Genomic DNA, 230686 nt, shown 5'->3' on the forward strand with positions numbered 1-230686 from the left:
GGCCTCTAGACGAAGGGGACGCACTGAAAATCTTGGTGGAGCTAAGCGGGATCGAACCGCTGACCTCTTGCATGCCATGCAAGCGCTCTCCCAGCTGAGCTATAGCCCCACACTTTCGCATCCAGCTATTTCGCCGAAACGTTATCGCTGAACACGGGGCGCATTCTAGGGTGACACCGTAAATGTGTCAACAGTTTTTTCGAGCGAAAATATTGTTCGGCCATTTTTTAAACTTTCCGGCGAAAATTAACGCACCAAGGCCGCCAGCCTGCTGATTTTTGATAAGTTTCCATCGTTACATTTCAAAAAAGGGTTAGTGATCAGCATTGATTTGATACAGGTTGAAAATCACACTAATTCAGGCGCAGTTGTCGTTTTCAGGCATGATTTTGTATACACTACCAATAATGTACATCAGCTGAGCAGTCATCAGAATTTACCCGATGCGGTTGGGATATATGCTCACTAATTGATAAGGATATTATTTTGTACGAATCTTACTATGGTTTAAAAGAACGGCCTTTTCAGCTCACCCCTAACCCTAATTGGTTTTTTGCCAGTAAACTGCACAAGCGCGCCCTGGCCTACCTGCAATATGGCTTAACCCAGGGTGAAGGTTTTATTGTCATTACCGGTGACGTTGGTACCGGCAAAACTACCATTGCTAACCAGCTACTCAATCAGCTTAATCAGGACGAAATTGTTGCCAAGCAGATTGTTACCTCCAAGCTGGCGCCCGATGACCTGATCAGAATGATTGCATCCAGTTTTAACCTGGCAGTTACAGAGCATAATAAAGCCAGCTACCTGGACGCCATATACAGTTTTTTAAAACGCCTGCACGCGCAACATCGTCGCGCCCTGCTAATCGTGGATGAAGCCCAGAATCTGCCCCTGGAATCAATTGAAGAGCTGAGAATGCTGTCAAACTTTCAGGTAAATGGTAAACCACTACTACAAAGCTTTTTGCTTGGCCAAAATGAATTAAATCCCATTATCCAGGCCCCCAATATGGAGCAGTTCCGTCAGCGTATTATTGCATCCTCTAACTTAACGCCACTACAAACTGATGAAACACGAGCTTATATCGAATTCAGACTTAATCAGGCGGGCGCAAAAGCAGGCTTAATAGCAGATAACTGTTACCCTCATATACAGGATTTCAGTCGTGGTATTCCCAGAAAAATTAATTTGTTAATGGACAGAGTAATGCTTTATGGTTATCTGGAAGAGCTAACGAGCATTAGCGAACTCGATTTGCAAGCGGTGATCACGGAACTCTCGCAAGAAGTTGCCAACCAGGTTGCAGTAAAACCCGAACCAGATACCAGAGCATCTAATACCGCAGTTCTGACAGAAATCAGTGCAATGTTGGACAGTTCCTTAGAGCAGAAAGTAAAGCTCGCGAAAGAACTTGATCAGCTGCTGAAAAAACAAAAACAGCTGTTAGACACACCAAACAAACCAAACTAACCATGCAGCGTAGTTAAGCAATCTTAACATCGCAGACTAACACCATGGCTAACTGCTAAAAACTATAAATATAGCTTAGCCATACCCGGTTTTCACTGGCATTAAAGCGATCGACACTGGAATTTCGCTCTGTTCGGCGTAAAGACAATGACATCTCGGAGTGCTCCGATAATGTCAGATCATAACCGACTGAGAACAGAATATTATCATCTTCACGGTTAGCAAACTGGTAGTCTATCTGGTATACCCTCAAGGCAGCGTTAATACTGCTGCGCTCAGTAAAACGCCAACCTGTCTGTACACTGACACTGCGACTATTCTGCTCATCGTTACGTTCCACGTATTCCAGATCAGTGGCATTCAATAGTAGGTTGACACTTAACCGCCGTTTACTATAACCCAGAGCAAAGCTGGCTGAGCGGCGCAACACCAACTCCTGATCCAGCTCAACACTCACGTCAGTAACCTGCTGATAAGATTCGCCAGGTTGAGGGGTATAATTAGCATTGGGCGGACGATAACAGTCGGTAAACTCTACAGCACCTAGCGGGCAAACAAAAATACCTAAATCGGTTAACTCACGATCCAACGAGGTCTGAGTTTGCACCGAGTCCGTTACATTCAACCGTAAGGTCAACGCCCGAATATTATATTGCCCGGCTAAACTGGCAGTTCTGCCAAAATAACGGCGATCGTAAGAGCCCTCCAAAGAGGTACGTCGACTTGGCGCCAGGTAAAATTCTGTTGCCCAGTAAGTGGTATCTTCATCTTCTTGATCAAAACGTTTAGTGGTGGATTGATTAACCGACACGTTAATCCACGATACCCGTCCGAGCTTCAGTTCAATGCCGCCACCGTAAGAATAAAATTGGTTCTGATAAAAATTATTATTGTCGGTGAACTCATAGCTACCACGGCCAATCAGTGATAAACGGGATGATAATGGTAAGCCAATTATTGCCTGAGCCGCTCTGTTGTCGTAATCACGAAGTTGCTGGCGCCGGGTTTTACCTAAGGCACCCTCTAGCCGCCAGAACGCCGTATTCGAGCGATCGCGGCTTGCCAATAGCAAACCGGCACGATAACTGTCATTATCAAAAGCAGGCAAACCATCATCGATGTCCGGCTGGTCGTATTCGCTGTGATTATATTCCAGTCGCAAGGCGGCATTCAAATCACTGTATGCCGCTGTGCTCAGGTTTATAAAACTACCATAAGACGTGGCTTCACTGAGCTCACCTCCGGCGGTAATTTTATCGTTAAAAATTCCACTCTGGCTATTGCGAACCTGATAGCTGTTGCGGGCATTAACCCCCCACGTCAACCGCTCATTAAATAACGACACAATATTACTAAAAGCAAATTCATCATAGCTTCTGTTTCGTCGCTGGTCATCCTCATAAAACAACGACTCGTGCTGCCAGCTAAAGCGGGTTTGCAATACTTTAGAATCTAATGAAAAATCGATGGAAGGAGACAGCGCAATAGCCACCCCTTCGTCAGTCCCAGCAGTATCAAATTCTTTAATCTGATAAGCATAGCTACTGGCCCGGATTTTTGGCGCTATCTGGGTTTCTGCGGCAATTGCCGGCAATGTTGCCAGCGCAACGATCAGCAACGTACCACAATGTAATAAAGTTCGCGCGTTAACTTGCGCCATAATAGTAGCCATAACCATAACCTTTTCCCTGGTTCCGGTGCGCTTTGTTAATCAGAAAACCCACTGCCATTTCTTTTGGCAACAACGAAACAGACTGCTCAATTTCAGCCAAACGGGTCCGGTTTTCTTCGACAACGATCACGGCCTGGCCGCACATCGCCGCCATCACCGCCGTTTCATTAACCCCAAGCATTGGCGGCGCATCAAATATCACAATTCTATCAGGGTAACGGGTGGCAAACTCATCAACCAGTTGCGACATGCGCTCACTGGCTAACAGTTCGGTTGATAAGTGATGAGGTGAACCCGCAGTAATAATTTTCAGTCGTTCAACGTTCGTACTTAACAATATGTCGGGCACCGTAACACTGGTTGACTGTAAATAATCAGTCAGCCCCAAATGGTGGCTAATATTAAGCGTTTTACTGACATTGGGCCTAAGCACATCGGCATCCACCAGCAACACGGTTTTATCCTGCTCCAACGCAATGCTAAGCGCCAGGTTTATGGAAGAAAAGGTTTTGCCTTCGCCCGGTCTGGAGCTACTGACCAGGATCAGATTTGGGTGTTCCAGCGTTTTACTCAACGCACCAAACGCATTATTAATGAGTTTACGTTTAATGACCCGGTATTCTTCATTTATCAGTCGACGATCTGTTGATAACGACACAAAATTCTTTTTCTCAAGCAGCGCCAAATCCAGCTGTACGGTATGTGCAGAGCCGTCTTGCTTATCTGCATGCTGCGACGCTTTAGCTTGTGCTGAATATAGCGGCTCTTCAGCCGGACGCTGCGTTGGGTTTTGCAGATCACTGTTTTCAGCACGTCCGCTGTTATCACGATTCAACTTGGTTACCGCTTTTTCAATAGTACTCATCGGATTACCCTTAACAACATCTCGGCTGACCGGCCAAACAGCATCTCATTGCTTATCAACGCTAAATAGCACAACACTAAAGCTCCGCTTAACGCGGTAAAGTAGACAAAATGCAATCTCACCTGCTTTAAAATAGCGTTTTTTTCTGTATGAGACACCACCCCGAATACCGGTATATCGGTAATACTCTGCAATTGGGATGCCCGTGACAGCACAGGGGATATCAGGCTGCGTAAAAAGGCCATGGCAATCCCTCCCGCCACACCAAACAGCAGTACCACAGTGTAAAATAAACCACGTGGTGGGCCGGAAGGTGTCAAAGGTACCCGCGGCGGTTCAATAATATTAAATTGCACGTCCTGCTCGGTTGCCTCGGCCCGGCGCGACAATTCTGCCTGTTCGCGCTTGCCCAGCAAAGCTTCATATTTTGATTTGGTAATTTGGTAGTCGCGGTTCAGGCCGGTAAATTCTGCTTCAATTTCCGGGATTAAATTTAATTTACTTTCCAGCTCATCAACCCTATCCGCGTATGCCTGCACACGAACTCGGGTTGACGCCACTTCAGTTTCCAGTCGGGCGACATTGATCCGCAACTCCTGATATACCGGATTCTGATTAAAGCTACTACCAGTATTACCTTGCGGAGCATTAGCAGCAATAAACTGCAACTCTTCTTCACGTTGACTCTTTAATCGTTCAAGCAACCGTTTCGTTTCCTGCACATCCGGGTGATTCTCAGTGTAACGGATCAGTAAGCCGTCTAACTGCGCAGTTAAACTGCGGATCCGCTCATCATACTGGGTTGCTACGCCACCGCCGGTACTACCAGCAAAGGGCATTACACCAAAAACCGGCTCCTCTCCTACCAACTGACTTCTGGCAGAGGCTAAACGGGTTTCCTGTTCTCTGAGTTCCAGTCTGGCAGCCTCAAGCTGGCGTTTCTCCTGCGTTAACTGACTGTAGTAATCGCTCTCGTTGCCTTGCAGCATCGCCATCCGGTTCTTTTTAAAATCAGAAAGGCGTAATTCAGCCTCAATTAACCGGTTTTCATACTCGGTAATTTCATTGTTTAAAAAGCTTTCTGCTGCCTGAGAATCGGCACGGCTGGACCCTAATCGGTTTTCAACAAAGGTATTCAGAGTTTCCTGTACCACACTCAGCGCTCGTTGAGGCACCGGATTGCTGTAGGAAATAACATAGATGTTTTCTCTGCCTGAGCCCGAGATTTTTATCTGGCTTTGCAGAGAATCAATTAACGCTTCAAACTGCTTTTCGTTTTTTGCCTGAATGTCCAAGTCAGTCGCTCTGGCAATTTTCTCCAGATTTGGCCTGCTCAACAGTGTTCTGGCCATCAACTTTATTTCTTCATCAGTATTGCTGCGAAGCGCCAAACCACGCAACAACGGTTCCAGAAAAGTACGGGTCTCCACAAATAATCTGGCATTCGCCTCATAGGTTGGCGGCAGGCTGTACACATAAAACCAGCCGACAGGACAAATCAGCCAGGCGGTTATTACGATATAACGCCGGCGCAGCCAAATTCCCTGCAAATAGGTATGTACCAGCTCTATCGCCTGTTGCAACTCTCTCATTTATCCTCCATGAACAACCGCTCCGTTACTGCCAGATTACTAACTTCTAAAACCATGCTTCCGGAATAATCACGATATCGCCAGGCAAAATATCGACGTTAGCACTAATATTGCCATCCCGGATTAAATCGTCCAGTCTCAGGCTGTAAGTCACCTGACCACCACTGCTGGTCCGCACCAGTTTCGCACCATTACCATCGGCAAATTCAGTCAGGCCGCCTACCGCTATCATCAAATCCAGCACCGTCATATATTCACGGTAACTTACTGCCTGCGGATTCGTTGCCTCACCGATAACCCTGACCTGTTCACTGTAAGGTCCGATAAAGTTAGTTACTGAAACCGTCACCACCGGGTCACGGATATATTTACCCAATATCTCTTCCATATCCCGGGCTACCTGGGTCGGCGTTTTACCGCTGACCGGAACATCCTCAACCAGAGAAGTCGATATTTTACCATCGGGTCTGACTATAAAACTGCCCGATAGCTCAGGGTTGCGCCAGACAAAAATGGACAGGCTGTCGTTAGGGCCAACCAGATACTGATAATTTGATACCGAAGTTGTCAAAGATTCTTGCACGGTGGCTCGGGGAAGTTGCCGGCTACTGGAACAGGCAGTGAGAGTACTTAGTGAAACCAGCACCATTACCAGTGCTGCTAAGAGTCGGTTCGCAATCATAAAACGCATCCTTTTGTTTGCTGCGAGATTAATATAACGCAAAACTTTACTCTTGTGCTGCCTTTTTTCAAAATTTAATTTCTATTTTATCCTAGAATTTGAGCAGTAATTAGGCTAAATTAATGGCTATAGTGCAGTAGTCGGAAGCTCTGTACATGCAACAACCGCACAAGGAAGTCGTTATGGGCACGTATCGCCGACACGGAAAAAGTACCATCGCAGACAAAGTGTTCCTGTTTAGCGAGGTAACGTTGCTTTGCTTATCAAGCTTGGTTGCCAGTTACTTTTATAATACTCTCAACCCTCACATCCCCCTTGATTACCGATTAATTAATGCCGTGTTATTTGCTGCAGCCGTTATGCTTTGCGCATTGTCCGTCGGGCTATATGATCAAAAGCTGCGTGAAAATCATGGCGGTATTATAAAACGGGTGATGATTACATTACTTTTCAGCGCCCTGCTGCTGGAAGGCATAATTTTCAATTTGTTTCCATTCTTGCATATAAGTGTATTGTATCTCGCTGTATCCTCGGTGCTCGCCCTGCTCAGCTTGTCAGGGTTCAGAGCATTGTTTCACTACCATGATATCACCCGGATCAGCAGACGCCGGGTTCTGGTGCTGGGGGCCGGTGAGCGCGCTTCAATAATTGAACGCAGAATGCGCCGCAGTGTCGATAAACGTTTCTTTGAAATCGTCGGTTTTGCTCACATCGAGGGTGACAAGTCCGCTTGTATACCCGAAGAAAAGTTGGTCAGCTTTGACTATCAACAAAATCTTTTTCAGTACGCTGTAGATAACGGCATTGACCAGTTAGTTATTGCCTGTGACGAGCGCCGAAACATGTTACCGGTCGAAGATCTGTTTAAGTGTAAAAGCCGTGGCATCGAAGTCATCGAGATCCTTGATTTTATTGAGCGGGAAACCGGTCAGATAGCGGTAAATCTTATTTACCCCAGCTGGATTATTTATGGCAATGGCCTTGATTTAAATCAGCGCTTTAAAACCAATCTCGATTACAAACTTAATCTACTTCTGGCAGTCATTTTGCTTGCTGTTACCTGGCCAATCATGCTGCTGACCGCTTTGCTAATTTACCTGGAAGATGGTCGTAGAACGGGAACCTCAGTATTTTATCGTCAGGTTAGGGTTGGCTTCGATGGCAAACCTTTTTATATTCTGAAATTTCGCAGCATGAAACCTGATGCAGAAAAAAATGGTGCCCGCTGGGCCAGCGCTGACGACGACCGGGTAACCAGGGTAGGAAAATATATTCGTAAATACCGGATTGATGAACTGCCGCAGTTGATGAATGTATTGAAGGGTGAGATGGGCTTTGTTGGCCCACGGCCAGAACGGCCCGAGTTTGTCAACGAATTGGTAAAAGACATCCCCTACTACAGTCAACGGCATAATGTGAAACCAGGTCTCACCGGCTGGGCTCAGTTAAAATACCCTTACGGTGCCACAGCAGAAGACGCCCAGGAAAAATTGAAATTCGACTTATACTATATAAAACATCGCAGCCTGCTGCTTGACCTGATGATACTGGTTCGCACCGTAGAAATCGTATTGTTCGGTAAGGGGCGCTAACGGTAATGAACAAACGTAGTTCCGTGTTCAGTGCACTCACTGTGGATGTAGAAGACTATTTTCATGTAGCCGCTTTTGAGCGCAATATTGCTCCGGCAGACTGGGATAACATGCCCGCCAGAGTAGAAAAAAATACCAAACAGTTGCTCGATTTATTTGATACCCATCAGGCAAAAGCCACGTTTTTTATGCTCGGTTGGGTTGCCGAGCGCTTTCCGGAACTGGTTCGTGACATTCACCAGCGCGGCCATGAAGTCGCCAGTCACGGTTATAACCATAGCAAGGCAACCAGCCAGAGCCCGGCAGAATTTTTCCAGGACGTCAGCCGTGCCAAAAAACTACTGGAAGACATCACCGGCAGTGCGGTAACAGGTTACCGGGCACCAAGTTTTTCAATTGGTAAACAAAATGAATGGGCGTTTGCGTCGTTGCAACAAGCCGGCTATCAATACAGCTCCAGTACCTATCCTGTTGTTCACGATTTATACGGTACCCCGGACTGGCCACAACAACCTTATTTTCGTGACGAAGGAATTTGGGAGTGTCCTATGCCGGTGTTGTCGATGTTGGGACGGCAATTACCTATCGCCGGGGGGGGGTATTTTCGGTTACTACCCTATTGGTTAAGCCGACGACTAATTTCACGTTATGTAAAACAAAAAGACATACCTTACATGTTTTACTGCCACCCGTGGGAGATTGATCCTCAGCAACCGCGCATCACCGGTGCGCCAATAAAATCACGTTTTCGGCATTACGTTAACTTAAACAGAATGGAAGCAAAAATAGGGTGTTTACTGCAAGATTTTAACTGGCGCTCAGTAAACGAAGTGTACCAACCTTATTTTAAACGCTAAGGATTAGCATGTATCAGGTATCAGGCTTAGCACTGGCCGACAAGCGCAGTGCGGATTGGGATAAGTTTGTAAAAAGTAGTACTGATGGTAGCTTTTTTCACCTTGCTGGCTGGCAACAGGTCCTGGCAGACCTTGGCCATCAGGGTTTTTATCTGTACGCCACTTTGGATCAAAAAATCGTTGGCGTGCTGCCGCTTGCCAGAGTAAAAAGCCGCTTATTCGGTGATGCGTTAGTATCCACCCCTTTTTGTGTTTACGGCGGTGCCTTAGGCGAAGACGACGTTAAACGACATCTTGAGCAAAGCGCAATCACCTTGGCCAAAGAGCTTGGCGTCGATCATCTGGAACTGCGCTATCGTCAGCCACAAAATAATCAGCTTATCACCCGTGTGCAGCATGCTACTTTTCAATGTGCGCTGCCAGAATCGGATGCAGACATTCTGGCAGGGATCAAAAAGAAACAACGGGCTGTCATCCGCCAATCCTTAAATCAGCAGCTGAACGTTACATTGGATAATACTTTAGATTCTTTTTATCAAACCTATTCTGAAAGTGTCCGTAATCTCGGCACCCCGGTCTTCAGTAAACGTTATTTCCAATCTCTGTTTGACGTTTTTGGTGATAGTGCTGAGATCCTGACAGTGCGTAAAGACGGCAAAGCGGTATCCAGTGTACTGAGCTTTTATTATAAACAACAGGTTCTGCCCTACTATGGTGGCGGGGTCAGCGCAGCACGAGAGTTAAAGAGTAACGATTTTATGTACTACCAGTTAATGTGTCATGCCCGGCATGACAAAGCCTGCGACAGTTACGATTTTGGTCGCAGCAAACTGGATTCAGGCGCCTATAGCTACAAAAAACACTGGGGTATGGTACCCGAAGAGCTGCATTATCAGTATCAGCTGATTAATGCCGATGCACTGCCCAACCTAAGCCCGAATAACCCAAAATATCAGTTATTCATAAAATTATGGCAAAAGTTACCGCTGGCAGTAAGCCAATGGCTGGGACCAAAAATTTCAAGGTATCTGGGGTAGTAATTATGCTGAAAACTCATTTGCCTGCAAAAGTAAAAACGGCGCACACTTATGCGCTAACCCTGGCGTTACTGCTTATTACCTGGCTGCTTTGTTTTGCCGAAACACTGTGGTCGATGGTAACCATCTGGCTGCGTTCAGACACCTATGCCCACGGCATATTAATCTTTCCTATCAGCTTGTTTTTGATCTGGCGCAAACGTCGGCATATCGCGGCAACGTCTTTACATCCATCTTATTTAGCGTTACCTGTGCTCCTTGCACTGGTCATTATCTGGTTTTTTGCTAATGCCGTGTCGGTCAACGTCGCTACCCAGCTGGCCGTAGTACTGATGTTACCGGTATTACTCTGGTTATGTTGTGGCTGGCAGCTGCTGAAACTATTAAGGTTTCCGCTGTTCTATCTGCTGTTTGCCGTGCCAATGGGCGAAAATCTGGTACCCTGGTTGCAAGATATTACCGCCGATATCACCGTCGTAGCATTGCAATTAAGTCAGATACCGGTATACCGGGAAGGGTTATATCTGAGCACACCAACCGGCTTGTTTCTGGTAGCAGAAGCCTGTTCTGGTATTCGTTATCTGATAGCCTCAGTAGCACTGGGTACATTGTATGCCTATTTAACTTACACCAGCAGAGTAAAACAGGCCATTTTTTGTATTGCTGCTGTTATCGTGCCTATTGTTGCCAATGGCATACGTGCCTACGGTATCGTGTTAATCGCCTCATTGACTGATATGAAACACGCGGTGGGTGTCGACCACTTAATTTATGGCTGGCTGTTCTTTGGCTTAGTCATTTTTATTATGTTTTTTGTCGGCGGTTTTTTTGCCGACAAACCAGTGCAAGTCAGCGCTTGTGATACTGCTGAAATTAAGCCGCTGCCCAAGTCGGTATTGTTCAGTGGTGCCTCAGTGTTGTTGTTGCCACTGCTAATTAGCCTGCTGTTACCACCCTTAGCTCAGCAGCCGCGTTATTATGTCCAGCCACTCCAACAAAGTCTGACTCCGGTGGCTGAATCTGTCATGCTGCCAAAATTTACCGACAGTTCCGCCGAGTTGGCCGGTACCTGGCAGCAGCAACAGCATCAAATTTGGTTTTACGCGGCGTTTTACCAGCATACCGACGATAAAAAGCTGGTTAGCTGGCACAACCAACCCTACCAGGCAGCACATTGGACTCCTGCCCGTGCTGAACAGCGTCAGTTGCCCTTCGCAAAGCAGCAGTTTACGTTGCAGGAAGTGGATTTAAGAGCGGCCAATGGCCAGAAACGACTATTGTGGTACTGGTATGGCAGTGGCGATTTTTTCTCTGCCGACCCTTACCTTATTACCGCGATGCAAGCGCTGGGCAAAGTACTACACATTAGCCAGCACGGCAGTTTTTTCGCATTAAGTGTTAGCTACACTGATAATCCTGAACAGGCCCGTACGGCACTTAACGATGCACTTTCTCAGCGCATTGAACTGATTATTACCGCCAATGCGCCCCGCCCAGAACATATCGATTTGGCTAATCAGGTGGCACAGCCATGACTGTGCATGTGTGTCATATCCTGTGGAGTTTTCGTACCGGCGGCCTGGAAAATGGCGTAGTTAATCTAATTAACCAGCTCAAGCCTGACGAATTTCGACATAGTATCATCTGTTTAACGGATTATGATCCCGCTTATTCTCAGCGAATAACCCAGCAGAACGTCCAGATTTATTGCCTGCACAAACGCCCGGGCCACGATCTCAGCTCGTTTTGGCGTTGCTTCCGGTTAATTCGCCGGCTAAAACCCGATATCTGCCATAGTCGTAATTTAGCGGCAATGGAATACCAGCTGCCTGCGATGCTGGCACGCGTGCCACTGCGGATCCATGGCGAACATGGCTGGGACTTAACTGATCTTGGCGGTCAGAATAAAAAGTATGTTCTGTTGAAGCGGCTATTTAAAGCCATGATTCATCGCTATGTTTCCCTGTCGCGGGAAGGTCTGAACTACCTGCAACACAGCGTTGGAGTCTCAGCTAACCGGATAGCACTGATCTGCAATGGTGTCGACACTGAGCGCTTTCAGCCTGCAAGCCGTGCAAATTCGACCTTACCTAAAACCCTGACTGCGACAGACCGGCTTATTTTTGGTAGCGTCGGCCGAATTGCCGATGTTAAAAATCAGCAATTACTGGTAGCGGCTTACATTGCATTGTGTCAGGAGGACGCTGCGTTTCAGCGTAATACCGCCCTGGTTATTATCGGAGATGGTCCGGCCAGACCCAAATTGCAACAACAACTGACAATGGCCGGCCTTGCAGAGCAAAGCTGGTTGCCCGGGGATCGCAACGATATTGCCATTATTTTACCCGGGCTGTCGGTATTTGTGCTGCCTTCATTGGCTGAAGGCATTTCCAACACCATTCTGGAAGCGATGGCGTGTGGTCTGCCGGTTATCGCCAGCAACGTCGGCGGCAATCCTGAACTGGTCAGCACGGCGCAAAAAAATTCTGAGCAGGGACAGACAGCACAAACCGGCTGGATATTTAGCAGCAATAACAAATCACAACTGCAGCAGCTGATGCTGCAATGTCAGCAAGCTCCTGCGAAGCTGCAAATACTGGGCGACAACGCCCGAGCAGCCGCAGTACAGAAATTTAGTCTTGATACCATGATTAGTGCTTATCGGTGCCTGTATCTTGACAATAATAAACAACAGGAAGGTTAAACAGATGTGCGGTATTGCCGGAATTTTACAGCTAAACAACACGGATCAGGTTAACCAGAACGTCTTAAAGGTGATGAATACCCTGCAATCGCATCGGGGGCCGGACGACGATGGCTATCATTTTGAAGCAGGTATTGGCCTGGCACATCGTCGCCTATCCATCATTGACATTGCAGGTAGCCATCAGCCACTGTTTAATGAAACAGGCGATGTTGCTGTTGTTTTTAATGGAGAAATATATAATTTCGCTGAGTTAACCGTGGAACTGAAAGCCCGCGGCCATATCTTTTCTACCCATGGCGATACTGAAACTATTGTCCACGCCTGGGAAGAATGGGGCGTCGACTGTGTCCAGCATTTCCGGGGGATGTTTGCCTTTGCTATCTGGGACCGAAATAAACAACAGCTTTTTATGGCACGGGACCGGATGGGCATTAAGCCGTTCTTTTATAGTCTGCTACCCAGCGGAGAGTTTTTGTTTGGCTCAGAATTAAAAGTACTGACAGCCCACCCAGACTTTGACAAAAGCCTGTACTATCAAGGTATTGAAGACTATTTTACGTTCGGTTACATTCCCGAGCCACATACTATTTATGCCAATGCTTACAAATTGAATCCAGGACACTATCTGTTACTGGATCGATCTGGAGCCACCAGCCTTAAGCAAACCCAGTATTGGGATATCGACTTCAGCCAGACAGTGCTGACCGAGCAGCAGGTAAAATCAGAATTACTGGATCGCCTCAAAGAAGCGGTAGATATCCGGATGATTGCTGAAGTGCCACTGGGTGCTTTTTTATCCGGTGGGGTAGATTCCAGTGCCATTGTCGCTCTAATGGCCCAATTGCAACAAGATAACCCGGTTAATACCTGTTCAATTGGCTTTGATGATCAGCAATTTGATGAAAGTGATTATGCCAGTCAGGTCGCCAGACAGTATCAGACAAACCATCGCAGTGGCATGGTCGATCGGAATGACTTTTCGCTAATAGACAAACTGGCAGCACTGTACGATGAGCCTTATGCCGACAGCTCGGCGATGCCAACTTACCGGGTATGTCAGCTCGCCAGAAAGCACGTAACGGTTGCCCTTTCAGGGGACGGTGGTGATGAGCTGTTTGGTGGCTACCGGCGCTACCGTTATCAGCTGCATGAAGAAAAAATGCGCGGCATTATGCCCCAGGGTATCCGTCAGCCATTATTTGGTACCCTGGGTAATGTCTATCCAAAGCTGGACTGGGCGCCACGATTTTTACGGGCAAAAACCACCTTTCAGTCATTGGCGATGAATGCGGTTTCCGGTTACTGCAATACCATGTCGATTATGCGTGCGGATGCCAGAGCGGCTTTGTTTTCTCCGCAGCTTAAGCAGAAACTCGGCGGCTATCAGTCTGTGGAAGTATTTAAACGCCATGCTGCAAATGCCAATACCGATGATCCGTTAAAATTAGTACAGTATCTTGATATGAAAACCTATCTGGTGGGCGATATTCTGACCAAAGTAGACCGGGCCAGTATGGCGCATTCGCTGGAAGTCAGGGTACCGCTACTAGACCATAAATACGTGGAATGGGCCAGCCGCCTGCCCAGCGCCATGAATATTAAAGGTAACGAGGGTAAAGCCGCCTTTAAACAGGCACTGGAACCGCATTTACCGCACGATATTCTGTACCGCAAAAAAATGGGTTTTGCGGTGCCACTGGCCGGCTGGTTTCGCGGCCCACTGAAACAAACCCTGCAGCAAGCCCTAAATTCTGAAGCGCTGGCCGATTCAGGATTATTTAATCAACACCATATTCAGCAGCTGTATCAACAGCATATAAGCGGTAAACGTGACCACAGCTCGGCGCTATGGACCTTACTGATGTTCTCCCAGTTTTATCGTCAGCAATTGGGAGCCTAGATATGTGTGGTATTCATGGCCTTGTCGCACTAAAACGACCGCAACAGTTTCCAGCGCAGTGGCTGGACTTAATGGGCGATATCACGGCCCATCGCGGCCCGGACGACAGCGGTCGCTATCTGGCCGACAATGTTGCACTGGGTATGCGCCGTTTGTCGATTATTGATTTAAGCGGTGGCCAGCAACCTATCAGCAATGATGATGGCAGCCTGGTGTTGGTATGTAACGGAGAAATTTATAATTATCGAGAACTGCGCGCCCAACTCGCTGACCGCTACCATTTTAAAACCCAGTCTGATGTCGAAGTCATTTTGGCGTTATATCAGCTTTATGGCGTGGACTGCCTGGCGCATTTAAACGGTATGTTTGCCTTTGCCTTGTGGGATAACAATCGGCAACAACTGCTGTTAGCGCGGGATCGGCTTGGAATTAAACCGTTATATTTGTGTCAGCACAATGGCTTTCTGGCATTTTCCACAGAAAGCAAAGCCATTCTGGCATTGCCCGGCATCGAAGCAGAAGTGTGTCCGCAGGCCCTTGAGCAATATTTGCAGCTGGGGTATGTGCCGGCCCCCTACTCGATGTTTAAGGGTATTCAAAAGCTTGAAGTCGCCAGTTATCTGCTGATAAATGATAAAGGCTTGCAACAGCAACAATACTGGCAACCTGATTTTGACCAAAGTGAGCCACTTAGCGAGCAAAGCTGGACCAGAAAGATCCGCACTCAGCTCGAAAGCTCTGTAGCGATGCAAATGGTCAGTGATGTACCCATCGGGGCCTTTTTATCCGGCGGTGTCGACTCCAGTGCCGTAGTGGCTCTGATGTCCAAACACAGCAAAGAGCACAGCAAGGGACCGGTACAAACTTATGCCATCGGTTTTGATACCGGTGATGCTGGCAACTTTTACAACGAACTGCCTTATGCCCGGGCGGTTGCAGAACAGTTTGGTACTGAACACCGGGAAATCCTGGTAAAGCCTGACGTGGTGAGTTTATTGCCTAAATTACTGTGGCATATGGACGAGCCCATCGCCGACAGCGCCTTTATTACTACCTATCTGGTATCGGAATTCGCCCATAAAGAAGTCACCGTTATTTTATCCGGTGTCGGCGGCGATGAGTTATTTGGCGGCTATCGTCGTTATCTGGGTGAACATTATTTACAAAAATATCGACGACTGCCCGCCTGGCTGCGTCAGAAACTGCTGGTGCCACTGGCGGGCAAGCTGCCAAGCGACCGCCACTCCAGGTTTTTAAATACGCTGCGACTTACCAAAGCTTTTATTCAGTCGGCCGAGCTTGACGATGCGGAACGCTATCAGCGGTATATGCAGGTATTCAGCCAGCAGCAAACCGAACAGCTGCTCAGCGCCAGCAAACCTGTCAGTATGATCAAGCAACACTATCAGCTCAGTGAAGCCAGTCAGGGACTATGGCGGATGTTTGATACCGACCGCCAAAGCCAGCTACCGGATGACTTGTTGCTCCTCACCGACAAAATGACTATGGCAACCTCCCTGGAATGCCGGGTGCCGTTTTTAGATCATCAAATGGTCGAACTGGCGGTGAAAATACCTCAACACCTGACTATGAAAAATGGCCGGTTAAAACATTTACTGAAAGAGTCACTCAGCGACATTTTACCCGCCAGCATTCTGGATCGCCCTAAACGGGGTTTTGGTGCCCCTTTAGGCGCATGGCTTAAACAAGAGCTGGCCGGCATGTTGCGGTTATTTGTAAACCGTGAAACCATTGAAAAACGCGGCTTATTAAACTGGTCCATTATTGAACAAACACTTAGCCAGCATTTCAGCCAACAGGAAGATCATACCGATCATTTGCTGGCACTTATGAATCTGGAGATCTGGTGTCGGCTGTATTTAGATAAACAAAGCGCCGAACACATCTCAGAGACAATCAGGACGTCGTTATGAAAATTTTATATGTTTGTCATCGTTTTCCTTTTCCTCCTAAGCGTGGCGGTAAAATCCGGCCATTCAATATGATCCGACACTTCAGCGAGCAGGGACATCAGGTTTATGTCGCGTCGCTGGCCAGAAATCAGGCCGAGGCAGCAGACGGCGAAGGCATCAAAGAACATTGTCACCATTATTATGCGGCAGTGGTTAAGGAGCCGGTGCAGTTCGCCAGGATGATCCTGCGCCTGCCATTACTGACGCCCTCTTCTATGGGGTATTTTTACAGTCAGGATTTACAAAAGCATATTCAGGGTTTACTGGCAGAACATAAATTTGATTTAATTTTTGTCCATTGCTCATCGGTCGCCCAATATGTCAGTCACGTCAAAGATACCCCTAAACTGCTCGATTTCGGTGACATGGACTCGCAAAAATGGTTGGCCTACCGCTCATTTAAACCGTTTCCTCTGAGCTTAGGCTACTTACTGGAAGGCCAGAAAATGCTTCGGGCAGAAAAACGTCTCGCCAACCGTTTTGATTTATGCAGTTGTACCACCAAAGCCGAACTGGCCACGTTGCAAAGTTACCATACCAGGGTGCCAACAGCGTGGTTCCCCAATGGAGTCGATACCGACTATTTTAATCCGGGTACGGCACCGTATGAGCATCATAGTATTTCATTTATTGGCCGGATGGATTATTACCCCAACCAGCAAGCCATGCTGAAGTTTTGCCGGCAAACCCTGCCACTTATTTGTGAGCAAATTCCAGATGTTAAACTTTATATCGTTGGTGCAGAACCCAGTGCTGAGATAAGAGCCCTAGCTGCTTTGCCAGGAGTTGTGGTAACAGGCTCGGTACCCGATGTCAGGCCTTACATTACGAATACGGCAGCCATGGTAGCCCCCCTCAACATTGCCAGAGGCACTCAGAACAAAATTCTGGAAGCCCTGGCTATGGGCGTACCGGTGGTTAGCAGCAGTGAGGCAGCGGGCGGTATTGATGCGGTGGTTAATCAACATTTTTTAGTGGCCGACACTCCGGCCGAGTATGCTAAAGCGCTGGTAAAATTAATGCGAAATCCATCTTACCGGCTGCAACTTGCAGAGGCCGGCAGGCAACGGATGTTAACACACCATCAATGGCATTTATCAATGCAACAATTAGACAGCATAGTACAACAATGTATAAACTTGCATCAGGAAAAGCAGCTGACACAGAGGGAAGTGCAAATATGAATATCAGTATTTTTGGATTGGGGTATGTCGGTGCGGTCTCCCTGGCGTGTCTGGCACGTGACGGCAATCAGGTTATCGGTGTAGACATTGACCCGGTAAAACTGGATTTAATTAAAAGTGGCCAGTCGCCGGTGATTGAAGAAGGCATGCCGGAACTTATGGCAGCCATGGCAAAAAGCGGCCGGGTCAGCGTTTCACAGGATGTGCAACACGCCATCAATAACAGTGAAGTGTCGTTTATCTGTGTTGGCACCCCATCGCAGGATAACGGCAGCCAGGATCAAACTGCTGTTTTGCGCCTGGCAGAGCAGCTTGGCAAAGCCCTGGCAGCTAAAACCCAACGTCATACCATTGTATTCCGTTCTACTTTGTTGCCTGGTACGGTAGAAGGCAGCTTAAAAAGTTTACTGGAGCAGCATTCCGGTAAGCAGGACGGTGTCGATTTTGATATCTGTTTTCAACCCGAGTTTCTGCGTGAAGGCAGTTCGATTAAAGATTACGATAACCCGCCTTTTACTATTGTTGGGGCTAATAACGAAGCGGCCCATCAGCAAATGCAGCGCTTATTTGGCCATTTGCCGGGCCAGTATCACCGCACCGATGTAAAAACGGCCGAAACCGTAAAATACTTCTGTAATATTTTTCATGCCTTAAAAATCACCTTCGCCAATGAAGTGGCCCGGTTATGTGAAGGACTGACCGTTGACCCATTTAAAGTAATGGATTTAGTCTGTGCCGACAAACAACTGAATATTTCCCCGGCATATTTAAAACCTGGCTTTGCCTTTGGTGGCTCTTGTTTGCCCAAAGATTTACGGGCTATGCAATATGTGGCAAAGCAAGCTGATATCGAAATTCCGATGCTGGCACAGGTGTTATCGTCTAATCAGATCCATTTGCAGCAAGCTTATAAAAAAATTCTGGCTCTGGGCTCACGCGATATTGGCATGATCGGCCTGAGCTTTAAATCAGGCACTGATGATTTACGTGAAAGCCCCCTGGTTGATCTGGCTGAACACCTGATTGGGAAGGGGATGCTGCTTAGCATCTTCGATCCGGAAGTCAACTTGTCCAGACTCCTCGGTGCCAACAAGCGTTATATTGAAGAGTCGATACCGCATATTGGCCAGCTAATGACCAGCGATATCGGGCAACTGTTAGCCAATAATAAAGTTATCGTACTGGGTTTAAACGACAAACATATTGTGGAACAGGTTGTTGCTGGCCTGACATCAGAACATATTCTGATAGATTTAGTGCACCTGAAACACGTTTCTGACATTCGGGCTCGTTATATTGGGTTGTGCTGGTGAACAAACTCATTAGCTGGCGCAGTTGTCTGATTGTCATGACAATGATGATCCTGCCGGTTGGGCTGTTAGTGGCAAATTTCCACAGTGGTACTGAATTGGTGCGGCTTAGAAATGCCATGGTGTTTAATGTGATTAGTCTGGAGCAAAGCCAATGGCCAGGCGACCGTTTTCCGGTTTCTTTTCGCCAGGAAAACGCCCCGTTGCCGGATGCAATTGCTAATGTCATCATTAAGCCACAAGCTGAAAACACGGCGTTAGCTAACATGTTGCAGCAAGCTGCCGTGCTAAAGTTAGATCAGCGCCGGCGCGGCGGCGCCATTCAGGCCGATGTCAGTACCACCCTTGTGCAAATTCAGCAGCAACGCGGATACTGCGCCGATTACACCGAAATCATCAACGTGTTTGGCCATGCCCTTAATATCCCGGTACGGGAGTGGGCATTGGCGTTTGATGGTTTTGGCGGCCACGGCCATGCCATAAATGAAATATGGGATCAGCAGGCACAGCGCTGGATTATGCTGGACGTCTTCAACGGCTTTTATCCGGTTGATCAGCAGCAACAGCCAATGTCGGTACTGGAATTTAAGCAGCAACTGGTTGCTGATCGTAGCCAGATCACCCTGGTCAGGTTGTCAGATAAAACCTTTGGTTTTAAAGACGACGCCATGGCGCTCGATTACTACTACAACGGCCGCCATCAGTTTTATTTATGGTGGGGCAACGCCAATATTAGTTACGACGAGCACGCACTGATTAAGCTGGCGGCAAAAGTCTCGCCGCATCTGGAACAAATGACAGCCATTATCAGCGGCGAGTTTCCGCAATTAATGGCAATAGCCGAGCCTGAAAACCTGCATATGATAACTAACATGCAGCGACTAAAGCTGATGCTGTGGGTATTATTTTTTTATGAACTACTGCTGTCAGTGCTGCTTCTGGCTATGCTAATCACTGTTATCACCCGAAAACGGGCAAGGACTTAACATGCAGCAACAAGGACAGTTACAGGTTTTGCATGTATTTGATCACTCTGTGCCGCTGCACAGCGGCTATGCGTTTCGCAGCCTGGCTATTTTACAGCAACAACAGCGATTAAATATCAACACCCGCCAGCTTACCAGCACTAAGCACTATCTAGCCGGACCAGCGCAAGAGCAGGTAGCCGGCTTAACCTTTCAGCGCACCAAACCGGGCTGGCTGGCCAAACTGCCGGTGCTGAATCAGCTCGACGTGATTCGCCAGTTGGAGCAGCAACTGACAAAGATGGTGCAACAACAAAAGCCCGATATTATTCACGCTCATTCGCCGTCATTAAATGCGCTGGCTGCAGCCCGGGTCGCCCGGCGTTTCAATATTCCGCTGGTGTATGAAATGCGTGCGTCCTGGGAAGATGCCGCGGTAAGTCATGGCAGCTGCAAAGAGGGCGATTTGCGTTACCGGATTGGCCAGTATCTGGAAAAAAAAGCGCTTAAAAGTGCTGACTATGTGGTTACTATCTGCCAGGGTTTAGCAGACCAGATTGAACAATGGGGCGTGCCCCGGGACAGGATCAGCGTCGTAGCCAACGCCGTCGATATCAGCGCCTTTAATCCGGTTGTCAGCAAAGACGCAGAACTTGAGCAAAGTCTGAAATTACAGGGTAAAACAGTACTGGGTTTTCTCGGCTCGTTTTACCGCTATGAAGGCCTGCATATTCTGCTGGATGCCTTTGCCAAGCTTAAGCCACAGCATCCGGATCTCAGGTTATTGCTGGTAGGCGGCGGTTTGCAGGAAGCCGCGCTGAAAGCGCAGGCAAAAGATTTGAATATCAGTGACTATATTATTTTTACCGGCCGGGTCGATCATCACACCATAAGCCGCTATTACAGCCTGGTAGATATGTTTATCTACCCGCGCCAGGCCATTCGGTTAACCGAAATGGTCACACCGTTAAAACCGCTGGAAGCCATGGCCCAGCAAGGGCTGGTGGTTGCCTCTGATATCGGCGGCCACCGCGAACTCATCCGCCATAACGACACCGGCATTTTGTTTGAGCCAGACAATCCGGCCCAGTTAGCGAAGGTATTAGACGAGCTGCTGAATAACCGTGCCGACTGGCCAATAATAAAACAAAATGGCCGCAACTTTGTCGAGCAGGAGCGAACCTGGCAGCATACCGTCGCCGCCATTTTGCCGGTTTATCAGCAGGTGTTAAGTGAGCGACGCTAACCCCTACAGAGATGGCGATACGCCGCTTAATATCACGCTGGTGGGGCCAATTCCGCCCCCGGCGGGCGGCATGGCCATGCAAACTGCCCAGTTGTTGCGCTTACTGACAGAAACTCAGCAGCTCAATGTAAAGCTGATTGCAGTAAACCCGCCCTACCGGCCACAGTGGGTTGCTAAAGTTCCGCTGCTAAGGGCAATTTTCCGGTTAGTGCCCTATTTCTGGCAGTTGCATCAGGCCTGCAAGCAAACCGATGTAATGCACCTGATGGCCAATTCTGGCTGGGCCTGGCACTTGTTTGCCGCACCGGCTATCTGGATCGCTTACTGGCATAAGGTGCCGGTTATCGTCAATTATCGCGGCGGCCTGGCGGCAGACTTTTTAAAACAACAACAGCGTTGGGTGCTGCCAACACTTCGCAAAGCCACAACCATAGTTACCCCAAGTGCATTTTTGCAAGGCGTATTTGCGCAGTACCAGCTAAAGTGCCGGATCATTGCCAATATTGTGGACACCAGCATATTCAAAGGCGAACTTAAACCCAGCTTAACTGCGGCACCTCATCTGGTAGTCACCCGTAATCTGGAAGCCATTTACGATATCGCTACCGCTATTCGCGCCTTTGCGATTATCAACAAACAGTTACCCGATTCCCGCCTGAGTGTAGCCGGCAGCGGCCCGGAGCTGCCGGCAATGCAGGCGCTGGTCAACCAGTTACAGCTAAGCAATCAGGTCAGCTTTTGTGGTAAGTTGGATCGGCAACAAATGGCAGCGCTTTATGCCAATGCCGATATTATGCTTAACCCCAGCACCGCTGATAATATGCCCAACTCATTGCTGGAAGCGATGGCGGCCAGTGCCCTGGTGGTCTCTACTGATGTTGGTGGTATTCCGTTTATGGTAGAGCATCAGCATGATGCATTACTGGTACCGCCAGCAGCACCTGAGCAAATGGCCGCGGCCGCATTAAGCCTGATTGCTCAGCCAGAACTGGCTGAGCAACTTGTAACAAATGCCAGAGCCAAAGTAAGCCAGTATCAGCCGGCGCAGGTACTACCCTGCTGGTTAAGTTTGTACCAGGTGAGCGAGCAAGCAAATGCGTGACATAGTGCTGTTTCTTATTATTGTTGGTTGTATACCCTTTATTTTGCGCCGGCCATTTTTTGGTGTACTGGTTTGGTGCTGGATCAGCTATATGGTACCGCATCGTCTGGGCTGGGGTTTTATCCAGACCTTGCCCGTGGCATCAGTAATTGGATTGGTTTTTTTAGTCAGTTATTTATTCAGTAAAGAGCCGAAAAAGATCCCGCTACACAGCCCCATTGTCTTTCTGTTGCTGTTTAATATCTGGATGGTGATCACCTTTATCATGAGTGTGAAAGACCCTTATGTGATTTCGCAGTTTGAAAAAATCATGAAAATTCAGTTTATGACCTTAGTTGTTCTGGCAATGCTTACCACCCGGCAGAGAATTGAACAGGCGTTATGGGTAGTGGCACTGAGCATCGGCTTTTATGGCGTAAAGGGCGGCATTTATACCATCGCCACGGCTGGCGGGGGCCGGGTGTGGGGCCCCACTGGCGGCTTCTTTTTCGGCAATAATGAGTTGGCACTGACCCTGCTAATGATTTTACCCATCTTATTTTATTTACGTCATCTGGTGCCCGACAATAAACGCTTACTCAGACTGAGTTTACTGGCAGCGATGGGGTTAATCGTGCTTGCTGCGCTGGGCACCCAAAGTCGTGGCGGTCTGGTGGCCTGCGTTGCGGTTGGTTTTTTCCTCTGGTTAAAAGGCCCGAATAAACTGGCCATTGCGCTGGTTATTCTTATCGCCGCGCCGGTTGTCTATCAGTTTATGCCCGATCGCTGGCATGACCGGATGGCGACCATAATTGAGCCTGATCGGGAAAGCTATGACGGTTCGGTTAAAGGCCGGTTTAATGCCTGGGAAATGGCGTTTAATATGGCGCAAGACAAGCCATTTGGTGGTGGCCTAAATGGCTTTAAGTTTGAAAACTTTTACCTGTATGCCCCGGAGCCTGAGCGCAAACATGACTCCCATAGTATTTATTTTCAGGTAATGGGCCACCATGGCTTTGTTGGCTTCTTCTTATGGTTTGCTATTTACCTCAGCACCTGGCGCAGTGCCAAAAAGACCATTACGTTAACTAATAAACGTGATGACTTAAAATGGGCGGCATTGCTGGCTAAGATGCTGCAGTGCAGTTTAATTGCCTATGCCGCCGGCGGCGCCTTTCTCGGCTTAGCTTATTTCGATTTGCCATACCATCTGGTGATTACCGTGGTTGCACTTAATGTGGTAGTTAACCGGCAACTGACCCGCGAAGCGGATGAAAAAAAGACATTAAAAAGCAGCCAGTTAGCTGATAGCCGCCCTCATCATCCGGACAGCTTAAAAGCTGTACTCAGAGGCAGAAATGACTAGTTTATATACTCAATTGGTTAGCAAAGTATTATTCCGGCTGCACGAGCGGCTAAAGAGCCATACCACCTATACCATGCTGGCCAGGCTCGAGCGCAGCCAGTGGTTAACTGCCAGCCAAATTGACGACATCCAACAACGCAGACTACAGGCTTTTATCGACGATATCAGTCAGCATTCACCCTACTATCAGCAGCTGTTTAAAACCCCGGGCCTTTCTGCCAGCGATATCCGCTCGGTTGCTGACTTAAACAAACTGCCCTTTTTAACCAAGCAGCTAATTACCGATAATCAACAGGCGCTGTGCAGCGAGCCACAACACACCTTGCAGCGTTACAATACCGGTGGTTCCAGTGGCGTACCGCTGATTTTCTATATGGGTAAAGCGCGGGTCAGTCACGACGTGGCGGCCAAGCTTCGAGCCACCCGCTGGTGGGATGTCGATATTGGTGACCCGGAAGTAGTGCTGTGGGGCTCGCCAATTGAACTTGGCAAACAGGATAAAATTAAAAAAGTACGTGATACACTGTTTCGCTCTTATCTGCTGCCGGCGTTTGAGTTTACCCCGGCCCATATCGAGGTCTACCTTAAGCAATTGCAACAGCTGAAACCGAAAATGCTGTTTGGTTACCCCTCGGTTATTCATCAGTTGGCGCTGGCGGCGGAAGCCCGGCAACTTGATTTGAGCCAACTGGGGATAAAAGTGGTATTTGTTACCTCTGAAATGCTGTTTGAGCACCAGCGTACAGTAATTGAGCGGGTATTTAATTGCCCGGTTGCCAATGGCTACGGCGCCCGTGATGCTGGTTTTATTGCCCACCAATGCCCAGCCGGCAGTTTGCACATCAGTGCCGAAGATATTATCGTTGAAATTATTGATGACAACGGCCAGGTGTTGCCACCGGGGCAAAGCGGTGAAATTGTGATCACCCATCTGCAAACCCAGGCGTTTCCGTTTGTCCGTTATCGTACCGGCGATATAGGCCAGCTTAGCAATACTCCCTGCTGTTGTGGCAGGGGCTTGCCAGTACTGGCTCATGTTAGCGGTCGTACGACCGACTTTATGCTAACGACAGCTGGCGATAAGCTACATGCGTTATCGCTGATTTATGTGCTGCGGGATTTAAAAGATATCAAACAGTTTAAAATAATCCAGCATAGCCTGAGCGAGGTTGAAGTTCAGCTGGTATGTGTTGCACCATTGAGTGAGTCTTTAGCGACACACATTGTCAGTCAGTTTCAACAGCGCCTTGGAACAGATTGCAATGTTACACTGAAACAGCTGGACACCATCGCCAGCCTGCCAAATGGGAAACATCGATATGTTGAATCTAAACTGGCGTAGTAAAATAGCCGTACTGGTCACATTTTCACTGTTCTGCAGTCTGCCACTGTCGGCAAGCTCGCTAACCGCAGAGCAAATTGTGGCTATTGATTGGCACGAGGGCAATGACAACCTGGAAGGTGCCAGCCGCAGCTACAGTTATGCCGCAGCCTATCTCAGCTGGCCAGATGAGCATATGGGTGCCTGGATAGACCAAAACAGAGTTTTTTTAGGTAACAAGGCTTTTGCTGAGCAGCGGATTAGCCGGGCACAAACAAATAAGCAGGTAAGCTGGCAGATAACAGCGCTGGTAAAACAAATAAGCAGCACCACCCAACCGAACATTGACCTGTTATTACATGGCAAGGACAGTAAAGGCACCACCGTTTTTCATAGCAAAGAATCGGATATTCGTCAGGCGCCTACCCTGATAATTACTACAAATTCGGGCGCTATTATCAAAACCACTGCCCTTATGGACAGCTATCTGGATGAAAGCACATTTCGCTCGCTTGGCCATAGTAAAAATTTAAAAGCCGGTGAGCGGAATCTCAGTTTGCTACGTTTCCCTGTGCCCAAACTGCCTGCCGGTGAGCGTATCGGCAGCGCTGAATTACAACTTACCGTCAAAAAACAATTTGGCTCCAGCAATATTGGCGTATTCTGGCTGGCCAGGCCTGCGACAACAGCTCATGTTTTACCGGAGTTCACTAAAAACCAAATTATTTTCAACGAGGACTTTTCTGAGCGTAATTGGGCCGCTAACTGGAGCAGCCTCGATCGACGTAGCAAGATCGATCGTGCCCCATCACCGACACGTCCAGATAACTATGCCCTGAAAGTTGAATTTAATCCTGAACAAAATCTGGCGCTCAATTTAGTTTTACTGCTTAAATCAGTACTAAGTGAAGAGCCCGAAGCGTTATATTTTCAGTATGATTTGTATTTAGCAGACAACTGGCTGGCCACCAAAGGTGGTGGCAAGTTTCCCGGCTTAGCAGGCACGTACAATAAAGCAGGCTGGGGCGGCCGCTCTGCTGATGGTAGCAACGGCTGGTCGGCCCGCGGTCAGTTTGGTGATACCATCAAAAGCGACGATAAATTTAATAACAGTACCCCGCTGGGGTTTTATGCTTATTACCCGGATAATGGTCAGAATCATGGTGCGGCGATGTACTGGGACACCGGTAATAATCCAATAAAACCAGGCAAATGGTACCAAATTACCCAGTACGTTAAGCTTAATACTCCCGGCAAACAAGATGGCGTACTAAAAGCCTGGATTGACCAGCAGCAGGTGTTTGCGCTCACAGACATTCGCTTTCGGGACACCCGGGATCTTAAAATAGAGCGGTTATGGCTGAATTTTTATCATGGTGGCACAGCCAAACCAGTCCAGCTAATGGAGCTATATATTGATAATATTGTGCTGGCCACCGAATAGCCCGTTTTTGCAACCGGCGTTGAACTAAGTTGAGATTGATGGCTGGCTATTTCCGCCGTTTATTGGTATAAAAGCACGGCAATTTACTCAATAAAATGGACTTTTTGTAATGCCCTCCCCGCCAGGCCAGGATAGCCCAGAGCAGCAAAAGCAGACCCAGAATAACCATACCCAGAATAAGGTGTATTCTGGTTCAGTGTTTATGCTGATTACCCGTTTAAGCATTAAATCGATTGGCTTAATCAGCTCAATATTTCTGGCCCGCTTACTGACTCCGGAAGACTTTGGCATAGTCGCTATCACCATCGCAATTTATGCCTTTATTGAGCTGTTTGGCGCGCTGGCTTTGGGCACTGCGTTAATTCAGCAGAAAGACAATACCCCTGATGATTATAATAGTGCCTGGACCTTCAACGTGTTGTTCGGTTTTGCAGCGGCAATTTGCCTGGCGCTAATTGCTCCGCTGGTAGCCAGCTACTATGCTGACCCCAGGTTACAGAATGTGCTGTACGTGCTGGCTTTTGTCAGCCTGTTGTCTGGCTTTCATAACATCGGGGTAATTAACTTTCAGCGCGATTTAAATTTTCGTAAAGAGCTCCAGTTACAACTGGTGCCTAAAGTCATCAGTTTTGTCATAACGCTTAGTCTGGCTTTTATACTCCGTAATTACTGGGCCTTGGTATTGGGTGTGCTTTGTAATCAGCTGGTAGTCACAACCTATAGTTTTATCATGCATTCGCACCGGCCGCAGATATGCTTCACCTCTTTTAATAAACTGTTTAAGTTTTCCCGTTGGCTTTTGCTTAATAATGTCGTGCATTTTATTAATGACAAAGTCAGTCAGTTAATCGTCGGCAAGGCGCTGTCGCCCTCAGCGCTGGGTTATTTGTCGCTCGGTAAAGAAATAGGCCAGCTACCGGCGAGTCATATAGCGCTGCCGATCAGCAAAGCCACCTTTCCGGTTTACTCCCGTTTTCAGGACGACCCTCCAGAGCTAAGAAAAGCGTATTTAAATACTGTCGCTTTAACCGCCAGTCTGACCATTCCTTCTTCTATTGGCATTGCCATGGTGGCACCATTGCTGGTTAGTGTGTTACTGGGCGAGCAATGGATAACTATGATACCGCTGCTGCAGTTACTGGCCTTAGCCAATATGTTTTTTAGCATCACATCTAACAACAGTTATATATATCTGGCTTCTGGAAAACCCCATATTTCTTTCTATATAAATTTATCCAGATTAGCGGTGTTTTTTGCACTGTTTGTTCCGCTGCTAAATTACAACGGCTTAATCGGAATTGGTCAGGCTAGATTAGGTTCTACGTTAATAATGTTGTTGGTAATTCAGGCTATTGTTATTCGCTTTTTAAATCTACCGGCTATGGCTCTGCTTAGAGTATTTATCCGACCATGCATCGCCGGACTTGTGATGGCATTGACAGTCTGGGCAGTACAAACGACCAGCAGCCTACCGATACCTCTGCTTCAGCTGCTACTGGAAGTGCTGGCTGGCGTTATCAGCTACAGTCTGTGTACTCTTGGTATATGGCACTTACAAGGCTACCCTGAGGGTTTTGAGCATAATATATTCAGTCGGCTGCGGCTAAAAAACTTTCCGCCTAAAAGCGCTGGACCAATGCCATGACAGCGTCGCTGGCATCTCTTCAACAAGCAGCGCAGCAGCAACTGCAAGTCAGTACCCTGCTGCACAGCACTATCAGCAGTGCAGCGTTGCAGCAACTGCAATGTCAGTGTTATGCGACGGCACCTTATCAATCTTATAATCAGCGGTCTGATTTACTTAATAGCGTAGCGACGTTGCCTGCACAATTTGGCTGTAGCAAAACTGAGCTGGCCAGATTACTGATGTTAAGCTTACTGGCGGAATTTTCATTGCAACAACTACCGCTGACTATCAGCAGCGAAATTAGCGATAACTACCAGCGAAGTTTGCAGCGAATTTTTAAGCTTTGGTGCAGTGCCGATACCGCCAGCCCGCCAGAAACAGACGATAAGTTTCTGAAGGATATTGGTTTATTAACCGGCGCTCTGCTGCCCTGCACTGAGCGGGTGGTTGAGCCGTTTTCCGCTCTTCAGCGTTCATTACTGTATAGCGATGGCATAGCGCAGGCCGCTGGTTTTATTCGAGAATTAGTTGTAGCCCAAGGCAATAAGCCAGTGTGCCGGCTGCATATTCATTTGTCAGAAATAAATCAGTTAACCGCCGCTGGCTGGCGCCAGACCTGCCAGCAAGTTGCTAACTTGCTGCTGCTTAATCCACAATTAAAAGGGGTGGTTGGCGCCTGTTGGTTTTATGACCCCGCTATTGCTGCTATCAGTCCCAAACTGGCCTTTATCAGTGAACTGCTTAGCGAAATGCAGGCCAACTGGTTTTTCTCACATAGCGAAGGTGAAAAAAGCGGTGCATTTAGCCGCTCTGCCAGCCGAAAACAGGCTTTTGAAAGTGGCCACTATCAGCCTAAAAACTATGTGGTGTTTATTCCCCGCAGCCGGCTGCTTGCCTGGTATAAGAGGCAGTCTGTGTTATGAAAATTTTTATTCTCTTAATATTTAAATGGCTTGGCTTTTTTTATCTGGCAAAAAAAATCACTGCCCGCCGGCCTCGTATTCTATGTTATCACGGCATTTCTGTAGATGATGAACACCTGTTTTCGCCAGGGGTATTTATACGAAGCAGCACTTTTGCCAGACGGATGGCGCTGCTGGCTAAATGGGGCTACAAGCCAGTATCGCTGGATGAACTGTACCGGCAAAATCAGGCCGGACAGTATAAAAAAAATACCCTGGTTATTACCATTGACGATGGCTGGGCTGCCATTGAGCAAGGCATGTTACCAGCACTTAAAAAACACAGCTTCAACGCCACGTTATATCTTTCCAGTTACTTTGTTATTAATCAGCGGCCGGTGTTTAAACTATCCTGTTATTATTTGTTCTGGAAGTATCAAGGACCTTTTACGCTGGCAAATAACAGTTGTTTAAAACCTTATACTACGCTCCCGCAGTTAACTATTAACGACGTGCTCGCTCTGGCGACAGAACTGGGTTCAGCCTTTGAACAGCTGATTTTAACAGAGCTGGCTGCGTATTTTGGGGAAGACCTTGCCAGCTGGCTACAAAGCGGTAAATTAATGTTTCTTAACCCGGAAAAAGTAACCGCCCTGGCGGCGGGGGGGCTGGCAATTGAATTGCATACCCATCGCCATAAGTTCTCTGAACTTGACTTAACGGATGCACAAACCGAGTTGGTTAATAATCAGCGCTATATAACGCAATTAACCGGAAAAAAGGCGCAACATTTCTGCTTTCCGCGTGGAGAATATCAGCAACAACAGCTAGATTTGCTTGCACAGCAACAGCTGAAAACCGCCACAACCACTGAAAATGAGCTGATAAGCAAATACGATAATTTACTGACCCTACCAAGGTTGATTGATAGTGATAAGGTAAGCAATCTGGAATTTGAAGCTGAACTGACAGGTGTAATGACATTATTGCGTTCAGCTGCGTCACTGTTAAAACGAGGCGGATAATGATAGCGGCCTATCTCAGCAGATTAAAAGACACCCTCGCCATGCTGAAAAAAGAAGCGCAACTTGCCAGCATATCTTTTTCAACAATGCTATGGCAAACCGGCCGGTTTTGCCTGAAAACCAGGCTGGGCCCGCGCTATTTTGTAGTAGCAGGTATGGCCCGGAAAAACTTTAAAGAAACCGATAAATGGCAGCATATTTCAGCGAAAGAATATTATCAGGCACTGGATATTCTTAACCCACCGCTATATCGCAAGCTTACGCAGAACAAGCTATCAGAAAAAGCGCTATACCAGTTATTGCATATACCCACAGCGCCAATGCTTGGCTATTTTCACCCTATTAATGGGGTCACGAATTGCGGTGCCGCTCTGACGACTAAAGATTCGCTGCAACTATTATTGCAGCAGCATAGTGGCAGCACGGTAATGGTAAAGCCACTGGAGGGTTTTGGTGGCACCGGTGTTATGGCCCTTGCCATACGTCACGACGGTCAAACACTACAGCTGCAATCGGTTGCTGAGCAGCAATTATATAGGGCAGAACAACTAATAAGTGTCTATCAAGGCAATAACCAGCACTCTGAGTTTATGCTGGAAACCTATATTCAGCAGTCTGCCCAGTTTGCCCGTTTTAACCCTTCCAGTTTAAATACCTTGCGGTTATGGGTGTTGGAAACGGCGCCCAATCAGGCTGAAGTTATTGGCGGTTACCTGCGAATTGGCCGGGCTGGCAAGGTAATAGATAATGCCTCGGCCGGCGGTATTATGTGCCCGGTTGATTTGGCAACAGGCGAACTGCGGCCGGGATTAATTAAAAAAACACCACACCGTGATGATATTTGCCAGCATCCCGACCATGGCGCCCCCTTGGCCGGGGTTATATTAGAGGGATGGCCGCAGATTCAGCAGTTTGCCGAAAAGGTATTGTTAACTCTGCCGCACACCCGCTTTGCCGGGCTGGATATTACCATGGCCGGCCACGGGCCATTGTTAATTGAAGCAAATGTGGCGCCAGATAAAGACGGCGCTGCACACGGCAATATCCCATCAGTTAAATTACAACTCGCCGCAAGGAAGCACTATGTTAAGCACCATTAGCAATGCGATAAAAATGTCATGGCAACGGGCTAAAGATGAAAATGCCCTGTCATTTTCCCAACAATTGAAAGAAATGCTAATACTGCAACTGAAAACCGGTTTTGGGCCGGGCAACTATCATAAATATTTGTTGTGGCAAAAAAATATGTCCTGGCAGCAAAAGCTGGGCTACTGGCATGATCAGAAGTATTATCGCTTTTTAAATAAGGTAAACCCACTAAATTACCGGATGCTGGCACGCAATAAAGTAATGGCCAAAGCGATATTGAAGTTTTACAACATACCCGACGCTGAATATCTTGGTTATTTATCAGCTGCCGGCGGATTTAAAGCAGATGGTTCGCCGTTAAATAGTGCAGAGCAATTAGCTGCTTTTTTAGAGCAGCGGCCAGACCTGGACAGGATCTGCTTTAAACCGGTAGATGGCTCTGGTGGTGAAGGCTTTTGTGCAATTGAAATAGACCGTTCTAACGACATTCTTTTTCGGGAGCTGGGTAAGTCGATGACTGTACCGATTGCCGATTTCCTGCGCCAGGCACTAAAAGTAGACCAGGGGTGTGACTACATTATTGAGAAATATCTGCAGCAACACCCTGCTCTGGCCGCTTTTAACCCCAGCAGTTTAAATACCTTAAGGGTCTGGGTTGGTAAAGCGATCAACGGTACCCCGAAAATTATTGCGATATACCTAAGGGTTGGTCGGAGTGGTCAACTTATCGACAATAAAGCGGCTGGCGGCTTTGGCGTCTCTGTTGACATGGACAGCTTTAAAACTGCTATGCTTTTACCACCCGACAACAACGACCATTGCTATGCTAGACATCCTGACAGTGGTGAAAATATGATTGACCGCCAACTGCCATTTCAGCAAGAGGTTATCGCGCTGGCTGAGCGGGTTGTCAGTATTTTACCCAATACCCGTTTTGTTGGACTAGATATTGCTTTAACACCTGAGCGGCCTGTCATAATTGAGTTTAATTTTGCCCCAACAGCCACTGGCACCACGAAAATGAATGCAAGCCATCAACAATTGCTGGGCTGGCTCAACCAGAGTTAAAAAAGTGCCTCCCAATAGTATAATTTGAAATAGCTGAACCTGAGATATGCATCTTAGCAGCCTTTCCATAGGTTACTGTTGTCACCTCCTTGGGTTTGATGGTATTTTATTGGTGCAAAACTAACCGGATAGGAGGCAAGACATGGATTTTCTGCCCGAAAAAGCATTAGGGATATTATTAGTTGCTTTCAGCATACTCAGCAAACCGGCAATCGCAGAGAATTTGGCTGGCAGTATTACAATAGACCGAAGCTGCTTTGAAATGGAGTGGAAGCGTGGAAAGCCCTTTGATTATTACCATCCAGAAACACGTGAATCTACCGGTACTTTCCGCGGGGGATTGCTCCATTTAGTGGAAAAATACCATTTTAATGATGATGTTCGTAATCTCGTTAAAGGTCTCAGCGGAGCGATGCCGGGTGATATTCTGTTTGTATTAAATTCTATTCCAAATCATCCATCTGCGTTAGATGCTTATTCTCGTTATGCATATCAACTACAACACTCTGAGTTGTTCCGTAAAAAACAGGCTAGCGCAATGCTTTCGCATTCTGCAGATTGCTTATTTCTAAGAGCAAATGAAGTTTTCCCTAACAACCCCGAAACCTTGTTAGTTTGGGCAATTCATCAGTTCCGGAATAAGCGCTTCAATGCTGCACAGCAGATTTTGGAACGAGCGGTAGCTATTGCGCCAGACTATGTCGAAGCACACTACAATTTAGGTCTGGTGTATGTTGAGTTAAATAATACAGAAGCTGCCCGAAAGCATGCAACTATTGCCTACGACGCGGGTTATCCGTTGATGGGCTTAAAGAATAAACTTGCTACTTTAGAACAAAAATAACAAGGGAAGCGTGATGTCGCATAAAGGATTGTTAATTACCGGTGGCTGTCTGCGCGCCAATGGTTTTGAATTGGGTGAAGGCAAGTACTATGGTAACGCCGGATTATTAAAACTGGATTTAACCAGCGGCCAGTTTAGCACCTTGCTAAGCAAGGCGGATGGTGGCAACAACTACCCGACAGAAGACCCAAACCAGCAGTTTACAGCGGCTTGTTTAGATGGCGATACATTATGGCTGCCCACCGACACTGAGGTTTATCAGTACCAACTGCCAGAGCTTAAGCAGTTAAAATGCTTTTCTCACCCGTGCTTTCACAATATTCACTCAGTACATTTGATTGACAACGAGCTGGTAGTAACCTCTACCGGTATTGATAATGTTGTTATTCTTTGCCCCGATACCGGTGATATTAAGCGCATTATTAATACTGAAGGTAAAGACCCGTGGCACAGATTTAACCCTGACACCGATTACCGGCTGGTTCATTCAACCCGACCGCATGACAGTCACCCAAATTATGTTTTCAAAATGGACAACAAACTCTGGGCAACAAGGTGCACTCATGATGATGCGGTATGTCTTGACAATGTTGCGGACAGAATTGATGTTGCTCATCAGGATGCAATGAGTGTACACGATGGCATCTGGTGGCACGATAAACTGGTATTTACCCGAGTTGATGGTTATCTGGTTATTGTTGACCCGAAAACCCGTCAGGTTATTGATAAACATGACCCGTTTGCTAACGAACGTAACCGACCATTGGGCTGGTGTCGCGGTTTATTGGTCGACGGCGATATTTTTTATATCGGTTATTCAAAGCTCAGAAAAACCAAGCTGATGTCAAAATTAAAATTTCTGAGCCAGGGTAATTTTAAGTATATGGATGGCAACGAAGCATTAGTGGTTGCCTATGACATCAGTAAAAAGAAAGTCATTAACACCTATGCCATACCGGCAGGTATGTTAGATGCCATTTATGGCATTTTGCCCTATAACTTTGTGTAATTGGCCTGATGCACTACCATAGCCATATATTCATTTTCAGCAAAAGGATTGCAGGACAACAGCCATGGACACTCACGTTGTAATAGCCGTTACTGGTTGCCCGGAAGTTCGTATCGCCGCCCACCCTAAGCTGGACGTTGCCAAGAGCAATAATTTTGCTGTCGCACTGTTTGGCCGGGCCCGCTGGCAACAACAGCCTGCTACTGCCGGCAAATTACTGCAGTTATTGAACGAAACATCTGATTTTGCTGCGCTATATCAACAGTTAGCCGGCGACTTTTACCTTGTGATAGTTCAAAGCGGTAAACCGGTTTTGCTGGTAAATGACATTATGGGCGTACAGAGCTGCTTTTACGCTTTACAGCAACAAGTGCTTTATATCAGCCATGGCCTGAAACCGTTAAAACAGCTGGGGGTAACTTGTGCGCTGAATAATCAGGCCATTTATCACTATGTGTATTTTCACTGTATTCCAGCGCCCGATACCATTTATCAGCAGGTATATAAACTAGAGCCAGCCAACCTTATTGCAGTAACTGCAACCAGCATTACCCCCGCAACGCTTTTATATAGCCCGGATTTTAAAGCAAGTGCGGCAACAGCCAACAAGTTGCAACAAGAATGCTTATCCGAATTAGAACAGGCAGTACAACACAATGTAGCACCAGATTGTGGCGCCTTTTTAAGTGGTGGCCTCGATAGCTCTACTGTTGCCGGCATGCTTGCCAGACATCAGCAGCCAGCTTATACCTACTCTATTGGTTTTAAGGCAAAAGGCTATGACGAAACAGAGTATGCATTAATAACAGCAAAGCATTTTAATACCCGCCATCAGGTACATTATTTAACGCCTGAGCAAGCAGCTGACGCCTTTGTAAAAGTGGCGCAGTACTTTGATGAGCCGTTCGGCAACTCCTCGGCAATGGCGGCTTATTTTTGCGCCCGTTTTGCCAAGGACGATGGTCGCGATGTGCTGCTGGCTGGCGATGGCGGTGATGAACTGTTCGCGGGAAATAGTCGCTACGCTAAGCAGAAAGTGTTTGAGGTGTTTGCCAATAGCCCCGAATTCTTGCAGTCACTTGCCAGAACCTTATTTGTAAAAACACCGCTGGCAAAGGTGCCCGGCTTTAAGAAAGTAGCAAGTTATATTCGTCAGGCTGATGAAAGATTACCAATGCGGCTGCAGAACTATAACTTTATTAATCAGTTTGGCAGCACGGCGATTTTTACTGAATCATTTCTGGCAGACATAGATAAAGCAAGGCCAGAACAATTACTGAAGCAGCGTTACGAGCAATGCCGCAGTGATGACCCTGTTGATAAAATGCTGTTTCTGGACTGGAAGTTCACGCTGGCCGATAACGATCTGGTAAAAGTGACTAAGATGTGTGAGCTGGCAGGGGTTGAAGTTCGTTACCCCTTGCTGGATAAATCATTGGTCGATTTCAGCTGTAAGGTTGCAGCCAGTACCAAACTACCCGGCCAGAAACTCCGTGATTTTTATAAAAAAGTCTGTAAAGGCTTTTTGGCCGATGAAACCCTTAGCAAAGAAAAGCATGGTTTCGGCCTGCCTTTTGGGGTGTGGTTAACAGACAATGCGGAGCTGAAAGCGCTGGCACTAACGGCCCTGAATGCATTTCGGCAACGCAACATTGTTAAAGCCAGCTTAATTGATGCAGCAATAGAAGCGCATACCAACAGCCATGCCAGTTACTATGGTGAGTTAATCTGGATATTAGTGGTATTGGAACTGTGGCTGCAAGCTGAAGAGCATGAGACTACTGCCGATGCATAAATTACTTCAACTGGCCGGTAAACTGCTTAGCCGCAATAAACTGAGTATTCTTATCTATCACCAGGTGCTGGCCGAGCATGACCCAATGCGGCCCAGTGAGCCTACGGCAGAAGTGTTCGACTGGCATATGCGCCTGCTGCGACGTTACTTTACCCCCTTGTCACTGGATGACGCCTTGCACCACCTGCAGCACAATACCCTGCCGGCCAACGCCGTGTGTGTGACCTTTGATGATGGCTATCTGAATAATTTAACGGTCGCCCAGCCTATTTTGGCCAAATATAAGATTCCCGCTACGGTTTATATTGCAACTGGATTTAGCCAGGGCACGAATATGTGGAATGATCGGGTAATGCATCTGTTTGCAGATAAAGATCGGCAGCAGATCAGTTTGCAGGGAAAGCTGATTAAGCTGGCAGATTGGCCGCAACGACGGCAATTAGCTCAGCAATGGTTGATGAAACTGAAGTATCTGCCTGTCGGACCACGGTTAGCAGAAGTTGAACAGTTTTATCAGGAGAATAACGTCTCGGAGCAAACATCATTAATGATGACACCGCTGCAGATCAAGCAATTAGCTGATACCGGCGTTACTATTGGTGCTCATACAATCAACCATCCAATTTTAAAAGTATTGCCTGTGGCTGAGCAACAAACAGAGATAGTGCAAAGTAAGCAACAACTGGAACAGTGGGTTGGGCAACCTGTTAACCATTTTGCGTATCCTAACGGCGTTTTCGATCGGGATTTTGACGACACAGCAGTGAACATTGTCCAGCAAGTTGGTTTCAGTACGGCGGTGGCAACTGACTGGGGAGTGTCCGGCATGGCAAGCTCGCCGCACAAACTAAGACGCTTTACGCCATGGGACAGAACAGCGCTGAAGTTTCATGCCCGCTTGATTGCAAATATGCGCCAGTCACAACCACTTTAGGTAATCTTTGATGCTGGCAAAAATAAAACAGACATATCAAGAATTGGGGGCGGTTGACACCCTGCTGTATTGTATTGATCAAGCCTTAACGAAACTGACCTTTAAACGACTGCTACTTCATAAGTACTATATTACCCGTCAGCCCGTGAGTGCGATTGCCAGTGTCCCGGCCACGAAAGCACTGGACATTGAGATTAAACAGTTGAACAGCGATGATCCTGCGCTTGCGTCGATGGACCGGCCAGCCAGCACTTTAAAACAACGTTACGCCAATGGCGGACATTGTTTTGCGGCATTTAAAAAAGGGCAGTTAGCCGGCAATTTGTGGCTTAATTTCGATCAATATCAGGAAGATGAAGTACGCTGTCGTTATATTTTGCAGCCCAATGGTCATGCAGCATGGGACTATGACGTGTTTGTTATGCCTAAATTTCGTTTCTCATACGTGTTTGCCAAGCTTTGGGATAGCGCTAATCAACTGATGACAAGCCGCAATATTCGTTACGTTTACAGTAGAATAAATTACTACAATATTAGTTCGCTGCAATCTCATAAGCGACTGGGAAGCGCAGTATTCGGAACGGTTTATTTTATTAATATTGGGAGCGTGCAACTCATGTTCAGTCGCCATTTCCGGCCGTTCTTCAGGCTGAGTACTAACCAGGCTGAATTCCCGGCGTTATATATCAGTGATAACATCAACAATGAATAAATCCGTTACCACAGATTTCAGACCGATGACTCGCGGCCATAATTTCGTAGTTCAGTCTGATGGTGGCAACGCGAAAGCACTAGTTATCTTGCCGCCCTTTGCTGATGAAATGAATAAATCGCGTCATATTATTAGCCAGTTTATGCGCCAGGCGACAGCGCTTGGATACAGCTGCATATTGATGGATCATTTTGGTACCGGTGACAGTGAAGGTGATCTAAGTGAGGCCAGCCTCGCGCTGTGGCAAGCCGATTTGACGCTCTTGGTAGAGCAACTTGCAGCTGATGGTTACCGGCAGCTGAGTTTTTTAGCCATCAGATTTGGCGCAATACAACTACTGGATTTACTGAACCAATCAAACTTAGCGCTGCCGGTTAAGCATGTAATGTTCTGGCACCCCATTTTTGAACTTAAAAAGTTCTGGCAGCAGTTCTTCCGGGTGAAAATAGCCGAACAGATGGCACTTGGCGAAAAGCTCAGCCAAAAAGAACTAGAGCAACAACTGGTAGACGGTGAGGTAATAGAAATTGCTGGCTACCCTATATCTCCGACTTTTTATGCCAGCACATATGAGGGGGATTTCACGCTGCCCGGCGGCCTAACCGGAATTAATCCTCTAATAAGCTGGTTTGAGGTATCACAAATGACAACGCCCGGCGCAAATGTGCAGAAATATCTAAGCCAGTTACAACAAAGCTGTCCAGTTAATTTTAAGATGGTTGCCGAAGCGCCCTTCTGGAACACCACAGAACTTGCCAGCGCTGATACCCTGCTCAATGCCAGTGTCCAACAACTGGTGCAGCAAGATGTTTAACGAACAAACGCTACAATTTGAATGTTCGGGAACAACTTTATCTGGCATTTACAGCCCCGGTGATGCCAGTACTGCCATACTAATTTTGGTTGGAGGACCACAGTACCGGGTAGGTAGCCACCGCCAGTTTGTTAAATTAAGCCGGACATTAGCCAAGGCCGGGATCAGTAGCCTGCGCTTAGACTTTAGTGGTATGGGCGACAGCGAAGGCGAGCTTCAACCTTTTTACGCCAATCAGCAGACGATTAAACAAGCGATAGACACCCTTACCGAACAAAACCCGGTAATCCGTCAGGTTGTTATCTGGGGTTTATGCGATGCAGCCAGTGCCGCGCTGCTTTATCACTATCAGCAACCTGATAACAGAGTGGCTGGTTTGGTATTGTTGAATCCCTGGGTGCGGCAACAACATAGCCATGCTCAGGTGATGCTGAAACATTATTACTGGCAACGCTTAAGCTCGAAAGCATTCTGGCAAAAGTTATTGGGCGGCGGCCTGAAGCCCTGGCAAAGCATTAAAGATTTGCTGCAAACTTATAAAGCCAGCAAAAGTAGTAAGCCCAAAAAAAATGCCGGCGCGCAACAACCCAGCCAGCAACAGACCACAGCAGATAACTATGTGCAGCATATGCTCTTAGGTTGGCAAGCTTTTAGTGGCAAAACCCTGGTGATCACCAGTGGCAATGACCATACAGCGCAGGAATTTTTAGATCTATGTGCTGATAGCACTGCCTGGCAGCCGTGTTTAGCACGCGCACAGCATCATCATATCGCTGCAGCCAACCATACTTTTGCCAATGCGCTTTGGCGCGCTGAAGTAGAGCAACAGACCATTAATTTTGTCCGGCAGATAAAATCTGGCCGTTAAGCGCTAAAGTAAAATCTCGGCCACATTCGGATGGCCTAAAAAATCCTGTGGACTGGCGGTGGGCCCGTAAGCACCTGACTGATACACCACTACCCAGTCACCCACCTCAGCTTTGGGTAAGTTCATCCGGTCCGCTAGAATATCCAGCGGGGTGCAAAGTGGCCCAACAATGGTAACCAGCTCAGTCTCACTCTGGCTAAAGCGGTTGGCTATTGCTACCGGATAGTTTTTACGAATAACCTGGCCAAAATTACCTGAGTTGGCTAAGTGGTGATGCAAGCCGCCGTTACACACCAGATAAGTGGTTCCACGAGAGTGCTTTTTATCGACTACCTGACAGGCGTATAAACCTGCCTCAGCCACCAGGTATCGCCCAAGCTCAATAACCAGCTCAATATCGGCCAATTCAGCGTCATACTGGCTAAGTAAACCGTTGAGCGAACCACCTACCGGCGCTAAGTCAAGCCGCCGCTCGCCGGCAAAATAAGGGATGCCAAAACCACCGCCGAGGTTAATAGTGTCGGGTCGGTATGGGCAGGCCATTACCAGTTTCGCGGCCAGAGCAAACGTTTGTTGGTGCGCTTCAATTAATGCTTCTGCTTTTAAGTTTTGTGAGCCGCAAAAGATGTGAAAACCACGTAATTTAACCGGCATATCGGCAATGTCTGCTAACAGTTCAAGTACTTGTTCTTCATCAATACCAAAGGGCTTGGCACCACCGGCCATTTTCATGCCTGAGGCTTTCAGTTCAAACGCCGGATTTACCCGCAGGGCCACTTGTGGGGTTTTGCTGGTTTGTGCCGCCAGCGTACAAATACGCTTAAGCTCACCAAGCGATTCAACATTAAGCGTAACGCCGGCAATAATGGCAGATAACAGTTCGGCATCGCCCTTACCCGGGCCGGCAAAACTGATATCCGCTACCGGCATGCCGCTTTGTATTGCCAGCAGCATTTCTTTTTGTGAGGCGACATCAAAACCATCGACTAACGGCTTTAAATGCTCGACCACCGGCCAGTATGGGTTAGCTTTAACGGCATAATGCAGTTTTATCCGTGACGGAATATGGCGGCGAAAACTGGCGACCTGTTGATTAATAATGTTGCGATCGTACACATAAAATGCCGGCTGATTTAACAGCTGATTTATTTCAGACATGGTAAAACCGGCGGCAAGCAATTGGCCCTGCTCTGCCCTGAACTGGTTCATCTGCTCATGCTGTGGCGCACTATTATTATTGGTACCGGTATAGTTAGTGCTGGTATTGTTCGCGTTGGTACTGCTCATGTTGACGATCCTGTCATGCTGTTATTACTATCTAGAAAGTAATCCTGATACTGGCTGGCAAGCGATTTGCGGTCAATTTTGCCATTGGCATTTTTTGGCAAGCTAGCAAGCACAATAATTTCTTTAGGTTGCATAAAGTTGGGTAAACTACGTTTTAACTGGGTTTGCCAGCTTTTAACATCTGGATCTGACCCCGAAGTTGCTACTATCACTAAAATAGCTTGATCAACGCCATCGTAAACGCCTATTGCTGCGACATCAACTAATGCTGGGTCCAGCCGGTACACGGCTTCCTCTATTTCAGTTGGACTTACCCGGTAACCGGACGTTTTAATCATTTCATCGCGCCGGCCAACAAAATACAGATACCCTTCTTCATCGGTCTTGACGGTATCGCCAGACCATACGGCCGGGCTTTGCAGCTGAATGCCAGATGGAATCATTGGATCGAATTTAAAGCGCTCAGCGGTTTTCTCCGGAGCATTCCAATAGCCCAGACTAACCAGAGGGCCACGATGCACCAATTCGCCTGGCTCATTAGGGCCGCATAAGCTGCCATCTTCACGAACGACTACTATTTCAGCGTTAGGAATGGCTTTGCCCATCGAACCCGGTTTGCGCGCTAAATCGGCTGGCGGCAGATATGTTGAGCGGAACGCTTCAGTTAAACCGTACATCAGATAAGGCTCGGCATTGCTGAAGATACGTTGCAGCTGATTAAGCAAAGGTTGGGGCATCGCGCCACCCGAATTGGTTAAATAGCGTACACTCGCTGCGCTGTCTTCAGACCATTTCGCTTTGGCCAGTTGCGCCCATAATGGTGGCACGGCGGCAATACCGGTGACCTTATGGCGGGCCACTGCCCGCACCACATCCTGCACCAGAAAAAAATCCAGTAACAACACGCTGGCGCCAACGGTAAAAGCGGTGGTTAACTGGCTTAAGCCGTAATCAAAGCTAAGGGGCAATAATGCCAGAATGACATCATCGGCGGTATTTTGCAGATAACTCGCGACACTGCTGGCGCCCACCAGCATATTGCGTTGCGATAGCACCACACCTTTTGGTTTGCCGGTGCTGCCTGAGGTGTACAAAATCGCGGCCATGTCACTGTCAGTTACCGCACCCGTTAGCGCGGGTAAAAAATCAGGCCCCGCCTGGCTGATAGCAGGCAATAACGGTTTTACCGTTAAGTGCGCGGCTGGCGGCTTGGTACTATCGTCGTCCGTTAATAAAATGGTATGCAAATCGGGGCAGTCGGCCAGCACCTCAGCTAAGCCGGCTAGCCGATCTTTGCTGGTTACCAGTACCCTGACGTTGCAATCCTGCAGAATATGTTGCACCTGCTCTGGTTTTAGTGCCGGATTGACCGGCACAAACACTCCGCCACAGGCGTTCGCCCCCCAGATACTGAAAATCGTTTCGAATTGCTTGGGTAAGTACACCGCTACCCGATCAAAGCGCTTAACGCCAAGCTGGTATAAGTTAGCAGCAACAGCATTAACCTGCTGATACAGTTCAGGGTAACTTAAGCTTTTATCTTTAAAGTGCAGCGCAGTATGTTCGGGAAATGCCTGTTGTGCATGTTGTAACAGTTGATATAGATTTTTAATCATCCTTTCCTCTGGACCTTTCACTTTTCATCCCTTTGTGTGCAATAATAAAACAGTTTGAAGCAGAAACCGATAAAAAATTGAGGTTACTTCTCATTTTAGCTTGCAAATCGCAAGCTGAGTGTAATCTCTTACAGGATATCGTTACAAAAAAGGACGCATTACATGCCCAATCAACAACTACTCGCCGATATTTTGCGCACTGTACTACAGATAGAGAAAGATTTCACCGCCGATACCGCCCTGTTAGGTGCTATACCTGAGTTTGATTCGATGGCAATTATTGCCGTGATTACTGAGCTTGAAGATCAGCTGGGCATCGAATTTGATGACGATGAAATATCCGCTGAAATATTTGAAACCTTTGGCCGTTTGAGTGCTTTTGTATCGCAGAAGCAAGCAGCCTGAGCCATCTCCGCTATCAACAAAACAATTAATATAGCATTGAATACAGGATTGATTATGTCACCATTTAGCCGGGTATCTGTTATTGGATTGGGTTATATCGGTTTGCCTACTGCGGCCGTTATTGCATCCCGCGGTGTTGAAGTACTGGGTGTCGATGTGTCGGAGCATGCCGTTAACACCATTAATCAGGGTAAAGTCCATATTGTTGAACCAGACTTAGATATGCTGGTACAGGCTGCTGTAACTACCGGCAAGTTAAAAGCATCTTTAAGCCCGGAACCTGCCGATGCTTTTATGATCGCCGTACCTACCCCATTCAATGAAAACAAAAGCCCGGATTTAAGTTACATTAAAGCAGCACTGCAAACTATTGCCCCGGTGCTGGCCAAAGGCAATTTAATTGTCCTGGAGTCGACCTCTCCGGTTGGTACCACTGAGCAAATTTCCGAGTGGCTGGCAGAGATGCGCCCCGATTTAAAATTGCCTCATACCGACGGTGAACAAGCAGACTTATTTGTTGCACACTGCCCGGAGCGTGTATTACCTGGTCGCGTGTTACAAGAGCTGGTAAGTAATGACCGGATTATTGGTGGTATTACTCCCCGCTGCGCCGAGCGCGCGATAGAGTTGTATCAACTGTTTGTCCGTGGTGAATGCCTGCGCACAACCGCCCGCACCGCCGAAATGGCTAAATTAACCGAAAATGCCTTCCGGGACGTTAATATTGCTTTTGCCAATGAGCTTTCCATTATTTGCGATACGTTAAAAATTAATGTCTGGGAACTTATTAAACTGGCTAACCGACATCCACGGGTTAACATTTTAAGCCCGGGCCCCGGAGTGGGTGGCCACTGCATTGCCGTTGACCCCTGGTTTATTGTTGACTCAGCCCCTGAACAAGCGCAGATTATTCGAAAGGCCCGGGAGATCAATGATAACAAGCCGTTGTATATTGTCGAAAAGATTCGCCAGGCTGCAGACCAGTTTAAAAAACCGGTTATAGCCTGCTTAGGGTTGGCTTTTAAAGCTGATATTGACGATTTACGCGAAAGCCCGGCACTGGATATTGCCAAGCAATTGTTGCAAGACAATATTGGAGAAATTTTATTAGTAGAGCCCAATATTAAAAAACTACCTGCTAAACTGGCTAATTATAATGCTGAATTGACCACACTGAATCAGGCGCTGGAAAAGGCTAATATTTTAGTGGTGCTGGTAGATCATAAACAGTTTAAAAGTTTACAGCCCGCCGATGTAACAACAAAAGTTGTTATTGATACCCGGGGTATTTTTGGCTGAACAGAGCCAGATTTTATCTGGCTGGCCTGCAAACCTGTTTGTCACTTAATCTGGCAGCACGTTTGTTACTAAATTTGTCACCACGTCTGTCACCACAAGGGAGTGTAGTAACATGAAAAAAATCTCAATAAGCGCCGTGATTTTGTTAGCCCTACTTAGCGGCTGCAGCGGCAAGGATGCTGCAGAGCACTATCAGGACGCCTTAACGTACAGCCAGAACAATCAATACAATGCCGCAGTTATTGAACTGAAATCTGCCATTTCACAGGCGCCGGACAATATCGATTACCGATTATTATTAGCCCGGGTTTACCTGAAAACCGGCGATATGGTGTCTGCAGAGAAAGAATTTGAACGTGCTTTGCGCAACGGTGCTGACCCGGAAACTGTCGCAGTAGAAGTGATTCAGACCAGTTATCTGGCAGAAAACCATCAAAATGTCCTAAGTCTGTTTAACGACACCGAAGGCCTTAGCCCGAAAACCGAGCATTACCTGAAGTTTTACCGCGCCATGGCTGAAGTTGAGCTGGGAGCCACCGCTAACGCGATAGCTATATTTGATGAGCTGATTAATAGTGAATACCCTGATTTAGCAGCCTATGCTGAGGCAGCGTTACTGCTGAACGCCCGCAACATAACTGATGCCCTTAATGCAGTGCAGCAAGTTAATAAAGACAGTTTAATTGCCAAAGAGGCGCTGTTATTAACCGCGCAACTGCAATTACTTGATAAACAAACTGACAATGCCATCGCCAACCTGCAACAGTATATCGCGCAAGTGCCACGAGCGTTGCGCGTACGATTGATATTGGCGCAAACTTATGTCCAACAACAGCAATTTGCCGAAGCAGATGAGCAACTGGCTTATATACTACAGTTAGCGCCAGAACATGGCCTGAGCAATTATCTTAAAGCGACGATTGAATATCAGAAACAAGACTATACCAAAGCAAAAGAGCATATCGACAAAGCGATAAATGCCCGTTTCAGCAATACGCCAAGCCGTATTCTGGCGGGCATAGTAAGCCATCAGCTTGGCCTTGAAGCGCAGGCACTTAGCCACCTTAGTACGGTTAAGAATAGTTTGCACACTTTCCCGCCAGCTCAGCGCTTATACACATTGCTGCAGCTTCGGGCCGGGGAAACCGCCGATGCAGCCAGTAGCCTGAGTAATGCTGACTTTACCGAACAGGATTTGTCGTTAGTTGCCGGTACAGCATTTCAGCTAATTAGCCAGGGTGATCAAAGTATGGCTGCTGAAATTATCAGCCGCTACGAAAACATGGTGGTACCGCAGGACGGCCAGTCACTCAGTACCTTAGGCAGCCTGAAACTGGGTTTGCCTAATCGCAATGCAGAAGGCATTAAAAACCTTGAGCAGGCACTAATGATGGATCCGGGTTTACATGATACCCGCTTAGTGTTGGCCGGCAGTTACATCAGACAAAAGCAATTTGACAAAGCGGCAGAGCTGGCTGACGAATGGTTGAAAACCGAAGAAACCCGCAATGCCGGCTATAACCTGAAAGCCCTGACTTATTTGCTGCAGCAAGATATTGAAAACGGCAAGTTAATGCTGGCAGAAGCGCAAAAAGCTGACAGTGATAATGTGTTTACCTTATATATGATGGCAGCCGTTGCCCGTGACGAAAATGATATCGCCAAAAGTGACGCCTTGTTAAAGCAGGCAATTGATTTACGCTCTGATTACGTACCTGCGCTGATTGCCTATTTTACTTCAATGCAACAACAAGGTACCCCGCAAGAGGCTGTTGATTTGGTGGAGCGCTCGCACAAAGCCCACCCTGATAATAATCAAATCAGAATGTTACTGGCTAATCTGTATCAAAGTCGTAATAATTTTGCTGATGTAATCACTATTCTGAAACCCATTAGCGATACCCAACAACAATTTACCCCGGCTTTTTATAATTTATTGGTGAATGCGTATGTCAGAACAAACCAGGCTGACAAAGCACTTGCGCTGGCAGAGCGTTGGTTTAACAGCGACGACAAAAACATCAGGGCGGGTTTAGCCTACGCTAATTTACTGGCCAACGACCGGCGTTTTAACGACGCTATACTGGTGCTGGACAAACAGCTGAAAGCCCATCCAAAGGAACCCATCTTACTGCGCACCAAGATTGCGGCGCAGTCAGAAAATGGCGATCAGAGAGGTGCCCTGGCAACCTTCGAACTGTTGCCGCAAGAGCTCGCAAACAGTGCTGAAATGCTGTACCACAAAGGCCGGATCCAAATACTGAATAAGCAAATCAGTCCGGGCCTGGAAACCCTTAATAAGTCATACAGCATAACCCCGAGCCCCGCTACCGCTATTGCAATTGCCGACGCCTATGCGAAAGATATTTCATATCGCAGGGCCGTTAGTTTTCTTGAAGAGCACTTTACTAAACATGGTAAAAACAGCACTGAATTACAAGCGTTTTACGCTAATTTGCTGATCGAAGATGATGTCAATAAGGCTGTTGCCGAATATGGTGAAATTGTTCAGCAGTCACCTGATAGTATTATTGCCCTGAATAATTATGCCTGGGTGTTATTGGAAGTGGGTAAAATTACCGATGCCAGAACCTATGCCGAACAAGCGTTAAAACTTAATGATCGTCATCCGGATGTGTTAGATACCTATGGCAGAGTATTACTCGAGCAGGGTGAACCCGCCAAAGCAAAAGCTCAGTTTGAGCAATCATTGGCAATTAGACCGGGTCATGCTGAGGTACAGCTGAATCTGGCCCAGGCATTGATTAATAATGGTGAGCAAGAACAAGCGGGTAAAGTACTGGCAGCCGTTAAAACCGACAATGTAAAGCATCTTGACCGGGCCAAGGAATTACAACAGAAGCTACATTAATAGCCTTACTAAACCGTATTAGCAATACTGACTCGTGGTAGCAAGAAGCCGGCTAATCCCGGTTTCTTTCTCATAATTACATTGTATTTCAGACATTAAGACTGTTGCTTCGCAAGCTTGCCTTGATTGTAATATTTTTGTTACAACACCTGATAAACATCCCTCCTTTACAGACAATGTCAGAATAATTTACACGACCTAGTGGAAGATACTAAAATTATCAATTAAAACAACAAGATAAAACTTGGCTTAAAAAGTGCAATGTACCCTTAAAATGCGAATGCTAAAAGTAGTTCGCCCTATTGTTCGATTAAGGAGATGTATATGAACAAATTATGTAAGGGTATGCTGGCAGGTACAGCTTTATTAATTGCCCCTGTTACACAAGCAGCAGTGATTGAGTGGGCATATACAGTAACAACAGAATGGACATCAGCTACGTTCACTAACGGTGGTGCAGATGCCAATGCCATCCAAAATAATTCGCTAATTAGCTGGGGTAGTGCGAGCGGTGACCATACCATGCTTGGTCAGCGAGCTGCTGATTCACGCAGTGCATTAGAAATCACAGATTCAACTGTTACAGGTAATGTTTTTACCAATGATTTAACGCCTGAATCAACTAACACAATTACCCATTTCAATAATACACTTTCCAGTAGTTTTGATACGTTAACAGATGCCAATCTGCGGACAACATTAAACTTAACGCCTGTTAATCCGGTAGGCCCGGCATTACCGGCATTAATGACCGACTTTACAATCGATTTTATTGAAACAAATAACTTTTTAGCCTGTACCTTTCCAAGCAGTTCATTTTGCGACGATATTTTTATTCTTCAGATAGGTGCACTAAATTCGTCTTTCAATTATGAAGGGGTCAATTATTTCGTAAATATCGTTGAATTAACAGGTAATTTACGTCTGCTACCTGATAGAACATGCGCTACCGCAGGTGTTGCCAACGGTTGTTTCGGTTTTACAACCAGAGAAAATGCGATTACACCTGCAAACTTTGGCTTCATTATTACTGCTGCAATACCTGAGCCGGCAACATTAGGTTTATTTGGTTTAGGCCTGTTGGGTTTAAGCGTATTTGGACGTCGTCGTCAAATTAAAAAATAATTGACTATTAACTTGAAAACCTCCATTCGGAGGTTTTTTTATGTCTGATGATTGGCCCCGGAAACCGGGTTTACATCAGGTGCAGAGGAGCAGCCAGTGGGCTGATAACGGCCGGGGCTGATAATATTATCCGGATCTAATGCCTGCTTAATCTTGTTACTTATTTGCCAGAATGGCTGGTCTGCTTTGAGCAAGCTGGCTTGTTGTGCCAGGTTAAGCCGGTATGGTACCCAACCCTGTTTTAAGCCTTCGCTGACTAACTCGTCAAGACAAGCCTGTGCTTGTGCAACCGCATTGCTATCAGCCAGGTTAAATACAATGGGGATAGTGCTGTCTACGGTATCGTGCTTTAAGCTGGTAAAGGTGATCATCGGTTCAATACCATATTTGGGACAGACTGCCCTGACATGGCTGATAAAACACCGCATTGCGTCACTTTTCATCGGTACCAACGGCGCATACCACAGCAAACCACAGCCATCTACCGCCGGGTTTAACGCCCGGCTTTTTAGCGGCTGACAACCAGGATTACGCCAATATGCCACTGGCAACGCTACCTGATTAGGAAAGCCGCGCATTATTTCAATGCCGCCATCGAGCGAACCGAGCATTTTTCGTTGCTTGCTTAGTATGGTATCGGGTAGCAACTGCATTAGCAGCCGGCCGAGTTTGATTAACCCGCTATCAGAGAAGATCTTTTTGCTACAGTGACCCGCCGCAAAGCGTTTAATCTCTGCTCTGGCGGCCTTAACTACCGATTTCTGGCCATATAAAGTTCCGGCAATGGTCCAGGCTGGAATATCATAATCTTTGGCAAGCCTGGCCAGCTGTTGATCGGTCATCACCTTGTGTGCTGCGGGTCCGTTAGGGTTAGGCGCCATCATCGCGGTGACCCGCCGCTGATCCATGATATTGACCGAACCGACAACCCCTTCCAGTTTCTGCAAAATGGTAAATACGATTTGCTGCGCCTGTTCAAACTCATGCTCACTGGCAAACTGCAGATAAAAGGCGCTGAATGCCTCGGGGTCGGCTTTTAAGCGCAGGCTTATCTCGGTTACCACAGCCAGATTGCTTTGGGTCCATAAACCGTCCAGATAAGGGCCTAACCCATACTTATATGTTTTATCGATAAAATCATCAGTACTTTCATCAAGCTCAGCTACTGCAGAGCGAATGGCGGTGCCGTCGGCTAAAAAGCCCCTGATGCTGTTAACCGCGGCAAAATGATCAGTATAGGGTGTAATGCCGTAACCCCGCTCCAGGGCATTACCCAGAATACTGCATCCCGGCCCCGCACCGGTAACCGGCACCATATACTTAAGCTGATGTAAATCCAGATAATCACGTAGGTCTTGTTGGGTGACGCCAGGCTCGACCGTAAATATACCCAATGTTTTATCATCACATGTAATACGATTTAACTTCGACAAATCAAGAATGACAGCATTAGCATCATTGGCCCGGGCAGAAGCATAACCCCAGTTGCGGCCAGTACTGATAGGATGGACAGAAAACGGTATCCCGGTATTTTTATGATCACCAGCCAGGGTCAGTACCTTAACAATATCCTGTTTATTTCCTATTTTTACTGCACATCCCGGGCTAGTCAGGCTGCCCTCACAATTGCGTTTATAAACAGCTAAGTCGGCCTCTGACGATAACACCTGGCTATCAGTACTTAGTGTTTGTTGCAATAAACTGGCAATGGCGGCAACAACGGATTGATCAGTGGTGGAGTTCAATAATTAACCCCAAGTTTTCCAGTGAAATTAATGCCAAAACGGTTATCACCATCGCCCTGGCCCTGTTCAAATAAATCCCGCTCAATTGAATGCAGCAGTCGGGTAAAACCAGAGGAAATGCTGGTTCTGAACATATCTGAATTAATATAGTAAGCCGCTCTTTTACCATGGTATTCAATGGGCTTACCAAGTTGTTTAAAATTAATGCCAATAAAACTCAGACTGCGGGCCAACCGCGGTTCCATCATCACATAGCCATGAAATCGATTTGAATGAAAACCCATTGCCGCCGCCGACATATATAAACACACCGCAATATAGGGAAAACAACGTAACTCACTTTCCGAGTAAACTTTCTCGTTAAATGCACCGGTTGCGGCTCCTTTAAAATGATCTATTGCCCGCTTACGAAAGTTTTCAGGCACAGCCAGCCGGGAGATTTCACAGACACTTTCCCGCGGGAAATTCCAGGGAGCAAACTCTTCATCTTCAATGGCATGGGCACAGAACTTTTCAATTGGTAACGGCTCATCGTCTTTAGCGGAAGTGATTAAGCGGACCGTGCCTGCCAGGGCATCAGAATTAAGGTGCCTGATAAAGCAATGAATTGAACGGTCGTCAAACTCGTCGAACTCCTCATAGCCTTCTTTAATATCTTCAAAATGCAGCTCTTCACAATATACCTGATGCCGCAGCCGATAAACTTCATGACGAAGTGCTTCGGTGTTTGCAATTTGTGGCCGCAAATATTTGGAAAAATGGGCCGAAATGGTTTTAGCATCGTTGCTGGCCAGACCGGCCATTGCTTTTTTAACCATACCACCAATAATGGGTTTATCTGCCAGAGATTTAAGCCGTCTCATAGACCCCTCGTAAGCAATTTATCATAATCGCGCCGCTGCAATATTTGCCAGATCAGAAATTACAGTCATCATCGCTGAATCCTGTATTGGTCAAGTGTAGATGATCATCTCAGATTATTCTGTTTTCAGATTACCACTTAATTGGTTAATTCAAGACTCAATTGCCAAGTTATGCAAATAACTCAGCCAGTTTTACCGGAACGATATCATTTGCGGTTTGATAACCGATGTCATAAAGCCACTGTTTTTGCTGCAGTGTCATATCAAAATTTACAGATGAAATAACACCGGTATTGACGACAATGGTGTTGTGCCAATATTCTGCATGAACATACTCCCGTGATATCGCGTTCATAAAGGTTTGAATTAACATATAAATATATGAAAGCACCGGAAAGTAGCGACTGGCAACAATGGGTTTAGTACTGGCCTCACTTTTTAAACGGAAACAGACCAGAGGCAAGCCCTGCCCCGACCAGTCCCGATGTAATGCATCTTCCGACAAAATCACGCCGTCGGTCATCACATGATGTTTAAAGCGTTTAAAAGAAAAAAATAACGGTATCGACATCGAAAAGCGAATGGCCTGAGAAACCTTTAACTCAGGGGTAAGTTGCCGGTTAAATATTACCGGCCCACCACCCTGAATATCGGTTGCCAGCACGTGTAAATCTAACTGCAAATCGATAAAGCGCTTACCTTCAAGTATTTTATCAAGCCAGGATTCAAAAGCGTTTCCATCACTTAACCCGCCCAGCCGCACCAATTTTGTAATAGACAAACCACGAAACTGCCGAAAGTCGGTTTGTAGCGCCAATTCATGCATTTGCTGTAAGTTCCAGCCGGCGGCTAACAATGCAGCGACAATACTACCGCCTGACACACCGACAATATGATGGAAAGTAAGCCCTTGGTGCTGTAATGCTTTTAAAATACCAATATAACAAGATAGGCGGGTGCCGCCTCCGGATAATATGGGTACTATTTCCTTAGGCATCAGCAACCTTACCTGGTTAATTATAATTAATAACTCAGTATGGGTTAATATCGATAAGTTTCCAGCGCTTGCTAGAGCAATTTGTATACAAATACGCTAGTATGATCATGTTCACTATGGAAAGGGAAAGTACTATTGCTATGGTTAAGCATATTTGTTTTTTTGTCTTGTGCCTGTTTTTTATTCTACCAACTCATGCAACTGAACTTGTTGATACTCTTAAAAAAGTCAAACCATCTGTTGTCGCTATTGGCATCTCTAATCCGACAGGCTCTCCCCGAATACGGCTGATTGGCAGTGGGTTTGTGGTAAGCCCTGGTAACAGAATAGTGACCAACTATCACGTAATTGCTAATCCACTGGATGAAAGCAAGCTTGAACAATACGTTGTGCTGTCAGGCCATGGCACCGTGTTTAAAGTTCATCAGATAACCCAACAATCGCATGCCCCTGCCTATGATTTAGCGCTGTTAAGCATTAATGAGCAACTGCCAGCCTTAGCAGTAAGTAAGACCTCTTTAGTTGCCGAAGGTACTTCGATCGCCTTTACCGGCTTTCCGATTACCCAGGTTCTGGGCTTATATCCAGCAACACATACTGGTATTGTTGCTGCACAGACCCCTATCGCTATTCCGGTTGAGAGTGCCCGTGATTTAAAGCTCTCCATGCTCAAGCAACTGGACAAACCCTATCTGGTTTATCAGCTGGACGCCGTTGCATATCCCGGTAACAGTGGCAGCCCGTTGTACCGGCCTGACAACGGCGAAGTTATCGGTATTATTAATCAGGTGTACATTAAAACCAGCCGTGAGGCGGTGCTTAGCGATCCAAGTGGTATCAGTTACGCTATTCCCAGCCAGCATTTGCTTAACCTTATGCAGCAGTCAAACTAAACAGGCTTGCGTTTATGGATAATATTTTAAGCTTCGGTTTAGACAAAGCAGGGTTTGTCCTGGCGGCCGTCGCTTATTTATTTTTTTTCGGTTTGTTACTAACCACTAAGGTCAGTAACCTGCCTAAGTACCTGTTGCTAGCATTATCGTTTACCAGTTTTTGCTGGGCGGTGTTTTATAGTTGGACTTCGGCGCTGCCTTTCACTTCGCTTAGCTCGCATATCATTGAAAATACCAAAAATGTCATGCTGTTGTTGTTTCTGCTTGCAGCGCTTAGCAAGGCAAACAATAGCTTCAGTCAGTTTATTCGTCAGCCTCGTGTGTTTGGTTTACTTATTCTCTTTATCTGCTGGAGTGCCATTTCAGGCAGTTCGCTGCTAAGTGCCAGCAATGTATTCACCGGTAACCTGGCAATATGTATTTTGCAGCTCGCACTGCTGGAAGCTTTATACCGACGCTCAGGTGAGGCAAAATGGCAATATAAACCACTGGTTCTGGCCCTGACTATTACTACCTTGTACGATTTTGCCCTGCTGGCAGAATCGGCCCTGTTTGGCCGGATTGATGATCAAATCTGGTTCGCCCGCGGTTTTGTCTATGCGGCCATGCTGCCGTTTATGATCATTGCGGTGCGGCGAATTAAGGCCTGGGGCATCAACGTTTACATTTCACGGGATATCGTGCTGCAAAGCTCGCTGGTATTGGGGGCCGGCGTATATCTTTGCCTGTTGGCCATTACCGGCTTTTACATTCGGTATTTTGGTGGTAATTGGTCAAATTTAATTCAGGCCACGTTTGTTATCCTGGGCATAGCCACTCTGATATTTTTAATGTTGTCAGGAACGCTCAGAAGAAAGCTAAAGGTATTTATCGAAAAGCATTTTTTTGCCAATAAGTTTGATTACCGGGAAAAATGGCTGCTGCTGACCCGATCTTTGCAGAAAATAGATATAACCGGCCCGGAAGACCATTATAAAAGTTTATTACAGGCATGGCTAAATAGCGTTAGCTACAGCAGGGGCGCTATTATCCGTTTTAAGGGCAATGACATGGTTACCCTGGCACTGCAACAACGGCCTGAATTAAACAGCGATGAGCAGCAGCTGCTTGCTGCCTACCGACACAATTTCAGTAATCGCAACTGGCTGGTTGATTTAACCGATAAAAGTGATCCCTTTGTCCAGAACGCCATTGCAGATAAAGTTCTGGATATTCAACTTATTATTCCCATTCAAACCAAAGGTTCATTATGGGGCGTATGCGTGATGAATGCGCCTGCCGTCAATAAACTCAGCTTAAATTGGGAATTAAGAGACTTTCTGACCTTGGTCTCTGAGCAAATATCCAGTCAGCTACTGCTAATGCAAGCCAGTCAGACTTTAAGTGAAAATGCCCAGTTTATTGCCTTTAGCAGAATGTCAGCTTTTGTGGTGCATGATTTAAAAAACGTTAAAGCGCAAATCGATCTTATTCTGAAAAATGCTGCAAAACACCGGAATAACCCGGAGTTTGTAGATGACAGTTTCAGCACCCTGGCTGCGATGCAGCAACGCTTGCAAAATATGTTAAGCCAACTGACAAACAAGAGAGCCGACCAGCAAACTAATACCCTTGTCTCCGTAGGCAGGTTGGTACAAGATGTGATTGACAATCGCTGCGCAATAAGAAAACCCGTCCCTACCCTATTTATAGAACAGGATTGCACGGTTTATATCGATAAAGATCGCTTTAGCAGTGTGTTGTTTCATCTTATCGATAATGCCCAACATGCCACTGATTTGCAGGGTACAGTGACGGTATCGGTAAAAGAAGTTTGCGACCAACTGCAATTATCTATTGTTGATACTGGTTGTGGAATGACGGAATCTTTTATCCGGAACAGGTTATTTAAGGCGTTTGATTCAACCAAAGGTAACGCCGGAATGGGCATAGGCGCTCATGACGCTTTGAGTTTTGTAGAGCAACAAGGTGGCCAGCTAACTGTCAGTAGCAAGCCTGGCCAGGGCACTACGTTTATGCTGCTATTACCGTTAAACTCTGCGGTAAGTTTAGCTGAGCATCCAGAAAAAATCATACAAGGAATGTGATATGAAAACTGTACTGGTCGTCGAAGACGATATTGGTATTCAGAAGCAACTAAAATGGAGCCTGAGTGATTACGAGATAGTATTTGCGGATGATAAAGCAAATGCTTTAACCCAGTTACGACGCTACGAACCCGCTGTTGTCACCCTTGATTTAGGTTTACCGCCCGATCCTGCCAATGCTTCAGAGGGTCTGGCCTGTCTGGCTGAGATTCTGGCTATTCAGCCAGACTGCAAGGTGATTGTTCTTACCGGTAATACCGACAACGAACATGCTCTTAAAGCCGTCGCGCTGGGAGCATACGATTATTACCAGAAACCGATTGATGCAGATGTTTTAAATATCATTATCCAGCGCGCTTTTAAGCTTACCGAGCTGGAACAGGAAAACCGTGCCTTAAAAGCCAGTGATAGCTCACAGTTAGACATTATCGGTAATAGCGAGGCTATGATTAAAGCATGCCGGACTGTCGAAAAAATAGCACCCACTGAAATTACCACTTTATTGCTTGGCGAGAGTGGCACCGGTAAAGAAGTGTTCGCCCGGGCCATTCACAAACAAAGCGAACGAGCCAAAAAACCTTTTGTCGCAATAAACTGTGCTTCAATTCCGGAAAACCTGTTGGAAAGTGAGCTTTTTGGCTATGAAAAAGGTGCCTTTACCGGAGCCAATAAAACCACGTTAGGAAAAATTGAATGCGCCAATGGTGGCACCTTACTGTTGGATGAAATTGGCGATATGCCATTAAGTTTACAAGCGAAAATGCTACGGTTTCTACAAGAACGGGTTATTGAACGCATTGGTGGTCGCCAGGAAATTGAAGCCGATGTGCGGGTAATTTGCGCAACCCACCGTAATCTGGCAGAGATGGTCGCCGCACAGACGTTTCGGGAAGACTTGTATTACCGGATCAGCGAAATCACGCTGACTATCCCACCACTTCGAGACCGGGGCCACGACATTATTATTATCGCCAAAGCATTGTTGCATAAATTTAATCAGGAATACCGCTCGCAAGTTAATGGCTTTACCGACAATGCCATTCAGGCCATGTTACATCACGGCTGGCCTGGTAATATCCGCGAGTTACAAAACAAGCTTAAGTCTGCAGTCATTCTTACTGATAATAAACTGATTGATGCACCTGATCTTGGCCTTAATACCAACCATCACGATAAAGTTGATACGTTGAGAAAAGTCAGAGAGCAAGCTGAAACACAGGCGGTTCGCCATGCCTACGCTGTAGCCAACACTAATTTATCTAAAACAGCAGATTTACTTGGTATTACCCGACCTACATTGTATGCCCTGATCGATAAATACCGATTACACGACTTAAAAAATTCTGATCACGAGCATTAAACCACACTTGATTAATATTGCATTTAACCTGAATGCACTAAGCCTGGTGCAGAGATACAAAAAAGCCCGCAAAATGCGGGCTTTTTTACAAGTGCCAGTATTAAAGGCTGATACCTTTAGTTTTAGCACGATCTTTGATATAAGAATCCCAACTACGCACCTGACGTGAGGTTGAAGGATCTTTTTTCGCATCCTGTAGCGCCGCGTAAGCTTCTTTCAGTTTACCCTGATAGAAATACGCTTCCAGAATGTTCAGATGAACACTACCTTCGCTATCCACGTTTCTGCTTAATGCAGCGTTAAACGCCGTAATAGCTTCTGGATAGCGCTGCACAGACATCAATGCCATGCCCTGCCGACGATAGGCATCTGCCTCGTTAGTCAGTTTTGCCAGCTCACCATAATACTCAGCTGCTTTGTCATACTCACGGGCTGCCTGATAATTTGAAGCAATAGCCGCTAACATGGTCTTATCTTTCTTGATCTTACCACTCTTAACGTACTTCTCATAAACAGAGGCCGCTTTGTAAGGAATATTATTATTCGCATACATCTGGCCTAGCGCCTTAAACTCAGACTCTTTTTCAAGATATCCTTGCATGTGCGCTAACTGAAATGCACTTAGCGATTTGCCGTAGTCTTCAACCAGGGTATAAAAGTTACCCAGATAAACCCAGTACGTTTTTTCCTCAGGAAACAACTGCACCATCGTTTCTACGGTAGCAACCGTCTCCGGGTAACGTTTCAGCTCGTAATAAGAACCCATTTTCATTAAATAGTGGTTCTTATTCGGCTCTTCAGAGAAGCGTATTGCATTATCCGCTGCCGGAAGAGCTTGCTGAAAATCACCTAATTGATAATAAGCCTGCGCGATGCGGAAATAGACATCTGGATTATTTTCACCGGTAAAACGCATCCAGCGACGATAACTGTCAATTGCCACTTTAAATTTACTTTCCTGAATTTGTAAATCAGCAAGTAATTTCAGCGCAGCTGACTGGTCACTAAAACCCAGAACATCTGGTTTTACTGCCAAATCGAGATACTTTATCGCTTGAGGTATGTCTTTAAACGCGTAGATGTTTCCTAAAAAACGATTAAGAAATGCTTTATCGAATTCACCGCTTGGATCAGCATCCAGCAACACTGCTATTGCTTCATCCAGCTTTTCTTCGTTGTAAAGCTCCAGCGCTTTGGTAATTGTCCGCCCAACCCGTTCGCCGGGTAACTGGGTTTTAGCGTTTTTACGCTCTTCAATACGCTCCCGGTCTGCAGCGCTTAAATCCTGCGCCGATACCGGAAGTGTAAATATGCTGAAGCTCGCAGCTAACACTAAACTGGAAGTTAATAACGTTAATTTGTTCATAGTTAACCTCCCGCCATGTCAAGGGTAAAGTCTAGCTGTACCTGCTGACCTGGCTGTTGCATTGGTTTACCGTCAACAACTTTCGGACTGTACTTCCAACGGCGTAGTGCCCGAATCGCTTCGCGGTCAAAAACCCGACGCGGTTCTGCTTCGATAACTTCTACGTTATCAACACTGCCATCTTCCATAATAGTAAAACTTAACCGAACCCAGCCTTGCAAACCGTCACGGGCGGCCTGAACCGGATAACGAGGTTCAATCCGTACTATCGGGGTCGCATCGCCATCACGTAACAATGAACCAGGGTTATTTAAGCCAACCGTCGCGCCTAAATCCATACCCGGCATATTAAATCCAACCGCACCTGCGGTATTAGTCTGCTCAGGCTCTGGCTGTGGCGTTTTTGGCGGCTCAGCCGGTGGCGGTGGTGGTGGTGGCGGTGGAGGCCGCCGCACCTGTGTATCTGAATCAGGCGGCGTAGTGTTGATTTCAACAACAATACGCTCTTGCTCAGGCGCCCGACGTTTGTCGCTGTTTTGAATCAACAGCGCCATGATCAGAAACAACAGAAACGTTACCACTGCACCGATAATTAACGATGTTAGGAAACGCATCATAACTAGTTTTTCTCCCCGGCAATGGTAATTATAAGCGACTGATCAGCAGCTTTAACCTGATCCATTACTTCCATTACCACACCGTGCTTAGCGCCTACATCAGCCTGCAGAATAATAGTATCTGTCGGTGACTCAGCTCTTAAACGCTCAATGTTGGCAGAAACCCGCTCAATATCTACCATCCGCTTGTCCATCCATACTTCACCATTCTCACGAATCGCGATAAAGATAGTAGCTGACGGCTTCTGCTGGGCCTGGGTTGCTTCCGGCTTGTTTACATCAATACCGGCTTCTTTGACGAAAGAAGTAGTAACGATGAAGAATATCAACATAATGAAAACGATATCCATCATCGGCGTGATGTCGATTGCCGCTTCCTCGTCTTCACGAATACGTTTACGTGCCATAAAATTCTCTCTTAATGATGCGGTAAGCTGTCAACGAGATCTGCTTTTTCCCGTTTCACTTTCACTTCCAGCCGCGAACTGAAAAACAATCCTGATAACGCTGCAACCATACCCGCCATTGTCGGAATTGTTGCCATCGAGATTCCGGCTGCCATGGTACGGGGGTTACCTGTACCTTGGGTCGCCATAATATCGAACACTGCTATCATGCCGGTTACTGTGCCAAGTAAACCAACCAATGGACACATTGCAACCAAAGTTTTAATCAGTAACATCCGCTGATCAAGGTCATTTGTCGCTTCAGAAATCCAAGTATCACGGATTTTATGGGCATACCAGGAAGTGGTATCTGCTCTGGCATCCCATCGGGTAATAATATCCTTTTTAATCTTAGGAAATATTGCCGACACGTACCAGTAGCGCTCTAACATCAAAAACCACATGATGAAGAGAACCACGGCAACAACGTAAAGTACGTTGCCACCGGTATGAATAAAATCCTGTACCGATTCCCACAGCCCTACTAGCTGGGTCATCATTAGGCGTTCTCCTTCTCCGCATGAGCAGCAACAATACCTGCGCTTTGCTCATCTAACACGTGTAAGATAGATTTCGCTTTGGCTTGTACAATGCTGTGTACAAACAATAAAGGTAAAGCAGCAATCAGACCCAGAGCGGTGGTTACCAACGCCAGAGAGATTGAACCTGCCATCAGTTTCGGGTCACCGGTTCCGTACAGGGTAATTTGCTGGAATGTCAGGATCATACCGATAACGGTACCTAACAGACCCATCAACGGCGCTACTGCAGCAAATAACTTAATTAAACCAATACCACGGTCAATGCTTGGTGTTTCACGAAGAATTGCTTCATCCAGTTTCAGTTCAAGGTTTTCAACATCAGCAGAGCGGTTCTGGTGATATACATTCAGAATACGGCCCAGTGGGTTGCTGTCTGAAGGGTTAGCCAGGTTTTTCAGCTGTGAACGCATTTTGCCACCTACCATGGTTAATACCAGGAAGCGCTCAAGTGCGATCAGTAAGCCGATGAACAGCAATACTGTGATCAGGTAACCAACAGTGCCACCCTGGTGGTAGTATTCCATCAGTGTGCTACGTTGCTGGTTCAAACGCAGTAAGCTGTTGCCTTTAGTCGGGTCAACATACAAACCGGCTAACTCACCTTCTGCAGTATTATGATATTCAGCAACAGAGTTATGAATTTTAGACTGTGGCTGACGGCCCAGAGGTTGGATCTGGTCAGTATCAACGTTACGAATTAAATACTCGTCGTCAGTTGTCAGGTGGAAAGAACCGAACCGGGTAACCCGCTCAGTTGAACTGCCGCCATCTAATTTAACCACTTCAGCATCAAACTTAGCGATTTTTGCTGATTCAGTCATTTCAGTCAGCATAGCAACCCACAGATCTTCCATCTGGTTCAGTGTTGGTAGCTCAGTTGCTGCAGCGATAGCGCGCAATGGCTCTTCACGACCAGGATACTGGGCGCTGATCAGAGAACTGGTAATAACACCAATGGTCTGGTTAGCCGCTTGACGAACAACACCAAATACCTCACCCATAGTACCCTGAGCACTTTCCAGCTCCTGGATTTTCTGGGCGATTAAGATGTCATTCTCTGAATACGCTTTAGCAAGACGCTTACCGCGTGCTTCTTCATCAGCAAACTGCTTTTTCGCTGTATTCAATAAGGCTTGCTTATCAGCACGCTCAGCCAAAAACGCACGCTCGCGTTCCTGGTTCATCCGGCCTTCAACAGCCCGCTCTTTTTTGATCTGCTCTAAAAGCTGGTCAAGCTGAGCAGTATTTGCCGCAGCGTTAAATGCTACAGATGCCGATAAAGTGACGGCAGCAGCAACAACTAAAGTTTTAATAGCCTTTCTCATTTATTCTTACTCCGCTGCGAAAAGTGGTACACGGTCCATATCAGGGGTCGCTTCACGACGCGACATCTTGATAAGGTTAGTGATTGAATTCATGTATGAATCAGGTAGCTTTTCCCAGCTTTTTGTTTCTTTGTTGTAAGCCCAGGCTGCGTTGCCGTCTAAAGACTGCGCTGCTAAAGCGAGGCGGCCAACACTTAAATAATCAACAGTAATATCCTGGCCTTCAAAATTCAGAGTACCCTGGAAAGCTGCCATTTCAGAGCCGTAGCCCATTTCGATGCTGTAAGCTTCCAGGATCTGACGGTATTGCTCTGAACGTTGTACGTCAGAACGCTCCATCAACTCACGTAGTTTTTCTACGCGCTCCAGACGGCGTTCAGTACGCAGCGGAATATCGGCGTTAACAAACTGTTCTAACGCATCAATCATCCGGAACATCAGCGGTACAGTGCCTTTGTTGGTGTTCTCGAGATCATCCATCTGACGTTGCAGAGAGTTGATCTGGCGCTGTTGGTCGTTAACCAGCGTTTGCAAAAAGTCGTTGTAAACTTTTAAATTTTCGGTTTGCACCACAACCACACGATACTCACCCAATAGTTCCTGAGTTTGCTCGTATATCGTGTTTATTTTTTCCTGAGACTGCAAAGCAGCACGTTGGATCTGGCTGTTAGCCTGGTGAAGATCTTTTAAGTCTGTTGCAGCGGCTGAGCCGGCAAAAGCTAAGCTGCCAGCTAACGCTGAGGCAACAAGACTCTTTTGAATTTTTTTGTTAAACATAGTTCCCAACCAATTATTGCTGATTAACGTAACCTGATTAGTGTAAGAGCTTATGCTGAAATTCAGTTACAAAATTCAGATACAATAAGCCCTCGGTTAGAGGGTAAACCGTCCGCATCATTGCAGTTAAAACGCAGGTTGTCAACAGCATGCAGCTGCCTGAACCTAACGTTTACCACGATGATCCGGACGGTTTCTCACCCATTTTATGTGCCATTAAATCGGTCTTTCTGAAAATTTAATGAAACATTAAATTTATTGCTTATTTTATATTCGGTGTCAATTTACCTGCGGTATAGAGGTCGACCATAGCATCAAGTGACAATGCTTTAATTTTGCTACCATTTCCGGCACATCCGAAGGCTTCATAGCGCGCAATACAAATATCTGCCATGGCTTTTACCGAAGCCTGCAAATACTTCCGTGGATCAAACTCCGCCGGATGCTGCGCCAGGTAGCGGCGAATCGCGCCGGTAGAGGCTAATCTTAAGTCAGTATCAATATTAATTTTACGCACGCCAAACTTAATACCCTGCTGTATTTGAGCTACAGGAACACCATAAGTTTCCGGGATTTTTCCACCATACTCGTTTATCACTTCCAGCCAGTCTTGCGGCACTGATGATGAACCATGCATAACCAGATGGGTATCCGGGATCCGTTGATGGATAGCTTTAATCCGATCAATTGCCAGAATATCATCTGTAGGTGGCCGGCTGAATTTATAGGCTCCGTGCGATGTGCCGCAGGCAATTGCCAACGCATCTACCTGTGTTTCGCGTACAAACTGAGCCGCTTCTTCCGGATCCGTCAGCATCTGGTCATGGGTTAATACGCAATCCGCCCCAATACCATCTTCCTCTCCGGCCTCACCGGTTTCCAGTGAGCCAAGGCAACCTAACTCACCTTCAACTGATACACCACAAGCGTGCGCTATTTCCACAACCTTGCGCGTAACATTTACATTGTAGGCATAATCCATCGGTGTCTTACCATCTTCACCCAATGAACCATCCATCATCACTGACGAAAACCCCAGCTGAATGGAACGCTGGCACACCGCCAGTGAGGTGCCATGATCCTGATGCATTACCACCGGTACATGCGGAAACTCCTCCACCGCTGCCAGGATCAGGTGCCGTAAAAACGGGGCTCCTGCATATTTACGTGCGCCAGCAGAAGCTTGCACAATCACCGGGCTGTCCGTTTTATCCGCGGCCAGCATAATGGCGCGCATTTGTTCCAGGTTGTTTACATTAAATGCCGGAATGCCGTAGCCTACTTCGGCGGCGTGATCGAGCATTTGCCGTAATGATATCAGTGCCATGAAAGCCTCTCTTTTATACTAAAGTACAGTTCGTAATAACATCGTGTTATGTAGGTAAAATGTCGTGCTTATTTTATTATGAATTCTTCATGAGATTACATTTAATGCTTTTCGCTGGCGCGTTGCTCCAGTATAGCGACTGCCGGTAAGGTTTTGCCTTCTAAAAACTCTAAAAATGCGCCTCCGCCGGTAGAAATATAAGACACATCATCAGCAATGCCATATTTATCAATAGCGGCCAGCGTATCACCGCCACCGGCAATTGAAAATGCGTCACTGCTGGCAATCGCTTCAGCCACGGCTTTGGTTCCGGCCGCAAACTGCTCAAATTCAAATACGCCTACCGGGCCGTTCCAGACAATAGTGCCGGCTTTTTTAAGAATATCAGTTAACTGGCCGATGGTAGCCGGGCCAACATCAAAAATCATTTCGGTACTGGCGACATCAGACGCCAGCTTTAAACTGGCTGCCGTTTGCTCGCTAAACTCCTGACCTACCACCACATCGGTTGGTACCGGTATGATGGCACCGCGGGCTTTAGCTTGCTCGATTAGCCGCTTTGCTTCGGGAATCAAATCGGGTTCATACAATGATTTACCAACATTATTGCCCTCGGCGGCAATAAAGGTATTCGCGATACCGCCACCAACAATAAGTTGATCAACCAGCCCTGACAAGGACTCCAGCACCGTCAGTTTGGTAGAAACTTTTGAACCACCAACGATGGCTACCAAAGGCCGTTTCGGGTTCTTTAACGCCGCCCCTAGGGCATCTAGCTCTGCCACCAGCAACGGACCGGCACAAGCCACGGGTGCAAATTTGGCCACGCCATGAGTAGAGGCTTGCGCCCGGTGAGCCGTGCCAAAGGCATCCATCACAAATACATCACACAATGCAGCCAGCTGCTTTGCAAGCTGGTCATCGTTTTTGGCTTCACCTATGTTAAAGCGGACATTTTCAAACACCACCACTTCAGCCGTGTTTGCCTCCACTCCCTGCAAATAGTCACTGGCCAATTTGACCGGAACCTGCAACGCTTCAGCCAGATAATCCACTACCGGCTGCAACGACGCTTCTTTCGTAAATGTACCTTCTTCCGGCCGACCTAAATGCGACATCACCATCACCCGGGCACCTTGATCAAGAGCCAGTTTTAACGTAGGAATGGCTGCTTTTAAGCGGGCATCAGAGGTTACTTTACCGTCTTTTACCGGCACATTTAAATCTTCCCGAATTAAAACCCGCTTTCCAGCTAAATCCAGATCGCTCATCCGAATAACGCTCATATTTCGCTCCTTGTCTTTAAATTTTTTGCAGCATAGCTCGCGCTGTATCAAGCATCCTGTTGGCAAAGCCCCATTCGTTATCACACCATACCAGGCATTTAACCAGGCGTTTATGGCTAACCCGGGTCTGGGAGCCATCAACAATGCAGGAATGCGGGTTATGATTAAAATCAACTGACACTAATGGTTCTTCAGTATAATCGAGAATGCCAGCAAGGCTGGCCAAACCGGCTTGTTGCAGTGCCGAATTTACTCTGGCGATACTCACATCCTGATGCAAGGTAACGCTTAAGTCCATTGCCGTAACGTTGACCGTAGGCACCCGCACGGCAATTGCTTCAAAGCGGCCGGCAAATTTTGGCAAAATGCGCTCAATGCCAAGTGCCAGTTTTGTATCAACCGGAATAATAGATTGACTGGCCGCCCGGGTACGGCGTAAATCGGGATGATATGCATCAATTACCTGCTGGTCATGCATCGATGCGTGAATAGTCGTTATTGTACCGCTTTCCACCCCAAAATGCTGATCCAGCACTTGAATAACCGGAACGATACAGTTGGTGGTGCAGGAACCAGCCGAAACAACCGTCATTTCCTGGCGTAGCAAATGCTGGTTAATGCCATAAATAATAGTGGCATCAATATCGGTATCTGCCGGATGAGAAAACAGCACTTTTTTCGCCCCGGCCGTCAAATGCCAGCTGGCGTGCTCCCGGCTATGAAATACTCCGGTGCATTCCAGCACAATATCAACGTTAAGTTCTGTCCAGGGCAATTCCAGCGGATCGGCTTTACTATATAAGTTAATCTTGTCGCCAGCGACCCGAATACCACCTTCAAAAGATTCCACTTTACTGCCGAAACGGCCGTGCGATGTATCGTATTTTAGCAGGTGCGCTACGCCTTTAGCATCGGCCAGTTCGTTAATAGCAACAACTTGTAGCTGCTGTTGCCAACCATTTTCATAAATAGCCCGCAAAATATTGCGGCCAATCCGGCCGAAGCCATTAATTGCCAGTTTAATTGCCATATCACCACATAAAAGTGGGACCGCAAAGCGGCCCCGGAGTTGAATTAATGCTAACGGTTAACCGTTAAGCTGGTTGGTTGCGGCATCCACTATCGCATCGACGGTAATACCAAAATGCTTAAACAGCTGCTCGGCTGGCGCGGACTCTCCAAAGCTGGTCATACCGATCACATCCCCTGCTAAACCCACATATTTGTACCAGCTGTCGACAATGCCAGCTTCTACCGCAATGCGTTTGGTTACCGCTGCCGGTAATACCGCTTCACGATAAGCCGCATCCTGGGCGTCAAACACATCGGTCGATGGCATAGATACCACCCGTATCTGCCTGCCCTGGCCGTTCAGGGTTTTGGCCGCTTGCACTGCCAGCTCAACCTCTGAACCGGTGGCAATAATAACCAGCTCCGGGCGTTGCTCGCTGTCCAGCAACACATAGCCACCGCGTTTAATATTATTTACTGTTGCCGCATCACGCGGTTGTTGCACCAGGTTCTGCCGGCTGAAAATCAAGGTCGTCGGCCCGTCAGTGCGCTCAATTGCAGCCTGCCAGGCTACTGCTGATTCTACCTGGTCACAGGGGCGCCAGTTCATCAGATTTGGGGTGGCACGCAAACTGATCAGTTGCTCTACCGGCTGGTGGGTTGGGCCATCTTCGCCCAAACCAATTGAGTCGTGAGTATAAACAAAGATTACCCGCTGCTTCATTAGTGCAGCCATCCGTACCGCATTGCGGGCGTATTCCATAAACATTAAAAAGGTCGCGCCGTAAGGTACAAAGCCACCGTGCAAGGCAATGCCATTCATCATCGCCGACATGCCAAACTCACGTACACCATAGTATATATAGTTGCCGCTGGCGTCTTCTGCAGTCAGTGGTTTTGAACCCTGCCAGATGGTCAGGTTAGAACCGGCTAAATCCGCCGAGCCGCCCATCATTTCCGGCAACAACGGGCCAAACGCATTTAAGGCGTTTTGTGATGCTTTACGACTGGCAATAGTAGCGGGGTTAGCTTGCAGCTTTTCAATATAGGCTTGCGATTGTTCTGCCCAGTTAGCGGGCAATTCGCCCGCGGTGCGACGTTTAAACTCGGCAGCTAACTGAGGATGCGCCTGCTGATAAGCGGCAAACAAGCTATTCCATTGTTTTTCTGCCGCAGCACCTTTTTCGTTGGCGTTCCACAGGGCGTAAATATCTTCGGGTATGTCAAAGGCGGCATGTGGCCACTGCAGAAAGTTGCGCGACGCAACAATTTCATCTTCCCCTAACGGTGCACCATGGCTGTCATGACTGCCGCCTTTATTCGGCGAGCCATAGCCAATTACCGTTTTACAGCAAATAAGGGTGGGTTTGTCTGTCTGAGCCTGCGCTTGAGCAATTGCCGTGTTTACGGCGTCACTGTTATGGCCATCTACATTAGCAATAACGTGCCAGCCATAGGCTGCAAAACGGGCCGGCGTGTCATCGGTAAACCAACCCTCAACGTGACCATCAATTGAAATGCCGTTGTCATCCCAAAAGGCAATCAGTTTATTCAGGCCCAAGGTGCCGGCAATAGAACAGGCCTCATGAGAAATACCTTCCATCAAACAGCCATCACCTAAAAATACATAGGTGTGGTGATCAACCACCGCAAAATCCGGCTGATTAAACTGAGCCGCTAATGCTTTTTCAGCCAGGGCCATGCCTACTGCATTAGTAAGGCCCTGGCCCAACGGGCCGGTAGTGGTTTCGACACCCGGCGCATAACCATATTCGGGGTGGCCTGGGGTTCTGGAATGCAACTGCCGAAATTGCTTTAAATCGTCAATGGTTAAATCATAACCACTAAGATGCAACAAAGAGTACAGTAGCATCGAACCATGGCCATTAGATAAAATGAACCGATCCCGGTCTGCCCATGCCGGATTAGCCGGATTATGCTTCAGGTAATCCCGCCAAAGTACTTCAGCAATATCTGCCATGCCCATAGGCGCGCCAGGGTGGCCTGATTTTGCTTTTTGAACTGCATCCATACTTAAGGCACGGATGGCATTGGCGAGTTGTTTACGAGATGGCATTGTAGCTCCTGCTAGTGGCTTTAATGGGGACGACATAAAACTTGGGCCTTATTTTCACTTACTGTTGTCCAGATGGCAAATGATAATCCTTAGCAACCAATATTTTCCTGTCGCAAGTGATCGCGCTGTTAACTTTACCGTAAACTTTGGCATTAAAGACGTCTGGGCGTCAAATATTACTAGCCAAGACCGGCCTGTTTTACTAAAATAAGCGGCTATTTTTCTGGTGGTGATAATAAGGCTGTGTTCTTAGCCCTATCTAGCAATGCTGATTAAACAGTATTGCGGCCCCAGCGTGATGAATTAACCAACTTTGGTGGAATACAACAGATGGCACAACATATTTTTACTTCTGAGTCGGTATCTGAAGGACATCCGGACAAAATCGCCGATCAAATCTCCGATGCAGTATTAGATGCAATTTTAGAACAAGACCCGAAAGCCCGTGTCGCCTGCGAAACCTTTGTTAAAACAGGCATGGTACTGGTAGGTGGCGAAATTACCACCACGGCCTGGGTTGATATTGAAGAACTAACCCGTAAAACCGTTCGTGAAATTGGTTACACCCATTCTGACATGGGTTTTGACGCCGATTCCTGCGCGGTGCTCAATGCCATTGGTAAACAATCACCTGACATCAACCAGGGTGTCGATAAAACCGACCCGCGCGAGCAAGGTGCAGGTGATCAGGGGTTAATGTTTGGTTACGCCAGTAACGAGACAGACGTTTTAATGCCAGCCCCGGTTACCTATGCGCACCGCTTAATGCAGCGCCAGGCTCAGGTTCGCAAAGACGGTACCCTGCCCTGGTTACGGCCGGATGCCAAGTCACAATTAAGCTTTATTTATGAAGATGGTAAGCCGGTGGGTATCGATGCAGTGGTGTTATCTACCCAGCACTGTGACACCATCAGCACCGAGAACTTACGTGAAGCCGTTATGGAAACCATTATCAAGCCGGTACTGCCTGCTGAATGGTTAACCAGCAACACCAAATATTTTATTAACCCAACCGGCCGTTTTGTGATTGGCGGCCCAATGGGCGACTGCGGCCTGACCGGTCGTAAAATTATCGTTGATACCTACGGCGGTATGGCCCGCCATGGGGGTGGTGCTTTCTCTGGTAAAGACCCATCTAAAGTAGACCGCTCTGCCGCTTATGCCGCTCGCTATGTTGCTAAAAATATCGTGGCCGCCGGCCTGGCTGACCGCTGCGAACTGCAGGTATCTTATGCCATTGGTGTTGCCGAGCCTACGTCTATCAGCCTGGAAACCTTTGGTACCAGCAAGCTGTCTGAAGAGCAGCTCATCAAGTTGGTGCGTGAGCACTTCGACCTGCGCCCGCATGGCCTGATTGCCATGCTGGATCTGGAGCGGCCAATTTACGGCGCTACCGCGGCTTACGGCCACTTTGGCCGCAGCGAGTTCCCGTGGGAGCAAACCGACAAAGCCGATTTACTGCGCCAGTATGCAAAGTAAGGGTAGCTTGTAAGTGTACCCTATAGCGTGAAGTGTGTGCTCATGAGCATGTGCCAACACGGCAGGTAAAAGGAGAGCTTCGGCTCTCCTTTTCTGTTTTTATTGGCGATTCGGCTTATTTTTCACTTACCAATACTGGTGTTTTGTGTATGATAAAGGCGTTTTACCTTCCAGGGTTAAGCTGCAAGCGATAGCAGCTAACAAATAAAAAGATAAGAAAGATAATAAGGTCAAAGGAAATATTATGTCTGAGCAAACTGCTGCCGTAAAAACCGGTTGGCTGAACCGTGCGCTAAACGGTATTGAAGTTGTCGGTAATAAACTACCCGATCCGGCGGTATTATTCGGAATATTGATGGTTGTGGTATGGGTCGCCTCCTGGCTGCTGTCCGGCGTGTCATTTAACGAGGTTGATCCCCGTACCGGCGAAGCAATTTTAGTTAATAACCTGCTGCAAGCCGATTCACTGGCTACCTTTATGTCCAAAATGGTCAATACCTTCGTGACTTTCCCGCCGCTGGGCGTAGTACTGGTTGCTATGCTTGGCCTGGGGGTTGCAGAATATACCGGTTTTATTAATGCCGGTCTGCGTTCTATTCTCAGTCTCACCCCCAAAATGCTGTTGACACCAGTGTTAGTGTTTGTAGGTGTGGTCAGCCATATGGCGGTAGATGCGGGTTATGTGTTGGTTATCCCGCTGGGCGCGGTAATTTTTTATGCAGCAGGCCGCCATCCACTGGCAGGTATTGCAGCAGCCTTTGTTGGCGTGTCAGGTGGCTTCTCGGCTACGGTACTGCCATCAAGCCTGGATCCGTTACTGTCGGGTCTTACTCAGGTTTCAGCGCGTTTATCCGCCGATCCGGCAGCCGCCGAAATGTTTATCAGTCCGATGAACAATTACTATTTCACCACGGCTTCTACCGTGTTAGTCGTGCTGATTGGCTGGGTATTAACAGACAAATTTATTGAGCCCAGACTAAAGTCAACGCCAGTTGATGGTGATCCGGCTGATATGCCGAAGATGGACGACCTTAAGCCGAACGAGCGTAAAGGTTTACGCTGGGCCAGTTTATCTATGCTGTTAAGTATTGTCGTGCTTGTATTATCTACCTTACCTGAAACCTCTGCCTGGCGTGCCCCGGCAGGTACAGAGCTTGCTGAGGGTCAAAGTAATCTGCTGGTGTTTGCCGCGCCATTAATGCAATCTATCGTCAGTATCATTTTCATCTTCTTCCTGATCCCGGGTATCGTTTATGGCTATGTTTCCGGCACGGCCAATAACCATCGCGAAATCATCAAAGGCATGAGCAAAGCGATGAGCGGTATGGGCTATTATATCGTTATGGCATTTTTCTGTGCTCAGTTTATTTATGCTTTTGGTCAGTCAAACCTTGGCGCGTTACTCGCGATAAAAGGCGCTAACTGGTTACAGGAAATGGCGTTCCCGATGGGCTTTACCCTGATTGGCATTGTATTTTTATCCGGATTTGTCAATTTAGTGGTCGGCTCCGCTTCGGCCAAATGGGCACTAATTGGTGCCGTTATGGTACCGATGCTGATGGAGCTTGGCGTATCACCTGATTTAACTCAGGCGGCTTACCGGGTAGGCGATTCTTCTACCAATATTATTACTCCACTGCTGCCCTACTTTCCGTTGGTCGTGGTGTTTTGTCAGAAATATGTCAAATCTACCGGTATTGGTACCTTAATTGCGCTAATGCTACCTTACTCAATTGCCATGCTTATTCTCTGGACCTGCTTCCTGCTTGGTTTCTGGGCACTGGATTTACCACTGGGTATTGGCGCAAGCTACACTTTCCCGGCTACCGGCCAGTAATAGCTGCAGTAATCGTTATACTAAAACCGCTGCCATTGCAGCGGTTTTTTATTCTGAAAATACGTTATCCCTGCTACCATTAACCACTTTATTCCCCGGAAAATGAAATATGCGTATTCCACGTATTTATACGCCACAGGCTCTTACGGTAAATAAGCCATTGCAACTTGACGAAGAAGCCGCCAATCATGTGGGCCGGGTGCTGCGGATGCAGCCAGGGCAGGCATTACAATTGTTTAATGGCGACGGCATTAACTACGCCGCGACAATCGCTGATGTCAGCAAAAAACAGCTAATGGTAATCATTAGCCAGGCTCAGCCAAACCCGGTAGAGTCACCACTGCGTATTCATTTAGGCCAGGCCATTTCACGTGGCGACAGAATGGATTTTGCTATCCAAAAAGCGGTGGAGTTGGGGGTAACTGAAATCACCCCACTGTTTACCGAGCGTTGCGGGGTAAAACTTGACGGCGACAGACTAGCAAAACGAAATGAGCAATGGCAAAAAATTGCCATTAGCGCCTGCGAGCAAAGTGGTCGCAGTGTGGTACCACAGGTTAATCCGGCCATTCAGTTAGACTTGTGGTTGTTACAAGCAACAAATTCATTGCAGCTGACCTTGGATCCGCGGGCCAGCGCCACCATTAAAACCTTAAGCGCCAGTCAGGATATCCGGTTGGTAATTGGTCCGGAAGGCGGCTTTACCGACAGTGAAGTTAGCGCTACCAGCCAGGCCGGCTTTACCGGCATCCAGCTTGGCCCAAGAGTGTTACGCACGGAAACCGCAGCACTGACGGCAATAAGTGCTTTACAACTGCAATTTGGCGATCTCGCCTGAGGCTTCTATGACAGCAATTAAATTGGGGGTTGTAATGGACCCCATCAGCCAGATCAATATCAAAAAAGACTCCACTTTTGCTATGCTGCTTGAAGCACAGCACCGTGGCTATGAAATTCACTACATAGAAATGGCCGACTTATATTTATTGGAAGGCGAAGCACGTGCTACCACCAAAACGCTGACGTTGCGCGAGGATACCCAAAGCTGGTATCAATTTAATAAGCAGCAAGACATGGCCCTGGCTGATCTTAACGTTATTTTAATGCGCAAAGACCCGCCATTTGATACTGAGTATATTTACGCTACCTATATATTAGAGCGGGCAGAGCAAGCCGGCAGCTTAATCGTTAACAAGCCACAAAGCCTGCGCGATGCCAACGAAAAACTCTATACTGCCTGGTTCAGCCAGTTCACTCCAAAAACTCTGGTTAGCCGTGATGCGGCAAGGCTGAAGGCATTTTATCAGGCGGAGCAGGATGTCATTCTTAAGCCACTGGACGGCATGGGCGGTGCATCGATATTCCGCTTAAAGCCCGGTGATGCCAATGTCAGCGTAATAATAGAAACCCTGACCGAGCATGGCAGCCGTTATGCGATGGCCCAACAGTATATTGCTAAAATAAGCGAAGGTGATAAACGGATCTTAGTGGTCGACGGCGAGCCGGTACCCTATTGCCTGGCCCGTATTCCGGCCAGTGGCGAAACCCGCGGCAATCTGGCGGCAGGTGGCAGAGGGGAAGCCAGGCCCCTGACCGATTCAGATTGGGCGATTGCCCGGGCGCTTGGGCCGGTATTGAAAGAAAAAGGACTCATTTTTGTGGGGTTAGACGTAATAGGTGATAAGCTTACAGAGATCAATGTCACCAGCCCCACCTGTATTCGCGAAATCGAGGCGGCTTATCCGGTAAGCATTACCGGTATGTTATTCGATGCCATCGAACAACGCCTGGCCGTCACCTGAATGCTGTAACCACAAAGCTGTAACTTAAAAAGTGAGGTTGTTATGCAAGATTTCCAGAATCATTTTCTTATTGCTATGCCTGCACTGGACGATCCGATGTTTAAGCGCAGTGTTACTTATATTTGTGAACATTCTGCAGAGGGCGCGATGGGCATTGTTATTAACCATCCGCTGAATGTTACCGTAGCTGAGTTATTGCAACAGTTAGAAATCGAGTTTGACGGCGACAGTGCGGTTGCCCGCAGTGCCGTTTGCGCTGGTGGCCCGGTGCAGAGTGACCGCGGCTTCGTGCTGCACAGCCCGAAAAGTGGTTATCACAGTAGTTTAGAGCTGAACAACGGCCTGATGGTCACGACATCTAAAGACATCTTAATGGATTTAACCACTGAGGCGGCGCCAGACAAGTTTTTGCTGGCTCTGGGTTATGCCGGTTGGACGGCAGGTCAGCTTGAGCAGGAAATTGGTGACAACAGCTGGCTGGTGATCCCTGCTGATAATACGATTATTTTTGATTTAAGCCATACTGAAAAATGGCAGTCTGCCACGGCTAAAATGGGCATTAAGCCCTGGCAATTAACCACAGAGGCCGGCCACGCATAATGAGCAGCAGAACCGTACTGAGTTTTGATTACGGCACCAAGAGTATCGGCGTGGCGGTAGGCAATGAGCTTACCGGCAGCGCCACCTTACTTAATGCCCTTAAAGCGCAAGACGGCATCCCCAACTGGGATCAGATAGCAAAACTGATTAACGACTGGCAACCACAATTATTGCTGGTTGGCTTGCCGCTGAACATGGACGGCAGCGAGCAGGAGTTTACTGTTCGCACCCGCAAATTTGCCAATCGTCTGCATGGCAGGTTCGGCTTAGCGGTTGCCTTCCATGATGAACGCCTGTCAACCGCAGATGCCCGCAGCCGGTTATTTGCTGAAGGTGGTTTTCGCAAACTGGCGAAAGACAAAGTAGATAGTGTGTCGGCCCAAATTATTTTTGAAGGTTGGTATGAACAACAACCCTGAGCAGCTAAACAGCCTTAAGAAAGCCAAAAAATCTGAACGAGCTAACAGTCCTGAACCAAACATTGCTATTGGCTATTATCAGCATTATAAAGGGGCTTACTATCAGGTGATTGACCTTGCCCGCCATAGCGAAACCGAAGAATGGCTGGTCATTTACCGGCCACTGTATGGCGATAAAAGCTTATGGGCCCGTCCCGCCAGCATGTTCGCAGAAAACGTTATCATTGCCGGTGAAGAGCTGGCGCGTTTTCAGTATATTGGCAACCAGCCACCCGCCTGAAATGCTCTCCCCAAGCGAGAAAAGTATTGTCCCTGACCGAAAATCACCGCGTTTAACCGCTTATCATATTTTTAACCTGCTTACGGCAAATTAGTTTTAGTATCTACCCGGCTTGCTACAGCTTGGCAAAATGTCGTTACATTTAACTTATTAATGAATACGCAGGAGCATGTTATGTTTGAACCGTCAGAGTGGCTGCACCTATATGAGCAAAGCAGTACCGGCTTTTTACTGTGGTTTGTACCATTGTTTTTAGTTATCTATTTTATCCCGACGTTGATTGCAATGTTTTGTAATCGCCGGCATCTGGGCAAAATAGCACTGGCTAACATCCCGGCCGGCTTGTCAGTGATTGCCTGGTTTGGACTGATCGGTGTGGCATTCAGCGGCAAACTAAGAACCAAAAAATAAATTATAACGAAGAAAATGGAGAGCACTTATGAGTAAGAATGTCAGTCAGGCGCTGGTCGATATCTATGTCGCCCCCAAACAGGTTTTTAACGCATTACCCGACAAAAAAGGCTGGAGCTGGTTGCCGTTATTAATCATTCTTGCCATTAATGCTATTGGCATCTGGTACTTTTATTCTGGTATGAGCCCGGAGTGGATTGTCGAGCAGCAAATTGCCCAAACCGCCCACAACCTGACACCGGCAGAAATTGAACAAAACCGTGCGGTAATGGGCCAGATGGCCGACAAAACCGGTATTATTTCGGTTGGTGCTGTGTTGGTCATGACCCCCATTCTGTTTGCTATTATGGCGCTATATCTGATGCTGGTGGGTAACCCTGGCCAAAAGCGCCCCTACGGTGACTGGTTCGCTCTGACTATTTGGAGCAATATGCCCGGGGTTATCAATATGCTCGGATTAATTGTTCTGGTATTAATCAGTAGTGATCCGAACCTGCCGTTAACCACAGCTAACTACTTGTCGCTAAACCAATTAGTGCTGGGGCTGGAGCCTGGTCAGGCCTGGTATGCCTGGGCCGAAAACTTCAACTTAATATTTTTGTGGATCAGTGGTTTATTTGCTGTTGGCCTGCATTGCTGGAGTGGTTACAGCACGGTGAAAAGCGCCTTGCTGGGTTTTCTGCCACTGGTCGTTATTTATAGTCTGTGGGCTGCTTTTATCTAACACGGCTAAACGGATTTAACCCATGAAAAAAGTTCTGATATTGCTGGTTATCGTCGTGGCACTGGGCGGCTTAATCGCGCTCAGTCAATACCGTAAACAGCAGCAAACCACCAGCGTTACCACGGCGCTGGTAAGCGAGGGCGCCCTGGCCGACAGTATTCTGGCCTCTGGTAATCTGGAATTTAACACTCAAATTCAGATCCGCTCAGAAGTGACCGGCCGGGTGCTGGAAGTCCTGGTGGCAGAAGGTGATGTGGTCGAAAAAGGCCAGGTGCTAATGCGCCTGGACGACACCGCTTTTGCTGCCGACGTTAACCGCACCCGCGCTATGGTACAAAGCCAGCAAATTGATATTGCCCGGGCTAAAGCACAGCTGACTGATTTGCAACGACAATTCAGCCGCCAGCAGCAGCTTTACAGCAATGGCCTGATTCAACAGGAAACCATCGACAGTCTGCAAAGCCAGCTCGATATTGCCCATATTAATGTTCGGGCCGCTGAAGCAGCCTTGCAACAAGGTCAGGCAACGTTAGCGATGGCAGAAGATAACTTAAGCAAAACTGTGTACCGGGCGCCCATTGCTGGCTTGCTTTCAACCGTTGATATTAAACCGGGTGAAACCGTAATCGCAGGCAGCACCAACATCATTGGCAGCCCGCTGATGACCCTGGCCGATCCCAGTGCCATTCTGGCAGAACTGCGGGTAGACGAAGCCGATATTGCTAATGTGCACCTGGGGCAGCAAGCTGAAATTTACGCTGCGGCCTACCCACATCAGGCCATTAACGGTGAGGTTATCCAAATTGCGACGTCGGCACGTTACATGAATCAGAGCCAGAGCCTGTCATTCCGGGTTAAGGTATTACTGCAACCTGAAGATATTGCCCTGTACCCAGGCATGAGTTGTCGTGCTGAAATTATTTTATCGCAAAAGCAACAAAGCCTGCAGGTTCCCATTGCGGCAATTCAGCAAAGCACACAACAAAATGACCACCAAAAAGAAGACTATTTTGTCTGGAAAGTTGACGGCGATTTAGCAACAAAACAAACCGTAACCCTGGGTATGGCAACTGATATTGCGCAGGAGATTATCAGCGGCCTGCAGGTAGGCGATGAGGTCATCGTGGGCCCTGCCCGCACCATGCTGGGGCTGACTGAAGGCCGACGCCTGAACACTGAGCGGCAGGAAAACTGAAATGAGCGATGCAGTTATTCAGCTTGCCCGGGTCAGTAAAAGTTATCAGATGGCTGATGAAACGTTTTACGCGTTAAAACAGGTTGATTTAGCCATTACCGAAAACGATTACGTCGCCATTATAGGGCCGTCCGGCTCTGGTAAGTCAACCCTGATGAATATTCTTGGTTGCTTAGATACGCCCAGTGCTGGTCATTATCAGCTGGCTGGACGCGATGTCTCAACCATGAATGAAACAGAGCTGGCTGAGCTTCGTAATGAGGCTGTCGGCTTTATTTTTCAAAGTTTTAATCTGCTACCCCGGGCCACCGTGCTGGCCAATGTTATGCAACCGCTCATTTACCGCTTAATGGCAAACAGTGAGCGTAAAACCCTGGCATTAGAGGCTTTACGCCGGGTGGGCCTGAGCGACAAAACCAGACATTTGCCTAACCAGTTATCCGGCGGACAACGTCAGCGCGTTGCTATTGCCCGGGCTCTGGTTACCAAGCCACGAATTCTGTTGGGCGATGAGCCCACCGGTAACCTGGACAGCAAAACCAGCAAAGACATTATGGCATTGTTTGACCAGCTGCATCGCGAGGGCCATACCATCATTCTGGTGACCCACGAACAGGATATTGCCGATCACTGCCAACGGGTTATCCGGCTGGTTGACGGCGAAGTGGAACAGGATTTTCGAAACCCACAGGGAATAATGGACAATGCTTAAATTATTACATGCTGGTTTTGAAGGAACAAAAGCCGCCTTCGCCTCAATTCGTGCCCATGGCCTGCGCAGCGCCCTTACCACGCTGGGTATTATTATCGGCGTGGCGGCGGTAATCACCGTGGTCGCCATTATGCAGGGGCTTAGCCACAGCATCACCAGCCAGCTGGATGATTTAGGCAGCGATATGATCACACTGCGGGCTTACACGCCAACCAATCAGCAAATGCTCGGCATTCAGAACCGCTTGCACTACGATGATTTTCTGCTGTTAAAAAGCCGGATAAGCAATGTTGAAGATATGACCGCCAGCATGCAGGCATTTAGCATGGGCTCGCAGGTGCAATATGGCCGCAACACCGCGCAATCACAAATTATCGGCACCGACAGCAGTTATCAGAATGTGGTTAGGGTATATCCGGAATCAGGCCGGTTTTTGTCAGGCAGCGATGATGATCGCCGCCGTCGCGTTGCCTTTGTCGGTTCGTCGTTAATTAAACAGCTTGATTTACCCGCTAACCCGGTCGGCGAGTTTATTAATCTATCCGGTGACTGGTTTCGGATCATTGGCGTAGCCGAAACCCGTGGCAGTATGTTTGGTTTTGATCAGGACAATTATATTATTGCGCCGTTCAGCACCATTCGCTCGCTCAGTGGCGAACGGGCGGCGCGCAATATTGATGTTATGTTTCGGCCAGCGCCCGGCGCCGATGCCAAACAAATTCAGCAACAAATGCGTGCCGTACTGCGCCAGCACTATAAATTAGCAGCGGATGAACCTGATCCATTTGAATTTGTCAGTGCTGAGCGAATGATAGAGCAGTTTAATACGATTACCAGCACCATTACCCTGGTTGCTGGCGGTGTGGTAAGTATCAGCTTACTGGTCGGCGGCATTGGCGTAATGAATATTATGCTGGTATCCGTTACCGAGCGAACCCGTGAAATTGGTATCGTTAAAGCCCTGGGCGCCACACCACAGTTTATTCTCATTCAGTTTCTGGTAGAGGCGCTGGTGCTATCGCTGTTTGGTGGCATTATTGGCCTGGCGCTCGGCGCTGGCGTCGCCAGCTTTATAGGCCTGATGATGCCGGCCATGCCTGAAGCACTGGTACCATTGTGGGCGGTGTTACTGGCCATCGGCTTCACTACTCTGATTGGCGTGGTATTTGGTCTGGCACCGGCTATTAAAGCCTCCCGCTTAAACCCGATTGATGCCCTACGTTATGAATAGCCCGCTATGACTAATACCGCATCTTACTGGCGCCAGCATTGGCAACTTTGCTGGCAAACCAATCGTGCTTATCGCATTGGCCAGGCCGTAACCTTTGTGCTGTTTGTCAGTTTTTATGTTTTGTACAGCCTGCCTTTTATCCAGCAAGAGCAAAATGGCTTACTGGTTATTTTCTTTATTCGCTATCTGCTCGAAGCCATGTTTTTTGTCCTGGGCAGCCATTTTTTACTTCGTCCGCCGCTCAGAATCTATTATTACCGCGGGTTTAGTCTTGGCGCCGGCGCAATGTTTTTCTGTGTGCTGGTGGTAACGGCGCTGTTGTTAGCGCTGGTCAGCGTTTACATTTCGTTTTTGCCGGCCCTTAGCCCTACCGATATGCAGCAAATAGCCATTATTAATAAAGACAGCGCCGAGGGCCTGCAAATGCACTTTTCACTCACTACCCTGCTGGTAATGATGTGGTCGATGCATGTTGGCCTTTATATGCTGTGGAGTTCGTTTTATATCGGCTGGCAAATGCGCCAAAGTCGTAAGGCCCTGCAGCAGGAAATGCAACAAGCCAGGTTGCAACAACTGACCAACCAGCTTAATCCGCATTTTCTATTTAATGCGTTTAACAGTATCAGGGCTCTTATTTTTGAAGATCAGCACAAAGCAGCGGATACCGTAACTCAGCTGGCTGAATTGTTCCGGGTTCACTTGCAGGCACACTTAAGGCCCACTGCCACCTTGCAGGAGGAGTGGTTGCTGTGTCAGCACTACCTGAAAATTGAGCAGGTAAGGTTAGAGCAACGTTTGCAGCTTGAGCTAACCATTGCCCCAGAGGTAACACAGCAATTACTGCCAACACTTTGCTTACTTACCTTACTGGAGAATGCGGTAAAACACGGTATCAGCCCCAATACTGCCCCCGGCAAAATCACCATTCAAGCGTCAAGATTTGGCGCCCGCTGGCAGCTGAACATCACTAATTCTGTTGGCGCGGCATCCAATAATCAGTGCACCGGCACCGGCCTGGCAAACTGCCGCAAACGCCTGCAACTGATGTTTGGCGAGCAAGCCAGCTTTGTTACCCGGCACGACCACAATCAGTTTATCGTGGCGCTGGAGTTGCCGTATGTCTAATGGCTACAAAACCTTAATTGTTGATGACGAACGCCTGGCCCGCAATGAATTGAAACGGCTGTTACAGGCGCACCCAAATTGCGAGGTGGTAGCAGAAGCGGCCAGCGCCCGCGAGGCATTAACGATATTAGCAGAGCAACATATCGACCTGGTATTTCTGGATATTCAGATGCCGGAAATTACCGGTATCGAGTTAGCCAACGAAATCCCTGCCACAACCCGCTTCGTGTTTGTTACCGCGTATAACGGCTATGCCCTGGATGCCTTTTCGCTCAACGCCGTAGACTACTTGCTAAAACCAGTCGCACCAGAGCGCCTGGCAAAAACCATCGGCCGCCTGCCAGTACCGGATAATACCGCCGGCACAGACCCGACTACCAACTCAGAGCAGCGGAACAATGAGCTGTTTTTACCAGAAAATCACGGCATTTTGCTTAAATTTGGCGATATTAACCGTATAGTTCGTTTGCAGGAGATTTACCGCTTTGCATGCATTGGTAACCACGCAGCCGTTTACACCACTTACGGCAAAAGCTTTATTTATAGCTCGCTGGCCCGGATTGAGCAAAAGCTCGATCCGGCTTTTTTCTTTAAAACCAGCCGGGCTGACATCGTCCGGCTGGATGCCATTGAACATATTGAAACCGGTATCAGTGCCGGCGCTATGCTAGCTGTGCTGCGAGATGGTCAGCAGATAGACGTCAGCCGCCGCCAGGCTCAGCAACTGCGTCAGCATTTTAGCGGTTTTTGAACCAAAACCATATCAGCCGCCGTGCTGCCGATACCATTCTCCCACCATTAAACTGGCTGCCACGCTGACATTTAACGACTCTACCTTGCCGCTACCAGGTATTTGCAATGCGATATCGGCGCTATTGGCAACGGCTTTAGACACCCCGAACATTTCTTCCCCAAACACAATAACCACTTTTTGCGGTAATGCTGTGTTGTATAGTGACTGACCGCCGTGGCTTGAGGTAGTGACTAAACTATATCCTGCGTCTTTGCATAGCTTTAACGCCAGCGGCATATCATCACAACTAAGCGGGCTGATAAACTCACCGCCGCCCTCAGCGGTACGCAGCGCCGCACCTGATTGTAATAACTGTGGCTCACGCATAATAATGCCGGTAACGCCAAAATGAGCACAGGTACGGGCAATAGCGCCTAAATTGTGCGGGTTACCGACACCATCAAGTGCCAGTAAACAATCCTGCCTGGATTTGTTCCCAGCAAGATAACTGGCAATGCTGGCAATAGGTTTGCGCTTCACTAACAGGACTATGCCACCATGATGCTGGCTGGCGGCCACTTTCTCCAGCTCGGCATCGTCAACAATATGGTAGGCTTTCTTTGCATTGGCCAGATATTTCATCACATCGGCAAACTTCGGTGCCATTTGTTGTGATATGTACAAGCGGATAATGGCTTCTGGTCGCTGGCTGAACAGCACCCGGCAGGCGTTGTCACCATACACTTTACTTTCTGCTGGCTGGCCCGAGCCCCGGGCGGATTTACCAGCGTCTTTGCTGTTGGTTATGCCAGTGCTTAGGCTGTTTTTCCGACTATTCTGCTCGCTGCTCGTCTTATTCAACGCGGCTTTTTTTAGCCAGGGCTTGCTTAGGGCATTATTCTGGCTATCGTTGCTGCCTTGTTTGGGGTGTCGCTGCGGGTTGCGGCCAGCGCGTTTTGCTTTCTCAGCCATAAAAAATCCTGTGTCAGGCGAAATGGCGCCAATTTTAGCATCGCTATCGTGCTATTACTTGTATTTTTCCGCTACCGCAGTATCCTTGGCGGCATTAAATTAACTGTTAACATATCAGGGCCAGTGCCATATGCTGAGTTACCGCCACAGTTATCATGCCGGCAACCACGCCGATGTCTTAAAACATCTGGTACAGGTAACTATTCTGGATTATCTGCTGCAAAAAGATAAACCACTGTGCTATCACGACACCCATGCCGGTGCCGGGTTATATAGCATGGGTAGTGAGCATTCCCAAAAAACTGCCGAGTATCAGCAAGGCATAGGCCGGCTGTGGCAATACCAGCCAGTATCAGCGCCGCTGGCCCGGTATGTAGCGCTGATAAGCAGCCTGAACCCGGACGGTGAGCTGGCGTTTTACCCTGGTTCACCGAAAATTGCGGCCCTGATGCTGCGCCCGCAAGACACCATTCAGGCTACTGAATTACACCCCAGTGATTTTCCTATTTTGCAAAGCCAGTTTGCCAGGCGCCGATACAGCCGGATCGAAAATATCGATGCGTATGCCGGCTTTAAAGCCATGCTGCCCCCGCTGCCAAAACGCGGCCTGGTATTAATAGATCCGCCTTACGAGCTGAAAACCGAATATACCGATCTGGTCGCAGGCCTCGAAGAAGCCTACCGGCGTTTTCCACAGGCCACTTATGCTATCTGGTATCCGGTGATCGAACGTGAAGCGGTAGAAGCCTTTATTAAGGCCATTGTTGGTACTGGCATTAAAAACCAGCTGCGGATCGAGTTTTGTCCGTTGCCGGATAAAGCCGGTTTCGGCATGAGTGGCAGCGGTATGCTGGTAATTAATCCTCCTTACACCCTGGCGCAGCAAATGCGCGACGCGTTAACCGAGCTGGCGCCTTTGCTTGGGAGCAATAATGTTGCTGACAATAGCCATGGCAATAAAGCGTTTAACACTCATGAGCAAAGTAGTGACAATTTATGGCAGGTCAGCCAGTTGGTAGGAGAATAAACCATGACATTTGCAGCCAGAATAAGCCTTTTTTCAGCAGTATTCGCCCTAAGCGGTCTGGTGTTAATGCTTTTCTCAACCAGCACTCAGGCGTTTGGCCGTGCCGGCCATATGATGATATGCGAGATGAGCTATCAGCTGGTGCAACCGGCGACCCGGGCCAAACTGGACCAGTTAGTTAGCGCAACCCCGTATCAAAACTTCGGCCCGGCCTGCGTCTGGCCAGATGAAGTTCGTTCGCAAGATGAGTTCAGCTGGAGCAAACCGCATCATTATATCAACTTGCAGCGCGGTGAAACGGTCGTTAGCCGCAGCCACTGCCCTGAGGTGGGTTGTGTGGTTTCAGCAATTGAAGATATGCAGCTACGGCTTGGTCAAAATACCGATGACTGGCAGGCATTATTATTTCTTAGCCACTATATCAGCGACCTGCACCAGCCATTGCATGTCAGTTTTGCCGATGATTTAGGGGGTAACCGTACCGCAGTGTATTTTTATGGTAAGCCATCCAATTTACATGGCGTGTGGGACAGCAATATGCTTAGCAAACTGGGTTACGACGAGCCGGCCAAGCAGCAGCAATTGTTTGCCAGCTTAACCGCCAGCCAGCAGCAACAATGGCAGCAAAGCAATGTAATGGACTGGACCAATGAATCAGCCACCATCACCATTGGTTTGTATCAGGATTATCGTCCAGGCATGCTAATTGATGATAACTACCTGACTCAATACCAGGCCGTGCTCGAGCAACGCCTGCTACAAGCCGCCGTGCGCCTGGCGGCCACTCTGGATACGCTGCTGACACCTTAGCCTGTCAGCGGATCCAGCCTTTGCTAAGTTGCCGGAAACTGTCATGATCAGCGCGCTCAAGCCACTCAAATGCCAGCATTTCTTTGCTGATAATCTGACAGCCGGCTTGCTGCATCCGGCTTAGCGCCAGGCGTTTATTATCAGCCGTGCGCGATCCTACGGCTTCCGTTACCACAAAAACCTGATAACCCGCTGCCAGTAAATCCAGCACCGATTGCAGCACGCAAACATGGCTTTCAGTGCCAATAACCACTATTTGCCGCCGGTTCAGTTGCTGCAACCGTTGCACAATTGCCGGCTCGCGGTACGCGCTAAAGTGAATTTTTTCCAGCACTGCGTCATCGGGCAGTAACTCACGTAAGCTTGGCACCGTATGGCCCAGCCCCTGCGGATACTGTTCGGTTGCTAATAGCGGAATATCCAGCTGTAGCGCCACCTGCAATACCCAGGCAGCGGCCTGCTCTACTTGCTTGGTGTCTGAAATTGCCGGTGCCAGCTTTTGCTGAATATCAATCAACAGCACCATACTGTCGGTAGCCTGTAATAACATTAGCGTTCAGATCCTTTCGCCTGAGGGGTTTAATTTGACGCCTGCACGTGCAACGCCCTATCCTTCGATACCTTATCGCCAAATTGCCCGGCAGCGCGCATTAAACCGCTGGGCACTGGCTAACCGCCTTCGCCCCGGGTAAGGCAGCAATAGCCAGTATATGTCCTGTGGGCGCAACCTGTAACTCAACCCACTGTGGTTGCTGCATCGGTTCAATCTGCAGCATGCTGTTCAGCTCCTGCACCAGTTCAATTGCAACATTCAGCTGCATTTTATCGCACATGGTAATTTGCCAGGAATCTGTATGCTGCGTCAGTAAGCCAATCTGGCGCGACATGGCAACACTAAGCTCACCGGCACGCTGCAGTTGCCGCTGCTGTGCCTTAAGGGTTTGCAAACGCAGGGTTTGCAGCTGCTGCTCACTACCCGATTGATCATGTGCCGGTGCCGATGCGCTTAAATGGTGCCATTGCACGGTCGCCGACGCGCTGTTGCTGGCCGCCACGCTGGTGAGTGTTTCAATCTGATAGTAGCTCTGATAAGCACCCGGCAGCTTAGCAGGATTAACCCAGCTGAGCACTAAGACTAAAGCCGCACAACCAAGCGCTAGCTGCGAAAAGTACCACCACGAGCGCCAGTTTCGCTGGCTAGCCGAGTGTTTTGCCTGGCTTAAAATGCCCTGTTTGAGCGTCTCTGGCATCGGTTGCTCAGCTTTCAGTGCCGCATAGCTAGCTTGCAGCCGGCTATTAGCCATGGCGTTATCTGTTGACGCTTGGTCTGTTTCAGGCTTAGACATTATCCTCTCCCATAAGCAGCGCTAAGCGTTCGCGCGCATAACGTAACCGACTTTTAATGGTTTCTGGCAGCTCCCGGGTAATATGGGCAATATCGTCCAGGCTAAATTCCTCCAGCTGCAACAATATGGCTTCACGCTGCAGGGTGGGCAACGCCGCCAGCGCGCCAGCCAGACGCTCTTTTTGCTGTAACAGCGCCAGTTGCTCAGCAATGCCCTCCTGTCCCATCCGTAATGCCTCTACGCTTACCTCACTATCCTTATCAGCGCTTAACTGCCAACGCTGCTGCCTGCGCAACTCATCCACCAATGCATTTCTGGCCAGGGTAAATAACCAGGTTTTAAAGCGGCTTTCTGCCCGGTAACTATGGCGGTTTTCCAGTACCTTTAACCAGCATTGCTGACAGATATCCGCCGCTAGCTGAGCATCGGCCTGGCGTAATAAAAAGTGATATAAATCATCACCGCATTGCATTATCAGCTTATCCAGCCACTGCAGCTGACCACTTTGCTGAAACTGCTGCATCAGCTCATCGGCACAACTGCTGCGGTTAAACCAGCCCGGAAGTATTACCGACCATGCCATAAGCCAACTCCTTCTGTTGGGAATACTGCCCTGATGCCTGATCAGAGCTTAGCCAGCATCCACGCTAAAATCGAGTACTACCTGCAAATTTGTCTGGCGAATCGCTTTACCGTCAACAACTTGCGGTTGATATTTCCAGCGGCGCAATGCTCTTGCCGCTTCGCGTTCAAATACCCCCCGGGGTTCTGCCTGCAATATCTGTACGTCGGTTACCGCACCGCTCTCATCAATGCTGAAACTTAGTTTTACCCAGCCGCTAATGCCATCGCGCAGTGCTGTTACCGGAAAACGCGGCTCAACCCTTACTACCGGTGTTGCCGTGCTATCTCTGCCGCTACCTATAGCAAGATCAGTGGGGCCAATTGCCGGTGGAGTAAGAGTAAATGACGGTCCCGGTAGCGCAACCTTGGTTACCGTTGCCGGCGTTTGTGGTGCCAGCTCGGGCGGTACCACCGGTGGAGGCGGCTCTGGCATTTTTTTAACCACCACGGGCGGGTCTTCCGGATTTCTAAATAGTTCTACCACCGGCAACGGTTTTACTAATGTCCGCTCTGCCAGGGGAGGTTTAATTAACAGGTACATCATGGCAAACAAGCTAAAAGTCACTAAAGCGGCCAGCACAATGCTGCTGATCATCCGGTTAAAGGTAGTAAAAGGGGTTGAGTAAGGTAGTGTTTGCATAGGGTGTCCTCCGTGTTTAACTATTAGACGACGGAGGACTGACCACGGGGTTAATATTTTTTAATTATTTTTGGCGGCGCCGCCTAATTATTACTGGCTTCGCGGCTCAGTTATTAATCGCTCCGCCATTGGGCATGGCACATGGCATCATGTTTTTCGCGGCTCAATAAAATACGGGCTAACACTTTGTCAGGGTTGCCATCCATACCCGTTAAGCCTATCTGCGCTTCATAATGCAGCTCTGGTTCTAAATCCTGCAGTATCAGCTCTACCCATTCAGGCCCGGGGATCACCAAATCAACATAGCCACGTTGCTCATATTGCTGCTGATACTGGTTATAGTCTGCAGCACTCAGATTATCTGGCGCTAACTCTTCAAAAATATCAAACGCATGGTCGCAAAGTTCATCTAACGACCACATTTCTAAATCCTGCATCTGGGTGTCCCGTAACAAGGTTGCTTTCGCTATCGTAAGTGTGACGGCAGTATAGCAAGCCTTTGCTCTGAAAGCTGCCAAGCTGTTACACTGCAGCCGTTTATAATAGCGGATTTCAATATGTATATTTGTCCACTTTGTCGCCAGCCATTACAGTTAACCGACGCTCAGTTGCAGTGTGCCAGCAGGCATAGTTTTGATCTGGCAAAAGAAGGCTATGTCAATTTGCTGCCGGTACAGCATAAAAACTCCAAAGATCCTGGCGATAACAAACAAATGATTGTCGCACGGCGGGCTTTTTTACAAAGTGGCGCATACCAACCTTTGTCAGACGCAATAAATACAGTGCTGGCCGCTGCCGACCCTAGCAGCATACTGGACTCAGGCTGTGGCGAAGGCTATTACAGCGGCCGCTTACAACAGGCGCTAACACCGGCCACTGCAATGTATGGTATTGATATTTCTAAAGCTGCGGTTAAATACGCCGCCCGTCAGTACCCTGCCATTCAATTTGCGGTAGCCAGTGCCTATCAACTCCCTTTTGCCGATAACAGCTTCGATTGGGTGCTGCGGGTTTATGCGCCATCAGATAGCACCGAGTTACAAAGGGTCGTTAAACCACAGGGCAGACTGCTTAGTGTTAACCCCGGGCCAAATCATTTAATTGAAATGAAACAAGCGGTATACCCTGAGGTAAAACTGCACAATGATGCAGTAAAAGAGCAGCCGGGATTCAGCCATGTAAAGCGCCAGCGTCTGTGTTACACGTTACCTATTGCTGAACCCGCGCAGTTGGATAACTTGTTACAAATGGTGCCGCTTGCCTGGAAGTTTAACAGTGAAAACCGGCAGGCTTTTGTCAGTGCAACCCGCTCCATCAGTATCGATTTTCTGCTTGATGTGTATCAGCTAAGTAGCTAAGCGTATCAACACTGGGGCTTGGCAGCCTTATTTACCTTACATTTTGCCAGCGTTGTTTGGTCGTGCTGCTGCAACGCCCCAAACATCGCAGCCCAGAAAGCGGGGGTTAACTCGTTAACCACATTCGACTCGGCATTTAGCAAAATTACCAGCCCCAGCTCACGCTCGCGCGAGTAAGCCAGTTCGGCCCGAAACCCCTGCACCCAGCCACCATGATAAATAAGTTGTTCTGAACCAAACTGATACACCCGCCAGCCCAGTGCATAATGGGCATCGGTTAAATAATTACGCCACTTACTGCGTCGTAGATCGCGGGGGGTTTTTACCCTTTTTTCAATAATTTTATCCAATACGTTTTGCGGCATAACCTGCGGATAATAGCCCAGCTGGGCAATCAGCCAGTGGCTTAAGTCTATCACACTGGCATTGACCCCGGCAGCGGGCGCAAAGCGATAATAGCTTTGGTTAACATTACGTGAGTGCCAGCGTCCTCTGGCCCGAATGTGCGGGCTGGCGCGGTTCTCGTTCAGTAAATACGCCTCTAAACCCACCGAGGCGGTGGGCAACTGCAACGGTTCAAAAATATTTTTCTTTAACAAACTGGCATAATCACTACTGGTAGTCTGACTGATAATAGGTTCAATCAAACTAAACAGCACATTCTGATAACCATAACACTGGCCCGGGTTACACAGCGGGTCAATTTTCTGAAACTGCGGCAATATCCGCTCCGGCACAATATTGGCCTCAATCAGATTATCGTAAGCATTAGGCATTACCCCACTACTTTGCGACAGCAAATGTTCTATTTTCAATTGCGGGTTATAGGCGGCATTTTTAAACGAAAACTCCGGTATATATTGCACCACCGACTCATCCCACCGAAAATGACCCTGCTCTTCCAGCAAACTGGCCAGCCCGGCTGCAAAGGTTTTTGATACCGAAGCAATCCGGAACACCGTAAAAGGATCAACGGCCACATCACCATCAATATCTCTGACACCATAGCCTTTAGCACTGATAATTTTATTCTGATATACCACCGCATAAGCGGCCCCCGGAATACCATGCTCAGCCATTTGCTGATTAAAATACAGATCAAAACTGGCCAGCTCTGTGGCCAGAAGCTCCGGCACAGTCGGCTCTGCAGCCGCATCTGCGACAGGTGCTGCAACCAGGGTGTTAGCAGAGTCTTTAGCGGGCTGCGCCGCCAGTGGTATTAATGTATTCAGCAATACAACAGCTAATAATACTCGAACCAAAATAACCTCAAATGTGTTTACACTGGCTGGCCAGACCATATCTGCGCCAACTTGCCCAAACTGCAAGCAGTAAAATACCAAAACTCAGGCTGCCACCACTATTATCAGTGTTGGTTACTCCACCGCCTGTCCCCGCCGGGTTTATCTGCACCGTTGTATTACTGCTACTTTGGCTGATGCCATCGTCTGCGGTAAAACTAAACACCAGAGTGGTACTGTCAGTAACCATAGACGCGATAAAACTGGCTTGTAAACTGGTGGCGTTGCTTAGTGTCACCGTTGGCCCGGAAAGTTGCAGCCAGCGATAACGTAAAAAATCATTATCACTGTCCGTTGCCGTGGCAGCTAATTGCACGTTGCTGCCCGCTAACGCCGCAATAGTCGCCGGCGTTGACACCTGCGGGCTGCTGTTCGCACACTGGGTGTTTCGCTCCAGGGTGGTTAGGCCTGCCAGCCAGCTGGAAAACGCCAGGTTTCGCGGCGGACACACGCTGGTATTCTGATAACTAAAAGCAGTTAAGCGCGCCAGCTCAATAAAATTCTGCGGCAAGGTACCACTAAAATTGTTATCCGCCAACCAGAGTATCTGCAAATTACTCAGCGCTGCCAGCGCCGACGGTACCGCACCTGACAGTTGATTAGATTCAACAAACAGGCGTTGCAAACCCGCTACCTGGCCAAGGCTGGACGGCAAATTACCACTGAAGTTATTAAACGATAAATCGAGTTGGTTAAGTGCGCTCAGCTCACTGATTGCAGCAGGAATAGCGCCTGAAAAACCATTTTGCCACAGGCTTAACTGTTGTAAGGTTTGCAGTTGCAGCAATACCGCCGGAAAATCGCCTGTCAGGCTGTTAAAACTTAAATCAAGCTCAGTTATTGCCGTTAAGCCGGCCAGGGCTGAGGGGAGCTCGCCAGTCAGGTTATTATTGCTAAGATCCAGTGCCGTGATCTGGCCACTGCTGCAGCTTACACCAGCCCAGTTACAAAGCGAAACTGCAGGTTCAAGCCAGCCCTGGTTATTCAGCCAGCTCTGGCCTAACGTATCATAATACAGCTGTACCAGCGCGTTACACTGGCTTAGCGGCACCACCGGGTTATTCAGCTCAGTGCAATAATCGTCATTGCGGGGCAACACCCTTACCACAGAGTCGGCAAATACCAGCTCGGTGGCATTACCGTCAAAAAACCACTGGCCGGCAAAAATACCATCCCCGGCGTTGTCGCGTTCTCTGAGTAGAATGCTCTCGCCGCTATTGGCAGCAATTACCCGGGGTAAAATACTGCTGCCATCACAATCAATACTCAGCACACTGATATCCAACAAGCCACCCGCCCGTAAATATAGTGTGTCAGAAGCTGGCGAGATCCGTCTGGCTGGCGGTGTCTGACACTCCAGTACCCCGGTATTCGATGGCAGCGTACTGCCAGCACTGCTGGCTAACAGCAATTTGCCACTACTGGTATAGTCGCGGATTAATGGGTCGGTGCTGACTTTACCGGTTAACAGCAACCTGGCACGCAAGGCCTGCCAATCCAGCGCAGGCTCTGCCGCTTTGAGCAGTGCAACAAGCCCGGCGACCATTGGCGCCGCCATCGAGGTACCCGAAACACTGGTGTAGCCATCGTTTAAATCCGTAGTAACAATTGCCGCCCCTGGCGCCGTTACATCTACCCAGTCGCGGCCATAATTACTGAAGCTTGCCTTATTTTGTGCCTGATCGTGGGCGGCAACGCTAATAATGTTTGCTAAATCGTATGCCGCCGGATACAACGGGCTTTGGCTGCCGTTGTTACCCGCACTGGCAATAAACAACATACCGGCTTGCTGATGTCGGGCTATGGCCTCATACAATGCCTGCGACTGTCCAGCGCTACCCCAGGAGTTATTGCTGGCAACGATATTAATATTATGTCGCTGTTTTAATTCCAGCAGATAATCCAGGCAGGCTATCGCATCGCTGACAAAGCCGCTGCCCGTTTCATCTAAAAACTTGCAATGTAATACCTGCAGTTGCCAGTTCACCCCGGCAACCCCTACGGCGTTATTGGTCGTTGCAGCGATAATGCCGCTTATCTGGCTGCCGTGGCCATCCTGATCCGCCGGATCGCTATTATTATTTGCGGTATCAATGCCATAAATATCATCAACATAGCCATTACCGTCATCATCTAAGCCGTTCACCGTTTCTGTCGGGTTACGCCATAAATTGGCTTGTAAATCGGGGTGTTGATAGGCCACACCGGTATCAACTACTGCTACCACCAGCTGTTGATCCCCGGTAGTCTGCTGCCAGAAAGCGGGGGCATTAATGCCTTGCGCCTGGCTTAGGTGCCACTGCAGGTTAAATTGCGGATCATTTGGAATTTGTTGTTTTTTAACAGGATAATCGGGCTCAACATAGCGAACTCCGGGTAATTGCCGGTAGTAACCAATGGCTTGTCGCAGTGGGATACCACTGGCCAGCTCTACCCGAACTAAGCCCGACGGGCCGCGCTGGCCAATAGCATTGCCAATGGGTTCTACCTTGCTGGCATAGTGGCTGATAAACTGAGCACGAACGATATTGGCTTGCTGCTGACTCATTGCCGCATATTCAGTATCGGTAGCAATAATAAGTCTGCTCGGTTGCGCTGCTAATGGCATCATTACAATTGCAGCCATCAGCAACAAGCCGGCTTTAATCAAAAACGTTGGCATAAGCCTACCCCGCTATCTGTTTATTACCTTAATAATAAGCTATACGCCCGAACACATCTATCCGATGCATTAAACGGTGTCGCAGGGGTAAGTAAACAACCTGAGGCAAAGGCTGGATTAGTCACCCAGCGTTGCCTGTTTAAACTAACGCCAGCACCAGTAACCGGATCCAAATCAGCCACAGCACCAGGCAGCCCAACAAAAACACCCGAAAGCGCAGTCGTACATTATTACTGCCAATATGAATAATGGTATGCCAGTACCGCAATGCAACAAATACGCTGCTCATCACTAAAAAAGTTAAATCCGCCAGGCCAAATTGCAGGCAGAACAGTGCACTGAACAAATATAACATCGGCATCTGAAACTGATTGTCAAAATTACGGCTGGTAGCAATCACCTGCTCATTGGCACCGGTTAAATCCATGGTCCTGAACGCACTCATGTTTATTTCTTTGCTCTTTGCCGCTTTGATCCGCCGCCGGCCCATAAAAATCATGACCACACTGGTGAGCAGCACCTGGGCAAATACGGGCAGTAACATCAACTTTTCCATCAGCTTTTCCTGTCAGGTTGTTAAATATCAATATTTTGCTGGCAAAGTATGCCTGCAACCGACGGCAAAGCCAATGCCCCGCGTTATCAATACTGCCAGCCGGCGTTTACAGCCCAGGCTGCTTTGGGTATTCTTAGCCGCCAATTTCAGGACAACTTCAGGAGCCAGGCAATGGCCCAACTCTATTTCTACTATTCGGCGATGAATGCCGGTAAATCGACCTCGTTATTGCAAAGCGCGTATAACTATCAGGAAAGAGGCATGACAGTGGCGATTTACACTGCGGCGCTGGATAATCGCTTTGGCCTTGGCAAAGTCAGTTCGCGTATTGGCCTGGCAATGGATGCATATATCTTTGACCCGGAATTTAATTTTGTTGGCCATGTAAAGCAATTAAAAATGGCCGGCCGCTTAGACTGCATCCTGATAGACGAAGCCCAGTTTCTCAGTAAAGCTCAGGTGCGGGAGCTTACCGATATTGTCGATGAATTACGGATCCCGGTGCTGGCATTTGGCCTGCGTACCGACTTTCTCGGTGAAACCTTTGCCGGCAGCGAAGCACTGCTGGCCTGGGCCGACAAGCTAATTGAGCTTAAAACCATTTGCCACTGCGGCCGTAAGGCCAACTTTGTGGTGCGACTCGATGCCAACGGCAATGCTGCCACAGCAGGCAGTCAGGTACAGATTGGCGGCAACGAAAGTTACGTATCAATGTGCCGTCAGCATTTTAAACAGTTAGTCTGGCAGCAAGCATAGCCCGCTGGCGGTCGGAGCTTCAATTTGCCATCAGCGCTTAATCCGTTATAGTAGTACAAAAACTGATTTAGTAATTTATGGCTGCAACCTCAGACGCATACCCCCATTACTGGGCCATCCTTGACCGACTGCCGATAGCGCTGTTCTACAAAGAGAGTGCTAAAGCAGAGATTTTTGCCAATATGGCCGCGCGCAGTTTGCTTGGCGAAACATTGCCCGATAAACCGCTGAGTCTGCCTCAACTGTCTGATATCAGAATACTGGATCAACACCAAAATAAAGTCAGTCTGTTAAGCAATCCATTGCTAATGGCGTTAGGAGGCACCACGCTGCGCCAGCAGGTTTTGCTCGAAATAAATGGCGCCCCCACCCTGTACATGCTGCAAAGCGACCTTATAAAGCTTCAGTTTAGCCTTGGCAATACCATTATTGTCACCTTGCACCCTTTGCAAAGCCCGGCAAATGCCGGCGCAGCGCATGCCCATCCAACCCCCTTTGCCACACCGTCAGCCGACATTGCAGAGCTGGAAGAGGCCCTGGCATTTGATAAGCTAATGTCACTGATTTCAACCGAACTGATCAATGTCAGCAGTGACGCGCTTGATCAACATATCGAAGATGCGCTGGCGGCACTGGGTGGGTTTTGTCACGCTGACCGCAGTTATATTTTTCAATTCAGCGACAACATAAGTGAAATGAGTAATACCCACGAATGGGTGCGCGATGGCGTCAGCGCTCATAAAGATAATCTGCAGCATATACCCGAGCACGCGCTGCCTTATTTCTTCGAAAAAATTCATCGGGACCATATTTTCGCAGTATCAGATGTCAGCAAGTTACCCGCAGAAGCCGCCAGTGAACGCCAGGAATTCGAGCACGAAGATATTCGCTCAGTATTGTGTATTGCCATGCTGGCCGGCCAAAAACTTATCGGCTTTGTCGGTTGTGACATGGTGGCCCGGCAACGCAACTGGACCAGCAACGATCTGCGCCGGATAAAATTAGTTGGCGAGATGATTGCCAATAGCATTCAAAATGTTAATTACCGGGTATCGTTGCAACAAATTCAACAAGAATTATTAACTGCAAACCAGGAGTTGCAAAAACAGGCTAATCAGGATGGCTTAACCGGCCTGGCTAATCGGCGTAATTTTGATGAGAAACTCACGGAAGAACTCCAGCGTAGTGCGCGTAGCAAGCTGCCGCTGGGTTTAATTTTACTTGATATCGATTTATTTAAGCCTTACAACGACCATTATGGCCACCAGGCAGGTGATGCTGCGCTGCAACAAGTGGCAACGGCGCTTAAAAAAGAAGCGCGGCGCCAGGGCGAAGTGGCGGCGCGATATGGCGGTGAAGAGTTCGCCCTTATCCTGCCTGACAGCGACATCAAGGCATGCCTGGAAGTTGCTGAGCGGGTGCAACAGCATATTGAAGCACTGCAAATACAACATTGCCAATCAGATGTCGCCGACTACCTGACTGTAAGTATCGGCTGCTACAGCATTATCGCCGATAAAAATACCAGCTCTGAACACATGTTAAGTAAAGCAGACCAGGCGCTGTATCAGGCCAAAGCGGCTGGTCGCAATACCATTATCAGCGCCGGTTAACCTCGGCAGGTCGACCGGCAGTCATTCAATCAATAAAACCAGAGCGCGCTTCAGTCATATCAATTAACTTCACCGGCCGGTTTAACGGCTGGCCACCATCGCGGCCAATCGGCACCCAGGGTAAGCGGCCGCGGCCTTTGGCAGGCTTAACAGAAAACAAGTCAAATGGCAGCGATAGATAAAAGCCTTTGGTAAAACTTCCCTCACCATAGTCTTCCGACGGCACATTTGTTATCGCTGCGTAAGCACCAATAATAATGCCGCTGTCAAAGCGCTTGGCAAAATCGACGTTAACGCCCTTATCTTTTGCCAGAAACTGGCCAATATTAAACGTTAAACGGGTATCCGGCAAAAACTCCGGCTGCCAATACAGGTTAATATGGCCGGTGACGGTTTTGTAGTCAAAAAAGTCCAAATCATTCTCAAAAGAGCGCTGGCGCACATAGTTTAAGTCAAAACCAAAGGCAAAATTACTGTCTACCGGCCGGTACAGCAGTTCGGTACCTACGCCGCCAAACATGGTTTCCAGATAACCCCCGTAGGCCTGGACAAACAGATTATCACCCAACTGTTTTTGCCAGTGACCATACGCATTTTCCATGGTTAGTTTACTACGGGTCACATACTCACGCGCATAGGTTCGTACCCGGGGTAGCGGTGTATCCAGCGCATCAACTTTAAAGTTGAACTTATCGAAGTTTTCCAGCAAGGTTAATTTTGCCGCGCCATTAAAACTGAAGTTTTCAGTAAAGCGGTAACCGGCCCCGAGAAATAAGCCCCCTTGATACATGTAAAAAACTTCCGGATTACCAAAACTCTGGATCCAGAAAATCTCTGCCCCGGTATAAAAGCCAGTGTTATAAGGCACATCTGCCAGTGCCATAATATCCGCAGCCGGTGCCTGGCGTATATAAGTCGATCTGATATCAGGCTGCAGCTGCTCGTACGCAGCCGCACTGGCAAATGTTTCCACATCTATTACTTTTTCCAAAAGTGGCAAATTGCCACTGAACTCAACTACTCTAACTCGTTTAATATGCGACGGTAACTGGCTTAGTACCACCCGGCCTAAGCGCTCAGTGGCCTCTTCGTCGTCGCGATAAAACAACTGATGGCCGTACAAAATAAACTCATCATCTGTCATCCTGGAGGTTTTAAGATAAAAACCGGCATTAGATAGCAACTGGCGCAATATAATATTTAAATCTTTAAAATCATCAATCTGCGGTCGCGGTGATGCTACCGGCCGCATCGCCGGCTTAATTTTTGGCTGATCAGTGTTGTTTAAATCCAGCTGATAATGCAGGCCAAAGCCCAGGGTATTGCCACGCTGATAATTTAAATCAAAAGTAAAATCCTGCCACTGATATACCGCGCCAATATTCCAGCGACTATCCTGAATTAATTCACCGGCATAATCTTGTTGGTAGTTATTGCCTTCATATTCCAGTTTTAGCTTTAATGGCCGCCACGGCGTTTGGTATTCAATGCCGCCAAACAGTGACGCCGGACCTTTAAAAAATTTCTGATAGTCTATTTTACCGCCAGAGCCGCTAAAACCAGTAGGCCGGTTGCAAAAACCGTCCCTCAGCTCACAAAACGGGTTAATAGTATTACCTGCTGTACCTAAATAGCCCCAACCCATGCCGATGTGAAAATCCAGTGCCCCCCAGGCTTTACTTAACGCAATATATTCACTTTCAAATAAGCCGGTACCGCCAAAATCATTAAATCCCATAGAAACTTGCGGCAAAAAACTACTTTCTTGGAGCAAGCGAAATTTAACATCCAGCCCTTTATCTTTATATGTCTGATCATTACTAAAGCCGGGAAACGGGCTATACAGTTGTGTCCGCACATCGGTGTAACGGGCAGTAGTTTCCATCCAGTCAAACAATTGAATACTAACCGACCAGAACCGATACTCTTCATTGTCCGTGTAGTTTGCGGTCATGCTACCAGCAGATAACATTCTGGCAGTAGGAGTTTGCAGCAGGCCTACTCCACCGCGCACCATTTGCGACGGGCCTGCACTGCCTTGCTGCCAATGCCCGTCGGCATTAGTTTGCTGCGCTGCCACGCCAGCAGGCAACAATACGAGCGAACTCAATGCCGTGACAATAATATAACCTGAAAATTTCATTCTACTACCCGATGTAAAGCCAGTGCCAGCAAGTTCTGATTAAGCTTTTCAAGCTCGGCGCCGAACCAGCCGCTGGCAAAAGGAATAAATATCTGCGCCCCAGGCATCGCTTCGATATGCAGCTGATTCCATGCCGCCACCCCGGCCTTAATAATCCGACCATCCGGCTGCATAATATAAACAATAGTGCTATCAGCAACATCAGAGCGCTCTATTGCCGACATATAATCGGCAACTGCTGTTGCGCCGCTGTGAGGCATCGCAATGTTCTTTGTTACTGCGCCCCAGAAATGAACCTGTTCAGGGCGCGCAACCAATTGTAATTTATAAAGCCCCGGCTCAAACCGACGGTTAAATGGCACCTGCGCCCGGGCCAAATCATAATCTATCGGTATTACAATCCGCTCGGCCAATCGCCAGTTTTTAACCTGTAGTTGCAAAGTAGCAAGCTCTGTCTGCAATGCCGGTTCAGCCGATTGCTGCAGCTGTGCCAGCTGTTGTAATACCAGTGCTCGCTGTTGTTCAGGTTTAGTGCTGTTTAATTGGGAGCTGCTCAGCTCTGAACTGTTTAGCCGATATAGCTTCGATGCCGGCCAATACCAATTTTGCTGCAATGCAACCGGTGCCAGCACCTCAGTCATGCGGGGCGGATAGTCAAACATAAAACGGGTGTTATTTATATCAATGGTTGTTGTCCCACCAGCGGTTGTGCTAGTCGGCGCCGTTGCATAAATGGTCCCCGAACTCAGACAAGTCAGCAGGCCCAGACCAACATAGAACAAGCTTACTATTTTCATATCGCATCCGCCGCTACAACTTTGTCAGAACGCTGCAACTGCCTGACTACTTCACTAATAAAAGTCAGCTCAAAGGGCTCTGCACCCGGCGCCAGTATTTGCCGGCTTTTTAACACCACGCCGGTTTTAGCATCCAGCCAGAATCGGTTCTGCCACTTATCATCAAACCGGACAAAATTGGTCTCTGCCATATAATGAACATGTTCAGTCAGCAGCATTACATCCAGCTGCTGGTCAAAGAACGCCATTTTTTGGGTGGGGCCATAGTGAAAGGTCGAGCGCAGCGGATAACCATATTCGTTCTGCTGCCAGTCAGCAAGCCGAAGCCAAGTCGTGGCCGCCGATAACTGCAAAGGTTTTTTTAACGGGTCACTGCTGATATTGCTCAGGTGCATCAAGTCGTTTTTCAGGCCGATGGTACGGACAAGTCTGCCATGCTCGGTTATCAGTACCGCCCGGTCTGCCGACACCCACTTCAGCTGTCCTTGCTCTATAAACATCAGTGCCATTGCTACCTGGGGCTGCTTCCCGTGTTTTACGTACAAATAGTCGTGCTTTGCTTCCGTAAAAAAAGAATAGGGCAATAGCACATCTGGTGTTTCAGTAAATGCCAATTGCAGCATATCGGTGTAAGAGCGGTAGGTGCCGGAACAGGACATCAGAAATAGCAAGCAGAAACAACAACCAAGCAACGACAGGTTTTTACCAGGTATCATCTTCCCAACCTTTAAAAATTGCTATATAAACAAAAAAGCCGCCAGAAGGCGGCTTTTAAAAAGCGAAAGCTTAACCTACTGGCTGAACGATAGCAGGATAAGTTACTGTTACCGGCACCACTGTGATGGTATTAGTATTTGTAACAGTACCAGTAACGCTGGCAGTAGCAGTAGCTGTTGCCGTAGTAGTAGAAGAGTTGGTACAAACGCCTGCTACAGGTGCACCGTCGCCTTCATTACACACCAGCTCAAATTCTTGCTCGTCAGGCAGGGTTACACCTGAGTTGTTTGAGATAATGGCCGCTGCAACAGCAGCTGAAACACCCAGCGCCGTCAGGCTGGCAACGGTTAAACCTCCAATACCCGAAACACCAGTACCGCCTGCAGCAGCATTTTGAGCATTCTGAGCATTTACACCGGCCGACAATGCAAGTGCCATAGCGGCAATAACTAATTTTTTCATCATTTGTCCCTCATTCATCAAATTAAAATCCCAGTTGCGGGCAGCTTAAACCAAACAGGCAACAAGCTCAACCAGAATAACCAAAAAATTTACGCTATTTGTTTGGTTTTTAAACCTGCAACCAACGTTTCCGGGGCGTTGTTGTTCACTAAACCCATTGCGGTAATTTGCCGGCCGCTGGCTACGTCACATGCCGCCCTCACCACCAGGTCGCTGGTAGCACAGCTGTAGTTAAATTCGGTCGGTGCACTGCGAATAAGTTCGATAATTTTTTCTACTGCAAACTCTTCACAGGCTTCATCCAGTCGTTGCAGCAAATGCGACATTTCCGGCCAGCTAAGCTTGGCCTCGTCGGCCGCCATTATCCGGCTGTGCTCAGTCTGGCGCACATTTTCACCAATCAGCAGCTCTTCATATAACTTTTCGCCAGGGCGCAGGCCACTGTACTGAATTTCAATATCACCATTGGGGTGAATATCATCTTTCACTTCCAGTCCCATTAAATGGATCATCCGCCTCGCTAAATCGGCTATTTTTACCGGCTCGCCCATATCCAGCACAAATACATCACCGCCTTTACCCATGGCACCGGCCTGGATCACCAGCTGCGCGGCTTCCGGTATGGTCATAAAGTAACGAATAATATCTTTGTGGGTTACCGTTAACGGCCCGCCTTTGCGAATTTGCTCACGAAACAATGGCACCACCGAGCCACTGGAGCCGAGCACATTACCAAAGCGCACCATACAAAAACGAGTACTGCTCTGATACTCCGCCAGCGCCTGTAACACCAGTTCTGCTAAGCGTTTTGATGCACCCATTACATTGGTTGGCCGCACGGCTTTATCGGTTGAAATCAATACAAAGGTGTCAACCTGAGCTTTAATGGCGGCCTCTGCGGTATACCAGGTACCAAATACATTGTTGCGCACCCCTTCCACCACATTATATTCCACCAATGGCACGTGTTTATAAGCTGCAGCATGGTATACGGTATTTACCGCAAAGGTCCGCATTACGGTTTCCAGCCGGCTTTGCCGCTGCACCGTGCCCATTACCGGTATCAACTCTACCTCAAGCTTGTCACGGCAGATAATTGCCGCCAGCTCCTGCTCAATACTGTACAACCCAAACTCAGATAACTCAAACAGCACCAGCATATTCGGCTCATAACGAATAATCTGCCGGCATAACTCAGAACCAATAGAGCCACCGGCGCCGGTTACCATCACCACCTTGCCTTTTATGTCGGCATTCATCAGTTTGCTTTTTGGGGCTACGGCATCACGGCCCAGTAAATCTTCAATTTTAACATCCTGCAGCTCGTCTATCCGCATGGTGCCATCGACTAAATCACTCATTCCCGGAATCGACTGCACCGGTATAGGTAATTCTTCCAGGCTATCCAGCACTTCCCGCCGCCGCGCCCGGCTGGCAGATGGCACCGCTAATAATACCCGGCTGATATTTTTGCTTTTAATCAACGAGCTAATCTGTGACGGTGAGCCAACCGAAATACCTAAAATCGTTGAACGCTGTAAGGTGGTATCATCGTCGATAAACATCACCGGGTGGTATTGCTCACCATTTAAAAGCGCATGGGCTAACTGCCTGCCGGAAGAGCCGGCACCGTATATTAATACCCGCTCTTTATGGCCGTTATTGCGCTGCACTAAAAACATCCGCGCCAGCAAACGCACGCCACCAGAGGTCACCAGAGCCAGCATGGCATAAACGAAAATCAGGTTGCCTTTTTCGCTAACCCCAAAAAAAGCGAATAATAATGCCAGGATTACTGCACTGCTGACAATACCGCTTAACACCGCCCCCAATGCATGTTGACCAATATAACGAATCACTGCCCGGTACAGCCCCAACTTGGTAAAAATAAACAGGGTTACCGGTAAAGTAATGGTAAAGGCCAAAGCAATTTGCGGCACAGAACTCTGCTCACCGCTTTGGGTCAAAAAATACGCCGCCACTATTGACGTAATTAAAAAGCAGATATCAACCACCACTGATACCAGTCTTTTTACTGAACGCGGCAACGCCAGCAACCATCCAAGCATTTAAAACTCCAAAACCGAACCACTGTCTGCTTGCCGCTAACAACCGTGCAGCAAGCTTTACTGACTAAAAAAATGGCCTGATTATAGCATTAGTAACTCATTACAGATAGTTTAAAAGGTTCCACAAGCGACTGCTATTGCTAATTCAGGTAATCTAAGCTGCTCAGCCACTGCTTAAATTCAGCTCCGAGTCGCGGATCCCGCAAGCCATATTCTACAAACGCTTTGACATAGCCCAGTTTATTGCCACAGTCATGACTGCGACCATTAATATGATACGCATTTACCTGTTCCCGCTCCATCAGCATGGCAATGGCATCAGTTAGCTGCACCTCATCATTAGCCCCTACCGGAGTTTTTTGCAGGCATTGCCAGATATTGCCACTAAACACGTACCGCCCTACTACAGCAAGGTTAGAAGGAGCCTGATCGCTGGCCGGCTTTTCAATAATAGCAATCATTTGCTCAGAATTACCGCTGGTCAACTGTCGTTCTGACACATCAACCACCCCATAATTACTCACTTGCTCTATTGCAACCGGTTCCACCATCACCTGGCTTATCCCAGTTTGCTCAAATATTTGCAGCATCTTTGCCAGATTATCAGTTGCCAGATTACTGTCATAACAATCAATAATCACATCAGGCAGCACTACCGCAAATGGCTCCTGGCCAACCAAAGGCAAAGCGCATAATACCGCATGGCCTAACCCTTTGGCCTCGCCCTGCCGTACATGCATTATCGTTACATGTTTCGGGCAAATCGCCTTTACCTCTGCCAGAAGCTGGCGCTTAACCCGCTTTTCCAGTATTGATTCCAGTTCAAAACTTTTATCGAAATGATTTTCGACAGAGTTTTTTGAGGAATGGGTTACCAGCACAATTTCTTTAATGCCGGCAGCAATACACTCATTAACCACATACTGAATAAGCGGTTTATCCACTATCGGCAGCATTTCTTTGGGTATTGCCTTCGTAGCTGGCAACATTCTGGTTCCCAGGCCGGCAACCGGTATTACCACTTTTTTAATTTTCATGCGAAATCCCGTACGCTCTCACCCCGGCCAATGGCGAAATATTTAAAGCCTTTACGTTTCATTCGCTCCGGCTCATACAAGTTACGACCGTCAAAAATTACCGGGCTGTTTAGCTGGCTTTTAATCAACTCAAAATCAGGTGCCTTAAATTGCTGCCAGTCGGTACAAATCAGTAGCGCATCGGCCCCTTTTAAAGCAGCCTCTTTAGTGCCCACCAGGGTTAAATCATCCCGCACCCCGTAAAGTTGCTGAATATCTTCCATTGCCTGCGGGTCATAAGCTTTAATTTCAGCACCGGCTTGCCACAGTAAATCCATTAACACCCTGCTAGGCGCTTCCCGGATATCATTGGTTTTTGGTTTAAAGCTCAGCCCCCACAGCGCAAAAACCTTGCCCTTTAAATTGTCACCAAAATAACTGGTTACCAACCTGTATAAACGGGTTTTTTGGGTGTCATTGACTTTAGCCACCGCCTTTAATAGCGCGACATCATGGCCTGCTTTGTCAGCGGCACGAATTAACGCCGTAACGTCTTTTGGAAAGCAAGAGCCCCCATAACCACAACCCGGATAGATAAAATGATAACCAATGCGCGGATCTGAACCGATACCACGGCGCACGGCTTCTATATCAGCACCAACCAGCTCGGCCACATTAGCCATTTCATTCATAAAAGAGATTTTGGTCGCCAACATGCAGTTTGCTGCATATTTAGTCAGTTCGGCAGAGCGAACATCCATAAACATCATTTTATCCTGGATCCGGTTAAACGGCTCGTATAGCTCCCGCAGAATATCTTTCGGCCGGTCACAGTAGGTGCCAACAATAATCCGATCTGGCCGCATGCAATCGGCAACCGCCACTCCCTCCTTCAGAAACTCAGGGTTAGAGACCACATCAAATTGCAACGCGATGTTTCGCCCCGCTATTACCTCAGTGATCCTGGCTTTTACCTTATCAGCCGTTCCCACTGGCACGGTCGATTTATCAATAATAATTTTAGCAGCGTTCATATGCTGGCCAATAGTTTCTGCTACTGCCAGCACGTACTGTAAATCGGCAGAACCATCCTCTTCAGGTGGTGTGCCCACGGCAATATACTGGACTTCGCCATGCTCTACCCCAGCTTTGGCATCAGTAGTAAAATGCATTCGTCCAGCCTGATAATTGCTGGTCACCAACTGCTCCAGTCCTGCTTCATGTATCGGCATGATGCCATTGGTTAAGTCAGTTATCCGCTGTTCATCTATATCGACACAATATACGTTATGCCCTACTTCAGCCAACACAGCGGCTTGTACCAACCCCACGTAACCAATTCCAAAAACCGTTACTTTCATTAGTCGTCCTTATTTGTACCTGGCCAGTATTAAGATTACACGAAAACAATAATTAAGCAGAAACCTCATCACAAAGATAGTTTGAACAGCGTGGTATGAATGTTAGCTTAATTATTGGCAAATGATTGCATGCTGTTGCAAAAACACCACCACTTGCCTGGCAGCCTGCTCAATAGTCAGCGCTGCCGTTTGCAGGTGAATATCCGGCGATAGTGGCGCTTCATAGGGTGAACTGATACCGGTAAAGTGGGCTATTTCACCGGCGCGGGCTTTTTTATATAAGCCTTTCGGGTCACGCTGTTCACATATCGCCAATGGCGTATCGACAAACACTTCAATAAAGGCATCGCCTGCCAGGGCCTTAGCCTGAGCACGGTCGGCGATAAACGGCGAAATAAAAGCAGTACCAACAATTAAACCGGCATCGAGCATTAAGCGGCTGACTTCAGTAATGCGGCGGATATTTTCTACCCGGGATGCATCATCAAAGCCTAAATCACGGTTCAGGCCGTGACGCACATTATCGCCATCCAGCAAATAAGTATGGCAGCCCAAATCAAATAACATCCGGTCTACCGCGTTAGCGATAGTCGATTTGCCCGAGCCAGACAGCCCGGTATACCACAGTAAGCAAGGCTTATGACCATTAAGCTGTTGCCGCTCATTATGACTTACGGCAGCATTATGCCAGACGATATTGTGGCTCATTGCGGGGGTCCTTCAATGTGTTAAAGTAGAAATAATTTTAAAATGGAAACAGTCTTAAAATGGAAAAACCAGGGGGATCAATAACACACTCAGTATTATATAAGTTAGTGCAACCGGGGCCCCTACCAACACAAAATGTTTTAACTTGTAGTTGCTGGCGTTAAATACCATTAAGTTGGTCTGATAACCATATGGCGTAACAAAGCTGGCCGACGCGGCAAACGCAACGCCCATCACCATCGGCATAATATCCACGCCCATCCCTTTGGCCAGGCTGTAAGCTACCGGAAACATTAATGCTGCAGCGGCATTGTTAGTAATCACTTCCGTAAGCAGATAGGTCAACAGGAAAATACCGATAAACGTTACCATCGGCGCCTGCCCTGCTAAGGCGCTACCGGCGAAATCACTAATATTCTGCGCCAGACCAGTATGGTTCATAGCACTGGCAATACACAAAGCGCTGCTGACAATCAGCCAAATCTCAACCGGAAAGCGGCGCTTTATCTCGTTGATGGTTAAACAGCCACTAAACAACAGCGCAGCCAACAAATAAATAGCGGCAAGCAATAATGAGGTACCACTAAAAACGGTTCCCGCAATCATGGCCACAAAGCCCCACCAGGTTAAGCGCTCGCGCCAGCCACTTAGCATATGTTCTGGTTCAATACCGGATAACAGATAAAAGTTCTTACTAATATTATGGCGGCTGGCGAAGTCAGGGCCGGTGGCCAGCAATAAAAAATCGCCGGCCTTTAATTCAATTTCACCCAACTTGCCATTAACCCTCTCACCTTCGCGCCGCACGGCCACCACTGCGGCATCAAACCGGGCTCTAAAGCCGCTGCTTTTCAGGGTTTTCCCCTTTAGCACCGACTCTTCTTTAATAATCACTTCCGTCAGGTTCTGGGTCGCCAGGCCATTTTCATCAGCGAATAAACTGATACCAGCAAATTGCTTAAGTACGTTTACCTTATGAACATTCCCGGTAAAAATCAGTTTATCGCCAGCTTTTAAAATGTCGTAGCGCGCTACCGGCCGGATAACTTCGCTATCACGAACAATTTCCGTTAAAAACAGCTCGTCTAAATGACGAAGACCCGCCTGCTCCACACTCTGACCAATCAAAGGAGAATCAATATTCAGCTTGGCTTCGAGCAGGTATTCGGTAACCACAACGTCCTGGTTTTTTTCATCCGGCAGCAGATAACTCATGACAAATAATACCAGGCTACCCCCTGCCAATACGCCCAGGCCAACTAAGGTAAAGTCAAAAAAGGCAAAACCCGGCTCACCAGCTTCAACCAGCATTGAGTTAACGATTAGGTTGGTCGAGGTACCGATTAGGGTCAGGGTGCCCCCCATAATAGCGGCATAAGACAAGGGGATCAGTAACTTGGTCGGCGCGACTTTTTTATTAGAGCGCACCGCGTTAAGCATTGCGGCTACAACAGCGGTATTGTTAAGCACTGAAGAGGCCAGCGCCGAAAAACCGATAGTTCTGAGCACAGAGCCGGATACCGAACGGGTAAATAAAAAGCGCGACAAGCGCCGCAATAAACTGGTTTTTTCCAGCGAAAAAGATATCAGTACCAGCAACACCAGTGTGGCTAGCCCCGGATTGGCGGCATTTCTTAGCAGCATGCTGGTGTCAATAAACCCTAATGCCAGCATTGCCAATAACATGGCTGCAAAAATACCGGCCGAGTGAACTGAATAGCGAACAAGTGCCGCTACCAGCAGCACTAACATCAACACCAGCACAATGGCCGGCAGGCTCATTTACGGCCTTTTTGCGACAATTCAGGGAAGTGCTTACGCAGCAGCTGAATCAACTCCAGTTCAAACGAACTCAGACCACTAATTTCCTGCTCTGGTTGCGGTTCCGCTTGGGCCACCAGTGCCGCGTCTACCATACCTGCCGCTACCGTAAGGTTAGTTAAGCGGTCTATTACAATAAAGGCACCGGTTTGCTTATTTTTTAAATAAGCATCAAAAGCCACCGCTTCGGTTAAGTTAATATCCACCAGGCCAATTTCGTTTAAGCCCAGGTTTTGCGCATCTCGCTCTTCCAGAGTATTAACATCAATCCGGTGATGCAACTTAGCCACTTCGCCGCTAACCAGTTTGCAGGCAAACTTAAAGTAGTAATCCCGCTCGGTTTTCAGCGGTTGCTCGTGCATCCAAATCATCTTCGCCCGTAAACGTGACGAGACGTGCGCCAGCACATCCTTTTTCACCAGCATATTGCCGCGGCTAATGTCTATTTCATCATTTAAGGTTAGCGTCACGGCTTGCGGTGCATGCGCCTCAGCCAGCTCACCATCAAAGGTAACGATAGATTTAACCGTAGATATAGTACCAGCAGGTAGAACACGAATGGTATCACCTACTGCCACACTGCCGGCAGCGATAGTGCCGGCAAAGCCACGAAAGTCAGAGTTTGGCCGGCTGACCAGCTGCACCGGAAAGCGAAACTCAGGGCTGTCGGCCGAGGCACTGATTTCCATCGTTTCCAGATATTGCATTAACGTAGAACCGCGGAACCAGCTCAGCTTTTCGCTGGGGTTAACCACATTATCGCCTTCCAGTGCCGAAATCGGCACGAAGCGGATATCCGGAATATCCAGCGAGCCGGCCAGAGTTAAATACTCTTCCTGAATTTCTTTATAGCGCGCCTGTGAGTAGTCCACCAAATCCATTTTATTAATAGCCACAATGACGTGCTTAATACCCAGCAAACTGCAGATAAAACTGTGGCGCCGGGTCTGGGTTTGCACACCTTTGCGGGCATCAACCAGAATAATCGCCACATCGCAAGTCGAGGCACCGGTGGCCATATTGCGGGTATATTGTTCATGGCCCGGGGTGTCGGCAATAATAAACTTACGCTTGTCAGTTGAGAAATACCGATAAGCGACATCAATGGTAATGCCCTGCTCGCGCTCTGACTGCAGGCCGTCCACCAGCAGTGCCAGGTCAACTTTATTGCCCTGGGTACCAGACTTTTTACTGTCTTCGGTAATTGCCGCCAGTTGATCTTCAAAAATCATTTTACTGTCGTGCAGTAAGCGGCCTATTAAGGTACTTTTACCATCATCGACACTGCCGCAGGTAATAAAGCGCAGCAGCTGTTTGTTCTCGTGCTGCTGTAAATAGCTTAAAATATCTTGTTCAATTAAGGCTGAAGCGTGACTCATAGTATTTCACCCGGTACTAAAAGTACCCCTCCATCTTTTTCTTTTCCATCGAGCCACTGCTGTCGTGGTCAATTACCCGGCCCTGGCGCTCTGAGGTTTTGGTCAGTAGCATTTCCTGAATAATATCCGGTAAGGTCGCCGCAGACGACTCGACCGCACCGGTTAACGGGTAGCAGCCCAGGGTGCGAAAACGCACCTGTTTCATCTGCGGTGTTTCGCCCTCTTTTAACGGCATCCGCTCATCATCTACCATAATCAGGGTGCCATCACGCTCGACCACCGGCCGCTCTTTGGCAAAGTACAAATCGGGAATGTCAATATTTTCTAAATAGATATATTGCCAGATATCCAGCTCAGTCCAGTTTGACAGCGGGAACACGCGGATACTTTCGCCTTTATCAACCCGGCCATTAAAGATATTCCAAAGCTCCGGCCGCTGGTTTTTCGGATCCCAGCGATGATGCTTATCGCGAAACGAATACACCCGCTCTTTCGCCCGCGATTTCTCTTCATCACGCCGGGCGCCGCCAAAGGCAGCATCAAACTTATATTTGTCCAGCGCCTGTTTCAGGCTCTGGGTTTTCATAATATCGGTATGTTTGGCGCTACCATGGCTGAACGGGCCAACATGCATCGCCAGCCCTTCAGGGTTAATATGCACCAGTAAATCCAGATCATACTTTTTGGCAATGGTATCGCGAAAGGCGATCATTTCCTTGAATTTCCAGGTGGTGTCAACATGCAGCAGCGGAAACGGAATTTTACCCGGATAAAAGGCTTTCCGGGCCAGGTGCAGCAATACAGAAGAGTCTTTTCCTACCGAGTACAGCATAACCGGATTATCAAACTCGGCGGCCACTTCCCGGAAAATCTGGATAGATTCGTTTTCCAGCGCTTTGAGGTGGGTCATTCCCTTATTCTGCATAGCGTTTTGTGCAGGGTTTTGCGAAGGCGTTTGCATAAATCACTCCTGTTGATTCGTGGCCATAGCTTACAGAAATAGTCATTGCAGTACCAGATATCAACTAACGATAAACCACCGGCAGTGGCAAATAAAAGCAGCGGTGTAGACGGCTGCAACGGTGCAAATATACCGCTGAGTACAGGCAGGGTTCAAGGAACGGTTTGGTATAAGATATAGCACCGCGCTTAAAAGCAAAAAAAAGGGTCTGAGTGAATAAATTATTCACTCAGACCCTTTTTACCATCTGAAAGCTATTTGCTTAAAAAAGGCCGGCTCGGTTCAGCAATTAACCACTCTGGCACCACATCACCGTAGGTCAACGCAACGCCAGCTCGCAGCCAGGCGCCTTTTTTAAGTATCGACGTGCCGGCCATTACCGCGCCGGTACCCAGGTGGCTATAATCTTCCATTACCGAATCATGGTCTGCCACTGCGTTGGGGTTAAGAATACAGCCGCTACCAACACTGGCATGCGCGCCAATTATTGCCCCGGCCATTACCAACGTGCCAGCTCCAACTTCAGCTCGCTCACTGACAAAAGCCCTGGGGTGGTAAATGTTTACAATCTTTGCGCCAAGCTTAGCTAAGCTGTCAAGCTTTTCATTACGCACCTTATTATTACCTATAGCCACCACAAAACCATCATAGGCAGACATAAGCTCTGGCAAGTCGTTACTATGGCCAACAACATTATAGCCAGAAGGCAATTTGTGGTCCGGGTAGCTGTCATCGACAAAATCAACCTTACTCCATTCCCCAGACAAATAAGCAGCTTCGGCTACTGTCCTGCCAAAACCACCGACACCAACAATAAGTAGAGCTGACTGACTCATAACGTGTACTCCAGCTTAAAAAAAGGGTCAGAGTGAATAAACTATTCACTCTGACCCTTTTTTCTGTTCAATTAATTACGTTTTATAATTTTCAATAATGTATCTAATATAATTTTGATATCAGTAACAACACCATGCTTACGGACATACTCTACGTAGTAACGCTGTTTAACCGGCAGTATATGGTCTATGTAGGCCTGTCTCGGGTCGGGGTAATTAGCTAAAATTTCGTTTTCATCAACCATTTCAATTGAAGCGCGATCGGTTATCCCCGGGCGCACAGACAACACCTCTTTTCGAACACTGTCAGGATAACAGTCAATAAATTCCTGTACTTCCGGCCGTGGCCCTACCAAACTCATTTTGCCAGTCACCACATCAATTAACTGTGGTAATTCGTCAATTTTTGATTTGCGCAAAAAATGGCCAGAGCGGGTAATCCTGCTATCTTTACCGACCGTCAATCGGCCTGATGTTTCCGCATTAACCCGCATGGTTCTGAATTTATGGATCCGGAATTCTTTACCGAAGCGTCCAACTCGTTGTTGGCGGAAGAATACCGGACCGGGTGAGTCCAGTTTAATCCAGATGGCGATTACAATAAGTAATGGCAGCAATAACAATAAGCCAACTGTCGCAAAAACGATATCAAACAGCCGTTTAAGCATGTCTTAACACCTGCCTCACTGCGGCAATTACTCTGGCCTGATCATCAGCGGTCATCTTGGTATACAAAGGCAATGAAACTTCTTGCTCAAAAATACGCTGCGCGACCGGAAACATTTCCGGTGTCAATTTATAGGTATCACGCCAGTATGGGTGTAAATGCAATGGAATAAAGTGCACCGAACAGCCAATACCTAATTCAGCCATTTGTTCAATAAATTTACCGCGCTCCACGCCCGCTTCCGGTTTTATTTTTAAAGGATACAAATGCCAGGCATGAATATCATCCCCTGGGGCTGTTGCCGGTAATTCCACAGGTAAATCAGCCAACGCTTCATGATAAACCGCTGCCATTTGTTCACGCTTAATCTGAAAGTCAGGCAAGCGCTTTAACTGATGAATACCAATAGCGGCAGCAATATCTGGCATGTTGTATTTAAAACCCGGTGCCACTACTTCGTAAAACCAGGCAGGCTTTGTTGAAACATAGCGATCAAAGGCATCGCGACTTATCCCATGCAACCGCATTACTTTACAACGCTTGGCAAGTTCGGCATTACGGGTAACAACCATACCTCCCTCGCCGGTAGTCATGGTTTTATTAGCATAAAAACTAAAAACCGTAATATCACTTTCAAGGGCACCAATCATTTTCCCTTTATAACGGGTTGGTAAAGCATGAGCGGCATCTTCTACCACTTTTATGTCGTGCTTTTTGGCGAGCGCAATAATCGGGTCCATATCGCACGCAAGGCCAGCAAAATGTACTGGCATAACCGCTTTGGTTTTGTCCGTAATTGCTGCAGCAAAGGTATCAACTGTCATATTAAACGTATGGGCATCGACATCAACCATTACCGGTGTCGCGCCAAGGTAACGGACAATTTCAGCAGTGGCGGTGAAGGTGTAAGTTGGTACTATTACTTCATCACCAGGCCCTACTCCAACCGCCTCAAGTGCCAGATGCAAACCAGAAGTTGCAGAGTTGACAGCAATAGACTCCAGCTCAGAGTCACCTAAGAAAATACTGAAATCAGCTTCAAACTGTTTAGCTTTAGGCCCGGTAGTAATCCAGCCAGATCGCAGAGAATGAGCAACTTCGTTGATTTCCTCTTCACCAATTTCCGGCAAAGCGAATGGAAGAAATTTATTTGCTGACATAGAGCCTCAAAACATTAGAAATATTTAATTAAACGCAACATTTGCCGGCCGTCCGGCTGGGTAAACTCACTTTCAATCTGATAACCAGCCCGCTGATAAAAAGCTACTACGTTATCGTTGCCAAATTTATCAGTTGTTAAAAAAAGTGCTGGCAACTCGGCCGCTTTTACTTGTTGTTCATAATCAGCCAGCAACGCTTTACCAACCGCTTTACCTGCCATGTCGGGCGAAACAGCAATACTGCTTAGCAACGCGACATCTGACAAACTTGCTGGCCGATCACCTTTATAAAAAGCAGCATAATAAAGCTTTTTTACAACAATTACCGGGTTTTTCAGCATGCCTGGAATGGCCCTTAGCAAAAAACTAAACCACTTATCTTTACGCAACTGTGAAAAAAACAGTTGCGGAGCACTCGTCCCGGCTGCAAATCCAACAATAGTGTTTTCCGAAGATACAGCCACCCGCAAAATGCCATGCTGGCGATGTAAAAAAGCACGGTACAAACCACGAAGAAATGATGGGCCTAACATGGTTAGAAAAAAACCGTTAAAAGCAGCCAGATGCACCGCCACTATCGCGTCCACGTCCTGTTCTGTCGCCTGACGTATATCCATATCAATTTACTGCCTTGTTAATTACATCATCTAACTTTGCATAATTTGTGGATGCAGAAAGTTGCTTCAGATAAAAACGGCGGGCATTAGCTCCCATTTCAGGCCACCTGGCGCGCTGTGCCAGCAAAGTTTCAATTGCATCGGTAATGCTGGCAACATTTTGAGGCTCTGCTATCTCACCAGCTTTAGCCTCGCTAATTAACTGGTTTGCCTCACCGCCAACGGCCATTAGCAACGGTTTACCCATTGCTAAAGAAGACTGGGTCTTAGAGGGAATCGTTATCCTGAATAAAGGGTCTTCACGCAGATGCACGACTAAAATATCAGCCTGTTTTAACACACCAATAATTTTGGCCGCCGGCACATAATCACCAATTATCACGTTATCAATAGCGCGCCTGGCAATATATTGTTGTAACTCTTCCTTTTCAACCCCGCCACCAATTAACGTCAGCACAACGTGTCTTTTATCAAAGTTAGCAACTGCATCAATGACCGATTTCAAGGACTGAGCCGCGCCCATATTACCTGCATACAAAAAATTGGCCGGACCATAAACATCAGGTATCACATTACCAGGCTCGGCCAATACTTCAGAAATTCTTAATTCTTCAGGGCACCAGTTATAAACCAGATTAAGCTTTTCTGCCGCAACCCCCCGTGCAACTAACGCCTGGCGGAATCCTTCCGAGAGCACCACAATCTGTGATGCTTTACGATAAACCAGCCTACACCAGCGGTCGACCAGTCTTAGTAATAGGCCATCCTGATTCATACCGGTTGCCGCCAGCGCGTCTGGCCATAGATCCTGTACATCAGTTACAAATGGCACACCTCGAAGCGCACGCATTAGTATACCAATAACACCAGTGGTCGATTGCGGATGATAGGTATAAACCAAATCTGGCTTTTTTTGAAATAGCACAGCGGCTAGTGCCATAAAGGTATAGCTCAGATAACTGGCAGCCCGGGATAACTTTGACTTAGAATGCGAAATATGAGACCACAGCCGAGTTACTTTGACGCCGTCTATCATCTCAGTACTACGCAACTTTACTTTATAACCATCAAATACTTTACCCGTTGGATAGTTAGGGAAAGTTGTCAAAACTTCAACCTCATGCCCCTGGGCCACCCAATGTTTCATCAGTGCCAACCCTTTAATGGAATACTCAGGATCGAATAGCTGACTGATAAACAAAATTCGCATTAATACTGCTTCCAGACCACCCGCATTACATAGTCACGGTAACTGTGGACTATCCGCACTACCTTGTCAGAGACATTAGGCATGCTGTAATCGTAAACGGGCCGTAATAGCCGCTCAGTACCACCAGGCTGAGAATCCAATATGTTTAGAGCCTGAAACACACGCTCTACTTCCAGGCCTGTCATCATTACCGATGCTTCTTCAAATGCCTCAGGTCGCTCATGCGCTTCGCGAATATTCAGCGCCGGGAAGTTCATAATCGACGACTCTTCACTAATAGTACCGCTGTCAGACAAGACGGCTTTGGCAGATTTTTGCAGTTTGTTGTAGTCATGAAAGCCCAACGGTTTTAGCAACTGTACAAGCGGGTTAAAACTGATGCCCTGCTCTTCAATACGTTTACGGGTACGCGGGTGGGTGGAAACAATAACTGGATAACCATACTTGTCGGCCAGGCCATTTAAAATAGCGGCTAACTTGTGCAGGTTCTTTGGTGAATCTACGTTTTCTTCACGATGCGCACTAATGACAAAAAACTCACGCTCCGTTAACGCCAAACGCGATAACACATCCGAGCCATCAATTTGCGGCATATAATGGTTCAGTACCTCAAACATCGGGCTACCGGTTTTAATCACCCGATCGGCCGGTATACCTTCTGCCAGCAAATAATCACGGGCAATAGTGCTATAGGTCAGGTTTATATCGGCGGTATGATCAACTATCCGGCGGTTAATTTCTTCAGGCACCCGCATATCATAACAGCGGTTACCGGCTTCCATATGAAAGGTAGGGATTTTACGACGTTTCGCCGGGATCACCGCCATACAGCTATTGGTGTCACCCAGAACCAGCATGGCATCGGGATTGATCTCTGCCAGTGCTTTATCCACCGCAATAATGACATTACCTATGGTTTCTGCACCACTACCACCAGCGGCGTTTAAAAAATAATCAGGCTTACGGATCCCCAGGTCGTCAAAGAACACCTGGTTTAGCTCGAAATCATAATTCTGGCCGGTATGGACAATAATATGTTCGCAGTGCTTATCCAGTGCTGCCAATACGCGCGATAAACGGATAATTTCCGGCCGGGTGCCGACTACGGTTACAACTTTTAGTTTACTCATTTTTTTATACCTTGTAAGCCACTGTATCGGGCCGCTCCCGGTCAAAGTTTTCATTTGCCCACAGCATTACTACTAATTCATCATCACCAATATTTGTAACGTCATGTGACCAGCCAGGCACTGTCTCAACCACTTCAGGCTTGTCACCAGACGTTACAATTTCAATCACTTCATCTGTAACAATATGTCTGAAACCAAAACGAGCAATGCCCTTAATAACTAAAAATTTCTCGGTCTTGACATGGTGATAATGACCGCCTCGGGTAATACCGGGGTGTGCGGTAAAAAAAGAAAACTGACCAGAGTCACGTGTTTTAAGCATCTCTACAAAACAGCCGCGTTGATCTTCATGCTTTGTCAGATCATAATTAAATTTATCTGGTGAAATATAACTTATATACGTCGCATAAAGCACCCTGGTAAAACCGTCACCGACAGGCTCAGTGATCAGGTTCTCCCTACTATCACGGAATTTATACAGTTGCTCAACTAACTCACCTAGTGTCACTTTATAAACCGGTTCTACATTTACATAGAGTTTATCTTCTGGTCTTTTGTAAAGCATTTCTACGAAGGAGCTAACCACAGAACCAATATGTACCAGTGATAATTCTGTCGCCGGGTTATTAACCTGAATAGGTAAACCACGGCTAATATTATGACAAAAAGTTGCTACCGCAGAGTTATAGTTAGGCTTGCACCATTTACCAAACACATTTGGCAAGCGATAGATATACACTTTATTGCCTGTTTGCAAATGTAAATTTAGTAAATGCATCTCAGCTTGCAGTTTACTTTTGCCATAGGCATTAAGCCGCTCGGCCTGAGTTGAAGAGCTAAGCACTATAGGTATCTTACGGCCAGAGTTCTTAATCGCTTCACATAAGGCGGCTGTTAAATCAGCATTGCCAATAGCAAACTCATTATCGTCAACAGGCCTGTTAATACCAGCAAGGTGAAATATAAATTCAGCTTGGTTGACGAGTGCCTGAAGTTGCTCAGTAGACGTGTTTCGGGTAAATTTAAGCAACTCTATATTGGCATTACGCATTAGGCTAATACATAGGTTTTTACCAATAAAGCCATCTGCGCCGGTTACTAAAACTTTCATTTGTTAGTCCTCTGCTGTCGCCTGTTCGCCGCGGGCTATCGCCTGTATAAAATCTAACTTTAGTAATAGTTTCTTCATACCTGCAACATCCAGCCGCTCGGTATTATGCGAATTATAATCTTCCAGCTCACTGATTTTCTGATCGCCCTGGTCAAAAAACTTACCATAATTCAAATCGCGATTATCTGGTGGCACCCGATAATATTCACCCATATCTATAGCGCAAGCCATTTCTTCGCGGCTTAACAGGGCTTCATATAGTTTTTCACCATGGCGGGTGCCAATAATATTGACCGGATGGTCTTCGGTATTCATCAGTTGCAATAACGCCTTGGTCAGCACTTCTATAGTGGCTGCGGGGGCCTTTTGCACAAAAATATCACCGTTATCACCGTGCTCAAAGGCGTAAAGTACTAAATCGACGGCATCTTCAAGCGTCATCATAAAACGGGTCATTTCAGGATCGGTGATAGTTATAGGCTTACCGGCCCGAACCAGGTCCACAAATAACGGAATAACTGAGCCGCGCGAGGCCATCACATTACCGTAGCGCGTACCACAAATAACCGTTTTAGCCGGGTCCAGGTTGCGGGCCTTAGCGACCATCACCTTTTCCATCATGGCTTTAGATATACCCATAGCATTAATCGGATAAACTGCTTTGTCGGTACTCAAACACACAACCCGCGAGACACCGTTAACAATGGCAGCTTCTAATACATTTTCGGTACCAATAACGTTAGTTTTTACCGCTTCCATTGGGTAAAACTCGCAACTGGGTACTTGCTTTAGCGCAGCTGCGTGGTAAATAAAATCTACGCCACGGGTCGCATTTAACACACTGTTATAATCGCGGACATCACCGATATAAAACTTAAGTTTTGGATGATTATACTTTTTACGCATATCATCCTGTTTCTTTTCATCCCGACTAAATATACGGATTTCACCGATATCAGTTTCCAAAAAACGATTTAGAACTGCATTCCCAAAAGAACCAGTTCCTCCAGTTATTAATAGAGATTTACCTGAAAAAACCATTATTACACCCTAATCCTTTTATCTTCAAAAAACCATAAAATAAGCATTGCAAAAAAATACGAGATTGTATCGATAAAACCAAAAACCTGATTATTTGCAGGAATAAATATGAAAAAAATAACAAGCAATGGCATCAAAGCAGAACCGTAAAAACTCTTTTGATAAATAATTGAGCACCAAACTCTAGAAAGTAAGAACCCAAATAAAAACATCACCAACGACACACCTACAAAACTAACATCATTAGCCACTTGACCATAAAAACTATGCCACATAGCCTTCTCATCCCAAAATGATGAAACTCTCGCCTGAAATGTTAAATCTGATACATCAATACCGAAAATTATCAAAAGTTGGTTCTGTAGAAAGTGGGAGCTACCAAAGCCATACGTCCATATCCAATCTTGGCCAAGGGCCAGAGAAAAACCGTAATATCCCTGTACCAAATATGAAGATATCCAGACCAACGAATATAAGTAAAAACCGTAAAATGAATCAAGAGCAGGAGTTAGAATATTAATAGATATATCACCTAGTGGTGATATATTATTAAAAAACTCAAAGCCGCCTCCCCTAAGGGACATTATATAACCGAAAAAACCTACTGGTATGAGAAGAACAAAAAATAACATCACTAAAACACGAAGCATTCTGACTTCGCCACGCATTAACTTAACAAAAAAAAGAGAAACAAAACTGAAAATAATAAAGTAAAATAAAATACTGTTAATACCACCGGCTAGAGATGGAGACACGAACAGAAAGCAATAGATAAAAAACAAAACCTTTTTAACTAAACTTAGATATTTCCAAAAGTAAATCGCGTAAAAAATAAAAAGAAATTTAAAGAACATAAAAAAAACTGAAGTAACGTTGATAAGCCTAGATGTACTATAAAGTCCAGAATTTATTATCTCTAGCCTTTCTATGTATACCTCAGCAGGAGAGCTTATACCTCTTGCTACCTGCGCAAAAATATCAACAGGGATTAACGATGTTCCCAACATTACATTTTTATAAGTTATGAGACACGCCAGAGTTGCAAAAGCAAAAATAAAGTAAAACCTTAAATTATCAAATGAAAAATTAAGACGACAAACATCTTTGCTATAACCAACACTCGCCAGATAGTAACCAACAATGAAAGACACATGATACAACAACATCAAAATAACGAAAACTTCAAAATTATGTACTTTAAAACTCAGGGGACCAAAGAAAAATATTAGAAGCGTTGAAATCAAATAAAACTCAACAACAAAAAGTGGTATAAATTTCTTTGACAACATCAGCCTGGCCCAGACATAAAGTCGTCAGCACGCCTCTTGATTTTGTCAAGATGCGAATTATGTAGAGAAATATCCGGAGAAAAATTTTTTCTGTATAAAAAAATATTTTTCAAGTTAAATAAAGATCTGATAGAAAATATGTAAAAAGAAAGGTTAAAAATCTTATTTAGATACCGATTTGATAAATTAAAAAGCCATGCTCGATTTATCAAAACCAACTTTTCGAAATAACTATTAGAACTAGATATAAGATAATTATAAATATTTAACTTATCTTGCACGAATCTTTTATTCGCAACTATATACACAGAGCCTGAAGTTCTTCTGTAATAAACAAAAACCTTGTTAACTAATTTAAAATCAGAATCTGGCGACACTTCAGAAATGGCTATTTGTATTGGCCAGTCTTCAACTACATCATATTCACTTAAAAAGTTCAAAACATGATTAGAAACCATTAGCTCTTTTTTATAAATTATATTCGGCGCATTATTAACACTTAAATATTTAAACCTTTGCAGTAAAGGCCTGCCTTCGTAACAATACTGACTGGAAACCATCCCATAAAACTCACTTAAATTAAGATAGAGTTTTCTGTCGGAAAAATGCAGAGGAACCCCGGACACAATAGACGAGGAGTTAAAACTAAATGCGTGCGCAAAGATATTTTCAAAAGAATAAATGTCATCACCAGCAGTCATTTTAAAACTGTCAACATCACTTCGAAGAACTTTAATCATATTGACAATGCTTTTACAAGTGCCAATATTCTCCGGATTGTATAATTTATCAACATTTCTAAATAATGTAGAGTTACTCTCAAGCCATCTGTCTATAAGAAGTTTGCTTGAATCCCGAGAACAGTCATCGTTGATGACAATATCAAAAGTTATATTAGCCCCATGGTTTTCTATTAAGTACTTTATACTTTCAAGATGTTCAATAATGTAGTGCTCGTGATTAAAAACCAGAACAAAAAATGCAAATTTTCCATTACTTTCGCGCATTAAACTTTGCCTTAAAGTAAGAGTAAAATACCCGTAAAGATTTAAATCCTACCATCTTATAACCGGTATATAAAAATTGTAACTTCCACATCAGGCTACGAGACTCATCAATAGCGTCTTCCGAGAAACCCCTCTCAGCTGTATCAATATCCAACTGGTATTTAGCTAATTTATCAGTCACTACAGATTTTACCCATCTCCCTCTATAAATAGCACCACCTTTACTATAATTGTAAGGATATATATCAGGGCTTCCGCTCTTTACTGAAAAAAAACGTTTGCCGTCACCAAACGTCCTGTAGCTACCAAAAAGCTCCCAAGCCCATGGATTATCATTTACTCCGGTGTATTTAATAAGGTCAGCTTTCCTCCATATTGCAGGTGAAGAGTTTAACCTGTAATCACTATAATCCTTCAATTCTACAATGCAATCATCAAAACTAGAAACCGAAGTTGGTTCTACATTTGTGTCAACAAGATAAATTGAAGCTATTTCAGGATGAGCTTTCATTACGTCAATTAGCTGCCCGATCTTTAGATTGCTGACATGCTTTTCAAGAATGAAATCATCAAAAGTCAGTAAAACATAATCTGTTTCGACAACTGAAAGCGCTGTTAACAATCTGTGGCCCCAGGAATTATGAACACCAGGTTCATAATTACTTACTTTTACTGGAAATTTATAATCAGTTTTTTTCTCAGTATTAATCACAATGGGATAAGGACAGGAAGGCCAATAATCATAAAAAGCAGCAAAGAAAAGTGATAAAACATCAGAATATGAATCACAAGTACATACAACAACTGTTAAATCTGAGTTCAAAACAGTTTTATTAGTCGCGTTCATAATTTACCGCCAGCCATTTTTTTAAATTTGTCATTTTGAGATATCAGTTGATTATAGGTACCAAAAGCAACAACTTTACCGGCTTCAATGTAATATATTTGATCACAATTGCGTATTGTGTTAAATCGATGGGCTATCATTACAATCGTTTTAAGCCCTGCCATATTAGCAATTGACTGCATGATCTGCTCTTCCGTTACGCCATCAAGCGCACTGGTTGCTTCATCAAAAAATAGATAATCAGCGTTATTATATAGAGCTCTCGCTATAGCTATTCTCTGGCGCTGACCACCTGATATCTGTACGCCCTTTTCTCCAACTTTTGTATCGAAACCTTCAGGGAGAGACATTATCCAGTCAGTAAGTTGAGCCATGTCTGTTGCACTGCGCAACTGAACCATGTCAATATCTGATGTTTTCAAACCAAATGCGATATTTTCACTTATAGTTCCATCTTTAATTAAAGACATTTGTGACACGTAGCCTATACCGTTCCTCCAAAGTCTTAAGTTATGTTTGTTTAATTCACTATCACCAATTAATAACTTCCCAGAATCAATCGACAACGAACCTATAAGAATATCAAGTAAAGTTGATTTTCCTGAACCAGAGGGGCCGACGATGCCAATAGTGGATTTAAGAGGAATTTCTAAAGATATATTATCTAACGTATTATTTTCACTGCCTTTATATCTAAAAGATATATTTTCAAGCTTTAAAGAACCAACTAATTTATCATCTGAGAAAGACTCAATAGGTTTATCTTTTCCTGTGTTTGCGTTTCGCAAATCGTCTTCAAGAGATCTAAATGCAGATATGTTACTTCTCAATTGTGCGGCACCGCTGTATACCTGCTGAAAAGACGGAAGCAACTTAAACGCAGCTATACCAAAAACACCCAGTATTGGCAAAACAGAAGACAAATCAGAATCATACGTTTTTAAAAGCAACAAAATTAAAGCAACCATTGAACTATATACTACGAACTCCATAAAGTATCGAGGCATATTATATAAACTATTGCTTGAACCATATGAGGCTGCGAAAACTTTACCGCTTTTCTCAAATTCTCTAATAAAATAATGCTCTCTTCCAAGTATTTGCAGCTCTTTTATTGCGCCGAACCCTTCATTCATCAATGTGAATCGCTTTCTGGAATATTCACTTATTAATTTACCATTAACTGCCAGTCTATTTTTCACTATCGAGAAAAGGATAAAATATGCGACGCACAATACTGTTACACCGACTATCGCAACCATTGGATTGTATATAAAAACAAAAATAGATATAAAAAGAATGGTTGCTAATCTTGCATTTATTTGGACAAGCGGCTGCAAAACATTGTCGGTTACACGGTTTACTTCTGTCGCAATTTTCTTTACGAGGTTAGCGCTATTGATGGTTGTATAATGTTGATAGTCCATCCGAATGTAATGTTCATAAAGCCGGTCTCCAAACTCTGAACCTACATTCGCAGCATACATTGACAACTTCCAGATTGTCACTATAGACGTTATAGCAGCTGAAAACATCAGTACAAGTACGCCTAGCCCTACATAAAATAAAAATTCAATATTATTAGTTGCTCCTGAAATAATGTACAACTTGTTAATTATTAAATTTGACTCTACCAAGTCAATATTACCAACAATGGCCATAAATGGGCCAATAGAAAGCACAGATAAAACTTCGAATATTGCCGAAATAATTACTAGCACTTGCAGTACATACAACTTTTTCCTTTGTTCAGGCGTCATTACCTGAATCAGATTTTTTATTAGATTTAACATTTGAAATTATTTACACATTTTATAACCATTAATACATCTTCAGCAGACATAACAGGGCTAATCGGTAAACTAAGTACCTCGTTATGAATATCAGTAGTAATTGGCAAATCTAAATTTGCTAAACTTCGATACGCTTGTTGCTTGTGCGGGGGGATTGGATAGTGAATAACCGTTTGAATTCCTGACTCCAACAAATGTTGCTGTAACGCCAGACGGTTCTTAGTCCTGACTACAAAAAGATGAAAAACATGATGACTTAAGTTCTCCACAGTGAGATCAACATCTATCGGTAAACAAATTGCCGAGTTATTTATACCGTTCGCATAAGCGATTGCAATCTCCCGACGACGCTGCATCTCAATATTTAAGTACTTTAGTTTCACTCTCAGTAAAGCTGCTTGCATTTCATCTAAGCGGCTGTTGACACCTTGATACAGGTTTTCGTATTTTTTGTGGCTGCCGTAGTTTGCCAGGGCACGAACAGTGATCGCCAATTCGTCGTCGTTGGTCGTTACGGCGCCAGCATCACCCAATGCTCCCAGATTCTTTCCCGGATAAAAGCTAAACCCTGAGGCATGCCCCCAGTTGCCGGCTTTTTTGCCTTCTACTTCTGCACCATGCGCTTGAGCAGAATCCTCTAACACCAGCAGATTATGATCTGTTGCAATAGACATAATTGCAGGCATGTCAGCTAACTGACCATACAAGTGCACAGCAAGAATAGCTTTTGTTTTGTCAGTGATCGCTGAACGAATATTATCAGGACAAATATTGAAAGTTAGAGGATCGGGCTCGACCAAGACTGGTTTTAACCTATTTTCAGTGATGGCGAGAATGCTGGCTATATAGGTATTTGCCGGGACAATTATTTCATCACCGTCTTTTAGCTTACCTAGTTCTTTCCAGGCACGAAAGACTAGAATTAGTGCATCCAGTCCATTTGCTACACCAATACAGTGCCTAGCACCACAATAGTCTGCAAAATTTCGTTCGAATTCTTTAACCTCTTCACCCTGAATGTACCAACCTGAATCGATTACACGGGTAGCAGCGGCTATCATTTCTTCACGATAAACTGAGTTTACCTGCTTTAAACCTAAAAATGGGATCATTCTAAAAACCTGATAATTTTTGCGGGATTTCCAACTACTACCGCTTTAGCTGGAACATCTTTAGTTACAACGGAGCCAGCGCCTATCATAGCTGACTCACCTATAGTTACACCGGGCAGTATTGTTGAATTCGCACCAATACTTGCAAAATCATTTACCTTTATACCAGTAAAGTTTTCTGGGTATTCTTTTGATCTAGGGAATAGATCGTTAGTGAAAGTAACATTTGGACCAATAAAAACATTGTTACCAATTCGAGTACCGTCCCATAACTGCACTCCAGACTTAACTGTAACGTTGTCACCAATAACCACATCACCTTCAATTAAACACTGCGCACAAATATTACTATCTTTACCTATAGTGGCACCGGTGAGTATTACAACAAACTGCCAAATTTTTGTGCCCTCACCGATATTGCAATCGGCAACATCGGCAAGTTTATGAATAAAACTCATGATTTAACCTGTTCTAAAAACAACTGATAATCGCGAATATAGTCTGCTTCATCGTACACTTCGCTCGCAACAACAAGAAAAACACAATCCTTACTAAAGCCATACATTTCGTGCCAAACCTTAGGCTCTATTCTAAGTGCCCGGTCAGGCCCTTGTAATTTCACCCTTTCCTTTTTATACCCGTTGTCTAATAAAACCTCACAGCTACCCGCAACACAAACAGCTAGTTGTTCAAGCTGATGGTGAGCATGAAAGCCACGTGGCATATCAGAAGAGAGCGAAGTTAAAAAATAGATACGCTTTATATCGAAAGGAATATTTTTCCTAGCTTCTATTATGGTTAGGTAACCTCGTTCGTCACCCCGTTGCTGAAGTTCTACCCATTTAACAAGACTCATAACTTTCCTTTCGCAACTTCAAGTAAATATTGCCCATAGCTATTTTTACACATTAATTTTCCAGCCTCCATCAACTGCTCTTTGCTTAGCCAGCCGCGGTTATAGGCAATCTCTTCCAGGCAAGCAACTTTATAACCTTGTCGTTTTTCAAGCGTTTCAACAAATTGTGCAGCTTCTAATAAACTTTCGTGAGTACCTGTATCGAGCCAGGCAAAACCACGACCAAGCAGCTCTACATTGAGATCGTTTAACGCCAGGTATGCGTTATTTATGCAAGTTATTTCTAACTCTCCTCGATCGCTAGGCTCTACTTGCTTCGCAATATCAATAACACGGTTATCATAGAAATACAGGCCGGTTACTGCGAAGTGAGATTTTGGCTTTTTCGGCTTTTCCTCAATAGAAATGGCTTTCTTATCAGCATCAAATTCTACCACACCAAAACGTTCCGGATCTTTTACCTGGTAACCAAAAACCGTCGCACCCTTGCCGTCTTTCGCTTTTCTAACCGCCTCTATAAGTTTTGGTGTAAAACCCTGGCCGTAATAAATATTGTCGCCTAAAACCAGGCATACATCGTCTTCGCCGATAAACTCTTCACCTATGATAAAAGCTTGAGCCAAGCCGTCCGGACTTGCTTGTACTGCATAAGTCAGATTAATACCGAACTGGCGACCATCTTTAAGTAAACGTTGAAAGGCAGCCTGATCTTCTGGTGTAGTGATAATTAAAATATCACGAATACCCGCCAACATCAGAACAGATATGGGGTAATAAATCATTGGCTTGTCATAAATAGGTAATAGCTGTTTAGAGACCCCCATAGTAATCGGGTATAAACGGGTACCTGAACCTCCGGCTAAAATAATACCTTTCATAGTTTGTCCTTTAACATTAACTACTTTGTCCTAACCGTTCCAACTGATAACTACTATCCAACACCGCCTGCCACCAGGCTCTATTATCCAGATACCACTGCACAGTTTTACGCAGGCCGGTCTCAAAAGTTTCTGCAGGCTTCCAGCCTAATTCGCGTTCTATCTTACTGGCATCGATTGCATAACGTAAGTCATGGCCTGGGCGATCCTGCACGAAAGTAATAAGGCTTTCGTAGTTTTGAATATTGAGAGATGTGTTTTTAATAGGAGCAAGTTCTTCCAAAATGGAGCAGATGGTTTTAACGACGTCTAAATTCTGTTTTTCATTGTGGCCACCGATGTTATAGGTTTCACCTACTTTACCTTCGGTTACTACCCTGTATAAAGCCTGGGCATGATCTTCAACATATAGCCAGTCACGGATTTGATTTCCTTTACCGTACACTGGTAATGGCTTACCGGCTAAAGCATTTAAAATGATCAGCGGTATCAACTTTTCAGGGAAATGGCACGGGCCGTAGTTATTCGAGCAGTTGGTTACTACAACCGGCAGGCCATAAGTACGATGCCAGGCACGGACTAAATGATCACTACTGGCTTTACTAGCTGAATAGGGGCTGCTAGGTGCGTAAGGTGTGTTTTCGGTGAAGAAGTCATCGGTGCCATGTAAATCACCATATACTTCGTCGGTCGAAATATGGTGAAATCGAAACGCAGTTTTACGTGCTGATGGTAAATCATTCCAATAGTTACGTGCAGCTTCCAGTAATGTGTAAGTACCAACAATGTTTGTTTCGATAAAGGCTGCCGGCCCATCAATTGAGCGGTCAACATGGCTTTCAGCCGCTAAATGCATTACGGCATCTGGTTGATGTTTTGTAAATAGCACCTGCATCGCTTCAGCGTCGCAAACATCGGCCTGTTCGAAAGTATAGCGCTCACTTCCGCTTACAGCAGCTACTGAATTAAGATTGCCTGCGTATGTAAGTTTGTCTACATTAACCACTCTGTCTGCGGTATCATCAATAATGTGGCGAACGACAGCCGACCCTATAAAGCCTGCACCACCTGTAACCATTATCTTCATCAGTTAGCCTGTTCTAAAAATTAAAAAATTACTTTGATTCAAATGCAATAAATATTTGTTAAACCTTATCACTATGGGTATGTACATATTTTTTGCTAAAAAATAACCGAATCAGAAAAACTATTAAAATTGATAAGAAAAAGCCCAATATGGTCATAGAAAATACCACTAAAGATCTTCTGGGCTTAGACTTTCTCTCTGCCACCACAGCAGGATCAATTGTTTTAAAAATGTACTCATCTCTTACATTAGCCAACATCAAAGTTTTGGTTTGCTCTTCAATTAAAGAAAAGAGCATGGTACGTACATCAGCGATGTTAGTCTGATTGATTTGGTCAGTTAAGTAGTCAATACTTTTTTTAGCTTCAATTAACTCACGACTACGCATCTCATCGTTTATTGTTTTAACTAACTTATCTACCCATATCTTTGCGAGATAAGGGGAATAATGTTCCATAGTAACTTTAACCATGCCGGTCGTTTTATCTTGTGAGACTGAGAATAACTTTTTAAATTCATCAAATGTCTCTAGCACACTTGGCTTAGGCTGAAACGGTGCATTGACCTCACGAACCCATTCTTTAGTCTCAGTGTTATAGATTTCCGGGTCAATAACCAGACTGTTCTCATTCCTGCTCCAGCCTTCAGCAGCCATAACCGGAAGATATAAATCATGTTTTTCAATAAACCGACCTATGAAATCACGTGACTTTAAAATTTCAATTGCAAGGCCCGTTTTATCAGCACCGCCACCTCCAAGATTAACCCCCGCTAGCGCGGCTAATCCGCCTAACTGGCCTGGAATTTTAAGGCCGGCATCTTCAGATACCGGTGCCAGCAATGCCTCACTTTTATAAATATTGGGTAAGCTGAGTGCATAAAACACCGCTGCTACGGCAAATACAAAGGTGGTGGCGATAATAATCCATTTACCTTGCCAAATGGCCCGGAACAGCTCGCGCAAATCGATTTCATCGTCAGCAGCTTGCTGCTGTGGTAATACTTGTTCAGTCATAGAAACCCTTAGAACGAATTAAGCGCGGCAATGGCGACTGCGGTTTGATAGAAAATTTGAGTAACCTCGGCCCACATGCTTAAGCTGTCTTTATATTCGGTATCCAGCGGTGCAATAATGGTATCTCCCGGCTGCAAACGGGTGCTGGACACGGCAAACCAGCTACTTTGCGGCACCACCACTGAACCATCGGCGCGAATAACATAGACACGCTCTTCGTCGGCACGCTTACGCAAACCACCAGCAAGTTTCAAGTAATCATTAAGGGACATTGCCGGGTCGAAGCGATGGCTACTGGGATGCTGCACCTCACCAAGAATGGCTACGGTATTATTAATACGTGGAATAGATAACATATCACCATCCTGCACCCGGATACTGTGATGCGGATTGCCGGCAATTATGCTGTCTAAGTCAATTACCAACCTGCCAACCGGCTTTTGTTGCTCTAACTCGCTAAGCATTGCGCTTGCATCAGCTACCGGCAATGCTGGTCCTTCGGCAGTAAGGGCTTTAGCCGCAATATCAGCCCGTAGCTGACTAATCAGCTTTGCCATTTGCTGGCTTTCAGTTTCCTGAATAACTTCCCGGGTAAATACCGCACCCCGGCTAAAGGCGTTAGCTGTTAAGCCGCCAGCGCGCTCTATAACGTCGGCCAGGCTTTCGTTTTGCTGAATAGTATAGACACCCGGAAAACGCACTTCACCGCGCAAACTTATGCTACGGGTAAAATTCCAGTCTGGCGTTTCAAATACGGTTAATGTGTCACGACTGGTCAGCTCAGGGTTGTAATCACCAGAGAAAACCGCATTAAGATTCAGCGCGATATGACTTGTTTCAACCGCACTAAGCGTTTCATTATATTCTGCGCGGGTAAGCTCTGCCCGGTTAGCAAACGCCGATTGCGCCAAGCCGCCGGCAGCGATGATTAAATCACTTACCCTGCCATTTTTAGTCAGTGGATAGCTGCCTGCTACTTTAACATTGCCGGCCACATTAACAATTTGTGGCTGCAAGTTATACCGTGCCTGTTGCTCCAGTTTGGTCATAACAGGCACCAATAACTCAGTACGGGTTAAGTGCGCCGTGTAAGGCAACAAGCGGCTGTCGAACATATACTGCTGTTTAACCCGGTTAAGATGATATTCAATTTGCTGGGCCTGTTCGACGGTGAAAAAACCAAAGTCGGTTTCTTGTAATACCAGCGCTGCCGGCTCATCGATACTTTGCACGGTAAGTTTTTCCAGCTCAGTAAATAGGTGCTTACGCTGATAACTGCCATCGCCATGCGGAAACACTAAAAGCATATCGCGCGCCTGCAAGGTTAAGTTACTGGCGCTAGCCGGCTCGGTTATTGCCTGACCTAAATTAAACTGAATAACCTCGATATCACCGGCGTTACTGCGCTCCCGGACAATAAGGGCGTAATCTAAATCGGCTACCATATGCACACCAGACCATAAGGTGGGTAATACATCTGCCACCTTTAATCCCGGCTGCCAGGCAAACTGGCCGGGGCGGATCACGGCCCCGGCGACGGTAATGCTGTTTTCAACCCGGGGGGAGGTAGCGGCGATAGTTAATACATCGCCATTTTTAGCCGGAGTAGCAGCATCAGCTGAACTGGTCAGGTTCAAGCTTAATAAATCGCGCATATTGTCTTTATTAAAACGTTGTAATACCGCATTGCGTGGATAAGCACCGGCTTTGCTGCCGCCAGCCATTTGCAACACATCGGCCAGGGTTTCATTACCTTTAAGCTCATAAATTGCCGGCCGTTGCACTTCACCTTTTACTTCAACTAATGCTTTAACCGGTTCGACAAATACCACGTCGCCATGCTGCAGATTGACATCGGTGATGGCATTGCCTTTTAGTAATAATTCATACAAATCAACGTTAGCCAGGGTTTTACCACCGCGGTTCACTTTGATGTGCCGCAAGCTGCCGATATCGGATACACCGCCGGCCACAAAGAGGGCCTGGGTAACGGTAGTCATCGCAGATACCGCATAAGCACCGGGCTGCTTCGCTTCACCGGCGATAATAATATTAATAGTACGCAACTGGCCCATGCTAACCGTTGCGTTGACACCAATTTTTGCGTTTTGCACCCGCTCGACAATCAGCTGGCGCGCTTCATTAAAGCGTAAGCCGCTGACATTAACGGTGCCAATTTCCGGCAAGCTGATACTGCCGTCACGATTAACCGTTAATTCATAACTGGTGTTCTCTTTACCAAACAACTGCAATTCCAGGCTGTCATCCGGGCCTAAAATGTAACTGTCTGGCACTGGTACATTGGTAACAGGGGCAAAGGTACTGACTTCACTGTTAAACAGCTTTAAACCAAAACGTTCTAATTGATTGTCAGGTTTTGTATTGCGATCGAGTGAGTTGCGTTCAGCCTGCCCTTCACGGTCTGGCTGGCGCAATTGCTGCTCCAACGGTTTAACCGGCTCAGACTCACTGGTATTTGCTTGGTTGGCTGTGCCAGCCATGCTCGGCAAATCGTATCCATATTGTTTGGCTAAACGTTCCTGCTCTGCCCGCGGCAGTTTTTGAAACTGCTCTATCATTGCCGGCGAGATCGCCTGAGCGGAAGCCATAGCAGTGGTTAACCCTAAGGTTAAAGCCAGAAAACTAAGTTGGACAAATCTAAGCACCCGGAAACTCCGTTTTTAATAAGTATTTCATTAACAGCAGCGGCGCTGCTTATTACTGGTTTAGCTTCAGACACGCTACCGCCATTAGGTTACAGCACCCTAAAGGCTGATGACACGACGACTTGTCTGATGACGCTTAAAAAGTTGCGGAATTCTACCTTTTTAAGCGACATTAATCGAACACTATTAACAGTTATTGACTGCCATTAACTCTTATCTGGCTGGCTTTTGCTTATCTGCTGGTTATCCATGGCGGTTTTTACCCACTGCCCCAACAGGTTAAGTAACACGATACTGCGCTTATCACCATCGGCCAGCTGATACACTGCCTGAATACCGCTGAACGGGCCATTAAGCACGGTAAGTTCATCACCGGGTTTAAACGGCTGGTTCTGATCTTCCTGTTGCTGCTGCGCCATTTGCTGCTGGCTTAATGTGGTAATAAGAGAGTTCGGCACCTGAGCCAGTTGCTGACCAAACCGGACAAAATCAGTGACACCGCGGGTACTGCGAATAGTGCTGAGATTAAGTTGTTCGCTGCTTATTTGCAGAAACAAGTAACGCGGAAACATCGGCTCGGTAACTTTAACCTGCTTGCCGGCTTTGAGCTTATTAACCGTAAGCACCGGCACAAAGCTGCTGAACCCCTGATTAGCCAGATGCTGTTGCGCCCGTTGTTCTTGCCGCGGCTTACAGTACAGTAAATACCAGCAGTTTTGTTTCAAATTACCAGCAACCATGTTACCAGCGCCGCTCCCAGCGTATGCCAACACCCTGAGTAAATTCAGCTTCAGCTGCACTTAGGGTATCACGGTTTAACTGAGCGTCGATGGTAAGTAAACCATCAAAAAAGGGTGTTTGATAACCGGCAGCCAACTGGCTGCGTTTAGTTAATGGTATCTCAGACACTAACGCCGTGTTTTCACTATAACTGGCCTGACTGAGATTGGCATAAAAGCTACTGCCATCCCGATAATGTAATTCCAGCCCGGTTAACCAGCGTGTAGCAGCCTGACCAAAAATATTATTGTGTTGCAGGCTTTGCCACTGCTGCATATCATCCGCATTATATTTATATTCCGCTACCAGCATCGCCTGAACCGTTGAATTAGCAATTAAATACTCGCTGCCAGCTAACCATCCCAGCGAGCTATTATTCTGAGTTAGCTCGCCATAGGCAGCCAGATTGGGGTTTATGCTATAGCGGCTGTCGATACTGAAACTAGTTATTCTGCTATCAGGAAACTGGTAAACCGGGCTGAATTGCTGCTGCGCCGGCACAACATTATTTACGGTATGCAGCTGTGAGCCACTAATACCAAATTCGAGCTGACTGTATGGTTTAATATTTACTCTGGCAGCCACCACCTTGGCATGGCGCAGCAGGGCGCTGCCGGGTTGCTCGGCCAGAACCAGTTGCATATTAACCGCACCCAGAGGTTCCAGCATGGCTAACAACGGCTCACTACTATTTAAACGGCTTAGTTGCAGTGCCTTTAGTGGCCGACCGTTATTACTGAAGTTAGCACTACTATCGTAACCCGGCCCCCACCACAGCTGCTGCTGCGCGGCACTTAATACCCAATTACCCACAGTATAGGCGGCATAGCTGCCATCCCAGCTACTATTGGCCTGATAGCCGTTGTCATAGTGGTTGTCTGTTGCAAACTGTTTATTAATTCCCACGGCCCAGTTTTTACCAATAAACTCGGTGCTGAAATTCACTTCAGCCTGATGCTGGTAGTGGCGGCCAAAGCCGTTACTGTCGATAGCGTCGCTGCTGGTCGCAACACTGAACGACTTAACTGTGGGCTGTCTGGCAAAATCGGCTGCTGACACTACCCGCAAATACGCAAACAATTGACTGTCGTTCATGCTGGCGGTATTAATGTTGGCTAAGTCGCTCAGCAGCGGCTGCCACATTAACGGGTAGGTATTAATGGGTGCATGCAGATAGCCACCGTCTGCCAGAATTTTTAAACTGCTGCGTAAATACCTGTCCTCGGTATCAACCCAGGGAGCCGCCTGACTGATAAAGGCCACTGCACTGAAACATACTGCAAAAAAATAACCTGGTATCCGCATTGATAGATGACATCCTGTGCGCTGAAAGCCTTTAGAAACGGCGTGGATGGTAGCAGACCGCTATTATTGTGACAAGCAATTAGCTTTGGAGGCAGTATGCCTGTACGGTTTTTACTAAACCGCTGTGTAAACTCTCAGTCGGCTGCCAGCCAAGTTCAGCATGTAATTTATTGCAATTAATAGCATAGCGTTGGTCATGCCCCGGCCGGTCGGCTACAAAACGCATAAATTGGCGGTAACTCTGGCCTTTGGTTAATTTACAAAAGCCTGTTGGCGCCAGCTCATCTAAGATATCGCACAGTTTATGCACCAGCGCCAGGTTGGTTGTCTCATTCAAGCCGCCTATATTGTAACTCTCACCAATTCGGCCATGATTAAGCACCAGATAAAGTGCAGCTGCGTGATCTTCTACATATAACCAGTCGCGGATTTGCTGGCCGTTGCCATAAATAGGTATTGGCTTGCCCGCTAGGGCATTGTGAATCGTTTTCGGGATCAGTTTTTCACGGTGCTGGCCCGGACCATAATTATTACTGCAATTGCTGATAACAACCGGCAAGCCATAGGTGCGATGCCAGGCCCGCACCAGATGATCTGAGCTGGCCTTACTGGCTGAATAGGGGCTGCTGGGCGCGTAGGGTGTGGTTTCGTTAAATGGCGGATCTTCAGAGCCTAAATCGCCATACACTTCGTCAGTTGAAATATGGTGAAACCTGAATGCTTGCTGCCCGGCGTCAGATAACGTTTGCCAATAGTGTCGTGCAGCTTCAAGCAGGGTGTACGTACCTACTACGTTGGTTTGAATAAACGTTGCCGGTGCGTTAATAGAGTTATCTACATGGGTTTCTGCCGCCAGATGCATAATGGCTGTGGGTGCAAAGCTGGCAAAGAGATTTTGCAGCAGGTTTGCGTCGCAAATGTCGCCCTGCACCATCGTCACTCTGGGGTCAGCGTTGAAGCGTTCGACCGCGGTTAAATTAGCCGCGTAGGTGAGCTTATCCAGCACCAGCAACTGATGTTCCGTATGCTCAAGCAAAAAGTTAACCAGCGCACAGCCAATAAATCCCGCCCCTCCGGTAATAACTACCCTAAAATCACTCTGACCCATTTAATTATTCACTCTGACCCTTTTTTAAGAATAACTTATTCACTCTGACCCATTTTCTGCAGACAGATGGCGAGGCTATGTTGCCATGGCGGCATACTAAGGCCAAGTTGTTGCGTTAATTTCTCACTGGACAACCCACTGTACACCGGTCGCTTTGCCAGAGCGGGCCACTGGTTACTGCTTACTGCAGCGACAGCGATATCGCTGCCGGTTAGGCTGACAATTTCCTGCGCCAGTTGATACCAGCTCGCCTGGCCCTGACCCGCGCAGTGCAGCAGCCTGGTTTTGGCAAAGCGTTCAGCAAAGTTTGCTGCTGTTACCAGCTCAATACACAGGGCTGCCAGATGACAAGCGTAGGTTGGGCTACCTATTTGGTCATTGACCACCTGCAACGGTTTGCCCTGAGCGATCTGATTAACAATACTGCGGACAAAATTATGGCCAAATTCGCTATACAGCCAGCTGGTTCGCAATATTAATCCGGCTGGAGCGATATCGAGCATTGCCTGTTCGCCGGCCAGTTTGCTTTTACCATACTGATTAAGCGGTGCCGGCATGTCTGTTTCGGTATAGGGTTTTGTTTGCTGGCCGTTAAAAACATAGTCGGTACTAAACTGCAGTAATGCTGCGCCGCTGGCTCTGGCGAAGTCACTGAGCTCAGCCACCAACTTCTCGTTTAACTGCCAGGCAAGTGCTATTTGCTGCTCAGCCTTATCTACCGCGGTAAACGCACAGGTATTAATGATGATTGTTGGGGCATACTGCTTAAGGCAGCGATTCAGCGCAGCGCTATCGGTAACATCCAGCTTATGGCGCGGGATAAAATAAAACAACTGACGAACAGGTTGTGGCAACAAAGTTACCACTGCCTGAAATGCTTGTCCTAACTGGCCTGAGGCGCCCAGAACCAGGATCCGGTCAGTCATATAAATTTTCGGAATATCTAAAATGAACGGGTAATTCGCTTAGTAGCGGAAGCTGGCGGTCTTTTGCTGATAACAGCAGCTGAGCAGTGGGTAATAACCAATCAATGGCCAGTGCTGGATCAGCATAGTAAATACCGCAGTCATCGGCAGGGCTGTAATAATTATCAACTTTATATTGCAACAAAGCTTGCGGGCTTAGTGTCAGATAACCATGAGCAAAGCCGCGGGGGACGAATAGCTGCTGCGGTTTGTCTGCAGACAATTTGGTAAGCAGATGCTGGCCAAAAGTAGGGCTACCATGGCGAATATCAATAATTACATCCAGCACAGCGCCTTGCACTACCCTGACCAGCTTACTTTGGGCAAATGGCGGTTTCTGATAATGCAGCCCACGTACTACGCCTATTTTTGAAACCGCTTCGTTGTCCTGGATAAAACGCACGGGTTGGCCGGCGGCTTCATCCAGTTGTTCTTGCCGGTACATTTCACAGAACGCGCCACGCTCGTCGCGATGCGGTTGATATTCCAGCAATAGTGCGCCATCCAGGCTAAGTTTGCTAATCTTCATACACGTTATTATAGCTTCCTGTTATTCAAGCAGCTGCAGCAAATACTGGCCGTACTGAGTATTATCTATTGCTGCAGCCAACGCGGCTAATTTGTCTTTGTTGATATAACCTGACTCAAATGCTATTTCTTCTAAACATGCCACTTTTAAGCCCTGGCGCTTTTCGATAACTTCAATATAGGCTGATGCTGCCTGCAGGTTCTCGGGAGTACCGGTATCTAGCCAGGCAAAACCACGGCCCAGCATGGTTAATGCCAGGCGCTGCTGCATAAGATACTGCTGATTTAAGTCAGTTATCTCAAGTTCACCTCTTGCAGATGGCGTCAGCAAACGTGCTTTGGCAACAACATCGGCAGGATAAAAATACAGTCCGGTTACCGCATAGTGGCTTTTAGGTTGCGAAGGCTTTTCCGCTATCGAGACCACTTTACCTGAGCTATCTACCTCTGCTACGCCGTAGCGCTCGGGATTACTGACCCGGTAACCAAATATTGTCGCCCTATCCTGCTGAACAGCCGCTTTCGCCTGCTGCAATAACGCGCTAAAGCCGTGACCGACAAAAATATTGTCTCCCAGAACCAAACAAACGGCGCTGCCAGCGATAAAATCTTCAGCGAGCGTAAAGGCCTGAGCGATACCATCGGACGACGGTTGGATGCAGTAGCTAAAACAGACACCAAAATCACTGCCATCACCCAGCAGGCGCTTAAAGGCGGCTTGATCCTCTGCAGTGGTAATGATCAGAATGTCACGGATCCCAGCCAACATCAGCACTGATATCGGATAGTAGATCATCGGCTTATCGTAAATCGGCAGCAATTGCTTAGATACACCGCGTGTGATCGGATGCAAACGGCTGCCGGTACCGCCTGCTAACACTATACCTTTAACGCTGTTTTGTACCCTAGCCACGACCATGCTCGCCCCACACCAGAAATGCCCCTACAAAGCCGGCATCTTACCAAACTAAAAAGGGTCAGAGTGATTTTAAAAATTACTCTGACCCTTTTTTATTACCCCGCCGAATTTACTGCTATCTTTTATGTAACTTAAATTAACTTAATTTTAATATGCCACGTAGAAAGCGGTATCTGATAGCCAATATGCCCTACCATGTGGTGCAGCGGGGTCATAATCGTTGCAACTGTTTTTATGATGAAATTGATAAAGCCTGTTATCTATCGATATTAGAGACTTACCTGACAGCGTATCAGGTGCAGTTACACGCGTTTGTGTTGATGAGCAATCATGTTCATTTATTGCTGACTGCAGGCAAAGAGGGTGTTATTTCAAACGTAATTCAGAACCTGGGGCGTGATTATGTGCACTATTTTAATAAACGTTATCATCGGGTTGGTACCTTGTGGGATGGGCGCTTTAAGGATAGTCTGGTTGAAACTGATCAGTACTTTCTGACGTGTCAGCGTTACATTGAGTTAAATCCGGTTCGGGCGAAAATGGTGGCCCACCCGGCTGATTACCATTGGTCAAGTTATCATGCTAACGCCAGAGGTATAAAAATAAAGGTTATCACGCCGCATCAGGTCTATTTAAATTTGGCTGAAACGTCAGAAAAACGTTTGGAAAATTACCAAGCATTATTTGAGGGTGGCTTGCCGGATCATGACTTAGAGTCGATCCGCGATGCTATAAAGCACAGTTACCCTTTGGCAAATGAAAGTTATATTCAATACCTTACTACCAAGTACAACATGCGTTTTGGCAGGCGAAAAAAAGGTAGGCCAGAAAAAGGGTCAGAGTGAATAATTTATTCACTCTGACCCTTTTTTGAGATTGGTTATAGCCTTAAATCGGCGTCGGCGGCATCGAGCAGGTATTTCAGGTCGTATAAAATATGCTGAGGCTTCGCCAGGGCTTTGATGCCCGTTGCGCCCATAGCGCGGAACTGCTTATGGGCTACGGCGACGATAATGGCATCGTAGCTGCCAGCAGCTGGCGTGGCAATTGGCGTAATGCCGTACTCATGCTCGGCCTCTTTGCTATCAACCCAGGGATCGTATACATCGGCGGTGACACCGTATTCTTTTAGTTCGCTGATAATATCAATCACTTTGGTGTTGCGGATATCGGGGCAGTTTTCTTTGAAGGTTAGCCCCATCAGCAGTACTTTAGCACCAGCGACATGAATGCGTTTTTTGACCATGGCTTTGACCAGTTCACTAACCACATAGCGGCCCATGCTGTCGTTAATGCGCCGCCCCGCCAGTATCACTTCTGGATGATAACCTATTGATTGTGCTTTATGGGTTAAGTAGTAAGGGTCTACCCCGATACAGTGGCCACCAACCAAGCCTGGCCGAAATGGCAGGAAGTTCCATTTGGTGCCCGCCGCCAGCAATACTTCTTCGGTGTCGATATCCAGTTTATTGAAAATAACGGCCAGTTCATTGATTAACGCAATGTTGAGATCCCGCTGGGTATTTTCAATGACTTTGGCAGCTTCGGCTACTCTGATACTGCTGGCCATATAGGTACCGGCAGTAATAATGCTGGCATATAAGGCATCGACGGTTGCTGCGATAGCCGGTGTTGAACCGGACGTGACTTTTTTAATGGTCGTAACCCGATGCTCTTTGTCACCCGGGTTAATTCGCTCGGGGCTGTAACCGGCATAAAAATCAACATTGTATTTCAGGCCAGATACCCGCTCGATAACCGGGATGCAATCTTCTTCGGTCGCACCTGGATAAACCGTAGACTCGTAAATTACGATATCGCCCTGGCTTATCACTTTGCCCAGGGTTTCCGACGCTTTTATTAATGGGGTGAGATCGGGCCGGCGGTGCTCGTCGATAGGTGTGGGTACCGTAACAATATAAATATTGGCAGTTTTTAACTCATCCAGCTGATGGCTAAACTGCAGTTTAGACGCACTGGCCAGCTCTTCGCTGCTGACTTCTAACGTGTGATCGGTACCGTTTTGCAACTCGGCTACCCGGGCCTGGTTAATATCAAAACCCAGAGTCTGATAATGCTTTCCAAATTCTACCGCCAGTGGCAGGCCGACATAACCTAGACCAATAATAGCCAGTTTTGCATCTTTGAACGCTGTCATATCTTTCCTTTTGCCGTTATTTTGCTGGCTGGGCAATGTACCAGGGCATCGCCACGGCAATACCTTCGTTAATAGTATGGCTGGGTAAATAACCCAGCATCAAACGCGCTTTACTCACATCGGCCTGCGAGTGGCGTACATCACCCGGCCGAAAATCGGCATATTGCGGACAATGCGGGTAAGCAATACCGTTACTTGCTAATGCCGTTTGAATCGCCCGAAATAATTGGTTTAAGGTGGTTCTGTCACCTACCGCCACGTTAAATACTTCACTTTGTTCAATGTCGGCCAATGCTGCGCGCAAGTTAGCCTGTACCGCATTGGCGACAAAACAGAAATCACGGCTGGTTTCGCCATCGCCATTAATCACCACCTTGTCACCGGCGATCATTGCCGCAGTCCATTTAGGGATAACCGCGGCATAGGCGCCGGCAGGGTCCTGACGCGGCCCGAATACGTTAAAGTAGCGCAAACCAATACTATGAAAACCATAGCTGCGACTAAACACGTCAGCGTACAGTTCGTTGACATATTTGGTAACTGCATAAGGTGACAAGGGCTTACCAATATTGGCTTCTATTTTAGGTAGTGCCGGATGATCGCCATAAGTTGAGCTGGACGCCGCATACACGAAGCGTTTTACACCGGCGTCACGGGCGGCGACCAGCATATTCAGAAAGCCGCTGATATTAACATTATTAGTGGTAACCGGATCGGCCAGAGAACGAGGTACAGAGCCAAGCGCTGCCTGATGCAGCACATAGTCAACGCCATTTACTGCCTGCTGGCAATCCGCGACGTTGCGAATATCGCCTTCAATAAAACTAAACCGCTGCCACTGCTCAGCACTTACCAGGCCTTGCACTTCATCTAAATTACGCTGATGGCCGGTAGCAAAGTTATCCAGACCGATAACCTGTTGATCTGCCTCCAGTAATGCCTGCAATAAATTAGAGCCAATAAAGCCCGCACAACCGGTTATCAGCCAGCGCGTGGCAGCAGAGCCAGGGGCTTTTTGTTTGATTATCTGACTAAAATCCATTTCGGTGTATCCTTCTCGCGGCTACTAGCCGTTTATCGCGTTATTAAGTAAAGCATAACATGGCTGGCTAACTGAGTTAAACCTCTGTTTAGACCGTTAAAATGTTATTTATCCGCAGCCATATGTTGCTTTATAGCACTAACAATTCGCTGACAGGCTTTACCGTCGCCATAAGGATTATGGGCAAAGCTCATGCCCTGATAGTAGTCGTTGTCAGTGAGTAACCGGCTCACCTGCTCAACAATTTTCTGCCGGCTTGTTCCAACCAGCTTAACGGTACCGGCACTAACCGCTTCCGGCCGCTCGGTGGTATCCCGCATCACCAGCACGGGCTTGCCCAGCGAAGGCGCTTCTTCCTGAATACCACCAGAATCTGTCAGCACTATCGTTGCTTTACTCATCAGGTAAACAAACGGCAGATAATCTTGCGGCGGGATCAAATGCACATTACTAACATCGCTGAGCAAACGATACACCGGCTCGCGGACATTGGGATTTAAATGCACCGGATAGACTATGTCGCAATCAGCAAAGGTTTTTGCAAGCTCAGCCAGGGCAGCACATATTTGTTCAAAGCCATCGCCAAAACTCTCCCGCCGGTGGCCGGTAACCAGAATTAAGCGCCGGCCATGCTGGCCATAAGGAAACTGCTTAGCAAAGGCACTGTTCAGTTTTTCATCCTGACCAATTTTATCCACTACCTGCAATAACGCATCAATAACGGTGTTGCCGGTAATCACAATGGTACTGGCAGCGACATTTTCAGCCAGCAAATTCGCTGCCGAGGTGTCAGTCGGAGCAAAATGCACACTGGTAATGGCGCCGGTTAGTTTCCGGTTGGCTTCTTCCGGCCACGGACTGTAGATATTGCCGGTGCGCAGCCCTGCTTCGACATGGCCAACGGCAATTTTTTCATAATAGCAGGCAAGCGCCGCGGCGAAGGTGGTGCTGGTATCACCATGCACCAGCACAATATCAGGCTGAAAATCACGTAGTACCGGTTTAATTTTCAGCAGAATGCTAGTGGTGACGTCATATAGATCCTGGCCGGATTTCATAATGGCCAGATCGTATTCGGGCTCAATAGCAAACAGGCTTAGTACCTGATCCAGCATCTCGCGGTGCTGGCCAGTGACACATACCCGGCTTTCAATTTCGCTATCGTCTTTTAGCAAATTGACCAGCGGCGCCATTTTAATTGCTTCGGGACGGGTGCCGAAAACACTGAGTACTTTAATCATAGCAATCCTTTGTAAATCCGTTTAATTCACTCTGACCCCTTTTATTGCTTTTGATTTCAGCAAAAAGGGGTCAGAGTGATTTTAGTTATTGAAATTCGTCGAGGTAATCAAGTAGCTCGTCGTCCAGCTCTTCTTCTTTGGGCTGAGGCGGATTACCGTCGTAAATTTTAAATTCCTGGCGCTGATAATATGACTCTTTGACAAAGGCGTAAGGGTCTAATGAGTCTTCCAGCATTTGCTCCAGATTCATCAACTGCTCGCGGCTATCCAGTGCATTGATGGCAAAACGGGTTATGGTCAATGGCGTACTTAATAATGCCAGTGGAAAATATAAGCCATCTACCACGTCACCGGTGGTATCACGCAGCGTGGTTGGCCCACGGCCTGGTAACATTAAATAAGCACCATCACCGACACCCCATACTGCCAGGGTTTGGTTAAAGTCTTCGTCCGTTTGCGTCAGACCAATTTTTGAGGCGACATCGAATATGCCCAGCAAGCCAACGGTGGAATTGACCAAAAAGCGTCCGGCACTAATGGCTGCACGGCCTGGCTTAGCCTGTAATAAACCATTTAAAAAGCTGGCGGGTTCATCCAGGTTCTCCACCACGTTAATCAGGCCTTTTCGCGCTGGTTTGGGTACTACCGTCATATAGCCTACCGTAGCGGGCCGCAGCAGGTACTTATCCAGCACATCGTAGTTAAAATCCCATAGTGGCCGGTTTATCGACTCCAGCGGATCGCGCGGATCGGCATACGCCGGGGCTTCAGGCTCTGCTGCCTCGGCCGCCACTACGTATTCGTTTTCGGCAGGGTTTTGCTGCTGATTAACCGCTGAGCGGGGGTCTACCTTACTGGCACAGCCACTGAGCAATAGCATTAAACTCAGGGCTACTGCGGTTAACGATTGCAGTACCGGTAATCGAAAATTGTTGTTAAAAACTGCCATGTCAGGGTTCCAGAGTCAGCGCTACGCTGATTTTTGCATCGTTAAAAGTAAGGATATCAGATTCTACCTGCACATCGCCTGGCATTTGCTCTACAGTTCCAGCCTGTGACATGCGGGCTACCACTATTACCTGCTCTGCCTTGGCTAAGCTCCAGTCGGCCTGCATCGCCATTTTTTCGTCCAGCAGCAATTCTACTTCGCCACTGGGTAGCGGGATCCGTTGCACTGCCAGTGGCAAATTAGAGCCACCGACCGCCCGGGCGAATAAAAACAGACTGGCCTCAGGATTAGCCGCCGCCAGTTGCGGCGCTACTGTTAAGCGCACCCTGATTTGCCGGCCAATACTGGCAGTCGTATCCGCACCGAGCTCACTAAGCTTGCTAAGCACCAGCGGATACCTTGGATCATCTTGCTCCAGTTGCTCTGCCAATAAGCTCCAGGCTTTAATTGCTTCTGCTGTGTCGCCTTTGTCATGTGCTATTAACGCCATTAATGACATGGCATCGAGATTATCAGGTTCGGTTAACAGCACCCTGGCCACTGCGCGACCTGCCCGGCCCAGATTTTCATCGCCACCTACCACGATTAACGCCTGAGAGTAGTTCAACAGCAACGGAATGCGGTTAGGGCTAAGTGCCAATGACTTTTCAAACGCGTCGATCGCGTCTTCCATTAATCCTTGCGACATCCAGATCCGGCCAAGCAGCATCCAGGCCACAGCATCGTCGCCATCATCGGCCAGCTTGGTGCGCAGGGCTAAAGCAAATAGCCGTGTTTCATGTTCAGATAATGGCTCACCCTGGCTCAGCAGGGCGCGTTCACCGTAACTTGCCAATTCGGTTTTGGCTAACTGCCAGTCGGCCAGTTGCTGGTAATGGCCATTAAAACGATAGGTTAATGCCACTACCACTAACACCAGTACTATTAACGCCAGATGCCATAAAAACTGGTGTTTCGGCTGGCGAAAACTGACGGTTTGCTGCTGTTGCTGATTAAACTGTTGTTTTAACTCTGCCGCAGCGCTGGCAAAGTCGTTTTCAGCCAGTTCACCACTGTCGCGGGCCAGCGCCAGAAGTTGCAAGCGCTCTTCAAATAACTGCAATGGAGTCTGGTTATTGGCCGCACTGGCTTTACGGGGCCAGCTGATAATAATGGCGCTAAGTGCCAACATTAACAAGGCAACCAGAAGCAGAGGCCATAACGTCATTTCTTACTCCGGTATTGTTCAATTAGTTTATCCAGTTCAGCGTCCAGCGGGGCTGACACCGGCTGCTCTGCAATCTCTGCTGAGGACTCGTTAGCCTGCTGACGCCGGCGTTTTACCTGCAATGCAACCAGCGCCAGTAGCATTAACAATGGCGCCAGCCATAATAACAAGGTGTAACGATTAAGCGGTGGCTGATAATGGACAAAATTACCATAGCGGTTGATCATATAATCTAATACGTCATCGCGCTGACGGCCCTGTTTAATCATATCGTAGGTTTTCTGGCGCATGTCGACTGAGACAATCGCATTGGAATCGGCAATATTCTGGTTCTGGCACTGCGGGCAACGCAGCTCGGCCGTAAGCTGCTGATAGAGCTGACGCTGGGCTTCGTTGTCAAAACTCAGCACTTCTTCTGTTGCCTGTGCCGACATGGCAAACAATATCAGGGTAAGGAACTGCAGCAGAATTTTCATCACTCGGTGCTATCCTGTTGCCGCCATTTCTGATAAAGCGGTGCCAGTTTATTGCGCCATACCTGGGGATTGATATCGCCAATATGGTGCTCACGAACGATGCCGTTACTATCGACAATAAAGGTTTCAGGCGCACCGCTTACGCCTAGATCCAGAGATAAACTGCGATCAGCATCCAGTATATTAAACTGATAAGGGTTGCCACGCTGCTGCAATTTGTTACTGACATCGGCCTGTAACAGCGCTAAATCAAAGCTTTCACCTAGGAGTGGATCTGCCGGCAACACATAGTATAAACCAATAATTTTAACGCCCTGCTGCTTTAACTCTGTCATATAACTCAGCTCGGCGTTGCAGGTAGGACACCAGGTGCCCCACACATTCAGTAAAAACGTTTCGCCCCGCAGTTGCGCCGGCTGCCAGCGCTGTGCCGGCTGCATTAAATCGGGCAGGCTGAACGCCGGCAGCGGTTTATTAGTGGTAACCGACTCCCGCTCCATCGGATTGGAAAATAAGCCGCTTAGTAAAAATAAGGCCAGGGTCAGAAACAACACCAGGGGGAGATAAAACATCAGTTTACGCATTAGTGGCCTCCGAGTTACTCGCTGCAGTAAGTCTGCTGCTACCGCGGCGATAACGTTTATCGAGCAGCGCTACCAAAGCGCCAAGTGCCATTAACAAGCCACCGAGCCAAATCCAGCGCACAAAAGGCTTAACATATAAGCGCAGCGCCCAGGCATTGCCGGGTAACGCTTCGCCCAGCGACACATATAAATCGCGGCTTAATCTGGCATGCACTGCCGACTCGGTCATCACGGTACGTTGAATAGTGTAGAAGCGTTTTTCAGCATGCAACTGACTGATAAATTCGCCTTTACTATTATGCACGGCAATTTCTGCCGCTTCGCCGCCATAATTGGCGCCGTCTAACGGGTATACTTCCAGTAAGGTAAACTGATAACCGGCCAGACTGATGCTGTCGTTAATTTGCATCCGCACGTCGCGCTCAACGCTATAGGTTTTGGTCATGGCAACCCCAACCACCAACACAGCAAAACCAATATGGGCGATAGTCATGCCGTAGTGGCTGGCGTGTAGTTTAAACGCACCTTTGGTTACCGAGCCAAACTGGCTAAGCCGCTGATATAGCTCATACAATGCTGACACCCCTACCCAGGCGCCCAGCAGCAGGCCGAGCAGCGCTAAATTAGCCTGAATACTTTGCATCGCGGCCAGGGTACCCAGCGCCAGGGTCAGACTGGCCACCGCGATTAAGCTAAAAGGCCTGAGTAATGGCTTAACCGGTTGTTGTTTCCAGCGTACCCAGGGCCCCAGCCCCAGCAATAAAGCAAACGGAATAGTCAGATAGTAAAACATCTGGTTAAAGAACGGTTCACCAATCGAAATGGTGCCCAGCCCCAGCTCTTTATGAAACAACGGAAACAGTGTGCCTAAAAACACTACCAGAGTGGCAGTTAACAAAAAGACATTGTTGCCCCATAGCATCACTTCACGCGAAAACAGCTGATAGCGGGCCTGACTGCGTACCGAATTCATCCGGCTGGCATATAACGCCAGCGAGCCACCAATCACCAGCAGCAAAAATATCAGTAAGAAGATACCCCGATCCGGATCCGCAGCAAACGAGTGCACCGATACCAGCACGCCGGAGCGGACTAAAAATGCCCCGACCAGGCTTAATGAAAAGGCACCTAATGCCAGCAATACTGTCCAGGATTTAAAGGTACCGCGCTTTTCAGTCACCGCCAGGCTGTGTAACAACGCAGTACCCACCAGCCAGGGCAGGAAGGAGGCGTTTTCAACCGGGTCCCAGAACCACCAGCCGCCCCAGCCCAATTCGTGGTAAGCCCACCAGCTGCCAAACATGATGCCCAGCGTTAAAAATAACCAGGCTGCCAGCGTCCATGGCCGGGCCCAGCGCGCCCAGGTACTATCAAATTTACCACCCATTAAGGCAGCAATCGCAAAGGCAAACGACACTGCGAAGCCGACATAGCCCATATATAACAATGGCGGGTGAATGATCATGCCAAAATCCTGCAGCAGCGGATTTAAATCCATTCCCTCGACCGGGTAAAACGGCAAACTTCGGGCAAACGGATTAGACATAAACAACGAAAAAGCAATAAAACCAATATTGATAAGGCCCAGCACACCCAGGATCCGCCCTTGCATTAACAAGGGCAGGCCTTTGGAAAATACTGCCACCAGAGCCGTCCAGCCCGACAACATCAATATCCACAACAACATTGAGCCTTCGTGGGAGCCGAAACTGGCGGTAATTTTATAGTACCAGGGCAAAATAGAACTGGAATTGGTCGCGACATTGATCACGGTAAAATCACTGGTTAAGAACGCATGAACCAATGCCAGTTTGGCCAGCAAACAAAAAATAAACAAGCCAATGGCCAGTGGTTTGGCCTGCAACAGTGCCCGTTGGTTGGCGCTAAAACTGCCATATAATGGCACGGTTGCCAGCAGTACAGACAATGCCAGAGCAAAGGTCAGTGCCAGCTGGCCATATTCAGCTATCATCGCCCTGCCCCTTAATAAGTTGGTTTATCTGCTGGTTTGCGGTAGCCATTCTCTGCTGCGCTGTCATCTGCGGCAAAATTTGCCTTTGAGGGTGGCACGTGCCTGATCCCCTTCATGGCTTCCGCGACTTCTGGCGGCATATATTCTTCGTCATGCTTGGCCAGCACTTCGGTTGCCGTAATAACATCCGGTGCCTGCAGGGTACCCTGCGCTACGATACCCTGACCTTCGCGGAACAGATCAGGCAAGATGCCCTCATACTCAACCCAGACAGTCGGGCCGGTATCGACCAGCTGAAACCGTACTTTTAAGCTTTGCGGATCGCGTGAAACTGTGCCGGGCACAACCATGCCGCCAATCCGCAGGCGCTGCCCGACCACTGGTTTAACTTTATCTTTACCCAGCCCTTCTACCAACTGAGTAGGGGTATAAAATAAATCAATATTTTGTTGCAAGGCAAACAACATGGCACCGACTGCACCGGTGATCAGGCTGATGATGAGTAAAATCGAAAACAGGCGTTTTTTACGTCTTGGCTGCATTAGATTTGTTGCTCCTGATACTGCTTAACTCGTTGTTCGCGGGCAATTGTCGCTTTTAACTGCTTTTTAACCTGGGTTTGCTGATAAACACTGATGCTGATTAAGCCCAGCAGCAACAGATACGTGATAGCAAACGACAACCAGACAAAAAAGCCATAGCCACCCATAGCCAGAAATTCACTGAAAGACTGAAAATGCATGATTAGCCTCCTACCAGCTTTCTGACCCAGGGCCGGTGTTGTTCGTTCACTAATATGGCAGTGCGCAGCCTTAAGCAGGTTAACGCCAACAGTAATACGGCAAATGCCAGAATACTGATTAGTAATGGCCACAACATGCTGGGGTCAATTGACGGCCTGGCAAACTTGGTAATACTGGCGCCCTGATGCAGGGTGTTCCACCATTCTACCGAAAAATGAATAATGGGTAAGTTAATAACCCCAATTAATGCCAGCAGGCTGGATACTTTGGCCCCGACCTGTCGGTCGCTGAATGCGCCATTTAACGCAATAACACCTAAGTACAAAAATAACAGAATAAGTTCTGAGGTTAAGCGGGCATCCCACACCCACCAGGCGCCCCACATTGGTTTGCCCCAGGCCATACCGGTAACCAGTGCGATGACGGTATAGATTGCGCCGATAGGCGCGATAGCCAGCACCGCCCAGTGCGCCACTTTAATTTGCCAGACAAGCGCGACAAAGGCCGCACTGGCCATTGCGGCGTAAGCACCCATTGACATAATGGCCGAAGGCACATGAATATGAATTATCCGGTAACTGTCGCCTTGCTGATAATCCGCTGGCGTAAACGCCAGCCCCCAGATATTACCCAACAGCAGAAGTGCCAGCGCACTCGCCATCAGATACGGCAGCAGCTTGCCGCAAAAATGATAGAGCGTTTCACTTTTAGCGTAAGGATCTAACCACTTAAACATATCAACTCACATTAATTCGCAATGCACTGGTAACCGCCATCGGTACCAGCGCTAACGCCAATAATAACATGGCAAGTAAAATGGCCAACTGCCCCTGATACTCCAGCCCGATGCTGGCAGCCTCGATGGCACTACTGGCAAAAATTAATAGCGGAATATACAGTGGCAAAATCAGTAGCGCCAGTAAAATACCGCCTTTATCGGCAGCCATGGTAAGCGCCGAGCCCAGTACACTAAGCAAGCTAAGCAATGGGGTGCCGAGCAGCAAGGTTAATGCCATTGCGCCCAGTGCCGCCTGTTCCAGGCCAAGCAACAAGGCAACCAGTGGTGACAACAGCAGCAATGGCAGGCCGGTACTTAACCAGTTAGCAAAGGTTTTTGCCAGCACAAAGGCCAGCAGGCTATGTCGCCCTGCTACTAACTGCTCGATGACGCCATTGCGGTAATCGTCTTTAAAAAGCCGCTCTGCTGCCAGCAGCACACTGAGCAGTGCAGCAATCCAGACCACTCCAGGAGCAATAATACGTAACATATTGGGCTCTGGCCCAACACCTAACGGAAACAGACTGAGCACAATAATAAAAAACAGAATGGGATTGAGCCAGTCAGCTTTTTGCCGGGCCAGTAAGCGCAATTCGCGCTGCAAAAAAACCATGCTTACCATCGGTAGACCAGCTCCAGTTTAATTAAAGACTGAAATTGCAGGGTAAGCTGCTGATGGGTCGTTAAGATAATGGCACCACCTTTATTCAGATGTTCCAGCATATGCTGTTGCAGCAGGCCAATTGCACTTTGGTCCAGTGCCGTAAAAGGCTCATCCAGGATCCAGATTAGCGCCGGTGTTAACCATAATCTGGCCAGCGATACCCTTCGCTGCTGCCCCGCCGATAACATGCGGCATGGTACATCTTCCAGGCCAGCCAAGCCGAGTTTGGCCAGTAACGCCCAATCATCAGCGGGTTTGAGCGCGGCGGCGGCCCGCCAGAAACTTAAATTCTCCAGTGCGGTTAATTGTTCATGTATACCGCTATGATGGCCGATATAACATAAGTTGGCGCAATAGGCTGGCAAGCTTTGTGCTAATGGCTTAGCCTGATAATACAGCTGACCATCATCGGGCTGTGCCAGGCCCGCTAAAATACGTAACAATGAGCTTTTGCCGGCACCATTTTTGCCTTGTATTTGCAGCAACTGACCATAACTGAGCTGGACAGATAATTGCGCAAACAATACCCGGTCTTGCCGGATACAACTTAACTGCTGGCCTTGTAAAACCGGCCTGGCATGTTTTGTGACAACGAATGCGGCATCCGTTGCTTCAGTGCTGGAAAATAGCGGCTGATTTATGTTCACTGGTCCTGGTATCGACGGCTGTTAAAATTGCGCGCATAGTAGCATACCGTGGCGGGAATACGAATCAGAACAACTGCTGGCATCGTGATTAATCAGGGGAAATATGAACCAGATCAATCTGGAAAAATTACTACACAGTACGCCATCAAGCGCCGGTTACAAAGCCGGGGCAAGCAGCGCTGAGCTAAAATTATTAGCTGGCGAGCTATATACCGCCAGGTTGCAAATGCTGTCTGGCACCAGCCAGCTGCAGCTGCAAACACCACAAGGCCAGTTAAAAATTGAGCTGCCTGCGCAAATATCTCTGCAGATAACTCAGCAGATAACTCAGCAATTCGGCCCGCAGCTGCAGGTGAAACTTAACCCGGCCGGCAACAATCAACTTAGCCTTACCCTGCAGACCATGCCGCCGCCAGCCAGCAGAATTGGTTTAAGTTCTGCCCAATTGCAACCGGTAATCAGCCAGTGGTTAAGTCAACAGTTGCCAGCACTGGCAATAAGGGCGGCAAGCGGCGTAACCATGCCCCTTAATCATCAAACCGGCGTTCACTCTGGCGCCGGCCTGTCCCAGCAGCTCAGTAGCCAGCCCACGCAACACACTCAGGCTAATCTGGCGACCAGCATAGCCGTTAACCAGTCAGCTAACGTTCAAGCTGCCAGTAGTACGTTTACGCTGCCCATGCAGCTTGATCTCAAGACCGGCCAGTTGCTATTAACAGGCGCAGGCGCTAGCAGTCCGGTATTGCTAACCTTAACCAGCAAAGAGCTCGCCGCTTTTACCAGGCTGATGCAAGCCAGCCAGTCCAGCACAGCGCAGCCCTCTTTGCCCCCAGCAGGCCGCCACAATGTATTGCTGACGATAACGCCCGGCCAGACTGGTACGCAACAATTATCATTACAACCTGCAGCAACCGGATTAGTTGCAGCAGGCAGTTTACCGGCCCAAAGGCTGACGCCAGCGACGGCACAGCAACTTATCCGTGCACTGGTGAGTCAGTTGCCTCCGATTGAGCAAAGCATCGCGCCTGATGCAACTAAAATTCGTGTCGGGCAGCTTAATATCAGTGTGCCGGCGCAACTGGCAAGGACATTAACCAGTATTAGCAGCGGTTTAAACAACTCTTCGGCCAACGCGCAGCTAATGCCCGGCAATAATCCGGTGCCCCTGGTGCTGCAATTGCAGGCACCGGCTAGCAAAAACGGGCAATGGCAATTGCTGTTGCAAGCCAGCGGGCCAAGCATCACCGTTACGGTGAGCCAGAACCAGGCCGACCGGCCAATAAGTTGGCAAACCACAACGCTTAGCGCTGAGCCAGGATCAGGGCAACGGCCATTAGGCACAGCAGCGGCCGCAAACCCGGTTAGTCAGCAAATGTTGCTGCAGCTGCCGCCGGAAGTAAAAACGCAAGCCTGGCGGAATTTGTTGCCGTTGCTATCGCAACCACTGATGCAGCCCAATAGCATGCCGAATCTGCCTGTCGCGCTGCAACAGTTGTTTAGTCAGATCCAGCAAAGCCTGCCTGAAATCAGTAAACCCCTGGCGCCCCCGGCAATCGCGGCCCAGCTTGCTGCCGTGCTCCAGTTTCAGCCGTTGCAAAGCCAGCCCAACATGCAAACCAGCGGCGGCACGCTGGCCATGGCAATTCAATTGCTGTTAGGCCATTTAAGCCAGAAGCAGCAAACACCCGCCAGCAATGCTCCGGCCAACCGGTTAAGCCAGCTGGTTTCACAGCTGGATACCGCACAGGCTGGCACCGCCCTGCGGCAATTGGCCAGTTTAAGCAGCCCGCTACAGCAAAGCCAGCTGGCCACGGTGGATGCGCAAAGCCAGCTGCAGCAATGGTTACTGCAGCTACCGTTGCAGCAGCAGGGCCAGACCATCCTACCGCAATTGCAGATAGAGCAACGTGCCGCCGATGGCAAACAAGACATCAAAAATAATAAGCAGTGGCAATTGACCATGAAATTCGATTTACAACAGTATGGTAATTTACTGGCGGTCGCCAAATTGCAGGATAACGAGCTGCAACTGCAGTTTTACACCGACCATAATCAGGCACTGCGGCTGGCTCAGAAGTTTCTGCCACTGCTAAAAGATCGCTGCGCAGCGCAGGGGTTAACCGTTACAAAGGCTGACTGTCAGCTGGGTAAAATACCCGAAAGCTTACTGCCCCGACACAACAGTCTGCTAACGGTAAAAGTATAAGGATCGACAAAATTGGCCAATGATGATAAACAAACTAACACGCGCCAACGCAGCGCCACCGCATTAAAATATGACGGTAAAGCGGCGCCGACCATCGTTGCCAAAGGACATGGCGAGTTGGCAGAGGATATTATTGCGTTGGCAAAGGAGCACGGGGTACTGATTCATCAGGACGACGAGCTAAACCGGCTACTTAGCCAGTTACAATTGGGCGATAATATTCCCAAAGAGTTATATGTGGTGATTGCCGAGCTGATCGCGTTTTCATATGTGCTGCAGGGAAAATTTCCGGAACAATGGCAGAATATTCACCAACGAATTGATTTAAAAACTTAAAAGGGGTCAGAGTGAATAAACTAGTAATTGCAAAGGGTCTGGGTGAATTTTTTATTCACTCTGACCCTTTTTTAAGATTTGGCCTGGTGCAGGTTAAATAATAGCTCGGCTTCAGCGCGGGGTAATTCACATTCGCGCATGATTTCTTCTAAATCGGCACCTAATTGCACCATTTTCATGGCCCGGGTATAAATTTTGCTCTCGGGATCGGTCAGCGACATAGCTTGTTGTTGTTCTGCCAACTCTGTGCAGGCGCCATGCAATTGGGCAAGTTGGTTTTCAAGGGTAAGGACGCGCTGGTCGAGCGTGAGTACCCGCTGACCTACCCCGATAATGCCAGCCCGAAGCTCTTCCGTTTCGTTCTGGGCTGCCATTAATTGCTGGTTGTTCTGCTCCAACTGTCGGCTAAATACTTCCCACTGCTGACGATTGAGATGGCGTTGACGCAACAGTTGCCACAGCAACAGCAGTACCAGCAATGCAATAACAATACTCTGGCCCAGCATCCATGGGTTCATTGCCAGTTCTCCGCTCACAGACTGTTAATTTCTTCCCACTCTTCATCGTTGAGTAGTTTGTTTAAATCAACCAGGATCAGCAACTCGCCTTCACGATTTGATACTCCCTGGATAAAACGGGCACTTTCGTCGGTACCAACATTAGGCGCGGTATCCACTTCTGACTGTTTCAGGTAGACCACTTCAGCCACGCTGTCGACCAGAATACCAATAACCTGACGCTCCGCCTCGATAATAACAATTCGACTATTATCGGTGACATCGCCCGCTTCCAGACCAAACCGGGCACGGGTGTCAATTACCGTTACCACATTGCCCCGCAGGTTAATAATGCCCATTACATAGCCGGGCGCACCCGGAACAGGCGCAATCTCGGTATAGCGCAGTACTTCTTGCACCTGCATAACGTTGATGCCGTAGGTTTCTTCCTGCAACCGGAACGTTACCCACTGGAACACCAGATCGGTACTTTCTTTTTTGCCGGTTGTCTTTGCCTGGTTATTACTCATATACCGCTCCTGTAAATTTTACTGCCCGCTCAGGCATTAATGTCCTGACCGCGATTAAGTAAGTTAATCATAGCGTCGACATCAACTAAAGCACACATATGCTTTTTAATTAAACCTGCCATCCAGGGCCTTTTGCCGTCCGTTTCGCGCCACTTCACCTCGTCCTGCTCCAGACTAAAGGTATTAATCAGCGTTTCACACGTCAGCCCCCAGTTGCTGGTGCCCAGCATAATAACATACTGATAGTTTAGCTTTTGCTCCATCGCCTGATCATATTTCTCAGGCATAACCCAGCGAGCGCTATCCACCACACTGATTTTCTGCTGCCGGTAAAGCATAATGCCCTTAAACCAGGCCGGCTTACCAAATAAACTGTTTATTTCACCCAGTTGATGAATACCACCAAGTTCGGTAAGGGGTACTGCCAGTTTTAACCCTGCCACATTAAAAAATAATGCCTGAAACCGTCCTTGCCGATAAGCCTTGTTAACGCTATCAGAGATAACCCCTGGCGGCACTTCTTTTGCTAATGCCAGCCGCTCAGCAATAGGAACGTCACGATTGTGCACAGGCACACTAACATCAGCAATGGGATTAGCCTGAATGGTCGGTTGCGATTTTTCAACAACTGGCGCAAGTACCGCCGCGACAGCAGGTTTAGATTCTACCTTCGCTACCGGGCTGGCCTGAGCTAATAACCGGTTTAGCTCGCGGGTTTTAGCATCTTCGACCAGGCTGGTTTCAGTAGCGCCGTCATCCGTTAGCAAGGCAGACAAATAATGCTGCATAACTTTCTGACTGGCGATTAAACTGCTCATTACGCCTCCGGTGCCAGCTGCAACAAATAGGTTAGCAGCGTATTATAGGCAAACACGCCGCGGGACGACGGAGCAAACACGTTTGGCGGCGTTTGCGCTACGCTGGCATCCCGGAATTTGGTGTCTACCGGTACCACTGCCGACCAGACCTTATCCTGATAAGTGGCTTTTAACTCTTTGTAGGCTTCGAGCGATGCCCGGGTTCTTTTGTCATACATGGTAGGAATTATAGTAAACGCATAGTCTCTTTGTTGCGAACTGCGCATTAGTGCCATGGTTGCTATCATCCGCTCCAACCCTTTGAGCGCCAGAAACTCTGTTTGCACCGGGATTAAAATCCTGTTGCAGGCAGCAATAGCATTAACCATTAATACCCCCATTACCGGGGGGCAGTCCAGGAGCACATAGTCATATTCTGCTTTAACTTTTTGTAATGCTTTTTTTAAAATCAGCCCCATGCCACCTTTATTACCAAGCGAGCGGTCGAGGGTTGCCAATGCCATAGACGAAGGCAGAATATCCAGATTGTTAACACTACTTGGACACAACGATTGTAAAATTTCTTCCCGGGTAATGTCTTTACCACGAATAAAAATATCGTAGACACTATTTTCCAGCTCTTCAGCATCAATTCCGAAATAGTAGGTCAGAGAAGCATGCGGATCGGTATCGACCAGCAGCACCCGTTTGCCGCGCTCTGCCAGTAAACCACCTAACGTGACGGTAGTCGTGGTTTTACCAACCCCGCCTTTCTGATTTGCTATTGTCCAAATTACCACGTTCAGGGTTCCTGTTGTTCTGGCAGTTCATCTGGATTGTCCTGACGGGTGGTGATTCTGACCCCACCACCTGGCAATGCAATTACCCTGATACTGCCATCATCCTGGGTAACCTGTCGCAATTGCTGTTGTAACGCTTCACTTTGCTGCTGCAGTTCCAGCTCATCTGGCAGATAACCATAGCGTGATACCGCAATGACCACTTTGCGGTTTTCTGCCCGCCCCTCGGCTGTGGCATTACTACTGTCAGCATAGTATTGGCCATATCCCTCAATCGCCATGCGGTGAGACGGTGTACCTAACGTTTCCAGCACCCGCAGTACCGATGTTGCCCGGGCAACAGACAATTCCCAGTTTGACGAAAACAGCTCGTTATTTATCGGTTGATCGTCAGTGTAACCACGGATCCGGATAAAATTATTTATCGGGTTAATAATATCGGTAATTTCATTTAACAACGTACGGGCCGAACTGGTTGCCGTGGCACTGCCGCTGGCAAATAACAGGCCGCTGTTTAATTCAATTATCAGCCAGTTTTCGTCTTGCTGAATATTGACCACGCCCTGCTCGATAAGATTGGCCAGCGCCTGATTAAGCTCCTGCTCGAGTGACACCAACGGGCTACCTAAAAATTGCTGCCTGACATCAGATAAGGTACTGGCATCAGCCACCAGCTCTGGCCCCTCGGCGCTCTCAAGCGAACTGCCATAACGGTCAAAGTCACTTTGTGGCGCGGCTTGGGGTAGCATCCCGCGGCCACTACTGCCGCTGCCCGTTTTCGCCGGGCGCTCGAATACATTGGTCAGGGTGTCAGCCAATGCGCTGAACTCTTCGTCTTTAACCACTGACATGGCATACAACACCACAAATAATGCGAACATTAAGGTCATGTAATCGGCGTAAGACACTAGCCAGCGGTCAAGTTGCTCTGGTTCATCATGCTGATGTTGCTGCTTATGCCGATACATAATCGCTAGCTCAGCCGATACGCAGCGAGCTTGCGCTCAATATTGCGGGGATTTTCACCTTGTGCTATCGATACTAAGCCTTCCACAATCAGCTCATGATACAAGGTATGCTGATACACCAGACTCTTGAGCTTATTACCCACCGGGATAAAAATCAGATTGGCAAAGCCCACGCCATAGATCGTTGCGACAAAAGCGGTGGCCACCCCCATGCCCAATAATTTGGGCTCAGAAATATTCGCCATTGCCTGAATTAGCCCCAGTACCGCCCCCACAATACCAATGGTCGGACTGTACCCGCCCATCGCTTCAAAAATGCGGGCACCACGCAGCAAACGTTCGCGCTCCAGGGTTAGCTCGGCATCCAGGGTATCCTGCAGTACTTTTACTTCGACGCCATCAACCAGTAAATTCAAGCCACGGTGTAAAAAAGGATCGCTCTCTTCCAGCGCCGCCGATTCCAGCGACAAAAAGCCATTGGCCCTGGCTGAACTGCCCCAGTTTACAATGCGCTCTACCGCGTTTTGCATCGGCAGGCTTTCTGGTCTGAGTACCCAGGGTAACATGCTCAGACCCAGTCGGAATTGGGGTAGCGGGGTTTGCAGCATTACCGCGCCAACCGTGCCGCCAACAACAATAATAAACGCAGGTAAATGCAGCAAGGTGCTAAGAGCGCCACCTTCGAGCATAAAACCACCTGCTACCGCGACTACCGCCAGTAAAAAACCACTGATTGCCAGTTTATCCATGTTTCACTTCCGTTGTCAGCCGGCCGGCCACCTCATTTAAGCTGACCTCAAGGTCCATAAGCCCCGCCGCCGCTATTGCCTGAGGCATACCATATACCACGCAACTTGCCTCGTCCTGAGCCCATATCCGTGAGCCCGCCTGTTTGAGCATTCTGGCGCCTTCCCGGCCATCGGCTCCCATACCGGTTAACACCACCGCCAGCACTTTATCCTGAAACACCCTGGCTGCAGTGGCAAACGTTACATCAACACTGGGTTTAAAAGTAATTCGCGAGGAGTCGTCTTCCTTAATCCGCAAGCGGGCCTGGCTCTCATTGCCTTCGACCAGCATTTGCTTGCCACCCGGCGCCAGGTAAGCCACACCGGGACGTAGAATATCGTTATCTGCAGCTTCTTTAATTTCTATTTTTGCCAGGGTATTTAATCGTTGCGCAAAAGCACCGGTAAAGGCCGCTGGCATGTGCTGGATTAAAATAATGGGTAACGGGAAATCCGCGGGCAAATTGGTCAGAATACGTTGCAAGGCAACCGGCCCCCCGGTTGAAGTACCGATAGCAACCAATTTATAACTCTGACCACTGGCTTTAAAATTAGCATTGCGTACTGTAGCACCCAGCCGTTCACTAAGCTGCGGCCTGCCCAGTGTCGCACGGGTAAGCCCGCTAGCGGCCGACGCCACAGTTCGATTACTGGCAACGGTACCTGCCCCGACATTGCCTGGCAAGGTGGTGGCAGTGCTGCTGAAGGTACTGCGTCCCAATGGTCTTTTACGAGCCACCGCTTTTACTCTGTCCCGCAGCACATTACCGGCTTCTTCTTTATCGCGGGCAATATCTTCGAACTTTTTCGGCAGAAAATCGACAGCCCCGGCGTCCAGCGCATCAAAGGTGGCTTTAGCCCCTTCGTGCGTCAGCGATGAAAACATCAGAATCGGAATACGCTGGCTTTGTAAAATCTCCCGCACCGCACTAATGCCGTCCAGCACCGGCATTTCGATATCCATGGTGATCACATCAGGTTTTAACGCCAGCGCTTTTGTGACTGCCTCGCGACCGTCGCTGGCGGTGTCAATCACCTCCAGCTGTGGATCTGAATTCAGAATTTCCGTTAACCGTCGGCGAAAAAAACTGGAATCATCTACAATCAGCACCCTGATCGTCATGCGGCACTCTCTTAAGCGTTTAGCTTATTAAATCGATCAAATTTAATCTTGGACTTCTTCGCATAATGTTTCAGTAAGTTTGGTACATCCAAAATTAGCGCAATGCCGCCATCAGAGGTGATTGTGGCGCCAGCCATACCAGGTGTACCCTGCAACAGCGCATCAAGCGGTTTAATCACCACCTCTTCCTGGCCTATTAACGAATCGACCACAAAGCCGACCTGCTGCGTACCAATTTGTACTATTACTACATGGCCCTGCTCACGCCGCAGTTGTTTATTTGAGCCTTTAACCAGCCAGTGCTCGAGGTAAAATAGTGGCAGCGCTTTATTACGGACCACGATCGTCAGCTGACCATCAACAATATTGGTTTTTGCCAGATTAAGATGAAATATTTCATTTACGCCGGCCAGGGGTAAGGCAAAGGTTTGTTTACCCACCATAACCATCAATGTCGGCAGAATCGCTAAGGTTAGCGGCACTTTAATTTCAAGCAGCGTACCTACACCCAACTTAGAGTTAATCTGGACAGTGCCGTTAAGCTGGTTAATTTTTGTTTTAACCACGTCCATGCCAACCCCGCGGCCAGAGATATCAGAGATTTGCTCTTTGGTTGAAAAACCCGGTGCAAAAATCAGATTAAAGGCGTCGTTGTCAGACATGCGGGCCGCTGCGTCTGCATCAAGAATGCCGCGTTTTATCGCAATGCCTTTTAACTTTTCCGGGTCCATGCCGGCACCATCGTCCTGAATGGTCAGCAAGATATGATCACCAGCCTGCGTGGCGGCCAGTTTCACCAGGCCAACCTTAGGTTTGCCTGCTTTTAAGCGAACATCGGGCATTTCAATGCCGTGATCGACCGAGTTTCGTACTAAATGCACCAAGGGATCAGCCAGAGCTTCTACCAGGTTTTTATCTAAATCGGTTTCTTCACCTTCCAGGATCAGATTAATATCTTTTTGCAGTGACCGCGCTAAATCGCGAACTACCCGCGGGAAGCGGCCAAACACTTTTTTAATGGGCTGCATGCGGGTTTTCATTACCGCGCCCTGAATATCTGCCGTTACCACATCGAGGTTAGAAATGGCCTTGGTCATTTCTTCGTCCTGGGTACTGGTAGACAAACTGACCAGCCGGTTACGCACCAACACCAGCTCGCCAACCATGTTCATAATCTGATCAAGCCGTTTGGTATCAACCCGCACGGTGGTCTCAGCTGCCGGTGCGGCATTGGCGGCTGCAGCTTTATCCGCAGCAGCCGGTGCTGCAACAGCGCTTGCTGCTACCGGGGCTTTGGCTGCTGGCGCAGCAGCTGAAGTTGACGGCGGCGCTGCAGGTTTGGCCGCTGCAGTTGGCGCAGGCTTGCGCTCGGGCGCAGCAGGTGTTTCTACCGGTGCGTTACCTTTACCATGCAGCTGATCAAGCAGCGCTTCAAATTCATCATCGCTTATTTCATCGTCACTGGCTGATGGTGTCGCAGAACTCTTGCCAGTCTGACTGGCAGCAGCTTGCTTGCTAACTGCTGGCTGGCTTGGAGTTGCAGTACCAGCAGCTTTATTAGTATCGGGTACAAATGAGCCTTTACCATGCAGTTGGTCAAGAATGGCTTCAAATTCATCATCGGTAATATCGCTGCTCTCGGACGCGGGCTGAGTTACCGCAGGTGCTGCGTCGGCACGGCCAGGGGCGCCTTTACCATGCAGCTGGTCGAGCATTCTTTCAAATTCAGCCTCGCTGATATCATCAATATCACCCTCAGCAGCCGTGTCATCATGTCCGGCTGCAGCCGTTGCCGGTACTTCCGGCTCTGCCTGGGCAATAACCGGAGCAGCTTCACCCGCTTTCTCAGGCTCGCTGTAGTGATGCAATGCATCAAGCACAGCAGGGTTTGCCGGGGTAAGTGGCTGGCGCGCCTGCACCTCCACAAACATGGCGTTAATTGCATCCAGCGTTTGCAAAATAACGTCCATCAGTTCCGGAGTTACCCGCCGTTTACCGGTACGCAGAATATCAAATACGTTTTCAGCGCCGTGACAGGCGTCGACCAGCTCTGTCAGTGACAGAAACCCGGCCCCGCCTTTCACGGTATGAAAACCACGAAATATGGCATTAAGCAAATTGGCGTCATCCGGATTATTCTCCAGTTCAACCAATTGCTCCTGCAACAACTCCAAAATCTCGCCGGCTTCGACCAGAAAGTCTTGTAAAATGTCTTCATCCATATCAAAGCTCATGCGCAGACACCTCTGTTAGAAACCCAAACTGGACAGTAAATCATCAACGTCATCCTGACCAGACACCACATCATCCCGCTCCGCGGCATCGATAATGGGCCCTTCAGCTTCATGTGCCGCTTTAGCTTTTGCCTTCGCCGGTTTGGCTTTGATTTCCGGTTGGTCGGGGTTAGATTGACCAAAGGCCGTTAACAAACCGATCAGGCTTTCCTCTACCTCTCGCACCAATTCAATAACCCGACGCAAAATCTGGCCGGTTAAATCCTGATAATCCTGCGCCATCAACACATCAGTCAGCAAGGCATTCAGGGTTGCCGAATCGACTGTTGCCTGCTGCATAAAACCATCGACACCGTGACATAACTGTTTAAATTCAGTCAGCTCAATCTGGCGTTGCATCAACCGCTGCCATTGCGGCTGCAACTGATTAAGTTGCTGGGTAATTTGATCAGCTATCGGTAAGCAAGACTCCACCGCATCCATCGTTTTATTCGCGGCTTGCTCCGTCATATCAATAACGTGGTTCAGCCGCTTTTTCGCGTCAGGAATATCTTCTTCGAGCAAATTATTCAGCGAAGGGTCAATATGAAAGTTTTTAAGCGAGTCGTGCAGTTGCCGGGTAAGTTTACCAACTTCGGCAAACAGTTCAGAAGAACCGGGTACCGTAATAGATTGCACCAGCTTATTGGCCAGTTGCTGCTCTCCCATCTCCAGTAACTGCACCAGCTCTTTTGCTTGTTCAAGCGTAATATCAGCCGCCGTAGTGTCAGACATAGTGTCACTCCTTGTCAGTTACGGCTTAACCTAAACGCTCAAAGACTTTGGCCAGCTTCTCTTGTAAGGTAGCGGCTGTAAAAGGTTTAACAATATAGCCATTAACCCCAGCCTGAGCGGCGGCGATAATCTGCTCTTTTTTCGCTTCAGCGGTGACCATCAATACCGGGATGTGCTTTAATTTCGCATCGGCTCTGATCGCTCTGAGCAAATCGATACCTTGCATACCGGGCATGTTCCAGTCAGTAACAACGAAATCAAATTCGCTATTTTGCAACATCGGAAGCGCCGTGCTGCCATCATCTGCTTCTGCGACGTTAGTAAAGCCTAAGTCACGTAACAGGTTTTTAATAATGCGCCTCATGGTTGAGAAGTCATCAACCACAAGAATTTTCATATTTTTATCCAAAGTCCCCTCCGACGAGATAATACGCCTGGTATCTCAACTGCTTTAATTTTATACCCAAACCTGCATTCTGGCTTTTAACCGCACCAGCGCCTGGCTATGGATCTGACTTATCCTGGACTCGCTGACATCCAGCACTGCCCCAATTTCTTTTAAATTTAGTTCTTCGTTGTAATACAGTGAGAGTACCAGAGCTTCGCGCTCCGGCAAACTGCTAATGGTTGAAACCAGTGCTTTATTAAATGCTTCATTTGCCTGCTGCTCATATAATAGATCGCCATCGCTATCGTCAGCAGTGACCAGCACATCTTCTGAAACGCCAAGGTCTTCAATACCGATAATCCGGCCTGTGCTGACATCGGTTAACATATGATGGTACTCATCGAGAGATATATCAAGTTTTTCAGCTACTTCAAAGTCTTTTATATCACGGCCAAATTCGGCTTCAAGTTCAGCAATAGTGTCGGCGATTAAACGGGCGTTGCGGTGCACCGAACGGGGAGTCCAGTCACCACGGCGCATTTCATCTAACATCGCACCACGAATACGGATGCCGGCGAAGGTTTCGAAACTGGCCCCTTTAGTGCCATCAAAGTTTTTTGCAGCTTCAATCAGACCAATCATGCCCGACTGAATTAAGTCGTCAACCAGCACGCTGGCCGGCAACCTGGCCATTAAGTGATACGCGATACGTTTTACCAGCGGAGCATGTCGTTCAACCAGCTGCTGCATCTGGTCAACTCCACCATATGCGGCCAGCTTACTGTTCACACGACCCCCTGATCAGCTTGCGGCTGCAGTAATTTTTCCAGAAAAAACTCAAGATGACCGGAAGCGTTGGCTGGCAGCGGCCATTTAATGGCTTTAAGAGCCAGCCCTTTAACCGCCATGCTGGCCGGACTTTTTGGAAATACATCAATAAAGGCTTTTTGTTTACGGGCGGCTTTACGCACATTTTCATCATAGGGCACAGTGGCAACCAACTCGAGGCTAACATCTAAAAAGCGATCAGTAACCCGACTAAGTTTGGCAAACAGCTCCTGACCTTCTTTTAAGTTGCGTACCATATTGGCGACAATCTTAAATTTTTCGACGCCATGATCCCGACTCAGTATTTTCATCAGGGCATAAGCATCGGTGATCGAGCTTGGCTCATCACAGACCACGACCACCACATCCTGCGAAGCTCGCGAAAAGCTTAATACCATATCAGAAATGCCGGCCGCGGTATCGACTAACAGCACGTCGACCGGGGTTCTCAGCTCGCTGAACGCCCGGATTAGGCCAGCGTGTTCAACCGACGAAAGCTCGGTCATATTCTGCGAGCCCGAAGTAGCTGGTACAATTTTTATACCAAAAGGGCCGTCTATTATTACGTCATCCAGTTCACATTCACCGGATAATACATGTGACAGATTTTTTTCTACCCGCAAGCCCAGCATCACATCACAGTTTGCCAGGCCAAGGTCAGCGTCCAGCACCAGCACTTTTTTGCCCAGTTGGGCCATAGCCATCGCCAGGTTAAGACTGACGTTGGTTTTACCCACGCCGCCTTTGCCACCGGTTATTGAAATTACTTTTACCATCTGCTTATTCATTCTTCTCAGGCCGTTGGCTTGATCGTCAATTAATTCGTGACTATGCATAGGCTGTTTCCGCTCGGGACACCTCATCCTGATACCACTGATGTCCGTTACTGCTGTGGGTCAGGCGCAATATTTCAGCACGTTGTACTAAATCGGCTGCATCAGCTACCACTAAATCTTCCGGTACCCGTTGGCCATTAGTTAAATAGCTAACCGGCAATGCGTTCTGAATGGCCACATTGATTACTTCACCTAAACTTAAGCATTCATCAAGTTTGGTAAAAATACAACCCGCCAGGGAAATCCGTTTGAACTGCAGAACCGTCTCCTGCATTACTCTGGCCTGCGCAGTCGCAGACAATACCAGATAACTTTTTATTTTGACACGTGAATTATGCACTAAACTGGCAAGTTTTTCAGCCAGTCTGACATCACGCTGGCTCATCCCTGCCGTATCGATCAAAATAAGTTTGCGCTGGGCCATTTGATTTAGCAATACTGCCAGCTCATCACTGTCTTTTGCCTGCTTTACCGGGCAACCAATAATCCGGCCATATGTTGCCAGTTGCTCAAAAGCGCCAATCCGGTAAGAATCAGTGGTGATTAATGCAACCTGATCGGCACCGTGCCGCTTGGCAAAACCGGCTGCCAGCTTGGCAACCGTAGTGGTTTTACCGACGCCGGTCGGCCCTACCAGCGCGATAATACCACCGCGGCGCAAAATATCGTCATTGGTAGTGCTTAGCTGACCACTGAGCAATTCCATTGCGGTATCCCAGGCTTCGCTGGCACCGATGTCCTCTGGCATAAAACACGCCAGCTGATCAGCAACCTGCTCGGACAAACCCAGTTGTTGCAAATGCTCGATAACCAAGGCACGTACTGGCTCACGCCGGGCTAAGTCCTGCCACATTAAACCTGAGACCTGATGCTGCAACAGCTGGCGCATTGACAGCATTTCGTTGCGCATGGCGTCAAACTGGGTCGCCATCGACTGCGCTTGCTGCTGCTGTTGTTTAGTCAGCTCTTGCCACTGACTGGCCGCAATTCCTTGGGTTGTGCCAGAACTTTGACGCTCAAATGCAGCTGCCGGATTTACCGCAGGTTGCACGGCTGCTGGCTGGCGCTTACTGTTTTGCGCTGCCGGCTCACGGCCCTGCTGCTTAATCATTTGCCGGGCCAGTAACTCCCGCAGTGAATCCGCTGGCGCTTCGGCCTGCTCACTTTCTATTTTCCGGTTAGCTGGCATGCTGTCGTTATCATCGACTCTGACACTAAAACGCGGCTCCTGCCGCGGTTGATGGCCTGATGTGGCAGCTGCCTGCGCTGGGGCATGCGCCGGTTTTTGGCTGGCAGCGTTCTGGCTTTCCGGGTCAATTGCCGCAACAATTTCGACCCCTTCAGCTACTTTTTTGTTCGATAAGATTATCGCGTCGGGTCCTAGGAACTCTTTGACTTCCGTTAAAGCGGTACGCATATCTTTAGCGACAAAGCGTTTTATTTTCATGAGTTACTCCTAGTTTTGCTGACCAATAACGCTGACAATTCGAATTTGTTTATCATCGGGAATCTCCTGATAGGACAATACCCGCAACCCTGGAATGGTATACTTCACGAATCGTGCCATGACTGAGCGTAAAATTCCTGACGTTAGCATTACCGCACTTTCGCCATTTAATTCCTGGCTCTGATGTGCTTCGTGTAACGATTGCTGGATCCGGTCGGCCAGGCCGGGTTCAATGCCGGCACCGTCATTACCTGCCGCCTGCATTGACTGATGCAGCATTTGTTCAAGTTCAGGGGCGAAGGTAATAACCGGGATTTCACTGTTGCTCCCAACCACTTCCTGCACTATTAACCTGCGCAGTGAAATACGACAGGCCGCAGTAAGCACATCCACATCCTGGCTTTTACTGGCGTATTCCACCAGGGTTTGCACTATGGTGCGCATATCCCGAATAGGCACACCTTCCTGTAGCAGATTTTGCAACACTTTAACCACGGTGGTTAATTGCAACATGTCAGGCACCAGGCCTTCAACCAGTTTGGGTGAGTGTTTGGCCAGCATATCCAACAGGTTTTGTACTTCTTCATGGCCAAGCAAACTCGCAGCATTATTGGTTAAAATCTGGCTTAAGTGGGTCGCTACCACAGTAGCCGCATCCACCACGGTGTAGCCAAGGGTTTGGGCGTGCTCCCGCTGATCTTTACTGATCCATACGGCCTCCAGACCAAAGGCCGGGTCTTTGGTTGCCACCCCTTTGACCTGACCAAACACCTGACCGGGATTAATTGCCAGCTCATTATCGTGGCGTAGCTCACCTTCACCCGTGGTAACGCCCATCAGCGCCACCCGGTAACTGTTCGGTTCTAAATCGAGGTTATCCCGGATGTGCACTGGCGGCACCAGAAAGCCCAGCTCCTGCGACAGCTTCTTGCGCACCCCTTTGATCCGGTTCAGCAGTTCACCACCCTGAGCTTTATCTACCAGGGGTATTAAGCGATACCCTACTTCCAGGCCGATGGTATCGACCCCCTGTACATCGTCCCAGCCAATTTCTTTTACCGGTTGCGTCTGACTATCTGCTGGTTGGGTGGTATTTTTGGTCACTAGCTGAGCCTGCACCTGTGCCGCTTTTCGCTGCATAAACCAGGCGGTACCACCAATTAATGCCGCCAGGCTTAAAAACGCAAAGTGTGGCATGCCCGGTACTACGCCCATTAAGGTCAGTACACCAGCAGCAATAAACAACACATGGGTGTTATCGCTAAGCTGGGCAGTCATTTGCTCGCCTAAGTCACCGGACTTATTCTGACGGGTGACGATGATGGCCGTGCCAATAGACAGTAATAACGACGGAATTTGCGCGACCAGGCCATCACCTATCGTCAGCAAGGTGTATATCTCCATCGCATCGCCGAAGCTTAAATCATGTTGCAGCATACCAATAAACAAACCGCCGATTAAATTGATAACCAGGATAACGATACCCGCGATGGCGTCACCTTTAACAAACTTACTGGCACCGTCCATCGAACCATAAAAGTCCGCTTCACTGGTGACTTCCTCGCGCCGGGTTCGCGCTTCTTCCTGAGTGATCAGGCCAGAGTTTAAATCAGCGTCAATCGCCATTTGCTTACCGGGCATGGCATCAAGGGTAAATCGGGCCGATACCTCAGCAATCCGGCCGGCGCCTTTAGTGACTACCACAAAGTTGATAATAATCAGAATTAAAAACACCACGATACCAACGGCATAATTACCGCCGATTACCACCGAGCCGAAAGCTTCAATTACCTTACCTGCAGCATCGCCGCCATTGTGGCCTTCCAGCAATACTATCCTTGTGCTGGCCACATTTAGTGCCAGGCGCATAATGGTCGCCACCAGCAGCACGCTGGGAAAGATGCCAAAATCAAGAGGCCGCAAGGTATAGATGGTTACCAGCAGCACAACCAATGCCAGGGCAATATTAAAAGAAAATAAGGTATCAAGCAGGATCGGCGGCAGTGGCAATACCACCATGGCCAGGGCGGCCAGAATAAGCAGTGGCGTACCAAGCCCTTTCATAAACGACAGTTTTGATTTGTCAAAGTTATGGAAATACTGAACAAACTGCATGGCGTACCTAACAAATTATTGGCGCGTAACGCGAGGGCTAAGTGGTATCAGCAAAAACCATTCCATAACTCAAACAAAAAAAGGGTCAGAGTGATTTTTTATGGAAAATCACTCTGACCCTTTTTTTGTTGTTAGCATGTTAGTGGCGATAATCTTCGGGAATGGGAAGTTCTCGGGCCAGCGTTTTTGGCCGGCTGCCTTTGCCTTTTTTGTACATTTTAAGCTGATATACATAAGCCAGTACCTGAGCAACCGCAGCAAACAGTTGCTCTGGAATTGGGTGATCCAGCTCTGTAGTGTAGAATATTGAGCGGGCCAGGGCCGGAGACTCGATCACCGGCACTTTATGCTCATTACCAATTTTCCGGATATGCATCGCAACTTCATCTACCCCTTTGGCCACCACTACCGGCGCGCGGAATTTGCCCTGGTCATATTTTAAAGCAACAGCAAAATGGGTCGGGTTGGTGACAATAACATCAGCTGTCGGCACTTCCTGCATCATCCGTTTCATTGACATCTGCATCTGGGTGCGGCGAATACGGGCTTTAATTTCTGGACTGCCCTCTGAGTTTTTATGCTCGTCTTTAATTTCCTGCAAGCTCATTTTCAGCTGCTTCACATGATTCCATTTCTGATAAGGCGCATCTACCATGGCAATAATGGAGACACTGCTGCACAACCCCAGAAACAGCCACGCTAAAATATACAACGCCGATTCGATATTATTGGGTTCGCTCATCAGCGACAACGCCATAATATCCATGAAAAAAAACTTAAGCAGTAAATACGCCACGGTAACCACTACCGCAACTTTCAGGATACCTTTAACCAGCTCTACTAACGCCTGCAAACCAAACATGCGTTTAAAGCCTTTTAACGGGCTCATTTTGCTCAGCTTTGGCCCCGCTGCCTGCCAGCTGAAATTAAAACCACCAATCAGACAATTGCCAACAAAAGCCGCCAGCAGAATAAAGGCGAAAATGGCAGCCAGCGGTGGCAGCAACTCTTTTCCCACTTCGCTCCAGGCGGTAAACATGGAGTTGGTTTCAAACATGTCTTTCTGATCGAGATGCATCATCCGTTGGCCGACATTCAGCACGCCCATCGCCAACATTTTACCAAACATCAGCATGGCGGCTGCGCTGGCTATCAGAACAAAAGCCGTGCCAAGGTCTTTTGAACGGGCTATCTGGCCCTTTTCTGCTGCGTCTTGCAGCTTCTTGGGCGTGGGCTGTTCGGTTTTTTCTGCGCCGGAATCTTCTGCCATAGTCAGCCTCCGTTAGCAGCCAATAAGCCGGCAGCTATAGTCTATTGCGTGCTGCCATTGCTTGTCGTAGTGGAATAAAAACGTATCCAGCGTCAGCCATAAAATCAGCAAACCTGCCAACATGGTGATCGGAAAACCTATTGAGAAAATATTGAGTTGCGGTGCAGCCCGGGTCATGATGCCGAACGACAAATTAACCACCAACATGGCAACAATTGGCGCCAGGGCAATGGCCAGGGCGGTGGCAAACATCCAGCCACCAAATTCAACAATGGTCCAGTAGCTGCTGACTTCCCACCACTGACCATTAATCGGCAGGGTATCGAAGCTGAACACCAACATCTGGATCATGATCAGGTGCCCATTAAAAATAAAAAATAGTAAGGTGGCCAGGATCAGATAAAACTGGCCTATGGCCGGCACACTGACCCCGCTTGACGGGTCAACCATCGATGCAAACGCCAGACCGGTCTGCGTTGCCAGTAACTGGCCCGCCAGCACAAAAGTAGTAATAAACATTTGCGAGATAAAACCCAGCGCAAAGCCAATCATTAACTGAAAGAATACTTCAACGAACATGGCCGCAGACATTAAATCAGGTGGGGTTACCGGCGGTAGCATCGGCATCATCACTAACGTGATCATCACTACCAGACCGGTTTTAATCCGCATCGGAATATTGCGCGCTCCCATACCGGCCATGATCATCAGCATGCCCGTTACCCGACATAGCGGCAGCATAAAGTCGGCGATAGCCTGCATTAAGGTGCCCAGCGGGAATTCCATCAACTCACCACGGTAGGTATGCTGAGGAATAAGTCATGGGTGTAATCCATAATAATCCGGACAAACCAGTGACCACCAAATATCAAGGCTAACAGGGTGACAATTAACCGCGGTAAAAAGCTTAAGGTTTGTTCGTTAATTGAGGTAGCGGCCTGAAACACCGCGACAATTAAACCCACAAACAATGACGGCAGAATAATGGCACTTACCAGCAAGATGACGATAAACAAGGCATCACGCAATACATCGACAAAGACCTCAGGACTCATGTGCCGACTCCATAACTGGTGGCAAGCGTGCCCATAACTAAAATCCAGCCATCAACCAACACAAACATCATCAGTTTAAACGGCAACGATATAATCATCGGCGATAGCATCATCATCCCCATTGCCATCAGTACACTGGCTACTACCAAATCGATGATCAGAAAAGGGATAAACAGCATAAAGCCGATCTGAAATGCGGTTTTTAATTCACTGGTGATAAATGCCGGGATCACCACGGTTAGTGGATAATCCTGAGGTTGTTCTAACACTTCAATACCGGCAATCTGGGCAAAGGTGTCCAGATCCCTTACCCGGGTCTGATGCAACATAAAGGCTTTAACCGGCACAATAGCCGCATCCAGCGCCTGAACCGGGGTTATCGACTCGGCCAGATAGGGCTGAATCGCCTGCTCATTGACGGTTTTAAATACCGGCGCCATGATAAAAAAGGTTAGAAACAACGTGATGCCGATAAGCACCTGATTAGACGGGGTTTGCTGCAAACCAATGGCCTGACGCAATATCGCCAGCACCACGATAATCCGGGTAAAGCTGGTCATCATAATAACGATGGCGGGAATAAAGCTCAACATCGTCATTAACGCCAGGACCTGCAGCGTTACACTATATTGTTGAGAGCCATCATCATTAGTGGTTACGGTAACAGCCGACAACATACTGTTATCGGCCAGCACCGCAGGGCTGAGTAACAGCAACAACACACACAGCAATCGCAACATAAAAACTTACTTTTTCAGGAATGATTGCAACTGTGTATGAAAGTCTGATGCCAACTTTGTTTCAGGAAGGGAATTTTCTAATTCGAATAGCATATTAATGCTTTGCGGTGTCACGCCAATTACCCGTTGTTTACCTTGTATTTCAATAACTAACAAGCGTTCGCGCTGCCCCAGAGGTACCGAGCAAATAACTTTAACGTGCTGGCTACCGGGCAGGCGTAATGTCAATTTTTTGAATAACCAGCCCAGGCCAACCACCAACAGCAGCACTGCTGCCAGAGAAATGGCGATTTTACCCAGGCTGATGCCGCTGGTGTTTTTTCGCTCAGCAGACGGCTCCTGGCGTTGAAATGGTAAACTTTGCCGCGGTTCTGTCACAGTTTGCGCTGCCACTTCTGACAATGACGCCGCAACCTCTCCTGAACGAGCATCGGCAGCGTCTTTGTCAGATGCGTTTTGCGCAGCCATGTCTTGCTGTTGCGGCTCTGGCGGGTTTGTTTGTGCAGCAGCAATAGCGCTGAATGCCAAATATAATAGCAACAGTACGATCGCAGCGGTTCTTAATAATGACTGCATTAGCGTAGCTTTTTAATCCGTTCAATCTGGCTGATAACATCCGTTAAGCGAATACCAAACTTGTCATTCACCACGACTACTTCACCGTGCGCAATCAGGGTACCGTTGACCAGCACATCTAATGGCTCGCCAGCAACCCGCTCCAGCTCCACAACTGATCCCTGATTTAACTGCAGCAGGTTGCGGATACTAATTTTGGCCCGGCCCACTTCCATTGAAATCGTGACTGGAATGTCCAGAATCGTGTCCAATTTACGCTGCTCATCAACGGTAATATTCGATTTTTCGTCTTTAAGCTCCTCCAAATCAACAGCTTTAGCGCCGTCTTCGCCCTCAGCTTCTGCCATGGCTGCAGCCCATTCATCCATTGTGTCTTTATCGTCTGCCATACTGTTATCCTCTGTCCCGCTCTGTTAAGTTCAGATCGGCTTCTAGTTCCGAAATATCTGCATCGCTATCCAGACGCCTGCCACCTTTGGTAAATACGTGAAGTTCCGATTTAACAGATTCTGGCCGCCTGATCTTCTCAATAATTTTTAATGCCACACTCTCCCGTGACCGACCAAGCTTGGCGCGGTAGGTGGGTAAGTCTTCAATCAATACGGTAATATGCTCTGGTATTTCCACCGGAATAATATCGCCGGCCTTTAATTCCATTACTTCGCGCAACGTTAAATCGACATCAAGCATTTTGGTGGATAAATCCACTTTGACGTCCATAATTTCGTCACGCAGCGCTTTACTCCAGCGTAAATCTGTATCTTCTTTATCACTTTGCACCCCAGCGTCCAGCAGCTCGCGGATGGGCTCCAGCATAGAGTAAGGTAATGCCACATGAAAATCACCGCCACCGCCATCCAGTTCAATATGAAATGAGCTGATCACCACCACTTCTGTCGGGCTGACAATATTAGCCATGGCCGGATTCACTTCTGAGTCGAGATATTCAAACGACACGTCCATCACCGGAGCCCAGGCTTCTTTGTAATCCTCAAAAATAAGTTTCAGCAGCATCTGAATGATTCGCCGCTCGGTCGGGGTAAATTCACGCCCTTCAATTTTGGCATGATAACGTCCGTCGCCGCCAAAAAAGTTATCGACCAGAATAAATACCAGACGTGCTTCCATGGTAATTAAGCCAGTACCCTTAAGTGGCCGGAAACGCACCATATTCAGGCTGGTTGGCACAAATAACGTATGCACGTATTCGCCAAACTTAATCATTTGCACACCATTGATGGAGACTTCGGCGGTGCGACGCATCATATTGAACAAACTGATCCGCATATGGCGGGCAAACCGCTCATTAACCATTTCCAGAGTAGGCATACGACCGCGGACAATACGATCCTGAGACGAGAAATCGTATTCCATGGTAGAACGGCTGCGGCCATCACCGCTGTCGTCAATTTCTTCTTCTTCAACGTCATCAACGCCATGTAACAAGGCATCAATTTCATCTTGCGACAATAAATCGGTCACGATTGCTCACTCTTATTGCATAACAAAACTGGTGAAAAGCACTTCTTCCACCACCACTGATCCTGCAACTTCCAGCAACGCTTGCTGTAAATCACTAAGGGCTTTGTTTTTTAAGGCATCTTTGCCTGTGGTTGTTACCAGCTCGTCAGCATTAGCACTGGCGAAAGAAGCCGTTAAACTGGCCTCTATCAGCGGAATATGCCGAAGTGCTACGGTTTCATTATTACTGCCCCGCACCAGCAGTTGCACTTTTATCTGTACCAGACGATCACGTGCCGAGCCCGGCACATTAAACACAAATGGCCTGGGCATCGCCACGTATAAGGCGTTCCCCTCCGGCCCGCTGGGCTTGCCAGTATCAGCGGCACTCTGCGACACCGCTGTTTCATCGCTGGCAGCAGAGGGCGCGCTTTCGCTTCCCAGAAAGTAAAAGTAAACACCTGCCGCCAGAATGAGTACCACGACCACAGCCATGACCAACAATATTATTTTTTTCAAGCCACTTTTACTTTCGCCTAATTTTAAATCGCCATCGGCTGCCATTTGCACTCCGTTGTTTTAATTTATTCAGGCCATTATGCGCAACCGCCTGCCTTAATGTAAATTTTTTCGCTGTAACTTTTTTTGCGGTAACTTTATTATTCAGGCCCCGCTGGCACTATCGCCGGTAAATGTCACACCGGTTTACGCATAGTAATCAACAATACGTTCACTTAGCTTAACGTCTAACTGCAATGCTGTCGCCTGCTCGTCTAAATGTGGCTCGCTGATTTGCTGACCTGTCCCGGCACTGCCGTTGCGCTGACTACCTGTCTGGCTGTCCCCCTGGCGCTGCTGCTGAACCTGACCTTCACCCAGCTGAATGCCCTGTTGTTGCAGCATTTCACGTAATCTGGGCATCTGCTGCTCTAATAGTTCTTTGGCATGCTGTTGTTGCACAATAAACTGGACTGAAGCCTGCTCCTGCTGCAAATTCACCCGAATTTGCATTTGTCCTAAATCTGCGGGATCGAGTCGGATCTCTGCCACCTGAATATTCTGGCGTACCATCAGGTTAAGCCGCTCTTTTAGCTGACCAGCGGCATCTTGCGACAATAAATTGACCTGCTTTAAGTGCTCGGTAACCGATTTATTGACGCTTTGTGCTTTTGCCCGCTCAGCGCTTTGCTGCGCACCAGCAATGGCAACCGTTGCCGCATCAAGTCTGGCAAGTGCTGCTTCACTCTGAGTCTGGCCTGCCGGGCTGACGATACTGCCAAAGCCACTGACTGCAGTCTCTGCTCTGATACTTCCGGCCGTTATATTAACATCTGTTTTAACCTGTTGAGCTGCTAAATCAGCGTCTTCTGTCAGCATTTGCTTTATCGGTTGGTTACTTTCTGCCAGGCCAGCGCGTTGCTGTGCCCGGGACTGCGCTGAATCTGCTACGGCTGCGGCGCTGGCCAGGGTGCTGGCAGGCTGACCGGCGTCAAGAAGTACCGATTTCTCTGCATTTTCAAAGATGGTTGTTGCTGCTGGGGGCTGAATGTTACCGGCCATGGTTTTTAATTCCGGCGCCGCGGTTGACGATGTCGGTATCCCGGAGGGTATTTCTGCCACTACAGCGTTGTTTGTGCGCAGCGCGGTATCAACGCTCGCTTTCAGTTCAGCAGGCAATTCAACGGCACTATCCGGCTCAGCGCTTTCTACTTGCTGCTTACCTTCTTGTGCAGTATTGCGTTGCCCTGCTGAGGCGATACTTACCTTGGCCGCAGCGGCTGATTTATCGCTGTCAGATTGAGTGCTATTAATACTCTGGGTCGCTTGCTTGCCTGCAATGCCAGTAGCCGCTATTGCATTATTGCTGACATTTGCATCAGCTATAGCGGCTTTATTGCTACTGCTAACCATGTCAGCTGACGACTGAGTTTGAGATTGAGAAGGCTCAGTATCATGGCCAGAGTTCTGATTGGCCAGCGCCTGTTCAGCAAGCTTGATTGCCTTGTCGCTTGCAAACTGGCTATTTTTAAGTTCTTGCTGTGCAGTATCGTCGGCCGCTAACGGGGATTGAGCCGCATCTCTTGCCTGGCCGTTACTTACCGCGGCTAACATTTTCGCTGCGGCGTTGGCAGAATCGACCGGAGTGTCACTCTCGGCAGCATCTTTGCCTGCATTTGCTGTTGCCGGATACACCGGCAATATAAACCACTCGCCTGTTAAAACCTTTTTACCGTCAACGCCGGCTAACGCGCCCGCAGTGATCCCATCAACATCATCAGCTTGTGCCGCATCATCACCATGGGTGACATTCACACCGACGGTATTCGCAGCAGACTGACCTTTTTCAGTAGCGTGCAGCTGAAGCTGTAACCGGGTCTGGCTGGCGAGATCCAGCAATCCGAGTAAGGTGCCAGGCTGGCTTTCATCGGCCAGGCTAAGCTCCGCTTCCGCTGGAATTACTGACGGCTGGGTTTGTGCCGGCCCGCCTGCGGCATGGCCTGCCATGCTGGCAGCCCCTTTGCCTTTTCCGGTGATATGCAAAGCGGCAAAACTTTGCCTGTCGGTTAATTGTTGTTCACCAGACTGATTGAGCAGGCGCCCGAAATCATTTGCAGCACCTGCCTCATCCAGTGCAGCCCCGGCCTGATAGGAAGCGGGCTCTGTGCCAGCAGCCACCTGGCCTGAACTTAAAAAAGAAAGTGACAACAACGGATTCATTATGATCTCCTGATAAGGCAACGGGTTTACCACTATTGCGTTGCTCACTGTGTTACGAAAACGCTTTTGGCTGAACCAGCACTACGCAATAAAACCTATGATACAAAAATCGCGCCAAGTTTAAGAACTACGGTTATGACGACTCCTGTGCCAGCTGGCGGCGGTAAAATTGTTGACCTGCGTATTCATCACTCAGGCTTTGTTGCTGACGTTCAAGCACCTGCAACGCGGCACTGTCTGCCCGTTCAACTAACAGCTCCAGCGCCTTGCGCTTTGTTTGCATTTTTAACCAACTTTGTTTGCGTTGTTCTGCCGCGGCCCTCGCCTGATGTACTACCCGGGCTTGCTGTACCAGCGCCTGATCCAGTTTACCAATAAAATTGACATATTGGCTGTACTGGCGGCTTTGCAAGCCCTGACTGCCCTGGCGCTGGCTTTGTTGGATATATTCGGTACGGTAATTAGCCAGGCCCTGATATTTTTGTTCAGCCTGCTGAAAATACTGCTGTGCCTTAATAAACTGCGCCTGCAGATTATCTTCACGCTCGCGTTGCACTTTAATGATTAAACTAAAACGATGGGCTGCCATCAGCCGGCCATTCGCTGGGCAGGTAATACCTGACTTAGCGCCGTTAAACTTTCATCATAGGGGATAATCGTTTTCATGCCCTGTTGTAAAAAAGCATTAATCTTTGGCATCAGGCCAATTGCCTGATCCAACATCGGATCACTGCCCCGCACATAAGCACCAATTGCGATTAAATCTTTGCTTTGCTGGTAGCTGGCATATAGCTGCTTAACGGCACGGGCAAGTTGCTGATGCTCATTGCTGGTGACAGCAGGCATCACCCGGCTGATCGATTTTTCAATGTCTATCGCCGGAAAATGGCCGCTATCGGCCAGGGTACGGGACAACACAATATGGCCGTCGAGTATGGCTCTGGAGGCGTCCGCAATTGGATCCTGTAAATCGTCGCCTTCTGATAACACAGTATAAAAGGCCGTTATTGAGCCCTGATGGCCGGTGCCATTACCCGCCCGCTCGACCAGTGCCGGTAATTTGGCAAATACCGACGGTGGATAGCCCTTCGTCGCTGGGGGCTCGCCTACTGCCAGGGCAATTTCGCGCTGCGCCTGAGCATAACGGGTGATGGAATCAATCAGTAGCAACACATCCATGCCCTGATCACGAAAATACTCCGCTACCTGCACCGCAGTTTCGCAGCCTTTTAGCCGCATTAACGGCGATACGTCAGCCGGGGCGGCGATCACCACAGATCGTGCTTTACCTTCATCACCCAGAATTTCATCAATAAACTCTTTTACCTCACGGCCACGTTCCCCCACCAGGCCAACTACAATGACATCTGCAGCCGTACCGCGGGTCATCATGCCCAGCAACACGCTTTTACCCACGCCGCTGCCAGCGAATAAGCCCATGCGCTGGCCTTTACCTACGGTAATAATACTGTTAATCGCCCGCACCCCGACATCCAGTGGTTGTTTTACTGGCCGGCGTAGCAACGGATTAATCGGTTTACCTTTGCCTTTGCTAAATTCAGTAGCCTTGATCGGCCCTTTGCCATCCAGCGGTTTACCAACACCATCAATTACCCGGCCCAGCAAATTCAAGGTTAACGGTACGCCTTTATATTGAATTACCGGCGTAACCCTGGCACCGGGTACCACCCCGGCAATATCATCTTGTGGCATCAGAAATAACCGGTCATTAGCAAAGCCGACGACCTCCGCTAAAATAGCGCCGCGGGCACTTTCGACCAGACAGGGCTGACCAATTGCCGCTCTGCAGCCAGTAGCCTCCAGGGTTAAACCCACCACCCGCACCAGATGGCCTGACACCGCCGGCAATGACGGATGAATATACTGCTGCTGTTGCTGCAGCCGTTGTAGCAGGCTGATATTGTCAGTCATGCGGCTTGGGGTCCTGTGATGGCGTTGACGCTTGTCCGGACTGAGCAGGGTTGCCGTCTTCGGTAGCGTTAGGCTTTTCCGCATCAGCTTCTGTCGTTTCGCTCTGAGCATCATCTGCACGAGCGTCGGCAGTATGCTCAGCTGCCTCTGCCAGCTGCAAAAAATGCTCCAGGCTACTGTGGATCCGCTGGTTTATACTGCGGTCAACGCTGGAGCTGTTGCTTTCAACCAGACACCCCCCCTGAGCCACCAGCGGCTCTGAGCGTAACTGCCAGCCGCGCTCTGCTATTTCAGTCTCACCATAATGTTGCTTTACTCTGGCGACATCGGCCGGATTAAGTTTAATAACCATCATGTTAGTTTGCAGTGGTAACGCACTGATGGCTTCTTGTAAGGCTTGTAAAATAACGTTGGAATTAGTGGTAACTTCAACATTGATAACCGACTTTGCCATCGCCAGGGCCAGTTGCACCAGCTCTTGCTCTACCCGGTTATCGATTTTTGCCAGCGGTTGCTGCAACTGATCCAGCAACACGCTTAATTCGGCCCGTAAGGTATCGATTTCAGTCGTACCGTCGGCCAGCCCTTGTTTTTTACCCTCGGCCAGCCCCTGCTTAAGCCCGTCTGAATGGCCTTGCTCACGACCTTCGCTGTAACCTCTGGCAAACCCTTCTTCTTTGCCCTGGAGTATTCCCTCATCGTGGGCAGCCTGGCGCATTTGCTCTATATCATCTGCGGTCAGCGGCTTGATCTCTAGTGCTTCTTCTGCCTCATCATCTGCGGTAATTCTGGTTTCAGGCCGCTGCATATTAAGAGCATTAGTCCGGGTATCCTGACTACGTGCGTCGGCAGTTAAATCTGGCGTATGCCAGTGTTTGATCTGCTCTGATTGGTCAGGATCCGGTGAATAAGGCCGGTTAAGGCTATGCGCGTTTTTAATCATCGCTATTTTCGCTACCTGTTACCGAACACGGCTTATCGTTGCTTAGCACCTTGAGACTGTTACTGCTGTAACGGTTATTACAGGAAGTCATCACCGCCACCACCGCCGAGCATAATTTCACCAGCATCGGATAACCGACGCGCTGTTGACAGTATTTCTTTCTGAGCGGTTTCCACTTCACTCACCCGCACCGGTCCCATCGCTTCTAAATCGTCCTGCAATAATTCAGCCGCACGTTTTGACATGTTTTTCAGAATTTTCTCTTTCAGATTCTCGTCGGTGCCTTTTAATGCTTTCATCAACACGTCTTGCTGGATCTCCCGCAGCAGCACCTGAATACCACGATCATCAACATCCACCAGATTTTCAAACACAAACATCAGATCCTGAATTTGCTGCGCCATCTCTTCGTCGTGTTCGCGGATAGAATCCATCAGCTGGCCTTCCATATTGGTATCCAGGTAGTTGAGGATATCTGCTGCGGCTTTTAAGCCGCCCATTTTCGCTGACTGAGTGCCTGCCTGACCGGCAAATTGTTTTTCCATAATTTCGTTTAATTCCTGTAATGCTGCAGGTTGCACCTCTTCCAGATTAGCGATGCGCATGGTTAAATCCAGCCGCACTTTTTCTGAGAACTGCGATAAAATTTCTGCCGATTGTTCAGGCTCCAGATAAGAAAGCACGATAGTCTGGATTTGCGGGTGCTCGTTGCGAATAATATTAGCAACCTGCTTGGAGTCCATCCATTTCAGGGAATCCAGACCCTTGGCACCGCCACCTAATACAATTTGATCAATCAGGTTAGCAGCCTTCTCTTCGCCCAGCGCCGCCGTCAGAGCTCGTTTAATAAACTCTTCACTCTGGAAGCCGATAGTGCTGAAATTCTGGATCTGGTCAATAAACAGCCGATGCACGGCCGAGATCTTAGCCTGATTTAAATCGGTCATCTGGGCCATCGCCAGACCCACCTTTTGCACTTGCTTTGGCTCCAGGTGTTTTAAAATCTGAGCCGCATCTTCTTCTGACAAGCTAAGTAGCAGAATGGCTGCTTTTTCAACGCCATCAAGCTTACCAACATCAAAGCTCGGTTTTTCTTCAATATTATTCATCTTCAGCCAACCAGTTTTTCACTACCAGAGAGGATAACTCAGGTTCATTGGCAACCAGCGCCCGAACCGCCCGCAGTAAATCTTCATCGCCATGTAAATCTGGCAGCATTAAGGTACCATCCGGCGCAAAGCCCACGGCATTTTCATCGAACGTTGAATTTAGCATATCGATGGTATCATCACCCAGATCTAAACCACTGCTCATCGCTTTATCATCATAAGCATCTTCGGTTTGCTCAGGGTAAATCAGTTTCTTCAGCATGGGCCGGACGATACCTAACATCAAGGCAATAATGATAATACCGCCAATCATCAGACGCAGGATCCGTAAAAACCATTCTTCCTGATAAATAGCCAGTTTCGGCTCTTCTAACAATGCTTCGCGCACAAAGGGAACAGAAATAACTTCTATTGTATCGCCCCGCTGCACATCAAAACCGACACCGCCTTGCAATAAACGGCGAATATTAGCCAGCGACTCCTGAGAGCGCGGCTGCGGTTGGCTCACGCCCTCCGCATTGGGTTCGCCCGGTTCATAATCTACTGCCACCGATACGGACAGGCGACGAATAACCCCGCTTTGCTGTGAGGTATGACTGATCGTTGTGTCTAACTCATAATTTCGGGTAGCTTCTTTATGGTTGCGTCCCGGGATAACCGCTCTGGCATTGTCACCTGTTGCCTCCTCCGGAATAGAGGAATTTAAGGGAGGCTGATTTGATAAGGCTCCCGGAATTCCGCCGTTACCGCCGCCAACACTGCTTTCTTCAATGGTCATTTCGCTGCGAATAGCGGGTAAATCAGGATTAAAACGTTTCTGAGTTTGTTCTACGGCGGTAAAATCCAGCATCAGATCCACCTGGGCGGTGTAGTTACCATAGCCCAGTACGGGCAACAAAATTGAGTCGACCTTCTGCCGATACTCATCTTCCCGGGCGCGTTGTAATTCATGCTCACGGCGCGAACGCGCGGCGCTCCCATCCTGAGAGCCACTATTGAGTAAGCGGCCGCTTTGATCACTTACCGTCACTTTACTTGGTTCCATGCCCTGCACCGCAGAGGCAACCAAATCAACAATGGCGTCAACTTCACTGTCACGAATAACGGTACCACCACGGGCGGTTACCAGCACGGTGGCAGAAGGCGATGCAGCCTGACGGGCAAACACGTTTTCTTTAGGGATGGCCAACAATACCCGGGCTCTTGCCACGCTTTGCAGCTCTTCAATGGTGCGCGCCAGTTGCTGTTCGCGGCTATGTTTCAGCCGCTCCATCTCCAGGCGCTGACTGACCCCGAAACCACTGTCCTGTAATAAAAATTCGGTACCGGCAGAAGGCTCCTGAGTTAAACCGGCCCGCGATAAACCAAGCTTTACGGCCTGATAACGATCTTCCGGTACATAAATAATGTTGCCTTCCAGCTCGTATTCAACTTGCTGGGCATCTAAATGATCAAGGGTTTGGATTAATTCCTGGGTAGCATAGGTACCCAGCGGACGCATTTCGGCCTGACGGGCCCAAAAAAATATTAACACCGCAATGACCAGACAGATCACCAGGGCAATCATCAGGGTAACCTGGCGCATAATATCGACACCGCCAATGGCCCCCAGAAAGCCGGACTTCTGCTCTTGTGATTCAGAGTTATTGGAGCTGTTGTAGTCGTTAGGGCTGATTGCCAGCTCTGTTGATTGATTATCTGCCACGTGCTACCCCTTAAACCGGCATTGACATAATGTCTTTGTACGCTTCAACCATTTTGTTGCGTACCTGAACCGTTGCTTCAAACGCCAGTGACGATTTTTGTGCGGCGATCATTGCCTGCACCAGCGATACATTCGGATCGCCCATTTCAACCCGGGTTCTTAACTCACCTGCCTCTACCTGAGTGGTATTAACGGTTTTTAAAGCATCTTTAAACAGGGTACTGAATTCAGACTGGCTGGGGTTCACTTCGGCCAGTTGATTAACAGGCTTCATCTCGGCCGACAGACTGCGGGCCTGACTGGCCATTGATTGCATTTGGGCGTATAACGCCTGACCTTTAATATCCATAACTGTACCCTGTTAAATAAAGCTTTATTTTCGAAAGCTGGCTATCTGAAGCCTGGCTGCGAGCACCGTGTCAATAAATTGCCAGCGGCTGGCTGCAAGCTTAACTAAGCAGGAGTTATGCCATATTTAAATCAATGATTTTAATAAGAAAAAAGCCGACAAGGCGGCTTTAAGTAATCTGAGATTGTTTTTTAGGCCGGCAATTCAATACCCGACTCCCGCATTCGGGCCAGTTTATAACGCAAGGTCCGATCGCTGATCCCAAGTTTCTCGGCTACCGCTTTGCGCTTATAAGCACAGGCTTTGAGGGTTGCCAGAATGATTCTGTGCTCCTGCTCGTGCAATTCCGTTTTAAAATCATCGGGTACTGTTGTTTCATCAGCGCCAGCTGCTACTTCTGTTTCCACGGTGGGCTCAGGCGTGCTTGTCGCCATGGCAGGGAGCGCGGTTGTAGCGTTACTGTCGCCGGACAATAAAATATCTGCGGCCGTTATTTGTTCACCCTGACACAAAATAAGTGCCCGTTGAATAACATTGTCCAGCTCACGCACATTGCCGGGCCAGTTGTGCTGGATAAGTAACTCCGTGGCAGCGGCACTTAGTCCCAATACGGCACGTCCCTGTTGCTGGCAGTATTTGCTGATCAGGTGCTTAGCCAGCGGCGCAATATCCTCACGCCGCGCTGCCAGAGCCGGCCAGGTTAACGGAAACACATTTAACCTGAAAAAAAGATCCTGACGGAAGCTGCCATCTGCCACGGCTTGCTGTAAGTCGCGGTTACTGGTGGCCAGCACCCGTACATCAAGTTTAATCGTTTTACGGCTGCCAAGCCGCTCTACTTCCCGCTCTTGTAATACCCTTAGTAACTTGGCTTGCAGGTTTAAATCCATTTCCGTTATTTCATCCAGCAATAAGGTACCATGCTGGGCTTGTTCAAACTTGCCGGGGCAACCGGCAATAGCGCCGGTAAAGGCGCCTTTTTCATAACCAAATAAGGTCGATTCCAGCATGTTTTCCGGAATAGCAGCACAGTTAATTGCAACAAAGGGCCCTTTGGCACGCGGCGATTGCTGATGAATATACCTGGCCAGTACTTCCTTGCCTGAACCACTGGGTCCGGCAATCATCACACTGGCTTCAGACCGTGCCACCCTGGCGGTTAGCTCCAGTAAAGCAATACTGGCAGGTGCGGCCACCACCGGTGCGGCATAGTCAGCCTGCTCTGCCAACACGTAACGACTTACCGTGCTTAAAAGTACCTGCGGCGCAAAGGGTTTAGCCAGATAATCAACCGCCCCCAGCCGGATGGCTTCTACTGCATCCTGCACGTTGGCATAGGCTGTCATCATCAGTACCGGCAGCTGCGGATAATGCTGGCGTAAGGTTTTTAACAAGGTTAATCCTGACACCTGGCCCATTTGTACGTCACTGATCACCAATTGCACCTGCTGTTTTTTCAGCAGCAATAAGGCACTTTCCGCACTATCTGCACTAAATACCTGATAACTGGCCAGGCTCAGCGTGTCGCACAGGGCCTCACGCAAGCCCGCATCATCCTCGACAATCAGTATTGGCGTCGCTGTAGTCATTGATTACCTCTGCTATGGGGTGGAACCTGTTGTGATGTTGTGTCAGAAAAATGAATGGGCAATTCAATGATAAAACACGCACCGCAATCGGGTCGTTGCTCGTAGCGTACATCGCCCTGATGACTGTTCACTACTGCCTGCACAACTGCCAGGCCTAAACCACTGCCATGTTGGCGCCGGCTGAAAAAGGGCTCGAAAATATGGGGTTGTAGATCAGCGGCAATGCCTGGGCCATTGTCATTAATGATAAATTGCAAGCCGTTGCCTTGTGTTTTCGCCGAGATGTGAATATGCGCCCCCTCGTTGATGGCCTGCACGCTATTCTGGATAAGATTGTTAAATGCCCCCGTCAGACTGCTCAGGTTGCCAAGCAGATAGGTATCCTGCGCACGGGTGCTAATGGTTAGCTGCGCATTATGCTGCTGCAGCATGACTTCAGAGGCCGTATTAACTTCACTTAATAAGCGCTGCAGGGTAAAGGGTTGCACAGCCTGAGCCGTGCCGGAGCGGGCAAATAGCAGCATATCATTGACCTGCTGCTCTAAATCATGCAGCCGGGCTAACAGCTTTTGCTGAAATTGCTGCGCTGCTGCCGGGTTAAGCTTACTGCTCCCCAGATTTTCGGCATACAGCATGGCAGAAGATAATGGAGTGCGAATTTGATGCGCCAGGGTTGCCATCATTTTCCCCAGGGTAGACAGCCGTTGTAAATGAGCCAAACGGCTTTGTAGCTGGCGGGTCTGGGTCAGATCAGTCAACACAATAAGCTGGCCAGGTTCAGGGCTCAATGGGCTGATTTCCAGCTTAATCCGCCGGCCATCCTTTAATGACACTTCCAGGCCATCATCGCGGCGGGGCGCGAAACAACGATTTATTACCTCCAGCCACTTCTGACCAAGTAAAGGTTGCCCGAGCATGGTGGTTGCGACCGGATTAGCTTCAGACACTATGCCTCTGGCGCTAAGCAATATTACCCCGGATGGCAACACATTCAGAATATGCTGCAGCCGGTTATCCGCGGCACCAGAATCTGCCAATGCCTGGCTGACAAGATGGCTTATCTCTTGCGGACCACGCAAAGGTGAGCGCAGCAGATGACGGCTATCAGGTTGCAAAGAGCAGGTTGAAGTAACGAGGCTGGCATCTGGCATAATACAACTGACCTTATTCAAATAATAAAGTCGATGCAGAGATTATGCCAAACTTAAGCCTATGATTTAACTATTAAATACTAAAAGATCGCCGTCAAATGCTTGACAAAAAGCGACTATTCGTCACGGCCAAGGTTATATTTCCGCATTTTTTCAACCAGAGTGGTGCGACGCAATCCCAGTACTTCAGCAGCCCGCGCCACCACATAATCATGGTGCTGCAAGGCATTGGAGATCAGCTGCACTTCCAGCTCGGCCAGATATTCTTTTAAATCGAAACCGTCTGCCGCCATATCACTAAGCTGCGGCAAGCTCAGGGCACTGCCGCCATTGCTGTTGTTATTGATATTGTTACTTTGCGGTGTGCTGGCAGCGTCATCACTGCTGATCTCATCGCTCTCGTCAGCAGTGGCGGCAAACAAATCATTAAGCATATCCCGTTCCAGCAAAGCTTCCGGATACTCGGGTTGGTAACTTTCCACATCCAGATAACAGTATTTCTGGGGTAATTCAGCAATATCGACAACCTGATCCGGATACATGATTAACATGCGTTCCAGTAAATTAGCCAGCTCGCGCACATTTCCAGGCCAGCTGTGCAATTTTAAGCTCTGCAGCGCCCGCTCAGTAAAGCGGATCCGCCCCTTATGCCCGGCAGCCTGCCGGTTTAGCAGTTCCTGGATCAGTATGGGTAAATCCTCACTGCGCTCACTAAGCGCCGGCGTTTCAATTGGAAATACATTAAGGCGGTAAAATAAATCTTCTCTGAAATGGCCTTCGGTGATCATATTTTCTAAATCACGGTGGGTAGCAGCAATAATCCGGACATCCGCTTTAATAGTCTGGCTGCCCCCTACCCGCTCAAAAATACGCTCCTGTAGTACCCGAAGCAGCTTTACCTGCATCGGTTGTGGCATATCGCCAATTTCATCCAGAAATAAGGTACCGCCCTGAGCAAGTTCAAACCGGCCTTTGCGGGTAGAAATGGCACCGGTAAAGGCGCCTTTTTCATGGCCAAATAACTCGCTTTCTAACAACTCTGCCGGAATGGCCCCGCAGTTAATGGGTACAAAAGGCCCGGCAGCGCGGTTTGATAGTAAGTGAATATTGCGGGCAACCACTTCCTTGCCGGTACCTGACTGGCCCAGCACCAGCACGTTGGCATCGGTTTTAGCCACTTGTTGAATTAAAAAGCGGACTTTTTGCATCGGCTCGGTCTGGCCCACCATGCCATCAAATTTAAGCGTGGTTTCGGTTTGACGCTGACCGGGTAACAAACGATGATATTGCTGGCAATCGCGCAGTAACTGGGTAAGGGTATTGTATGAAAACGGCTCAGTAAGCAGGCCGACGGCGTTGGGATACTGCAGCAACGCTGTTAAGGGCTCGCCTATCAGTAAAAACGCACAACTGGGAAACCGTAACAGCAAATCCGCATGCTCAGCGTCACCCAGAGCACCAAGTAATACCACAGCGGGAGACGCGGCATTAAATTGTTGCAGCAGCTCCTGATGATTAAATACCTGATAAGATTCATTAATAAAACTTAGCACTGTCGCCAGGCGTTCGGCGCGACGCAGTTGTGAATCAACAATATAAAGAGGTGGATTAGCTGCCATTATGCCGCATTATTGTTATTGCTTTAACTTCATTGTACTGCGCTGACCTGAGCTTGCAACCACAAACGCTATTTTATTGACGGTTGTCAAAAAAATAGCGTTTGGCTTTTATTAAAAGAAATGTCAAAAGGAAAGACCAAGCTCAACGATGCCGTTATCAGCCAAGCAACGTTAGCGCCTGCTGCTGTTGCATGCGGGCCTGCATCGTCACGCTGGTCGAGCTTTGGCTAAGCATATCCGCTGCGGTTTTTTCGCTGATGGCTTTCGCATAATCCAGATCTTCAATCCGGCTTCTGGCCTGTGCCTGGTTAATCTGCTGGTTATTCAGGTTGCGGGCCTGAGCAGCGAAACTATTAATACTGGCACCCGCCTCTGCCTGCAAGCTATTAACAAACGCTGTGGCCTCAGTCAGGCTGGTATTAGCTGCAGCAGCCCCAGCCTGAGTGCTTAAATCAATAGTAAACACATCTTGCGCCGCCAGCGCCGCACCAAGGTCCTCAACCTTTAAATTAAGATTGCTCTGACCGCTATTAAAGGCAATATTATTATCATTGAACAACGCCACGCCACCAAAACTGGCAGTTTGCAGGGTGTTTTGCACATTATCGAGGAGACCTTGCGCCTGCTGCTGCAATGCCTGGCGATCAGCGTCGGTGTAAATACCGTTTCCTGCTGCTACTGCCAATGTGCCTACTTCAGATAAATCATTATTAATGTTTTGCAGGCTTTGCTCATAAACTTGTGCCAGACCAATACCGTTATATAAATTACGTTGTCCCTGGGACGCTTCGTTCACCGTGCTGGTTAACCGATTAGCAATTTGCAAACCGGCTGCGTCATCTGCCGCAGTGTTAATTCGCCGTGCCGTTGCCGACTTCTTAAGCAAACTTTCTTGTTGCTGCTGCACTTGATTTAGACTGTTTAAACCTGTTGCATTATTCAGTTTCATAGCAGTACCACTTTTGCCAAGGACTTGGCTATAGTTTAGTCTATTAGACGGTTAACTACGAACTGCATTGTCAAATAACATGCGATGTCAGACTAATATAAAATCACCATTAAATATTTTCAGGCATACTTTATGCTGTAAGTTGTGCTAATAATGAATAACATGAAACCAATCACTAATGCGCTGCAATTAATAATGAAAAAAACCGGAAGTTACCTGTTCAGGTCTCAATAATATTTAGGGATTGTTGCATCTAGCGTTATCAGGAAGTACATGAATGAAACCTTTCAAAATACCTTATGGCCGGCAAGAGATAGATGAGCAGGATTTAGCTGCTGTTGCTAACGTTCTGAAATCCGACTGGTTAACTCAAGGGCCGGTTGTTCCTGAATTTGAGGAAGCCATTGCGAAAAGATGTAATGTTAATTACTCAGTCGCTATGAGCAATGCAACAGCGGCTCTTCACCTTTCCTGTCTTGCCTTAGAAGTTGGTCCCGGTGATCTGGTTTGGACTTCACCAATATCGTTTGTGGCATCAGCAAACTGTGCATTATATTGCGGAGCAGAAATCGATTTTGTCGACGTTGAACTCGTCACTGGAAATCTTTGTACTAAAGCACTTCAGGAAAAGCTTTTAGAAGCTAAAAAGAAAAATAAGCTGCCTAAAGTCATTATACCCGTCCATTTTGCTGGTCAATCCTGTGATATGGCAAGAATAGCCGAACTGGCTGCAGAATTTAATTTTAAAATTATCGAAGATGCTTCTCATGCTATTGGTGGCAGCTACGAAGGAAGGGCTATTGGTTCATGCCTTTACTCTGACATTACCATTTTCAGTTTCCATCCAGTTAAAATTATTACTTCCGGAGAAGGTGGAGTTGCCACTACAAACCGACCAGAAGTCGCCAAACGATTGAAGATGTTACGTAGTCATGGCATTACGTCAGATCCTGATGATCTAACAGAGCCATCTCATGGTCCTTGGTATTATCAACAGCAAATATTAGGTTTCAATTACCGCCTTACAGATATTCATGCTGCTTTAGGATTAAGTCAATTAAGTAAACTTGATAGGTTTGTTGAAAATAGAAACGCTCTTGCAAAAAGATACGACAAGATTTTTTTAACTGCAAAAAACATCAAACCGTTAACAATTAATGATATGTGTAGAAGTAGTTATCATCTTTATGTTGTTCGCCTACTCAACGTTGAAATTGGTATTCGTAAAAAATGTATTGAGTTTCTGAGAAGTAACGGAATTGCAGCGCATTTGCACTACATCCCAATTTACTTGCAACCATTTTACAAAAAATTCGGCTTTAAAGCAGGATATTGTCCCATAGCTGAGTTGTATTATAGTCAGGCATTAACTCTGCCAATGTACCCAAGTTTAACTTATAGTCAGCAAGATGAGGTTTCGAAAAAACTCGAGCTTTTTTTAATTGCAAACACTTAGATTAAAAATTGCCGATAATTGAAAACCATCATTTGGGCTTCCCTGGTTACCAACAACTGGGATTTAACTGGGGAGATTTCCCTAATGCAGAAGATTTCTATGAACGGATAATTAGCTTACCAATGTTCCCAGAACTTACTGGAGAGCAGCAGCAATATGTTGCTGATACTCTGCAAGATATCTTGTTGCGTTAATTTTCAAATTGCTCCCAGCACGTTGGTGTATTTGCCAAAACATCTTTAACCAATTTGCGGCCCAATAACGCTTCATAGTGTTTAGGTGGCAAACCAAAGCCAGGCCTGACACTTCTTAAATCATTGGCTGTAACGATTTGCCCCGCTTGTTTTTCATTGACAAAATACAATGATCGGCGATATTTCACCGTTGCTTTTTCGCTATTTTGTCGGGAGTAGTCAATTTTGCCAAGCGCTTCCCAAGCAATTTTTGCTTGATCACACAAGCTTTGCAATTCGGCCTCTTCTAATGAAAAACTGTCATCTGGACCGCCGGAACTTCGATCCAATGTAACGTGTTTTTCAATAATTGCAGCACCAATAGCCACCGACGATACAGCCGTAACATTATCAATAGTGTGATCAGACAAGCCACAAACTACACCAAATTTTTGCGCTATATCTGCTATGGTTCTCAAATTATACTCAGAGGAGGGCGCAGGATAGCTACTAACACAGTGTAGCAACGCAAGTTCTTTGCATCCGCCACTTCTTGCAGCATCAACGGCTTCCGAGATTTCTTCAAAGTTTGCCATACCGGTAGAGATAATAATCGGCTTTTTCGTTGCAGCTATGTATTTAATCAAAGGCAAATCTATAGCTTCAAAAGAGGCAACCTTATAAGCAGGTGCATTCAAATCTTCCAATAAATCTACAGCGGTAGTGTCAAAGGGTGAACTAAAGATGGGTATCTCAAGTTGTCTGGCGTAGTCAAATAACGGCTTATTCCACTCCCACGGCATTTGTGCCCACTGGTAAAGTTCGTACAAGCTTTTCCCATCCCATAACCCGCCGCGGATCATAAACTCTTCATTTTTTGAGTCTAATGTAATTGTATCTGCTGAGTAAGTTTGCAATTTTACCGCAGATGCGCCGCACCGTTTAGCCATGGCAATGATGTCTTTGGCGCGGGCCAGGTTGCCATTGTGATTGGCAGAAAGTTCTGCAACTACGTAAGGGGCATAATCAATGCCTATAGGGCGACCAGATATGGTGATAGCGGGGTTTTTCATAATCTACCTTTAACAATTTTAATCACTTGGCTTTATCTACAGCGCTATGGTAACTGATAAGGTGCGGGTTGCTCTGGTTCCCACGAAATACGCCTTAATCGGGTAAATTCGTCTTTGGGTGGTGTTAAGGTGAACCCCAATAGTCGCTTTTGCTCATCAGTTAACTGGTCAAAAATTGCTTGTGGTGTATTTTGCATAAAATCAAATGACGGTTTTATAAACCACCTTGCATAACCAAGTAATAGTGCCCAACGACTACTATTAGTTATGTTAGCACCGCCACCATGCCATAAATTTGCATTAAAAACTAATGCACTCCCCTCAGAACCGGTCACTATGATTTCATCAGGATGACGTTCACCATTGGGCGGGAAAGAGGTCCAGGTATGACTTCCCGGCACAATACGTGTTGCGCCATTTTGTTCAGTAAAATCGTCTAGAAGCCAAACCACATTGGCTTTCAGGCAATAATTTACTCCCGGTAGCCCACTATCAATATGCAATTGCTGTCCAGGGTTTCCCAGTAAGGGGCAACGGGCAGAAATGTTATTTAAATAATAAGGTTCGGCTTGCTGATATGAGCCTTGTTGCAACGCCGCTGACACAATAGACAGAATTTGCGGGTGTTCAAATAGCGCAAACCAATCCAGTGATTTATTGTGTAAGTTAAAAACAACTTTTTCGTTAGATTTATCAGATAGTGAGCCTTTATCTGAAGATGCCGTCGCGTAATGCTGGGCATAATCTGCGTAGTTACCCTCTAGTAGCTGCCTAAAGTATGCACACTTTTCAGCACTTAATACGTTAGGCACTACCACATAACCGTGTTTAAAAAAGTGTTCGATATCATTCATATCAAATGGCCTTGGCATAACAGGTTATTTGTCTACCTAAATTTGCATCAGCAAGAGCTCTATAAAATTGCAATATCGTGTCATCTTCACCAAGTTGGCGTAAATTTAATTCAAACTGAACTCTTTTTGCATGACATGCTTTTCCAATATCTCTGTCATTGACATAGTTATCTCCCATTAATAAGAATAACTCGAGAGGAAATGACGCCACGGCTAATTCAGAGTGAAAACCACAGCCAGATAACATTGCTTGCAAAGATGATTTACTAAAGTAGTTTAGGTGTGCGGGCGGCGTAACCCACCAAGGTTCTAGATCGTATAATCGCTGTGCGGCAACTTGAAATTTATTAAATTCATTAGGTACTGTAACAATTAACAGCCCTCCGTCTTTTAACACAGACTGACGAATTTCTGTCATTACCGAAACCGGTTCAGCCAAATGTTCCAACACATTATTAAGCATTACAACGTCGAATTTTTTACCGCCAAACACGTCCATTGATTCAACGCCACAGTGTTTAATATTTAAATCTTGGCTAATACCATACTCAACCGCTTCGATGGCCGGATCAAAACCGTAACAGCTGGCGCCGAGACGTTTAAAATGCAATAAAGCCTGAGCCCAACCGCAGCCAACATCCAATATTTCAAGATCAGCGAAAGGTCGAGCCAATTGCTCCTGAATAACCTTAGCCTGGTCATTCCAGGTTCCTTCCCAAAACTTTTGATCGGCAAGCTGAACATCTAACGAAGAATTATTAAAATTTTTATAATCACCAGAGTAGAACTCATTGGCATAAAATCGGTTTATCTCTTCAACAGATGGCGTTGGCTTTACCTGTAAAAAACCATACTTTTCGTGTGGCTGCAGTGAATAGTCACAGTTATTTTTCATGTTAAAACCACCCTGAAAGACTCATCTAATATAGCTTTTCGCATCATCCCACCCTAAATTCATAACTACATCTAAAATGGAAAGTTTTTCAATAAAGTGTACACTTTTGGTCTGCGGATAACTTATTGGCTCAAAATCTTGATATAACAACGAAATATCACTCTGTTGAGTAAAACCATCCTCTGTTAAATACTCTTTTGAGCCTTGCGGGGATAAATACTGTGTCGCATTCACCGCTTTTAAAATATCTAGCAGCCGCTGAGTTCGAACACCGTCGATATTAAGTTCGCTGGATCTTAAGATACGGCAAGAAATATTCAGTTTGTTACTAATTAAACGTATCAAAGCCATATTTAATTCCGCCAGCGATGTATAAATTGGATCGAGAATCACTTGATTAAATAAGACTAATTCGCGGCTAAACGGATGCTTAGCATAAACCTGGCTTAACTGCCGCACCATCTTCTGACGCCAGAGAGCCTGAGGGCTGACTAACGTGCTCATAATACTTTGCGATAAACTTTGGTGCATCACGGGAACCGTTAACCAATGAGGCTCTCCATTAATTGCGATGCGATTTCTGTTATGCCAAGAGCTTTTTTGAAACTGAGCATCATCAAGAAAAACAAACACATCTGCGCTAGCCATTAAATTAAAATAGCCACTCCAAGGCAGAAATGTAGGCTGCATGATGGCGCATTTCATAATTTTTTTCTCATTTGCAGTACATTTTTGTCAACGAAACTGTCAGGTAAAATATCGTCACTCAGCAAATAATCATGTTTTTGATAAAAAGCCTGCGCAATGTGGTTGTCCTGGGCAACATGCAACACAATATTTTCGAGTAACAAGGTATACTTAATAAACCCCTCGAGCAACATTAGCGCCTTAGACCCAACGCCCTTGCTTTGCTGTTCAGTGTCGCCAAGGTAAATCCATATCTCGGCTTCCTTTTTTAAAACATCCAGATTTTTTACACCTACACTTCCAACATGATGTTCATTGCACAAAATACTAAACACGTATTGATGTGTTGCATCCAATAAGCTCCGCCAGTAATTAAAATGCGAACGCCTCACCGGTTTTGAAACCATCACAAACTGTTGCCTTAACTTATCGCTTTGTAACCAATGAAAATTTCTTCTGACATCCCAAGGCTTTACATCGGCTAATGTAACACTATCCGCAAGGATTAATGCACTAACAAAAGGTGCACCAAACAAAACGGGGGCAGCAACCTTTGGTAGGTTTTGTGTGCGATATCTCTCTAACTTTTGCATAAGCTCTTCGAACGTAAAAAACAGTTCAAACAAACCTTTTTGGTTCATTATTTGTAATGGCTTAATCTGGTTATCGGCTATGGGAATTAAAAGTGAAGGTAATTTTAAAAAAAGTCGCTCATAAGTACTACCACCGCCCGACCCTATCGCCAGATCAGCAGCCGTTATAAGCTCAGCCATATTACGAGCATCTGTATGCACAACTGTACGCATCGGCATCTGCTTAGCATATGTTTTAAGAGAGTTTAAATCTGGCGCTTTTGAACTGACAACAACATCAATATGCTCCAGATCAGGTAGGTTAAGTTGATGTAATACTTGGAGTACTCGTTCAGAATTATTATCTCTATCAACACCACCAAAGGTAATTAATATAGTCGATAACCGATTATTGTCGCGTTTGCCGATGCTTTTAGCTTGCCACTTAGCAAACTCTTGCCGTAACAATACATATTTCCCCCCAAGCAAGTGCTGACAAGAGCGAGCAACCCGGGCTGCGTAATCACGTTTATGCACACTTAAGTTGTAATCGAGCAAAAAATCGCAGTCATGTTGTCTGTCGGCCAGATCATCTATTACACATAACCGCTGACAAAACGCTCTGGCTAATGATTCCCAACGTGCATCTAAGCCATAGTGATCAACAATAATTAATGTGGGCTGTATTTCACTAAAATAGGGTTGACACTGTTTTGCATCTTGCTGCCATGTTGTCCCAAGCCATGCATGATGAACTACATTTTCATTGCGCTTTTTTAGTTTAGCATTTTTTTCAACGGGTAAAGTAAGCAGATTATAACCACTTTCTTTTACTAAAACACTGTTATTGCCAGGTAAGTCTCTGCATATAAAAAAGCAATTCGCACCACGGCGTCTAAGTTCAGCCGCAAGCGTCAAGCAGCGCATTAAATGACCGTAGCCAATAACAGCGCTGGAATCTAAGCGAAATACAACGTTTGGAGTTACAGATGAACTTTTCATCGCTCCCAGTACCGCATCTTATTCATCGACAGTTGATTTCGGAGATCTAATCGCACCAAACATTAACTCGGCACGTCGCCAGTCATCTTCGGTATCAATATCCTGTACACGATACCGCGGAATAATAACGGCAGCTGTCTGTTTGGTAAAAATGGGTTTACTCTGCAACCAGGCATCCGATGTACCCCAACAAAATTGCCCAGCGTCATGAAATGTTTTCTCTAGATCTTGCGAACGGGTAGAAAAAGACCCGGGATTAAGCATTTCTAAATGGGATTGAGTGTCCAACTTTACAGCACGCTGTATCGGAAATTCGAATTCAGTTACAGCTAACGCGAAGTCACATTGATCTTCATTTAGCTTTTTGAATCCAAAACTTATATCATCTGAAAAAACGAAAGGTGCTGTTGCATATATACAACAGGCAGCAATTACCTTTCTAGGCTGCTGACATTGGCCTTCAATAGAAATCGTGTTCAGACTTTTTATAGCATGGCATATGACATCAGCAGTACCAGAAAAGTCGTCCGCTAATATTTGTGGTCGGATAAATGGAGTTTCAGCACCATATTGGCGGGCAATTGATGCAATCTCTTCATCGTCGGTAGAAACAATCACGCGATCAAAGCAGCCCGAAGCAACTGCTGCCTCAATAGACCACGCAATAATTGGTTTACCTTCAAAAAGCCGAATGTTCTTTCGCGGAATGCGTTTACTGCCCCCTCTGGCGGGGATAACTGCAATGATCATAGCTTAGCCGGTGTCTCTAATTCACTAATAGCTTGTGCCAGACTATAACCACATTTAGTTAAATAGTTTACCCGATAATCTTTTTTAACTGCTAAGACATAATCGTTCCACAGCGCCATAAACATGCCGAAATATTTTAAGGTCAACTCATCGTCCTGGTAGGAATATAGCATTGTTAACATAGGGCAATGCACGTACAGCAAGGAACCTCTGAGCAAATAGTAAAGATGGGAATATTTAGTTTTTTTGTAAGAGAACAAGTAGCGAGCTTGTTTTTTAAGCAAGTTGGCTGCACTTTCCCGGCTGGTAAAAGGCCTGCTTCCTATTTCAATTAAGTCATCACAGATAACATCAAATTGATCAAACTCTAGGCTATCGACATCAAACTGTACAAGATCTCTCGCAAAAAAATCTGCTTTAATCTGTTCTATCACTTGCGACTTGTCTTCAATCGGCTTACCGATCAATACTTCTTGTTCAGTAACAGGGTAAGCACCTTCTAATTTTGCACCATGGCCAACGTTATAAAAGAATTTTTTAGGGTTTGCTGCAATAATCGCTTCTAAGTGATTTTTAGAAATCATTAAGAGATCTGTTGCAAGCACATCTTCACCAAGGTTTCCAGGTAGAACGTGCTTAGCACCTGCCACAAGCGGACTTTGATATTTTGAACCTTTATCGTAGTAAAAGCTATGTTTTGAGTGTGTTACATTTTTTCTACTACCATTATCAACCCCCACTAAATAGATTTCTTCAAACCCCATCATTGCTGCATATGATAAAGCCGTATTTGATACTACCGGGCCGCATGAAGGTAAGGACGGTAAAGCTTGATGGTATTTTTTTAATGTCTGTAACTGAATAAAAACGGTTGCTGATTCAGGTCCTTTAAGCCCCATGCCCGCCCATTTGTAAAGTGCGGGGATCTCTGGATACATAACATCTACAGTTAATAAATTAATATTTTTGTAGGCACCTAACGGTAATGTCTCTAGCAATACGTCATAGGTACTCAACGTACGTTCTACAATGACATGAAAATCTGGTGTAACCCCAACTTTTAACAAAGACGCCAAAGCACTGCCTACCGCCAGAATGATGGCGCTATGCTGCAGCTTTTTAAGTAATTCTACAGAGGCGTCTAAGGAAGGTCCGTTACCAACAATAATCAAAGGCAGTTTTTGATAGGTTTTTCTTAACTGGCTATTCGCCACAAAAAAAGACACGCCATTTTTTATATTATGTATAGCATGGGCAAGCCCATCTATATTATCGTTATAAAATCCGAAACCTGATTGAAGCTCAAAATAACGTTCAAAGAACGATTTGATTAATTGGTTAACATCTTTGGATGGGTAATGCTGATAACAAAAACTACGCACCAAACTAAAGGCACCTATATCACCCGCTATACCATGTAATGAATCGAAAAAATCTTTATACGATAAACCAACCTGAATAAACAAAGCGCCATCATTGGATTCAACATTATGGATTATTTCCGCCCAGTCTGTACAAAATAGGCTAGCGTAGAACAGCTCAATATCGGGCTCACAGATAAAAAGATAATCAAAGTGGTGGTTTTTTAGCAAAATAGGTATGTGATAACCAAGACCAACGCCAAAGATAATTGAACTTGGAAAATGCGACGGAAGCTGCTCGATAAACTGTGGTTTTTCATTATTTAAACTGGCAATTAAGTTATCGAGTTTTGTCATAAACTGCATATGAATGCGTTTATCAGTGGTATGCCCACCAAAGCCATAACTAGTATAACTGTAATAGCCTTTTTTAGTATTTTTACTTACTTGCTCAGTGACTTGAACAATAGGATCATCAGCATAAAGTGGCACACTTTGGCCATCTGGGACGTAGTTTCCCATACCAGTTTTCGTTACGAGTAACTTAAAGCTGGGTTTGGGCTTATACGCTTTTAAGGATGTAGCTAAATCAGGATAGTATTTTTCAAACGCCTGTATATTGGCGTTAAACGTAAGCTGAGAACTAACACTAAACGCTTTTTCGCGTTTTTTTTGTTCAACTAATTCGAGGTAAGCATGTTCAGCTTCGGCAAGACTTTTTTCGAGGTCAATCATCTATTTCTATCTATGTGATAAGTTCTTGTTACCTTATTCTCAGACTTTACGCTAGCTATTTGCGAGATACTATCTTTAATTTGATATCTTCGTTTAGATAGATCATCTATTAATTTGGCAAAGTTAACTGACAAGGCCCGTAAACGCGCATAGTTAATGGGCTCAATTGAGTTTGGTGCTAAGAATAACTGCTGTATCTGTTCGTTAAGACTTTCTAACTGACTCACTGATGACACGTAGTCTTCAGCAACAATGCCCTGTGTCAAAGCAGACAGTTGCTGTTCTGCTAATTCTAATTTATCCAACGTTAGATTGCGCCACATTTCGCTGATCTTCGGCCTGAAGTTGGGCACTTAGCGGGATTTCATCCCAGGCTGTCTTTATTTGACGAAATAACGTAGCAACTTCATCAATAGCCGCTGTAGATTCCTTCTCAATACTTGCATCCACTAAGCGCTCAATCATATAACTGTACAGTGCGTATAGGTTCTGACCTAATTCAGGAGACAGAGATTGGTCTAGACAAGATCGTAAAGATTCAAAAATAGCGGAGGCTTTAGATATACTGGCAGCTTTGAGCTCGTAGTCTTTACGTTGCATAGCACCTTTTGCCAAGGCCAAATTATCCATCACACCCGCCATAAGCATCTGTATAACTTGATAAGGAGAAGCATCAGCCATCCGCGTTTTAGTCGCTTCTTTCTGATAAAACTTTAGTTTTGCGCTACTCATTTATTCACTCCTTAGGATTATTTTTTACTGGTAAAACCTGGCAACGAGGCCAGTTGCTGTGTGATATAGCTACCAGTGCTTTGCATTTGAGCAATTAATACATCCAAGCTTGCATATTTAGCCCGAAGCCCTGACTCTAACTGACTCATTCGATAATCATGTGATTCACGATCATTTTCTATTTGCTTCAAAGACTTATTAAGGTTGTCTTCACGAAATTTAAAACTACCTTTCGATTCAAGATGGGTTTCTAAAAAAGTCTCAAAGCTTTTAGCAACTCCATTATCGCCAGAGAATAACTTACCTACATTGGAGTAATCTGAAGTTAGCGCTTCAGTAACACTGCGCACTAAACTGCTTTTCTCTAACTTTCCATCCTTGGTCAAACCGATGCCAACATCAAACAGGGTCTCAAAGCCCCCTGCACCTGAAACGACGGTAGACAAAGAATTGGTCATTTGGCTTCTGAGGCTACGAATTGCGGAATCACCATATAAAGCAGCACCAACTTTGGTATGGTAATCGATGGTGCCGATAGCATTGTTATAGGAATCAATAAACTCGCCGAGCAACTTCTCAACACCGGTTTTATCATAATCAACCGTTAATCGGGCTGTTTCAGTACCTTCGCTGACTTTAGTTGCTGTGATAGTGAGATCTTGAACCGCATCTTTAAAAATATTAGAACTGCTATTGATGGTAATACCATCAACTTCGATAATGGCATCCTTTGATACGTCAGCTGCAGCAATGGTAAGGCCGCCAGCCCCACCACCAAACGCAGTAGTAGATAAACTGTCAAGTTCTGCTGTGTCACTGGTAATAGATAAATCATTACCTAAGCCAGTAAGACTAGATGTCACCACCAGTTTAGATTCCGGCGTTGCGCCACCGGTGTTTATAATATTTACTGATACCCCAAAGTTCGTTGCTGACTCATTAATTGCAGCACGAACTTCTTCTAAAGTCGCGCCAGCAGCAATATCAACATCAAAGCTTTTTGAGCCAGCAGCAATAGTTAATTTACCACCATTAGCACTGACAACATCCGTAGGAGACGAAAAAGCAGCATTAGTTGTGGCACGACTCCCCTGAGCAAGCTGGTTTACTTTGATGTTAAAGTTTCCGGGCGTAGCCGCGTCATTAGTAGCTACAGAAATGATACTTCCGGATGCGGGTTGTGTGATGGTATTACTACGCTTAGTAAAGTTTTCAAGGTCGGCAAGTTTTTTTATAATATCTTGAAATGCAGACAGTGAAGATTTGACAGCACCTAGCCCGGATAACTCAACTGACAAGCGGGTTTTAGACGCCTCAAAACGCTGTACTTTAGGTAAGTCCTCTGCATTAACGGTTGCCTGGATAATACTTTCCAAGTCTAACCCTGAACCTACACCAGCTGAAGTTATCGCCGCCATATCAGCATGCTCCTGTATTCTTTATTAGGCTTTAAAATTAATTAGTGCGCCTGCATTATTTAAGTTATCGGCCATTTCGCTAAAAGCTTGAGCCACTCTAACAAAATCTTGCGATGGAATCTCACGAATAAGTTCATTGTTCGTTCTATCGATAACTTTAATGATAGGAGGATCACCAAGTTCGTCAAATTCAAACACTAACCTCGTATTAGTAATTGGAATAACCTTATTAATTTGCTCCAAGGTGTTACGAATTTGATTATTATCAAATACGACCTTAGAGTTTGCAGGCTCAGGCTCAGGCTTAACGACCTCTTTACCATCTTCTTTTTCAGCTTTTAATGCTGTGGCAGATTTAACCTCTGATATCGCATCCCGCGGGACAACATCTTCACTCAACATTTTATTATTAAGCAAGTTTCTTTCTTGCATAATGTCTGCCAAGCGAGGGTCTTTGTTAATTAAAGTTTCAACAGACATAAAAACCTCCGGCGTAAGGTTGTTGGCCAGTATAACACTGGCCAACTAACTATAGCTTACCCTAAAAGCGACAATGCTACCTGTGGACGCTGGTTTGCCTGCGCCAGGATAGTAGTACTTGCTTGTTGCAGGATCTGGTTACGCGTCAATGCCGCAGTTTCAGCGGCAAAGTCTGCGTCCTGGATCCGGCTACGGGCGCCAGACAGGTTTTCAGCAATATTCGATTGGTTACGAATCGTCGATTGAAACCGGTTTTGCACCGCACCTAACTCAGCGCGTTTTTTATCAACCACACCGATTAATGCATCCATACCTGCTAGTATGTTTTGCGCATTTGCCTGGCTAGACACACTAATGCCTGTTGCTTTAAATGATGCTGCAAAAGTTGTAGTTGAAGGAGTACCTACAGCAGAAACGCCTGAGGCAAGTTTTGCTAATGTTTTGCCGCCAACCGTTGATGCCACACCAGCAATACCTGACAACGTGAAGCCGCCGTTGGAGCTTACGCTGCGACCCGCAGCACTACCGCCTACGTTTTTCATCGTGAAGCCGATAGTTTGAACCGCATCCGCACCTACCTGAAAAGTAGCTTTGTATGAACCATCCAGAATATTCTGGCCACCGAAAGTGGTATCTTTAGCGATACGGTTAACTTCAGACATCAGGTTCCGTATTTCGTCTTGAATCGCCAAACGGTCAGTATCGGTGTTTGAACCGTTCGCCGCTTGTTGAGCCAAAGTACGTACACGCTGGAAAGATGACGTAATTTCTTCCATCGCACCTTCAGCAGTTTGTGCTAAAGAAATACCATCGTTAGCATTTCGGATACCCTGGTTCAAACCATTGATTTGACCCGTTAACCGGTTGCTAATTTGCAAACCTGCAGAATCGTCTGCCGCACTATTAATGCGCAGACCTGATGATAAACGTTTAAACGACGTATCTAGTGAGTTGCCGCTTTGCATCAATTGACGCTGTGCGTTTAACGAGCTTACGTTGCTATTGACGTATAAAGCCATATGTAGCCTCCAAAATTTAACAGAACTGTTTTGACCATAGCGGTTACCCGACCACTACAATTAAACAGCATAAGTACTATGATTCAACAGGCCGGTTACCCCACCATTCTGTTAAAACAAGGTCACTAATACAGTTCCCCTATAATCTGTATCGGCCAGACTTTATAAAGCTTTAGGAAAGTTTTGATTTATTTTAAATTTTGAGGGTACTTCAAGTTAAATACGTATTTATCATAAACTTGAGGTGATCATTGATGTTATTTGATAAAAATAATTCTTAACCAATACATAAAAAAGCCTGCAGCATTACCCATGCTGCAGGCTTTTCCTTTTAAATGCTCCGCGCTGCGCTCGTCGTAGGTATTAACCCTGCAGTAAGCTTAACGCCGCCTGTGGCCGCTGATTCGCCTGCGCCAGAATCGTGGTAGTGGCCTGTTGTAAAATCTGGTTACGTGTCAGCATTGCCGTTTCTGCAGCAAAGTCTGCATCTTTTATCCGTGACTTAGCACCAGACAAATTCTCTGAAATGTTCGCCTGGTTACGAATGGTTGATTGAAAACGATTTTGCACGGCACCCAACTCCGCCCGCTTTTTATCTACAACTGCAACCAATGCATCCATACCGGCTAACACGTTTTGTGCATTTGCCTGGCTAGATACACTTATGCCCGTTGCTCTAAATGATGTTGCAAACGTTGTACTTGTAGGAACACCTATTGCAGAAATACCTGACGCAAGCTTTGCCAGCGACACCCCGCCAACCGCAGACGCAATACTCGCAACACCTGATAAAGTAAAGCCACCATTCGTACTTAAGCTTCGATTCGCGGCTGTACCGCCTACACTCCTCATGCTAAAACCAATGGTTTGAACCGCATCGGCACCAACCTGGAACGAGGCCTTATAGGTACCGTCTAGCAAATTCTGCCCACCAAAGGTAGTATCTTTTGCAACACGGTTTACTTCTGCCATCAAATTACGAAGTTCATCCTGAATGGCTAATCGGTCTGTATCGGTATTTGAGCCGTTCGCCGCTTGCTGCGCCAGGGTACGAACCCGCTGGAACATCGAGGTTACTTCTTCCAGTGCACCTTCTGCTGTCTGAGCTAATGAAATACCATCGTTGGCATTCCGGTTGCCTTGATTTAAGCCCTGAATTTGTGACTCCAGCCGGTCTGAAATCTGCAAGCCTGCCGCATCATCCGCGGCACTGTTAATCCGCAAACCAGAAGATAAACGTTTAAACGAGGTGTCCAGGGCGTTACCGCTGTTCATTAACTGACGCTGTGCATTTAACGCGCTGATGTTGCTGTTGACGTATAAAGCCATGGTGTTTCTCCTGATAACGTATTTGAGCTGCTAACCACCACCTTGGAACTATTGTGATGATTTGCCTGATACTTAGTTATCGGAGCGCGAATTGGAAACTTTAAAGTTTTTTATAAAAAATTATAAAAAGAAGCTTTTGATTGGTTATTTGAGCGAAGCATTAATAAAAACAAACCGGCAAGGTTTTGCCGGTCATAGTGGTTGATGAGGATTAATGCGTTAACGAATATAATCAAACAATGAGGTATTGGTTATGCTACTGAAGGTCTGTTGCACCGCCTGCAGTGCGGTCTCTTCTTTGGTCAGGTCGGCAATCACTTTGGAAAAGTCCACTTCGGCCAGATCAGCCTGATACTGTTTCGCCAGAATTTCCAGATCGGCATTAGAACCATTAATACTATCGAGCACGTTGATCCGCCCACCGATCGAAGAACGGGTAGCGGCAACACTGGTCGATGCCGCGTCAATTTCGCCGATTGCTTTGGCAATTTTACTTTGATATGCGTCATCTGTTGGCCCGGGCACCCGCAAGGCGGTCATCAGCTCCGAGATGCTGTTTAAAATATTGGTTTTTTCAGGAGCAGGTAAATCAAAATCAACCTGTCCCGCACCCGCGGGGCCAGAAATGGTAATTTCCAGCCCATTAAACAAAATAGGCGCGCCTGAGGTATAGGCGCCCGTCACCGGTGGAACCAAGGCTACCCCACCGCGGGTTATTTCATAATTACTTGGTGCGGTAAGCACCACATTAAACGTATTGTCTGTGGGGTTGAGTTTATCGTAATTGTTACGATAAAAGTTATTAAACTGAGCCTGATTAGCCACGCTTACAGCCGCACTGGTTGGCCCTGGCACAGAGATTACCGCAGCGCCCGGCTGCGGCGTGACCTGCACGCTATCAAACACTTTTTTTCCGCTGTCATTTACCGGTAACACCACTCCGGGGGAGACCTGCAACGATTTTTGACCATCGTCGCCGTTAAACACATATTTGCCGGTGCTGGCATCAAGTGAAAACGCTTTCACACTATCCTGAAAACCTGAAAACAGAAACCCGCCTTCAACATTACGGCTATTCATCAGATCAAGCAATTGCTGCTGAATGCCTTCCAGCTCACCAGCAACCGCTTCGCGCTCAGCTTCAGAATAAGAGCCGTTGCCTGCGGATAATGCCAATAATCTGGCACGGTCCATTGCCGTTCTGGCAGAGGTCAGCACCGTTTCTTCCACTCCGAGATTGTTTTTAACGGCAATACCATTTTGCTCAAACTGGGTTAACTGCGACAGGTTTTGCCCCACACCCAGCACCTTGGCACTGCCCGAAGGGTCATCTGCGGGGGTCAGAATTTTGGTTTGCTTGATCATTTGATCCTGCGCTTTAAGCAGGCGGCGCTGGGTATCCAGAATGCCATTTAAGCCCTGGTTGAATTTAGTATTAAATGAAATTCTCATTGTTACCTCACAGCCTGCAGCAGGGTGTCAAAGATGGTTTGCGATGTCGAAATAATTTTAGACGCTGCTGCATAACTTTGTTGAAACCGGACCAAATTTGCAGCCTCTTCATCCAGGCTAACACCTGACAGCGATTCAAATAAGTTCTGAGTTTGTGAATATAATGCTTCAGCCGCAGCCTGGCCATTTCTGGCCTGGGCCGTTTTATCACCGACAAAGCTTACCATAGTGCCGTAAGCTTCATTAAAACTCATTTGGTTATCGGCATTCGGGGTGGTTACCGCGTAGCGGCGCATGGTATCTTTTGTCTGCAATGCAGCAATTTGTAGGCCATTGCGGTTATCGTTAAAGCCACCCACGTTGTAATCTATGGTAAAAACATCGCCTGTTTGTGGGGCGCCAGTAATATTAAAATCGAAACCGTAATTACCTAAACCTGCCTGGGCCATAATATTATTAAATTGGCCTGCAGGTAAAGCGGGAGTGATTCCTAGCGACGCACTGGTATTGTCAAAAACTTCAAACTGATTACCACCAAGGTAGGTTACCCGAAACGGCGCGCCATTTAACGCCGCAGGCGGACTGAACACTGATGATGCCGGATCGGTGCTGCTCACTACCAGCGCGTTTACTTCAGCATTACCCAGGTTATCCACCGCTTCACTGCTTCTGACCGGCGACGCTAAGGCAATGTCTTCGGCCCGATTGCTCAGTTGTGTTACCTGCCTGGCCGCATCAGCCAACGGCTTTAACAAAAACCGGTCGCCGTCAGCAAAGGCGCCTAGGCTGTCATTTAACGTTATCTGTAACCCATACAAATCATCATCCGGGCTGCTGGACGCATTAATCGTAGCAGGAAAACCGGCAACGGTTTGGGTAATGGCAGAGTTAGCAATGGCGTTACCAAAGCTATCGACCGCCTCAACTGTGAAAGTATCAGGGCTGTTAAAGGTGACTAGAAAATCATTGGGAGGCAACTGATAAGCTCTGCCTGGTTCAATAACGGCAGAAACAGCGCCAGCACCGGTATTTTCATTAAAGCTAAGCCCGTTAAAGGGCGGCAGTGCAAACAGATCTTTACCAATATCGCCGTTGCCCGTCATCCCCAGTTTATTCTGTTCATTTAACGAGTCGGCCATTGCCAGCGCTAACTGCCCCAACTGATTTTGAGTAGGAATAAGGGTCTCGTCACGAAAAGCCAGTAACGCGCCAAGCTGACCACCCAGTTGCTCATTACCCACTTGCCTTATAACCCCTGGTCTGGCGGTGCTTTGTAATTGTAATTCTTTGACATTGGGATCCGGGTTGCCCTGCAAACTTAAAATACCAAACTCACCATTTTCAATGACCAGCGATTGGCCTGTTGCCATAAACACCAGCTTTTCGCCGTTGGCTGCATCCAGCACTTTGATCTGAACTTTCTCCGCCAGCTGTCGAATCGCCTCATCCCGTTTATCATACAAATCCAGCGGCACCGGTTTTGAACTGCCAGTTCCATAGTTCGCAATATTTCTATTAAGATCTGCCACATTTTTAATCAAACTATTGGTAGCGCGTAAATCCAGTTCCAGTTGCTGATTAATGTAGGTTGACTGATCCAACACCAAATTTGAAAGGGTGCCAAAACGATCGAGCAATGATTCGCTACTACTTATAATAAGTAATCGGGTTGAGATTGAACTGGGATCATTATTGGCAGTTTGAAACTTCTGAAATAAATCATTTACTGCACTTGAAATACTATTGGCCGGATTAGAAAACAAGCCATCAATCCGGTTAGCTTCAGACACATACTGATTGGCATAGGCAAGATTGGTGGTATCCCGGCGTAACTGCTGTAAAGTAAATTCGCTGACTAAGCGCTCAGTCGTCCCTTTGCCTACCCCTAAGCCCATTTGCTCAGCTTCAAACTCAGTACGCTGCCTGACATAACCCGGGGTATTTAAATTAGCGATATTATTACTTGTGGTATTAAGCAGCGTGGAGTTTGCCATCACAGCTGAACTACCAATTTTAAGTAAATTATCTGACATAGGTTGCTCCGTTGCCACTTTTGTTGGCTAACATGCTATTCATCGGCGCCATTGCTAAAATCTTGAGTGCGATTAACTTGAGTACGATTATCTTGAGCTGCTGCCAGCTCGTTGCGAACCAACTCAAAGGCCGGGCTTTGATACACGGCCATTATTTTTTTTGCATAAGCAGGATCGGTAGCGTAACCCGCGGCCTGTAATTCGTTAAAGTACGCAGCCGGCTCGGCAGCAACCTGCATTGCTTGCTGGTAGCGGGGGCTGTCGCTAATAAAGCTGGCATAGTCCTGCAAACTTTGTTCTGGCGAGCTGTAAGAACGAAAGCGGGCCTGCTCTTTTTGGGCAACGCCACCACGAAACTCCAGCGTATCAACTACTGCACTGTCACCCTGCCAATTGTTATTGGCCTTAATCCCAAACAAATTGAAACTATTCTCGCCCCTGGCAGTTTTAATCATGCGCTGACCCCAGCCGGTTTCCAATGCTGCCTGAGCGATCATTGCCATTGGATCCAAACCCAGTGCAGTAGCTGCTTGCTTTGCAGCAGGCAACAGTTTACGAACAAATTCTGCAGGAGAGCCAATTTTCCAGTCAGCCTGAGCCAGCGCTTGCGTCGTGGAGGCTTCAGGGGCAACTTTGGCCGGGCCCATTGCTGGTGGCTTCTGCGCTGGTAAGTCGGCAATAGCGTGCAGTGTCTGCCTCACAGTACTACTCAACTCAGTTTTATTTAGCGCTTTATTGTTATCAGGCCGTTCAGGTAACGGGTTGAAACTGGCCGACCCTGGCATCTTAAGTTCTGCATCCTTATTAGCAGGATTGATACCCGAGGTAGGATCAAGCTGCGCAACAAGTAAATCGGCCAGGCCAAGCGCGCCTTTCTGAGCTAAATCGGTGGCCAACTGACTGTCATGCATATCCCGGTAAAACTCGGTGGTCTGACTGTTCATCATGCCTTCGGCTTCAAAGGCAGCATTCGCTTTTCGCATACTGCTTAACAGCATGCTCATAAAAATGGATTCAAACTGTTCGGCAGCCTGCCTCAAGCCGGCTTTTTCATCGGTTTTAGCCGCAGTTTTAATATTCTGCAGGCTATTTACATCATGATAAGAGACTTGAGTTTTGGTCAGGCTCATATTAAATCACCACCAGCTCGCCATGAATGGCACCAGCTTCTTTCAGAGCTTCTAAAATGGCCATTAAATCACCTGGTGCGGCGCCAACCGCATTGACGGTGCGCACTAAATCATCAAGCGTAACACCAGGATCAAATTTAAACATGCGGGAGTTTTCCCGGTTGACATCAATAATCGAATTTTCTTCAATGGCGGTAACCCCGTCGGCAAATGCATTGGGCTGCACCACTTCTGGATTTTCAGCAATGGTTACGGTTAAGCCACCGTGCGTGACTGCCGCCGGAAATAACCTGACATCTTTGCCAATGACAATAGTGCCAGTTCGGGAGTTGATAATTATCTTTGCCGAATGATCAGCAGGGGCAAATTCCAAATTCTCTAACGTTGACAGATACGAAACCCGTTGGGATAAATCGCGCGGCGCTCTTACCTGAACTGAGCTGGCATCCTTCGCATAAGCAGTGTCGGGCCCGATAAACTGATTAATCACATCAGTTAATCTTTTTGAAGTGGTAAAATCCGCTTCTTTTAAGTTAAACGTAATAAAATCACCATTGCCAAAGGGCGAGATAACCTCACGCTCTACCATGGCACCATTTGGAATGCTGCCGACGGTTGGTGTGTTAACTAATATCCGCGAGCCATCCAGGCCTTCGGCACCTAAACCGCTGACAATCAAGCTACCCTGAGCAATGGCATAGACATTGCCATCTAAACCGGTTAAAAACGTTTGCAATAAGGTACCACCGCGTAAGCTTTTGGCGCTGCCTACCGACGACACTGTTATATCAATGGTTTGGCCAGGCTTGGCAAAGGCAGGCAATTCGGCATGCACGGCTACCGCAGCTACGTTTTTAATCTGGCTGCGCTGACCTGCCGGTAAATTAATACCAAAATTGGCCAGCATGGTGCGAAAGCTTTGTTCGGTAAACGGGCTTTGCTCGCCAGTGCCAGGTAAACCAACCACCAGACCATAGCCCACCAACTGGTTCGAACGCACGCCTTCGATATCAGCAACATCTTTGATCCTGGCCGCGTTAGCCAGCCCTGGTGTCAGCGACAGGATCAACAGCAGTACCAGATACCCAGCCAGTTTGTTCCGGAACATGGTTTTTACTCCTAAGTAGCCTGCAGTGTTCATTTATTAGTTCTCATACGGTTGCGCCTGACATGACCAATTGTTTAAAAAGGCCACTTTCTTAAAAAGGCCACAAGGGTCCATTGAAAAACCGGCTTAACCAACCCGGCGACTGACCATAATGGTGTGCGCCGGTGCCGCTGTATTCAATCCGGGCGTTAGCAATCTTATTTGATTCAACAGTGTTATTAACATCTACATCCTGTGGCCGGATTATGCCGGTTAAACGAATATATTCCTTGCCGGTATTCAGGGTTAACCACTTCTCGCCGCGGATCACCAAATTACCATTGGCCATCACCTGCAGCACGTTAACCGAAATATCGCCCACCAGACTGTTACTCTGATCCGCTTTGGCATCACCTTTAAATTCAGCAGTAGAATTAGCGCCAAACTGCAATACATTGCCGGCGACGGACACAGCCCGACCACTGAGACCCACCATTGGGTCGACTGTGACGCTACTATCTTTGCCAGTTTCGTGCTTCGCCTGCTTGGAAGCCTGAGTACGCTCACGCAGTACCACGGTAATAATGTCCCCTTCATTTCGGGCTTTATTATCGGTATACAGACTGTTGGACTGGTGCTGTGCAAACAATGAGCCGGTTTTTAAAACCTGACGCGGTGCTGGTTCTGGCGGTATCGGCGAGTAATACGGATCATCAGCGAACGGCTGCTGTGTTGAGGCACAGGCCGTTAATAATAAGACCGCAGATAGCGCGGACAATACCAGCATAAAAGCACGCATAATGCCTCCACTTATAATTGCTGAATAGCAAAACCCAGCATCTGATCAACGGAAGAAATCACTTTCGAATTCATTTCATAAACCCGCTGTGATTCAATCAGGCTGACCAGCTCTTCAGTCACGTTAACGTTAGAGGTTTCCAGCGAGCCCTGCACAATAATGCCCAGACCTTCCAGACCAGGAATGCCCTGTACCGGATCGCCGCTAACGGCCGTTTCTTTAAACAGGTTTTGTCCCGTTGGCTCCAAACCAGCCGGATTAATAAAGTTAGTCACGGTGAGCTGGCCCAGCACGGCATTATCTACCTGACCGGCTAACCGTACAGATACTTCACCATCCTGCGATACGGTAATACTGGTCGCATCAGGGGGGATAACAATATTAGGTTGCACCTGGAAACCGGCACCGGAAGTAACAAGATTGCCGTCGCCATCAACAGTGAACTGACCATTGCGGGTATAAGAAGTGGTGCCATCGGGCATTAATACTTCGAAAAAGCCATGGCCCTGAATCATCATATCCAAACTATTCTCAGTGGTAATCATATTGCCCTGAGTAAAGTTTTTCTGAGTCGCGACAACCTTGGTACCGGCACCAATCATCAAGCCATTTGGCAGTTCAGAGTTCTGTGAAGAACGACCACCCGGTTGGTTAACGTTCTGGTACAGTAAGTCTTCAAACACTGCCCGGCTTTTTTTAAAGCCTATCGTGCTGGCGTTGGCCAGGTTATTCGAAATAACCGAAATATCGCGCTGTTTTGCGTCTAAACCGGTTTTGCTTATCCACAGAGCTGGATGCATCTGCTACCTCCCGGGCTCTCGCCCATTAATCAGTTTATTAGCCCATGATCCGCAGCAAGGCGTTCTGCTGGCGGTCCATCTCTTCGGCACTTTTCATCATTTTCACCTGCAATTCAAACTGACGTTGCAGGCTTATCATATAGGTCATTTCGCCCACGGCATTGACGTTGCTGCCTTCATAGGCACCATGTAACAAGCTGACATTAATATCGGCTGCAGCAAGCTGGCCGTCTTTGCGCCGGAATAAACCGTCAGTGCCCTTAGTAAGGTCAGCATGTATCGGATTAACCAGCTTAATTCTGCCGACTTCTTCCAGCGCATTGGCCGGTGCGCCCTGAGGTAGCGCACTAATCGTGCCGTCCTGCCCTATTTCCAATTTAGCCAGCGGTACCGGCAGTTGTATTGGCCCGCCATCCCCTATTACCGCCCGGCCGTTAGCAGTTTCTAACATACCGGTGGGGCTTAACTGCAAATTTCCGGCACGGGTGTAGGCTTCATTGCCATCCGCATCCTGCACGGCAAACCAGCCATCACCCTGTATGGCAATATCCAGTTCACGTTCAGACATAATCATGGGGCCAGCGTCAAAGTTTTGACCTGGCTGCTCGGTCATAGCGAATACTCTGCTGGGCAAGCCAGCGCCGTATGCCTGCATCGCTCTGGCCTGTTCAAAATCTGTTTTAAAACCAACGGTATTGCTGTTTGCCAGGTTGTTAGCCCGAACGCTGATGCCGTGCATGTTTTCTTTGGCACCACTCATGGCGATATATAGCAAATGGTCCATAATGCGCTCCGATAATCATCTCTGTAACTATAAAGCAACTTTGATGCCAGTTAGGCCTGATAGCAAACAGCGGATAAAAAAACACCACCCGGAGGTGGTGTTTCAGGACGTATAGACAGCAGCAGATTAACGGATCTGCAGCACGGTCTGTTGTAAGGTGCTGTTAACTTCCAGGGCGCGCGAGTTTGCCTGGAAATTTCGCTGGGCGCTGATCAAATCAACCAGTTCGGTCGTCAGGTTGACGTTTGACTGCTCCAACGCTGAAGCGTTTACCGCACCAAAGGTACCGGTATTGCCCTGGCCACCTATTGGCTCGCCCGAGGTTAAGCTTTGCTTCCACGACGTATTGCCTACTTGTTTTAACCCCTGCACATTGGCAAAACGTACCAGCGTAACCTGGGCTAAATAAGAAGAATCGCCATTACTGTAGGTCGCCAGCACCCGGCCAAATGAGTCAATATCAACCCCGGTCAGGTTACCCACTGTGGTACCATCCTGGCTTAAGTTATTCACATCAAAGCCCGAGGCATACTGGGTTGGTGTGCGGGTGCCGGAGGCATCACGAAAATTGACCACGATATCATTGGAGAATTGGGCACCATTTGTTAAATAACCATTTGCAGGATCGTTTAATTCTGCAAATGGCAAAGTAATATCTGATACTGGCGCGGCGGGCACAAAGTTACCACTGGAATCAAACTCAATATTGTCGCCGACAAAATAAGAATCAGGATTGCGTGTTGCTGGGGGTGTGGGTGCTGGAACAGTTGGGTTAGCAGTATTGTCATCCCAAACCACAAAAGTTTGCCATTCACTATTTGCTGGAGGCAAAGTATCTAGTTTACGAAAATAAGTAGTAACGATATGAGACTCACCAAGACTGTCATAAACAGTAACTGAGGTTGAGTGGTTGTATGATGCCCGGTCGCTTGGGTCGAACGCTAATGCAGGTGCTGGCGGAACAACTCTGGAATCAAGATTCATGCTCAGAAAAATATTGTTGGTTGCTCTGGGCGCCCCGGCCGATGTCGGTATAGCGATAGGCGAAGAGGTACTTAAACTGACTGAGCTGTTTTCACCGGTTACCGCATCAACATTAAACCCCTGCAGAAAGTTGCCGCGGTTATCGACAATAAAGTTATCTTTATTCAGCTTAAAGGCGCCTGCCCGGGTATAAGTCAGGTCCTGTGACTGTAAATCAGGAGTTGTGGCAAAAAAGCCTTCACCGGTAATCGCCAGATCCAGCGAGTTATTGGTAAATTGCAAAGATCCCTGATTAAATTGCTGGGCAACCGTTGAGGTAGACACACCGTCACCGACTTTAGTACGCCCGGATGAAAAAATAGACGTTGCATACACATCAGCAAACTCTGCCCGAGACTCTTTAAAGCCGGTCGTATTAACGTTCGCGATATTGTTAGCCGTGGTATCCAGATCTTTCTGGGCTGCAGCCAGGCCGCTTAATGCTATTTGAAAACTCATAAATCACCTCACCTTAAACGGTTGCTTAACCGTAAGAAACTTCAAGAACATCAGTTAATTTTACTGCCCCTAGCCCAACCAGGTTAAGGGTAATTCCATTGCCATTGCCTGCCAGGCTCACGCTGGATACCGGTGTAAATACATTAACGGGTATCGATTGGTTTTCACCGGAAAAACTGGCTTCTACTTTAATTTTGTAAACACCCGGAGGCATTGGCTCTCCGTTGGCATCGGTGCCATCCCAGACAAATTCATTTTTACCTACCGCAGGATTACTTACATCAAAATTAGTAACCAGCTCACCATTCGCTTTCTCTATCCGCACCCGCATGTTATCTGCCGGCCGGTCCAGGTTAATATGGCCACGGGATAACGTTTCACCGGTAAATACAATTTCATCTGATTGGGTTAACACGCTTCGCCCTACTAAAGAGGATGCCTGCAAAGCTTGATTTGAGGTCATGCTTTCGGCAAAACCCTTAAAGCTCTCATTTAACGAGCCAATACCATCTGCCATGGTAAAGTTAGTCATCTGAGCAATCATCTGATCGTTTTCTACCGGCTTTGTTGGGTCCTGATAAGCCAATTGCTGGGTTAACAGGGCAAAAAAATCAGACTGGGTTAAGGCACCGTCATTTTTATCCGGCACTTTCTTGCCGCCATCCCAGTACATGCCATCTAATGCCGGGTTATTGTTAATAGTACTCATTTGTTATTCCTTATTAACTCTGACCCATTCGCAACGTACGCATAATCATTTGCTTTGCCGCATCTGCCGTTTGCACGTTGGTTTCATAAGAGCGAGAGGCTGAAATCATATTCGCCATCTCTTCCATAATATTGACGTTAGGTTTATAGATATAACCGTTTTCATCGGCCAGCGGATGATTGGGCGCATACTCGACGTTTAGCGGCGCATCAGATTCTACAATCCCCATCACCTTAACGCCGGCACTGTCACCCTGCTGTCGCCTGGCTTCCGTTAACTGGGTCTGGAATACCGGGTGCCGACCGCGGTACGTTTCGCCGGCACTGCTGCTAACGCTATTGGCATTAGCAATATTACTGGCGGTGGTATTCATTCTTACCGACTGAGCGGTCATGCCGCTGCCTGCGATATCAAATACTTTTGAAATGCTCATAATTATTGTCCCGAACCGGTTAGCGCCTTTTTCAATCCTGAAATACGGCTATTAAGGAAGGTTAAGCTGGTTTGATATTCCAGATTATTTTGCATGACAGCGTTGCGCTCACGATGAATATCCACGCTATTACCATCGCCGGTGTCGGCTTGGTCTGGCTGTCGGAATAAGGTGTCTTTTGCCATGGTAGAGGCAATATGGAAATGTTGTTCGTGAGTACGGCTGGCACTCTGTCCGCGGCGGGACTGGGCGAGTTGCAGCGCTTGCTGAAAATCGACATCTTTAGCTTTATAGCCTGGCGTATCGGCATTAGCAATGTTTTCAGCCAGCACTTCTGAGCGTTTTTCACGGATCATTAAGGCATGAGGATGCATCCCAAATGCTTTTTCAAAACTGATTGCCATTTTTTTGCCACCTTATCTGGAACTATGGCAATCCAAATGCAAAACGCAGGCCAGTTTTACAGCAGCTAGAACTAAACTTTCTTTCGGTAAATAATGCCGGGGTTGCAGCGTAACATCTCAAAATCGTTATTAACGCTGGAAATGGATTCAGACGCGCCAAGAAACAAATAGCCTCTGGGGTTAAGAGATTGAGCAAACTGTTTAATAATTTTTGCTTTTAAATCAGGAGAGAAGTAAATAAGCACATTGCGACAAAAAATAATATCAAACTTACCTAACAGGCTATAACTATCAAGCAAGTTTAAATGGCGAAAACTAACATTCTTGCGGGCAAAATCTTTGACCCGCATCATGCCGTTACCACTGTCCTCAAAAAAACGACTGCGTCGCTCTGGCGACAAACCACGCGATAGGGCTAAACCATCATATTCTGCCCGCTGACAATGCTCGAGCATGGTATTGGAAATATCAGTACCCAAAATATGTAACCCAGAACTAAAGGCTCCTGGCCGGCTTTGCTGGTATTCCAGCCCTGACATCGCAATAGAATAAGGCTCTTGTCCGGAAGAGCTGGCGGCAGACCAGATTTTCAGGGTACGGCAACTTTTTTCCAGTTCCGGCAAAATTTGTTTTTTTAACAACTCATAAGGATAACTATCACGAAACCATAATGTCTCATTGGTGGTCATGGCATCTATAACGGCAGAGCGCAACTGACGCTCAAACGGGCTTAATGTTTTAGCGACCAACTCAGACAGCGTAGCGATGTTAAACCGTTGCATCAGCGGACCAAGCCGGCTTTTCACCAGGTACTGCTTGTTGTCTCCTAACACAATACCGCATTGCTGTTCGAGAAAATCTCTGAACAGTTTATATTCGCCTTCCTGTAGCTCTTTGTTGGTCACTACTTGCCCTTAATGCTTATTCTGCATGCAGCCATTTTTGCACCGACTCGGCCAGTTCATCCGGATTAAATTTTGCGATAAAGTCGTTAGCTCCAACTTTTTTAACCATCTGCTGATTAAATACCCCACTTAATGAAGTGTGCAAAATAACATGCAGGTTTTTCAATTGCGGATCAAGCCTTATCTCTGCTGTCAGGGTATAGCCATCCATGTCTGGCATTTCAATATCTGAAATCAGCAGTCCTACTTTTTCGGTAACCGATACAACACACTCTTTTGCTGCCTGTTGCAGATAAGTTAGGGCTTCACGACCATTGTTCACCAGGTGCATCTTAACGCCGAGTCCTTCCAGTGCTCGTTTCACCTGATTGCGAGCAACGGTGGAGTCATCAGCAATTAAAATTAACCGATCTCCCAGATCCTTATTAATTGCTGCGGTATCCACCGACGAACTGCTAATCGAGGTTGGTGACGGCGAAATTTCCTCTAAAATTTTCTCTACATCGAGAATTTCTACCAATTCTTTATCAATTTCGGTTATTGCTGTCAGATAGCTTTGCTTGCCACCGGTGCCCTTTGGCGGCGGCATAATGGCATCCCAGTTAATATTTATAATGCGCTCTACCGAACTGACCAGAAAGCCCTGCACCGAACGATTAAACTCGGCGATAATAATAAAAGCCGTACTAAGATTAACAACCGGCTTGCCCCCTGTTGCCAGGCTAAGATCAATTACGGAAATAGTCTGGCCCCTTACATGGGCTATGCCTCTTACATACTTGTTGCGCTTAGGGATAGCGGTTAATGGCGGACACTGCAACACTTCACGGACTTTAAAGACGTTTATGCCATAGCGTTGCCTACCTTCAAGTTTAAACAGCAACAGCTCAAGCCGGTTCTGTCCGACGAGTTGAGTTCGCTGATTTACTGAATCTAAAATACTGGCCATTTACCACTCCTGTCGTCTACATTATGGCGTTATTATTGCAGCGACTTCTTGTTCAATAACAAAGCAGCAGCCATAGTAGAGTGCCAGACACTAATCATTTAATCATTCAGTGTCTGGCAGAAATTAAACGTTGTTATACCAGCAATGGTATAGCTGTTAGCCTGTAAAGCATAGCTGAAACCATATGAACAAGTACGAAAAATTTTATCTGATATTTTTTATCTCATTATTTTTAATCAGTAATCTGAGCTTTGCAAAGCAACCAGAATTGCTGCAATACAGCCCTGAGCAACTGACCGAAATGACCGGGCAATGGCTTCGACAAGAACTTAACATTGCCAACGACAGTGGGATCGAACTGTCCGTCGTACCACTGGATAACCGTATCGGTGATAAAATTTGTGCAGTAAAACCACAGTTTAGCCGGCCACAACAACGTTATTCCCGGCAAGTTACGGTTAATATCAGTTGCACTGAGCCCGGGCCCTGGCAGCTATACGTACCGGTAAAAATAACAGAAATGGTTGAGGCGGTGACGGTGCGCCAAAATATCGCTACAGGAACCGTCATCACTGCCGATATGCTGCATGTTGAAGATAAAGAACGACGTTTTGTCAGAGGTAACCTGGTTACCGACCCGCGTCAGATAATTGGCGCCCGCAGTAAGAGAGCGCTCAATAACGGACAGCTGATTACAATGCAGGATCTTTGCCTTGTCTGTCGTGGAGATGTTGTTACAATACTGATTGATAATAGTGGGCTTAGTGTATCAGCTAGCGGCATCGCTGAGCAGGATGGTACACTCGGTGACACTATAGCAGTACAGAATCAGCAGTCTGGCAGGAAGATCCAGACTGAGGTGGTTGCTGTTAATCAGGTCAGAGTGAAATTTTAAAAAATAAATTAAAGTTTTTTAAAGCTCAGCCGTTAACCTGAACATAGGGAACTGGTTTAAGGTAAAGAGGTTCTATCATGGCTATAAATATCAATAACCTGCAGAATACTTCTCAGGTAAAGAACGACAAAGTGGATCAAGGTGCGCAGCGTCAGCAGGCCACTGTGCAACAAAATGCGACGCAGCAGGCAACCCAGCAAGGTGCTGCCCAGCGCCAGGACTCGGTCTCTATTACGCCACAGGCCAAGCAATTTACTAAATTGCAGGAAAAGGCCAATGCGGCAAGTGGAGTCGATCAGGAAAAGGTTGATAAAATTAAGCAGGCTATTGCCGAGGGCAAATACAAAGTAAATGTTGAACAGCTTGCCCGGCGAATTATGCAATTTGAAGGTGACTTGTTTAATAAATAATGAATAGCCAATTTGAACCTCTGAATACCTTGTTACAGCAGCAGCAAGCGCAACTGGACGCGCTGCTTTTGCTATTGCGGCAAGAACTTGCCGCCCTTGCCTCCCGTGATATTGAAGCGCTAAATACGCTAACCCTAGAGAAGCAGCAAACGCTAACTGAAATTCAAAGTACTGACGCCAGCATTGCTGCCAACGAATGGTTGCAGGCCGCGCGTGAAGAATCCTGGTTCAAACAGCAAATCAGCCAATTGGAAGATAGTCTGGCAAGTTGTAAACAGCAAAATGACGTTAATCAGATAACGCTGGAGCAAAGCCAGCTTACCCTGCAGCGACTGAAAACTGAGTTATTATCAGCCAGAGGAAAGTCAGGCTTAACCTACACTAATAAAGGCAAGCCAACCGTTGATAACATTGGCAGAGGCATAAAGGCCTGAGCCTGCTCCCCACAGTCCTGCTACTAAATCTTTAACTCATCAATAATAATGAATACTTTTTATAGTCTGACGCGGATAAACATTTTGGTATAAGTGATAAACCTGCTCAAAATCAAGCTCAAGTTCAGTAATATAAGCATCATCCACGGCATAGGTTTTTAGCACTCTCGCGCCACGAATCACACCCTGTACTGAAGTAGCAAATTGGTCATTGCCTGCCACCATCGATTGCATGCTATTGTTGCTGTCAATTCTTTGGCCGTACACTTGCTCAGCCAGTTCACGATAAGCCTCTAGCTTTGAAGCTCGCATGGCCAGCAATATTTTCTGACTCTCTGATTCTCCCGGCTGCAATGAAATGGGTGCCATTCCCACCGCATGTAGTAGCGGAAATGCAGCAGGTTTAACCGGCACATACTCGATATGTTTATCGAAAATCTGACTGCAGCCAACAAGGAATAGCGCAGAAAAAGTTATAACCTTTAATTTCATCATTTGGCATCCGTCATCATGGTTTAGCGGCGTATAATGTTAAAGCACTTGAAGAAGTACTTAATCCATGTCAACAAGCAAAATTTGCGCCATCTTCATAAATTTCAGTCAGGGGTCAACCAAATCATTCATCATCATTAAAGTAAGGCAAAGTTTTTGCTGGTATAGTTTTTGCTTTAAGCTGTTACATGAAAGTTTTATCAACGTATTTTTGGCGGGTTATGAAATTACCATTATTAGTCAGCGCCTGCTGCAGTTTGCTACTTTGCAGCCCATTGTCTGCCAACTGGTTTGAGATGACCGGCCAGGCTGCGATAGAACAAGGTGATGTCGCTAAAGCCAAGCAGGCCGCTATCAGCGATGCACTGGAGCGTGCTGCATTGTTTGCCGGTGTCAGGGTATCGAGCCAGCAACAATTGGTTGCAGGTGTGATGCAACAACATCAGCTCACGCTGGACAGCAACTCAGAGATCCGGGAGATCCGCCTGCTCAGTGAAAATTATGGCAGCGAATTTGTTACCGTTACCCTGCAGGCCGAAATATTGCCGCAACAGCAACTCTGCAAAGGCAGCACTCAAAAAAAGCCGTTACTGCTGGCACAGGTTGAACTTGGCGCCCGCCGCGATGCTATTTACGGTCAGTTATTTGAACTGGATAAAAACGCTACTGCGCAGTTATCACGTCACTTACAAGATTATTCTCCGGCATTGCTTGTCACTGCATTAGATTATAGTTTGAAACCTGAATTAATGACCGACAACAGTAACCGTCAATTGTTTGCCGACGGCCAACAGTTTGTATTGGTAACCAACATTACTGATTTATCATTGGGCAAGCGTACCAACCGTTTTTGGCAGGACGATAGCTTCGAGCGCTTTTTTGCACTCGATGTTGCCTTGTATGATTTATTTGATAATCAGCTGGTATACCAGCAACAATATCGCACTCAGGCAGAGTGGAACAGCGAGTTGCCGGTAGCGGGCAGCCATAGTAAGCAGTTTTGGTTGCAGCCGTACGGCCAGAAAATTGATACGGTATTAAAAGCCGTCGCCAAAGATATTCAGCAATACACGCACTGCCAGGGCTTGCTGGCTCAGATAAGTCATGTAGAACAACATCAGGTTGCAATCAATAAAGGTGCCCGACAGGGTTTAAAGCTGGGCGACGATGTCACCGTGACCCAAATCCAACGTTTTGCTGGCAAAGATGGCCTTGAAAAACTGCATAAAAGCCCGGTAACCTTAAAAATTACCGACATCAGCAGCGACAATGCCTGGGCCAGTGCCAGCACCCCTACCCTGGTAAGCCACTTGCAAATCGGTGATCTGATAAGCATCAACAGTTCCGGTTTATAAAAAAGCCTGAAATAAACGAGTGAATAGCAATCCGTTTTGTCATTCACTTAACTCAATAATTCTGTTAAACTTTCGCGCGTTAATTGCCGCACATTTGCCCTATAGTTAAATGGATATAACGGCCCCCTCCTAAGGGGCAGTTGCAGGTTCGATTCCTGCTGGGGCAGCCAAAAGACAGTTCAACACGGTCTTATACGGTCTGAAACCCCTGAAAAACCCCCTCAATATCAAGCATTAGCAATGATTTTCGGTCTTAGCAGGTCTTATGCGGTTTAAAGCAATCTCCGCTTTTTAGCACCACAGATGACACCACAGACCTGAAGTCACAAAAGCTGTGGTGTCAAAATGGGTGCTCAGGAGCGAAAATGCCAAAATAAATCATGCCATACTCCTGTTCAAGCTGCAGCATCGCATGGGTTTATTTATTGATAACCACAGTATCGGTAGTTTACTTACCCCTATTCCAACATTTTACACCACTTAGCGGTAGTATACTTCCGGAATATAAGCTAATGTAAGGCTATATCAGTAATAAACTACCGGAGCATTGGTGAGAACCATTACGCTACAACTATTTAATCAAGGCCAATGGCGGGATGCTGCTGAGATTAGTTTCGTTGCTAATGAGATGAGCAGCAATGTTACCTTGGGTTATTTACCTGAGTATATCAACGAAGTAACACAATATGACGTCATAGATTGCTGGGCATGCACTGTGAATGCTCCTGTAAGCATCATTCCGGCAGAGTATGCTAACTGGCCAGCGCTATTAGACGACCTATTGCCGGTCGGTAAGGCGCGTGATTGGTGGTTAAAACATCTTGATATGAGTAGAAACGGAGAGTTTGAGCAAAACTATGCTTTGCTCACGCATGCTTGCATGGCTCCCGTTGGCAACCTGCGGATAAAAGAGGCAGCTAATCGCCTGCAAGTTGATTCGAAAACTCGATTCTCAATACAGCAAGTTATTGAGTTGCAGCATGACTTTCTCGAGTATGCGAATGAGCATGGTGCTGCCGCCGGGGGTGCTACTGGTGCGGGTGGTGTGGCACCAAAATTACTGCTTATGGTAGAAGCGGATAAGGTATTCATAGATGCCGACTTTGCTGGCAAAAAGCTGAACGCTACGCCTTATTTAACTAAATTTGCCAGAAACCAACGCACGCCACGAGACAACCAAATCTTGAGGGCTGAAGGGGTTTTTTATAAGGTGCTAAGCGAGATTTTAATTGGATCAGGCATTGAAACCATTGATGCTAGCAGGCTGAAAATATTAGAACATGAAGGGCAAGTAAGTTTGTGGTTGCCCCGCTTTGATGTTGTGATTGAAAACTCATTTGCCAGCCGACTAGGTATGGAGAGTATCTATTCGATAATAAATGCTGGACCCGGAAGTTATCAAAATCACTTCATCGTGATGGACAAAGTGTGGCAAAGAATTAAAAACACCACGCAAATGACAGCTGCTGACTTCGCCAAACAATATGTTGCCAGAGATTTATTGAACGTCGTTTTTGGCAACTCTGACAACCATGGTCGCAATATTTCTTTTTTAAAAACTGATGGCGACATTCGCTTCGCACCAATTTATGATTTTGCCCCCATGAAAGCTGCTCCGGAAATCGTCACCAGATTGTTTAAGTGGGAAAACGGTTGTGAACAAGGAGGCGTTGTCCGGTTTGATAAAGTGGCGAAGGAACTGGAGCATTTTTGCCCTTCTGTTGAGCTAATGGCATTTTTAAACACGTTGGCTCAGCCTTCGCTTCGTGTTCCTCAGTTGCTGCAGAGCTATCAATGTCCACCAGAAATACTTGATTTTCCATCTATTGGCTTTTTCGACATAGCAAACAAGTTAACGTTATTGGGGATATGCCATGACTAATTTATCAATCGCAGAGCGTAAAAGGATAATAGAGGAAATTGAAAGCGCTGTTGCTGATAATAGTTTATCAATTGGGGAAGCTATTCGACGCATAAGAACTGAACTTTATGGCATGACCCAAACACGGTACGCAGCCTTCACCCGGGTATCTGATAAAACGTTGCGTGACATAGAAAAAGGCAATACCGATCCGCGCTTATCCGTAGTAAGCAAACTATTGGCGCCAGGCGGCTTTCAATTAAGCGCCCGTTTTTTTAAACGCGTTATATAAGGCGGCCTAAATGGGGTGTAGCATGAAGAAGCTGTGCTCCTGGGTAGCGTTCACATTAAATCAGTACAGGTGTTCACATAAAACCAGAATCGGTGTTCGTCCTAGAGCAGAGCGCGACTAACCTTCTTTAGTCACTGGCATTCGAAACTGACCCATTATTCGAAAATATTTGTAACCAGCAAAACTTTCGCACCACACATAACACCACAGAGAATGAAAACACGCTGCAGAGTCTGTTATACCTGCTTGTTCGATTCCCGGTCCGGCAGTCTTGAGCCTGGCAAGTATCAACCCAAATACTAGCGCTACTTACGGATAACTAAACACTAAATATCAACGCCATTCCGGTTACCAACCAAGGCAACAAATAAGGCTGGAGTATGAAAAAGGGACTTACTCGCCACACCATTAACTGGAATGAGATGCCGATTGCTAAATAAGTAACAGGCAATTTTGAGCAGATAGCGGAAATTACGCAGTTAGAAAAGCAGGTAGTCCATTCTGATCAATTGGGATCGACATTTTCTTTCTCAAAGATGCAAATATTCTGAAACCCACTTTTCCGTTTTGGTGTGCGTCATGAATATTGCTGTGAACCGAAAGGTTTGAGTTAGGGTCAAAATTTCCCGATATCATGGCCAATGATGCTGTAAACAAGTCTAGAGAAAGAGATTCGCCTATAAAAACAACATTAATAGCAGCAATTTCAAGATCTAGTTTTTCAGATCGATCTTTAAGCTCAGTAAGCTGCAAATACAACATGTAAGGCAATTCGTTTTTAACAGATGCGTCTATATAGCTACCGGCAGACATAAAGTTGGTTCCTGCATGAAGCCATTCATGAATGTCATCGAAGTCGAGGCAGGTATAAGAGAAACCGCATAGGAGATGAGCGTAACATTCAAGGATACTGCTTAACGAGTCCTGACAAACAACCTTAACATTTGAGTTTACGAGATTTTTATCAATTTCCGTTAAGATTTCACGTTGTTCAGAGGTAAGTGAGTTCTCAGCTAGGGCAATAACTTCAAAACTATTAGTACTTTTAAGCTGACCTACAACAGATTTAATTAAACTTAATGATGCCATATCTGAGTCAATGACAAAAAGGCTGAAAAATTCATCCTGACTTGTGGTGTTAAATAGATAGCTCTGCTGCTCTGGCAGCCGGATATGCTCGATCCAGCCACCCTCCCAATTTTTTACAAATGCCTCAACAACAAAGCTGGAAGAATTGCCATTAGTGAAGATTTTCTTTAAAAACTTGCCATCATTCATTTGGAGCCTCGAATTAATCAGTCTTAAGGAGCAGAGACACAGTCATTTAGTGCAGTTGTCACACGCAGATTATGAGGCAAGAACGCATCTCACGAGGTAACTGAGTATCTTTGAGATTGGGGGAAGTCCACAAATCTTAAGTATTTATAGCAAGCGATTTACCAAAAGCTTTACTTACCCAACTTTTGCTCGCCATCTTCGACCCGAACTGGCAAATTACCTTCACTTTTGCTGAGGTTTGAACTGCCGCTGCGTCTAAATAATTTCAATACTCTAGCAATCATAAGCCTGACAATTTTAACCAGGTACCATAATCCACTTACCAACCAAACCAGAGCACCAAACAGAAACGCTATTGCTTCAAACAACACCCGCAAAACCTTATAAATCGGTTTTGCCAGTTTTGGCGCTAACTTCACCACGCCAGCAAATTTAGCCTTAGTTACTGCAGATAACTTAGATAATCTCGATAAATCAGTAAGGTCATCTGCTACTGATAAGCCCCTGGATAAGCCAACAAAACCTGAATTACCTCTTATCAGCCTGATGTCATTTAATGCCCCGGTTAGCGGTTTAACCGCTTTCAGATTTACCGAGTTTTTTGCAAGTGTTGATAGTTCATTTAGCTGTTTGGTATCTGTCGTTTTTAAATCAATAGTTTTGATCTTCTGAGACAACGCATCAATCGCCTGTTTGTTGATGATCTTGTCAGTGTGGCCTGTAAAAACCTTTTCCAGTTTTTTTGATAATTTGCCTGAAGTTCGAATAACTTTCAGGCTAGTCGTACCTACCCTCGCTGTTATACCTGGTACTGCCGAAGCCCCAACGTTAGTCACTGATGAAATAGTTAATACCGTTGCCGTAATACCTACCAACGATAGACCAACAGTAAAGGAGTCATAATCAGGGTAGGCATCCAGTTCATTTGCTAAATCCCGAAAGTCACTAATACCGCTAAAGTCTGATGCTATTGCTCCCGCGAACCCGGCACCGGATGTAACGTCACCAGTGGTAGCACCTTGCCATGCTTGCCCGCTGTTTCTGCTAAGTGTGGACCACAACGAATTCTTATCCTCCAGCGTCTTTAACAATACCTCATCAAACGTCACGCTTTGTTCTGTGCCAATTTCATAAATTTGGTTAGCTAAATCTATGTCATCCTCATCGATAGCAGCACTCAACTCTTCATTATATTTTTCATCTGGAATAAAGCGCATATGCATTCGAACAATGGCTTCACTGGTGTGCTGGTGAATGAAAAATGAGGCAGAATCGTAGGCCAGTGGCAGCAATACAAAACCTGAACCCGAGAAAAGGGCCAGGAATAAGAAAAACCGAATTATTTTCATAGATATCCCTAATTACAACTCTGCACTATGCGAGTTCAGCAACCTTGCTGTCTACTCGTCTCCCCGACGCTTTTTTAATGGACTGCTCTAAGGCATTACGCACCTCATCGCGCTTTTGGCGGCTGAGGAATGGCAAATTGGCCGAGCCAAAAGAGCCGGTAACGTTCAGGCGAAACAAAACATGCTTTTTATTTACCTTTTTGAATTTTGTTCTTCCTTTAGCATCATTCCCGGTAACCACACTTTCAGAAGTTGACCAACGCTTGGTATCAAGGTAAATATTCTCAATATCAGAAAGGGGCACTGTCTTCCGGCGCATTAAGTTCCAATATGGCTGCAGGGTAATTATCGAAAACACACTATTTTCCATATCACTACGCGGGAAGATAAAAACCTGCTTAACCGGGTCAATTACATACCGGCTATTGGCAATGTAAATCAAAATACTCTGAGCAAACAGAATAGCCGCAAGGTATGGGAGTATATGAAGACGTTCAAAGATATAGCACAACGGCAGAATAACAATTAAGCCCCAAAATACATTTTTCCCGGCCAGCTTAAGTGCCATCCACACATCAGTTATGTCATAGACTTGCATGCAATATCCCTATAGTTTTATCCGTTTTGGTTTGTACAAACCAAAACGCTGCTTACTTCCCTGAAGCTACTGATTCTTTTGAAAAGAGAATCAGTTAATAAACTTATACCTGATTTTCTATACTGGGTAAATAAGCGCTGGAATGAAACGTTGCTTCAATGGAAAAATTGGGAAGGCCAGATCCGAATACGTACAGTAAATGTCTGGCGTTACAAAAGAATAAACATTTATTAATAGCCTCCTTGCGCAGCTACATGGCTTATTGCTACTGTCCACTAATTGGAAAAATGAATTCTATGGACAGATTGCTCAAAAATGAATGAAGATGAAGCGCAGAAAGTATCCCGTTGCCGTGCTTACTATGAAAAAACGTTTCAGAATGCACTTAGTAAGCACGAGCCAGAGCCTTTAGATGCGGTATTACACGTTTATCTAAACGGTTCACCGTCAGCATCTGCTCTCTCCAAACAAGACCGCGCTGTTGGCTTAACTACTGCAAATTTTTGGAAAAATTTATCCGACAAGCCGGAATCATCACTTTTAAGATTTGCATTAAACCAATTGCTGCAATTTGACCAAGCCATTCCATTGAGCTTTATTGACCTGGTGATTACACGCAACCCAGAGTTAATGCGCTGGGCCATTCGTTACTCCCGACTGTTTGAAAATCCAGACTCTATTGTTTATAAACACCTACGCGCAAAGTATGCCACTGAAGACTGGCTCGAGTTTTTTGCAGTGTGCGACAGATTGTTAGTTCAGTTAGAGCCTTACAAAGCGGCCATTCATACTCTGGAGAAAAAGCTCAGGTTTATGACTGTGACTGATTTTTTCTGCTACCTCAGCATTCTGGCCTGGCAAAAATATTTTGACAGTATGCGTGCGGGTAAAAACGCTGATTTTAGCAGGGTTTATGATCGCCTCCTGCAAATGAAACTTGTAACGACCAAGGCTGAGACATTGAAGGTGACAAGTGAAAGCAAAATAGCCCAAAGTATTAGGCAGCACTTAATGCCGCTACTTATGCCTGAGCCATATCCGCAACACGCATCCACCCAATGCGCTAAGAACTTGCAATTGGTTGCTGAGTTATTCTGGAACACGCAAGAACTCATTGACTATGAAGGGTCTATCGATTGGTTTTGTTACGACGAAAAATGTCGGTATCAGTATGGAGAAAATAAAAGCATTTTGTTTAACGAAGATGACTCAGGGAGCATCAGGTGGAATCAAACATGGCAAAAAAGTACTTTATTATGGCATTACTGGCTCAATCGTGGTGTTGAGCAATTTTTAAACTCAGAAATGGCAAAATCCCAGATTGGCTCAAAAGAATACCAGGATGCCAATTTGACTGCAGTAACCAAAGCAATGCGCAGTTGTCTTCAGTTGAAAGCGCTATATGGTATTGGTAACACCGTTGCGCTAACTGAAAACACTGATATACCTTTGTTCGAGCTGATGTTAACTAACGAATTACACTCAGCTATGTTTGCAAAGGAATATGTTAGCCCGCTTCACAATAGGGTAGTTGCTGGCACACCGCTACTGGTAGCGTTAAGAGATTTAATGATGCAAGGCTTTGTTGATGGCGAGAATCGTCTGCCGTTTACCTGGTCAGATTTAAAAGCAAAAACTTATCGTATGAAGGATTGGTACCTCAGCGAGCAAACAAGCGATAGCCGTGAAGCAAAAGCGCAAGCCGCTATCTCATTTTGGAGCCAAAATTTAAAGTCCATGTCAGATGAACTGAAAGACTCCAGCAGAAAACCGATAGCAAGGCTGCATGAAAAGCCCTTTCTGCAACTAGGCAATTTCTTCTTGGAGCTTCCCTGGCTAATGGCAAATAGCAATCACTTCAATGCGGCAGTTAACAATTTACGGCGACTTAATAGCCGTCGCCCGGAGCTTAAAACTGAAACTCAGAATGCTGAAGAATACCTCGCTGAAAGCTTACGTGAACTTGGCTTTAACGTTGTGGTTGGCTATCAACCAGCTAAAACAGTAGAGGATGATGTAGGTGAAATAGACTTAATCTGTCACAAAGATGGCGCAGCTTTAATGCTGGAAGTGAAAACAGGTTATGTAAGAAGCTCGGCAGCTGAAATATGGTTACACAAAAATACAACGCTTCGCAAAGCTTCATGGCAATTACAGCGCAAGAGCGCTAAATTCCCAACCATGTTATTGACCGATGATAGCCTTAAGCAGCAATTAGGTATTAGTGGCGATGACTACAAGTTGCACTGTTGGGTAGTTGATACCTGCATTGAATTTGACGGTCAACTGTTAGATGGGTATCGAGTCGTCTCCAGGGAGACTCTCGAAGTAGTAATGCGTGATGAACTGCATATGCTATGCAGTCTTGAGCAGTTGCAACCAAAACGTAATACGCTTTATCCCGACGGGTTTACTGCACAAAAGTTTGTTGATGTGATTGAGTCAGAGGCAGTTTGGGCAAAATGTGGTTTGGCTGTTTGCTAGATAAAAATTCAGCGCAGCATGGGTGTCGCAACCCAGATTGATACCCCTTCGTTCTTCTCAGATAAGACGGTAAACAACACTCGTTTTAGAAACAGGCTTGATACCGTGGGTTTACTCACTCACGGTACCAGCTTTTGCATAACCACTCTCACTCTACACCAGACGTTCTGCTGAAGATTTTCAGTGCTTAAAATCTTTTAAATAAACCACATTACTTTGACTAGATTGCAGCTGCTCTTTGGACTTCCCATCTTGCGTGGTTGCCTGGCTTGTCTCAATTAAAACATTGCAATACGCCAGTAGTTTTACCGCCGGAATAATCTTATCTTTGGCTTTATTTACCCGTTTGGGTTGAGTATTAAGGTAAATGGCTAATTCCAGCGCCAGTTCAGGTGATAACTCAGCCCGCCGTTTGTCAGCCAGCATCTGGGTTACCCATAAGCCGGCATCACCGATATGGCCATTAACGCTAAGGTCGGTATTTTTAACCCACTCAGCTTCAAAATTAATGTCACTCAGGTTACTCAGCAGCAACGCTATGTCACTGCGAGGCATATCACTATGCTGTTGCAGCGTCTCCGCTAACACATACTGCCATTCCATTTGCAGGCGTTTGCTTAATTGCTCTGGCGTTATCAGTAAATTAACCGGCATAAACACGGTAAAACGGCTGTTGGCTTCGGTAGCAATAATGGTTTTATGCCACGAGCCATAGCTATTTTCTATAATATGCAACTGCCAGCACATTTGTTCACTCGTGCTTGTAATACTATTAACACCCACCTGCTTGCCTGGCTCTGCAGGTAAACGCGATAAGTCGGCTTTAAGCCATTTGGTAAGAGCGTTGGTGGCGCAGAGTTGATATTGCATAGGGGCTGCCACTGAGTTAGTTGCTGTTAAGATTAAATTTAGTCGGCGTCGAACAATTAGTGCAGATAAGGCTGTAAACCGATCTTGCTCTGCTGACTTTAGTATTCTGGCTATTGCATGCTGGGCATGGCCGCTTTAGCGGCGTATTGCCACCGCAGCTGCCGCATTGCACATAGTAGCCAAAACGCCCTGATTGCGGGTTTAGTGCGCTGCAATCACCGCAGTGCTTGCACTGTGCAGCAATGGCACCCATAGCAGCCGGCTTTATCTGTGCTTTAACTGCCGATGATACTGATTTATTGGTTACTACAGGTGGTGTAACAGGCGCAGTATCCGCCACCGGCATCATCTGCGTTGGAGCCGGCCAGGCTGCTGCCGTTTCGTTCACACTCTCGGTTTCAAATTGTGAGGTGTTACCCAGTAAAAACTGGCAGATATGCTGCAGTTCCTCGTTACTAAAATTTGGCCGGGTATCATATATCTTGCCAACAACGTTGTAGAACTTTTTAAAGTTCATCTTTTTGTCCAGCGCTTCGGTAACAAACTCGGACTTAACCAGTTTGTCCGCAATGTCTTTTGGCGCTTTGGAACGGTCAATAATGGCATCACTGGAAATGGCACAAAACACGTCGTAGCAACGCATAGCCAAACCTTGCTGTATGCCAAAAAATTTACCCACCAATTTTTCAGTATTCGCACAGACATGCTGTTTCAGTAGTTTTAACTGCAACTCAGCCTGCTTAATGGGAGATGGCATGCCACTCAACTGCCCTTTGTAGCTGCGGGTCCACTCGCCATACTCATTTACATTCACTTCGCCGCGAATACTTTTAGACTCCACCACGATAAAGCCATAGGTATATGCAATAAGATGGTCTATCTGCGCGCTTTCGCCATCATGCTCAATGCGTAAGTCATTGAGCACCATTACCTGCTGGCTGTTCTTATAGGCACGGCGCAGGTAAAACGCTACGTCATGCTCTTGCTTAATGCCAGCATCGAGTTTGATGGATGCCGAACTGGTTTGAGTTTTGTCTTTTAGAATCATAAAAAGTAGTTTTAATGAATATGTTAAGCTTTTCCGGTTTAAGGGAATAGTACTGTGAAAGTTGACCGATTATCCATAAAAGAATGTGATATCTCTTTGATAAAAGCTATAAATATTTGTTGATCAGCGTTTCAATTAGGGTATTTGAATCTTATTAAGCTTAAAAATAGAAACGAAAACGACCTAGTTGATTTTCTGAGACAGGCAAAAAAACCTGACCACTCGATCCAATCCTCTAAACGCTTTTAAATCACACAGAACATAGGTAGTATCAAAGCGCTTGTTGCGGAATTATGGCCAAATAAATGTCATTAGAAACAATAAATTACTACAACGAAAACGCCCCTGACTTTGCTGCTGCAACTGATGATATAGACATGACAGCCTTGTATGCCGAGTTTCTGCCACGGCTTAACGCAGCGAGTCATATTCTCGATGCCGGCTGTGGTAGCGGCCGTGATGCAGTTTATTTTAAACAACAAGGTTTTACGGTTAGCGCCTTTGACGCCAGTGCAGAACTGGCCCGCCTTGCCAGCTCACGCCTGCAACAAGCAGTTGCGGTTCAGCGTTTTGAACAGTTAAACGAGCACGAAAAATACGATGGCATATGGTGCTGCGCTAGCTTGCTGCATGTTGCCAATAATAACTTGGCCGCAGTGTTTGGCTTATTACAGCAAGCATTAAAGCCAAAAGGCGTGCTTTACGCTTCGTTTAAATATGGTGATACCGAGCGCCAAGACCATGGCAGGCATTTTACTGATATGAATGAAGCCCGGCTTACCGCCTTAATAAACGATGTAAACGGGCTGACGCTGAACAAGATGTGGCTTACGCAGGATAAACGCCCTGATCGTAACCACGAAACCTGGCTTAATGCCCTGTTATTCAGGAACGGTAGCTAAATATGGCGGGTATGCAGCAACAACTGGATTTTATTGGCTACATTCAGCGCATGTTGAACGAGGGTGAGTTCGTTGCCACCTATAAGTTTGCCTTGCTGCATGCTATTGCGGATATTTGTGTAGAACACCCGCTGCAGCAACCCGACAGCGAGCTGGTAATCACATTGGATGCACTGGTAGACAAATTTATTCTGCTGTACTGGCACCACGCTATGCCATTTGCCGCTGGCAGCGATGGCGATGCGGCACTACTTAAACAAAACGCAGGCAGGCAATCCAAAGTCATCAGCGTATTGTACAAGTGCCAGCAAAACAACATCCGCAATATTCGCCAGCTAAAACAAAGCATATATTGGCAACCAATTTATCGCGCTACCCTGGCAACGCTTAAAGACGGCCCGTTATGGCGGCTGCAAGTTTTGGCAAAACAGCCTGAGTGTTTTTTATATCCGCATCAAGACAACGGTAAATTTATTAAACTTAATCCAGGCATCGCCTACTCCTTTCGTCGCTTTTACGATCTGGTGGTATACCTGGCTAAAAATGCTTGGCTACAGAAAATACAAAGTATCAAAGACAACCAGAAACTGCTGGGGGCACAAAGCCAGCTGCACGAATTTTTGTTTGGGGTCGACAGAAACGCACTTAACAAAGCCCGACCGGTGCTAATAGAAATACAACGCGGCTTGTGTTTTTATTGCAACAAACCTTTGAAAGATGCCATCAGTGCAGAGGTTGATCACTTTATTCCCTTTGCCCGCTACTCTACCGATTTAGGCCATAACTTTGTTGCTACCCATAACAACTGCAACAACAGCAAGCGCGATTATCTTGCGGCGCAGCAACACCGGGACAACTGGCAAGAACAAAACCTGCATAAGTTCGAAAAAGTGTTAAGTACAGAACTGGCAGCCTACTTTTATTGTGATGCAGAAAAATCACGCGCAGTAAGTGACTGGGCTTACTCTGTTGCACAAGCCAACGGCGCTAAACTCTGGCTAAGTAAAGACGAGTTTGTTATTACCGGTAGCACGCAGGTAACGACTGCACAGCTTGCGCCAACCAAGGTTAAGGCTGCGAATGATGCCTTTACGGCAGCAGTTTCCCCTGACGCAGTGAATATCAACCCGCTGCAATTACGTTATTTCCCCAATATCAAAATCGCCTGCGGCCACTTTACAACAGGTGATGACAGCAACGTAGAATACGTTAATGCGCCTGCTGGTTTTGGCACCCTTAACCCTGATAAGCACTTCCTGGCGCGCGCCAGCGGCAATTCTATGAACGGTGGTAAACACCCGATACTCGACGGCCAGTTGTTATTGCTCGAGCTGATAAGCCCGGAGAGCGCCGGTTCATTGCAGAATTGCACGGTCGCGATAGAGAGACAGGACGAAAGTGGTGATAACCAGTATCTACTGCGCGATGTAAAGAAAGACGCGAATGGCCAATACCACTTAATTGCCAAAAACCCGGACTTCCCTGTGCTAATAGCAGATGAAAGCATGCTAACCTTTGCGCGGCTTAAAGCTGTTGTTGAATGATACTTAGATAATTTATTTTTATTACACCGGATATAAATGGAAGTAGCAGCCTATTACCGAAAAAAGGGGGGAATTAAAAACGTTAGATTAACCTTCTGTATTTCAGTGTTTTGCAAAGGGACGGGGATTATTGACGCCGCCCCCTTTTTCGGTGAACTGGATTGAAAGCCATAACAGCGCTGCGGTATGTTTCTAAGCTGCCTGTTCGGCAGTTAAGAACGAATAATTTCGCGTTGGTTGCGAATCATTTTTCTAAGCTGCCTGTTCGGCAGTTAAGTAAGATGCACATCAACAATTTACGTCCCTGTATTTCTAAGCTGCCTGTTCGGCAGTTAAGAGGCAGCGAACTAGGCCATTAATTTTTTCAAATTTCTAAGCTGCCTGTTCGGCAGTTAAGGCGAAATGGGCGGCAGCCCGCTATTAAACGATTTTCTAAGCTGCCTGTTCGGCAGTTAAGGAATTCCGATAGCCATAAAGACTACTGCTGCTTTTCTAAGCTGCCTGTTCGGCAGTTAAGTCGGTACAGGTGCAGACCAGCCCGACCCACCGTTTCTAAGCTGCCTGTTCGGCAGTTAAGCTGCTGGCGCGTCAAACGCCACTAACTATATATTTCTAAGCTGCCTGTTCGGCAGTTAAGATATCGTTAAACTTGCGCGGCCGGCCCTGCCATTTCTAAGCTGCCTGTTCGGCAGTTAAGAGCTTGAACCGTTTGACGGAGAAACATGCAAATTTCTAAGCTGCCTGTTCGGCAGTTAAGCGTGAACGTTTCATTAAATTTTTAAAGGTTATTTTCTAAGCTGCCTGTTCGGCAGTTAAGAAATCAGACCAGCTTAACGCTACTGATATAATTTTCTAAGCTGCCTGTTCGGCAGTTAAGTGAACACCGGCAGCAGAAAACTGTTTGAGATATTTCTAAGCTGCCTGTTCGGCAGTTAAGTGTTCGTGATAAAACGATGTACGGCCTGTACTTTTCTAAGCTGCCTGTTCGGCAGTTAAGCTGCAACAACAGGCGTTGCTGTAGGCGCTGCATTTCTAAGCTGCCTGTTCGGCAGTTAAGGCAGCGAATTGCACCCATGGGCCGCCAGTAGTTTTCTAAGCTGCCTGTTCGGCAGTTAAGCTAACTTCAATCCTGAAACAAAATTGCCCTACTTTCTAAGCTGCCTGTTCGGCAGTTAAGATTGCCCACGCCATTAACTGCCATGATGAGTTTTTCTAAGCTGCCTGTTCGGCAGTTAAGCAAGTGCTGTTGATGTTAGCTTTGATTGGCACTTTCTAAGCTGCCTGTTCGGCAGTTAAGGCACCACTTGTTAAGGCAGCTGTATTATTTCATTTCTAAGCTGCCTGTTCGGCAGTTAAGTCCCAAGTAAACAAGTCAACGTTATGTGCTATTTTCTAAGCTGCCTGTTCGGCAGTTAAGGTGGTGCGGGCCACCAATGTATCTACCGGAGTTTTCTAAGCTGCCTGTTCGGCAGTTAAGTTTTGCCACAATTCCGCGCTATTCGCGGTTTGTTTCTAAGCTGCCTGTTCGGCAGTTAAGAGGTCATTATGTCAAGCTTGGATTTAGTCGCATTTCTAAGCTGCCTGTTCGGCAGTTAAGTGCCTATTACCCCTTGGAATCCACCGTTAAACTTTCTAAGCTGCCTGTTCGGCAGTTAAGTAACCTTAAACACCACTTAAACCGCAAACAAATTTCTAAGCTGCCTGTTCGGCAGTTAAGAGAAATCGATTACCAGCATTTGGAATCACGTATTTCTAAGCTGCCTGTTCGGCAGTTAAGTGAGGAAGCGGCTACTGTTAGCTCTGACTCTTTTTCTAAGCTGCCTGTTCGGCAGTTAAGTGATACTGCTGCAGCTTATATTTTGGCAGCCATTTCTAAGCTGCCTGTTCGGCAGTTAAGTACCAGGCGGCTTAAGGTGGCTTGTATGGCTTTTTCTAAGCTGCCTGTTCGGCAGTTAAGGACAGCACCCTACAAAGCACCGTGCTTGAGTCTTTCTAAGCTGCCTGTTCGGCAGTTAAGATCGCTCATAGTCGCTGTTTCGCTGCTGTTTCTTTCTAAGCTGTCTGTTCGGCAGTTAAGGTCAGCCTCACGCGCCTGCTCTCGCATGTCGTTTTCTAAGCTGCCTGTTCGGCAGTTAAGCAGACGTACACGGCGAGGGCATGAACTGGAGCTTTCTAAGCTGCCTGTTCGGCAGTTAAGATACTAAGCTGTATTGACCCTACAAAGTACGATTTCTAAGCTGCCTGTTCGGCAGTTAAGAAGCAGCAGTAAACCGCGTTCCACTGCGCATCTTTCTAAGCTGCCTGTTCGGCAGTTAAGGACAAGGATGCCGTATTGACAGAAATTTTAGATTTCTAAGCTGCCTGTTCGGCAGTTAAGATTTTACTATTTAAAGCTTGACGGGTGCGCTTTTTCTAAGCTGCCTGTTCGGCAGTTAAGGTCAGCTACCACTAAACCTTTGCCTTGCATCATTTCTAAGCTGCCTGTTCGGCAGTTAAGTGCCACACTGTAAATGCCGCCATCACGGGCCGTTTCTAAGCTGCCTGTTCGGCAGTTAAGGCCTGCAGATAAAACTGCTGCATTTTCTTGCTTTTCTAAGCTGCCTGTTCGGCAGTTAAGCAAAGCGTTGGTCTTTTAGCCTGGCGAAACGTTTTCTAAGCTGCCTGTTCGGCAGTTAAGTCGAATGGTCATTCCCTAGCCCGCTGCCATCTTTTCTAAGCTGCCTGTTCGGCAGTTAAGAAGCGTCGATAGCTACATTGAACAAATTACCTTTTCTAAGCTGCCTGTTCGGCAGTTAAGACGACCAGCGCGTCAGGTACGACAGCATATCATTTCTAAGCTGCCTGTTCGGCAGTTAAGTAGAGCATTTAAGCACTTAAATACTGATTTTTAAAGAGCAGTTGGTACTTTTACTGATTTACCCTTTTTCTTATAAAAAAATGCAGCCCTTAAGTTGTAAGGGCTGCAGCTAAGCTTAGAAAAAAGGGTTAAAACCAGGGCACGGTTACCTTTTCAGATAACCGGCTTAATCCGTAAGAATTAAAGTTGCCCTCAGTTGGTAGGTCCATTACCGGTCCTTGCTCAACAAATACTTTCATTTGCTGTTTATTTCCACGGCTGGTTAGTTGCAAAAATGGCAGTTTTAAAAGTTTTTGCGACTCGTCACTGATCTTATCCAATGCCTCGTCCTGTGTTAACCAACCTTTGCTGATGGAGCGTAGGCGCTTGTTGTGTGCGCTTTTTACTTGCCGTCTGGCAAAATAGCGCTGCTGAACACGGGTAGGTATTGGCAATATTGCACTGCATTGACAATAATCCCGCAGCCCTTTGATCCAATTTTCAGCCATCAACTTTTCCAACATGAATGCAGTGCCATGAATACGCAACTTAGTACCAAGGTTCTTACCAGCCAGTGCATAACCAGGGAAACTAACACCTACTTTACCCATAGTTACCTGCCCTAGAACCGCATGCAGCTTTGAACACAGGTTATTCATTAGAAAGTTGGCATCAGCTTCTAAGTCGGGCAATACCGTTATTTCGATATAACTATCCATAGTCAGCCCCTTAACCAGCTTCACCAAATACGCCGCCGCGAATAAACATGGCCATAATGTAATGCTGTTGTTCTAACGATGGTGTTCTTCCTTTTAGAACCCAGCCGTCCAGTAATTTATAAAAATCCATGTTGTCTTTTGGCTGGCGATAAGCTTTACCACGGTTGGTTACTGAACCGTAGGGTTCTACTGCTATAGCACCAACCTCTGCAGTTTCCGGGTGCCAGGTGTCAATAGTGCGCAAAGCATTGCCTATTTTTTGTGAGTGCATGGCAGCTACACCATCCAACTGGTATAAGAACTTGCTTTTGTCACCTTTACCGCTGCCCATTACCAACTCTTGCGATGGATAAACTGCCTGGCCAGCGCCCAGTTTTACAAAGGCACTTACTTTAAGCAGCGCAAAGCTCTCTCCTGCCAGCCCTTGTTTAATAACGTGGGCTAATTTTGCTACATCACCTGTTGGTTCGGCAAAACTGCGCAAGTCAAACTGTTGAGCATCAAATATCCAAAGCTCTTTACCATGCGTTACCTGCACTTCTACTGCTTCAGCTCCTACCCGGTTGCGCCACAAAAACCGACCGTTGGCAATATTAGCGGCATAACGATTGGCTAACTCAGTAAATTGGGTTTGTTCTGCATAGCCGTTAATAAGGCTGGTTAATGCCTGCTGGTATTCAGGGTCATTACATGTAGAAGGTGTCGCTAAATCACCAAGGACTCTTAAGGTGAAACTCACTTTAAGGGTGTCGTGCTCAAACGGCAGTGCAGCATTATCAACAGTTTGTAGGTTAGCTTTTTGCACTTCAGCATCAACCTTTGCCGGATCGCTGGTCAAAGCCGACTTTAACCGGTTTGAAATAGTGCCACGTACCGCTTTTTCTTTAACCGTTATGGGCAAAAAGCTATTGGCATTTGCGCGCTCTTCCCAGTTGCCACTGGCCATAATGGCGTCTGAATTTGCCAGTTTAGCTTCAAAAGCCAGTACCGATGCTGTTTTTAAAGTAATAGTCATAAGTAAGTTCCTTTTTAGTAGAAAGTAATTTCAGTTTCTGTAAGTTCAGCTAAAGCGGCTTCCTGCTCCGGGTGCAGCTTCAATATGTTCTGTGCCGTGTTTGTTGTACATAAATACCAGGGGCCTTGCTGACGATAACGCCAGATAACATCGCGTAAATCAGTGACGCGGTGCGGGCTTAACCACTGGCCAACGCCATACGCAGACTCAACAAAACAAAACGGATATTGCGGATCACGGCTATTGGCAACAGCGCCAGCAGGATGAAGCGCTGAAATCGCTTTATAGCCGGTGGTGATCGGCACCAGGTAACCTTTATCCGGCTTCGGTACCCGTACCCACTCAGCAGCATGCTGCTCCGCTGGTGGCTCAACTTCGTCAGCTGCGACAGCGTGATAAGTCAAAGCTGCAAAATCCAGCCAGGCATCCAGCATAGTGGCATTGGGCTGGGGCGAGATTAACTGCTGATAATGCTGCCTTAACAGCTCTGAGCGATCCGTTAATGCAAAACCCGGCAGCACTTTTCGCAGCAATTTACGGCTTAATGTCTGCTCGTCATCATCGCTGTACAGGCTAACGCCTTTAAGGCAAGTAACCTGGCCACCAGCCAGCTTTTGTCGCTGCGCTAGCATAGTAAGTGTTTCAACTACCTGCTGTTGCAGAGCGCCACTAAATGCTTTGCTTGATTCCAGAATCAATGAAACGGTAAGGTGCATCCGCCCTTCTTCAACGATAGGCGCAGTATTGCCCTCTTTGGTTAATGGGTTGCGGGTAAGTGCAAAAACGTAATCGCCCCAACCACCGGGCTGATAGGCCTGCACCTGATGCTGATGGCACACCACTGCACAGCCGGTTAGTTCAATACCAAACTGTTGCTGTAACTTACGCGACAGCGCGTGGGTATAACCGAGGAAATGGGTAATGGCCGGAAAGCCGTAAGTAAAACCGGCAATACAATTGGCATTTTGGACTTTGATATGTTCCAGCAAAATGTAATTGCTCATACTGCAGCCTCCGCTTGTGTCTTAGCTGCAGAAAACACCATTGTGCCAAGCTCGTAATCGCGTAGCCGGGGCGACAACAACTTCGCCCAATACTGATATTGCACAGCACCAAACACCAACCCATCATTCTTCAGGGCTTTGTTCAGCTTACTGTTTAACCAGCCGGCAAAGGCCAGACAAATATCTTGCTGCCAGTTGTTGTTTGCCCTTTTTTGCTGGAACAGCAGATCCTCACACCAGGGATCCAACCACAGTTGTTCCGCCAGTTTTAACTCGCAATTTTGCAAACTCCAACCAGCGTGTTCGCTTAACCCCTGCACTTCAGCCGCATAATTTAGCAAGCCGTCAATAAGATCATTTACGTAAGCGGCGATATAACGGCGAATTTCTAAAGTACTATCGCGCCCTTTTACGCTAAGTAAGTAACGTTGTAGTTCTTGTAAATCACGCCATACCCTGCGGTTAAATTCACGGCCAGAAAATATAGATTGGTCATTTAACGGTGGCTTTAACGTCGGTTGCCAGGATGGCGGTGCACAGTTGAGCAAATTGGTTTTACCGCCCCGCTGACTATTCAACTGAGAAATATTTTGTGGTTTAGAGCCACCAAAGCTTTGTATTGCAGTATCTAAAAATCGAATATCTGGCTTGTCATGATATTTGCCAGCCTTACGGGCCTCCCGAATGGCTTTGGGCTCATCACCATAGCGCACGGCAGTTATTTTGCCATTAAATTGATGCGCAAGAGACGACGCAAATAAGGGGCTAAGCAAGTGATACTGACCATCAGCGGTGGGAAAATACAGTTGTTTGGCTAAGGTATGAGATGACAAAGTTTTGTCTGCCAGAGCCAACTTAAAACCTTCAACCCATTCAGTGAGTTGTATCTGATCTTCGCTAAAAACAGCAAGAGCTCGATAGTCTCCTTTTGCGAGCGCTATGGCTAAACTCTCACCGTCACACTCTAATAACAACAATTTCGCAATAGGAAGTAGTTTTGCATCACAAACAGCGTCAACAGTCGGGTTAGCCACGCTCGCAGTTACAAGATAGTCGGCATCCTCCATATATTCGAGTGACAACACGCTGCTGCCTTTGGCATCGCCATGAGTAAACTTCAACGCATGAGTAACAAGACTGATTTGTTTTGCACGCTTTGCCGCATCATCTAACCAATGCCTCACATCAAACTGTTGGTTGATTTGTAGGACTTGAAGCGAAAACTCAGTGTTGATCTGCGCTTGCTTAACATCATCGTCTACACCTTTTAGCGCTTTCTCCAATGCTTTTTCTATTGGCTCCAGCTTCTGCAACCTGCGCTGGTCGATATAATCAGCTATTACTGCTGCTAACCCTTCATATTGCATAACACCTCCTTGCGGCTATAAATTTTGAAAAATGCCCAAAACCGGGTGGTAATGCCACTTTTCGGCATTTTGTTTTACTCTTAAGCGGATCTCACCGAATTGCTTGCTCACCTCTTCAAGCGTGAGCCCCATTTGTTCTGCGCGCTGCTGATACACCGACAACGCATCCAGCGTAAACCAAGCATGATTGCCTTGCGTTGGCTGCCAGCTTTCAGTGACAAAGTTTTCTGCTTCGATATATTCCAGTGGCCAGAAAGCATCATTAATCCGCGTAAACACCGGCTC

The 230686-nt window shown here is 47.0% G+C and carries 214 protein-coding genes, 2 tRNA genes and 1 CRISPR repeat array (1 of these 217 only partly in view); of the genes, 69 read left to right on the forward strand and 147 right to left on the reverse strand.

Annotated elements, in window-relative coordinates:
* Positions 1–33 precede the first annotated feature (33 nt).
* Positions 34–109 (reverse strand) — tRNA-Ala (locus B2Q61_RS15020).
* Positions 110–486: 377 nt separating this feature from the next.
* Between B2Q61_RS15020 and B2Q61_RS15025 the strand changes: the two genes are divergently transcribed.
* The gene (locus B2Q61_RS15025; RefSeq protein WP_290617212.1) at positions 487–1473 is read left to right on the forward strand and encodes an XrtA/PEP-CTERM system-associated ATPase; all 987 of its coding nucleotides are present in this window, start codon (positions 487–489) and stop codon (positions 1471–1473) included.
* A gap of 55 nt (positions 1474–1528) precedes the next feature.
* Here the strand turns inward: B2Q61_RS15025 and B2Q61_RS15030 are convergent, their stop codons facing one another.
* Genes B2Q61_RS15030 through B2Q61_RS15045 form a run of 4 tightly spaced genes read right to left on the reverse strand, consistent with a single transcriptional unit; the run spans position 1529 to position 6284 of the window.
* Complete coding sequence (locus tag B2Q61_RS15030) at positions 1529–3145, reverse strand: hypothetical protein (protein WP_290617213.1); 1617 nt, start codon at positions 3143–3145, stop codon at positions 1529–1531.
* Entirely contained in the window at positions 3120–4010 is an 891-nt protein-coding gene (locus tag B2Q61_RS15035; RefSeq protein WP_290617215.1) for an XrtA-associated tyrosine autokinase, read from the reverse strand. The genes B2Q61_RS15030 and B2Q61_RS15035 overlap by 26 nt, the downstream gene beginning before the upstream one ends.
* Entirely contained in the window at positions 4007–5602 is a 1596-nt protein-coding gene (locus tag B2Q61_RS15040; RefSeq protein WP_290617217.1) for an XrtA system polysaccharide chain length determinant, read from the reverse strand. Before B2Q61_RS15040 ends, B2Q61_RS15035 begins: the two co-directional genes overlap by 4 nt.
* A 46-nt stretch (positions 5603–5648) precedes the next feature.
* Positions 5649–6284 carry an XrtA/PEP-CTERM system exopolysaccharide export protein gene (locus B2Q61_RS15045; RefSeq protein ID WP_290617219.1) on the reverse strand — a complete coding sequence of 212 codons (636 nt, stop codon included), beginning with the start codon at positions 6282–6284 and terminating at the stop codon, positions 5649–5651.
* 182 nt (positions 6285–6466) lie between these two features.
* Between B2Q61_RS15045 and B2Q61_RS15050 the strand changes: the two genes are divergently transcribed.
* The 27 genes from B2Q61_RS15050 (at position 6467) to B2Q61_RS15180 (ending at position 38954) form a co-directional block, all read left to right on the forward strand.
* A complete protein-coding gene (locus tag B2Q61_RS15050) occupies positions 6467–7876 on the forward strand; it encodes a TIGR03013 family XrtA/PEP-CTERM system glycosyltransferase (RefSeq protein WP_290617221.1) in 1410 nt (469 codons plus the stop codon).
* A gap of 5 nt (positions 7877–7881) precedes the next feature.
* Positions 7882–8733, forward strand: coding sequence for an XrtA system polysaccharide deacetylase (locus B2Q61_RS15055; protein WP_290617223.1), 852 nt, complete (start codon positions 7882–7884; stop codon positions 8731–8733).
* An 8-nt stretch (positions 8734–8741) separates the two neighbouring features.
* Entirely contained in the window at positions 8742–9770 is a 1029-nt protein-coding gene (locus B2Q61_RS15060; RefSeq protein ID WP_290617225.1) for a FemAB family XrtA/PEP-CTERM system-associated protein, read from the forward strand.
* A gap of 5 nt (positions 9771–9775) precedes the next feature.
* Positions 9776–11305: an exosortase A gene (gene xrtA / locus B2Q61_RS15065; protein WP_290617227.1), complete on the forward strand. Its 1530-nt coding sequence runs from the start codon at positions 9776–9778 to the stop codon at positions 11303–11305.
* Positions 11302–12474, forward strand: a complete 1173-nt coding sequence (locus B2Q61_RS15070; RefSeq protein ID WP_290617229.1) for a TIGR03088 family PEP-CTERM/XrtA system glycosyltransferase — start codon at positions 11302–11304, stop codon at positions 12472–12474. The genes xrtA and B2Q61_RS15070 overlap by 4 nt, the downstream gene beginning before the upstream one ends.
* Before the next feature lie 4 nt (positions 12475–12478).
* Entirely contained in the window at positions 12479–14377 is a 1899-nt protein-coding gene (locus B2Q61_RS15075; RefSeq protein ID WP_290617231.1) for an XrtA/PEP-CTERM system amidotransferase, read from the forward strand.
* Positions 14378–14379: 2 nt separating this feature from the next.
* On the forward strand, positions 14380–16311 hold the full coding sequence (asnB, locus tag B2Q61_RS15080) for an asparagine synthase (glutamine-hydrolyzing) (RefSeq protein ID WP_290617233.1): 1932 nt from the start codon (positions 14380–14382) through the stop codon (positions 16309–16311).
* Positions 16308–17534, forward strand: a complete 1227-nt coding sequence (locus B2Q61_RS15085) for a TIGR03087 family PEP-CTERM/XrtA system glycosyltransferase (protein WP_290617235.1) — start codon at positions 16308–16310, stop codon at positions 17532–17534. The genes asnB and B2Q61_RS15085 overlap by 4 nt, the downstream gene beginning before the upstream one ends.
* The gene (locus B2Q61_RS15090; RefSeq protein ID WP_290617237.1) at positions 17531–18847 is read left to right on the forward strand and encodes a nucleotide sugar dehydrogenase; all 1317 of its coding nucleotides are present in this window, start codon (positions 17531–17533) and stop codon (positions 18845–18847) included. The genes B2Q61_RS15085 and B2Q61_RS15090 overlap by 4 nt, the downstream gene beginning before the upstream one ends.
* Positions 18844–19830 (forward strand): hypothetical protein, encoded by a 987-nt coding sequence (locus B2Q61_RS15095; protein WP_290617239.1) that lies wholly within the window; start codon positions 18844–18846, stop codon positions 19828–19830. The genes B2Q61_RS15090 and B2Q61_RS15095 overlap by 4 nt, the downstream gene beginning before the upstream one ends.
* 1 nt (position 19831) lies before the next feature.
* Positions 19832–21055: a TIGR04063 family PEP-CTERM/XrtA system glycosyltransferase gene (locus B2Q61_RS15100; protein WP_290617241.1), complete on the forward strand. Its 1224-nt coding sequence runs from the start codon at positions 19832–19834 to the stop codon at positions 21053–21055.
* The gene (locus B2Q61_RS15105) at positions 21042–22157 is read left to right on the forward strand and encodes a glycosyltransferase family 4 protein (protein ID WP_290617243.1); all 1116 of its coding nucleotides are present in this window, start codon (positions 21042–21044) and stop codon (positions 22155–22157) included. The genes B2Q61_RS15100 and B2Q61_RS15105 overlap by 14 nt, the downstream gene beginning before the upstream one ends.
* Positions 22150–23502 carry a putative O-glycosylation ligase, exosortase A system-associated gene (locus tag B2Q61_RS15110; RefSeq protein WP_290617245.1) on the forward strand — a complete coding sequence of 451 codons (1353 nt, stop codon included), beginning with the start codon at positions 22150–22152 and terminating at the stop codon, positions 23500–23502. Before B2Q61_RS15105 ends, B2Q61_RS15110 begins: the two co-directional genes overlap by 8 nt.
* Positions 23495–24844: a phenylacetate--CoA ligase family protein gene (locus B2Q61_RS15115; protein WP_290617247.1), complete on the forward strand. Its 1350-nt coding sequence runs from the start codon at positions 23495–23497 to the stop codon at positions 24842–24844. The genes B2Q61_RS15110 and B2Q61_RS15115 overlap by 8 nt, the downstream gene beginning before the upstream one ends.
* A complete protein-coding gene (locus B2Q61_RS15120) occupies positions 24822–26267 on the forward strand; it encodes a polysaccharide lyase (protein ID WP_290617249.1) in 1446 nt (481 codons plus the stop codon). The genes B2Q61_RS15115 and B2Q61_RS15120 overlap by 23 nt, the downstream gene beginning before the upstream one ends.
* A gap of 109 nt (positions 26268–26376) precedes the next feature.
* A complete protein-coding gene (locus B2Q61_RS15125) occupies positions 26377–27912 on the forward strand; it encodes a lipopolysaccharide biosynthesis protein (protein WP_290617251.1) in 1536 nt (511 codons plus the stop codon).
* Entirely contained in the window at positions 27909–28817 is a 909-nt protein-coding gene (locus B2Q61_RS15130) for a hypothetical protein (RefSeq protein ID WP_290617253.1), read from the forward strand. Before B2Q61_RS15125 ends, B2Q61_RS15130 begins: the two co-directional genes overlap by 4 nt.
* Positions 28814–29821: a polysaccharide deacetylase family protein gene (locus B2Q61_RS15135; protein WP_290617255.1), complete on the forward strand. Its 1008-nt coding sequence runs from the start codon at positions 28814–28816 to the stop codon at positions 29819–29821. The genes B2Q61_RS15130 and B2Q61_RS15135 overlap by 4 nt, the downstream gene beginning before the upstream one ends.
* On the forward strand, positions 29821–30921 hold the full coding sequence (locus B2Q61_RS15140) for a sugar-transfer associated ATP-grasp domain-containing protein (RefSeq protein WP_290617257.1): 1101 nt from the start codon (positions 29821–29823) through the stop codon (positions 30919–30921). Before B2Q61_RS15135 ends, B2Q61_RS15140 begins: the two co-directional genes overlap by 1 nt.
* Positions 30905–31978 (forward strand): sugar-transfer associated ATP-grasp domain-containing protein, encoded by a 1074-nt coding sequence (locus B2Q61_RS15145; protein WP_290617259.1) that lies wholly within the window; start codon positions 30905–30907, stop codon positions 31976–31978. Before B2Q61_RS15140 ends, B2Q61_RS15145 begins: the two co-directional genes overlap by 17 nt.
* 142 nt (positions 31979–32120) lie before the next feature.
* Positions 32121–32822, forward strand: coding sequence for a tetratricopeptide repeat protein (locus B2Q61_RS15150; protein ID WP_290617261.1), 702 nt, complete (start codon positions 32121–32123; stop codon positions 32820–32822).
* Positions 32823–32835: 13 nt separating this feature from the next.
* Positions 32836–33831, forward strand: a complete 996-nt coding sequence (locus B2Q61_RS15155) for a hypothetical protein (protein WP_290617263.1) — start codon at positions 32836–32838, stop codon at positions 33829–33831.
* A 64-nt stretch (positions 33832–33895) separates the two neighbouring features.
* Positions 33896–35626 (forward strand): asparagine synthetase B family protein, encoded by a 1731-nt coding sequence (locus B2Q61_RS15160; RefSeq protein ID WP_290617265.1) that lies wholly within the window; start codon positions 33896–33898, stop codon positions 35624–35626.
* A complete protein-coding gene (locus tag B2Q61_RS15165; RefSeq protein WP_290617267.1) occupies positions 35619–36560 on the forward strand; it encodes a polysaccharide deacetylase family protein in 942 nt (313 codons plus the stop codon). Before B2Q61_RS15160 ends, B2Q61_RS15165 begins: the two co-directional genes overlap by 8 nt.
* 10 nt (positions 36561–36570) lie before the next feature.
* Positions 36571–37272, forward strand: a complete 702-nt coding sequence (locus B2Q61_RS15170; RefSeq protein ID WP_290617269.1) for a hypothetical protein — start codon at positions 36571–36573, stop codon at positions 37270–37272.
* Complete coding sequence (locus tag B2Q61_RS15175; protein WP_290617271.1) at positions 37265–38086, forward strand: glycosyl transferase; 822 nt, start codon at positions 37265–37267, stop codon at positions 38084–38086. The genes B2Q61_RS15170 and B2Q61_RS15175 overlap by 8 nt, the downstream gene beginning before the upstream one ends.
* Positions 38079–38954, forward strand: a complete 876-nt coding sequence (locus B2Q61_RS15180; RefSeq protein WP_290617273.1) for a hydrolase 1, exosortase A system-associated — start codon at positions 38079–38081, stop codon at positions 38952–38954. Before B2Q61_RS15175 ends, B2Q61_RS15180 begins: the two co-directional genes overlap by 8 nt.
* A gap of 3 nt (positions 38955–38957) precedes the next feature.
* On the opposite strand, the gene B2Q61_RS15185 is transcribed toward B2Q61_RS15180, so the two are convergent.
* Both B2Q61_RS15185 and B2Q61_RS15190 read right to left on the reverse strand, forming a co-directional pair.
* Positions 38958–40241 (reverse strand): pyridoxal-dependent decarboxylase, exosortase A system-associated, encoded by a 1284-nt coding sequence (locus B2Q61_RS15185; protein WP_290617275.1) that lies wholly within the window; start codon positions 40239–40241, stop codon positions 38958–38960.
* Entirely contained in the window at positions 40238–41857 is a 1620-nt protein-coding gene (locus B2Q61_RS15190) for an acyl-CoA ligase (AMP-forming), exosortase A system-associated (protein WP_290617277.1), read from the reverse strand. The genes B2Q61_RS15185 and B2Q61_RS15190 overlap by 4 nt, the downstream gene beginning before the upstream one ends.
* Positions 41858–42019: 162 nt before the next feature.
* On the opposite strand from B2Q61_RS15190, the gene B2Q61_RS15195 reads away from it, so the two are divergent.
* From B2Q61_RS15195 to B2Q61_RS15210, 4 genes are all read left to right on the forward strand, one after another.
* Positions 42020–42262: an acyl carrier protein gene (locus B2Q61_RS15195; RefSeq protein ID WP_290617279.1), complete on the forward strand. Its 243-nt coding sequence runs from the start codon at positions 42020–42022 to the stop codon at positions 42260–42262.
* Positions 42263–42316: 54 nt separating this feature from the next.
* Positions 42317–43561, forward strand: coding sequence for a UDP-N-acetyl-D-mannosamine dehydrogenase (gene wecC, locus B2Q61_RS15200; RefSeq protein WP_290617281.1), 1245 nt, complete (start codon positions 42317–42319; stop codon positions 43559–43561).
* A gap of 112 nt (positions 43562–43673) precedes the next feature.
* Positions 43674–46433, forward strand: a complete 2760-nt coding sequence (gene prsT / locus B2Q61_RS15205) for an XrtA/PEP-CTERM system TPR-repeat protein PrsT (RefSeq protein ID WP_290617283.1) — start codon at positions 43674–43676, stop codon at positions 46431–46433.
* A gap of 324 nt (positions 46434–46757) precedes the next feature.
* Positions 46758–47558, forward strand: a complete 801-nt coding sequence (locus B2Q61_RS15210; RefSeq protein WP_290617285.1) for a THxN family PEP-CTERM protein — start codon at positions 46758–46760, stop codon at positions 47556–47558.
* Positions 47559–47596: 38 nt separating this feature from the next.
* On the opposite strand, the gene B2Q61_RS15215 is transcribed toward B2Q61_RS15210, so the two are convergent.
* From B2Q61_RS15215 to B2Q61_RS15225, 3 genes are all read right to left on the reverse strand, one after another.
* Entirely contained in the window at positions 47597–49303 is a 1707-nt protein-coding gene (locus tag B2Q61_RS15215; RefSeq protein ID WP_290617287.1) for an FAD-binding oxidoreductase, read from the reverse strand.
* Positions 49300–50166 carry a PEP-CTERM/exosortase system-associated acyltransferase gene (locus B2Q61_RS15220; RefSeq protein ID WP_290617289.1) on the reverse strand — a complete coding sequence of 289 codons (867 nt, stop codon included), beginning with the start codon at positions 50164–50166 and terminating at the stop codon, positions 49300–49302. The genes B2Q61_RS15215 and B2Q61_RS15220 overlap by 4 nt, the downstream gene beginning before the upstream one ends.
* A 169-nt stretch (positions 50167–50335) precedes the next feature.
* Positions 50336–51163: a patatin-like phospholipase family protein gene (locus B2Q61_RS15225; RefSeq protein WP_290617291.1), complete on the reverse strand. Its 828-nt coding sequence runs from the start codon at positions 51161–51163 to the stop codon at positions 50336–50338.
* 140 nt (positions 51164–51303) lie between these two features.
* On the opposite strand from B2Q61_RS15225, the gene B2Q61_RS15230 reads away from it, so the two are divergent.
* The 3 genes from B2Q61_RS15230 to prsR are packed head-to-tail and all read left to right on the forward strand — an operon-like array spanning position 51304 to position 55503.
* On the forward strand, positions 51304–52056 hold the full coding sequence (locus B2Q61_RS15230; protein ID WP_290617293.1) for a S1 family peptidase: 753 nt from the start codon (positions 51304–51306) through the stop codon (positions 52054–52056).
* A gap of 14 nt (positions 52057–52070) precedes the next feature.
* Positions 52071–54143, forward strand: a complete 2073-nt coding sequence (gene prsK, locus B2Q61_RS15235; protein WP_290617295.1) for an XrtA/PEP-CTERM system histidine kinase PrsK — start codon at positions 52071–52073, stop codon at positions 54141–54143.
* 1 nt (position 54144) lies between these two features.
* On the forward strand, positions 54145–55503 hold the full coding sequence (gene prsR / locus B2Q61_RS15240) for a PEP-CTERM-box response regulator transcription factor (protein ID WP_290617297.1): 1359 nt from the start codon (positions 54145–54147) through the stop codon (positions 55501–55503).
* A gap of 100 nt (positions 55504–55603) precedes the next feature.
* On the opposite strand, the gene B2Q61_RS15245 is transcribed toward prsR, so the two are convergent.
* The 10 genes from B2Q61_RS15245 to tkt form a co-directional block, all read right to left on the reverse strand.
* Positions 55604–56869 (reverse strand): tetratricopeptide repeat protein, encoded by a 1266-nt coding sequence (locus tag B2Q61_RS15245; RefSeq protein ID WP_290617299.1) that lies wholly within the window; start codon positions 56867–56869, stop codon positions 55604–55606.
* A gap of 2 nt (positions 56870–56871) precedes the next feature.
* Positions 56872–57486 (reverse strand): energy transducer TonB, encoded by a 615-nt coding sequence (locus B2Q61_RS15250; protein ID WP_290617301.1) that lies wholly within the window; start codon positions 57484–57486, stop codon positions 56872–56874.
* 2 nt (positions 57487–57488) lie between these two features.
* Positions 57489–57893 carry an ExbD/TolR family protein gene (locus tag B2Q61_RS15255; protein WP_097111182.1) on the reverse strand — a complete coding sequence of 135 codons (405 nt, stop codon included), beginning with the start codon at positions 57891–57893 and terminating at the stop codon, positions 57489–57491.
* 11 nt (positions 57894–57904) lie between these two features.
* The gene (locus tag B2Q61_RS15260; RefSeq protein WP_290617304.1) at positions 57905–58432 is read right to left on the reverse strand and encodes a MotA/TolQ/ExbB proton channel family protein; all 528 of its coding nucleotides are present in this window, start codon (positions 58430–58432) and stop codon (positions 57905–57907) included.
* Positions 58432–59799, reverse strand: a complete 1368-nt coding sequence (locus B2Q61_RS15265) for a MotA/TolQ/ExbB proton channel family protein (RefSeq protein WP_290617306.1) — start codon at positions 59797–59799, stop codon at positions 58432–58434. The genes B2Q61_RS15260 and B2Q61_RS15265 overlap by 1 nt, the downstream gene beginning before the upstream one ends.
* Positions 59800–59805: 6 nt before the next feature.
* Positions 59806–60576 carry a DUF3450 domain-containing protein gene (locus B2Q61_RS15270; protein WP_290617308.1) on the reverse strand — a complete coding sequence of 257 codons (771 nt, stop codon included), beginning with the start codon at positions 60574–60576 and terminating at the stop codon, positions 59806–59808.
* Between the two features lie 262 nt (positions 60577–60838).
* Entirely contained in the window at positions 60839–61903 is a 1065-nt protein-coding gene (fba, locus tag B2Q61_RS15275) for a class II fructose-bisphosphate aldolase (protein ID WP_290617310.1), read from the reverse strand.
* Positions 61904–62004: 101 nt separating this feature from the next.
* Complete coding sequence (locus tag B2Q61_RS15280; RefSeq protein ID WP_290617312.1) at positions 62005–63189, reverse strand: phosphoglycerate kinase; 1185 nt, start codon at positions 63187–63189, stop codon at positions 62005–62007.
* Positions 63190–63205: 16 nt separating this feature from the next.
* Positions 63206–64219, reverse strand: coding sequence for an erythrose-4-phosphate dehydrogenase (gene epd, locus B2Q61_RS15285; RefSeq protein WP_290617314.1), 1014 nt, complete (start codon positions 64217–64219; stop codon positions 63206–63208).
* A gap of 57 nt (positions 64220–64276) precedes the next feature.
* Complete coding sequence (gene tkt, locus B2Q61_RS15290) at positions 64277–66277, reverse strand: transketolase (protein ID WP_290617316.1); 2001 nt, start codon at positions 66275–66277, stop codon at positions 64277–64279.
* Positions 66278–66607: 330 nt separating this feature from the next.
* On the opposite strand from tkt, the gene metK reads away from it, so the two are divergent.
* From metK to B2Q61_RS15360, 14 genes are all read left to right on the forward strand, one after another.
* Entirely contained in the window at positions 66608–67756 is a 1149-nt protein-coding gene (metK, locus tag B2Q61_RS15295; RefSeq protein ID WP_290617318.1) for a methionine adenosyltransferase, read from the forward strand.
* Between the two features lie 244 nt (positions 67757–68000).
* Positions 68001–69593, forward strand: coding sequence for an AbgT family transporter (locus B2Q61_RS15300; RefSeq protein WP_290617320.1), 1593 nt, complete (start codon positions 68001–68003; stop codon positions 69591–69593).
* Between the two features lie 109 nt (positions 69594–69702).
* Positions 69703–70431 (forward strand): 16S rRNA (uracil(1498)-N(3))-methyltransferase, encoded by a 729-nt coding sequence (rsmE, locus tag B2Q61_RS15305; RefSeq protein WP_290617322.1) that lies wholly within the window; start codon positions 69703–69705, stop codon positions 70429–70431.
* Positions 70432–70438: 7 nt separating this feature from the next.
* A complete protein-coding gene (gene gshB, locus B2Q61_RS15310) occupies positions 70439–71395 on the forward strand; it encodes a glutathione synthase (RefSeq protein WP_290617323.1) in 957 nt (318 codons plus the stop codon).
* A 42-nt stretch (positions 71396–71437) separates the two neighbouring features.
* Positions 71438–71995: a YqgE/AlgH family protein gene (locus tag B2Q61_RS15315; protein WP_290617325.1), complete on the forward strand. Its 558-nt coding sequence runs from the start codon at positions 71438–71440 to the stop codon at positions 71993–71995.
* Positions 71995–72414 carry a Holliday junction resolvase RuvX gene (gene ruvX, locus B2Q61_RS15320; protein ID WP_290617327.1) on the forward strand — a complete coding sequence of 140 codons (420 nt, stop codon included), beginning with the start codon at positions 71995–71997 and terminating at the stop codon, positions 72412–72414. Before B2Q61_RS15315 ends, ruvX begins: the two co-directional genes overlap by 1 nt.
* Entirely contained in the window at positions 72398–72694 is a 297-nt protein-coding gene (locus B2Q61_RS15325; protein ID WP_290617329.1) for a DUF1653 domain-containing protein, read from the forward strand. Before ruvX ends, B2Q61_RS15325 begins: the two co-directional genes overlap by 17 nt.
* 174 nt (positions 72695–72868) lie before the next feature.
* A complete protein-coding gene (locus B2Q61_RS15330) occupies positions 72869–73105 on the forward strand; it encodes a superinfection immunity protein (RefSeq protein ID WP_290617331.1) in 237 nt (78 codons plus the stop codon).
* A gap of 28 nt (positions 73106–73133) precedes the next feature.
* Positions 73134–73829: a YIP1 family protein gene (locus tag B2Q61_RS15335; RefSeq protein WP_290617332.1), complete on the forward strand. Its 696-nt coding sequence runs from the start codon at positions 73134–73136 to the stop codon at positions 73827–73829.
* Positions 73830–73851: 22 nt separating this feature from the next.
* Entirely contained in the window at positions 73852–75024 is a 1173-nt protein-coding gene (locus B2Q61_RS15340; RefSeq protein WP_290617334.1) for an efflux RND transporter periplasmic adaptor subunit, read from the forward strand.
* Between the two features lies 1 nt (position 75025).
* Positions 75026–75736, forward strand: a complete 711-nt coding sequence (locus B2Q61_RS15345) for an ABC transporter ATP-binding protein (protein WP_290617336.1) — start codon at positions 75026–75028, stop codon at positions 75734–75736.
* Positions 75729–76967 carry an ABC transporter permease gene (locus B2Q61_RS15350; protein WP_290617339.1) on the forward strand — a complete coding sequence of 413 codons (1239 nt, stop codon included), beginning with the start codon at positions 75729–75731 and terminating at the stop codon, positions 76965–76967. Before B2Q61_RS15345 ends, B2Q61_RS15350 begins: the two co-directional genes overlap by 8 nt.
* A gap of 6 nt (positions 76968–76973) precedes the next feature.
* Positions 76974–78092, forward strand: a complete 1119-nt coding sequence (locus B2Q61_RS15355; RefSeq protein WP_290617341.1) for a sensor histidine kinase — start codon at positions 76974–76976, stop codon at positions 78090–78092.
* The gene (locus B2Q61_RS15360) at positions 78085–78843 is read left to right on the forward strand and encodes a LytR/AlgR family response regulator transcription factor (RefSeq protein WP_290617343.1); all 759 of its coding nucleotides are present in this window, start codon (positions 78085–78087) and stop codon (positions 78841–78843) included. Before B2Q61_RS15355 ends, B2Q61_RS15360 begins: the two co-directional genes overlap by 8 nt.
* Positions 78844–78855: 12 nt before the next feature.
* Here B2Q61_RS15360 and B2Q61_RS15365 read toward each other — a convergent pair whose 3' ends face one another.
* On the reverse strand, positions 78856–79797 hold the full coding sequence (locus tag B2Q61_RS15365; RefSeq protein ID WP_290617345.1) for a tRNA/rRNA methyltransferase: 942 nt from the start codon (positions 79795–79797) through the stop codon (positions 78856–78858).
* 130 nt (positions 79798–79927) lie between these two features.
* Between B2Q61_RS15365 and B2Q61_RS15370 the strand changes: the two genes are divergently transcribed.
* Together B2Q61_RS15370 and B2Q61_RS15375 are read left to right on the forward strand one after the other, a co-directional pair.
* Positions 79928–80824, forward strand: coding sequence for a 23S rRNA (adenine(2030)-N(6))-methyltransferase RlmJ (locus B2Q61_RS15370; protein WP_290617347.1), 897 nt, complete (start codon positions 79928–79930; stop codon positions 80822–80824).
* Positions 80825–80827: 3 nt separating this feature from the next.
* On the forward strand, positions 80828–81634 hold the full coding sequence (locus B2Q61_RS15375; protein ID WP_290617349.1) for a S1/P1 nuclease: 807 nt from the start codon (positions 80828–80830) through the stop codon (positions 81632–81634).
* A gap of 4 nt (positions 81635–81638) precedes the next feature.
* On the opposite strand, the gene B2Q61_RS15380 is transcribed toward B2Q61_RS15375, so the two are convergent.
* The 5 genes from B2Q61_RS15380 to B2Q61_RS15400 all read right to left on the reverse strand — a co-directional run bounded on the left by B2Q61_RS15380 (position 81639) and on the right by B2Q61_RS15400 (position 84681).
* Entirely contained in the window at positions 81639–82184 is a 546-nt protein-coding gene (locus B2Q61_RS15380; protein ID WP_290617351.1) for a hydrolase, read from the reverse strand.
* Between the two features lie 100 nt (positions 82185–82284).
* Positions 82285–82980 carry a hypothetical protein gene (locus tag B2Q61_RS15385; RefSeq protein WP_290617353.1) on the reverse strand — a complete coding sequence of 232 codons (696 nt, stop codon included), beginning with the start codon at positions 82978–82980 and terminating at the stop codon, positions 82285–82287.
* Positions 82973–83563 carry a sigma-70 family RNA polymerase sigma factor gene (locus tag B2Q61_RS15390; protein ID WP_290617355.1) on the reverse strand — a complete coding sequence of 197 codons (591 nt, stop codon included), beginning with the start codon at positions 83561–83563 and terminating at the stop codon, positions 82973–82975. The genes B2Q61_RS15385 and B2Q61_RS15390 overlap by 8 nt, the downstream gene beginning before the upstream one ends.
* Positions 83564–83611: 48 nt before the next feature.
* Positions 83612–84244: an energy transducer TonB gene (locus B2Q61_RS15395; RefSeq protein ID WP_290617357.1), complete on the reverse strand. Its 633-nt coding sequence runs from the start codon at positions 84242–84244 to the stop codon at positions 83612–83614.
* A gap of 113 nt (positions 84245–84357) precedes the next feature.
* Positions 84358–84681 carry a DUF440 family protein gene (locus B2Q61_RS15400; RefSeq protein WP_290617359.1) on the reverse strand — a complete coding sequence of 108 codons (324 nt, stop codon included), beginning with the start codon at positions 84679–84681 and terminating at the stop codon, positions 84358–84360.
* A gap of 120 nt (positions 84682–84801) precedes the next feature.
* On the opposite strand from B2Q61_RS15400, the gene rlmA reads away from it, so the two are divergent.
* Entirely contained in the window at positions 84802–85602 is an 801-nt protein-coding gene (rlmA, locus tag B2Q61_RS15405; RefSeq protein ID WP_290617361.1) for a 23S rRNA (guanine(745)-N(1))-methyltransferase, read from the forward strand.
* Positions 85603–85607: 5 nt separating this feature from the next.
* On the opposite strand, the gene B2Q61_RS15410 is transcribed toward rlmA, so the two are convergent.
* From B2Q61_RS15410 to B2Q61_RS15420, 3 genes are all read right to left on the reverse strand, one after another.
* Entirely contained in the window at positions 85608–86864 is a 1257-nt protein-coding gene (locus B2Q61_RS15410; RefSeq protein WP_290617363.1) for a serine hydrolase domain-containing protein, read from the reverse strand.
* 7 nt (positions 86865–86871) lie between these two features.
* Positions 86872–89565, reverse strand: coding sequence for a S8 family serine peptidase (locus tag B2Q61_RS15415; RefSeq protein WP_290617365.1), 2694 nt, complete (start codon positions 89563–89565; stop codon positions 86872–86874).
* Positions 89566–89704: 139 nt separating this feature from the next.
* The gene (locus tag B2Q61_RS15420; RefSeq protein ID WP_290617367.1) at positions 89705–90121 is read right to left on the reverse strand and encodes an MAPEG family protein; all 417 of its coding nucleotides are present in this window, start codon (positions 90119–90121) and stop codon (positions 89705–89707) included.
* A 171-nt stretch (positions 90122–90292) separates the two neighbouring features.
* On the opposite strand from B2Q61_RS15420, the gene B2Q61_RS15425 reads away from it, so the two are divergent.
* Both B2Q61_RS15425 and B2Q61_RS15430 read left to right on the forward strand, forming a co-directional pair.
* On the forward strand, positions 90293–90877 hold the full coding sequence (locus tag B2Q61_RS15425; RefSeq protein WP_414631478.1) for a thymidine kinase: 585 nt from the start codon (positions 90293–90295) through the stop codon (positions 90875–90877).
* 77 nt (positions 90878–90954) lie between these two features.
* The gene (locus tag B2Q61_RS15430; protein ID WP_290617370.1) at positions 90955–92490 is read left to right on the forward strand and encodes a diguanylate cyclase domain-containing protein; all 1536 of its coding nucleotides are present in this window, start codon (positions 90955–90957) and stop codon (positions 92488–92490) included.
* 25 nt (positions 92491–92515) lie between these two features.
* On the opposite strand, the gene B2Q61_RS15435 is transcribed toward B2Q61_RS15430, so the two are convergent.
* The 36 genes from B2Q61_RS15435 to rfbA (B2Q61_RS15610) all read right to left on the reverse strand — a co-directional run bounded on the left by B2Q61_RS15435 (position 92516) and on the right by rfbA (B2Q61_RS15610) (position 131851).
* The gene (locus B2Q61_RS15435) at positions 92516–94633 is read right to left on the reverse strand and encodes a YjbH domain-containing protein (RefSeq protein ID WP_290617372.1); all 2118 of its coding nucleotides are present in this window, start codon (positions 94631–94633) and stop codon (positions 92516–92518) included.
* Positions 94630–95430, reverse strand: coding sequence for a capsule biosynthesis GfcC family protein (locus tag B2Q61_RS15440; RefSeq protein WP_290617375.1), 801 nt, complete (start codon positions 95428–95430; stop codon positions 94630–94632). Before B2Q61_RS15440 ends, B2Q61_RS15435 begins: the two co-directional genes overlap by 4 nt.
* A complete protein-coding gene (locus B2Q61_RS15445) occupies positions 95427–96146 on the reverse strand; it encodes a YjbF family lipoprotein (RefSeq protein ID WP_290617377.1) in 720 nt (239 codons plus the stop codon). Before B2Q61_RS15445 ends, B2Q61_RS15440 begins: the two co-directional genes overlap by 4 nt.
* Before the next feature lie 70 nt (positions 96147–96216).
* On the reverse strand, positions 96217–96612 hold the full coding sequence (locus B2Q61_RS15450; RefSeq protein WP_290617379.1) for a hypothetical protein: 396 nt from the start codon (positions 96610–96612) through the stop codon (positions 96217–96219).
* 86 nt (positions 96613–96698) lie between these two features.
* On the reverse strand, positions 96699–98678 hold the full coding sequence (locus B2Q61_RS15455) for a polysaccharide biosynthesis protein (protein WP_290617381.1): 1980 nt from the start codon (positions 98676–98678) through the stop codon (positions 96699–96701).
* A gap of 140 nt (positions 98679–98818) precedes the next feature.
* Positions 98819–99715, reverse strand: a complete 897-nt coding sequence (gene galU, locus B2Q61_RS15460) for a UTP--glucose-1-phosphate uridylyltransferase GalU (protein ID WP_290617383.1) — start codon at positions 99713–99715, stop codon at positions 98819–98821.
* Positions 99712–101055 (reverse strand): UDP-glucose dehydrogenase family protein, encoded by a 1344-nt coding sequence (locus B2Q61_RS15465; protein ID WP_290617385.1) that lies wholly within the window; start codon positions 101053–101055, stop codon positions 99712–99714. Before B2Q61_RS15465 ends, galU begins: the two co-directional genes overlap by 4 nt.
* A 111-nt stretch (positions 101056–101166) precedes the next feature.
* Entirely contained in the window at positions 101167–101763 is a 597-nt protein-coding gene (cysC, locus tag B2Q61_RS15470) for an adenylyl-sulfate kinase (protein WP_290617387.1), read from the reverse strand.
* Positions 101764–101817: 54 nt separating this feature from the next.
* Positions 101818–103545, reverse strand: coding sequence for an SLC13 family permease (locus B2Q61_RS15475; RefSeq protein WP_290617389.1), 1728 nt, complete (start codon positions 103543–103545; stop codon positions 101818–101820).
* The gene (gene cysN / locus B2Q61_RS15480) at positions 103542–104963 is read right to left on the reverse strand and encodes a sulfate adenylyltransferase subunit CysN (RefSeq protein ID WP_290617391.1); all 1422 of its coding nucleotides are present in this window, start codon (positions 104961–104963) and stop codon (positions 103542–103544) included. Before cysN ends, B2Q61_RS15475 begins: the two co-directional genes overlap by 4 nt.
* Positions 104964–104979: 16 nt before the next feature.
* A complete protein-coding gene (gene cysD, locus B2Q61_RS15485; RefSeq protein WP_290617393.1) occupies positions 104980–105924 on the reverse strand; it encodes a sulfate adenylyltransferase subunit CysD in 945 nt (314 codons plus the stop codon).
* 254 nt (positions 105925–106178) lie between these two features.
* Entirely contained in the window at positions 106179–106760 is a 582-nt protein-coding gene (locus B2Q61_RS15490; RefSeq protein WP_290617395.1) for a hypothetical protein, read from the reverse strand.
* 71 nt (positions 106761–106831) lie between these two features.
* The gene (locus B2Q61_RS15495; RefSeq protein WP_290617397.1) at positions 106832–107428 is read right to left on the reverse strand and encodes a sugar transferase; all 597 of its coding nucleotides are present in this window, start codon (positions 107426–107428) and stop codon (positions 106832–106834) included.
* Entirely contained in the window at positions 107421–108587 is a 1167-nt protein-coding gene (locus B2Q61_RS15500) for a DegT/DnrJ/EryC1/StrS family aminotransferase (protein ID WP_290617399.1), read from the reverse strand. Before B2Q61_RS15500 ends, B2Q61_RS15495 begins: the two co-directional genes overlap by 8 nt.
* Positions 108588–108601: 14 nt before the next feature.
* Positions 108602–109204, reverse strand: coding sequence for a GNAT family N-acetyltransferase (locus tag B2Q61_RS15505; RefSeq protein ID WP_290617401.1), 603 nt, complete (start codon positions 109202–109204; stop codon positions 108602–108604).
* Between the two features lies 1 nt (position 109205).
* Entirely contained in the window at positions 109206–110414 is a 1209-nt protein-coding gene (locus tag B2Q61_RS15510; RefSeq protein ID WP_290617403.1) for a glycosyltransferase family 4 protein, read from the reverse strand.
* Positions 110414–111544, reverse strand: coding sequence for a non-hydrolyzing UDP-N-acetylglucosamine 2-epimerase (gene wecB / locus B2Q61_RS15515; RefSeq protein WP_290617405.1), 1131 nt, complete (start codon positions 111542–111544; stop codon positions 110414–110416). Before wecB (B2Q61_RS15515) ends, B2Q61_RS15510 begins: the two co-directional genes overlap by 1 nt.
* A gap of 4 nt (positions 111545–111548) precedes the next feature.
* On the reverse strand, positions 111549–112655 hold the full coding sequence (gene wbjC, locus B2Q61_RS15520; protein WP_290617407.1) for a UDP-2-acetamido-2,6-beta-L-arabino-hexul-4-ose reductase: 1107 nt from the start codon (positions 112653–112655) through the stop codon (positions 111549–111551).
* Positions 112656–112658: 3 nt separating this feature from the next.
* Entirely contained in the window at positions 112659–113696 is a 1038-nt protein-coding gene (locus B2Q61_RS15525; RefSeq protein ID WP_290617409.1) for a polysaccharide biosynthesis protein, read from the reverse strand.
* 2 nt (positions 113697–113698) lie between these two features.
* Positions 113699–114985 (reverse strand): O-antigen polymerase, encoded by a 1287-nt coding sequence (locus tag B2Q61_RS15530; protein WP_290617411.1) that lies wholly within the window; start codon positions 114983–114985, stop codon positions 113699–113701.
* The gene (locus B2Q61_RS15535; protein WP_290617413.1) at positions 114985–115992 is read right to left on the reverse strand and encodes a glycosyltransferase family A protein; all 1008 of its coding nucleotides are present in this window, start codon (positions 115990–115992) and stop codon (positions 114985–114987) included. The genes B2Q61_RS15530 and B2Q61_RS15535 overlap by 1 nt, the downstream gene beginning before the upstream one ends.
* Positions 115979–116839 carry a hypothetical protein gene (locus B2Q61_RS15540; RefSeq protein ID WP_290617415.1) on the reverse strand — a complete coding sequence of 287 codons (861 nt, stop codon included), beginning with the start codon at positions 116837–116839 and terminating at the stop codon, positions 115979–115981. Before B2Q61_RS15540 ends, B2Q61_RS15535 begins: the two co-directional genes overlap by 14 nt.
* Entirely contained in the window at positions 116836–118599 is a 1764-nt protein-coding gene (locus B2Q61_RS15545; protein WP_290617417.1) for an ABC transporter ATP-binding protein, read from the reverse strand. Before B2Q61_RS15545 ends, B2Q61_RS15540 begins: the two co-directional genes overlap by 4 nt.
* A gap of 26 nt (positions 118600–118625) precedes the next feature.
* Positions 118626–119744 (reverse strand): DegT/DnrJ/EryC1/StrS family aminotransferase, encoded by a 1119-nt coding sequence (locus B2Q61_RS15550; protein WP_290617419.1) that lies wholly within the window; start codon positions 119742–119744, stop codon positions 118626–118628.
* Entirely contained in the window at positions 119741–120202 is a 462-nt protein-coding gene (locus tag B2Q61_RS15555) for an acyltransferase (RefSeq protein WP_290617421.1), read from the reverse strand. Before B2Q61_RS15555 ends, B2Q61_RS15550 begins: the two co-directional genes overlap by 4 nt.
* Positions 120199–120600 (reverse strand): sugar 3,4-ketoisomerase, encoded by a 402-nt coding sequence (locus tag B2Q61_RS15560; protein ID WP_290617423.1) that lies wholly within the window; start codon positions 120598–120600, stop codon positions 120199–120201. Before B2Q61_RS15560 ends, B2Q61_RS15555 begins: the two co-directional genes overlap by 4 nt.
* Complete coding sequence (gene rfbA, locus B2Q61_RS15565; protein WP_290617425.1) at positions 120597–121478, reverse strand: glucose-1-phosphate thymidylyltransferase RfbA; 882 nt, start codon at positions 121476–121478, stop codon at positions 120597–120599. The genes B2Q61_RS15560 and rfbA (B2Q61_RS15565) overlap by 4 nt, the downstream gene beginning before the upstream one ends.
* Before the next feature lie 16 nt (positions 121479–121494).
* Positions 121495–122565: a dTDP-glucose 4,6-dehydratase gene (gene rfbB, locus B2Q61_RS15570; RefSeq protein ID WP_349678767.1), complete on the reverse strand. Its 1071-nt coding sequence runs from the start codon at positions 122563–122565 to the stop codon at positions 121495–121497.
* A gap of 58 nt (positions 122566–122623) precedes the next feature.
* Positions 122624–123580 (reverse strand): Wzz/FepE/Etk N-terminal domain-containing protein, encoded by a 957-nt coding sequence (locus B2Q61_RS15575; protein WP_290617427.1) that lies wholly within the window; start codon positions 123578–123580, stop codon positions 122624–122626.
* 8 nt (positions 123581–123588) lie between these two features.
* Positions 123589–126246: an SLBB domain-containing protein gene (locus tag B2Q61_RS15580; protein ID WP_290617429.1), complete on the reverse strand. Its 2658-nt coding sequence runs from the start codon at positions 126244–126246 to the stop codon at positions 123589–123591.
* A 206-nt stretch (positions 126247–126452) separates the two neighbouring features.
* A complete protein-coding gene (gene rfaH, locus B2Q61_RS15585; protein ID WP_290617431.1) occupies positions 126453–126986 on the reverse strand; it encodes a transcription/translation regulatory transformer protein RfaH in 534 nt (177 codons plus the stop codon).
* A gap of 1 nt (position 126987) precedes the next feature.
* Positions 126988–128331 (reverse strand): capsule assembly Wzi family protein, encoded by a 1344-nt coding sequence (locus B2Q61_RS15590; protein WP_290617433.1) that lies wholly within the window; start codon positions 128329–128331, stop codon positions 126988–126990.
* Between the two features lie 79 nt (positions 128332–128410).
* Positions 128411–129439: a dTDP-glucose 4,6-dehydratase gene (gene rfbB, locus B2Q61_RS15595; RefSeq protein ID WP_290617435.1), complete on the reverse strand. Its 1029-nt coding sequence runs from the start codon at positions 129437–129439 to the stop codon at positions 128411–128413.
* 35 nt (positions 129440–129474) lie between these two features.
* Positions 129475–130365 (reverse strand): dTDP-4-dehydrorhamnose reductase, encoded by an 891-nt coding sequence (rfbD, locus tag B2Q61_RS15600; protein ID WP_290617437.1) that lies wholly within the window; start codon positions 130363–130365, stop codon positions 129475–129477.
* Positions 130358–130933 (reverse strand): dTDP-4-dehydrorhamnose 3,5-epimerase, encoded by a 576-nt coding sequence (rfbC, locus tag B2Q61_RS15605; protein WP_290617439.1) that lies wholly within the window; start codon positions 130931–130933, stop codon positions 130358–130360. The genes rfbD and rfbC overlap by 8 nt, the downstream gene beginning before the upstream one ends.
* Before the next feature lie 21 nt (positions 130934–130954).
* Positions 130955–131851 carry a glucose-1-phosphate thymidylyltransferase RfbA gene (gene rfbA, locus B2Q61_RS15610; protein WP_290617441.1) on the reverse strand — a complete coding sequence of 299 codons (897 nt, stop codon included), beginning with the start codon at positions 131849–131851 and terminating at the stop codon, positions 130955–130957.
* 152 nt (positions 131852–132003) lie between these two features.
* On the opposite strand from rfbA (B2Q61_RS15610), the gene B2Q61_RS15615 reads away from it, so the two are divergent.
* Positions 132004–132696, forward strand: a complete 693-nt coding sequence (locus B2Q61_RS15615; RefSeq protein WP_290617443.1) for a transposase — start codon at positions 132004–132006, stop codon at positions 132694–132696.
* Between the two features lie 35 nt (positions 132697–132731).
* On the opposite strand, the gene tviB is transcribed toward B2Q61_RS15615, so the two are convergent.
* The 13 genes from tviB to ccmA all read right to left on the reverse strand — a co-directional run bounded on the left by tviB (position 132732) and on the right by ccmA (position 144312).
* The gene (tviB, locus tag B2Q61_RS15620; RefSeq protein WP_290617445.1) at positions 132732–134009 is read right to left on the reverse strand and encodes a Vi polysaccharide biosynthesis UDP-N-acetylglucosamine C-6 dehydrogenase TviB; all 1278 of its coding nucleotides are present in this window, start codon (positions 134007–134009) and stop codon (positions 132732–132734) included.
* A 16-nt stretch (positions 134010–134025) separates the two neighbouring features.
* Positions 134026–135051 (reverse strand): SDR family oxidoreductase, encoded by a 1026-nt coding sequence (locus tag B2Q61_RS15625; RefSeq protein WP_290617447.1) that lies wholly within the window; start codon positions 135049–135051, stop codon positions 134026–134028.
* A gap of 104 nt (positions 135052–135155) precedes the next feature.
* On the reverse strand, positions 135156–136292 hold the full coding sequence (gene wecB, locus B2Q61_RS15630) for a non-hydrolyzing UDP-N-acetylglucosamine 2-epimerase (RefSeq protein WP_349678766.1): 1137 nt from the start codon (positions 136290–136292) through the stop codon (positions 135156–135158).
* Positions 136293–136377: 85 nt separating this feature from the next.
* Entirely contained in the window at positions 136378–137241 is an 864-nt protein-coding gene (locus B2Q61_RS15635) for an MlaA family lipoprotein (RefSeq protein WP_290617449.1), read from the reverse strand.
* A 1-nt stretch (position 137242) separates the two neighbouring features.
* On the reverse strand, positions 137243–138448 hold the full coding sequence (ccmI, locus tag B2Q61_RS15640; protein WP_290617451.1) for a c-type cytochrome biogenesis protein CcmI: 1206 nt from the start codon (positions 138446–138448) through the stop codon (positions 137243–137245).
* Positions 138445–138924, reverse strand: coding sequence for a cytochrome c-type biogenesis protein (locus B2Q61_RS15645; protein ID WP_290618117.1), 480 nt, complete (start codon positions 138922–138924; stop codon positions 138445–138447). The genes ccmI and B2Q61_RS15645 overlap by 4 nt, the downstream gene beginning before the upstream one ends.
* Entirely contained in the window at positions 138924–139508 is a 585-nt protein-coding gene (locus B2Q61_RS15650) for a redoxin family protein (RefSeq protein WP_290617453.1), read from the reverse strand. Before B2Q61_RS15650 ends, B2Q61_RS15645 begins: the two co-directional genes overlap by 1 nt.
* Positions 139501–141480: a heme lyase CcmF/NrfE family subunit gene (locus B2Q61_RS15655; RefSeq protein WP_290617455.1), complete on the reverse strand. Its 1980-nt coding sequence runs from the start codon at positions 141478–141480 to the stop codon at positions 139501–139503. Before B2Q61_RS15655 ends, B2Q61_RS15650 begins: the two co-directional genes overlap by 8 nt.
* Before the next feature lie 11 nt (positions 141481–141491).
* Positions 141492–142022: a cytochrome c maturation protein CcmE gene (gene ccmE / locus B2Q61_RS15660; RefSeq protein WP_290617457.1), complete on the reverse strand. Its 531-nt coding sequence runs from the start codon at positions 142020–142022 to the stop codon at positions 141492–141494.
* Positions 142022–142222, reverse strand: coding sequence for a heme exporter protein CcmD (gene ccmD, locus B2Q61_RS15665; RefSeq protein WP_290617459.1), 201 nt, complete (start codon positions 142220–142222; stop codon positions 142022–142024). Before ccmD ends, ccmE begins: the two co-directional genes overlap by 1 nt.
* Positions 142223–142224: 2 nt before the next feature.
* Positions 142225–142959, reverse strand: a complete 735-nt coding sequence (locus B2Q61_RS15670; RefSeq protein WP_290617461.1) for a heme ABC transporter permease — start codon at positions 142957–142959, stop codon at positions 142225–142227.
* A gap of 1 nt (position 142960) precedes the next feature.
* Complete coding sequence (ccmB, locus tag B2Q61_RS15675) at positions 142961–143623, reverse strand: heme exporter protein CcmB (protein WP_290617463.1); 663 nt, start codon at positions 143621–143623, stop codon at positions 142961–142963.
* Positions 143617–144312 (reverse strand): cytochrome c biogenesis heme-transporting ATPase CcmA, encoded by a 696-nt coding sequence (ccmA, locus tag B2Q61_RS15680; RefSeq protein ID WP_290617465.1) that lies wholly within the window; start codon positions 144310–144312, stop codon positions 143617–143619. The genes ccmB and ccmA overlap by 7 nt, the downstream gene beginning before the upstream one ends.
* A 103-nt stretch (positions 144313–144415) precedes the next feature.
* On the opposite strand from ccmA, the gene B2Q61_RS15685 reads away from it, so the two are divergent.
* Positions 144416–146518, forward strand: a complete 2103-nt coding sequence (locus B2Q61_RS15685; RefSeq protein ID WP_290617467.1) for a flagellar hook-length control protein FliK — start codon at positions 144416–144418, stop codon at positions 146516–146518.
* Between the two features lie 12 nt (positions 146519–146530).
* The gene (locus tag B2Q61_RS15690; protein ID WP_290617469.1) at positions 146531–146854 is read left to right on the forward strand and encodes an EscU/YscU/HrcU family type III secretion system export apparatus switch protein; all 324 of its coding nucleotides are present in this window, start codon (positions 146531–146533) and stop codon (positions 146852–146854) included.
* A 71-nt stretch (positions 146855–146925) separates the two neighbouring features.
* Here B2Q61_RS15690 and B2Q61_RS15695 read toward each other — a convergent pair whose 3' ends face one another.
* The 33 genes from B2Q61_RS15695 to B2Q61_RS15855 form a co-directional block, all read right to left on the reverse strand.
* Positions 146926–147372, reverse strand: coding sequence for a DUF2802 domain-containing protein (locus tag B2Q61_RS15695; RefSeq protein WP_290617471.1), 447 nt, complete (start codon positions 147370–147372; stop codon positions 146926–146928).
* 14 nt (positions 147373–147386) lie between these two features.
* A complete protein-coding gene (locus B2Q61_RS15700) occupies positions 147387–147881 on the reverse strand; it encodes a chemotaxis protein CheW (RefSeq protein WP_290617473.1) in 495 nt (164 codons plus the stop codon).
* A 29-nt stretch (positions 147882–147910) separates the two neighbouring features.
* Positions 147911–148699, reverse strand: a complete 789-nt coding sequence (locus tag B2Q61_RS15705; protein WP_290617475.1) for a chemotaxis protein CheW — start codon at positions 148697–148699, stop codon at positions 147911–147913.
* Positions 148699–149478 (reverse strand): ParA family protein, encoded by a 780-nt coding sequence (locus B2Q61_RS15710; RefSeq protein WP_290617477.1) that lies wholly within the window; start codon positions 149476–149478, stop codon positions 148699–148701. Before B2Q61_RS15710 ends, B2Q61_RS15705 begins: the two co-directional genes overlap by 1 nt.
* A gap of 2 nt (positions 149479–149480) precedes the next feature.
* On the reverse strand, positions 149481–150446 hold the full coding sequence (locus B2Q61_RS15715; protein WP_290617479.1) for a flagellar motor protein MotB: 966 nt from the start codon (positions 150444–150446) through the stop codon (positions 149481–149483).
* Positions 150447–150451: 5 nt separating this feature from the next.
* Positions 150452–151195, reverse strand: coding sequence for a flagellar motor protein (locus B2Q61_RS15720; protein WP_290617481.1), 744 nt, complete (start codon positions 151193–151195; stop codon positions 150452–150454).
* A complete protein-coding gene (locus B2Q61_RS15725) occupies positions 151188–152357 on the reverse strand; it encodes a protein-glutamate methylesterase/protein-glutamine glutaminase (RefSeq protein WP_290617483.1) in 1170 nt (389 codons plus the stop codon). Before B2Q61_RS15725 ends, B2Q61_RS15720 begins: the two co-directional genes overlap by 8 nt.
* A gap of 11 nt (positions 152358–152368) precedes the next feature.
* Positions 152369–154591 (reverse strand): chemotaxis protein CheA, encoded by a 2223-nt coding sequence (locus B2Q61_RS15730; protein ID WP_290617485.1) that lies wholly within the window; start codon positions 154589–154591, stop codon positions 152369–152371.
* A 15-nt stretch (positions 154592–154606) separates the two neighbouring features.
* A complete protein-coding gene (locus tag B2Q61_RS15735; protein WP_290617487.1) occupies positions 154607–155365 on the reverse strand; it encodes a protein phosphatase CheZ in 759 nt (252 codons plus the stop codon).
* A 25-nt stretch (positions 155366–155390) separates the two neighbouring features.
* Positions 155391–155774: a chemotaxis response regulator CheY gene (gene cheY / locus B2Q61_RS15740; protein ID WP_290617489.1), complete on the reverse strand. Its 384-nt coding sequence runs from the start codon at positions 155772–155774 to the stop codon at positions 155391–155393.
* A 48-nt stretch (positions 155775–155822) separates the two neighbouring features.
* Positions 155823–156503, reverse strand: coding sequence for an RNA polymerase sigma factor FliA (locus B2Q61_RS15745; protein ID WP_349678771.1), 681 nt, complete (start codon positions 156501–156503; stop codon positions 155823–155825).
* Between the two features lie 35 nt (positions 156504–156538).
* The gene (locus B2Q61_RS15750) at positions 156539–157369 is read right to left on the reverse strand and encodes a MinD/ParA family protein (protein WP_290618119.1); all 831 of its coding nucleotides are present in this window, start codon (positions 157367–157369) and stop codon (positions 156539–156541) included.
* Positions 157370–157409: 40 nt separating this feature from the next.
* Positions 157410–158864 carry a flagellar biosynthesis protein FlhF gene (flhF, locus tag B2Q61_RS15755; RefSeq protein WP_290617493.1) on the reverse strand — a complete coding sequence of 485 codons (1455 nt, stop codon included), beginning with the start codon at positions 158862–158864 and terminating at the stop codon, positions 157410–157412.
* A gap of 9 nt (positions 158865–158873) precedes the next feature.
* Entirely contained in the window at positions 158874–160979 is a 2106-nt protein-coding gene (gene flhA / locus B2Q61_RS15760) for a flagellar biosynthesis protein FlhA (RefSeq protein WP_290617495.1), read from the reverse strand.
* 139 nt (positions 160980–161118) lie between these two features.
* Entirely contained in the window at positions 161119–162249 is a 1131-nt protein-coding gene (flhB, locus tag B2Q61_RS15765) for a flagellar biosynthesis protein FlhB (protein ID WP_290617497.1), read from the reverse strand.
* 12 nt (positions 162250–162261) lie between these two features.
* Positions 162262–163035, reverse strand: a complete 774-nt coding sequence (gene fliR / locus B2Q61_RS15770; protein WP_290617500.1) for a flagellar biosynthetic protein FliR — start codon at positions 163033–163035, stop codon at positions 162262–162264.
* Entirely contained in the window at positions 163035–163304 is a 270-nt protein-coding gene (fliQ, locus tag B2Q61_RS15775; RefSeq protein ID WP_290617502.1) for a flagellar biosynthesis protein FliQ, read from the reverse strand. Before fliQ ends, fliR begins: the two co-directional genes overlap by 1 nt.
* The gene (gene fliP, locus B2Q61_RS15780) at positions 163301–164044 is read right to left on the reverse strand and encodes a flagellar type III secretion system pore protein FliP (RefSeq protein ID WP_290617504.1); all 744 of its coding nucleotides are present in this window, start codon (positions 164042–164044) and stop codon (positions 163301–163303) included. Before fliP ends, fliQ begins: the two co-directional genes overlap by 4 nt.
* 6 nt (positions 164045–164050) lie before the next feature.
* A complete protein-coding gene (fliO, locus tag B2Q61_RS15785; RefSeq protein WP_290617506.1) occupies positions 164051–164620 on the reverse strand; it encodes a flagellar biosynthetic protein FliO in 570 nt (189 codons plus the stop codon).
* Positions 164620–165009, reverse strand: a complete 390-nt coding sequence (gene fliN, locus B2Q61_RS15790) for a flagellar motor switch protein FliN (protein ID WP_290617508.1) — start codon at positions 165007–165009, stop codon at positions 164620–164622. Before fliN ends, fliO begins: the two co-directional genes overlap by 1 nt.
* 4 nt (positions 165010–165013) lie before the next feature.
* Positions 165014–166102: a flagellar motor switch protein FliM gene (fliM, locus tag B2Q61_RS15795; RefSeq protein ID WP_290617510.1), complete on the reverse strand. Its 1089-nt coding sequence runs from the start codon at positions 166100–166102 to the stop codon at positions 165014–165016.
* Between the two features lie 12 nt (positions 166103–166114).
* Positions 166115–166645, reverse strand: a complete 531-nt coding sequence (gene fliL, locus B2Q61_RS15800) for a flagellar basal body-associated protein FliL (protein ID WP_290617512.1) — start codon at positions 166643–166645, stop codon at positions 166115–166117.
* A gap of 141 nt (positions 166646–166786) precedes the next feature.
* Positions 166787–168799 (reverse strand): flagellar hook-length control protein FliK, encoded by a 2013-nt coding sequence (locus B2Q61_RS15805; protein ID WP_290617514.1) that lies wholly within the window; start codon positions 168797–168799, stop codon positions 166787–166789.
* Positions 168800–168932: 133 nt separating this feature from the next.
* On the reverse strand, positions 168933–169388 hold the full coding sequence (fliJ, locus tag B2Q61_RS15810; protein ID WP_290617516.1) for a flagellar export protein FliJ: 456 nt from the start codon (positions 169386–169388) through the stop codon (positions 168933–168935).
* Positions 169388–170731 (reverse strand): flagellar protein export ATPase FliI, encoded by a 1344-nt coding sequence (gene fliI / locus B2Q61_RS15815; RefSeq protein ID WP_290617518.1) that lies wholly within the window; start codon positions 170729–170731, stop codon positions 169388–169390. The genes fliJ and fliI overlap by 1 nt, the downstream gene beginning before the upstream one ends.
* Positions 170724–171674, reverse strand: coding sequence for a flagellar assembly protein FliH (gene fliH, locus B2Q61_RS15820; RefSeq protein ID WP_290617520.1), 951 nt, complete (start codon positions 171672–171674; stop codon positions 170724–170726). Before fliH ends, fliI begins: the two co-directional genes overlap by 8 nt.
* A gap of 77 nt (positions 171675–171751) precedes the next feature.
* Entirely contained in the window at positions 171752–172783 is a 1032-nt protein-coding gene (gene fliG, locus B2Q61_RS15825) for a flagellar motor switch protein FliG (protein ID WP_290617522.1), read from the reverse strand.
* On the reverse strand, positions 172776–174488 hold the full coding sequence (fliF, locus tag B2Q61_RS15830; RefSeq protein ID WP_290617524.1) for a flagellar basal-body MS-ring/collar protein FliF: 1713 nt from the start codon (positions 174486–174488) through the stop codon (positions 172776–172778). Before fliF ends, fliG begins: the two co-directional genes overlap by 8 nt.
* Before the next feature lie 10 nt (positions 174489–174498).
* Positions 174499–174837, reverse strand: coding sequence for a flagellar hook-basal body complex protein FliE (gene fliE, locus B2Q61_RS15835; protein ID WP_290617526.1), 339 nt, complete (start codon positions 174835–174837; stop codon positions 174499–174501).
* A gap of 191 nt (positions 174838–175028) precedes the next feature.
* Complete coding sequence (locus B2Q61_RS15840) at positions 175029–176426, reverse strand: sigma-54-dependent transcriptional regulator (protein WP_290617528.1); 1398 nt, start codon at positions 176424–176426, stop codon at positions 175029–175031.
* Positions 176423–177577: a sensor histidine kinase gene (locus B2Q61_RS15845; RefSeq protein ID WP_290617529.1), complete on the reverse strand. Its 1155-nt coding sequence runs from the start codon at positions 177575–177577 to the stop codon at positions 176423–176425. Before B2Q61_RS15845 ends, B2Q61_RS15840 begins: the two co-directional genes overlap by 4 nt.
* Positions 177578–177693: 116 nt before the next feature.
* Complete coding sequence (locus B2Q61_RS15850) at positions 177694–179196, reverse strand: sigma-54 dependent transcriptional regulator (protein ID WP_290617530.1); 1503 nt, start codon at positions 179194–179196, stop codon at positions 177694–177696.
* A 157-nt stretch (positions 179197–179353) separates the two neighbouring features.
* Positions 179354–180145 (reverse strand): flagellin, encoded by a 792-nt coding sequence (locus B2Q61_RS15855; RefSeq protein WP_290617532.1) that lies wholly within the window; start codon positions 180143–180145, stop codon positions 179354–179356.
* Between the two features lie 277 nt (positions 180146–180422).
* Here B2Q61_RS15855 and pseC point away from each other — a divergent pair, with 277 nt between their 5' ends.
* Both pseC and B2Q61_RS15865 read left to right on the forward strand, forming a co-directional pair.
* The gene (pseC, locus tag B2Q61_RS15860; RefSeq protein ID WP_290617534.1) at positions 180423–181601 is read left to right on the forward strand and encodes a UDP-4-amino-4,6-dideoxy-N-acetyl-beta-L-altrosamine transaminase; all 1179 of its coding nucleotides are present in this window, start codon (positions 180423–180425) and stop codon (positions 181599–181601) included.
* Positions 181602–181609: 8 nt separating this feature from the next.
* Entirely contained in the window at positions 181610–181795 is a 186-nt protein-coding gene (locus tag B2Q61_RS15865) for a DegT/DnrJ/EryC1/StrS family aminotransferase (RefSeq protein WP_290617536.1), read from the forward strand.
* On the opposite strand, the gene pseI is transcribed toward B2Q61_RS15865, so the two are convergent.
* From pseI to B2Q61_RS15990, 25 genes are all read right to left on the reverse strand, one after another.
* The gene (gene pseI / locus B2Q61_RS15870; protein ID WP_290617538.1) at positions 181792–182847 is read right to left on the reverse strand and encodes a pseudaminic acid synthase; all 1056 of its coding nucleotides are present in this window, start codon (positions 182845–182847) and stop codon (positions 181792–181794) included. The two genes, B2Q61_RS15865 and pseI, sit on opposite strands and share 4 nt — an antisense overlap.
* A 44-nt stretch (positions 182848–182891) precedes the next feature.
* Entirely contained in the window at positions 182892–183701 is an 810-nt protein-coding gene (locus B2Q61_RS15875; protein ID WP_290617540.1) for a phytanoyl-CoA dioxygenase family protein, read from the reverse strand.
* 1 nt (position 183702) lies between these two features.
* Positions 183703–184596, reverse strand: coding sequence for a class I SAM-dependent methyltransferase (locus B2Q61_RS15880; protein WP_290617541.1), 894 nt, complete (start codon positions 184594–184596; stop codon positions 183703–183705).
* Between the two features lie 21 nt (positions 184597–184617).
* On the reverse strand, positions 184618–185301 hold the full coding sequence (locus tag B2Q61_RS15885) for a WbqC family protein (protein ID WP_290617542.1): 684 nt from the start codon (positions 185299–185301) through the stop codon (positions 184618–184620).
* Positions 185298–186857 carry a UDP-2,4-diacetamido-2,4,6-trideoxy-beta-L-altropyranose hydrolase gene (gene pseG, locus B2Q61_RS15890; RefSeq protein WP_290617544.1) on the reverse strand — a complete coding sequence of 520 codons (1560 nt, stop codon included), beginning with the start codon at positions 186855–186857 and terminating at the stop codon, positions 185298–185300. The genes B2Q61_RS15885 and pseG overlap by 4 nt, the downstream gene beginning before the upstream one ends.
* Positions 186858–186875: 18 nt before the next feature.
* The gene (pseF, locus tag B2Q61_RS15895) at positions 186876–187607 is read right to left on the reverse strand and encodes a pseudaminic acid cytidylyltransferase (RefSeq protein WP_290617546.1); all 732 of its coding nucleotides are present in this window, start codon (positions 187605–187607) and stop codon (positions 186876–186878) included.
* Positions 187604–189703, reverse strand: coding sequence for a 6-hydroxymethylpterin diphosphokinase MptE-like protein (locus B2Q61_RS15900; protein ID WP_290617548.1), 2100 nt, complete (start codon positions 189701–189703; stop codon positions 187604–187606). The genes pseF and B2Q61_RS15900 overlap by 4 nt, the downstream gene beginning before the upstream one ends.
* 297 nt (positions 189704–190000) lie before the next feature.
* On the reverse strand, positions 190001–190435 hold the full coding sequence (fliS, locus tag B2Q61_RS15905) for a flagellar export chaperone FliS (protein WP_290617550.1): 435 nt from the start codon (positions 190433–190435) through the stop codon (positions 190001–190003).
* 17 nt (positions 190436–190452) lie between these two features.
* On the reverse strand, positions 190453–191853 hold the full coding sequence (gene fliD / locus B2Q61_RS15910; protein WP_290617571.1) for a flagellar filament capping protein FliD: 1401 nt from the start codon (positions 191851–191853) through the stop codon (positions 190453–190455).
* Positions 191854–191877: 24 nt separating this feature from the next.
* A complete protein-coding gene (locus tag B2Q61_RS15915; RefSeq protein ID WP_290617573.1) occupies positions 191878–192333 on the reverse strand; it encodes a flagellar protein FlaG in 456 nt (151 codons plus the stop codon).
* A gap of 56 nt (positions 192334–192389) precedes the next feature.
* The gene (locus B2Q61_RS15920) at positions 192390–193352 is read right to left on the reverse strand and encodes a flagellin (RefSeq protein WP_290617575.1); all 963 of its coding nucleotides are present in this window, start codon (positions 193350–193352) and stop codon (positions 192390–192392) included.
* 363 nt (positions 193353–193715) lie between these two features.
* On the reverse strand, positions 193716–194681 hold the full coding sequence (locus B2Q61_RS15925) for a flagellin (RefSeq protein ID WP_290617577.1): 966 nt from the start codon (positions 194679–194681) through the stop codon (positions 193716–193718).
* Positions 194682–194900: 219 nt separating this feature from the next.
* Positions 194901–196133 carry a flagellar hook-associated protein FlgL gene (flgL, locus tag B2Q61_RS15930; protein WP_290617579.1) on the reverse strand — a complete coding sequence of 411 codons (1233 nt, stop codon included), beginning with the start codon at positions 196131–196133 and terminating at the stop codon, positions 194901–194903.
* 2 nt (positions 196134–196135) lie between these two features.
* Positions 196136–198166, reverse strand: coding sequence for a flagellar hook-associated protein FlgK (gene flgK, locus B2Q61_RS15935; protein WP_290617581.1), 2031 nt, complete (start codon positions 198164–198166; stop codon positions 196136–196138).
* Between the two features lie 35 nt (positions 198167–198201).
* Positions 198202–199296: a flagellar assembly peptidoglycan hydrolase FlgJ gene (gene flgJ / locus B2Q61_RS15940; protein WP_290617583.1), complete on the reverse strand. Its 1095-nt coding sequence runs from the start codon at positions 199294–199296 to the stop codon at positions 198202–198204.
* A gap of 1 nt (position 199297) precedes the next feature.
* A complete protein-coding gene (locus B2Q61_RS15945) occupies positions 199298–200404 on the reverse strand; it encodes a flagellar basal body P-ring protein FlgI (RefSeq protein ID WP_290617585.1) in 1107 nt (368 codons plus the stop codon).
* Positions 200405–200495: 91 nt separating this feature from the next.
* Positions 200496–201182 carry a flagellar basal body L-ring protein FlgH gene (gene flgH / locus B2Q61_RS15950; RefSeq protein WP_290614803.1) on the reverse strand — a complete coding sequence of 229 codons (687 nt, stop codon included), beginning with the start codon at positions 201180–201182 and terminating at the stop codon, positions 200496–200498.
* 11 nt (positions 201183–201193) lie between these two features.
* Complete coding sequence (flgG, locus tag B2Q61_RS15955) at positions 201194–201982, reverse strand: flagellar basal-body rod protein FlgG (RefSeq protein ID WP_290617587.1); 789 nt, start codon at positions 201980–201982, stop codon at positions 201194–201196.
* Between the two features lie 37 nt (positions 201983–202019).
* Positions 202020–202766 (reverse strand): flagellar basal-body rod protein FlgF, encoded by a 747-nt coding sequence (gene flgF / locus B2Q61_RS15960; RefSeq protein WP_290617588.1) that lies wholly within the window; start codon positions 202764–202766, stop codon positions 202020–202022.
* Positions 202767–202892: 126 nt separating this feature from the next.
* Entirely contained in the window at positions 202893–204248 is a 1356-nt protein-coding gene (gene flgE, locus B2Q61_RS15965) for a flagellar hook protein FlgE (protein WP_290617590.1), read from the reverse strand.
* 25 nt (positions 204249–204273) lie between these two features.
* Positions 204274–204957 (reverse strand): flagellar hook assembly protein FlgD, encoded by a 684-nt coding sequence (locus B2Q61_RS15970; RefSeq protein ID WP_290617592.1) that lies wholly within the window; start codon positions 204955–204957, stop codon positions 204274–204276.
* Between the two features lie 13 nt (positions 204958–204970).
* The gene (flgC, locus tag B2Q61_RS15975; RefSeq protein WP_290617594.1) at positions 204971–205390 is read right to left on the reverse strand and encodes a flagellar basal body rod protein FlgC; all 420 of its coding nucleotides are present in this window, start codon (positions 205388–205390) and stop codon (positions 204971–204973) included.
* Between the two features lie 2 nt (positions 205391–205392).
* Complete coding sequence (flgB, locus tag B2Q61_RS15980) at positions 205393–205794, reverse strand: flagellar basal body rod protein FlgB (protein WP_290614792.1); 402 nt, start codon at positions 205792–205794, stop codon at positions 205393–205395.
* Between the two features lie 71 nt (positions 205795–205865).
* The gene (locus B2Q61_RS15985) at positions 205866–206699 is read right to left on the reverse strand and encodes a CheR family methyltransferase (RefSeq protein ID WP_290617596.1); all 834 of its coding nucleotides are present in this window, start codon (positions 206697–206699) and stop codon (positions 205866–205868) included.
* Positions 206700–206715: 16 nt separating this feature from the next.
* Positions 206716–207648 carry a chemotaxis protein gene (locus tag B2Q61_RS15990; protein WP_290617598.1) on the reverse strand — a complete coding sequence of 311 codons (933 nt, stop codon included), beginning with the start codon at positions 207646–207648 and terminating at the stop codon, positions 206716–206718.
* Positions 207649–207832: 184 nt separating this feature from the next.
* Here B2Q61_RS15990 and flgA point away from each other — a divergent pair, with 184 nt between their 5' ends.
* The 3 genes from flgA to flgN all read left to right on the forward strand — a co-directional run bounded on the left by flgA (position 207833) and on the right by flgN (position 209387).
* Entirely contained in the window at positions 207833–208543 is a 711-nt protein-coding gene (gene flgA, locus B2Q61_RS15995) for a flagellar basal body P-ring formation chaperone FlgA (RefSeq protein ID WP_290617600.1), read from the forward strand.
* Positions 208544–208620: 77 nt separating this feature from the next.
* On the forward strand, positions 208621–208953 hold the full coding sequence (gene flgM, locus B2Q61_RS16000) for a flagellar biosynthesis anti-sigma factor FlgM (RefSeq protein WP_290617602.1): 333 nt from the start codon (positions 208621–208623) through the stop codon (positions 208951–208953).
* Entirely contained in the window at positions 208953–209387 is a 435-nt protein-coding gene (gene flgN / locus B2Q61_RS16005; protein ID WP_290617604.1) for a flagellar export chaperone FlgN, read from the forward strand. Before flgM ends, flgN begins: the two co-directional genes overlap by 1 nt.
* 39 nt (positions 209388–209426) lie before the next feature.
* Here the strand turns inward: flgN and B2Q61_RS16010 are convergent, their stop codons facing one another.
* Entirely contained in the window at positions 209427–209882 is a 456-nt protein-coding gene (locus B2Q61_RS16010; protein ID WP_290617605.1) for an LPP20 family lipoprotein, read from the reverse strand.
* Positions 209883–210100: 218 nt separating this feature from the next.
* Here B2Q61_RS16010 and B2Q61_RS16015 point away from each other — a divergent pair, with 218 nt between their 5' ends.
* The 4 genes from B2Q61_RS16015 to B2Q61_RS16030 all read left to right on the forward strand — a co-directional run bounded on the left by B2Q61_RS16015 (position 210101) and on the right by B2Q61_RS16030 (position 213387).
* Positions 210101–211234: a flagellar assembly protein T N-terminal domain-containing protein gene (locus B2Q61_RS16015; protein WP_290617607.1), complete on the forward strand. Its 1134-nt coding sequence runs from the start codon at positions 210101–210103 to the stop codon at positions 211232–211234.
* A 95-nt stretch (positions 211235–211329) separates the two neighbouring features.
* Positions 211330–211404: transfer RNA gene (locus tag B2Q61_RS16020), tRNA-Arg, on the forward strand.
* A gap of 380 nt (positions 211405–211784) precedes the next feature.
* A complete protein-coding gene (locus tag B2Q61_RS16025) occupies positions 211785–213116 on the forward strand; it encodes a HipA domain-containing protein (protein WP_290617608.1) in 1332 nt (443 codons plus the stop codon).
* Positions 213109–213387 carry a helix-turn-helix transcriptional regulator gene (locus tag B2Q61_RS16030; RefSeq protein ID WP_290617609.1) on the forward strand — a complete coding sequence of 93 codons (279 nt, stop codon included), beginning with the start codon at positions 213109–213111 and terminating at the stop codon, positions 213385–213387. The genes B2Q61_RS16025 and B2Q61_RS16030 overlap by 8 nt, the downstream gene beginning before the upstream one ends.
* A 471-nt stretch (positions 213388–213858) precedes the next feature.
* Here the strand turns inward: B2Q61_RS16030 and B2Q61_RS16035 are convergent, their stop codons facing one another.
* The 3 genes from B2Q61_RS16035 to B2Q61_RS16045 form a co-directional block, all read right to left on the reverse strand.
* Positions 213859–214665: a hypothetical protein gene (locus B2Q61_RS16035; protein ID WP_290617611.1), complete on the reverse strand. Its 807-nt coding sequence runs from the start codon at positions 214663–214665 to the stop codon at positions 213859–213861.
* 170 nt (positions 214666–214835) lie between these two features.
* Positions 214836–215957 carry a hypothetical protein gene (locus B2Q61_RS16040; RefSeq protein ID WP_290621969.1) on the reverse strand — a complete coding sequence of 374 codons (1122 nt, stop codon included), beginning with the start codon at positions 215955–215957 and terminating at the stop codon, positions 214836–214838.
* Between the two features lie 82 nt (positions 215958–216039).
* The gene (locus tag B2Q61_RS16045; RefSeq protein WP_290617613.1) at positions 216040–216612 is read right to left on the reverse strand and encodes a hypothetical protein; all 573 of its coding nucleotides are present in this window, start codon (positions 216610–216612) and stop codon (positions 216040–216042) included.
* A gap of 315 nt (positions 216613–216927) precedes the next feature.
* Here B2Q61_RS16045 and B2Q61_RS16050 point away from each other — a divergent pair, with 315 nt between their 5' ends.
* Complete coding sequence (locus tag B2Q61_RS16050; RefSeq protein WP_290617615.1) at positions 216928–219096, forward strand: hypothetical protein; 2169 nt, start codon at positions 216928–216930, stop codon at positions 219094–219096.
* Positions 219097–219276: 180 nt separating this feature from the next.
* Here B2Q61_RS16050 and B2Q61_RS16055 read toward each other — a convergent pair whose 3' ends face one another.
* Together B2Q61_RS16055 and B2Q61_RS16060 are read right to left on the reverse strand one after the other, a co-directional pair.
* Positions 219277–219966 (reverse strand): hypothetical protein, encoded by a 690-nt coding sequence (locus B2Q61_RS16055; protein WP_290617617.1) that lies wholly within the window; start codon positions 219964–219966, stop codon positions 219277–219279.
* A gap of 16 nt (positions 219967–219982) precedes the next feature.
* Positions 219983–221014, reverse strand: coding sequence for a nuclease-related domain-containing protein (locus B2Q61_RS16060; RefSeq protein WP_290617619.1), 1032 nt, complete (start codon positions 221012–221014; stop codon positions 219983–219985).
* A gap of 305 nt (positions 221015–221319) precedes the next feature.
* Here B2Q61_RS16060 and B2Q61_RS16065 point away from each other — a divergent pair, with 305 nt between their 5' ends.
* Together B2Q61_RS16065 and B2Q61_RS16070 are read left to right on the forward strand one after the other, a co-directional pair.
* Positions 221320–221916 (forward strand): class I SAM-dependent methyltransferase, encoded by a 597-nt coding sequence (locus B2Q61_RS16065; RefSeq protein WP_290617620.1) that lies wholly within the window; start codon positions 221320–221322, stop codon positions 221914–221916.
* Between the two features lie 2 nt (positions 221917–221918).
* Positions 221919–223460 (forward strand): S24 family peptidase, encoded by a 1542-nt coding sequence (locus tag B2Q61_RS16070; protein ID WP_290617621.1) that lies wholly within the window; start codon positions 221919–221921, stop codon positions 223458–223460.
* A 189-nt stretch (positions 223461–223649) separates the two neighbouring features.
* Positions 223650–226317: a CRISPR direct-repeat array (repeat unit 28 nt; unit sequence TTTCTAAGCTGCCTGTTCGGCAGTTAAG).
* 128 nt (positions 226318–226445) lie between these two features.
* Here B2Q61_RS16070 and cas6f read toward each other — a convergent pair.
* The 5 genes in view from cas6f to cas3f are tightly spaced (at most 15 nt apart) and all read right to left on the reverse strand, a layout consistent with a single transcriptional unit that may run on beyond the window.
* The gene (gene cas6f / locus B2Q61_RS16075; protein ID WP_290617623.1) at positions 226446–227015 is read right to left on the reverse strand and encodes a type I-F CRISPR-associated endoribonuclease Cas6/Csy4; all 570 of its coding nucleotides are present in this window, start codon (positions 227013–227015) and stop codon (positions 226446–226448) included.
* A 10-nt stretch (positions 227016–227025) separates the two neighbouring features.
* Positions 227026–228030, reverse strand: coding sequence for a type I-F CRISPR-associated protein Csy3 (gene csy3, locus B2Q61_RS16080; RefSeq protein WP_290617625.1), 1005 nt, complete (start codon positions 228028–228030; stop codon positions 227026–227028).
* 14 nt (positions 228031–228044) lie between these two features.
* Positions 228045–229034 (reverse strand): type I-F CRISPR-associated protein Csy2, encoded by a 990-nt coding sequence (csy2, locus tag B2Q61_RS16085; RefSeq protein ID WP_290617628.1) that lies wholly within the window; start codon positions 229032–229034, stop codon positions 228045–228047.
* Complete coding sequence (gene csy1 / locus B2Q61_RS16090) at positions 229031–230401, reverse strand: type I-F CRISPR-associated protein Csy1 (RefSeq protein ID WP_290617630.1); 1371 nt, start codon at positions 230399–230401, stop codon at positions 229031–229033. The genes csy2 and csy1 overlap by 4 nt, the downstream gene beginning before the upstream one ends.
* A gap of 15 nt (positions 230402–230416) precedes the next feature.
* Positions 230417–230686, reverse strand: the 3' end of a protein-coding gene (gene cas3f, locus B2Q61_RS16095; protein WP_290617632.1) for a type I-F CRISPR-associated helicase Cas3f. Its footprint extends 3063 nt past the window's final position; only the last 270 of its 3333 coding nucleotides appear in the window; its start codon lies off the right edge, out of view; it ends in the stop codon at positions 230417–230419.

This window comes from Arsukibacterium sp. UBA5043 (assembly GCA_002415085.1).
Classification (GTDB): Bacteria; Pseudomonadota; Gammaproteobacteria; order Enterobacterales; family Alteromonadaceae; genus Alishewanella.

Bases quoted from the DNA above. Each gene is read 5' to 3' on its own strand.
- B2Q61_RS15670 (WP_290617461.1), bottom strand. From the start codon at position 142,959: ATGTTTAAGTGGTTAGATCCTTACGCTAAAAGTGAAACGCTCTATCAT.
- rfbA (WP_290617441.1), bottom strand. From the start codon at position 131,851: ATGGTCGTGGCTAGGGTACAAAACAGCGTTAAAGGTATAGTGTTAGCA.
- B2Q61_RS15340 (WP_290617334.1), top strand. From the start codon at position 73,852: ATGAAAAAAGTTCTGATATTGCTGGTTATCGTCGTGGCACTGGGCGGC.
- fliE (WP_290617526.1), bottom strand. From the start codon at position 174,837: ATGGATATTAAAGGTCAGGCGTTATACGCCCAAATGCAATCAATGGCC.
- B2Q61_RS15155 (WP_290617263.1), top strand. From the start codon at position 32,836: ATGTCGCATAAAGGATTGTTAATTACCGGTGGCTGTCTGCGCGCCAAT.
- prsT (WP_290617283.1), top strand. From the start codon at position 43,674: ATGAAAAAAATCTCAATAAGCGCCGTGATTTTGTTAGCCCTACTTAGC.
- B2Q61_RS15135 (WP_290617255.1), top strand. From the start codon at position 28,814: ATGAAAATTTTTATTCTCTTAATATTTAAATGGCTTGGCTTTTTTTAT.
- B2Q61_RS15075 (WP_290617231.1), top strand. From the start codon at position 12,479: ATGTGCGGTATTGCCGGAATTTTACAGCTAAACAACACGGATCAGGTT.
- prsK (WP_290617295.1), top strand. From the start codon at position 52,071: ATGGATAATATTTTAAGCTTCGGTTTAGACAAAGCAGGGTTTGTCCTG.
- B2Q61_RS15840 (WP_290617528.1), bottom strand. From the start codon at position 176,426: ATGACTACAGCGACGCCAATACTGATTGTCGAGGATGATGCGGGCTTG.
- rfbB (WP_349678767.1), bottom strand. From the start codon at position 122,565: ATGAAGATAATGGTTACAGGTGGTGCAGGCTTTATAGGGTCGGCTGTC.
- B2Q61_RS15150 (WP_290617261.1), top strand. From the start codon at position 32,121: ATGGATTTTCTGCCCGAAAAAGCATTAGGGATATTATTAGTTGCTTTC.
- fliQ (WP_290617502.1), bottom strand. From the start codon at position 163,304: ATGAGTCCTGAGGTCTTTGTCGATGTATTGCGTGATGCCTTGTTTATC.
- B2Q61_RS16015 (WP_290617607.1), top strand. From the start codon at position 210,101: ATGAAATTACCATTATTAGTCAGCGCCTGCTGCAGTTTGCTACTTTGC.
- B2Q61_RS15645 (WP_290618117.1), bottom strand. From the start codon at position 138,924: ATGAAAATTCTGCTGCAGTTCCTTACCCTGATATTGTTTGCCATGTCG.
- gshB (WP_290617323.1), top strand. From the start codon at position 70,439: ATGACAGCAATTAAATTGGGGGTTGTAATGGACCCCATCAGCCAGATC.
- B2Q61_RS15165 (WP_290617267.1), top strand. From the start codon at position 35,619: ATGCATAAATTACTTCAACTGGCCGGTAAACTGCTTAGCCGCAATAAA.
- pseG (WP_290617544.1), bottom strand. From the start codon at position 186,857: ATGAAAAGTTCATCTGTAACTCCAAACGTTGTATTTCGCTTAGATTCC.
- B2Q61_RS15055 (WP_290617223.1), top strand. From the start codon at position 7,882: ATGAACAAACGTAGTTCCGTGTTCAGTGCACTCACTGTGGATGTAGAA.
- B2Q61_RS15700 (WP_290617473.1), bottom strand. From the start codon at position 147,881: ATGAGTAATAACCAGGCAAAGACAACCGGCAAAAAAGAAAGTACCGAT.
- fliI (WP_290617518.1), bottom strand. From the start codon at position 170,731: ATGACTGACAATATCAGCCTGCTACAACGGCTGCAGCAACAGCAGCAG.
- rfbB (WP_290617435.1), bottom strand. From the start codon at position 129,439: ATGGGTCAGAGTGATTTTAGGGTAGTTATTACCGGAGGGGCGGGATTT.
- B2Q61_RS15400 (WP_290617359.1), bottom strand. From the start codon at position 84,681: ATGCAGGATTTAGAAATGTGGTCGTTAGATGAACTTTGCGACCATGCG.
- B2Q61_RS15625 (WP_290617447.1), bottom strand. From the start codon at position 135,051: ATGGATTTTAGTCAGATAATCAAACAAAAAGCCCCTGGCTCTGCTGCC.
- fba (WP_290617310.1), bottom strand. From the start codon at position 61,903: ATGGCACTGATATCATTACGGCAAATGCTCGATCACGCCGCCGAAGTA.
- B2Q61_RS15355 (WP_290617341.1), top strand. From the start codon at position 76,974: ATGACTAATACCGCATCTTACTGGCGCCAGCATTGGCAACTTTGCTGG.
- B2Q61_RS15525 (WP_290617409.1), bottom strand. From the start codon at position 113,696: ATGGTTTTTTCAGGTAAATCTCTATTAATAACTGGAGGAACTGGTTCT.
- B2Q61_RS15655 (WP_290617455.1), bottom strand. From the start codon at position 141,480: ATGATAGCTGAATATGGCCAGCTGGCACTGACCTTTGCTCTGGCATTG.
- tviB (WP_290617445.1), bottom strand. From the start codon at position 134,009: ATGACAGCGTTCAAAGATGCAAAACTGGCTATTATTGGTCTAGGTTAT.
- fliR (WP_290617500.1), bottom strand. From the start codon at position 163,035: ATGGAATTCCCGCTGGGCACCTTAATGCAGGCTATCGCCGACTTTATG.
- flhF (WP_290617493.1), bottom strand. From the start codon at position 158,864: ATGAAAATAAAACGCTTTGTCGCTAAAGATATGCGTACCGCTTTAACG.
- B2Q61_RS15160 (WP_290617265.1), top strand. From the start codon at position 33,896: ATGGACACTCACGTTGTAATAGCCGTTACTGGTTGCCCGGAAGTTCGT.
- B2Q61_RS16065 (WP_290617620.1), top strand. From the start codon at position 221,320: ATGTCATTAGAAACAATAAATTACTACAACGAAAACGCCCCTGACTTT.
- B2Q61_RS15880 (WP_290617541.1), bottom strand. From the start codon at position 184,596: ATGAAAAATAACTGTGACTATTCACTGCAGCCACACGAAAAGTATGGT.
- B2Q61_RS15250 (WP_290617301.1), bottom strand. From the start codon at position 57,486: ATGATGCGTTTCCTAACATCGTTAATTATCGGTGCAGTGGTAACGTTT.
- flhA (WP_290617495.1), bottom strand. From the start codon at position 160,979: ATGCAGTTTGTTCAGTATTTCCATAACTTTGACAAATCAAAACTGTCG.
- fliL (WP_290617512.1), bottom strand. From the start codon at position 166,645: ATGGCAGCCGATGGCGATTTAAAATTAGGCGAAAGTAAAAGTGGCTTG.
- B2Q61_RS15575 (WP_290617427.1), bottom strand. From the start codon at position 123,580: ATGACTGAACAAGTATTACCACAGCAGCAAGCTGCTGACGATGAAATC.
- B2Q61_RS15060 (WP_290617225.1), top strand. From the start codon at position 8,742: ATGTATCAGGTATCAGGCTTAGCACTGGCCGACAAGCGCAGTGCGGAT.
- B2Q61_RS15365 (WP_290617345.1), bottom strand. From the start codon at position 79,797: ATGGCTGAGAAAGCAAAACGCGCTGGCCGCAACCCGCAGCGACACCCC.
- flhB (WP_290617497.1), bottom strand. From the start codon at position 162,249: ATGGCAGAAGATTCCGGCGCAGAAAAAACCGAACAGCCCACGCCCAAG.
- B2Q61_RS15265 (WP_290617306.1), bottom strand. From the start codon at position 59,799: ATGAGAAAGGCTATTAAAACTTTAGTTGTTGCTGCTGCCGTCACTTTA.
- B2Q61_RS15725 (WP_290617483.1), bottom strand. From the start codon at position 152,357: ATGACGATCAGGGTGCTGATTGTAGATGATTCCAGTTTTTTTCGCCGA.
- B2Q61_RS15140 (WP_290617257.1), top strand. From the start codon at position 29,821: ATGATAGCGGCCTATCTCAGCAGATTAAAAGACACCCTCGCCATGCTG.
- B2Q61_RS15040 (WP_290617217.1), bottom strand. From the start codon at position 5,602: ATGAGAGAGTTGCAACAGGCGATAGAGCTGGTACATACCTATTTGCAG.
- flgE (WP_290617590.1), bottom strand. From the start codon at position 204,248: ATGAGTTTTCAAATAGCATTAAGCGGCCTGGCTGCAGCCCAGAAAGAT.
- B2Q61_RS15805 (WP_290617514.1), bottom strand. From the start codon at position 168,799: ATGAATCCGTTGTTGTCACTTTCTTTTTTAAGTTCAGGCCAGGTGGCT.
- B2Q61_RS15395 (WP_290617357.1), bottom strand. From the start codon at position 84,244: ATGCAAACACTACCTTACTCAACCCCTTTTACTACCTTTAACCGGATG.
- B2Q61_RS15420 (WP_290617367.1), bottom strand. From the start codon at position 90,121: ATGGAAAAGTTGATGTTACTGCCCGTATTTGCCCAGGTGCTGCTCACC.
- B2Q61_RS15500 (WP_290617399.1), bottom strand. From the start codon at position 108,587: ATGTCAGCAAATAAATTTCTTCCATTCGCTTTGCCGGAAATTGGTGAA.
- B2Q61_RS15920 (WP_290617575.1), bottom strand. From the start codon at position 193,352: ATGGCTTTATACGTCAATAGCAACGTAAGCTCGTTAAACGCACAGCGT.
- B2Q61_RS15545 (WP_290617417.1), bottom strand. From the start codon at position 118,599: ATGACGCCTGAACAAAGGAAAAAGTTGTATGTACTGCAAGTGCTAGTA.
- B2Q61_RS15335 (WP_290617332.1), top strand. From the start codon at position 73,134: ATGAGTAAGAATGTCAGTCAGGCGCTGGTCGATATCTATGTCGCCCCC.
- B2Q61_RS16045 (WP_290617613.1), bottom strand. From the start codon at position 216,612: ATGCAAGTCTATGACATAACTGATGTGTGGATGGCACTTAAGCTGGCC.
- flgG (WP_290617587.1), bottom strand. From the start codon at position 201,982: ATGCATCCAGCTCTGTGGATAAGCAAAACCGGTTTAGACGCAAAACAG.
- B2Q61_RS15465 (WP_290617385.1), bottom strand. From the start codon at position 101,055: ATGAAAGTAACGGTTTTTGGAATTGGTTACGTGGGGTTGGTACAAGCC.
- B2Q61_RS15900 (WP_290617548.1), bottom strand. From the start codon at position 189,703: ATGATTGACCTCGAAAAAAGTCTTGCCGAAGCTGAACATGCTTACCTC.
- B2Q61_RS15510 (WP_290617403.1), bottom strand. From the start codon at position 110,414: ATGCGAATTTTGTTTATCAGTCAGCTATTCGATCCTGAGTATTCCATT.
- epd (WP_290617314.1), bottom strand. From the start codon at position 64,219: ATGGCAATTAAACTGGCAATTAATGGCTTCGGCCGGATTGGCCGCAAT.
- fliD (WP_290617571.1), bottom strand. From the start codon at position 191,853: ATGGCGGCGATAACTTCAGCTGGTGTAGGTTCAGGGTTAGACTTGGAA.
- B2Q61_RS15635 (WP_290617449.1), bottom strand. From the start codon at position 137,241: ATGGCAGTTTTTAACAACAATTTTCGATTACCGGTACTGCAATCGTTA.
- B2Q61_RS15925 (WP_290617577.1), bottom strand. From the start codon at position 194,681: ATGGCTTTATACGTCAACAGCAACATCAGCGCGTTAAATGCACAGCGT.
- wecC (WP_290617281.1), top strand. From the start codon at position 42,317: ATGTCACCATTTAGCCGGGTATCTGTTATTGGATTGGGTTATATCGGT.
- B2Q61_RS15100 (WP_290617241.1), top strand. From the start codon at position 19,832: ATGCAGCAACAAGGACAGTTACAGGTTTTGCATGTATTTGATCACTCT.
- xrtA (WP_290617227.1), top strand. From the start codon at position 9,776: ATGCTGAAAACTCATTTGCCTGCAAAAGTAAAAACGGCGCACACTTAT.
- B2Q61_RS15325 (WP_290617329.1), top strand. From the start codon at position 72,398: ATGAACAACAACCCTGAGCAGCTAAACAGCCTTAAGAAAGCCAAAAAA.
- B2Q61_RS15110 (WP_290617245.1), top strand. From the start codon at position 22,150: ATGCGTGACATAGTGCTGTTTCTTATTATTGTTGGTTGTATACCCTTT.
- B2Q61_RS15650 (WP_290617453.1), bottom strand. From the start codon at position 139,508: ATGCGTAAACTGATGTTTTATCTCCCCCTGGTGTTGTTTCTGACCCTG.
- B2Q61_RS15300 (WP_290617320.1), top strand. From the start codon at position 68,001: ATGTCTGAGCAAACTGCTGCCGTAAAAACCGGTTGGCTGAACCGTGCG.
- tkt (WP_290617316.1), bottom strand. From the start codon at position 66,277: ATGCCATCTCGTAAACAACTCGCCAATGCCATCCGTGCCTTAAGTATG.
- csy1 (WP_290617630.1), bottom strand. From the start codon at position 230,401: ATGCAATATGAAGGGTTAGCAGCAGTAATAGCTGATTATATCGACCAG.
- B2Q61_RS15970 (WP_290617592.1), bottom strand. From the start codon at position 204,957: ATGAGTACTATTAACAATAACCCGGCATTAGATGGCATGTACTGGGAT.
- fliP (WP_290617504.1), bottom strand. From the start codon at position 164,044: ATGTTGCGATTGCTGTGTGTGTTGTTGCTGTTACTCAGCCCTGCGGTG.
- B2Q61_RS15535 (WP_290617413.1), bottom strand. From the start codon at position 115,992: ATGCGCGAAAGTAATGGAAAATTTGCATTTTTTGTTCTGGTTTTTAAT.
- B2Q61_RS15425 (WP_414631478.1), top strand. From the start codon at position 90,293: ATGGCCCAACTCTATTTCTACTATTCGGCGATGAATGCCGGTAAATCG.
- B2Q61_RS15415 (WP_290617365.1), bottom strand. From the start codon at position 89,565: ATGCCAACGTTTTTGATTAAAGCCGGCTTGTTGCTGATGGCTGCAATT.
- B2Q61_RS15145 (WP_290617259.1), top strand. From the start codon at position 30,905: ATGTTAAGCACCATTAGCAATGCGATAAAAATGTCATGGCAACGGGCT.
- B2Q61_RS15245 (WP_290617299.1), bottom strand. From the start codon at position 56,869: ATGAACAAATTAACGTTATTAACTTCCAGTTTAGTGTTAGCTGCGAGC.
- B2Q61_RS16035 (WP_290617611.1), bottom strand. From the start codon at position 214,665: ATGAATGATGGCAAGTTTTTAAAGAAAATCTTCACTAATGGCAATTCT.
- ccmE (WP_290617457.1), bottom strand. From the start codon at position 142,022: ATGCAGCCAAGACGTAAAAAACGCCTGTTTTCGATTTTACTCATCATC.
- B2Q61_RS15070 (WP_290617229.1), top strand. From the start codon at position 11,302: ATGACTGTGCATGTGTGTCATATCCTGTGGAGTTTTCGTACCGGCGGC.
- flgC (WP_290617594.1), bottom strand. From the start codon at position 205,390: ATGAGCATTTCAAAAGTATTTGATATCGCAGGCAGCGGCATGACCGCT.
- B2Q61_RS15345 (WP_290617336.1), top strand. From the start codon at position 75,026: ATGAGCGATGCAGTTATTCAGCTTGCCCGGGTCAGTAAAAGTTATCAG.
- flgN (WP_290617604.1), top strand. From the start codon at position 208,953: ATGAATAGCCAATTTGAACCTCTGAATACCTTGTTACAGCAGCAGCAA.
- B2Q61_RS15315 (WP_290617325.1), top strand. From the start codon at position 71,438: ATGCAAGATTTCCAGAATCATTTTCTTATTGCTATGCCTGCACTGGAC.
- B2Q61_RS15030 (WP_290617213.1), bottom strand. From the start codon at position 3,145: ATGGCTACTATTATGGCGCAAGTTAACGCGCGAACTTTATTACATTGT.
- pseF (WP_290617546.1), bottom strand. From the start codon at position 187,607: ATGATCATTGCAGTTATCCCCGCCAGAGGGGGCAGTAAACGCATTCCG.
- B2Q61_RS15220 (WP_290617289.1), bottom strand. From the start codon at position 50,166: ATGAGACGGCTTAAATCTCTGGCAGATAAACCCATTATTGGTGGTATG.
- B2Q61_RS15560 (WP_290617423.1), bottom strand. From the start codon at position 120,600: ATGAGTCTTGTTAAATGGGTAGAACTTCAGCAACGGGGTGACGAACGA.
- B2Q61_RS15750 (WP_290618119.1), bottom strand. From the start codon at position 157,369: ATGAATAAGCAGATGGTAAAAGTAATTTCAATAACCGGTGGCAAAGGC.
- rfbD (WP_290617437.1), bottom strand. From the start codon at position 130,365: ATGACTGACCGGATCCTGGTTCTGGGCGCCTCAGGCCAGTTAGGACAA.
- B2Q61_RS15210 (WP_290617285.1), top strand. From the start codon at position 46,758: ATGAACAAATTATGTAAGGGTATGCTGGCAGGTACAGCTTTATTAATT.
- B2Q61_RS15130 (WP_290617253.1), top strand. From the start codon at position 27,909: ATGACAGCGTCGCTGGCATCTCTTCAACAAGCAGCGCAGCAGCAACTG.
- B2Q61_RS15540 (WP_290617415.1), bottom strand. From the start codon at position 116,839: ATGAACGCGACTAATAAAACTGTTTTGAACTCAGATTTAACAGTTGTT.
- metK (WP_290617318.1), top strand. From the start codon at position 66,608: ATGGCACAACATATTTTTACTTCTGAGTCGGTATCTGAAGGACATCCG.
- rsmE (WP_290617322.1), top strand. From the start codon at position 69,703: ATGCGTATTCCACGTATTTATACGCCACAGGCTCTTACGGTAAATAAG.
- cysD (WP_290617393.1), bottom strand. From the start codon at position 105,924: ATGCAAACGCCTTCGCAAAACCCTGCACAAAACGCTATGCAGAATAAG.
- B2Q61_RS15705 (WP_290617475.1), bottom strand. From the start codon at position 148,699: ATGAGCAGTTTAATCGCCAGTCAGAAAGTTATGCAGCATTATTTGTCT.
- fliG (WP_290617522.1), bottom strand. From the start codon at position 172,783: ATGAATAATATTGAAGAAAAACCGAGCTTTGATGTTGGTAAGCTTGAT.
- B2Q61_RS15915 (WP_290617573.1), bottom strand. From the start codon at position 192,333: ATGTCTGTTGAAACTTTAATTAACAAAGACCCTCGCTTGGCAGACATT.
- fliH (WP_290617520.1), bottom strand. From the start codon at position 171,674: ATGATTAAAAACGCGCATAGCCTTAACCGGCCTTATTCACCGGATCCT.
- B2Q61_RS16060 (WP_290617619.1), bottom strand. From the start codon at position 221,014: ATGATTCTAAAAGACAAAACTCAAACCAGTTCGGCATCCATCAAACTC.
- B2Q61_RS16050 (WP_290617615.1), top strand. From the start codon at position 216,928: ATGAATGAAGATGAAGCGCAGAAAGTATCCCGTTGCCGTGCTTACTAT.
- B2Q61_RS15390 (WP_290617355.1), bottom strand. From the start codon at position 83,563: ATGGCATGGTCGGTAATACTTCCGGGCTGGTTTAACCGCAGCAGTTGT.
- B2Q61_RS15530 (WP_290617411.1), bottom strand. From the start codon at position 114,985: ATGTTGTCAAAGAAATTTATACCACTTTTTGTTGTTGAGTTTTATTTG.
- B2Q61_RS15615 (WP_290617443.1), top strand. From the start codon at position 132,004: ATGCCACGTAGAAAGCGGTATCTGATAGCCAATATGCCCTACCATGTG.
- B2Q61_RS15050 (WP_290617221.1), top strand. From the start codon at position 6,467: ATGGGCACGTATCGCCGACACGGAAAAAGTACCATCGCAGACAAAGTG.
- wbjC (WP_290617407.1), bottom strand. From the start codon at position 112,655: ATGAAAGTTTTAGTAACCGGCGCAGATGGCTTTATTGGTAAAAACCTA.
- B2Q61_RS15550 (WP_290617419.1), bottom strand. From the start codon at position 119,744: ATGATCCCATTTTTAGGTTTAAAGCAGGTAAACTCAGTTTATCGTGAA.
- B2Q61_RS15180 (WP_290617273.1), top strand. From the start codon at position 38,079: ATGTTTAACGAACAAACGCTACAATTTGAATGTTCGGGAACAACTTTA.
- B2Q61_RS15280 (WP_290617312.1), bottom strand. From the start codon at position 63,189: ATGAGCGTTATTCGGATGAGCGATCTGGATTTAGCTGGAAAGCGGGTT.
- flgK (WP_290617581.1), bottom strand. From the start codon at position 198,166: ATGTCAGATAATTTACTTAAAATTGGTAGTTCAGCTGTGATGGCAAAC.
- ccmI (WP_290617451.1), bottom strand. From the start codon at position 138,448: ATGACGTTATGGCCTCTGCTTCTGGTTGCCTTGTTAATGTTGGCACTT.
- wecB (WP_290617405.1), bottom strand. From the start codon at position 111,544: ATGAGTAAACTAAAAGTTGTAACCGTAGTCGGCACCCGGCCGGAAATT.
- rlmA (WP_290617361.1), top strand. From the start codon at position 84,802: ATGTATATTTGTCCACTTTGTCGCCAGCCATTACAGTTAACCGACGCT.
- B2Q61_RS15115 (WP_290617247.1), top strand. From the start codon at position 23,495: ATGACTAGTTTATATACTCAATTGGTTAGCAAAGTATTATTCCGGCTG.
- B2Q61_RS15850 (WP_290617530.1), bottom strand. From the start codon at position 179,196: ATGGCAGCTAATCCACCTCTTTATATTGTTGATTCACAACTGCGTCGC.
- fliN (WP_290617508.1), bottom strand. From the start codon at position 165,009: ATGGCAGACGATAAAGACACAATGGATGAATGGGCTGCAGCCATGGCA.
- B2Q61_RS16030 (WP_290617609.1), top strand. From the start codon at position 213,109: ATGACTAATTTATCAATCGCAGAGCGTAAAAGGATAATAGAGGAAATT.
- B2Q61_RS15045 (WP_290617219.1), bottom strand. From the start codon at position 6,284: ATGATTGCGAACCGACTCTTAGCAGCACTGGTAATGGTGCTGGTTTCA.
- B2Q61_RS15590 (WP_290617433.1), bottom strand. From the start codon at position 128,331: ATGCGGATACCAGGTTATTTTTTTGCAGTATGTTTCAGTGCAGTGGCC.
- B2Q61_RS15555 (WP_290617421.1), bottom strand. From the start codon at position 120,202: ATGAGTTTTATTCATAAACTTGCCGATGTTGCCGATTGCAATATCGGT.
- B2Q61_RS15490 (WP_290617395.1), bottom strand. From the start codon at position 106,760: ATGAGTCAGTCAGCTCTACTTATTGTTGGTGTCGGTGGTTTTGGCAGG.
- B2Q61_RS15885 (WP_290617542.1), bottom strand. From the start codon at position 185,301: ATGAAATGCGCCATCATGCAGCCTACATTTCTGCCTTGGAGTGGCTAT.
- B2Q61_RS15085 (WP_290617235.1), top strand. From the start codon at position 16,308: ATGAAAATTTTATATGTTTGTCATCGTTTTCCTTTTCCTCCTAAGCGT.
- B2Q61_RS15185 (WP_290617275.1), bottom strand. From the start codon at position 40,241: ATGAGCAGTACCAACGCGAACAATACCAGCACTAACTATACCGGTACC.
- B2Q61_RS15270 (WP_290617308.1), bottom strand. From the start codon at position 60,576: ATGTTTAACAAAAAAATTCAAAAGAGTCTTGTTGCCTCAGCGTTAGCT.
- B2Q61_RS15375 (WP_290617349.1), top strand. From the start codon at position 80,828: ATGACATTTGCAGCCAGAATAAGCCTTTTTTCAGCAGTATTCGCCCTA.
- B2Q61_RS15035 (WP_290617215.1), bottom strand. From the start codon at position 4,010: ATGAGTACTATTGAAAAAGCGGTAACCAAGTTGAATCGTGATAACAGC.
- wecB (WP_349678766.1), bottom strand. From the start codon at position 136,292: ATGATTAAAGTACTCAGTGTTTTCGGCACCCGTCCCGAAGCAATTAAA.
- B2Q61_RS16070 (WP_290617621.1), top strand. From the start codon at position 221,919: ATGGCGGGTATGCAGCAACAACTGGATTTTATTGGCTACATTCAGCGC.
- flgA (WP_290617600.1), top strand. From the start codon at position 207,833: ATGAACAAGTACGAAAAATTTTATCTGATATTTTTTATCTCATTATTT.
- B2Q61_RS15745 (WP_349678771.1), bottom strand. From the start codon at position 156,503: ATGCAGCAGCTGGTTGAACGACATGCTCCGCTGGTAAAACGTATCGCG.
- B2Q61_RS15120 (WP_290617249.1), top strand. From the start codon at position 24,822: ATGTTGAATCTAAACTGGCGTAGTAAAATAGCCGTACTGGTCACATTT.
- flgB (WP_290614792.1), bottom strand. From the start codon at position 205,794: ATGGCAATCAGTTTTGAAAAAGCATTTGGGATGCATCCTCATGCCTTA.
- fliO (WP_290617506.1), bottom strand. From the start codon at position 164,620: ATGCAGTCATTATTAAGAACCGCTGCGATCGTACTGTTGCTATTATAT.
- B2Q61_RS15845 (WP_290617529.1), bottom strand. From the start codon at position 177,577: ATGCCAGATGCCAGCCTCGTTACTTCAACCTGCTCTTTGCAACCTGAT.
- B2Q61_RS15170 (WP_290617269.1), top strand. From the start codon at position 36,571: ATGCTGGCAAAAATAAAACAGACATATCAAGAATTGGGGGCGGTTGAC.
- B2Q61_RS15330 (WP_290617331.1), top strand. From the start codon at position 72,869: ATGTTTGAACCGTCAGAGTGGCTGCACCTATATGAGCAAAGCAGTACC.
- B2Q61_RS15495 (WP_290617397.1), bottom strand. From the start codon at position 107,428: ATGCTTAAACGGCTGTTTGATATCGTTTTTGCGACAGTTGGCTTATTG.
- cysC (WP_290617387.1), bottom strand. From the start codon at position 101,763: ATGAGCCACAATATCGTCTGGCATAATGCTGCCGTAAGTCATAATGAG.
- ruvX (WP_290617327.1), top strand. From the start codon at position 71,995: ATGAGCAGCAGAACCGTACTGAGTTTTGATTACGGCACCAAGAGTATC.
- B2Q61_RS15455 (WP_290617381.1), bottom strand. From the start codon at position 98,678: ATGCTTGGATGGTTGCTGGCGTTGCCGCGTTCAGTAAAAAGACTGGTA.
- B2Q61_RS15990 (WP_290617598.1), bottom strand. From the start codon at position 207,648: ATGGCCAGTATTTTAGATTCAGTAAATCAGCGAACTCAACTCGTCGGA.
- B2Q61_RS15855 (WP_290617532.1), bottom strand. From the start codon at position 180,145: ATGAAACTGAATAATGCAACAGGTTTAAACAGTCTAAATCAAGTGCAG.
- B2Q61_RS15695 (WP_290617471.1), bottom strand. From the start codon at position 147,372: ATGAACCCATGGATGCTGGGCCAGAGTATTGTTATTGCATTGCTGGTA.
- B2Q61_RS15385 (WP_290617353.1), bottom strand. From the start codon at position 82,980: ATGTCTAAGCCTGAAACAGACCAAGCGTCAACAGATAACGCCATGGCT.
- cas6f (WP_290617623.1), bottom strand. From the start codon at position 227,015: ATGGATAGTTATATCGAAATAACGGTATTGCCCGACTTAGAAGCTGAT.
- flgF (WP_290617588.1), bottom strand. From the start codon at position 202,766: ATGGACCATTTGCTATATATCGCCATGAGTGGTGCCAAAGAAAACATG.
- rfbC (WP_290617439.1), bottom strand. From the start codon at position 130,933: ATGAAGATTAGCAAACTTAGCCTGGATGGCGCACTATTGCTGGAATAT.
- pseC (WP_290617534.1), top strand. From the start codon at position 180,423: ATGAAACCTTTCAAAATACCTTATGGCCGGCAAGAGATAGATGAGCAG.
- B2Q61_RS15350 (WP_290617339.1), top strand. From the start codon at position 75,729: ATGCTTAAATTATTACATGCTGGTTTTGAAGGAACAAAAGCCGCCTTC.
- B2Q61_RS15360 (WP_290617343.1), top strand. From the start codon at position 78,085: ATGTCTAATGGCTACAAAACCTTAATTGTTGATGACGAACGCCTGGCC.
- B2Q61_RS15380 (WP_290617351.1), bottom strand. From the start codon at position 82,184: ATGTTATTACAGGCTACCGACAGTATGGTGCTGTTGATTGATATTCAG.
- B2Q61_RS15440 (WP_290617375.1), bottom strand. From the start codon at position 95,430: ATGAAAATAGTAAGCTTGTTCTATGTTGGTCTGGGCCTGCTGACTTGT.
- B2Q61_RS15125 (WP_290617251.1), top strand. From the start codon at position 26,377: ATGCCCTCCCCGCCAGGCCAGGATAGCCCAGAGCAGCAAAAGCAGACC.
- B2Q61_RS15435 (WP_290617372.1), bottom strand. From the start codon at position 94,633: ATGAAATTTTCAGGTTATATTATTGTCACGGCATTGAGTTCGCTCGTA.
- B2Q61_RS15720 (WP_290617481.1), bottom strand. From the start codon at position 151,195: ATGGATAAACTGGCAATCAGTGGTTTTTTACTGGCGGTAGTCGCGGTA.
- rfbA (WP_290617425.1), bottom strand. From the start codon at position 121,478: ATGAAAGGTATTATTTTAGCCGGAGGTTCAGGTACCCGTTTATACCCG.
- flgH (WP_290614803.1), bottom strand. From the start codon at position 201,182: ATGCGTGCTTTTATGCTGGTATTGTCCGCGCTATCTGCGGTCTTATTA.
- csy2 (WP_290617628.1), bottom strand. From the start codon at position 229,034: ATGAGCAATTACATTTTGCTGGAACATATCAAAGTCCAAAATGCCAAT.
- B2Q61_RS16055 (WP_290617617.1), bottom strand. From the start codon at position 219,966: ATGCAATATCAACTCTGCGCCACCAACGCTCTTACCAAATGGCTTAAA.
- B2Q61_RS15230 (WP_290617293.1), top strand. From the start codon at position 51,304: ATGGTTAAGCATATTTGTTTTTTTGTCTTGTGCCTGTTTTTTATTCTA.
- csy3 (WP_290617625.1), bottom strand. From the start codon at position 228,030: ATGACTATTACTTTAAAAACAGCATCGGTACTGGCTTTTGAAGCTAAA.
- galU (WP_290617383.1), bottom strand. From the start codon at position 99,715: ATGAAAATTAAAAAAGTGGTAATACCGGTTGCCGGCCTGGGAACCAGA.
- pseI (WP_290617538.1), bottom strand. From the start codon at position 182,847: ATGAAAAACCCCGCTATCACCATATCTGGTCGCCCTATAGGCATTGAT.
- B2Q61_RS15090 (WP_290617237.1), top strand. From the start codon at position 17,531: ATGAATATCAGTATTTTTGGATTGGGGTATGTCGGTGCGGTCTCCCTG.
- B2Q61_RS15450 (WP_290617379.1), bottom strand. From the start codon at position 96,612: ATGATGAAAAAATTAGTTATTGCCGCTATGGCACTTGCATTGTCGGCC.
- B2Q61_RS15505 (WP_290617401.1), bottom strand. From the start codon at position 109,204: ATGGATATACGTCAGGCGACAGAACAGGACGTGGACGCGATAGTGGCG.
- B2Q61_RS15715 (WP_290617479.1), bottom strand. From the start codon at position 150,446: ATGTATCGGCATAAGCAGCAACATCAGCATGATGAACCAGAGCAACTT.
- asnB (WP_290617233.1), top strand. From the start codon at position 14,380: ATGTGTGGTATTCATGGCCTTGTCGCACTAAAACGACCGCAACAGTTT.
- B2Q61_RS15175 (WP_290617271.1), top strand. From the start codon at position 37,265: ATGAATAAATCCGTTACCACAGATTTCAGACCGATGACTCGCGGCCAT.
- B2Q61_RS15370 (WP_290617347.1), top strand. From the start codon at position 79,928: ATGCTGAGTTACCGCCACAGTTATCATGCCGGCAACCACGCCGATGTC.
- B2Q61_RS15730 (WP_290617485.1), bottom strand. From the start codon at position 154,591: ATGAGCTTTGATATGGATGAAGACATTTTACAAGACTTTCTGGTCGAA.
- B2Q61_RS15685 (WP_290617467.1), top strand. From the start codon at position 144,416: ATGAACCAGATCAATCTGGAAAAATTACTACACAGTACGCCATCAAGC.
- B2Q61_RS15430 (WP_290617370.1), top strand. From the start codon at position 90,955: ATGGCTGCAACCTCAGACGCATACCCCCATTACTGGGCCATCCTTGAC.
- B2Q61_RS15475 (WP_290617389.1), bottom strand. From the start codon at position 103,545: ATGAGCCTGCCGGCCATTGTGCTGGTGTTGATGTTAGTGCTGCTGGTA.
- prsR (WP_290617297.1), top strand. From the start codon at position 54,145: ATGAAAACTGTACTGGTCGTCGAAGACGATATTGGTATTCAGAAGCAA.
- B2Q61_RS15735 (WP_290617487.1), bottom strand. From the start codon at position 155,365: ATGTCTGACACTACGGCGGCTGATATTACGCTTGAACAAGCAAAAGAG.
- B2Q61_RS15875 (WP_290617540.1), bottom strand. From the start codon at position 183,701: ATGAATGATATCGAACACTTTTTTAAACACGGTTATGTGGTAGTGCCT.
- B2Q61_RS15445 (WP_290617377.1), bottom strand. From the start codon at position 96,146: ATGATACCTGGTAAAAACCTGTCGTTGCTTGGTTGTTGTTTCTGCTTG.
- fliJ (WP_290617516.1), bottom strand. From the start codon at position 169,388: ATGGCAGCCCATCGTTTTAGTTTAATCATTAAAGTGCAACGCGAGCGT.
- fliS (WP_290617550.1), bottom strand. From the start codon at position 190,435: ATGAGTAGCGCAAAACTAAAGTTTTATCAGAAAGAAGCGACTAAAACG.
- ccmB (WP_290617463.1), bottom strand. From the start codon at position 143,623: ATGGTAAGCATGGTTTTTTTGCAGCGCGAATTGCGCTTACTGGCCCGG.
- B2Q61_RS15260 (WP_290617304.1), bottom strand. From the start codon at position 58,432: ATGATGACCCAGCTAGTAGGGCTGTGGGAATCGGTACAGGATTTTATT.
- B2Q61_RS15255 (WP_097111182.1), bottom strand. From the start codon at position 57,893: ATGGCACGTAAACGTATTCGTGAAGACGAGGAAGCGGCAATCGACATC.
- B2Q61_RS15945 (WP_290617585.1), bottom strand. From the start codon at position 200,404: ATGTTCCGGAACAAACTGGCTGGGTATCTGGTACTGCTGTTGATCCTG.
- cysN (WP_290617391.1), bottom strand. From the start codon at position 104,963: ATGAGTCACGCTTCAGCCTTAATTGAACAAGATATTTTAAGCTATTTA.
- flgM (WP_290617602.1), top strand. From the start codon at position 208,621: ATGGCTATAAATATCAATAACCTGCAGAATACTTCTCAGGTAAAGAAC.
- flgL (WP_290617579.1), bottom strand. From the start codon at position 196,133: ATGAGAATTTCATTTAATACTAAATTCAACCAGGGCTTAAATGGCATT.
- B2Q61_RS15195 (WP_290617279.1), top strand. From the start codon at position 42,020: ATGCCCAATCAACAACTACTCGCCGATATTTTGCGCACTGTACTACAG.
- B2Q61_RS15225 (WP_290617291.1), bottom strand. From the start codon at position 51,163: ATGCCTAAGGAAATAGTACCCATATTATCCGGAGGCGGCACCCGCCTA.
- B2Q61_RS16010 (WP_290617605.1), bottom strand. From the start codon at position 209,882: ATGATGAAATTAAAGGTTATAACTTTTTCTGCGCTATTCCTTGTTGGC.
- flgJ (WP_290617583.1), bottom strand. From the start codon at position 199,296: ATGAGCCTGACCAAAACTCAAGTCTCTTATCATGATGTAAATAGCCTG.
- rfaH (WP_290617431.1), bottom strand. From the start codon at position 126,986: ATGGTTGCTGGTAATTTGAAACAAAACTGCTGGTATTTACTGTACTGT.
- B2Q61_RS15190 (WP_290617277.1), bottom strand. From the start codon at position 41,857: ATGATTAAAAATCTATATCAACTGTTACAACATGCACAACAGGCATTT.
- ccmD (WP_290617459.1), bottom strand. From the start codon at position 142,222: ATGCATTTTCAGTCTTTCAGTGAATTTCTGGCTATGGGTGGCTATGGC.